The 187,131-nt window shown below is 70.6% G+C and carries 163 protein-coding genes, 4 tRNA genes and 1 pseudogene (1 of these 168 cut by a window edge); 52 read left to right on the forward strand and 116 right to left on the reverse strand.

The window, feature by feature from the left end; all coding sequences use genetic code 11:
* Window positions 1-283: the start of an ROK family protein gene (locus AB0I54_RS07785; RefSeq protein WP_363295033.1), read on the reverse strand. The gene continues 938 nt to the left of window position 1, outside the view; 283 of the gene's 1,221 nt are visible here — the first part of the coding sequence; its start codon is at window positions 281-283; its stop codon lies beyond the left edge, outside the window.
* 122 nt (window positions 284-405) lie between these two features.
* On the opposite strand from AB0I54_RS07785, the gene AB0I54_RS07790 reads away from it, so the two are divergent.
* On the forward strand, window positions 406-1,854 hold the full coding sequence (locus AB0I54_RS07790) for a hypothetical protein (RefSeq protein WP_363295034.1): 1,449 nt from the start codon (window positions 406-408) through the stop codon (window positions 1,852-1,854).
* Window positions 1,851-3,788, forward strand: coding sequence for a glycogen debranching N-terminal domain-containing protein (locus tag AB0I54_RS07795; protein ID WP_363295035.1), 1,938 nt, complete (start codon window positions 1,851-1,853; stop codon window positions 3,786-3,788). Before AB0I54_RS07790 ends, AB0I54_RS07795 begins: the two co-directional genes overlap by 4 nt.
* Before the next feature lie 179 nt (window positions 3,789-3,967).
* Here the strand turns inward: AB0I54_RS07795 and AB0I54_RS07800 are convergent, their stop codons facing one another.
* Window positions 3,968-4,240, reverse strand: coding sequence for a hypothetical protein (locus tag AB0I54_RS07800; protein ID WP_363295036.1), 273 nt, complete (start codon window positions 4,238-4,240; stop codon window positions 3,968-3,970).
* Window positions 4,241-5,123: 883 nt separating this feature from the next.
* Here AB0I54_RS07800 and AB0I54_RS07805 point away from each other — a divergent pair.
* Window positions 5,124-6,791, forward strand: coding sequence for a sulfatase-like hydrolase/transferase (locus tag AB0I54_RS07805; protein ID WP_363295492.1), 1,668 nt, complete (start codon window positions 5,124-5,126; stop codon window positions 6,789-6,791).
* Here the strand turns inward: AB0I54_RS07805 and dusB are convergent, their stop codons facing one another.
* On the reverse strand, window positions 6,792-7,934 hold the full coding sequence (dusB, locus tag AB0I54_RS07810) for a tRNA dihydrouridine synthase DusB (RefSeq protein ID WP_363295037.1): 1,143 nt from the start codon (window positions 7,932-7,934) through the stop codon (window positions 6,792-6,794).
* A gap of 79 nt (window positions 7,935-8,013) precedes the next feature.
* On the opposite strand from dusB, the gene AB0I54_RS07815 reads away from it, so the two are divergent.
* Window positions 8,014-9,459 carry an MFS transporter gene (locus AB0I54_RS07815; protein WP_363295038.1) on the forward strand — a complete coding sequence of 482 codons (1,446 nt, stop codon included), beginning with the start codon at window positions 8,014-8,016 and terminating at the stop codon, window positions 9,457-9,459.
* Here the strand turns inward: AB0I54_RS07815 and AB0I54_RS07820 are convergent.
* Window positions 9,417-10,328 (reverse strand): helix-turn-helix transcriptional regulator, encoded by a 912-nt coding sequence (locus tag AB0I54_RS07820; RefSeq protein WP_363295039.1) that lies wholly within the window; start codon window positions 10,326-10,328, stop codon window positions 9,417-9,419. The two genes, AB0I54_RS07815 and AB0I54_RS07820, sit on opposite strands and share 43 nt — an antisense overlap.
* A 140-nt stretch (window positions 10,329-10,468) precedes the next feature.
* Here AB0I54_RS07820 and AB0I54_RS07825 point away from each other — a divergent pair, with 140 nt between their 5' ends.
* From AB0I54_RS07825 to AB0I54_RS07835, 3 genes are all read left to right on the forward strand, one after another.
* Window positions 10,469-11,896 carry an MFS transporter gene (locus tag AB0I54_RS07825; RefSeq protein ID WP_363295040.1) on the forward strand — a complete coding sequence of 476 codons (1,428 nt, stop codon included), beginning with the start codon at window positions 10,469-10,471 and terminating at the stop codon, window positions 11,894-11,896.
* Between the two features lie 111 nt (window positions 11,897-12,007).
* A complete protein-coding gene (locus AB0I54_RS07830; RefSeq protein ID WP_263208510.1) occupies window positions 12,008-12,226 on the forward strand; it encodes a hypothetical protein in 219 nt (72 codons plus the stop codon).
* A 57-nt stretch (window positions 12,227-12,283) separates the two neighbouring features.
* Window positions 12,284-13,444 (forward strand): serine hydrolase domain-containing protein, encoded by a 1,161-nt coding sequence (locus tag AB0I54_RS07835; protein WP_363295041.1) that lies wholly within the window; start codon window positions 12,284-12,286, stop codon window positions 13,442-13,444.
* Window positions 13,445-13,675: 231 nt separating this feature from the next.
* Here the strand turns inward: AB0I54_RS07835 and AB0I54_RS07840 are convergent, their stop codons facing one another.
* Window positions 13,676-14,263, reverse strand: coding sequence for a TetR family transcriptional regulator (locus AB0I54_RS07840; protein ID WP_363295042.1), 588 nt, complete (start codon window positions 14,261-14,263; stop codon window positions 13,676-13,678).
* 29 nt (window positions 14,264-14,292) lie between these two features.
* The gene (locus AB0I54_RS07845) at window positions 14,293-15,300 is read right to left on the reverse strand and encodes an aldo/keto reductase (protein WP_363295043.1); all 1,008 of its coding nucleotides are present in this window, start codon (window positions 15,298-15,300) and stop codon (window positions 14,293-14,295) included.
* 207 nt (window positions 15,301-15,507) lie between these two features.
* Between AB0I54_RS07845 and AB0I54_RS07850 the strand changes: the two genes are divergently transcribed.
* A complete protein-coding gene (locus tag AB0I54_RS07850; RefSeq protein WP_363295044.1) occupies window positions 15,508-16,560 on the forward strand; it encodes a chitinase in 1,053 nt (350 codons plus the stop codon).
* A gap of 48 nt (window positions 16,561-16,608) precedes the next feature.
* Here AB0I54_RS07850 and AB0I54_RS07855 read toward each other — a convergent pair whose 3' ends face one another.
* Both AB0I54_RS07855 and AB0I54_RS07860 read right to left on the reverse strand, forming a co-directional pair.
* On the reverse strand, window positions 16,609-17,220 hold the full coding sequence (locus AB0I54_RS07855) for a LysE family translocator (protein ID WP_363295045.1): 612 nt from the start codon (window positions 17,218-17,220) through the stop codon (window positions 16,609-16,611).
* 118 nt (window positions 17,221-17,338) lie between these two features.
* Window positions 17,339-18,721 carry a glycine--tRNA ligase gene (locus tag AB0I54_RS07860; protein WP_363295046.1) on the reverse strand — a complete coding sequence of 461 codons (1,383 nt, stop codon included), beginning with the start codon at window positions 18,719-18,721 and terminating at the stop codon, window positions 17,339-17,341.
* 161 nt (window positions 18,722-18,882) lie between these two features.
* Here AB0I54_RS07860 and AB0I54_RS07865 point away from each other — a divergent pair, with 161 nt between their 5' ends.
* From AB0I54_RS07865 to AB0I54_RS07880, 4 genes are read left to right on the forward strand one after another with little or no spacing between them, the layout of a single operon-like run.
* Window positions 18,883-19,842: a metal ABC transporter substrate-binding protein gene (locus tag AB0I54_RS07865; protein ID WP_363295047.1), complete on the forward strand. Its 960-nt coding sequence runs from the start codon at window positions 18,883-18,885 to the stop codon at window positions 19,840-19,842.
* Between the two features lie 20 nt (window positions 19,843-19,862).
* On the forward strand, window positions 19,863-20,630 hold the full coding sequence (locus tag AB0I54_RS07870) for a metal ABC transporter ATP-binding protein (RefSeq protein ID WP_363295493.1): 768 nt from the start codon (window positions 19,863-19,865) through the stop codon (window positions 20,628-20,630).
* Window positions 20,630-21,532, forward strand: a complete 903-nt coding sequence (locus tag AB0I54_RS07875) for a metal ABC transporter permease (RefSeq protein WP_363295048.1) — start codon at window positions 20,630-20,632, stop codon at window positions 21,530-21,532. The genes AB0I54_RS07870 and AB0I54_RS07875 overlap by 1 nt, the downstream gene beginning before the upstream one ends.
* Before the next feature lie 58 nt (window positions 21,533-21,590).
* Window positions 21,591-22,001 carry a transcriptional repressor gene (locus AB0I54_RS07880; protein WP_363295049.1) on the forward strand — a complete coding sequence of 137 codons (411 nt, stop codon included), beginning with the start codon at window positions 21,591-21,593 and terminating at the stop codon, window positions 21,999-22,001.
* A 33-nt stretch (window positions 22,002-22,034) separates the two neighbouring features.
* Here AB0I54_RS07880 and AB0I54_RS07885 read toward each other — a convergent pair whose 3' ends face one another.
* From AB0I54_RS07885 to AB0I54_RS07915, 7 genes are all read right to left on the reverse strand, one after another.
* Complete coding sequence (locus AB0I54_RS07885; RefSeq protein ID WP_363295050.1) at window positions 22,035-22,553, reverse strand: hypothetical protein; 519 nt, start codon at window positions 22,551-22,553, stop codon at window positions 22,035-22,037.
* A gap of 60 nt (window positions 22,554-22,613) precedes the next feature.
* On the reverse strand, window positions 22,614-23,948 hold the full coding sequence (locus AB0I54_RS07890; protein ID WP_363295051.1) for a histidine-type phosphatase: 1,335 nt from the start codon (window positions 23,946-23,948) through the stop codon (window positions 22,614-22,616).
* Between the two features lie 37 nt (window positions 23,949-23,985).
* Window positions 23,986-24,822: an isoprenyl transferase gene (locus AB0I54_RS07895; protein WP_363295052.1), complete on the reverse strand. Its 837-nt coding sequence runs from the start codon at window positions 24,820-24,822 to the stop codon at window positions 23,986-23,988.
* A gap of 36 nt (window positions 24,823-24,858) precedes the next feature.
* Window positions 24,859-25,605: a DNA repair protein RecO gene (gene recO, locus AB0I54_RS07900; RefSeq protein ID WP_030604856.1), complete on the reverse strand. Its 747-nt coding sequence runs from the start codon at window positions 25,603-25,605 to the stop codon at window positions 24,859-24,861.
* A gap of 22 nt (window positions 25,606-25,627) precedes the next feature.
* Window positions 25,628-26,251: a DUF1266 domain-containing protein gene (locus tag AB0I54_RS07905; RefSeq protein ID WP_363295054.1), complete on the reverse strand. Its 624-nt coding sequence runs from the start codon at window positions 26,249-26,251 to the stop codon at window positions 25,628-25,630.
* Between the two features lie 11 nt (window positions 26,252-26,262).
* Window positions 26,263-26,484 carry a hypothetical protein gene (locus tag AB0I54_RS07910; protein ID WP_363295494.1) on the reverse strand — a complete coding sequence of 74 codons (222 nt, stop codon included), beginning with the start codon at window positions 26,482-26,484 and terminating at the stop codon, window positions 26,263-26,265.
* A gap of 125 nt (window positions 26,485-26,609) precedes the next feature.
* On the reverse strand, window positions 26,610-27,326 hold the full coding sequence (locus AB0I54_RS07915; protein WP_363295495.1) for a FadR/GntR family transcriptional regulator: 717 nt from the start codon (window positions 27,324-27,326) through the stop codon (window positions 26,610-26,612).
* 216 nt (window positions 27,327-27,542) lie between these two features.
* Between AB0I54_RS07915 and AB0I54_RS07920 the strand changes: the two genes are divergently transcribed.
* The 5 genes from AB0I54_RS07920 to AB0I54_RS07940 are packed head-to-tail and all read left to right on the forward strand — an operon-like array spanning window position 27,543 to window position 34,067.
* Entirely contained in the window at window positions 27,543-29,177 is a 1,635-nt protein-coding gene (locus tag AB0I54_RS07920; RefSeq protein WP_363295055.1) for an ABC transporter substrate-binding protein, read from the forward strand.
* 3 nt (window positions 29,178-29,180) lie between these two features.
* Window positions 29,181-30,140, forward strand: coding sequence for an ABC transporter permease (locus AB0I54_RS07925; RefSeq protein ID WP_363295056.1), 960 nt, complete (start codon window positions 29,181-29,183; stop codon window positions 30,138-30,140).
* Window positions 30,140-32,119, forward strand: coding sequence for a dipeptide/oligopeptide/nickel ABC transporter permease/ATP-binding protein (locus AB0I54_RS07930; protein WP_363295057.1), 1,980 nt, complete (start codon window positions 30,140-30,142; stop codon window positions 32,117-32,119). The genes AB0I54_RS07925 and AB0I54_RS07930 overlap by 1 nt, the downstream gene beginning before the upstream one ends.
* Window positions 32,116-33,132 carry an ABC transporter ATP-binding protein gene (locus tag AB0I54_RS07935; RefSeq protein ID WP_363295058.1) on the forward strand — a complete coding sequence of 339 codons (1,017 nt, stop codon included), beginning with the start codon at window positions 32,116-32,118 and terminating at the stop codon, window positions 33,130-33,132. The genes AB0I54_RS07930 and AB0I54_RS07935 overlap by 4 nt, the downstream gene beginning before the upstream one ends.
* Window positions 33,132-34,067 (forward strand): dihydrodipicolinate synthase family protein, encoded by a 936-nt coding sequence (locus AB0I54_RS07940; protein WP_363295059.1) that lies wholly within the window; start codon window positions 33,132-33,134, stop codon window positions 34,065-34,067. Before AB0I54_RS07935 ends, AB0I54_RS07940 begins: the two co-directional genes overlap by 1 nt.
* A gap of 18 nt (window positions 34,068-34,085) precedes the next feature.
* Here the strand turns inward: AB0I54_RS07940 and AB0I54_RS07945 are convergent, their stop codons facing one another.
* The 10 genes from AB0I54_RS07945 to leuA form a co-directional block, all read right to left on the reverse strand.
* A complete protein-coding gene (locus AB0I54_RS07945; RefSeq protein WP_363295060.1) occupies window positions 34,086-35,273 on the reverse strand; it encodes a sialidase family protein in 1,188 nt (395 codons plus the stop codon).
* Window positions 35,274-35,283: 10 nt separating this feature from the next.
* Complete coding sequence (locus AB0I54_RS07950) at window positions 35,284-35,922, reverse strand: hypothetical protein (RefSeq protein ID WP_363295061.1); 639 nt, start codon at window positions 35,920-35,922, stop codon at window positions 35,284-35,286.
* Window positions 35,912-37,192 carry a hypothetical protein gene (locus tag AB0I54_RS07955; RefSeq protein WP_363295062.1) on the reverse strand — a complete coding sequence of 427 codons (1,281 nt, stop codon included), beginning with the start codon at window positions 37,190-37,192 and terminating at the stop codon, window positions 35,912-35,914. Before AB0I54_RS07955 ends, AB0I54_RS07950 begins: the two co-directional genes overlap by 11 nt.
* Window positions 37,193-37,337: 145 nt before the next feature.
* The gene (locus tag AB0I54_RS07960) at window positions 37,338-37,703 is read right to left on the reverse strand and encodes a hypothetical protein (RefSeq protein ID WP_363295063.1); all 366 of its coding nucleotides are present in this window, start codon (window positions 37,701-37,703) and stop codon (window positions 37,338-37,340) included.
* 18 nt (window positions 37,704-37,721) lie between these two features.
* Complete coding sequence (locus AB0I54_RS07965) at window positions 37,722-38,270, reverse strand: HD domain-containing protein (protein ID WP_363295064.1); 549 nt, start codon at window positions 38,268-38,270, stop codon at window positions 37,722-37,724.
* Between the two features lie 416 nt (window positions 38,271-38,686).
* Window positions 38,687-39,352: a response regulator transcription factor gene (locus AB0I54_RS07970; RefSeq protein WP_363295065.1), complete on the reverse strand. Its 666-nt coding sequence runs from the start codon at window positions 39,350-39,352 to the stop codon at window positions 38,687-38,689.
* Entirely contained in the window at window positions 39,349-40,575 is a 1,227-nt protein-coding gene (locus AB0I54_RS07975) for a histidine kinase (protein WP_363295067.1), read from the reverse strand. Before AB0I54_RS07975 ends, AB0I54_RS07970 begins: the two co-directional genes overlap by 4 nt.
* A 69-nt stretch (window positions 40,576-40,644) precedes the next feature.
* Window positions 40,645-42,720 carry an MMPL family transporter gene (locus AB0I54_RS07980; protein ID WP_363295069.1) on the reverse strand — a complete coding sequence of 692 codons (2,076 nt, stop codon included), beginning with the start codon at window positions 42,718-42,720 and terminating at the stop codon, window positions 40,645-40,647.
* 142 nt (window positions 42,721-42,862) lie between these two features.
* A complete protein-coding gene (locus tag AB0I54_RS07985; RefSeq protein ID WP_363295070.1) occupies window positions 42,863-43,558 on the reverse strand; it encodes a TerB family tellurite resistance protein in 696 nt (231 codons plus the stop codon).
* A 185-nt stretch (window positions 43,559-43,743) separates the two neighbouring features.
* Window positions 43,744-45,465, reverse strand: coding sequence for a 2-isopropylmalate synthase (leuA, locus tag AB0I54_RS07990; protein WP_363295071.1), 1,722 nt, complete (start codon window positions 45,463-45,465; stop codon window positions 43,744-43,746).
* 337 nt (window positions 45,466-45,802) lie between these two features.
* Here leuA and AB0I54_RS07995 point away from each other — a divergent pair, with 337 nt between their 5' ends.
* From AB0I54_RS07995 to AB0I54_RS08010, 4 genes are all read left to right on the forward strand, one after another.
* Entirely contained in the window at window positions 45,803-46,873 is a 1,071-nt protein-coding gene (locus AB0I54_RS07995; protein ID WP_363295072.1) for a M4 family metallopeptidase, read from the forward strand.
* A gap of 21 nt (window positions 46,874-46,894) precedes the next feature.
* Window positions 46,895-47,161 carry a protealysin inhibitor emfourin gene (locus tag AB0I54_RS08000; RefSeq protein ID WP_263208554.1) on the forward strand — a complete coding sequence of 89 codons (267 nt, stop codon included), beginning with the start codon at window positions 46,895-46,897 and terminating at the stop codon, window positions 47,159-47,161.
* A 63-nt stretch (window positions 47,162-47,224) separates the two neighbouring features.
* Window positions 47,225-48,556: a GH1 family beta-glucosidase gene (locus tag AB0I54_RS08005; RefSeq protein ID WP_363295073.1), complete on the forward strand. Its 1,332-nt coding sequence runs from the start codon at window positions 47,225-47,227 to the stop codon at window positions 48,554-48,556.
* The gene (locus tag AB0I54_RS08010; protein ID WP_363295074.1) at window positions 48,553-49,806 is read left to right on the forward strand and encodes an MFS transporter; all 1,254 of its coding nucleotides are present in this window, start codon (window positions 48,553-48,555) and stop codon (window positions 49,804-49,806) included. Before AB0I54_RS08005 ends, AB0I54_RS08010 begins: the two co-directional genes overlap by 4 nt.
* A 522-nt stretch (window positions 49,807-50,328) precedes the next feature.
* Here AB0I54_RS08010 and era read toward each other — a convergent pair.
* Window positions 50,329-51,291 (reverse strand): GTPase Era, encoded by a 963-nt coding sequence (gene era, locus AB0I54_RS08015; protein WP_363295075.1) that lies wholly within the window; start codon window positions 51,289-51,291, stop codon window positions 50,329-50,331.
* 164 nt (window positions 51,292-51,455) lie between these two features.
* Here era and AB0I54_RS08020 point away from each other — a divergent pair, with 164 nt between their 5' ends.
* Window positions 51,456-52,766: an ammonium transporter gene (locus tag AB0I54_RS08020; protein WP_363295076.1), complete on the forward strand. Its 1,311-nt coding sequence runs from the start codon at window positions 51,456-51,458 to the stop codon at window positions 52,764-52,766.
* Window positions 52,763-53,101 carry a P-II family nitrogen regulator gene (locus tag AB0I54_RS08025; RefSeq protein WP_363295077.1) on the forward strand — a complete coding sequence of 113 codons (339 nt, stop codon included), beginning with the start codon at window positions 52,763-52,765 and terminating at the stop codon, window positions 53,099-53,101. Before AB0I54_RS08020 ends, AB0I54_RS08025 begins: the two co-directional genes overlap by 4 nt.
* On the opposite strand, the gene AB0I54_RS08030 is transcribed toward AB0I54_RS08025, so the two are convergent.
* From AB0I54_RS08030 to AB0I54_RS08065, 8 genes are all read right to left on the reverse strand, one after another.
* Window positions 52,995-54,014 carry a DUF916 domain-containing protein gene (locus AB0I54_RS08030; protein WP_363295078.1) on the reverse strand — a complete coding sequence of 340 codons (1,020 nt, stop codon included), beginning with the start codon at window positions 54,012-54,014 and terminating at the stop codon, window positions 52,995-52,997. The genes AB0I54_RS08025 and AB0I54_RS08030 overlap by 107 nt on opposite strands.
* Before the next feature lie 91 nt (window positions 54,015-54,105).
* Window positions 54,106-55,434 (reverse strand): beta-xylosidase, encoded by a 1,329-nt coding sequence (locus AB0I54_RS08035; RefSeq protein ID WP_363295079.1) that lies wholly within the window; start codon window positions 55,432-55,434, stop codon window positions 54,106-54,108.
* Between the two features lie 155 nt (window positions 55,435-55,589).
* Window positions 55,590-56,066 (reverse strand): hypothetical protein, encoded by a 477-nt coding sequence (locus AB0I54_RS08040; protein ID WP_363295080.1) that lies wholly within the window; start codon window positions 56,064-56,066, stop codon window positions 55,590-55,592.
* A gap of 199 nt (window positions 56,067-56,265) precedes the next feature.
* Window positions 56,266-56,619 (reverse strand): cytidine deaminase, encoded by a 354-nt coding sequence (locus AB0I54_RS08045; RefSeq protein ID WP_363295081.1) that lies wholly within the window; start codon window positions 56,617-56,619, stop codon window positions 56,266-56,268.
* A gap of 67 nt (window positions 56,620-56,686) precedes the next feature.
* Window positions 56,687-57,046, reverse strand: coding sequence for an MmcQ/YjbR family DNA-binding protein (locus AB0I54_RS08050; RefSeq protein WP_363295082.1), 360 nt, complete (start codon window positions 57,044-57,046; stop codon window positions 56,687-56,689).
* Window positions 57,043-58,344 carry a hemolysin family protein gene (locus tag AB0I54_RS08055; RefSeq protein ID WP_363295083.1) on the reverse strand — a complete coding sequence of 434 codons (1,302 nt, stop codon included), beginning with the start codon at window positions 58,342-58,344 and terminating at the stop codon, window positions 57,043-57,045. The genes AB0I54_RS08050 and AB0I54_RS08055 overlap by 4 nt, the downstream gene beginning before the upstream one ends.
* Window positions 58,345-58,353: 9 nt before the next feature.
* A complete protein-coding gene (ybeY, locus tag AB0I54_RS08060; protein WP_363295084.1) occupies window positions 58,354-58,851 on the reverse strand; it encodes an rRNA maturation RNase YbeY in 498 nt (165 codons plus the stop codon).
* Window positions 58,852-58,866: 15 nt separating this feature from the next.
* A complete protein-coding gene (locus AB0I54_RS08065; RefSeq protein WP_363295085.1) occupies window positions 58,867-59,934 on the reverse strand; it encodes a PhoH family protein in 1,068 nt (355 codons plus the stop codon).
* Window positions 59,935-60,176: 242 nt separating this feature from the next.
* On the opposite strand from AB0I54_RS08065, the gene AB0I54_RS08070 reads away from it, so the two are divergent.
* Window positions 60,177-60,884: an FAD binding domain-containing protein gene (locus AB0I54_RS08070; protein WP_363295496.1), complete on the forward strand. Its 708-nt coding sequence runs from the start codon at window positions 60,177-60,179 to the stop codon at window positions 60,882-60,884.
* Window positions 60,885-61,563: 679 nt separating this feature from the next.
* On the opposite strand, the gene AB0I54_RS08075 is transcribed toward AB0I54_RS08070, so the two are convergent.
* The 3 genes from AB0I54_RS08075 to AB0I54_RS08085 form a co-directional block, all read right to left on the reverse strand.
* Window positions 61,564-62,625 carry a PfkB family carbohydrate kinase gene (locus tag AB0I54_RS08075; RefSeq protein WP_363295497.1) on the reverse strand — a complete coding sequence of 354 codons (1,062 nt, stop codon included), beginning with the start codon at window positions 62,623-62,625 and terminating at the stop codon, window positions 61,564-61,566.
* Window positions 62,626-62,807: 182 nt separating this feature from the next.
* Window positions 62,808-64,097 carry a glucarate dehydratase family protein gene (locus tag AB0I54_RS08080; RefSeq protein ID WP_363295086.1) on the reverse strand — a complete coding sequence of 430 codons (1,290 nt, stop codon included), beginning with the start codon at window positions 64,095-64,097 and terminating at the stop codon, window positions 62,808-62,810.
* Window positions 64,094-65,050 (reverse strand): 5-dehydro-4-deoxyglucarate dehydratase, encoded by a 957-nt coding sequence (locus tag AB0I54_RS08085; protein ID WP_363295087.1) that lies wholly within the window; start codon window positions 65,048-65,050, stop codon window positions 64,094-64,096. Before AB0I54_RS08085 ends, AB0I54_RS08080 begins: the two co-directional genes overlap by 4 nt.
* Before the next feature lie 266 nt (window positions 65,051-65,316).
* On the opposite strand from AB0I54_RS08085, the gene AB0I54_RS08090 reads away from it, so the two are divergent.
* A complete protein-coding gene (locus tag AB0I54_RS08090) occupies window positions 65,317-66,525 on the forward strand; it encodes an MFS transporter (protein ID WP_363295088.1) in 1,209 nt (402 codons plus the stop codon).
* On the opposite strand, the gene AB0I54_RS08095 is transcribed toward AB0I54_RS08090, so the two are convergent.
* The 10 genes from AB0I54_RS08095 to hrcA all read right to left on the reverse strand — a co-directional run bounded on the left by AB0I54_RS08095 (window position 66,489) and on the right by hrcA (window position 77,655).
* Window positions 66,489-67,481, reverse strand: coding sequence for an adenosine deaminase (locus tag AB0I54_RS08095; RefSeq protein ID WP_363295089.1), 993 nt, complete (start codon window positions 67,479-67,481; stop codon window positions 66,489-66,491). The genes AB0I54_RS08090 and AB0I54_RS08095 overlap by 37 nt on opposite strands.
* A gap of 20 nt (window positions 67,482-67,501) precedes the next feature.
* Entirely contained in the window at window positions 67,502-68,407 is a 906-nt protein-coding gene (locus tag AB0I54_RS08100) for a ribonuclease Z (RefSeq protein WP_363295090.1), read from the reverse strand.
* Window positions 68,408-68,413: 6 nt separating this feature from the next.
* Window positions 68,414-68,767, reverse strand: a complete 354-nt coding sequence (locus AB0I54_RS08105; protein ID WP_363295091.1) for a histidine triad nucleotide-binding protein — start codon at window positions 68,765-68,767, stop codon at window positions 68,414-68,416.
* 275 nt (window positions 68,768-69,042) lie between these two features.
* Window positions 69,043-72,189 (reverse strand): S41 family peptidase, encoded by a 3,147-nt coding sequence (locus AB0I54_RS08110; protein ID WP_363295498.1) that lies wholly within the window; start codon window positions 72,187-72,189, stop codon window positions 69,043-69,045.
* 144 nt (window positions 72,190-72,333) lie between these two features.
* Window positions 72,334-72,843 (reverse strand): hypothetical protein, encoded by a 510-nt coding sequence (locus AB0I54_RS08115; protein ID WP_363295092.1) that lies wholly within the window; start codon window positions 72,841-72,843, stop codon window positions 72,334-72,336.
* A 200-nt stretch (window positions 72,844-73,043) separates the two neighbouring features.
* A complete protein-coding gene (locus AB0I54_RS08120) occupies window positions 73,044-73,436 on the reverse strand; it encodes a VOC family protein (RefSeq protein WP_363295093.1) in 393 nt (130 codons plus the stop codon).
* Window positions 73,437-73,455: 19 nt separating this feature from the next.
* Entirely contained in the window at window positions 73,456-74,214 is a 759-nt protein-coding gene (locus tag AB0I54_RS08125; RefSeq protein ID WP_363295094.1) for a 16S rRNA (uracil(1498)-N(3))-methyltransferase, read from the reverse strand.
* Entirely contained in the window at window positions 74,211-75,299 is a 1,089-nt protein-coding gene (locus tag AB0I54_RS08130) for a nitronate monooxygenase (protein WP_363295095.1), read from the reverse strand. The genes AB0I54_RS08125 and AB0I54_RS08130 overlap by 4 nt, the downstream gene beginning before the upstream one ends.
* Before the next feature lie 202 nt (window positions 75,300-75,501).
* Complete coding sequence (gene dnaJ, locus AB0I54_RS08135) at window positions 75,502-76,638, reverse strand: molecular chaperone DnaJ (RefSeq protein WP_363295096.1); 1,137 nt, start codon at window positions 76,636-76,638, stop codon at window positions 75,502-75,504.
* Window positions 76,639-77,655 (reverse strand): heat-inducible transcriptional repressor HrcA, encoded by a 1,017-nt coding sequence (gene hrcA, locus AB0I54_RS08140; RefSeq protein ID WP_363295097.1) that lies wholly within the window; start codon window positions 77,653-77,655, stop codon window positions 76,639-76,641.
* Window positions 77,656-77,820: 165 nt separating this feature from the next.
* On the opposite strand from hrcA, the gene AB0I54_RS08145 reads away from it, so the two are divergent.
* Window positions 77,821-78,543 carry an MBL fold metallo-hydrolase gene (locus tag AB0I54_RS08145; RefSeq protein ID WP_363295098.1) on the forward strand — a complete coding sequence of 241 codons (723 nt, stop codon included), beginning with the start codon at window positions 77,821-77,823 and terminating at the stop codon, window positions 78,541-78,543.
* 34 nt (window positions 78,544-78,577) lie between these two features.
* Entirely contained in the window at window positions 78,578-79,387 is an 810-nt protein-coding gene (locus AB0I54_RS08150; RefSeq protein WP_363295099.1) for a DUF3097 domain-containing protein, read from the forward strand.
* Here the strand turns inward: AB0I54_RS08150 and AB0I54_RS08155 are convergent.
* From AB0I54_RS08155 to AB0I54_RS08165, 3 genes are all read right to left on the reverse strand, one after another.
* On the reverse strand, window positions 79,365-79,943 hold the full coding sequence (locus tag AB0I54_RS08155) for a Uma2 family endonuclease (protein WP_363295499.1): 579 nt from the start codon (window positions 79,941-79,943) through the stop codon (window positions 79,365-79,367). The genes AB0I54_RS08150 and AB0I54_RS08155 overlap by 23 nt on opposite strands.
* Before the next feature lie 99 nt (window positions 79,944-80,042).
* The gene (gene hemW / locus AB0I54_RS08160; RefSeq protein WP_363295100.1) at window positions 80,043-81,275 is read right to left on the reverse strand and encodes a radical SAM family heme chaperone HemW; all 1,233 of its coding nucleotides are present in this window, start codon (window positions 81,273-81,275) and stop codon (window positions 80,043-80,045) included.
* Window positions 81,276-81,348: 73 nt separating this feature from the next.
* A complete protein-coding gene (locus tag AB0I54_RS08165) occupies window positions 81,349-83,286 on the reverse strand; it encodes a SpoIIE family protein phosphatase (RefSeq protein ID WP_363295101.1) in 1,938 nt (645 codons plus the stop codon).
* Window positions 83,287-83,388: 102 nt separating this feature from the next.
* Between AB0I54_RS08165 and AB0I54_RS08170 the strand changes: the two genes are divergently transcribed.
* Both AB0I54_RS08170 and AB0I54_RS08175 read left to right on the forward strand, forming a co-directional pair.
* Entirely contained in the window at window positions 83,389-87,507 is a 4,119-nt protein-coding gene (locus tag AB0I54_RS08170; protein WP_363295102.1) for a HAMP domain-containing protein, read from the forward strand.
* 12 nt (window positions 87,508-87,519) lie between these two features.
* Complete coding sequence (locus AB0I54_RS08175; protein ID WP_363295103.1) at window positions 87,520-88,104, forward strand: response regulator; 585 nt, start codon at window positions 87,520-87,522, stop codon at window positions 88,102-88,104.
* 278 nt (window positions 88,105-88,382) lie between these two features.
* Here AB0I54_RS08175 and AB0I54_RS08180 read toward each other — a convergent pair whose 3' ends face one another.
* Window positions 88,383-90,257, reverse strand: a complete 1,875-nt coding sequence (locus tag AB0I54_RS08180) for an AMP-dependent synthetase/ligase (RefSeq protein WP_363295104.1) — start codon at window positions 90,255-90,257, stop codon at window positions 88,383-88,385.
* Window positions 90,258-90,528: 271 nt separating this feature from the next.
* Complete coding sequence (lepA, locus tag AB0I54_RS08185) at window positions 90,529-92,403, reverse strand: translation elongation factor 4 (protein ID WP_363295105.1); 1,875 nt, start codon at window positions 92,401-92,403, stop codon at window positions 90,529-90,531.
* A 221-nt stretch (window positions 92,404-92,624) separates the two neighbouring features.
* On the opposite strand from lepA, the gene rpsT reads away from it, so the two are divergent.
* Window positions 92,625-92,891: a 30S ribosomal protein S20 gene (rpsT, locus tag AB0I54_RS08190; RefSeq protein WP_015660447.1), complete on the forward strand. Its 267-nt coding sequence runs from the start codon at window positions 92,625-92,627 to the stop codon at window positions 92,889-92,891.
* A gap of 329 nt (window positions 92,892-93,220) precedes the next feature.
* Here rpsT and holA read toward each other — a convergent pair whose 3' ends face one another.
* The 8 genes from holA to leuS form a co-directional block, all read right to left on the reverse strand.
* A complete protein-coding gene (gene holA, locus AB0I54_RS08195; protein WP_263208616.1) occupies window positions 93,221-94,207 on the reverse strand; it encodes a DNA polymerase III subunit delta in 987 nt (328 codons plus the stop codon).
* 66 nt (window positions 94,208-94,273) lie between these two features.
* Complete coding sequence (locus AB0I54_RS08200) at window positions 94,274-94,519, reverse strand: hypothetical protein (protein ID WP_363295106.1); 246 nt, start codon at window positions 94,517-94,519, stop codon at window positions 94,274-94,276.
* 4 nt (window positions 94,520-94,523) lie between these two features.
* On the reverse strand, window positions 94,524-95,393 hold the full coding sequence (locus AB0I54_RS08205; RefSeq protein WP_363295107.1) for an arylamine N-acetyltransferase: 870 nt from the start codon (window positions 95,391-95,393) through the stop codon (window positions 94,524-94,526).
* Window positions 95,394-95,397: 4 nt separating this feature from the next.
* Window positions 95,398-98,046, reverse strand: a complete 2,649-nt coding sequence (locus AB0I54_RS08210; protein WP_363295108.1) for a ComEC/Rec2 family competence protein — start codon at window positions 98,044-98,046, stop codon at window positions 95,398-95,400.
* A complete protein-coding gene (locus tag AB0I54_RS08215; RefSeq protein WP_363295109.1) occupies window positions 98,043-99,221 on the reverse strand; it encodes a ComEA family DNA-binding protein in 1,179 nt (392 codons plus the stop codon). The genes AB0I54_RS08210 and AB0I54_RS08215 overlap by 4 nt, the downstream gene beginning before the upstream one ends.
* A 106-nt stretch (window positions 99,222-99,327) precedes the next feature.
* Window positions 99,328-100,173 carry a DegV family protein gene (locus AB0I54_RS08220; RefSeq protein ID WP_363295110.1) on the reverse strand — a complete coding sequence of 282 codons (846 nt, stop codon included), beginning with the start codon at window positions 100,171-100,173 and terminating at the stop codon, window positions 99,328-99,330.
* 72 nt (window positions 100,174-100,245) lie between these two features.
* On the reverse strand, window positions 100,246-100,989 hold the full coding sequence (locus tag AB0I54_RS08225; protein ID WP_363295111.1) for a hypothetical protein: 744 nt from the start codon (window positions 100,987-100,989) through the stop codon (window positions 100,246-100,248).
* 137 nt (window positions 100,990-101,126) lie between these two features.
* On the reverse strand, window positions 101,127-104,012 hold the full coding sequence (leuS, locus tag AB0I54_RS08230; RefSeq protein ID WP_363295112.1) for a leucine--tRNA ligase: 2,886 nt from the start codon (window positions 104,010-104,012) through the stop codon (window positions 101,127-101,129).
* Between the two features lie 416 nt (window positions 104,013-104,428).
* Here leuS and AB0I54_RS08235 point away from each other — a divergent pair, with 416 nt between their 5' ends.
* Both AB0I54_RS08235 and AB0I54_RS08240 read left to right on the forward strand, forming a co-directional pair.
* The gene (locus AB0I54_RS08235; RefSeq protein ID WP_363295114.1) at window positions 104,429-105,721 is read left to right on the forward strand and encodes a cytochrome b/b6 domain-containing protein; all 1,293 of its coding nucleotides are present in this window, start codon (window positions 104,429-104,431) and stop codon (window positions 105,719-105,721) included.
* Entirely contained in the window at window positions 105,718-107,328 is a 1,611-nt protein-coding gene (locus AB0I54_RS08240; RefSeq protein ID WP_363295115.1) for an NADH-ubiquinone oxidoreductase-F iron-sulfur binding region domain-containing protein, read from the forward strand. Before AB0I54_RS08235 ends, AB0I54_RS08240 begins: the two co-directional genes overlap by 4 nt.
* A gap of 113 nt (window positions 107,329-107,441) precedes the next feature.
* Here AB0I54_RS08240 and AB0I54_RS08245 read toward each other — a convergent pair.
* Window positions 107,442-107,514: transfer RNA gene (locus AB0I54_RS08245), tRNA-Ala, on the reverse strand.
* A gap of 138 nt (window positions 107,515-107,652) precedes the next feature.
* Here AB0I54_RS08245 and AB0I54_RS08250 point away from each other — a divergent pair.
* Window positions 107,653-108,852, forward strand: coding sequence for a glycosyltransferase 87 family protein (locus AB0I54_RS08250; RefSeq protein ID WP_363295117.1), 1,200 nt, complete (start codon window positions 107,653-107,655; stop codon window positions 108,850-108,852).
* Here AB0I54_RS08250 and AB0I54_RS08255 read toward each other — a convergent pair.
* The 3 genes from AB0I54_RS08255 to AB0I54_RS08265 form a co-directional block, all read right to left on the reverse strand.
* Complete coding sequence (locus AB0I54_RS08255; protein WP_006136074.1) at window positions 108,842-109,075, reverse strand: hypothetical protein; 234 nt, start codon at window positions 109,073-109,075, stop codon at window positions 108,842-108,844. The two genes, AB0I54_RS08250 and AB0I54_RS08255, sit on opposite strands and share 11 nt — an antisense overlap.
* Window positions 109,076-109,078: 3 nt before the next feature.
* On the reverse strand, window positions 109,079-109,252 hold the full coding sequence (locus AB0I54_RS08260) for a hypothetical protein (RefSeq protein WP_363295118.1): 174 nt from the start codon (window positions 109,250-109,252) through the stop codon (window positions 109,079-109,081).
* A gap of 69 nt (window positions 109,253-109,321) precedes the next feature.
* A complete protein-coding gene (locus AB0I54_RS08265) occupies window positions 109,322-110,791 on the reverse strand; it encodes an MFS transporter (RefSeq protein WP_363295119.1) in 1,470 nt (489 codons plus the stop codon).
* A 123-nt stretch (window positions 110,792-110,914) separates the two neighbouring features.
* Here AB0I54_RS08265 and AB0I54_RS08270 point away from each other — a divergent pair, with 123 nt between their 5' ends.
* Window positions 110,915-111,823 carry a helix-turn-helix transcriptional regulator gene (locus AB0I54_RS08270; RefSeq protein ID WP_363295500.1) on the forward strand — a complete coding sequence of 303 codons (909 nt, stop codon included), beginning with the start codon at window positions 110,915-110,917 and terminating at the stop codon, window positions 111,821-111,823.
* 53 nt (window positions 111,824-111,876) lie between these two features.
* Here the strand turns inward: AB0I54_RS08270 and AB0I54_RS08275 are convergent.
* The 7 genes from AB0I54_RS08275 to AB0I54_RS08305 form a co-directional block, all read right to left on the reverse strand.
* A tRNA-Ala gene (locus tag AB0I54_RS08275) sits at window positions 111,877-111,949 on the reverse strand.
* A gap of 92 nt (window positions 111,950-112,041) precedes the next feature.
* Window positions 112,042-112,710, reverse strand: a complete 669-nt coding sequence (locus AB0I54_RS08280) for a histidine phosphatase family protein (RefSeq protein ID WP_363295120.1) — start codon at window positions 112,708-112,710, stop codon at window positions 112,042-112,044.
* Complete coding sequence (rsfS, locus tag AB0I54_RS08285; RefSeq protein WP_363295121.1) at window positions 112,707-113,153, reverse strand: ribosome silencing factor; 447 nt, start codon at window positions 113,151-113,153, stop codon at window positions 112,707-112,709. Before rsfS ends, AB0I54_RS08280 begins: the two co-directional genes overlap by 4 nt.
* Window positions 113,154-113,255: 102 nt before the next feature.
* Window positions 113,256-114,947 (reverse strand): LytR C-terminal domain-containing protein, encoded by a 1,692-nt coding sequence (locus AB0I54_RS08290; RefSeq protein ID WP_363295122.1) that lies wholly within the window; start codon window positions 114,945-114,947, stop codon window positions 113,256-113,258.
* 16 nt (window positions 114,948-114,963) lie between these two features.
* Window positions 114,964-115,635: a nicotinate-nucleotide adenylyltransferase gene (gene nadD, locus AB0I54_RS08295; RefSeq protein WP_363295123.1), complete on the reverse strand. Its 672-nt coding sequence runs from the start codon at window positions 115,633-115,635 to the stop codon at window positions 114,964-114,966.
* Between the two features lie 94 nt (window positions 115,636-115,729).
* Complete coding sequence (locus tag AB0I54_RS08300) at window positions 115,730-115,891, reverse strand: hypothetical protein (RefSeq protein WP_363295124.1); 162 nt, start codon at window positions 115,889-115,891, stop codon at window positions 115,730-115,732.
* Window positions 115,892-116,009: 118 nt separating this feature from the next.
* Window positions 116,010-116,171 carry a hypothetical protein gene (locus AB0I54_RS08305; RefSeq protein ID WP_363295125.1) on the reverse strand — a complete coding sequence of 54 codons (162 nt, stop codon included), beginning with the start codon at window positions 116,169-116,171 and terminating at the stop codon, window positions 116,010-116,012.
* A 102-nt stretch (window positions 116,172-116,273) separates the two neighbouring features.
* Here AB0I54_RS08305 and AB0I54_RS08310 point away from each other — a divergent pair, with 102 nt between their 5' ends.
* Complete coding sequence (locus AB0I54_RS08310; protein WP_363295126.1) at window positions 116,274-117,353, forward strand: M48 family metallopeptidase; 1,080 nt, start codon at window positions 116,274-116,276, stop codon at window positions 117,351-117,353.
* A 61-nt stretch (window positions 117,354-117,414) separates the two neighbouring features.
* Here the strand turns inward: AB0I54_RS08310 and AB0I54_RS08315 are convergent, their stop codons facing one another.
* The 5 genes from AB0I54_RS08315 to proB all read right to left on the reverse strand — a co-directional run bounded on the left by AB0I54_RS08315 (window position 117,415) and on the right by proB (window position 122,327).
* Entirely contained in the window at window positions 117,415-118,485 is a 1,071-nt protein-coding gene (locus AB0I54_RS08315) for a hypothetical protein (RefSeq protein ID WP_363295127.1), read from the reverse strand.
* An 89-nt stretch (window positions 118,486-118,574) separates the two neighbouring features.
* On the reverse strand, window positions 118,575-119,180 hold the full coding sequence (locus AB0I54_RS08320; RefSeq protein ID WP_363295128.1) for a hypothetical protein: 606 nt from the start codon (window positions 119,178-119,180) through the stop codon (window positions 118,575-118,577).
* A gap of 71 nt (window positions 119,181-119,251) precedes the next feature.
* Window positions 119,252-120,538, reverse strand: coding sequence for a glutamate-5-semialdehyde dehydrogenase (locus tag AB0I54_RS08325; RefSeq protein ID WP_316757659.1), 1,287 nt, complete (start codon window positions 120,536-120,538; stop codon window positions 119,252-119,254).
* Between the two features lie 131 nt (window positions 120,539-120,669).
* Complete coding sequence (locus AB0I54_RS08330; RefSeq protein ID WP_363295129.1) at window positions 120,670-121,098, reverse strand: hypothetical protein; 429 nt, start codon at window positions 121,096-121,098, stop codon at window positions 120,670-120,672.
* Window positions 121,099-121,220: 122 nt separating this feature from the next.
* Window positions 121,221-122,327, reverse strand: a complete 1,107-nt coding sequence (proB, locus tag AB0I54_RS08335; protein WP_363295501.1) for a glutamate 5-kinase — start codon at window positions 122,325-122,327, stop codon at window positions 121,221-121,223.
* Window positions 122,328-122,540: 213 nt separating this feature from the next.
* On the opposite strand from proB, the gene AB0I54_RS08340 reads away from it, so the two are divergent.
* Window positions 122,541-123,974 (forward strand): polysaccharide pyruvyl transferase family protein, encoded by a 1,434-nt coding sequence (locus AB0I54_RS08340; RefSeq protein ID WP_363295130.1) that lies wholly within the window; start codon window positions 122,541-122,543, stop codon window positions 123,972-123,974.
* Between the two features lie 219 nt (window positions 123,975-124,193).
* Here the strand turns inward: AB0I54_RS08340 and AB0I54_RS08345 are convergent, their stop codons facing one another.
* The 4 genes from AB0I54_RS08345 to AB0I54_RS08360 form a co-directional block, all read right to left on the reverse strand.
* Window positions 124,194-125,351, reverse strand: a complete 1,158-nt coding sequence (locus AB0I54_RS08345; protein ID WP_363295502.1) for a glycosyltransferase family A protein — start codon at window positions 125,349-125,351, stop codon at window positions 124,194-124,196.
* 418 nt (window positions 125,352-125,769) lie between these two features.
* Window positions 125,770-127,851, reverse strand: coding sequence for a hypothetical protein (locus AB0I54_RS08350; RefSeq protein ID WP_363295503.1), 2,082 nt, complete (start codon window positions 127,849-127,851; stop codon window positions 125,770-125,772).
* 179 nt (window positions 127,852-128,030) lie between these two features.
* On the reverse strand, window positions 128,031-129,530 hold the full coding sequence (locus tag AB0I54_RS08355) for a bifunctional cytidylyltransferase/SDR family oxidoreductase (RefSeq protein WP_363295131.1): 1,500 nt from the start codon (window positions 129,528-129,530) through the stop codon (window positions 128,031-128,033).
* Between the two features lie 209 nt (window positions 129,531-129,739).
* Window positions 129,740-130,543: a hypothetical protein gene (locus tag AB0I54_RS08360; protein ID WP_363295132.1), complete on the reverse strand. Its 804-nt coding sequence runs from the start codon at window positions 130,541-130,543 to the stop codon at window positions 129,740-129,742.
* On the opposite strand from AB0I54_RS08360, the gene AB0I54_RS08365 reads away from it, so the two are divergent.
* The gene (locus AB0I54_RS08365) at window positions 130,538-130,939 is read left to right on the forward strand and encodes a hypothetical protein (protein WP_363295133.1); all 402 of its coding nucleotides are present in this window, start codon (window positions 130,538-130,540) and stop codon (window positions 130,937-130,939) included. The genes AB0I54_RS08360 and AB0I54_RS08365 overlap by 6 nt on opposite strands.
* Window positions 130,940-131,271: 332 nt before the next feature.
* Here AB0I54_RS08365 and obgE read toward each other — a convergent pair whose 3' ends face one another.
* From obgE to AB0I54_RS08400, 7 genes are all read right to left on the reverse strand, one after another.
* Entirely contained in the window at window positions 131,272-132,720 is a 1,449-nt protein-coding gene (gene obgE, locus AB0I54_RS08370) for a GTPase ObgE (protein WP_363295134.1), read from the reverse strand.
* 117 nt (window positions 132,721-132,837) lie between these two features.
* Window positions 132,838-133,092 (reverse strand): 50S ribosomal protein L27, encoded by a 255-nt coding sequence (rpmA, locus tag AB0I54_RS08375; RefSeq protein WP_023550764.1) that lies wholly within the window; start codon window positions 133,090-133,092, stop codon window positions 132,838-132,840.
* Between the two features lie 13 nt (window positions 133,093-133,105).
* Window positions 133,106-133,426 (reverse strand): 50S ribosomal protein L21, encoded by a 321-nt coding sequence (gene rplU, locus AB0I54_RS08380; protein WP_100826193.1) that lies wholly within the window; start codon window positions 133,424-133,426, stop codon window positions 133,106-133,108.
* Window positions 133,427-133,668: 242 nt separating this feature from the next.
* Entirely contained in the window at window positions 133,669-137,673 is a 4,005-nt protein-coding gene (locus AB0I54_RS08385) for an Rne/Rng family ribonuclease (protein ID WP_363295135.1), read from the reverse strand.
* Between the two features lie 261 nt (window positions 137,674-137,934).
* The gene (locus AB0I54_RS08390; RefSeq protein WP_363295136.1) at window positions 137,935-138,735 is read right to left on the reverse strand and encodes a TIGR03936 family radical SAM-associated protein; all 801 of its coding nucleotides are present in this window, start codon (window positions 138,733-138,735) and stop codon (window positions 137,935-137,937) included.
* A gap of 48 nt (window positions 138,736-138,783) precedes the next feature.
* Window positions 138,784-139,878 (reverse strand): hypothetical protein, encoded by a 1,095-nt coding sequence (locus AB0I54_RS08395; protein WP_363295137.1) that lies wholly within the window; start codon window positions 139,876-139,878, stop codon window positions 138,784-138,786.
* A 90-nt stretch (window positions 139,879-139,968) separates the two neighbouring features.
* Window positions 139,969-140,583 (reverse strand): hypothetical protein, encoded by a 615-nt coding sequence (locus tag AB0I54_RS08400; RefSeq protein ID WP_363295138.1) that lies wholly within the window; start codon window positions 140,581-140,583, stop codon window positions 139,969-139,971.
* A gap of 196 nt (window positions 140,584-140,779) precedes the next feature.
* On the opposite strand from AB0I54_RS08400, the gene AB0I54_RS08405 reads away from it, so the two are divergent.
* On the forward strand, window positions 140,780-141,994 hold the full coding sequence (locus AB0I54_RS08405) for a dipeptidyl aminopeptidase (protein WP_363295139.1): 1,215 nt from the start codon (window positions 140,780-140,782) through the stop codon (window positions 141,992-141,994).
* On the opposite strand, the gene AB0I54_RS08410 is transcribed toward AB0I54_RS08405, so the two are convergent.
* Complete coding sequence (locus AB0I54_RS08410) at window positions 141,991-143,472, reverse strand: alpha/beta hydrolase (protein ID WP_363295140.1); 1,482 nt, start codon at window positions 143,470-143,472, stop codon at window positions 141,991-141,993. The two genes, AB0I54_RS08405 and AB0I54_RS08410, sit on opposite strands and share 4 nt — an antisense overlap.
* A 65-nt stretch (window positions 143,473-143,537) precedes the next feature.
* Here AB0I54_RS08410 and AB0I54_RS08415 point away from each other — a divergent pair, with 65 nt between their 5' ends.
* Complete coding sequence (locus tag AB0I54_RS08415) at window positions 143,538-144,452, forward strand: MerR family transcriptional regulator (RefSeq protein WP_363295141.1); 915 nt, start codon at window positions 143,538-143,540, stop codon at window positions 144,450-144,452.
* 61 nt (window positions 144,453-144,513) lie between these two features.
* Here the strand turns inward: AB0I54_RS08415 and AB0I54_RS08420 are convergent, their stop codons facing one another.
* On the reverse strand, window positions 144,514-145,251 hold the full coding sequence (locus AB0I54_RS08420) for a DUF2637 domain-containing protein (RefSeq protein ID WP_363295143.1): 738 nt from the start codon (window positions 145,249-145,251) through the stop codon (window positions 144,514-144,516).
* Between the two features lie 23 nt (window positions 145,252-145,274).
* Complete coding sequence (locus tag AB0I54_RS08425) at window positions 145,275-145,478, reverse strand: hypothetical protein (RefSeq protein ID WP_363295144.1); 204 nt, start codon at window positions 145,476-145,478, stop codon at window positions 145,275-145,277.
* A 294-nt stretch (window positions 145,479-145,772) separates the two neighbouring features.
* Between AB0I54_RS08425 and AB0I54_RS08430 the strand changes: the two genes are divergently transcribed.
* Window positions 145,773-146,357, forward strand: coding sequence for a TerD family protein (locus tag AB0I54_RS08430; RefSeq protein ID WP_363295145.1), 585 nt, complete (start codon window positions 145,773-145,775; stop codon window positions 146,355-146,357).
* A 77-nt stretch (window positions 146,358-146,434) separates the two neighbouring features.
* Here AB0I54_RS08430 and AB0I54_RS08435 read toward each other — a convergent pair whose 3' ends face one another.
* Window positions 146,435-147,088 (reverse strand): hypothetical protein, encoded by a 654-nt coding sequence (locus tag AB0I54_RS08435; protein WP_363295146.1) that lies wholly within the window; start codon window positions 147,086-147,088, stop codon window positions 146,435-146,437.
* A gap of 87 nt (window positions 147,089-147,175) precedes the next feature.
* Window positions 147,176-148,705: a DUF1254 domain-containing protein gene (locus AB0I54_RS08440; RefSeq protein WP_363295147.1), complete on the reverse strand. Its 1,530-nt coding sequence runs from the start codon at window positions 148,703-148,705 to the stop codon at window positions 147,176-147,178.
* Here AB0I54_RS08440 and AB0I54_RS08445 point away from each other — a divergent pair.
* The 5 genes from AB0I54_RS08445 (at window position 148,704) to AB0I54_RS08465 (ending at window position 153,649) form a co-directional block, all read left to right on the forward strand.
* Window positions 148,704-148,868 carry a hypothetical protein gene (locus tag AB0I54_RS08445; RefSeq protein WP_363295148.1) on the forward strand — a complete coding sequence of 55 codons (165 nt, stop codon included), beginning with the start codon at window positions 148,704-148,706 and terminating at the stop codon, window positions 148,866-148,868. The two genes, AB0I54_RS08440 and AB0I54_RS08445, sit on opposite strands and share 2 nt — an antisense overlap.
* 24 nt (window positions 148,869-148,892) lie before the next feature.
* Window positions 148,893-149,798 (forward strand): NADP-dependent oxidoreductase, encoded by a 906-nt coding sequence (locus tag AB0I54_RS08450; RefSeq protein WP_363295149.1) that lies wholly within the window; start codon window positions 148,893-148,895, stop codon window positions 149,796-149,798.
* A 121-nt stretch (window positions 149,799-149,919) separates the two neighbouring features.
* Window positions 149,920-151,275, forward strand: coding sequence for an NAD(P)/FAD-dependent oxidoreductase (locus AB0I54_RS08455; protein WP_363295151.1), 1,356 nt, complete (start codon window positions 149,920-149,922; stop codon window positions 151,273-151,275).
* Window positions 151,276-151,345: 70 nt separating this feature from the next.
* Entirely contained in the window at window positions 151,346-152,233 is an 888-nt protein-coding gene (locus tag AB0I54_RS08460; protein WP_363295152.1) for a hypothetical protein, read from the forward strand.
* 123 nt (window positions 152,234-152,356) lie between these two features.
* Complete coding sequence (locus AB0I54_RS08465; RefSeq protein ID WP_363295153.1) at window positions 152,357-153,649, forward strand: cytochrome P450; 1,293 nt, start codon at window positions 152,357-152,359, stop codon at window positions 153,647-153,649.
* A gap of 22 nt (window positions 153,650-153,671) precedes the next feature.
* Here AB0I54_RS08465 and AB0I54_RS08470 read toward each other — a convergent pair whose 3' ends face one another.
* On the reverse strand, window positions 153,672-154,229 hold the full coding sequence (locus AB0I54_RS08470) for a GNAT family protein (RefSeq protein ID WP_363295154.1): 558 nt from the start codon (window positions 154,227-154,229) through the stop codon (window positions 153,672-153,674).
* A gap of 83 nt (window positions 154,230-154,312) precedes the next feature.
* The gene (locus AB0I54_RS08475; RefSeq protein WP_363295155.1) at window positions 154,313-155,107 is read right to left on the reverse strand and encodes an FkbM family methyltransferase; all 795 of its coding nucleotides are present in this window, start codon (window positions 155,105-155,107) and stop codon (window positions 154,313-154,315) included.
* 227 nt (window positions 155,108-155,334) lie between these two features.
* Between AB0I54_RS08475 and AB0I54_RS08480 the strand changes: the two genes are divergently transcribed.
* On the forward strand, window positions 155,335-155,829 hold the full coding sequence (locus AB0I54_RS08480; protein ID WP_363295156.1) for a hypothetical protein: 495 nt from the start codon (window positions 155,335-155,337) through the stop codon (window positions 155,827-155,829).
* Window positions 155,830-155,960: 131 nt separating this feature from the next.
* Window positions 155,961-156,137: a YjzC family protein gene (locus AB0I54_RS08485; RefSeq protein ID WP_363295157.1), complete on the forward strand. Its 177-nt coding sequence runs from the start codon at window positions 155,961-155,963 to the stop codon at window positions 156,135-156,137.
* A gap of 138 nt (window positions 156,138-156,275) precedes the next feature.
* On the opposite strand, the gene AB0I54_RS08490 is transcribed toward AB0I54_RS08485, so the two are convergent.
* From AB0I54_RS08490 to AB0I54_RS08555, 14 genes and pseudogenes are all read right to left on the reverse strand, one after another.
* On the reverse strand, window positions 156,276-156,986 hold the full coding sequence (locus tag AB0I54_RS08490) for a hypothetical protein (protein ID WP_363295158.1): 711 nt from the start codon (window positions 156,984-156,986) through the stop codon (window positions 156,276-156,278).
* A gap of 11 nt (window positions 156,987-156,997) precedes the next feature.
* A complete protein-coding gene (locus AB0I54_RS08495) occupies window positions 156,998-157,630 on the reverse strand; it encodes a hypothetical protein (RefSeq protein ID WP_363295159.1) in 633 nt (210 codons plus the stop codon).
* 102 nt (window positions 157,631-157,732) lie between these two features.
* Window positions 157,733-157,960: pseudogene (locus AB0I54_RS08500) on the reverse strand (phosphomethylpyrimidine synthase ThiC); the annotation flags it as partial.
* A 416-nt stretch (window positions 157,961-158,376) separates the two neighbouring features.
* Window positions 158,377-160,374 carry a TIGR03960 family B12-binding radical SAM protein gene (locus AB0I54_RS08505; RefSeq protein WP_363295160.1) on the reverse strand — a complete coding sequence of 666 codons (1,998 nt, stop codon included), beginning with the start codon at window positions 160,372-160,374 and terminating at the stop codon, window positions 158,377-158,379.
* A 71-nt stretch (window positions 160,375-160,445) separates the two neighbouring features.
* On the reverse strand, window positions 160,446-161,975 hold the full coding sequence (locus AB0I54_RS08510) for a CYTH and CHAD domain-containing protein (RefSeq protein WP_363295161.1): 1,530 nt from the start codon (window positions 161,973-161,975) through the stop codon (window positions 160,446-160,448).
* A gap of 183 nt (window positions 161,976-162,158) precedes the next feature.
* Window positions 162,159-163,358 (reverse strand): rod shape-determining protein RodA, encoded by a 1,200-nt coding sequence (rodA, locus tag AB0I54_RS08515; RefSeq protein ID WP_363295162.1) that lies wholly within the window; start codon window positions 163,356-163,358, stop codon window positions 162,159-162,161.
* Window positions 163,355-165,604, reverse strand: coding sequence for a penicillin-binding protein 2 (gene mrdA, locus AB0I54_RS08520; RefSeq protein ID WP_363295163.1), 2,250 nt, complete (start codon window positions 165,602-165,604; stop codon window positions 163,355-163,357). Before mrdA ends, rodA begins: the two co-directional genes overlap by 4 nt.
* A 138-nt stretch (window positions 165,605-165,742) precedes the next feature.
* Window positions 165,743-166,420, reverse strand: coding sequence for a rod shape-determining protein MreD (gene mreD, locus AB0I54_RS08525; protein WP_363295164.1), 678 nt, complete (start codon window positions 166,418-166,420; stop codon window positions 165,743-165,745).
* Window positions 166,421-166,433: 13 nt separating this feature from the next.
* On the reverse strand, window positions 166,434-167,375 hold the full coding sequence (mreC, locus tag AB0I54_RS08530; protein ID WP_363295165.1) for a rod shape-determining protein MreC: 942 nt from the start codon (window positions 167,373-167,375) through the stop codon (window positions 166,434-166,436).
* 116 nt (window positions 167,376-167,491) lie between these two features.
* On the reverse strand, window positions 167,492-168,511 hold the full coding sequence (locus AB0I54_RS08535; protein WP_004001297.1) for a rod shape-determining protein: 1,020 nt from the start codon (window positions 168,509-168,511) through the stop codon (window positions 167,492-167,494).
* Window positions 168,512-170,081: 1,570 nt separating this feature from the next.
* The gene (gene ndk / locus AB0I54_RS08540) at window positions 170,082-170,495 is read right to left on the reverse strand and encodes a nucleoside-diphosphate kinase (RefSeq protein WP_263208781.1); all 414 of its coding nucleotides are present in this window, start codon (window positions 170,493-170,495) and stop codon (window positions 170,082-170,084) included.
* A gap of 64 nt (window positions 170,496-170,559) precedes the next feature.
* Window positions 170,560-170,919, reverse strand: coding sequence for a DUF4233 domain-containing protein (locus tag AB0I54_RS08545; RefSeq protein WP_363295166.1), 360 nt, complete (start codon window positions 170,917-170,919; stop codon window positions 170,560-170,562).
* A gap of 11 nt (window positions 170,920-170,930) precedes the next feature.
* Complete coding sequence (locus AB0I54_RS08550) at window positions 170,931-172,445, reverse strand: folylpolyglutamate synthase/dihydrofolate synthase family protein (RefSeq protein ID WP_363295167.1); 1,515 nt, start codon at window positions 172,443-172,445, stop codon at window positions 170,931-170,933.
* 98 nt (window positions 172,446-172,543) lie between these two features.
* Complete coding sequence (locus tag AB0I54_RS08555) at window positions 172,544-175,168, reverse strand: valine--tRNA ligase (RefSeq protein WP_363295168.1); 2,625 nt, start codon at window positions 175,166-175,168, stop codon at window positions 172,544-172,546.
* Window positions 175,169-175,305: 137 nt separating this feature from the next.
* On the opposite strand from AB0I54_RS08555, the gene AB0I54_RS08560 reads away from it, so the two are divergent.
* Window positions 175,306-176,241, forward strand: a complete 936-nt coding sequence (locus AB0I54_RS08560; protein ID WP_363295169.1) for a hypothetical protein — start codon at window positions 175,306-175,308, stop codon at window positions 176,239-176,241.
* Between the two features lie 179 nt (window positions 176,242-176,420).
* Here the strand turns inward: AB0I54_RS08560 and clpX are convergent, their stop codons facing one another.
* From clpX to AB0I54_RS08585, 5 genes are all read right to left on the reverse strand, one after another.
* Window positions 176,421-177,707, reverse strand: coding sequence for an ATP-dependent Clp protease ATP-binding subunit ClpX (clpX, locus tag AB0I54_RS08565; RefSeq protein WP_363295170.1), 1,287 nt, complete (start codon window positions 177,705-177,707; stop codon window positions 176,421-176,423).
* 170 nt (window positions 177,708-177,877) lie between these two features.
* Entirely contained in the window at window positions 177,878-178,543 is a 666-nt protein-coding gene (locus AB0I54_RS08570) for an ATP-dependent Clp protease proteolytic subunit (protein ID WP_363295504.1), read from the reverse strand.
* A gap of 70 nt (window positions 178,544-178,613) precedes the next feature.
* On the reverse strand, window positions 178,614-179,219 hold the full coding sequence (locus AB0I54_RS08575; protein ID WP_263216457.1) for an ATP-dependent Clp protease proteolytic subunit: 606 nt from the start codon (window positions 179,217-179,219) through the stop codon (window positions 178,614-178,616).
* A gap of 282 nt (window positions 179,220-179,501) precedes the next feature.
* The gene (gene tig, locus AB0I54_RS08580; RefSeq protein ID WP_363295171.1) at window positions 179,502-180,896 is read right to left on the reverse strand and encodes a trigger factor; all 1,395 of its coding nucleotides are present in this window, start codon (window positions 180,894-180,896) and stop codon (window positions 179,502-179,504) included.
* Window positions 180,897-181,087: 191 nt separating this feature from the next.
* Window positions 181,088-181,164 (reverse strand) — tRNA-Pro (locus tag AB0I54_RS08585).
* A 163-nt stretch (window positions 181,165-181,327) separates the two neighbouring features.
* On the opposite strand from AB0I54_RS08585, the gene AB0I54_RS08590 reads away from it, so the two are divergent.
* Both AB0I54_RS08590 and AB0I54_RS08595 read left to right on the forward strand, forming a co-directional pair.
* Window positions 181,328-181,398, forward strand: a tRNA-Gly gene (locus AB0I54_RS08590).
* A gap of 363 nt (window positions 181,399-181,761) precedes the next feature.
* Window positions 181,762-182,001 (forward strand): hypothetical protein, encoded by a 240-nt coding sequence (locus AB0I54_RS08595; protein ID WP_363295172.1) that lies wholly within the window; start codon window positions 181,762-181,764, stop codon window positions 181,999-182,001.
* 65 nt (window positions 182,002-182,066) lie between these two features.
* Here the strand turns inward: AB0I54_RS08595 and AB0I54_RS08600 are convergent, their stop codons facing one another.
* Entirely contained in the window at window positions 182,067-182,261 is a 195-nt protein-coding gene (locus tag AB0I54_RS08600) for a hypothetical protein (protein ID WP_363295173.1), read from the reverse strand.
* Between the two features lie 531 nt (window positions 182,262-182,792).
* Between AB0I54_RS08600 and AB0I54_RS08605 the strand changes: the two genes are divergently transcribed.
* Entirely contained in the window at window positions 182,793-183,878 is a 1,086-nt protein-coding gene (locus AB0I54_RS08605) for an acyltransferase family protein (protein WP_363295174.1), read from the forward strand.
* A gap of 33 nt (window positions 183,879-183,911) precedes the next feature.
* On the opposite strand, the gene AB0I54_RS08610 is transcribed toward AB0I54_RS08605, so the two are convergent.
* Together AB0I54_RS08610 and AB0I54_RS08615 are read right to left on the reverse strand one after the other, a co-directional pair.
* Window positions 183,912-184,352, reverse strand: coding sequence for an HD domain-containing protein (locus AB0I54_RS08610; protein ID WP_363295505.1), 441 nt, complete (start codon window positions 184,350-184,352; stop codon window positions 183,912-183,914).
* 121 nt (window positions 184,353-184,473) lie between these two features.
* The gene (locus AB0I54_RS08615) at window positions 184,474-185,649 is read right to left on the reverse strand and encodes a PP2C family protein-serine/threonine phosphatase (protein WP_363295175.1); all 1,176 of its coding nucleotides are present in this window, start codon (window positions 185,647-185,649) and stop codon (window positions 184,474-184,476) included.
* Between the two features lie 150 nt (window positions 185,650-185,799).
* Between AB0I54_RS08615 and AB0I54_RS08620 the strand changes: the two genes are divergently transcribed.
* Window positions 185,800-187,053, forward strand: a complete 1,254-nt coding sequence (locus tag AB0I54_RS08620) for a GNAT family N-acetyltransferase (RefSeq protein WP_363295176.1) — start codon at window positions 185,800-185,802, stop codon at window positions 187,051-187,053.
* Window positions 187,054-187,131 lie beyond the last annotated feature (78 nt).

Below are 187,131 nucleotides of genomic sequence, written 5' to 3' on the forward strand. Positions count from 1 at the left end.
TGTCGAGGTCGGCGGCGAGGACCACCGCGTGGGAGTCGTCGAACTCCAGGGTGATGGAGGGGCGTCCGCCGAGCGGCGAGTCGACCGGGCCGCCGGCTCCCTCGCGCAGCCAACCGGCCCGGAACAGCCGGTCGAGGCGCTGTCCGACGGTGGCCCGGGACAGCCCGGTGGCCTGCTGCAGGGCACCGCGTGTGATCGCCCGCCCGCTGCGTACCAGTTCGAGCAGATCGCCGGCGCTGGCCTGACTGCCACCTCTGCCGGTCCTGCCGGGCTGTCCGGTCATGCGCACCCCCTTGTGTTTCTCAAGTTTGCATTACATATTGAGTTTTGCGTGTTAAATAGACGTAACCCTACGGTAGCCACAGCCGAACCTGGTCGGCCGGACGTCTTTTCGGGGAGCCCCGAGTGGATCGCACTGCCCAGCTCACCGCCCGCCCCACGGAGCGCGCCATTGCATACGATCCGCCACTTTCGGCGGATGCGCCGCACGTCAGGGCCGCCCGGGTGCTGGCGGACAACTGGACCGGCACCTCCACGGTGCCCTCGCGCAGTCTGTATCCGCACCAGTGGTCGTGGGACTCCGCGTTCATCGCGATCGGGCTGCGGCATCTGTCGCCCCTGCGGGCCCAGACGGAGCTGGAGACGCTGCTGGCCGCCCAGTGGGCCGACGGGCGCGTCCCGCACATCGTGTTCAACCCCTCCGTACCGCTCGACGCCTACTTCCCGAGCCCCGACTTCTGGCGCTCCTCGACCGCGGGGCGCGCTGCGGGCGCCCCGCGCACCGTACAGACCTCGGGCATCGTGCAGCCACCGGTGCACGCGCTCGCAGCCTGGCTGGTGCACTGCGCCGATCCGGGGCTGTCGCGGGCCCGCGGCTTCCTGGCCCGCAGCTACCCGCGGCTGGCCGCCTGGCACCGCTATCTGCTGCACCGGCGGGACCTGGGCGGCGGCGGGCTCGCGTCCGTCGTGCACCCCTGGGAACAGGGTATGGACAACAGCCCCTGCTGGGACGCCCCGCTGTCCCGCATCACCCCGGCCCCGGCCCGCTCCTTCCGCCGCGCCGACCTCGACCACGGCGCACCGGAGGACCGGCCGACGGATCTGGACTACGGGCGGTACGTGCGGCTGGCGGCGGACTACCGGGACGCCGGATACGCCGACGGGAAGGGCGAGTTCGCCGTCGAGGACCCGGCGTTCAACGCGCTGCTCATCGCCTCCGAGCACGCGCTGGCGCGGATCGCGCAGGAGCTGGGGGCGCCCGGCACCGCCCGGCACGCGCGCGCGGAGCGGCTGACGGCGGCGCTGGTGGAGCGGCTGTGGGACCCGGCGGCCGGCATCTTCCTGTGCCGGGACGTGCGCGACGGCGCTCTGATCCCGGAGCGCGGCGTGTCCGGTCTCGTCCCGCTGCTCCTGCCCGAGCTGCCGCGCGAGATCGTCACCGCCCTCCTCGCCACCCTCGGCGGCCCGCACTTCGGGCTCGGGGACAGCACCCGCCTGGTGCCCAGCTACGACCTCCTCGGCGAGGCCTTCGACCCGCACCGCTACTGGCGCGGCCCGGCCTGGTTCAACACCGCCTGGCTGCTGGAGCGCGGGCTGCGCACGCACGGCGAACGGGAGAGGGCGGACGCGCTGCGGGAGGCGTTCGTGGAGACGGCCGACGCGACCGGTTTCGCCGAGTACGTCGACCCGTACACCGGTGAGGCGTGCGGCGCGACCGGCTTCGGCTGGACCGCCGCCCTCGCGCTGGATCTGCTGCAGGAGCCACCAGGACTTGGCAAAACCCCGGCGCACGACGTGTCCGGGGCGGACACCGGAACGTTCCACAGGAGTGACAAGGGAGGGGACCGGGGATGACGGACCGGCATCACCTGCTCGTGCACGGCGAGACCTTCGCCGCCGTCGGCGACCGCGGTGACATCAGCGGCGTCCGGGGCAACAGCTCCCCGGACGGGTTATTCGTGCGCGACGCCCGGCACCTCAGCCGCTGGCAGCTGACGATCGACGGCGCGGTGCCCGAGGTGCTCACACCGGTCGCGGACGGGGACGGGGCGCGCTGTGTACTCGTACCGCGCGGTGGCCGCACGGAGCCGCCCGCGCACACCCTCTTCCGTGAACAGGCCGTCGGCGACGCGTCGTTCGTCGAGTCGCTGCGGGTGACCAGCAACCGCCCGGTGCCGACCACGGTGCGCCTGGCCATCACCGCCGACGCCGACTTCGCCGACCAGTTCGAGCTCCGCTCCGACCACCGCACGTACACCAAGACCGGCGTCGTACGCTCCCGCCAGGTCCTCGACGACGGCGTGGAGTTCAGCTACCGGCGCGGTGAGTGGCGCTCCTGTACGGCCATCACCTCCGACCCGGCCCCGGACGGCGTCGAGGAGACCGGCACCGGCGCGCGGCGGCTCGTCTGGACCCTGGACCTCGAACCGCACGGCACGACGGAGCTGGTGCTGCGTATCATCGCCCGCCCGCACGGCGAGAAGCGCGCGCTGCGCGTGCCGCGCTCCCCGGCCGCCGTGAACGAACAACTCCTGGCGCTGGAGGGCGAGTTCGTGGAGGGCGTGGCCTTCCCGACGGGCTGGCCGGAGCTGGCGGCGGCCTGTGCCCGCGGCCTCGCCGACCTCGCCGCGCTCCAGGTCCCGGCGACCGGCCCCGACGGCGAGGAACTGCGCGTACCGGCGGCCGGGGCGCCCTGGTTCCTGACCCTCCTCGGCCGGGACGCCCTGCTCACCTCCCTCTTCGCCCTGCCCTACCGTCCGCGGCTGGCCGCCGCCACGCTCCCCGCGCTCGCCGCCACCCAGGCGACCCGGACGGGGACGTCCTCGGTGGCCCAGCCCGGCAAGATCGTGCACGAGGTGCGGCACGGGGAGCTGGCACACTTCGGGCAGGTGCCGTTCCGGCGCTACTACGGCTCGGTCGACGCGACCCCGCTGTTCCTGATCCTGCTCGGCGCGTACGTCGAGCGGACCGGGGACTCGGCCCTGGCCCGCCGGCTGGAGCCGCACGCCCGCGCGGCGGTCGGCTGGATGCTGGACCACGGCGGGCTGACCTCGCGCGGCTATCTGGTCTACCGGGCCGACCGGGGCGGCCTCGCCAACCAGAACTGGAAGGACTCCCCCGGCGCCATCTGCTCGGCCGACGGCACCCGCGCGACCGGCCCGGTGATGGCGGCGGGGGCCCAGGGGTACGCGTACGACGCGCTGCGCCGCACGGCGTCGGTGGCGCGCGCCGTATGGGAGGACGAGACCTATGCGGCCCTGCTCGAACAGGCCGCCGCCGACCTGCGCGACCGCTTCCAGCGGGACTTCTGGATGCCGGAGCACTCCTTCCCGGCGCTCGCGCTGGACGGGGAGGGCCGCCAGGTCGACGCGCTGGCCTCCGACGCGGGACACCTGCTGTGGTCCGGCCTCCTGGACAAGGAGTACGGCGAGGTGGTGGGCCGGCGGCTCGTCGAACCGGACTTCTTCTCGGGCTGGGGCGTACGCACCCTGGCGTCCGATCAGCCGGCGTACCACCCCCTCTCGTACCACCGGGGCTCGGTCTGGCCGCACGACAACGCGCTGATCACCCTGGGCCTGGCCCGCTACGGCCTGCACGACGAGGCCCGCACGGTCGCCCACGCCCTGGTCGACGCGGCCACCGCGACCGGCCACCGGCTCCCCGAGGTCCTCGCCGGCTACGGCCGCGACACCCATGCGGAGCCGGTCCCCTACCCGCACGCGTGCGTCCGGGAGTCCCGTTCCGCCGCAGCCCCGTTGGCGCTGCTCACAGCCGTCGGGGGCGCCTAGCAAGAGTGTTGACGAGCCGTTTGCCGGGTGTTTGCCCGGGGCCCTGAACAGGCACCGAGGGCGAACCGTACGGAAAGGCGGCGGGCCAGGCGGGCCGGGGCGTTCCCGGCCCTGCCCAGCCTCCCCAGCGTGGCCCGCCGCTCCGTCACGGGCCTCGCACGGAAGGACCTCCGGGTGCCTCAGCACACGAGCACGCGCCAGTCAGGCAGTACGGCCGTGGAACCCAGCGGCTCCGCAGAGGGGACCGCGGTCAGGGAGCCGGAGGACGGGACGACGGAGGTCGTTCCCACCGCCACGGCGGGAGCCGCCGGTACGGCGAAGACCGCGGAGACCGAGCCGAGGGCGGCGTCGAGGGCTGCCCGGTCGGCGCGAGCCGAGGCCCCCGGTACCGAGGAGGCCGAGCCCACGGCTGCCGCGGCCGCGAGCAGGGCCGAGGCGGAGAAGAGCGGCACCGCAGCGGGGAAGCCCCGGGACGACGCGGCTGCGTCAGCCGGCGCGGAGTCAGCCGTTACCGCGCCTGCCGATGCGGCGTCGGCCGGTACCGAGCCGACCCGGGCCAAATCCGCGGCGGCCGCGGCCGTGAGCAGGCCCGAGGCGGAGAAGAGCGGCACCGCAGCGGGGAAGCCCCGGGACGACGCGGCTGCGTCAGCCGGCGCGGAGTCTGCGGTCACGGCGCCTGCCGATGCGGCGTCCGCCGGTGCCGAGCCGACACGGACCAAATCCGCGGCTGCCGCGACCGCGAGCAGGCCCGAGACGGAGAAGAACGGCACCGCAGCCGGGAAGCCCCGGAACGACGCCGCTGCGTCAGCCGACGCGGAGTCTGCGGTCACGGCGCCTGCCGATGCGGCGTCCGCCGGTACCGAGCCGACACGGGCCGCGTCCGCGCGGGCCAAGTCCGGCCGTACGGCGGAGGCCGCGCGCGCCGAGTCCGGCCGTGCGGCGTCGGCCGAGGGTCGCAAGGCCGCCCTGCCAGATGGCACCGGGAACGACATCTCAGCTCCCGCCGCCCCTGTTCCCGGCGGCCCGGCTCCCGCCGGCGACGCTGCCGTCCCGGCCGCAGGCGGGGCGACGGCCGAGGCCGGGGAATCCGCCGCCGATACGGAGCCCTCCGCCGAAACCCCCGCCGAGCCGAAGCCCGACGCCGAGGCGGCCACCGACGCGGAAGCCGGCACCGCAACCCCTGCGTCCGCCACCCCTGTGTCCGAAACTCCTGAGTCCGCGACCCCTGCGTCCGAAACCCCTGCGTCCGAATCCCCCGCTACCGCGACCCCTACCACAGCCGCCCCCGCAACCGCCCCCGAACCCCCGGCCCCCTCCGGCAGGCGCATACGGTGGATCTGGCGCGGCTGGCGGGCCAAGTACCCGACCGTCGCCCGTGTCCTCTCCGTCGTCACCACCGTGCTGTCCGCCGCCCTCGTCTACATCTGTCTCCAGATGCCGAGCACCCTCGGCAATCTCAAGCCCGCGGAGTTCATGCGGCTGCCGGCCGAGGCGGTCATGGGTGCGGTGGTGCTGCTCAGCCTGCCGCGGAAGCCCCGGCTGGTGGTGTCGGCGCTGTCCGGCGCGCTGCTCGGCGCGATCACCGTGCTGAACATGTTCGACATGGGGTTCAACGAATACCTGGGCCGGCACTTCAACATCATCCTGGACTGGTCCCTGTTCAACGACGCCCGCGCCTACCTCGACGACACCCTGGGCGGGACGACCGAGATGGGCATCACGGTCGGCGTCGTACTCCTCGTCTTCCTGCTGATGACCCTCGTCGCCCTGGCCACCGTGCGGCTCGGCAACCTGCTGGCGAAGCACCGGGCCAGGACCTCGAAGGCCACGCTGATCGTCGGCACCGTCTGGATCACCTGCACCGCGCTCGGTCTCACCGTCGGCGGCATACCGATCGCCTCGCAGCACACCGCCGGTGTGCTGAAGGTCCAGGCGCGGACCGTGCGGGACACGCTCCGGGACGAGGCGGAGTTCCAGAAGATCGCCAAGGTCGACGAGTTCGGGAACACCCCGGCCGAGCAGCTGGTCCCCGATCTGCGCGGCAAGGACATGATCTTCACGTTCATCGAGAGCTACGGCCGCAGCGCCGTGGAGGACCCGATCGAGGCGCCCGGTGTCGACAAGACGCTCGACGAGCGCACGGCAGCCCTGGCGAAGGCGGGCTTCCACGCGAAGAGCGGCTGGCTGACGTCGGCGACGTACGGCGGCAGCAGCTGGCTCGGCCACTCCACCACCCTGTCGGGGCTGTGGATCAGCAACCAGCAGCGCTACCGCACCGTCATGGCCAGCGACCACCTCAGCCTGACCAAGGTGTTCAAGAAGACCGGCGCCTATGACACGGTCGGTGTGATGCCGGGCGTGCAGAAGGGCTGGCCGGAGCAGAAGTACTACGGCCTCGACAAGGTCTACAACGCCTTCCAGCTGGGCTACGAGGGACCGAAGTTCAGCTGGTCGACCATGCCCGACCAGTACGCCCTCGAACAGTTCCAGCAGCGGGTGCACAGCCAGCAGCGCGCCGACGGCAAGCAGCTGATGTCGGAGATCATCCTGACCTCCAGCCACCAGCCGTGGGCACCGATCCCGAAGATGGTCGGCTGGGACCAGCTGGGCGACGGCTCGATCTTCAAGGGGATCCAGGCGGCGGGCAACAAGGCCTCCGACGTCATCGCCGACACCACCAAGTCCCGGCAGGAGTACGGCAAGTCGATCCAGTACTCGGTGACCGCCCTCACCGAGTGGCTGGAGCGCTACGGCAACGACAACACCGTGCTCGTCTTCCTCGGCGACCACCAGCCCATCGCCCGGGTCAGCGGCAACCACGCCAGCCGTGACGTGCCGATCTCGATCGTCGCCAAGGACCCGAAGGTCCTCGACAAGATCGCCGACTGGAACTGGACGGACGGACTGCGCCCCGCGCACAACGCGCCGGTGTGGAAGATGAGTTCCTTCCGCGACCGCTTCCTGACGGCGTACGGATCGACCCCGCACCCCAAGAAAGGCTGATCAGCCGCCGGAGGTGTCCAGCTCGGCCTCCTCGCTGACACCGGCACAGTCGTACGGGTCCTTCAGCCAGCCGTCCGGCAGCACCACCCGGTTGTTGCCGGACGTACGGCCGCGGGGCCCGTCGGCGCCGCCGGGCCAGGGCTGGTCGAGGTCCAGTTCGTCGAGGCCGGTCCGCAGTTCCTCCAGCGAGGAGGTGATCGCGAGCCGCTTGCGCATCTCGGAGCCGACCGCGAAGCCCTTCAGATACCAGGCGACGTGCTTGCGGAAGTCGATGACGCCCCGCGCCTCGTCGCCGATCCACTCGCCGAGCAGGGTGGCGTGCCGGACCATGACGTCGGCGACCTCGCGCAGGGAGGGCCGGGCGACGGCCTCCGTACGCCCCTCGAACGCCGCCACCAAGTCCGCGAACAGCCACGGCCGGCCGAGGCACCCGCGGCCGACGACCACGCCGTCGCAGCCCGTCTCCCGCACCATGCGCAGGGCGTCCTCGGCCGTCCAGATGTCGCCGTTGCCGAGGACCGGGATCTCCGGGACGTGCTCCTTGAGGCGGGCGATGGCGTCCCAGTCCGCCGTGCCGCCGTAGTGCTGGGCGGCGGTGCGGCCGTGCAGCGCGATGGAGGTCACGCCCTCCTCGACCGCGATCCGTCCGGCGTCGAGATAGGTCATGTGGTCGTCGTCGATGCCCTTGCGCATCTTCATCGTGACCGGCAGGTCACCGGCGCCGGAGACCGCCTCGCGCAGGATCGCCCGCAGCAGGTTGCGCTTGTAGGGCAGGGCCGAGCCGCCGCCCTTGCACGTCACCTTCGGGACCGGGCAGCCGAAGTTCAGGTCGATGTGGTCGGCGAGGTCCTCCTCCGCGATCATGCGGACGGCCTTGCCGACGGTCGCCGGGTCGACGCCGTACAGCTGGATCGAGCGCGGCTTCTCGGCCGCGTCGAAGTGGATCAGCTGCATCGTCTTCTCGTTGCGCTCGACCAGCGCCCGGGTCGTGATCATCTCGCTCACGAACAGGCCCTTGCCCCCACTAAACTCCCTGCACAGCGTGCGGAAGGGCGCGTTGGTGATGCCGGCCATGGGGGCCAGCACGACGGGCGGCTGGACGGTGTGCGGGCCGATCTGGAGAGGGGACGCGGGCGTGGGCATTCCCCCATTGTCGCGTACGACGACAGATGCGACAGTCATTAGTTAGACGCACTATCGAAATCGGCGTACGATGGAACGCATGCCCGAGCTCAGCCCTCGTCGACGCCGGCTGGTCCTCGCGATCTGCTGTATGAGCCTGCTGATCGTGACCCTCGACGTCACGGCCCTGAACGTCGCCCTGCCGTCGATGCAGCACGAGCTGGACGCCCATACGTCGGGGCTCCAGTGGACGATCGACGCCTACACGCTGGTGCTGGCCTCGCTGCTGATGCTCGCGGGCTCCACGGCCGACCGGATCGGCCGCAAGAGGGTCTTCATGGCGGGCCTGATCGTGTTCTCGCTCGGCTCGCTGCTCTGCTCCCTCGCGCCCAGCCTCGACGCACTGATCGCGTTCCGCGTGCTCCAGGCGATCGGCGGCTCCATGCTCAACCCGGTCGCCATGTCGATCATCACCAACACCTTCACCGACCCGCGTCAGCGCGCCCGCGCCATCGGCGTGTGGGGCGCGGTCGTCGGCATATCCATGGCCGCGGGACCGCTGGTCGGCGGCCTGCTCGTGGAGTCGGTCGGCTGGCGCTCCATCTTCTGGGTCAATCTGCCGGTGGGCCTCGCTGCGCTGCTCCTCACCCTGCGCTACGTCCCCGAGTCCCGCGCGCCCAAGGCCCGCCGCCCCGACCCCGTCGGCCAGCTGCTGGTGATCGCGCTGTTCGGCTCGCTGACGTACGCGATCATCGAGGCGCCCTCCTCGGGCCCCGGCACGGTGGCCCCGTTCGCCGCCGTGGCCCTCGTCGCCCTGCTCGGGCTGCTCCGGTACGAGCCCCGGCGCGAGGAGCCCCTCATCGATCTGCGCTTCTTCCGTTCGGTGCCGTTCAGCGGCGCCACGGTGATCGCGATCAGCGCGTTCGCGGCGCTCGGCGGCTTCCTGTTCCTGTCCACGCTGTATCTGCAGAACGTGCGCGGGCTCGACGCGCTGCACGCGGGACTGTGGATGCTGCCGATGGCGGCGCCGACGTTCCTGTGCGCGCCGCTGTCCGGACGGCTGGTGGGCAGCCGGGGGCCGCGGCTGCCGCTGCTGATCGCGGGGCTGGCGATGACCACGAGCGGGGTGCTGTTCGCCGCGTTCGAGGCGGAGACGTCCGACGCCACGCTGTTCGCCGGGTACGTCGTGTTCGGCATCGGCTTCGGCTTCGTCAACGCGCCGATCACCAACACGGCGGTGTCGGGGATGCCACGCACCCAGGCCGGGGTGGCCGCGGCCGTGGCCTCCACCAGCAGACAGCTGGGGCAGACGCTGGGCGTGGCCGTGATCGGCGCCGTACTGGCCTCCGGGGTGGGCTCGTCGCCGTACCGGGACGTGTTCGTGTCGGCGGCCCGGCCGGGGTGGTGGATCCTCACGGTGTGCGGCCTCGCGGTGCTCGTCGTCGGCATGCTCACCAGCGGCCGCTGGGCCCGCCGCACGGCCGAGCGCACCGCTCAGCGGCTTCAGTCGCCGGAGGTCAGGGAGGCGGCGGGCATCACCGCCTGATCCTGCTGGGCGAGGACGAGCGCGTACAGCTTCTCCAGCCGCTCGCGGCTCTCCTCGTCGGCCGGCACGTACGTCACCATCCGGGCCCCGGCCTCCGGGCTCAGCCACAGGTCCGTGTGCTCCAGGGTGAGCAGGCCCACGTCCCGGTTGCGGAAGTACTTGATCTTGGTGCGGGCGTTGACGACCTCGTACCGGTCCCAGTTGGCGCGGAACTCCGCCGACTCCGCCGTCAGCCGCTTGATCAGCATCTTCCAGGCGGGCTCGCCGAGATGACCGGCCATCGAGGCGCGCAGCCGCGCTGCCATGAGCCGCCTGGTCTCCTCAAGGTGGACGATCGCCTGCCGCCAGTCGGGGTTGGTGTGGACGAGCAGCATGCAGTTGCGGTCCTCGGGCGGTACGGCGTCGAGGTCGCCGAGCAGACGGCCGTAGGTGCGGTTGTAGGCGAGGATGTCGTACCGGCTGTTCTGGATGCAGGCCGGGACGGGCTCCAGCCGGCGCAGCATCTCGCGCAGGGCCGGGGTCACCGTCTGGCAGCTCGCGGCGGGCGTGGGGTCGGTGGCGCCGGCCAGCTGGAAGAGGTGGGCGCGTTCGCCGGCGTCGAGCCTGAGCGTGCGCGCGAGCGCGTCCAGCACCTGTACGGAGACCTGGATGTCCCTCGCCTGTTCGAGCCAGGTGTACCAGGTCACACCGACCGCGGACAGGTGCGCGACCTCCTCGCGGCGCAGGCCCGGGGTCCGGCGTCGCGCGCCGCGCGGCAGCCCCACCTGCTCCGGGGAGATCCGCTCCCGGCGGCTGCGCAGAAAGGTGGCGAGCTCGTGCCGCCGGATCTCGGAGCCCCGTACCGGCTGGGCGGGCGCCTCTCGGGCCATGGACGTCGTGCCTCCAGACTGCGTGCCTCCGGACTGCATGGCTCCAGACTGCCCCCACGCGCAGCCTGTTTCCAGGTACTTCTTCTACCAGGACAAGAACACTCTGGTACCAGTCTGAGCCGCGGAGCAGGCTCGGGATCATGACCGAAACCGTCACCACACCGACCGTCCGGTCCCCGGCCGTGTCTGCATCGCTGGGCGGCCTGGGACTTTTCACCGTACTGCTGGCCGCGGCCCTTCCCCTGGTCGACTTCTTCATCGTCAACGTCGCCCTGCCCACGATCGGCAGGGACCTCGCCGCGAGCGAGGCGGTCCTCGAACTCGTCGTCGCCGGGTACGGGGTCGCGTACGCCGTCCTGCTGGTCCTCGGCGGGCGGCTCGGTGACCTGTTCGGCCGGCGCCGGCTCTTCCTCGGCGGGATGGCCGCCTTCGGCCTGACCTCGCTGGCCTGCGGGCTGGCACCGGGTGCCTGGAGCCTGGTCGCGGCGCGGGTCGCGCAGGGCGCCTCGGCCGCCGCGATGCTGCCGCAGGTGCTCGCCACCATCCAGGCGACCACCACGGGCCCGCGCCGCGCCAGGGCGATGAGCCTGTACGGTGCCACGGCGGGCCTGTCCATGGTGGCGGGCCAGATCCTGGGCGGGGTGCTGGTCGCCGCGGACATAGCGGGCAGCGGCTGGCGCGCGGTGTTCCTCGTCAATGTGCCGGTCGTCGTCCTCGGCCTGGTCCTCGCCGCGCGCGTCGTACCGGAGACCCGGTCGCAGCGGCCCGAGCCGGTCGACGGCCCCGGCACGGTCCTGCTCGCGCTGTCCCTGCTCGCGCTCCTCGTCCCGCTCACCGAGGGCCGGGCGGCGGGCTGGCCGCTGTGGACGTGGCTGTCACTGGCCGCGTTCCCGGTCTCGGCCGGACTGTTCTACGTGGTGGAGCGCCGAGCGGACCGCCGCGGCCGCACCCCGCTCGTCCCGCCGAGTCTGTTCGCGCTGGCGTCACTGCGCCGGGGTCTGGTGCTGATGCTGCCGTTCTCGATCGGCTTCAGCGGCTTCATGTTCGTGATCGCGGTGGCGCTGCAGAGCGGCGCGGGCCTCGGCCCGGTCCCGGCGGGTCTTGCGCTCGCTCCGATGGCGGTGGCGTTCTTCTTCGTCTCGCTCGCCGGGCCGCGTCTGGTGGCCCGGTACGGTACCCGTGTGGTGACCGCCGGCTCGCTGATCCAGGGGGTGGGCGTGGCGCTGATCGTGCTGGCCGCCTGGCGCGACTGGCCCGGCCTGGGCTTCGTCGAACTGCTCCCCGGTGTCGCCGTTGCCGGTGCGGGGCAGGCGCTCCAACTGCCCGTCGTGATGCGGATCGTGCTGTCCGAGGTGCCGTCGGTGCGGGCGGGCGTCGGCAGCGGTGTGATGGTGACCACGCAGCAGTCGGCCCTGGCGCTGGGCGTGGCGACACTGGGCACGCTGTTCCTCTCCCTGGTCCCGGGGCACGGGATGCGGGACGCCCTGGTCACGACGCTGCTGGTGCAGCTGGCGGGGGTGGCCCTCACCGGTCTGCTGAGCCTGCGCCTGCCGAGAACGATCAGCTGACGCCTTGGCCACAGCTTGGCCAACTCGCCGGGCGACTCTCCCTGTTGATGTTGGTCTTGCTGCACACTCCTAGCTGTTCGAGATTCACCGGACGTGGACGCTGGAGGCGTCATGCCGCAGATCAGCTCTAGCAAGGTGAGCCGCTGGGACGGGCACGGGCGGGAGCACGTGGTCCGGGTGCAACGCACGGGAGTACAGCGCACGATCAGATGTGAGACGTGCGGCTGGCGCAAGGGGGCACAGTTCCTGCCCTGGCTGAAGGCCGAGGAGCATCTCGCCGAGGCACACCAGGCCACGGTGGACCCGACGGCGGTGCAGCCGGCCCGATGAGTTCCGGCCGCGCGGAGAGTCGTACCCGGTACGACGCCCCGCACCGGAAGGCCGGACATGACCAGCACCCTGTACGACACCCTGCGCAGGCACCTGGACGAGGGCTCGGTGCCCGGTGCCATGGGCCTGGTCGCCCGCGGTGACGACGTCGAGGTCGTGGCCGTCGGCTCCTTGGACGCCGACGGCTCCGCACCGATGGCCCGGGACTCGGTGTTCCGGATCGCGTCGATCACCAAGCCGGTCACGGCGGCGGCGGTGCTGATGCTGGTGGAGGACGGCCGGATCGGGCTCGACGACCCGGTGGACGCGTGGCTGCCGGAGCTGTCCGAGCCGATGGTGGTGCGGACCCCGGCCGGTCCCCTGGACGACCTGGTGCCGGCGGCCCGCCCGATCACGGTGGAGGATCTGCTCAGCTCGCGGGCCGGCTGGGGCTTCCCGTCCGACTTCTCGCTGCCCGCGGTGGGCGCCCTGTTCGAGGTCCAGAAGGACGGCCGGGCTCCGCAGGAGTACCCGGACCCGGACACCTGGGTGGCCGCGCTCGCCCGGGTGCCGCTGCTGTACCAGCCCGGCGAGGCGTGGCTGTACCAGACGTGCTCCGACCTCCAGGGCGTCCTGGTGGCGCGGGTGTCGGGGCGTACGCTCCCGGAGTTCCTCGCGGAGCGGGTCTTCGAGCCGCTCGGCATGACGGACACGGGGTTCGAGGTCCCGGCATCGAAGCGGCGCCGCTTCACCAGCTACTACCGCCCCGGTCCCGACGAGGGCACGCTGGAGCTTGCGGACACCCCGGACGGCGACTGGAGCCGGGTGCCGGCCTTCCCGTCGGGCGGCGGAGGCCTGGCCTCGACGGCCGACGACTATCTCGCCTTCGCCCGCATGCTTCTGAACGGCGGCGAGGGCAACGGCCACCGTCTGCTCTCCCCGACCTCGGTGAGCCGCATGACGACGAACCATCTCACCGCCGCCCAGCGCGAGTTGGGCGCCCTCTTCCTGGAGGGCCAGGGCTGGGGCTACGGCGGCCAGGTGGACGTCACCCCCGCCGAACCGTGGAACGTCCCCGGCCGCTACGGCTGGGTAGGCGGCACGGGCACCACGGCCCACATCGTCCCGCCCACCGGCACGATCACGATCCTGCTGACCCAGGTGGCCATGCGAAACCCGGTCCCACCCCCGCTGATGAGGGACTTCTGGAACTGCACGACGAGCGCGGCGAAGCGCTAGGCGCAGTCGGCGGGGAGGGTGCGGGGCGGGCCCGCCGCTCACTGCGGCCCACGCCAATGCCACTCCGTCGGCTGCGCGCCCGCCCCGGACACCTCGCACTTCACGCCGCTGGCCCGGGCGATGGTGGACCGGCAAGCGCCGACGCGGCGACGACCGGACCGGAGCGCGCTGCGTACGGCGCGCGAGCGCGCCTGCCGGACGTCACGCGGCATGCGGGACGTCGGACAGGCACTAGCCCCGCAGCCCCCGGACCAGCAGGTCCACCACCGCCGTGAACTCCTCGTCCGCTCCGGGGCGTTCCCACTCGCGTGCGTAGCCCGGGTCGTGGAAGCGGCCCGTCGCCTGGAAGACCGCGCGGGCGGTGACGTCCGGGTCGGGGGTGGTGAAGGTGCCGGTGGTGGTGCCGTCCTGGATGATGCGGGCCAGCTGGGCGGTCAGGTCGGCGATGTGGTCGGCGACCGCCGTGACGTTCTCCTCGGCGAGCACCGTGTACGTGCGGAACAGTTCGGGGTCGTCGCCCGCCTTGCGCCGCTTGGCCGCGAACAGGCCCGCCAGCCAGTCCCGCAGCCGGGACTCGGGGTCCCGGTCGGCGGTGACGATGCCGGACAGCGCCTCCGACGTGCGGTCCAGCCACCGCTTGGTCACGGCCTCCCGCAGCGCGGCCTTCGTACGGAAGTGCCGGTAGACGCTGCCGTGGCTGACGCCGAGCGCGCGGGCCACGTCCACCACGGTGGCCTTCGCCGGGCCGTGGCGGCGCAGCACCTCCTCGGTCGCCTCGAGGATGCGCTCGGCGGTCAGGGTCTCGGTGCTGGGTGCCATGGCCTAGACCGTACCCGGCGCCGGTTCCACTACTTGGTCCCGAGGTGTGCCATCTGCGCGGCCGGGTAGCGGTCGCCCGCCGCCGCGTCCGCCGGTACGGCCTCCTCGATCGCCCGCAGCTCGGCCGCGTCCAGCGTGACGTCCAGCGCGCCCAGCGACTCGTCGAGCCGCTCCCGGGTGCGGGCGCCGATCAGCGGCACGATGTCCGCGCCCCGGGACAGGACCCAGGCGATCGCGATCTGGGCCACGCTCACGCCCTTCTGCTCGGCGATCTTGCGCAGCGCCTCTACGAGGTCGAGGTTGTGCTGGAGGTTCTCGCCCTGGAAGCGGGGCGAGTGCGCCCGGAAGTCGGTCGCGGCGAGCTGCCGGTCGCGGGTGAAGTGGCCGGAGATCAGCCCCCGGGACAGGACGCCGTACGCGGTGATGCCGATGCCCAGTTCCCGGGTGGTCGGCAGGATCGACTCCTCGATGCCGCGGGAGATGAGCGAGTACTCGATCTGGAGGTCCGCGATCGGCGCGGTGGCGGCGGCCCGGCGGATCGTCGCGGCGTCGACCTCGCTGAGGCCGATGTGCCGGACGTAGCCCTTCTCGACCAGTTCCGCGATCGCGCCGACCGTCTCCTCGATCGGCACGTCCGGGTCGCGGCGGGCGATCCGGTAGACGTCGATGTGGTCGACGCCCAGGCGCTGGAGGGAGTACGCGGCGAAGTTCTTCACGGCCGCCGGCCGCCCGTCGTGGCCGGTCCAGTTGCCCTCCGGGTCGCGCAGCGCGCCGAACTTCACGCTGACCAGCGCCTGTTCGCGGCGGGCCGCGGGCGCGCCGCGCAGGGCCTCGCCGATCAGCATCTCGTTGTGGCCCATGGCGTAGAAGTCGCCGGTGTCGAGGAGGTTCACGCCGGCCTCCAGCGCGGCATGGATGGTGGCGATGGCCTCACCCCGGTCCGCCTCGCCGTACAGCGCGGACATGCCCATGCAGCCGAGACCGAGGGCGGAGACCTGGGGGCCGGTGGTTCCGAGGGTTCGGGTTTGCGTCGTCATGCATCCACCATGACATGACAGCTGACAGATTTCAATATCTGTCAGCTGTCATCTGCCATCTGTTATCTGTCAGCTGTCAGCTGTTAGGCGCCGCGCATCAACCGCTCCACGCCTGGCCATTTGGTCCAGACCTATTGACTGGAGGTCTGGACCACGCGCACTGTCATGTCTACGACACCTCACCGCACCCCCACCGGGAGGCTCCGTATGCTGCGCCGCACGCTGCGCCTGTTCGCCGCCGCGCTGACCACTGCCGTCCTTGTCCCCCTCTCGATTGCCGCCGCCCCCACCGCGTCCGCGGCCGACACCTGCGCGGTCAAGTCCCGCCCTGCCGGCAAGGTCCTCCAGGGCTACTGGGAGAACTGGGACGGCTCATCCAACGGCGTCCACCCGCCCTTCGGCTGGACCCCGATCACCGACTCCCGCATCGCCGCCCACGGCTACAACGTGATCAACGCGGCCTTCCCGGTCATCCGCTCCGACGGCACCGCGCTGTGGGAGGACGGCATGGACACCGGCGTGAAGGTGGCCACGCCCGCCGAGATGTGCGCGGCCAAGGCGTCCGGTCGGACGATCCTGCTGTCCATCGGCGGCGCGGCGGCGGGCATCGACCTCAGCTCGTCGGCAGTCGCGGACCGGTTCGTGGCGACGATCGTCCCGATCCTGAAGAAGTACAACTTCGACGGCATCGACATCGACATCGAGACGGGCCTGGTGGGCAGCGGCAGCATCGGCCAACTCTCCACGTCACAGGCCAATCTGATCCGCATCATCGACGGGGTGCTGTCCCGGATGCCGGCCGGCTTCGGCCTGACGATGGCCCCGGAGACGGCGTACGTCACCGGCGGGAGCATCACCTACGGCTCGATCTGGGGCGCGTACCTGCCCATCGTCAAGAAGTACGCGGACAACGGCCGCCTGTGGTGGCTCAACATGCAGTACTACAACGGCAGCATGTACGGCTGCTCCGGCGACTCGTACTCGGCGGGCACGGTGGCCGGCTTCACCGCGCAGACCGACTGCCTGAACAAGGGACTGGTCGTGCAGGGTACGACGATCAGGGTGCCGTACGACAAGCAGGTGCCCGGCCTACCCGCGCAACCGGGCGCGGGCGGCGGCTACATGTCCCCGAGCCTGGTCTCCCAGGCCTGGCGCCACTACGGCACCTCGCTCAAGGGCCTGATGACCTGGTCCCTCAACTGGGACGGCTCGAAGAACTGGACCTTCGGCGACAACGTCAAGGCACTGCAGGGCCGTTGAGCCCGACAAGCCTCATGAGTCCTATGTTTCCTATGCGCCCCATGCCTCTCAGCGGGCGGTGAGCGCGAGCTTCGCCCCCAGCGCCACGAACGACCCCGCGAAGCCCCGCCGCAGCCACGTCATCACCCTCGGCCGTGAGGTGACGTGGCTGCGCACGGAGGCGGCGAGGACGCCGTACGTGGCGAAGACGACGAACGTCGCCAGCATGAACACGCCGCTCAGCCCCAGCATCCGGACGACCGCGTGCGGCTCGTCGGGGCTGACGAACTGGGGCAGGAACGCGAAGAAGAAGATCGTCAGCTTGGGGTTGAGAAGGTTGACCAGAACGCCCCGGACGATCACCTGCGCCGACGAAACCGGGGCGGTGTCCCGCTCGACGGCGATCGCGTCCTTGTCCCGGACCGTGGCCCACGCCATGTGGAGCAGGTAGGCCACACCGGCGTACTTGAGGATCTGGAAGGCGGCGGCACTGGCGTTCAGCAGCGCGGCGACACCGGTGACGGTGGCGACGACGTGCGGCACGATCCCGAGCGTGCAGGCGAAGGCCGCGACGACGCTCGCGCGGCGGCCGCGGGAGAGCCCGGCGGCGAGGGTGTAGACGACGCCGGTGCCGGGGGTGGCCACGACGACGAGGGTGGTGAGGAGGAAGGCGAGGCTCATGGGGCCACCCTGAACGCGCGACGGCCCTCGATACAGGTCCAATGAGGCACCCGTATCAAGGGCCAATCAAGGGCCGATGCGCCGGTGGGCGGCAGGTCCCCGCCCCCGCGCTACGGCACTAGCAGCCGATCAGACGCCCGGCGAGGTAGCCCTCGATCTGGTCCAGCGACACGCGCTCCTGCTTCATCGAGTCACGCTCACGCACCGTCACGGCGTTGTCCTCAAGCGTGTCGAAGTCGACGGTGACGCAGTACGGCGTGCCGATCTCGTCCTGACGGCGGTAGCGGCGGCCGATGGCGCCCGCGTCGTCGAACTCGATGTTCCAGTGCTGGCGCAGCGCCTGGGCGAGCCCCTTGGCCTTCGGGGACAGCTCGGGGTTGCGGGACAGCGGGAGCACCGCGACCTTCACCGGGGCGAGACGGTGGTCGAGGCGCAGCACCGTGCGCTTCTCCATCTTGCCCTTGGCGTTGGGCGCCTCGTCCTCGACGTAGGCGTCGAGCAGGAAGGCGAGCATCGCGCGGCCGACGCCGGCCGCGGGCTCGATGACGTACGGCGTCCAGCGCTCCTGGGCCTCCTGGTCGAAGTAGGAGAGGTCCTGGCCGGAGGCCTTGGAGTGGGCGCCGAGGTCGTAGTCGGTGCGGTTGGCGACACCCTCCAGCTCGCCCCACTCGTTGCCGCCGAAGTTGAAGCGGTACTCGATGTCGGCGGTGCGCTTGGAGTAGTGGGAGAGCTTCTCCTGCGGGTGCTCGTACCAGCGCATGTTCTCTTCACGCAGGCCCAGGCCGGTGTACCAGTTCCAGCGCTGCTCCATCCAGTACTCCTGCCACTTCTCGTCCTCGCCCGGCTTGACGAAGAACTCCATCTCCATCTGCTCGAACTCGCGGGTGCGGAAGATGAAGTTGCCGGGCGTGATCTCGTTGCGGAAGGACTTGCCCATCTGGGCGATGCCGAACGGGGGCTTGCGGCGCGAGGTGGTCTGCACCTGGGCGAAGTTGGTGAAGATGCCCTGGGCGGTCTCGGGACGCAGGTAGGCGATGGAGCCGGAGTCCTGGGTCGGGCCGAGGTGGGTGGAGAGGAGGCCCGAGAACTGCTTGGGCTCGGTGAACTGGCCCTTGTTGCCGCAGTTCGGGCAGTTCACGTCCGCCAGGCCGTTCTCCGGGAGGCGGTTGTGCTTGGCCTCGTAGGCCTCCTCCAGGTGGTCCGCGCGGAACCGCTTGTGGCAGGAGGTGCACTCGGTCAGCGGGTCCGTGAAGGTGGCGACGTGGCCGGAGGCGACCCAGACCTCGGGAGCCAGGATGACGGACGAGTCGATACCGACCACGTCCTCGCGCGACGTCACCATGTAGCGCCACCACTGACGCTTCAGGTTCTCCTTGAGCTCGACACCCAGCGGCCCGTAGTCCCAGGCGGCGCGCTGACCGCCGTAGATCTCACTGCAGGGGAATACGAAGCCACGGCGCTTGCTCAGGCTGACGATGGTGTCGATCTTGTCGGCGGCCACGGTGCTCTCTTCATTACGACGACGGGCGACGAAGCGAGATGCTTCAGAGCGAATGCTTCAGGTTACCGGCGAGGGCTCCCCCTCGACCAAATCGGCCTCCCCTATGAACATTCCGCAGGGCTTGTTGACAACGGTTTCCATCTTCGTTGAAAATGACTGTCATGAACGTACGACGACGTCACATATCCGCGGCCGCGGCGATCGCGGTCACCGCCCTCGGGACCGGCACCCTGTCCGGCTGCTCCGGCGACAGCGTCGCGGCGGCGCAGACGGGCAAGTTCGACGTCGTCGCGTCGTTCTACCCGATGGCCTTCCTCGCCGAGCAGATCGGCAAGGGCCACGTCCACGTCACCAGTCTGACCTCTCCGGGCCAGGAACCGCACGACCTGGAGATCAGCCCCCGGCAGATCGCGCAGCTCGAAGAGTCCGACGCGGTGCTCTACCTCAAGAACCTCCAGCCCTCCGTCGACGACGCGGTGGCCCAGTCCGGGCTCAAGACCAAGATCGACGCTGGTTCGCTGACCACGCTGGAGGAGCACGGCAACGAGGTCGGCGGCCACGCGGCCGAGCACGACACCAGCGAGAACTCCGAGGAGTCCGGCAAGGACCCGCACATCTGGCTGGACCCGGTGAAGTACGCCGAGGTCGCCAAGGGGGTCGGCGCGGCCTTCGAGAAGGCGGACCCGGACCACGCGGCCGACTACCGGAAGAACACCGCGGCGCTGGTCAAGAAGCTCGACGAGCTGAACACACGGTTCGAGGACGGCCTGGCGAACACCAGGACCAAGGTCTTCCTCACCACCCACGCCGCCTTCGGCTACCTCGCCGAGCGCTACGGCCTGACCGAGGAGGCCATCAACGGCCTCGACCCGGAGTCGGAGCCCAGCGCCGCCCGCGTCAAGGACCTTGAGAAGATGGCGCGGGCCGACGGAGTCACGACCGTGTTCTACGAGACGCTCGTCAGCGACAAGACCGCGAAGACCGTCGCCCGGGACGCGGGCCTGAAGACCGACGTCCTCGACCCGATCGAGGGCATCACGGACAAGTCCCGGGGCACGGACTACTTCTCGGTCCAGGAGGCGAACCTCAAGGCGCTCCGGACGGCCCTGGGAGAGAAATGATCGTTACGGAGGACGACGCCATGGGCGAGCCCGTCATATCGATGCGCGACGTGCGGGCCGAGCTGGGCTCGCGCCCCGTCCTGCGCGGAATCGATCTCACCGTGAACCGCGGCGAGGTCGTCGCGCTGCTCGGCGCGAACGGCTCCGGCAAGTCGACCGCGATCCGCAGCCTCATCGGCCAGGTGCCGGTCAGCGGCGGCGAGATCGCGCTGTTCGGCACCCCGCGCCGCAGCTTTCGCGACTGGGCGCGCGTCGGATACGTGCCGCAGCGCACCACGGCCGCGGGCGGGGTCCCGGCGACGGTGACCGAGATCGTCTCCGCGGGCCGGCTGTCCCGCACCCGCTTCGGGCTGTTCCGCAAGGCCGACCACGAGGCCGTACGGCGGGCCCTGGAGCTGGTCGGCATGGCGGACCGGGCCAAGGACTCGGTGAACGCCCTGTCCGGCGGCCAGCACCAGCGTGTGCTGATCGCCCGCGCCCTGGTCGCCGAGCCCGAGCTGCTGATCATGGACGAGCCGATGGCGGGCGTCGACCTGGCCAGCCAGGAGGTGCTCGCACAGACCCTGCGCGAGCAGGTCGCGGCCGGTACGACGGTCCTGCTCGTCCTGCACGAACTGGGCCCCCTGGAGCCCCTGATCGACCGGGCCGTCGTCCTGCGCGACGGCTGCGTCCTGCACGACGGCCCGCCGCCGCGCGCGGTGGGCCAGCACGCGCTGCCCGGCCACGACCACGTACACCCGCACGCACCGGCGGGCACCGAACCGATCCGCACGGGACTGCTGAGCTGATGGACTTCCTGAACTACGCCTTCATGCAGCGGGCGCTGCTCGCCGCCGTCCTGGTCGGCATCACCGCCCCCGCCGTCGGCATCTATCTGGTCCAGCGCCGCCAGGCCCTGATGGGCGACGGCATCGGCCATGTCGCCATGACCGGCGTCGGCCTCGGCTTCCTCCTGTCCGCCTCCCCGGTGTGGATGGCCACGGCGGTCTCCGTCCTCGGCTCGGTACTGATGGAGCTGATCCGCTGGTACGGCAGGACACGCGGTGACATCGCCCTCGCGATGCTCTTCTACGGCGGCATGGCCGGCGGTGTGATGCTGATCAACCTGGCGCCGGGCGGCTCCAACGCGAACCTGATGTCGTACCTGTTCGGCTCCCTGTCCACGGTGTCGCAGTCCGACGTGACCGCGATCTGCGTACTGGCCGCCTTCGTGCTGTTGGTGACGCTCGGCCTGCGCCGGCAGCTGTTCGCGGTCAGCCAGGACGAGGAGTTCGCGCGGGTGACCGGACTGCCGGTGCGCGCCCTGAACCTGCTGACGGCGGTCACGGCGGCGGTGACGGTGACGGTCGCGATGCGGGTGGTCGGCCTGCTCCTGGTGTCCGCGCTGATGGTGGTCCCGGTGGCGGCGGCACAGCAGCTCAGCCGGAGCTTCACCGCCACGTTCGCGATCGCCGTCGCCATCGGGGTGACCGTGACGATCAGCGGCACGATCACCTCGTACTACCAGTACGTGCCGCCCGGCGCGACGATCGTTCTGCTGACCATCGCCGCGTTCCTCGTGCTGACCGCACTGGCCACTCCGCTGGCCCGGCGCCGGGCCCGTGCGGCCGCCGCGGGCCGCGCTGCCGGGGACCCCGCGGAGTGCTCGATTCCGGCCACACGCGGGGCCGCCGACGAGGTCGGAGTCTGACCGCGCGCATGCCGGACTGGCACAATGGCCGCCAGACGCAGACGCAAGGAGGCAACCGGTGACGACCGCTGGACCGCCCGTGAAGGGCCGTGCGACCCGCCAGCGGGCCGCCGTGGCGGCGGCCCTGGACGAGGTCGACGAGTTCCGCAGCGCGCAGGAGCTCCACGACATGCTCAAGCACAAGGGCGACTCGGTCGGCCTGACCACGGTCTACCGCACCCTCCAGTCGCTCGCCGACGCCGGTGAGGTCGACGTCCTGCGCACCTCCGACGGCGAGTCCGTCTACCGCCGCTGCTCCAGCGGCGAACACCACCACCACCTCGTCTGCCGCACCTGCGGCAAGGCGGTCGAGGTCGAGGGCCCGGCGGTCGAGAAATGGGCCGAGGCCATCGCCGCGGAGCACGGCTACGTCAACGTGGCCCACACGGTGGAGATCTTCGGCACCTGCGCGGAGTGCGCCGCGCGCTGAGCCGCTCGTCGTGCGGTCCGGGCTGACGTCGGCCTACACCTTCGGCAGGTGGTGGCCGATCAGTGTGCGCAGTCGGTCGATGTCCGCGGGATCGGCCGCACCCCGCTTGACCAGTACGTTGGCGCAGCGTCCGGCACGGTCCGGGCTGCGCAGCACGAACACCCGGTCGTTCTCGGCGTAGCTGCCGTAGTTGCGCCATGTCGTGCGCAGGTCCGCCTGCGCGCCGACCATCCGCAGACCCTCCTCGTCCACGGTCAACCGCAGGCGGCCCTGGTGGGCGTTCGCCTTCAGCAGCCGGTGGGCGGAGAGGTGCGGCAAGAAGTACAGGAGCACCGCGTACAGCGGGATGAAGAACGAGAAGACCTCCAGCCGGCCCGACCGTGCCTGCAGCAGGATCAGCGCCACGCCCAGCAGGGCGAACGCGAGGATGAAGGGCAGCCGGTAGACGAAGCCCGACTTCCGCTTGCGCAGGATGAGCCGGACCGCGTCCACCAGATCCGCGTGCTGCTGCTCGTACTCCAGCACGACCTCGGTCTTCTGTTGCTCGATCACGGCCCCTCCCCGGTCCTACGACGATGAGCCGTGATCGTAGCCGTCTCCTCCGACCTGCCGTCAGGCGCGGTCGAAGCAGTGTTCCAGTTCGTTCAGGTCGTAGAACGTGCTGCCCTTGGAGATCGGGTGGCAGGTGGCCTTGAAGGGGGTCTCCTTCTCGTTGTAGAGCATGCGCACCAGATAGCGGCCGTCCTTCTCGTACACGTCCCACTGGATGTTCGCGCCCAGCGGGGCGACCGACGCGCCCCGCCAGGGGTTGTCGGCGTAGGTGTACGGCTGCTGTGGTGTCGCCGGCTTCGTGCTGCCGGGCAGGCCCATCAGGGCCGCGAGCGGGATGATCTCCTCGGCGTGGGTGAAGCGGAGTTCGGCGCCGAGGGCACTGGTGCCGGCCCGCTTGGCCTCGACCTGTTTGAAGAGGTCGTCGAGCAGGACGCCGGCCATCTTGTAGGTGATGTCGCTGTCGGCGAAGCCGGGACCCTTCTCGTAGAAGTCCTCGGTGTCGCCGAGGTAGCCGAACCAGGCCGCGTCGCGGTGCGAGAGGTAGCGGTCCATGCCCCAGCCCTTGCCGCCGGGGCTCTCCTCGCGCATGGCGGGGGCGATGGCGTACAGGTCGTAGACGGCCCGGGCGGCGGTGACCCGGTCGGTGATCCGCTCGACGAAGGCGTCCTTGAAGATCCTGCGCAGGACGCTGCGGGCGGCCTCGTGCGTACGGGGCTGGTCGGTGATGCTCTTCAGCGTGCTCGCCAGGCGCTGGTCGTGGGCGATGTAGTCGCGGTACGCGGCGCCGCCCGCCGCCTTGTGGAAGTACAGCAGGTCCTTGTCGGTGCGGGTCGGCCCGATCAGCGGCTTCAGCGCCGGGTCGGTCTCGGCGAGGGCGCCGGTGTACAGGTCGGCGCTGTCGACGGCCCGGCCCTGCCCGGAACTGACGACGTCGATCCTCTCGCCGTCCCGCACGATCCGCGCGAACAGCCCGGGCAGCCGCTGCTGCATACGCCGCGCGGTCGACCGCATCTCCTGCTTGCCGCGTCCGCTGAGGTTGCCGTACCCCACCTTCGCCATCGCGTCGAGCAGCGTCCGCACCTTCGGGCCGAACTCCTCGCCCCTGCGGGTGAGTTGGCCCTCCGACTCGGCCTTGTCCCACAGGGCGAGGACGAGGTCCCCGGCCTCGCTGCCGGTGGCCGCGCGGGAGCCGTGCCGGGAGACGTTCTCCGTGAAGACAGGCGTGAATCCGGCGGGTGGCCGCTCGTAGCCGCGCGGGTCCTGCCCGGGGGCGTACGGCGCCTTGGTGCCGTAACTGTCGTAACTGTCGTGGTGCGCGGGCCGGTCCGCGGCCTGCGTGGGCAGCGCCGCGGCCAGCAGGGCGCACAGGGCGAGGGCGGGGCTGAGGCGTCTCATGGGCGGATCGTCGGCGATCCCCGTGAACCGCCGGTGGCTACGAAGTGGACTTGCCTTCCATCGCCAGCAGTTCCTCGTTGGGGATGGCCCCGCCGAACCGCCGGTCCCGGGAGGCGTATTCGATGCAGGCCCGCCACAGGTCACGCCGGTCGAAGTCGGGCCACAGCACGTCCTGGAAGACCATCTCGGCGTAGGCGCTCTGCCAGATCAGGTAGTTGGAGGTGCGCTGCTCGCCGCTCGGGCGCAGGAACATGTCCACGTCCGGCATGTCCGGGTAGTACATGTACTTCTGGAGGGTCTTCTCGTTCACCTTGGACGGGTCGAGACGGCCCGCCTTCACATCCGCGGCCAGCGCCTGCGCGGCGTCGGCGATCTCGGCGCGGCCGCCGTAGTTCATGCAGAAGTACAGGGTGAGCAGGTCGTTGCCCTTGGTCTGCTCCTGGGCCACCTGGAGCTCCTTGGCGACCGACTTCCACAGCTTGGGCATGCGGCCCACCCAGCGCACCCGGATGCCGAGTTCGTCGAGCTGGTCGCGGGTCTTGCGGATGAAGTCGCGGTTGAAGTTCATCAGGAAGCGCACCTCGTCGGGCGAGCGCTTCCAGTTCTCGGTGGAGAAGGCATAGAGGGAGATGTTGCGGACGCCGATCTCGATCGAGCCCTGGAGGACGTCCAGGACGCGCTCGGCGCCGACCTTGTGTCCTTCGGTGCGCGGCAGCCCGCGCTCCTTGGCCCAGCGGCCGTTCCCGTCCATGACGATCGCCACGTGGTTCGGGACGAGCTCGCCGGGGAGCTTCGGGGCGCGGGCGCCGGACGGGTGCGGCTCCGGCGCCCGGTACTCGCGGCGCTGGCGTCCCAGGATCCCGCGTACGACCATGTGCTTCTCGTCTCCCTCGTGCTGCTTCGCTTGCTTCTACTTCTCGACGTATCTGAGCGAGCGCAGTCCGCGCTCCAGATGCCAGTGCAGGTAGGCGGACACCAGCCCGCTGCCCTCCCGGACGTACCGCGGCTCGCACGCGTCCGCGGTCTCCCAGTCTCCCGTAAGGAGGGCGCCGAGGAGGACCAGGGTCTGCGGCGAGGGTACGACGCTGCCGGGCACCCGGCAGTCGGCGCAGACGCTGCCCCCGGAGGCGACCGAGAAGAAGCGGTTCGGTCCGGGCATTCCGCACTTCGCGCAGTCGCCGAAGCTGGGCGCGTAGCCGTTGACGGCGAGGGAGCGCAGCAGGAAGGCGTCGAGGACGAGGTGCGGGGCGTGCTCGCCGCGGGCGAGGGTGCGCAGCGCGCCGACGAGCAGCAGATACTGCTGCACGGCCGGCTCGCCCTCGTGGTCGGTGAACCGCTCGGCGGTCTCCAGCATGGCGGTTCCGGCGGTGTAGCGCGCGTAGTCGGTCACGATCCCGCCGCCGTACGGAGCGATGGTCTCGCTCTGGGTGCACAGCGGCAGCCCGCGTCCGACCAGCTCACTGCCCCGGGCGAAGAACTGCACGTCGACATGGGAGAACGGTTCGAGGCGGGCCCCGAACTTGGACTTGGTCCGCCGTACGCCCCGGGCGACGGCCCGCACGCGGCCGTGACCGCGGGTGAGCAGCGTGATGATGCGGTCCGCCTCGCCGAGCTTCTGGGTCCGCAGGACGATGCCGTCGTCCCGGAAAAGACTCATGCGTCCATTGTCGCGTACGCGGTCAGCGGGCGTGGTCGGGCTGATAAATGGCGTCCCAGGGAGCGAGGTTCCAGGGGCCGGCCCGGTTCACCGGGTCGAGCAGGGACCGCACGTGCGCCTCGGCGGTGGCCTGGGGTGCGGGAGAGCCGGCGTCCTGGGTGCTCCGCAGCCCGTCGCGCCACACCTTGCGCCCCAGCAGGTAGTGATCGGCGTACTCCTGCCAGGAGGCGTACGTCCGCGCCACCGACGGCACGATGCTCTTCAGCGCGGTCCAGGCCTCGTGCTCCGTGATCATCCCGCAGGCGAAGCCGCGGCGGGCGACGTCGACGTACAGGGCGGCGTCCCAGGCCAGCGGCGCCACGCCGGTGAGCTGCTGGGCGCGGACCCGGTAGCCGGTGCGCGCCAGTCCGGCGAGCCGGCCGACGAGCTTGTCGCGCGAGGTGATCTCCCACCGCTCGGCCAGCCAGCACCGGGCGCTGTCGTCGTCTATTCGCGTGAACGGGTACAGGGTGGTCCGGGAGGCGTCGCGGTCGTGGTTCACCGGCGCGCTCAGCGACACCATCCACAGCTGGTGCATCGTGAGCGGGACGGGGTACCGCCGCGTGGCCTTCGGTTTCCTCCACTCTCGCAGTCTCGTCAGCGCCATGAGCCCGCACCTTACGTCAAGGGGGCCTCGCCCCGGCCGCGCGCGTCGGCGTGGGCCGTGGCCGCGCTCAGCCGCTCGGCCGGGGTGGCCGGGCGGACGGCCTCCGGTCTGGCGTCCCACTCCAGCCCGCCGCCGTGGGGCCGCAACTGCACATACGGCCCCTCGTGACCCATCACGATGCCCAGTCTTCCGGTGTGGGTGTCGACGGCGTGGCAGCCGAGCGGGAGATTCATCACGTTCACGTTCACCTCGGTCCCCTCCCGCAACGACTTTCACGCTTCGCCTCCCTCCAGTGGCTCTGTGTCACTAGACTCCGCGCCCCGCGAAGCACACCTCGGTGCGAGCGCCGTCGGACCGCTCATTCCACCCCGCGTGACTCCTGGGCCGCGCGTGCCTCTATCCCGCGGAAGTGGACCGCCATCGCGTGCTGCGCGCCCTCGACGTCGCGGGCGCGCAGTGCGGTGACGATGTCGCGGTGGCGGCGCACGGTGACGTCGGGGGCGGGGTCGGCGGTCCATCCGCGGGCACCCGCCACCCGGCGGAACACCGTCCAGAAGGCGCCCAGGAGCTGTGGCACGAGCGCGTTGCCGAGCGAGGTGTAGAGCAACTCGTGGAACTCGCGGTCGAATTCGGCCAGGGAGTGCCCGGCGCGGCCGGCCGCCTCCATCCGGGTCACCACCGACTCCAGCCGGTCCAGCTCCGCCTCGGTCAGGGTGGCCGCGATCTGCCGGACCAGTCCCACCTCCAGCACCTCCCGGATCTGGAGGATCTCGGCCAGCGCGCTCTCGTCGTCGCCCTGCCGGGTCAGCGTGCGGAAGGTCAGACCGTCGGCCAACGGGGTGAGGGAGGCCTGGCCGACATAGGTGCCGTAGCCGTGCCGGATCTCGACGATGTCGAGGGCCTGGAGCGCCTTGAGTGCCTCGCGGACGGAGTTGCGGCTGACGCCGAGGGCCTCCATCAGCTCCGCCTCGGTGGGCAGCGGGGCACCCGACCGGAGCTTCCGGTCGAGGATCAGCTGCACGACCGCGCGCTGTATCCGGCTGTTCCTGGGTTCCCCGGCGGCCATGCGCCGCATGGTACGCGCACCGGACGTCCTACGTCCCATGTCTCGGGTCCACCTGCGCCAACTCCCGCCATTTCACTGTGCCATTGGTCCAACCTCTGACGGCTACGCCATTCGTGTGCGATCCCTTGACCGCCCCCACGGGCACTCCTATGGTCACGCTGACCGACAGGACGTAGGACGTCGTATCTCCTCTCAATCCACCAGACCCTCTTCGCTGGAGGAACCGTGCGCGACGACGTGACCCACGACGTGCCGGCACTGCATCGCCGGTCGTTCCTGAAGTACTCCGGCGCGCTGGGCGCCGCCGCCGCGCTGTCCTCCTCGCTGGCGGCCTGCTCGTCCGGGCCCCAGTCCACGAACGACACCGGCGGCTCGGGCGGCGGCAAGAACCGCACACTGACCGCGGTCATCGGCTACGGGAACGACGGCAGCTGGGACCCGACCCAGACGGCGTCCGCGTTCGCCATGGCCGGCAACAACCACATCTACGAAGGACTGCTCGACACCGACCCGATCTCCCGTGAGCCGTACGCGGCGCTGGCGACCCAGGTGCCCGCCGACCTCAAGGCCACCACCTGGCGGTTCACCCTGCGGGCGGGCGCCAGGTTCCACGACGGCAAGCCGGTCACCGCCGACGACGTCGTCTTCGTCTTCGACCGGATCCTCGACCCGAAGACACAGACCCTCGCCAAGGGGTTCTTCGCGAGCTGGCTGAAGGAAGTGCGGAAGGTCGACGCGCAGACCGTCGAGCTGGTGCTCAAGTTCCCGTTTCCGGAAGGAGTCTCCCGGCTCACCCTCGCCAAGATCATGCCCAAGCACGTCTACTCGCGGCCGGGTGCCTGGGACGACGCGATCAAGGGCAAGGCCATCGGCTCGGGGCCGTACCGGCAGACCGCGCACCATCCGAAGTCCAACACCACCTTCGAGGCGTTCGCCGACTACAACGGCCCGCGCAAGCCCGCCTTCAAGCGGATGAACTGGCTGACCATCGTGGACGCCGCGCCCCGGGTGGCGAAGATCTCCGGGGCCGGCGCGGGCGCGCAGATCGCCGACAACATCCCCTACGCCAACATCCCGCGACTGGAGAGCGGCGGGCTGTCGGTCGCGGGCGGGGCCGGGATGAACAACCTGTTCCTGATGTTCAACACCAGGCACAAGCCCTTCGACGACGTACGGGTCCGGCAGGCACTGCACTACGCCATCGACACCGGGAAGATGGTCGAGGTCGCCCTGAAGGGCCACGGAAAGCCGTCCTCGTCCTTCCTCAACGAGGGCAACCCCTCCTACCGGCGCGCCAAGACCGTCTACGACTACGACCCCGGCAAGGCCAAGGCGTTGCTGAAGGCGGCCGGGGTGAAGAACCTGAAGATCGAGATCCTGTCGGTGAACGTCAGCTGGATCGTCGACTGCCTGCCGACCATCAAGTCGTCCTGGGACGCGATCGGCGTCGAGACGACACTGTCGCCGCAGGAGACCACGGCCGTGTTCACGAAGATGGACCAGAAGCAGGACTACCAGGTCGTCGCCGCCGCCTCGAACCCCAACCAGTTCGGCCTCGACGCGGACCTGATCATGCATTACAACTACGGCCCGCAGAACCTCTGGATGGGCTACGCCCGCTGGGCCGACGACTCCGTCGCCAAGCAGCTCTTCAAGGACATGGACCGGGCCACCCAGGAGCCGGACGCCGAGAAGAAGAAGGCGATGATCCAGGACTACATCGACATCGTCGCCGAGCAGGCAGTGCTCTACCCGGTCGTGCACAACGAGCTGATGACCGCCTGGGACCCGAAGAAGCTGACGGGGATAAGGGCACAGCCGTACCCCGGGATCAACCTGCTCCAGGCCAAGTGGGTCTAGCGCGTGGTCGCCGTCCTGCGCATCCTGCTCCGCCGTGTCGCCCTGCTGGTGCCGCTGATGCTGGGCATCGTGCTGTTCGTGTTCCTGGTGATGCGGTTCTCTGACGTCGACCCGGCGTCCGCGTTCTTCCAGGGCGCCAATCCGACGCCCCAGCAGTTGCACGACTTCCGGGAGCACAACGGGCTGCTCGATCCGCTCCCGGTGCGCTACGTCCACTTCGTCGGCGACCTGCTCCACGGCGACATGGGCACCAGCGCCCTCACCCGGGCGCCGGTACTCGACCAGGTCACCACCGCGCTGCCGCTCACCCTCCAGCTCACCTTCCTGGGGCTCGGCATCGCGGTGGTGCTGTCGCTGCTCGGCGGGGTCACGGCGGCGATCCACCGGGACCGGCTGCCCGACCAGATCATCCGGGTCGTGTCCCTGACCGGGGTCGCCGCGCCCGGCTTCTGGCTGGCGCTGCTGATGATCCAGTACCTGGCGGTGGACCAGGGCTGGTTCCCCACCGGCGGCTACATCAACCCCGCCGACTCCTTCACCGGCTGGCTGCGGACGATGACCCTGCCGGCGTTCGCGCTGTCGCTGCCGGTGGCCGCCCAGCTGACCCGGATCGTGCGGACCTCCGTGGTGGAGGAGCTGGACAAGGACTACGTACGGACCGCGATCGGCGGCGGGCTGCCGCCACGGGTGGTGGTGGGGCGCAACGTGCTGCGCAACGCCCTGATCAATCCGCTGACCGTGCTCGGTCTGCGCGTCGGCTATCTGCTGGGCGGCGCGGTGGTCATCGAGACGATCTTCTCGCTGCCCGGGATGGGCAAGCTGATGATCGACGCGGTGCAGAACGGCGACCCGGCGGTCGTCCAGGGTGTCGTACTGACCACGGCGACCGGTTTCGTCGTCGTCAACCTCGCCATCGACATCCTCCATCTCCTGGTCAACCCGCGACTGAGGGACGCGACCTGATGTTCACGCGCCAAGACCTCACCCGGGCCCTGTCCCGGCCCGGCGTCCGGCTGCGCGGCTGGCGCAGGCTGCCCCCGCTGTCCCGGGTCGCCGTCTGCTTCCTGGCCGTCGTGGTGCTGACGGCCCTGCTCGCGCCCGTCCTCGCCCCGGACGACCCGCTCGACCAGCGGCCGCCGGTCGACGGCACCGGGCATCCGTCCGCCGACCACTGGATGGGCCAGGACAGCCTCGGCCGGGACATCCTCAGCAGGCTGATGTACGGCGCCCGCTGGTCCCTCGCCATCGGTCTCGGCGCCACCGCGCTCGCCCTGGTCGTGGGCGCGGTCGTCGGGGCGGTGGCCGCCACCTCCCGCAAGGGCGTGGACGAGACGCTGATGCGCTGTCTGGACGTGGTGATGGCGTTCCCCGGCATCGCGCTGGCCGCCGTGCTCGTCGCCGTCTTCGGCGGCGGCATCACCGTGCTGATCTGCGCGATCGCGTTCCTGTTCACCCCGCCGGTGGCCCGGGTCGTACGGGCGAACGTCCTCGACCAGTACGGCGAGGACTACGTCACGGCGGAACGCGTGATGGGCGCCCGCACCCCGCACATCGTGCTGCGGCACGTGGCCGTCAACTGCGCCGCCCCCGTCCTGGTGTTCTGCACGGTCCAGGTCGCCGAGGCCATCGTCTTCGAGGCGTCGCTGTCCTTCATCGGCGCGGGGGTGCGGCCGCCGGACCCGTCCTGGGGCAGCGTGATCGCCGACGGCAAGAACATGGTGCTCACCGGCGGCTGGTGGGCGACCGTCTTCCCCGGGCTGCTGATGCTGGTCACCGTCCTGTCGCTGAACGTCCTGTCCGAGGGCGTCTCGGACGCATGGGCGGCCCCGGCGGCCCGGGAGGTGACGGCGCGCAAGGACGACGACCCGGTCGAGGCGCCGGAGCCGGGCGGCGGCGAGGTGCCGCTCCTGCCCGGCCTGACCGAGGCCGCCCGGCGGCTGCGCTCGCGGGCCCGGCCCCTGCCCGGCCCCGGCGCGGTGCCGGTGCTCGCGGTGGAGAACCTCGCCATCGGCTTCGACGCACGCCACGGGGGCGTGGACATCGTCGACGGCATCAGCTTCGAGGTGCGGCCCGGCGAAGTGCTGGGCCTGGTGGGCGAGTCGGGCTGCGGCAAGTCGCTGACCGCGCTCACCGTCATGGGGCTCCAGCCCAGGGACGCCCGGGTCAGGGGCCAGATCCGCTTCCACCAGCGGGACCTGCTCGCCGAGCCGATGCGGGTACGGCGCAGACTCCTCGGCCACGAGATGGCGATGGTCTACCAGGACGCGCTGTCCTCCCTGAACCCGGCGATGACCATCCGCGCCCAGCTGCGGCAACTGGTACGGCGCGGCGGCCGGCGCTCCCCCGCGGAGCTGCTGACCCTGGTCGGCCTCGACCCCGAACGCACCCTGCGCAGCTATCCGCACGAGCTCTCCGGCGGGCAGCGCCAGCGCGTCCTGATCGCCATGGCGCTGTCCCGCGACCCGAAGCTGATCGTCGCCGACGAACCCACGACCGCGCTGGACGTGACCGTGCAGGCGCAGATCATGGAGCTGCTGCTGCGGCTGCGGGCGGAGCTGGGCTTCGCACTGATCCTGGTCTCGCACGACCTGGCGCTGGTGGCCGACGTCACCGACCGGGTGGTGGTGATGTACGGCGGGCAGATCGTGGAGACGGGCGTGACCGCCGACCTGGTCGCGGCACCGGCCCACCACTACACCCGGGGGCTGCTCGGCAGCGTGCTGTCCCTGGAGTCGGCGGCCGAGCGGATGACCCAGATCAGGGGTGTCGTCCCGGCCCCGGCCGACTTCCCGGCGGGCTGCCGGTTCGCGGACCGCTGTCCACGGGCGAGCGAGGTGTGCCGTACGACCGCTCCCGACCTGCTCGGCACGCCCACCCACACGGCGGCCTGCCACCACCCGGCGGTCGACCTGGTGACGACGGAGAGCGAGGCCGTCAAGTGAACGCGGTCGTGGAGCTGGCGGACGCCCATGTCGTCCACAGGGCGCGCAGCGGCGGCCTGTTCACCCGGGACCGGGTGTACGCGCTGACCGGCGCCGATCTCGCCGTCGCGCCCGGTGAGACGGTCGGTGTGGTCGGCGAGTCCGGCTGCGGCAAGTCGACCCTGGCGAAGGTGCTGGTGGGTGTGGAGCGGCCGACGTCCGGGGCGGTGTCGTTCAAGGGCCGTGACCTGTGGTCCATGCCGCCCGCACAGCGCCGGGCCGCCGTCGGTGCCGGCACCGGAATGATCTTCCAGGACCCGTCGACGGCCCTCAACCGCCGGCTGCCGGTCCGGCGGATCCTGCGCGACCCGCTGGACGTCCACGACCGCGGGACGAGGAGGGAGCGCGAGGCGCGGGTGCGGGAGCTGATGGCTCTCGTCGGCCTCCCCCGCGCCCTCGCCGACGCGCTGCCCGGCCAGCTCTCCGGCGGCCAGCGCCAGCGCGTCGCCATCGCCCGCGCGCTGGCCCTCGACCCCGACCTGGTGGTCGCGGACGAGCCGACGAGCGCCCTCGACGTGTCCGTGCGGGCGCAGATCCTCAACCTCCTGCTCGATCTGAAGGAACGCCTCGGCCTCGCCCTGGTGTTCGTCTCCCACGACATCCAGACCGTACGGCGGATGAGCGACCGGGTGATCACCATGTATCTGGGCCGGATCGTCGAGGAGTGCCCGTCCGGCCGGGTCACCGACCGGGCGCGACACCCGTACACCCGCGCCCTGTTCTCCGCCACGCCCGGCCTGCTCGACCCGATCGACCCGATTCCGCTGACCGGCCCGGTGCCGTCGGCGACCCGGCCGCCGAGCGGCTGCCCGTTCCGCACCCGCTGCTGGAAGGCGGACGAGGTGTGCGCCTCGGCCATGCCGGACTTTTCGGCCGCGTCGCGCCCGGCACATCGCTACCGGTGTCACCATCCTGTGGAGGAGGACCAGTCGACCCGCGACCTCGTGCGCCAGAGTCTTCCCAGGGAGCCTTGATGACCTTCCCCGCCCCGCTGACCGGTGTCGTACCGCCCGTCTGCACCCCCCTGACACCGGAAGGCGAGGTGGACGTCCCCTCGCTCCTCAGGCTCGTCGACCATCTGGTGGAGGGCGGGGTGCACGGTCTGTTCGTGCTCGGCTCGACCTCGGAGGCCGCGTATCTGACGGACCTGCAGCGCATGCTGGTGATGGAGGCGGTCGTGGGTCATGTCGGCGGGCAGCTGCCGGTGCTGGCCGGGGCGATCGACATGACCACGCCCCGGGTGCTGGACAACGTCCGGGGGGCCACCGCGGCGGGCGCCCAGGCGGTCGTGGTCACCGCGCCGTTCTACACCCGTACCCATCCGGCGGAGATCGCCCGCCACTACCGGCGGGTCGCGGCGGTCAGCAGCGTCCCGGTCATCGCCTACGACATCCCGGTCGCCGTGCACACCAAGCTCCCCGCCGAACTGGTCCTGGAGCTCGCCGCGGACGGGGTGCTGGCGGGTGTGAAGGACTCCAGCGGCGACCTGGGCGCCTTCCGCCAGGTCGTCACCGGGGCCCGGAACCTCACCGGCACCACCCGCTTCAGTGTGCTCACCGGCTCGGAGCTGGTCGTCGACGCGGCCCTCGCGCTCGGGGCCGACGGGGCCGTGCCGGGCCTCGCCAACGTCGACCCGCACGGCTACGTCCGGCTGTACCGGCTGTGCCGGTCGGAGGACTGGGACGGCGCGCGGGCCGAACAGGACCGGCTGTGCGCCCTGTTCGGCATGGTGCGGGTCGGCGACCCGGCCCGGATGGGCGGCAGCTCGTCGGCGCTCGGCGCGTTCAAGGCGGCGCTCCGTCTCAGGGGCGTCATCGACTGCCCGGCGACGGCCGAGCCGCAGATCCCGCTGTCCGCGGAGGAGGTCGAGCGGGTGGGGAAGTATCTGGCGGGCGCCGGGCTGCTGTAGGTCCTGCCGGGACCGGGCTCACCGGAAGTCGCCGGCCGGCAGGCGCCGGAACTCGATCGTGTCGTACGTACCCGTCACCCCCGTCTCGTACAGGATGCCCACCGTCTCGTGGTCCACCTGGACGAGGTCGGAGTAGGCGGCCTTCTGCGCGGACAGCGTCAGCACCTTGGCGAAGGTCGCCCCGCCGTCGGTGCTGGACCACAGGGCCATCTCCCGGCGGGCGGTGGGCACGGACGGGCCGGAGAACAGCAGCGGGGCCTTGGGCCCGCGGAGCTGGAGGACGGAGGCCTCGACGACGGGGACGTCGTCGAGGGTGGGCTGGGCGGCGTAGGGGCGGTCGAGGGTCTCGGCGCCGTCGCTGGAGTAGGTGTCGAGGCGGTTGCCTGGGCCGCTGCCGTTCTGGTCTCGGGAGCTGAAGTACAGCCTGCCGTCGGGGAGTTGGGCGGCCGTGCTCTCGTTGGAGTTCGCCACGCCGTCGTAGGAGTCGTCGACGAAGCCCACCCGCCAGGTGCGGCCGCCGTCGTCGCTGTAGATCGCGTGGGCGCCGTAGTACCTGGCCTCCTGGCCGGTGTCGGGAGAGCCGGCGGGCGGGGCCGCCGAGTGATTGGCCGGGACGACCAGGCGGCCCCGGTACGGGCCCCGGGTGAGCGCGACGGCGTGCCCCGGGCCGGTCGCGTACCAGCGCCAGTCCGCCCGCTTCACCTCGGCCGTGATGTCCCGCGGGGCCGTGAACCGGCGGCCGTCGTCCTGGCTGCGCTGCACGAACACCCGGCGGCTCTGTTCCGGGGTGACCTCACCGCGCATGATCTGCGCCTCGGTCACGGCACCGCTGTTGTAGGAGGTGACCAGCACGATCGCACCGGTGCGCGGGTCGACCACCGGTGCCGGGTTGCCCCGGGTGTTCCCGTCCCCGGCGGCGACCACCCGCGGCGGGCCCCAGGTGCAGCCGCCGTCGGTGGAGCGCCTGAGGACGACATCGATGTCGCCGGTGTCGCCCGCGCTGTTGTGTCTGCCCTCGGCGAAGGCGAGGACGGTGCCTCTTAGGGTGGTGACGGTGGCGGGGATCCGATAGGTGTCGTACCCGCCCTGCCCGGAGACGTACGGCACCGAGGAGGCACAGCCCTCACCGGCATGGGCGGGCTGTGCGACGGTGAGCGGAGCGAGGAGCACGGCGGCGGTCAGGAGGGTGCGGCTCAGGAGTGTCATTCCTCTCCCTTTACGCCACATCCGCGTTCTCCCACTCCAGGACACGCACCGCGGCCTGGACGCACAGTCCCCTGATGCACACTTCCAGCGGGCTGGCGTCGGGGAAGAGCCGCTGCCCGTCCCTGGTGCGCCAGGCCGTCACGAACTCCTCCGGATCCGCCCAGGACAGTGCCGAGTAGCTGGCGCTGCTGACCGGGAACGCCTCGGTGCCGGAGTGGATCCGGGCGACCAGCGCCACCATGAAGGTGGGTTCGACGCTGCCGTCACGTCCTGTCGGGTCCTCCACGTCGCCGCGCAGCACACAGTGGACGAAGCACTCGCCCGAGACCAGCCCGGACTCCAGGGCGTCACCCATGCGCAGCTTCTTGGCGAGCACGGTCTCCACCAGCAGCCCCTCCAGCGTCGTGGTCGCCCGGGAGACCCCGAAGCCGCGGGAGGTCGCGTTCCCGTCGGCGTGGGCGAGGCCGGGCAGGCCGACCGGGACCAGGCAGGCCAGTTGCAGGGCGAGTTCGCGCGGTATCCGGATCGTGGGGACGCTGACCACGCCCGGATGCCGGTCGTTGCATTCCGGCCTTCGTATTCCCACGAGCACCTGCGGGCGCGGCTCGGCGCGCAGGAAGACGAAGGCCGCCACCGCTTCATGGTCCATCGGGCACCACCGGAACAGGCTCGTTGAAGACATGGTTCACCAGCCACTCCCGCCCGCGCAGCAGCAGCCGGTTCAGCTCGCTGTCGTACGTCCCCGAGTAGAGGAGGGACTCGCCCACACGCGACAGGACGCGGGGATCTGCGCCGTTCCACTGGCTGGCGAGAGCGAGTTCGTCGGGCTGGCGGTAGAGCACCACTTCGAAGATGGAGAAGAACAGCTGTTCGTCGGTGTTCTCGCGTTCCACCACCTGGAACCCGCGCAGCCGGAACCGGTTCTCGGGGATGTCGAGACCGGTGGAGTAGAACAGTTCGCGCTGTCCGGCGTGGACGAACGCCTCCCGCGACAGGGTGAGTGCCTCGTTGGGGGCGTTGGCCGCCATCCACATGGCGTCGATCGCGTCGCCGGAGTCACGGTCCAGAAAGGGCACGACCCCCAGGGCGACCGCGACGTCCTCCTCCAGGACCCGCGCGCTCAGCAGCGACAGCTTTCCGAAGTCGTCGTTGGCCGTCATATGGCTGCGCCGTTTCAGCAGCACGACCGTCTGTCCCGCGGATCTCGCCCGCACCACGCAGATCGTCACCGGAAGGCACGTCCTGCGCCGCGCCTTCGCACCGTAGGGTTCGAGGGACCGGATCGGCAGCTTCCACAGCTGTGGGTCCGTCGTCGCGGTGCCCGACGCCAGGAGATCGTTGCCCACCTCGGCGACGCGCGGGTCGACCGGGGCGCAGTCGACCTGCCGGGTCAGGAAGTCACTGGCGCCGTCGGCCCATTCCCTGATGTTGGCGGCGATCTGCTGGAACTTCGGTGTGCCCTCCTCCCAGGACTCGTACTGCTCGACGCCCGAGGCGGAGGGCGGCCCGATGGCCGCCCACACCCGCTGTCGCCCGGTCTCCCGCTGCTTCACCAGGATCGACATCTGCAGATACAGAAGATCCATGGAGAGCAGGTGGAAGCCTCGGTCCCGGGCTTCGGTCACGGCCTGCGGCCGCTGCCACTGCTGGACCGAGTTGCGCAGCGCGGTGACGGCCGACTGCCACTGCTGCACCACCGGGCCGAGGCGTACGTTCCATCGGTTGGCGAGGATCAGGGTGGGTGCCGGGGTCACATAGCGGAAGACGTCCCACGGCAGTTCGGGGTCGGTCCCCGGCGCGCTGGAGGCAACCGACTGGATCGCGGTGATGAACTCCCGTGACGCCACACCGCACACCGTGACCTCGGATGCCTCGCGCAGTGCCTGGCCCAGCTCGCTCTGCAGCGAGGCCGCGGTCATGCTCACCGCCCCCGCGTTCGGCGCGACACCGGCCCCCGCACGCCCCGTACCGGAACCGGAACGGAGCAATCCTCTGGCCGCCAGAGCCTGGTCGGCTTCTAATCCTGATGGCATGCGCCACCACCATCCCCCGATATGAGCCTGCTCAGGTTATCGATCGATACACTCGGGCAACTTCGTGAATCATCACGCTCCACCGGTTCAGCAGTTCGTCCTCCCGGAATTCCGGGCCCACGGCGTATTCGACGAGATCGTGGCACGCCTGTCTGGCACGGTCGTCCTGAATACGGACCGCCCGCAGCAGAAGACTGCGTCTGACGACGCTGCTCGGTTCGGTGAGGGATTGCACGACATCGACACCCTGGAAAAGCGTGAGTATTTCGTCGCACTGCACGCGCTGGTTGTCGGTCCGGCGTTTACGGCCGTCCAGCAGACTGCTGACCATCGGGGCGAGCAGCCCCGCCAGCAGTCCGAGAATCGCCGTACCCGTGGGAAGCAGCGCACTCAGCATTTCCCCCTCGCTCCCCCGTCATGTCTTGGTGAGCAGACCCCGCTCGATTCCCTTGTCGATGGCCTCGTACGCGACCTTGGCCAGCGCCGGGATGGTCTCCTCGACCCGCTCCACCCGGTGCCGTACCGCCGCCGCGGCGACACCGTGCCGCCGCCACGAGGACTTCTCCCCGGCCATGAGGTTCATGAAGATCGGCAGCAGGACGTCCAGGGCCATGACGTACTTGCCCTCGGCCGTCTGGGTGAACTCGTACTCGCGCCAGCCCGTCTCCAGCTCCTCGCGCTCCTGGGCGGGCAGTGGCCGCAGGAGGACGTCGATGGCCCGCTCCTCGCGCCGCCGGCGGCCGGCGGCCGCGGGGCCGTAGACGAAGGTGTCCCCCGCGACCACCTCGACCATGTCGTGCACCACCGCGAGACCCACGCAGCGCATCGGGTCGATCGGCTCGGCGGCGTACCGGGTGAACAGTAAGCAGGCCAGGGCGACGTGCCAGGAATGCTCGGCGGTGTTCTCGCGGCGCGATCCGTTCGACACCGGATTCTGCCGCTGGACATGTTTCAGTTCATCCATCCGGCCGAGGAAATCGAGGAGTTGCGAAAGCTCCGTATCCGGATCGCCTATTCCCAGTTCGGTCAGTTCGTCGACACGTGGGAAACCAGGAAGGGTTCGCACCGCTTCGGCCCATGTCATGATCTACCTCCCCTTGTGTGATCGAGACACCGAGGCTAGCAGGGCGGCATGGCCGAGTTGTGCCCTTTTGCAGGTCCCCGACGCGCCAAGATCAGCGGAGTTGATCGATTGCGGCACGGCGGCCCCGGAATTCGATCATGCCAGGATGCGCGCGGACGAAATCGCTCCCCCTCCCCCCGCAACTGCCAGGCGGCAGCTTCCTCCGCCCTATACCCGATTCGACCGGAGACGAAGCCAGAAAGAATACCGAAAGTGAGTTCCAGGGGAATATGACTCATTCCCGACGCGCCTCGGCCTCAGCCGCTGCCCGGAACGATCAGGCCCGATTCGTACGCCACGACGACGAGTTGTGCCCTGTCCCTCGCCCCCAGCTTGCCCATGATGCGGCTGACATGGGTCTTGGCCGTCAGCGGGCTCAGGCCCAGGGCCTCGGCGATCTCGGTGTTGTTGAGGCCACGGGCCACCAGGGCCAGCACCTCGCGCTCCCGCTCGGAGAGGCATTCCGGTCCGGCCGTGGACGGCGCCGACGGGCTGCGCAGGAAGCGCTCGATCAGCCGCGCCGTCGGGCCCGGGGAGAGCAGGGCCTCGCCCGCGGCCACCGTGCGGATGGCATCGAGGAGTTCGGCCGGGCGGGTGTCCTTCACCAGGAAGCCGGAGGCGCCGGCACGCAGCGCCTCCACGATGTGCTCGTCGGTGTCGTAGGTGGTCAGGACGAGGACCCGCACCCCGGCCAGGTCCTCGGCCGCGGCGATGAGCCGGGTGGCCTCGATGCCGTCGAGGTCGGGCATGCGGATGTCCATGACGACGAGGTCGGCGCGCTCCCGGCGGGCCAGCTCCACGGCCTCCCGGCCGGTGCCGGCCTGCCCGACGACCTCCATGTCCTTCGCCGACTCGACGAGCATGGCGAAGGCGGCCCGCACGAGGGTCTGGTCGTCGGCGAGCAGGACGCGGATGGCGCTCATGCGGCTCCCTCCAGAGGCAGTTGCGCGGTCACCTCGAAGCCCTCCCCGTCCGCCCGCGGCCCGGCCTGCACCGTGCCGCCCACGCTGCGCGCCCGCTCCCGCATCCCGACCAGGCCGAAGCCGGGGGCGCTGTCCGCCACGCCCGTGCCGTCGTCGGTGACCCGGACCCGCAGGGCACCGTCCCGCTCGTCCACGCTCACCCGCACGGACAGGTCGTCCCGCCCGCCGTGCCGCACCGCGTTGGTGAGCGCCTCCTGCACGATGCGGTAGGCGGCCGCGCCGACGGCGGGCGGCGGATCACCGGCCCGTACCGTCAGCTCCACCTCCGCCCCCGCCGCCCGCGCGGTCACCGCGAGGTCCGGCAGGCCGTGCAGGCCGGGCAGGGGGCCGCGGGTGTCCGGCGAGGCGTGGTCGCCGTCGCGCAGGACCTCCAGGGTCGTACGGATCTCACCGCGGGCCGTGCGGCAGGTCTCGGCGATGTCGTCGAGGGCCTTGGCGACGGCCTCGCGGTCCAGGCGCGTCGGGTCGGCGGCGAGGACATGCGCGGCGACCGAGGTCTGGACGCCGATCAGGGTGATGCTGTGGGCGAGGAGGTCGTGCAGGTCGCGGGCGATGCGCAGACGCTCCTCGGCCACCCGGCGGCGGGCCTCCTCCTCGCGCGTGCGCTCGGCGCGTTCGGCCCGCTCCAGGGCGGCGGCCACGTTCTCCCGGTGGACGCGGTGGTAGCTGCCGATGACGAGCATCGCGATGACCCACCCGGTGACGCGCATGCTCTCGGCGACCCCGGCCATGCCGTCGTTGAGCTTGAGGATCACCATGAGCCCGATGACGCCGGCCCCGATCGGCAGGGTGCGCCGCAGGTTCCGGGTCTCCGCCACGGTGTAGAGCGCGGCCATCGAGGCGGCGGTGGGCGCGGAGTGGTTGAAGTCGAGCTGGTGGTACGTCGCGAGCAGCGCGATCGCCACGCACAGCACCGCCATCGGCGCCCGCCGCCGCCACACCAGCGGCACATGGGCCGAGAGCAGCAGGGTCCAGCCGAGCGCGTCCGGGTGCCGCCCGCTGCCGAGGTCGGCGGCGGCCAGGACGGACGCGACGACGGCGAGGGCGGCCGCGAGGCTCGCGTCCTGCCGCAGGGTGTCGCGGGGCGCGAACCCGAGGGCCGCGCGGATCCGCCGGCCGGGACCGGGCCGGGCGTCGATGAGGGTTGCCTGCACGAGGTTCATCTTCCGGTAGACGGGCGCCCCCGCGGCAGGCAGGGGCGCCCGGTTCTTCGGCTCACCGGGTCCGGTGCGTCAGCTCACCAGTTCCGGCGCGGCTCGCGGCCGTACCGGGTCCGGTGTCCGCGACAGCCGTCCCGGCCACCACACCCGCCGTCCCAGCGCCACGCTCGCGCTGGTCACCAGATAGGTCCGGACGAGGAAGGTGTCCAGCAGCACGCCGACCGAGATGACGAAGCCGAGCTCGACGAGCGGGACCAGGCCCATGTTGGTCAGCACCGCGAAGGTGGCCGCGAGGACGAGCCCCGCGGAGGCGATCACCCCGCCGGTGGTGCGCAGCGCGGTCAGCGCGGCGGCGGCCGGTTCGGCGCCGTTCAGCGACTCCTCCCGCATGCGGTGCATGAGGAAGATGCCGTAGTCGACGCCCAGGGCGACCAGGAACACGAAGGACAGCAGTCCGAGGCCGGGGTCCGTGCCGTTGAAGCCGAAGAGCGGCTCGAAGACCAGCCCGCCGATGCCGAGCGCGGCACCCCACACCGCGACCACGGCGGTCACCAGGATCAGCGGCGCGACCAGGGAGCGCAGCAGGGCGACGAGGATCAGCAGGACGGAGAGGAGGACGATCGGCACGACGACCAGCCGGTCGCGGGCGTTGGTGTCCTTCAGGTCGATCTGCTGGGCGCTGGGCCCGCCGACGTAGGAGCCCTTGAGGGCGTGCCGGAGTTCCTTGATGGTGGCGGTCTCGGCCGCGGACTGGGGCGGCGCCGCGGCGGTCACGGCGATCTCGGTCCAGCCCCCGCCGGTGCGGCCGCGCTGTGCGCTCGCGACTCCGTGCGTGTCGCGGACCGCTGCCAGGGTGGCGTCGGCCCGGTCCGCGGGGGTGATGACGTCGATGGGCTGGGCGGACCGCTCGGGGTAGGCCTTGGCGAGGGTCTCCATGGCGACGACGGAGTCGGGCTTGTCGATGAAGCTGTCCTGCTGTTTGACCGTGCCGGGCAGGTTCAGGGTGCCCAGCGCGAGCGCGCCGAGCAGCACGGCTCCCGCGGCCAGGACGGTGCGCGGGCGGCGGCCCGCGGAGCTGCCCATCGCGGCGAACAGCGACCGGCGGACCTTGGGCGTGCTGCCGTAGGCGGGCACCAGCGGCCAGAACACCCGGCGGCCCAGCAGGACGAGGACGGCGGGCAGGAGGGTCAGCATCGCGGCGAGGGCACACAGCACCCCGACGGTTCCCAGCGGGCCCATGCCACGGCTGGAGTTGAGGTCGGCGGCGAGCAGGCACAGCAGTCCGGCGGCCACCGTGCCCGAGGAGGCGAGGACGGCGGGCCCGCAGCCGCGCAGCGCGGCCCGCATCGCGTCGTACGGCCGCTCGTGGCGCCGCAGCTCCTCCCGGTACCGGGAGACCAGCAGCAGGGCGTAGTCGGTGCCGGCGCCGAAGACGAGGATGGTCATCACGCCCTGGCTCTGGCCGGAGACGGTGGTGCCGAAGGCCTGGTTGAGGCCGTAGGCCACCCCCATGGACAGGAAGTCGGCGGTGCCGGCGACGACCAGCGGGACCAGCCACAGCAGTGGGCTGCGGTAGATGAGGATCAGCAGGACGGCGACGACGGCGACCGTGGTGTAGAGCAGCGGTCCGCCGAGCGAGTCGTAGACCTTGCCCGCGTCCGTGGCCAGGGCGCTCGGGCCGCCGACGTCGACGCTCAGTCCGTCCTGGTCGTGGGCGACCCGGCGGACGTCCTCGACCAGGGCGTCGCGCTTCTTCTCGTCGGTGCCGGGCTCGTTGCTGGTCACCGGGTACATGAGGGTGGTGCCGTCCTTGGCCGGGATCCCCCTCGGGGTGCCGGTCAGGGTGTGCTGCCCGGCGATCGTGGCGATCTGCTTGCCCGCCGTGGCCCGGTCGGCGGCGGTGAGGCCGCCGTCGCGGTGGTAGACGAGGACCAGTTCGGTGCTCTCGCCGCCGGGCAGGCGGTCCTGGATCTTCGCGACCTGGGTGGAGTCGGCGCTCGCCGGCAGGTAGTCGGTGGCCCGGTTGTGCTGGACGTCGGCGAGTTTCGAGGCGAACGGCGAGGCAACGGCCAGGACGCCGATCCACAGCGCGATCAGCAGCCAGGGGATGGCGCGTCGTCTTGTGCGTGTCGTTTCTTCGGCCCCCATGGTGACGGGCTCTCCCTCCGGCGCGGATGTCTGGTGTGGTCTCCAGACTTCCGGCGCCGGGGGCGGGATTCGTCGCGCGGGAGGGCGAGTTCGGGGGTACTGCGACGGGTGTCCGGGGGGCCGGACTACTCCCCGGGGAGTATCAGGAGGGCGTACGCGCCGCCGCGAGGAGCCGGGTGACGTCGTCCGCGCAGATGGTCAGGGCGCCGCCGATGGTGGCGAGGACGTCGCGCTCGGCGGGCGTGTAGGGGCCGTCGGCGAGGGCGATGCGGGCGGCCTGGAGGAGGACCGACTCACGGCCGGCGGGGGCGAGGTGCGGGGCCAGCGGGTCGAGGGACTCGTGCAGCTCTATGGCCAGGCCGGCCCCGCACGGCTGGTCGTAGAGCCGCCCGGTGTCGGCGGCGAGGGCCTCGACGAGCGCGCTGAGCTGGTCCTCGGTGCAGTCCTCGAAGCCGGCGGCGCGGACCGTGCTCGCGGCGGCCTCCAGGGACGTACGGGCGCAGCTGCCGCCCGTGGCGAGGACGGCCAGGGCGACGGTGTGCACGGCGTCGCGCAGCATCGCGGAGAAGCGGGAGGTGGTCGGATGGTCGAGGACGTCGGTGCCGAAGTGGCGGCGGCAGGACGCGCACTCGACGACCGGTCCGGTCGCCCCGCGCGGCAGCACCGGCACGCCGAGGAGGGTGAAGCGGCGCCGGCCGGTGAGCCGCTGGTAGTTGCGGTCCCCTCCGCAGCCGGGACAGAAGAACTCGCCGTCGCCCACGGGTGTCCACGCGGTGCGGGTACCCACAATGCGCGCAGGCCTGGTGGCACGGTCGTCTCGTCCCCGTACTGGCAGCACGTCGCACCTCCGTAACGCCGCGGCAACATCGCCGCGCTGGCGTGATGTTAGCCACATTGTCGAGGTGGAGTCATTACCTAGTACGAGACCTGTCCGTGACCTCCTCTTGCCCATGGCCGAGAAACGACGCTGCCCCGACCGCCGTGCACAGCGGTCGGGGCAGCGAAATGCCCGGTCAGAGGGGGTCAGCGGGTCGCGCGGTTCACGGCGGACACGACCGCCTTGAGCGACGCACGCGTCGTGTTCGCGTCGATGCCGATACCCCACAGAACCTTGTCGCCGATCGCGCACTCGATGTACGAGGCGGCCTGCGCGGAGGCGCCCTCGCTCATCGTGTGCTCCTGGTAGTCCAGCAGGCGTACGTCGATGCCGATGGACTGCAGGGCGTCGAAGAAGGCCGAGATCGGACCGTTGCCGGTACCGGTCAGGACGGTGTCCTCGCCGTCGACCGTCGCCTCGACGGTGAGGCTGTCCACGCCGTCGGTGTCCGTCGTCGACTGGCCGGTGCGGACCTGGATGCGGCCCCAGGGGTTGTCCGGGTTCGGCAGGTACTCGTCCTGGAAGACCGACCAGATGTCGGCGGCCGTGACCTCGCCGCCCTCGGCGTCCGTCTTCGCCTGGATGAGCTTGGAGAACTCGATCTGCATCCGGCGCGGCAGGTCCAGCTTGTGGTCGTTCTTCAGGACGTACGCGACACCGCCCTTGCCGGACTGCGAGTTGACCCGGATGACGGCCTCGTAGGAGCGGCCGACGTCCTTCGGGTCGATCGGCAGGTACGGGACCGCCCACTCGATGTCGTCGACGGTGACGCCCTTGGCCTCGGCGTCGGCCTCCATGGCGTCGAAGCCCTTCTTGATGGCGTCCTGGTGGGAGCCGGAGAAGGACGTGTAGACCAGGTCGCCCACGTACGGGTGGCGCGGGTGGACCTCCATCTGGTTGCAGTACTCCCACGTACGACGGATCTCGTCGATGTCGGAGAAGTCGATCTGCGGGTCGACGCCCTGCGAGAACAGGTTCATGCCCAGGGTGACCAGGTCGACGTTGCCGGTGCGCTCGCCCTGCCCGAACAGGCAGCCCTCGACGCGGTCGGCGCCGGCCATCAGGGCCAGCTCGGCGGCGGCGACGGCCGTACCGCGGTCGTTGTGCGGGTGGATCGACAGGCAGACGTGCTCGCGGCGGGACAGGTTGCGGCCCATCCACTCGAAGCGGTCGGCGTGGGTGGAGGGGGTGGAGCGCTCGACCGTGGCGGGCAGGTTCAGGATGATCTCGCGACCCGGACCGGGCTGCCAGACGTCCATGACCGCCTCGCAGACCTCCAGGGCGAAGTCCAGCTCGGTGTCGGTGAAGATCTCCGGGCTGTACTGGTAGCCGAACTCGGTCTCGGGGCCCAGCAGCTTCTCGGCGTACTCCATCACCAGGCGGGTGCCGTCGACGGCGATCTGCTTGATGTCGTCCTTGGAGCCGCGGAAGACGACCCGGCGGAAGACCGGGGCGGTGGCGTTGTAGAGGTGGACGGTGGCGCGCTTGGCGCCCTTCAGGGACTCCACCGTCCGCTCGATCAGGTCCTCGCGGGCCTGGGTCAGTACGGAGATCGTGACGTCGTCCGGGATCGCGCCCTCTTCCTCGATGATCGAGCGCACGAAGTCGAAGTCCGTCTGGCCGGAGGCCGGGAAGCCGACCTCGATCTCCTTGTAGCCCATCTTGACCAGCTGGTCGAACATCCGGCGCTTGCGCTCGGGCGACATGGGGTCGATCAGGGCCTGGTTGCCGTCGCGCAGGTCGGTGGAGAGCCAGCGGGGGGCGGCGGTGATCCGCGTCTCGGGCCAGGTACGGTCCGGGATGTCGACCTGCTCGTACCGGCCGTACTTGTGGATCGGCATGGAACTGGGCTGCTGGCGGTTCGCCATGATTGCGTGGGCTCCTCGAGAAGTCCGGTGTGTCCGGTGTCCGGAAGGACGGCCGACGACGCAACGCCAAGCTCCGCGGGGAGGGAGTCGGCCTTTTGACTACAGGCCCTCGCCGCGGCAGCTAAGGAGAAGCAGCCCGAAACGCATGATGCTCCGCAGCCTAGCCGAGCCGGGCCGGGTGCGCGGGCCTGTTTCAGTATGCGGGACCCGAGAAGTAAATGGGACAAAAAGTGCGCCATACCACTCGGTGACGGCCAGCGGGGGTCTTGTCCCCGTATTTCACCAATCATGGTTGCGGGTAGTGACAGCGGCATAACACAGTGCGAAGGTGCCGGACATGACCACCCACGGGGGCTTCGAGCCCGTTTTCTGCACGATCGTCCCGCCGCACGTCCTCGACAGGCTCGCCCAGACCGAGGACCCCGCGCTCGCCCGTCCCGCCCGCCGCACCCTGGAGCGCGACGCCCTTGAGCGGACCCGCCGGCGCCTGACCACCGTCATCGGCGCCCCGGCCGTCGCCGCGCCCACCACCGCCGAGGCCGAGAAGCCGCACCGCACCATCTACGACCTCCGGCACGGCACCGACCTGCCCGGCACGAAGGTCCGCGCGGAGGGCGACGCCCCGGGCAAGGACGCCACCGTCAACCGCGCCTACGCCGGGCTCGGCGCCACCTTCGAGCTGTACCTGAAGGCCTACGGGCGCGACTCGATCGACGGCAGCGGTCTGCCGCTGGACGCGAGCGTCCACTACGACAAGGACTACAACAACGCCTTCTGGAACGGCGAGCAGATGGTGTTCGGCGACGGGGACGGCGAGATCTTCCTCGACTTCACCATCCCGATCGACGTCATCGGCCACGAACTCACCCACGGCGTCACCCAGTACACGGCCAACCTCACCTACTTCGGCCAGCCCGGCGCGCTCAACGAGTCGCTCTCCGATGTCTTCGGCTCGCTGATCAAGCAGTACTCGCTGGGCCAGACCGCCGCGGAGGCCGACTGGCTGATCGGCGCGGGCCTGCTCGCCCCGCGCGTCACCGGCACCGCGCTGCGCTCGATGAAGGCCCCGGGCACGGCGTACGACGACGACGTCCTCGGCAAGGACCCGCAGCCCGCGACGATGGACGACTTCGTGCGCACCGGCCGCGACAACGGCGGCGTCCACATCAACTCCGGCATCCCCAACCACGCGTTCTACCTGCTCGCCACGGCCCTCGGCGGCAACGCCTGGGAGCGGGCCGGACAGATCTGGTACGACACGCTGACCGGCGGCCGGTTGAAGAAGGACGCGCTGTTCGCGGACTTCGCCACGCTGACCGTCGCGGCGGCGAAGGCACGCTACGGCGCGGGCGACGAGACGGACGCAGTCAGCAAGGCCTGGGAGCAGGTCGGGGTGCGCACCCTCTAGATCCGTACTAGACAGGGACCCATGCGTATTCAGGTGAGTCGCACGGGCGGATTCGCGGGCATCGAGCGGCATGCCGAGGTGGACACCTCGGGGCGGCCCGACGCACCCGAGTGGGAGGCCCTGGCCGGGCAGGCGCTCGCCGCCGGCCGGGGCACACCGCCCCTCGGGGTGCCGGACGGCTTCAGCTACGAGATCACGGTCGACGGCAGGACCGTGTACGCGGCGGATCCCCACCTGACACAGGACCAGCGCAGGCTGATCACATGGGTGCTGAAGGAAGGGGCGTGACCCGCCGGGATCTCTGACTGCGCGTTCACGCCTGGGCGTTGACTTCCGTTACCAGCGGTAAGGATGATCGCGCCCATGGCGACGAACCCGATACCTCAGTTCCCGGCCGGTTTTCTGTGGGGCGTGTCGACCTCGGCCCATCAGATCGAGGGGGCGGTGGACGAGCGCGAGCCGTCCGTGTGGGACGCGTTCACGGCAGAGCCGGGACGGGTGAAGGACGGCTCGACGGCGGCGGTGGCCTGCGACCACTACCACCGCTACCGCGAGGACGTGGCGCTCCTGGCCGGCCTGGGCGTGGACGCGTACCGCTTCTCCATCTCCTGGCCCAGGGTGAACTCCCCGAACGGCCTGGACTTCTACGACCGCCTGGTGGACGAGCTGTGCGCGGCGGGCGTACGCCCCGTCCCGACCCTCTTCCACTGGGACCTGCCGGTTCGGTACGACTGGCTGGACCGGGACACCGCGGCGCGCTTCGCCGAGTACGTCTCGGTGGTCGCCGCCCGGCTCGGCGACCGTGTCACCAAGTGGATCACCCTCAACGAACCGGCGGAACACACCCTGCTGGGCCACGCCATCGGCGCCCACGCCCCCGGCAAGCGGCTCGTCTTCGACGCGCTCCCCGTCGCCCACCACCAGCTCCTGGCCCACGGCCTCGCGGTACGGGCGCTGCGCGCGGCCGGGGCCACGGACATCGGCATCGCCAACTCGCACGGGCCGACCTGGCCCGCCTCGCGGGAGCCGGCCGACCTGGAGGCGGCGGGCTTCTACGACCTGCTGCTCAACCGACTGTTCGCCGAGCCGATCGTCCTCGGCGAATACCCCGACGGGATGGGCGAGTTGATGCCGGGCGACGTCCACTCGGACCTGAAGGCGATAGCCGAGCCGCTCGACTTCTACGGCATCAACTACTACGCCCCGACGAAGGTGGGCGCCCCGCAGGGCACCGACACCGAGTTCGGCGGCCTGACGATCCCCTCCGAACTCCCCTTCACCGTCCGGGAGATCGAGGGCCGCCCGGTGACGGACTTCGGCTGGCCGGTCGTCCCCGAGGGCCTCACCGAGCTGCTCACCACCTTCCACGACCGCTACGGCGACCGGCTCCCTCCCGTCGTCATCACCGAGAACGGCTGCTCGTACGAGGGCATCGACGACCAGGACCGGATCGCCTACCTGGACGGCCATGTGCGGGCGCTGCACCGGGCGGTGGAGGCCGGGGTGAACGTGCGCGGCTACTTCGTCTGGTCGCTGCTCGACAACTTCGAGTGGGCCGAGGGCTACGCCCGCCGGTTCGGTCTCGTGCACGTCGACTACGAGACGCAGCGACGGACCCCGAAGGCCTCGTACCGCTGGTTCCAGGAGGTGCTGCGGGCGCAGAGACAGGGGGCGGGGGGATGACGACGACCCGTCCGCCGGCCGCGCTGTCCGAGCCGGTCGAGCGGGTCGGCCGGGGCTGGACGGCGGCACTCTCGCTGGCCAACGGGGCGATATGGGTGGGCTGGTTCGGGCCGCTGCAGATCCTGCTCGCCTCCCAGGCGGGGGACTTCGCGCCCGGCTCCGGCATGTCCAAGGAGACGATGCTGGCGTGGGTCACGGGCGCGGGCGCGGTCGTGTCCATGATCGCCAACCCGGTCTTCGGCGCGCTGTCCGACCGGACCACGTCCCGATGGGGCCGCCGTACGCCGTGGATCGTGGCCGGCGCGGCCGGCGGTGCGCTGTCGTTGCTGCTGCTCGCGGGCGCGGGCGGGGTGTGGACGATGGCGCTGGGCTGGTGCCTGGTCCAGCTGACGCTCAACGCGGCCTTCGCGGCGGTCACGGCGGCGGTGCCGGACCGGGTGCCCAGGCTGCAACGGGGCGCGGTGGGCGGCTGGTTGGGGGCGGCACAGATCCTCGGCGTGGTCGGCGGGACGGGCCTGGCGACGGCGGCGGGCGGGATCGGGGCCGGGTATGCGGCGTGCGCGGTGTTCACGCTGGCGGGCGTGCTGCCGTACGTCCTGCGCTACGAGGACCTGCGGCTGGCGGACGCGGAGCGGCCGCCCTGGGACTGGCGGGGCTTCCTCGCGGGCTTCTGGCTGAGTCCGCGCCGCCACCCCGACCTCGGCTGGGCCTGGCTGACCCGCTTCCTGATCAACCTCAGCAACTCCCTGGTCCTCCTCTACCTCCTGTACTACCTGCGCGACCGTCTCCTCCGCCCCGACCCCGACGAGGGCGTGCTGATCCTGACGGCGGTGAACGGCCTGACCCTGCTGGGCACGGTCGTGGTCGGCGGGGTCTGGTCGGACCGGGTGGGCCGGCGCAAGCCGTTCGTGCTCTGGTCGGGCGCGCTGATGGCGGTGGCGACGGCACTGCTGTCGGGGTGGCAGACCTGGCCGGGCGCGATCGTGGCGGCGGCGGTCCTGGGCATCGGCTTCGGCGTGTTCACCTCGGTCGACTTCGCGCTGATGACGGACGTCCTGCCGAAGGCACTGGACCGGGGCAAGGACCTGGGCGTCATCAACGTGGCCAACGCCCTCCCCCAGGTGGCGGCCCCCGCCCTCGCCGCACCGATCGTGACCTACCTGGGCGGCTACCGGGTGCTGTACCTGGTGGCAGCGGTGATCGGCCTGGCGGGGGCGGGGCTGGTGAGCCGGATACGGGGGGTCGACTGAGAGTCCCTCACAACCCGCGCGGCCCCCGGTGCGCGTGCCCTCGTCCACCAGGCTGGCCAGGGGCGGTTCCCGGAGGAAGGAGAAGCCGAAGTCGTCCGGGTCGAGCGGGTGCGGCAGGAGGAAGAAACGTGCCTCGGGGGTCCGGGACCAGCCACCGGCGGTGAAGGGTCGCGGGTCGCGGTCGAGTGCCTCCGCCGCTGTCCGCCCGGCCGCCGCGCCGGACTCCGAGGGCGGCGCCTCCGGGAAGCGCGTACGGAGCTGGGTCGCCGTCTTGACCGGCCCCAGCCCGCGGACGCGGACGCCGAACCGGTGCTCGATGTCCAGCCGGGTCCTGGGCAGCCGGGCCAACGGGTGTCCCAGCTCCCGCAGCCGCTCCGCGTACGCGTCCGACGCCGGCTGGACGCGTCCCGCGCCCAGCAGCGCCGGCTCACCGAGCAGACAGGCCCGTACCCACCAGCAAGGCGCCCCGGACCCGGCACCGGTCGCCTTGCGGCACAGCCGGTCCGCCGTCGGCCTGCCGGACTAGAACCCCAGCCGCCGCAGCTGCTTCGGGTCGCGCTGCCAGTCCTTGGCTACCTTGACGTGGAGGTCGAGGAAGACCGGTGTGCCCAGCAGGGCCTCGATGTGCTTGCGGGACTTCATGCCGACCTCCTTCAGGCGCTTGCCCTTCGGGCCGATGATGATGCCCTTCTGGCTGGGGCGCTCGATGTAGAGGTTGGCGTGGATGTCGAGGAGGGGGCGGTCCGCGGGGCGGTCCTCGCGCGGGAGCATCTCCTCCACGACCACCGCGATGGAGTGCGGCAGCTCGTCACGGACGCCCTCCAGGGCGGCCTCGCGGATCAGTTCCGCGATCATGACCTGCTCGGGCTCGTCCGTGAGGTCGCCCTCGGGGTAGAGCGCCGGGCCCTCCGGCAGCAGCGGGACGAGCAGGTCGGCCAGCAGGCCCACCTGCTTGTCGCCGACCGCCGACACCGGGACGATCTCCGCCCACTCGAAGCCCAGCTCCTTGCCGAGCTGGTCGATCGCGATCAGCTGCTCGGCGAGGGTCTTGGAGTCCACCAGGTCGGTCTTGGTGACGATGGCGACCTTGGGGGTCTTGCGGATCCCGGCCAGCTCCTTGGCGATGAAGCGGTCACCGGGGCCGATCTTCTCGTTCGCCGGCAGGCAGAAGCCGATCACGTCGACCTCGGCCCACGTGGTGCGGACCACGTCGTTGAGGCGCTCGCCGAGCAGTGTGCGCGGCTTGTGCAGTCCGGGGGTGTCCACCAGGATCAGCTGGGCGTCGGGCCGGTGCACGATGCCGCGTACCGTGTGCCGCGTCGTCTGCGGCTGGTTCGCGGTGATCGCCACCTTCTTCCCGACCAGAGCGTTCGTGAGGGTGGACTTGCCCGCGTTGGGGCGGCCCACGAAGCAGGCGAAGCCGGCGCGGTGGACGGCCTCGGCCGACTGCTCGGATGACTGGGTGCGAACGCTCATGGCGCCCATTCTCCCTGATCCACAAGGCCGCGCCGCACGGTGTGTGCTGAGTGAGCTTCCGGAAACCCCCTCGCAACGAAACGTCACGGAAACACACCCGTACGCAACCGGAAACGCGTACCCAGGAATCTCTGACGAGCCTTTGCCCCGTTGGAGACGACGTTGGAGACGACGTGACCTTCGCCGCCGCGCACGCAGACACGGGCGACACCGCCTGGCTGCTCGCCGCCACCGCCCTGGTCCTGCTGATGACCCCGGGCCTGGCCCTCTTCTACGGCGGCATGGTCCGCACGAAGAGCGTCCTCAACATGCTGATGATGAGCTTCGTGTCGATCGCCCTGGTCACGGTGGTGTGGCTGGCGGCCGGCTACTCCCTCGCCTTCGGCGACGACATCGGCGGCGGACTCATCGGCGGGCTCGACCACACCGGTATGAGCGGTCTCGGCCCGGACAGCGTCCAGGGCAGGGTCCCCACCCTTCTCTTCGCCACCTTCCAGCTCGCCTTCGCGATCGTCACGGCGGCGCTGATCAGCGGTGCGATCGCCGACCGGGCGAACTTCAGCGCGTGGCTGGTCTTCGTACCCGTCTGGGCGCTACTGGTATACGTTCCCGTCACCCACTGGGTCTGGGGGCCCGGCGGCTGGATCCTGCACCACCTCGGTGCCCTCGACTTCGCGGGCGGCCTGCCCGTCGAGATCACCTCCGGCGCCTCGGGACTCGCGCTGTGCCTGGTGCTGGGCCCGCGGCTGGGGTTCAAGAAGGACGCCATGCGGCCGCACAACCTGCCCATGGTCGTCCTCGGCGCCGGTCTGCTCTGGTTCGGCTGGTTCGGCTTCAACGCGGGCTCTGTCCTGGCGGCCAACGGGCTTGCGGCCGCCGTCTTCCTCAACACCCTCGCCGCCGGCTGCACCGGCCTGCTCGGCTGGCTCTTCGTCGAGCACCGGCGCGACGGCCACCCGACCACGCTCGGCGCGGCCTCCGGTGCCGTGGCCGGTCTGGTCGCCATCACCCCGTCCTGCGGCTCGGTCTCCCTGCTCGGCGCCCTGGTCGTCGGCCTCGCCGCCGGTGGCGTCTGCTCCTACGCGGTGAGCTGGAAGTTCAGGCTGAACTACGACGACTCCCTCGACGTCGTCGGCGTCCACCTGGTCGGCGGCATCATCGGCACCCTGCTGATCGGCGTCTTCGCCGAGAGGGCGATGACCGGCGGCACGGAGGGCCTTCTCTACGGCGGCGGGCTCGCGCAGCTGGGCAAGCAGCTGGTGGCCGTGGTGGTCGTGGCCGCCTACGCGTTCGGCGTGACGTACGGCCTCGGCAAGGCCCTCGACAAGGTCATGGGATTCCGTGCGGGCGAGGAGCAGGAGCACACCGGCCTGGACCTTACGGTGCACGCCGAGACGGCCTACGATCACGGGGTCCTGGGCCATGGAGCCCCGGTCGCCCACTCCGTCGTCCCCACCGCCCAGAAGGTCACCCCCCAGGCATGAAGCTCATCACCGCGATCGTCAAGCCGTACCGGCTCGACGAGGTCAAGACCGCCCTCCAGGAGCTCGGCGTGCACGGCCTGACCGTGACCGAGGCGAGCGGGTACGGCCGCCAGCGCGGCCACACCGAGGTGTACCGGGGCGCCGAGTACCGCGTCGACCTGGTGCCCAAGGTCCGCATCGAGGTCGTCGTCGAGGACACCGCCGCGGAGGACGTCATCGACGCGATCGTCAAGGCCGCGCAGACGGGGAAGATCGGGGACGGGAAGGTGTGGGCCGTGCCGGTCGAGACGGTCGTACGGGTTCGGACGGGCGAGCGCGGCCCCGACGCGCTCTGACGAACAGCGCCCCGCCGACCGCCCCCGCGGCGAAGGCCAGCGCCACCACCAGCCACGGCAGCGCGAAGAACGACGCGCTCGCCGACTCCCGGGTGCCCGTGGCGCTCGCGGTGAGCGTGATGTCCCCCCAGTCGAGCTGGGGCGCGTCCCGCCACGGCTCGGTGAGCCGGACCCGCTGCCCCGGCAGCAGCTCGGCGGGTATCCGGGTCAGGTCGCGCGCCAGGAGCGTACGGCCGAACAGTCCCCGGGCGCGCAGTTCCACCTTGGGGTCGAGGGTGACGTTGCCGGTGTTGTGCAGCGTGTAGGAGATCGTGGCCGTGCTGTCGCCGAGGCCGGGGACGAGCGGCTGGTGGTGGGTGACGTGCATGTTCTCGACGGAGATCGCGGGGACCGTGGGCCCGCTCACCCGCAGGTAGACCCGGGCGCCGACGGCCCGTTGCACCCCGAGCGCGAGTGAGCCGGAGCCTTGGTCGACCCTCTCGTCGAGCGCCACGATCGCGCCCGGGTGGTCGCCCGGTTCGGCGGCCTGTGGGACGTGCAGGGTGAAGGGCACGGTGACCGTCTTGTGGCCCGGCACGGTGACCCGGGACCGCGCGGGCTTCGCCCAGGCGCCGACGCCCCGCATCCGCTCCTTGACCGTCCGCACGGCGAAGCCTCCGTCGCGGGCGGTGTTGTAGGCGTCGGCCGCGTAGAGGCGGAAGGTGAGCGGCTTGCCGGTCTTGTTGGCGACGGCCACCTTGTCGGTGATCGTCTGTCCGGGGTCGGCGGAGAGATAGAAGTAAGGCCGGGCTGCGACCTGGGAGGCGACGGGGTAGACGGACCAGCTGCCGTTGTCGGCGGCATGAGCGGGCCCGGCCGTCAGCCCGCAGAACAGACCGATGAGGCTCAGGAGGAGGACATACGGCTTGCGCATGGGTGCGGACCCCCCACGGGCGGAGTCGGGACGGCGGTCGGGCGGGTGCGGCCCGGTGCGGTCGGGCGCCCGGCCGCCGAGAGCGGGCGGATCAGGTGAGGGTGAGGGTCAGGACGCCGGAGTACGCGCCCGGAGGCGTGAACGCCGGTACGTCCAGGGAGAGTCCGGCATCCACGGTGAACTCACCGCCGGTGACCGTGCCGTCGGGGGTCGACGCCAGCGTCGCTCCCGAAGCGCCCACCGCGCCCGCGGAACCGGCCTTGCAGGTGCTCGGGCTGCCCGCCTTGGTCGCGCAGGCGGGGGTCCAGCTCAGCTTCCCGGCATCGATCCTGGCGCCGGGACCGGTGAAGTCGGTGACCTTGCCGGTCAGGGACCAGCCCGCGGGCCCGCCGCGGAAGTCCTTGACGGTCACCGTCCGCAGGGCGCCCGTGGAGGCGCCGCCCTTGCCGAAGTCGACAGCCGAGAGCGCGACGGCGTCCCCGGCCTGGGACATGGACAGGGTTCCCGCCTTGACGGTGGTGGTCAGTTTCTGGCTGCCGTCGGGGACGGGCGTGGTGTCGTTCACGACGTAGGCGGCGGGACCGGCGCCCTTGTCGGCGTTCCAGGAGGCGCCCTCGTACGCCACGATCCCGGTCGTCGTCCTGTCGTTGACGGTGATCGGGGCGCTGAAGGAGCCCTGGGCGTTGGCGGTCGCGGTCGCCGTGTCCGCGGTCTGGGTGTCCCCGGACCGTCCGGCGAGGGTGACGGTGGCGCCCGGCGTGAAGTCGCTGCCGCTGACGGTGACACCGGCGCCCGGGTTGCCGGATGCCGAACTCAGCGAGATCGCCCGGGTGTTGGTGGGCGTTCCGGAGGTCGCCGTGACGGTCTCCGACACCGGGGCGGGCGGTGTGATGACCGTGCAGGGGGTGTCCAGCTCCAGGATGTAGCTGGTGTGGATGTTGTAGTCGCCGGGCGAGAGGGTGATCGCGCCGGGCGTGGTGACGGTGAACGTCCCGGTCATGGAGAACGACGGGAAGGCGCCCTTCCCCGGTACCGGGGTGTTCTTCTTGGGCCCGGCGACCGTGACCGAACCGGTCTGCGCACCGCCGAGGGTGACCTTGCCGGTCGGGGTCATGATGTCGGCCGGCAGGGCGATGTCGGTGGGGTTGCTGGCGGCGGGCGTGACGACCGTGTAGGTCACGGTGACGGTGTCGCCCACCTTGGGACTGGTGTTGTCCACCGAGACGCTTGCGGTGGTGGTGCCGTCGATCGGCGGGATGCCCGCGACCGCGGGCGGGATGCAGTGCGTGGCGAAGTCCACGTTCGTGCCCGCGGCACCGGCCGGGCAGGCCAGCGCTCCGCCCGCGGTGACCGCGAGCGCGGTCGCCCCGAACAGCGACGCCCAGCGCCACCGTCGGGATCTTCGGACTGTCGAACCCATGGGATGCCCCCTCCTGAGGGTTGCGGGCGCAGCGGCTCGGCTGCGCCGACAGGGGGCCATTGATGTGCAGGTCACGTGAGAAGTCAATGGAGATGCCGCAGAAAACTGACGGTTCATCAGTTTCTGCGGCATCCGGAACGAACCGCTCAGTCGAATCAGTCGAAGACGAACGGACCCGGCGACTGGTTCGCCGTCGCCGTGCAGGTGATCGTGATACCGAAGATGGTCATCTGCAGCGAGCCGCCGTGCGCCTCCAGGCTGTCACCGGAGGCCACGGTGCCGCTGAGCGGGCCGACGCTGACCGGGTCCCCGGCGGCCATGGCCGGGTTCTTCTTCCCGCTGAAGACGGTGGTGCCGCCGCTCGCCTTCACCAGGGTGAGCTTGGACGTGATCGAGTCGGCCGACACGGCGAGTGGTGCGGTGACCGCGCTGGACGTGAGGGTGATGGTGGCCGAGGTGCCGTTCTGGGTGGCGGTGAGCGTGGCCGCACCGCCGCCGAAGACACCGCAGTCCGCGGTGATGGTCGCCGACTGGGGGGTGACGGCGACCGCCGTGGGTGCGAACGCGAGGCCGGTGACCGCGAGGGCCCCGACCGTCAGTGCCGCACCAGTTGCCGAGCGCTTGCCTCTCATGGGGAATCCGGCTCCCTTCCCGTTGGTGGGAATGCCATGTGGGGATGGACGGGATGCCTGTCTCAGGTGGGTGCGGGCACACTGAAAGGCTCGGACCTGACGGTCCGTCGGAACTTGCGTTCTCATTGATGCGCAGGAGGCAGGGAACGACAAGGTTGAATTCCGGCCGACCTGTCGTTCGGTAACGCTTCAAACACCCTCAGCCCGCGGAGACGGTCACCCGAACGACCCCGTCCGCCCCGGCGACGTGCACCGGCGTCCCGGCCCCACCCAGGTCCCGCACGGCCGCCAGATCCTCCGCCGACGCGCTGTCGGCCGAGGTGACCACGGCCGCCGCCTCAAGAGACGTCGCCCCCGACGCCACCGCCATCGCCACCGCGGTCCGCAGCGCACTGAGCTTCAGCGAGTCGAGAGCGACGGTCCCGGCGACATACGTACGCCCCGTCTCGTCCCGTACGGCAGCGCCCTCGGGCACGTCGTTGCGGGCCCGCGCGGAACGGGCCAGGGTCACGATCTTGCGGTCCTCGGGGTCAAGCGCGTTGCTGTCGGTCATGCTCCGAGCATACGGAGCACGACCCCGCTCACCCCGCCACGGGGTACTGCAGCGCGGCCGCGGTGCCTCAGGGGCGGTCCAGGCGGAGGCGGTCGGCGCGTGGCAGTCCGGACACGACCAGGTCGTACGAATCCTCGATGAGCTCCCGGACCAGGCGGTCCGGGAGTTCGCCGTCGACGGTGACCGTGTTCCAGTGCCGCTTGTTCATGTGATAGCCCGGGGCGATCAGGCCCTCGTGCTCACCGCGCAGCCGGACCGCGTCCTCCGGGTCGCACTTGAGGTTGACCGTGAGGGGCCGCTCGTCCAGCGAGCTCAGCGCGAACATCTTGCCCAGGACCTTGAAGACCGAGACCCCCGGGCTGAACGGGAAGTCCTCCACCACCGCGTTGAACGACAGACAGAAGGCGCGCAGTTCCTCGGGTGTCACTCGGACTCCTCGTCCCGCTCGGCCGGCTGCCCCACCGGCTCCACCAGCACGGTCACGATCTTGTTCCGGCGGCCCGCGGCGGCCTCCGCCGTCAGCCCCAGCTTCCGCCCGTCGGGCAGCTCGACCTCGGCCGAGGCACCGGCGATCGGCACCCGGCCCAGCGCCTTGGCCAGCAGTCCGCCGACGGTCTCCACGTCCTCGTCGTCGTACTCCTCCAGGCCGTACAGCTCACCGAGGTCCGTGATGTCGAGGCGGGCGGTGACCCGGTAGCGGTCGTCGCCCAGTTCCTCCACGGGCGGGAGTTCACGGTCGTACTCGTCGGTGATCTCGCCGACGATCTCTTCGAGGATGTCCTCGATGGTGACGATGCCCGCGGTCCCGCCGTACTCGTCGATGACGACGGCGACGTGGTTGCGTTCCTTCTGCATCTCGCGCAGCAGGTCGCCGGCGTTCTTGGTGTCGGGCACGAAGAACGCGGGCCGCATGGCCGTGGACACCAGGTCGTTCTCGGCGTCCCGGCTGATGTGCGTCTTGCGGACCAGGTCCTTCAGATACACGATCCCGACGATGTCGTCCTCGCTCTCCCCGGTGACCGGGATGCGCGAGAAGCCCGAGCGCAGGGCGAGGGTGAGGGCCTGGCGGATGGTCTTGTAGCGCTCGATGACGACCAGGTCGGTCCGGGGGACCATGACCTCCCGCACGAGCGTGTCGCCGAGTTCGAAGACGGAGTGCACCATGCGGCGCTCCTCGTCCTCGATCAGGGACTCCTGCTCGGCGAGGTCGACCAGCGCGCGCAGCTCCGCCTCGGAGGCGAACGGGCCGCGGCGGAAGCCCTTGCCGGGGGTCAGGGCGTTGCCGATGAGGATCAGGAGCGAGGGGATCGGGCCCATGATCCGGGCCAGCGGCAGCAGTACGTACGCGGCCGCCGTCGCCGTGTTCAGCGGGTGCTGGCGGCCGATGGTGCGCGGGGAGACGCCGACGGCGACGTACGACACGAGGACCATGACGCCGATCGCGGCGAGCAGCGCCTGCCAGGTGACGTCGATCTCCTGGAGGCAGGCGTAGGTCACCAGGGCCGCGGCCGCCATCTCGCAGGTGACGCGGACCAGCAGCGCCACATTGAGATAGCGGGTCGGGTCGGCGGCGACCTGGGCGAGCCGGGCGCTGCCGCGCCGCCCGGACTTCACCGCTTCCTCCGCGCGGAAGCTGGAGACCCGTGCGATGCCGGCCTCGGCGCAGGCGGCGAGCCAGGCGACGACGACGAGGGCGATCGCGCCGATGACGATCTGCGGACTCATCTCGGCCGCTTACGAGACCGTCGGTGCCGGGGACGGGCCGGTCAGGCCCTTCTCCTGGCGCCAGCCGTCCACGATGGCGGCCTGCAGGCCGAACATCTCGGCCTTCTCGTCGGGCTCCTCGTGGTCGTAGCCGAGCAGGTGCAGCACTCCATGGACGGTGAGCAGTTGGAGCTCCTCGTCCATGGAGTGCTGCGTGGGCGCCTCGGTCCCCTGCTTGGCGGCGACCTCGGGGCAGAGCACGATGTCGCCGAGGAGTCCCTGCGGGGGCTCCTCCTCGTCCTTGGCCGGCGGCCGCAGCTCGTCCATCGGGAAGGACATGACATCGGTCGGGCCGGGCAGGTCCATCCACTGGATGTGGAGCTGTTCCATGGCATCGGCGTCCACGACGATCACCGAGAGCTCGGAGAGCGGGTGGATGCGCATCCGCGCGAGCGCGTAGCGGGCGATGTCGAGGATCGCCTGCTCGTCGACCTCGGTTCCGGACTCGTTGTTGACGTCGATCGACATGGTGGTGCCGTGTCTCTACTTCCCCTTGTGCCCGGACCTGCCCCGGCCGCCCTTGTGGGTGCCGTTCTCGGTGCCGTGCTTGCTGTCGTACAACTCGTACGCGTCGACGATACGGCCCACCAGCTTGTGCCGTACGACATCGTGGGAGGACAGCCGGGAGAAGTGGACGTCGTCCAGGCCCTCCAGGATCTCCTGCACCTGCCGCAGACCGCTCTTGGTGCCGTTCGGCAGGTCGACCTGCGTCACGTCACCGGTGATCACGATCTTCGAGTCGAAGCCGAGACGGGTGAGGAACATCTTCATCTGCTCGGGGCTCGTGTTCTGGGCCTCGTCCAGGATGATGAAGGCGTCGTTGAGCGTGCGTCCGCGCATATAGGCGAGCGGCGCGACCTCGATCGTCCCGGCCGCCATCAGGCGGGGGATGGAGTCCGGGTCGAGCATGTCGTGCAGCGCGTCGTACAGCGGGCGCAGATAGGGGTCGATCTTCTCGTAGAGCGTGCCGGGCAGGAAGCCGAGGCGCTCGCCGGCCTCGACCGCGGGGCGGGTCAGGATGATGCGGTTGACCTGCTTGGACTGCAGGGCCTGCACCGCCTTGGCCATGGCGAGGTAGGTCTTGCCGGTACCGGCGGGGCCGATGCCGAAGACGATCGTGTGCTTGTCGATCGCGTCGACGTAGCGCTTCTGGTTGAGCGTCTTGGGGCGGATCGTGCGGCCGCGCGAGGACAGGATGTTCTGTGTCAGCACCTGGGCCGGGGTCTCCTCCGGGCCCTCCCCGTTCTCGCTCGCCCGCAGCATCGCGATCGAGCGTTCCACTGCGTCCTCCGTCATCGGCTGCCCCGTGCGGAGCACCAGCATCATCTCGTCGAACAGGCGCTGGATGAGGGCGACTTCACCGGGGTCGCCGACCGCGCTGATCTCATTTCCCCGGACATGGATGTCGGCCCCCGGGAAGGCCTTCTCGATCACGCGCAGGAGGGAGTCGCCGGAACCCAGCACGGTGACCATCGGGTGCTGGGCAGGGACCGTGAACTGTGCTCTCGCCTGTCCCTGCGCGGGGGTGTGAGCTGTGGGTGTCTGAGTCATGGGCCGGCGCTGTAGGCCTGCGGTTCCTCCTCTTCACGGCCGCGTAGCTGAGGGCGGCCTCGCGATTCCAAGGGTACGACGGGGCACTGACAACGCCGTAGGGCTTTTCGGCACCCGGCTGTGCAGCCGTGAGCCCTGTATGCGCTCCCGGGCGTGCGGGCAGAATGCGCCGTGTCACGCCGCACGTGGTCGTGGGCCACGTCACCCAGGGCCACCTGTCCGAAGGAAGCAGGTCGGCCGCCATGTTGCTGCGTCTGCCCACGTCCGTGTCCGAAGCGCAGGGGTGTCTGGCCGAGGGTGCGACACCCGTCGGCGGCGCCACGCTGGTGTGGGCCGCCTGGCAGCGGGACGGCTTTCCCGAGCAGGCGGTGTCGCTGCGCAAGGTGCCCGAGGCGCGGGTGATCGGGGCCGAGGAGCTGGGCGGGGCCGTACTGCTGCACCAGGTCGACGAGCGGGTGCCGGAGGTGCTGTGGCGGGCGGCGGCCGGGGTGGGCACGGGTGCGGTGCGCAGGACCGCGACGGTCGATGGCAACCTCGTCGGCAGCACGCTGCGTGATCTGCTGCCGGCGGCTCTGGTGCTGGACGCGCGTGCCGTGGTGCTGGCGACGGACGGCACGTACGAGACCGACCTCACCGAGGTCCTGGCGAAGCGCCCGGTGCTGCTGAAGCTCCGCTGGCGCACGCCCCTGGCCAGCGGCTACCGCAAGCTGCCCGGCGAGCCGGGCGGTGCGCCACCCCTGATAGTCGCAGCGGCCGCCCACCCCACGGAACTGCGCGTCGCGGTCCGCGACGGCTACGAGGTCCTCTCCGAGACCCTGCCCCGCGACGCGCCCCCCAGCCAACTCCTCGACGCCCTGAGCCACACCCCCCTGGACGCCCTCCCGGACCCGGCCCGCGAGGCCCTCCGGGAGGAGATCACGACGGTCCTGTCCCAGGCATCGAACCACTGATCTGCTGATCTGCGCCGGGGGGCGCACGATCGACTGCCGGCGCGCTCGGCGTCCCGGCGCACGCCACCGCCCGCTCACGACAGCGCGGTCCGGGCAGGACCGACCTACGCCCGGGGCGACTCCCCCGGCTCACAGCAGCCCGCAAGAGGCGGGCCCGACCCGCGCCCGAGACGACTCCGGCGCGCTCAGCACCCTCGACAGCCCGCGCAACGCCACCGCCCGCTCACGGCAGCACGAAAGCCGAAGAAGCCTGGAACCGAGCGGCGCTCACGCGCGCATCCCTGCCCCGAACCTGTGCCCGGCCGCCACGGCTGCCCCGCGCTTGTGCGGGAGCCCGAGGCGGAACAGGCCCTCGGCGACTCGGCCGACCGCCGCGCGGAAGCCACCGGGATCCGGAACCAGGAAACGATGCCCAGGCGGACACCCCGGACACCCCCGCTCGGGCCGGCCCCCGCCCACCCCAACTGCCCCCGCGCTGGAGCCCTGGGCGGAACACCGACGCGGAGCATGCGTCCGGCGACCCGGGCCACCCCACCACGGCACGGAAGCCACCAGGATCCCGAACGGGAGTCGACGCGCGGCAGGCATCCCCTCGCCCGGACCGGCCCCGCCCACCCCAGCGGCCCCGCGCTCGACCAGACCCCGAGGCCGGCGCCGTGACGGTCGTGTTCGGCGGGGGTCACGTCGGGCGGCGGAAGCCGATGGTCGGGACCGCTCTGCGGCGGGGCCAGGGGGTGAGGTGTTCTTCCGGGACCAGGTGTTCCAGGAAGGCGTAGCGGTGCAGAGCGGCCGGGTTCTGGCCCTCCACCGACTGGACCCGGCGCCACCATGCGCCGATCTCCGACCATCCCGGGGCCGAGAGCGAGCCGCCGAATTCCTGGACGGACAGCGCGGCCGTCAGGCCGGCGAAGGCGAGGCGGTCGGCCAGGGGCCAGCCGGCCAGGGTCCCGGTGACGAAGCCCGCGACGAACACGTCCCCGGCACCGGTCGGGTCGAGGGCCTCGACGGCGATCGCGGGCACCTCGGCGGCCTCCCCGGTCCGCCGGTCCACCGCGTAGGCGCCCTCCGCACCGAGGGTGACCACCGCCAGCGGTACGAACTCGGTGAGGGCGTGGGCCGCCGCGCGCGGGCAGTCGGCGCCCGTGTAGCGCTTGGCCTCCTCGGCGTTCGGCAGGAACGCCTCGCAGTGCGCCAGGTCGGCGAGGCCGGCCAGATCCCAGGCGCCCGTGTCGTCCCAGCCGACGTCCGCGAAGATCCGCGTACCCTCGCTCGCGGCCTGTGCGACCCAGGGGGCGCTCTTGCCCGGCGTCAGGGAGGCGACCGCGGCACGCGCGCGTGGCGGGCAGTCCGGGGCGGGCTCCTCGGGTGGCGGCTCGTGACCGTGGGAGACCATCGTGCGCTCCCCCTCGTACGCCATCGAGACCGTGACCGGGGAGTGCCAGCCGGGAACCGTGCGCGACGGGGACAGGTCGATGCCCTCGCCCCGGGCGAGCGCGTCCCAGCAGTAGTCGCCGTAGTGGTCGTCGCCGAAGGCCGCCGCGAGGGACGTTTTCAGGCCGAGGCGGGCCAGGGCCGTGGCCATGTTCGCCACGCCTCCGGGGCTCGAACCCATGCCCCGCGCCCAGGACTCGGTGCCGCGCACGGGAGCCGAGTCGAGACCGGTGAAGATGATGTCCAGGAAGACGGTGCCCGTGAGGTAGACGTCCCAGGGCGGGTCGTCCGGCGTGCGCAGGACGGCCAGCGGATCGACGTGGGCCGGGCTGTGCTGCGGGTCTCCGAGGTGCTCCGGTTCCTCCCCGGCAGACGCGTTGGACGCGGTCACGGTGCGCTCCCTGACTGGTGCGGATCTGGCCAGTGTGCACCACGTCACGGACAGCACGACCGCTCTCGCGCCGGAGCCCCTCGTACGGAGACCGGCGGCCTCTACCAGCGCGGCATCGTCGGCGTCACCCACCCCGGTTCGGCCACCCGCATGGCCCCCGCGTCGTCCCGGTCCCTGAGCGACCCGTCGTTCCGCGCCCACCTGCGGTGCAGGACCTCCAGCCGGTCGCGGTCCAGTTCGACGCCGAGGCCGGGGGCGTCGGAGACGGTGATCCGGCCGCCGGAGAAGGCGAGCCGTTCGGTCAGCACGTCCTCCGACTGCCAGGGGTAGTGGGAGTCGCAGGCGTGGTGGAGCCGGGGCACGGTGGAGGCGACGTGGGTCATCGCGGCCAGGCTGATCCCCAGGTGGGTGTTGGAGTGCATGGACACCCCGACGCCGAAGGTGTCGCAGATCGCCGCGAGGTGCTGGGTGTTGCGCAGCCCGCCCCAGTAGTGGTGGTCGCACAGCACCACCTGCACGGCGTCCCGCGCGAACGCCTCCCTGATCTCCGCGAAGGTCGTCACGCACATGTTGGTGGCGAGCGGGACGTCGGTCCCCGCGGACACCTCGGCCATCGCCGGGGTGCCGAGCGCCGGGTCCTCCAGGTACTCCAGGACGTCCCCCAGCTCCTTCGCCACCGCCAGCGAGGTCTCCACCGACCAGGCACCGTTGGGGTCGAGGCGCAGGGGGTGCCCGGGGAACGCCTCGGCGAGCGCCCGTACGGCGGCGATCTCCTCGTCGGGCGGGAAGACACCGCCCTTGAGCTTGAAGGAGGTGAAGCCGTAGCGGTCCTTGAACTTCCGTGCCTGCTCGACGACTCCGGCAGGGTCGAGCGCGGCGCCCCAGCCGTCCGCCTCGGCCGGCACGCCCTGTGGATGGGCCGCCCACTTGTAGAAGAGGTAGGCGCTGTACTCGACCGAGTCCCGCACCTTGCCACCGAGCAGCGCGTGCACCGGCAGGCCGAGCGCCCGGCCCTGGGCGTCCAGGCAGGCGACCTCGAAGGCGGAGAGGACGGAGAGCCGGAGCTTGTCGGCGGTCTGGACGCCGCGCAGTCCGCCGACGTCGACGGCGTCCTCGATCCGGGAGTCGTCGACGGCGACGTCAAGAGTGAACAGAGTGTTCACATCCGTGACCCGGCGGCCGATCAAGCGGTCGGCGAGCGGGCGGGCCAGCTCCAGGTACTTGGTGTCGCCGTAGGTCTCGCCGAGCCCGGTGGTTCCGTCGGCCGTCACCACCTCCACGATCAGCCGGGGGGTGTACGGCTGGTGCACGCCCTGGGTGTTCAGCAGCGGCGGGTCGGCGACCAGGATCGGCGTCAGCCGTACCTCGGTGATGGTCAGGTCGCGGGTCACAGGGCGGCTCCTACGAGGTCGAGTCCGGTGGTGAGCAGGGTCTTGAGGCCGGCGAGGTCGTCGGGCGACGGCTCGGTGAGCGGGGCGCGGACGGGGCCCACCGGGCGCCCGCGCAGCCGGGCCGCCGCCTTCACCAGGGACACCGCGTATCCGGGCACGCGGTCGCGGAGTTCGACGAAGGGGACGTAGAAGTCGCGCAGCAGCTTGTCGACCGTGCCGTGGTCGCCGTCCCGCAGGGCGGCGAAGAAGGCGTTCGCGATCTCCGGGGCGAAGGCGTGGACGGCGGAGGAGTAGGCGGGGACGCCGACGGCGGCGTAGGAGCGGGCCTGGATCTCGGCGGTGGCGGCGCCGTTGAAGAACAGGAAGCCCTCGGGGGCGGCGAGGGTGAGCCGCTGGAGGCGGTCGAGATCGCTGTGGCCGTCCTTGAGCCCGATGACCCGGGGGATCTTCGCGATCCGCTTGAACGCCCGTACATCGTACGCCACTTGGCCGCGCTGGTAGGCGACGATCGGCAGCCGGGTGCGGGCGGCCAGCTGCTCCAGCTGGGCGGCCAGGCCGTCCTGCGGGGCGGCGACGAGATAGTGCGGGAGGACGAGCAGCGCGTCGGCGCCGGCCCGCTCGGCGATCCGGGCGAATCGAGCGGCCTGCGCCCAGCCGTACCCGGTCCCGGCCACGACGGGCACCCGGCCCGCCGCCTCCTCGACGGCGATCTCGACGACCCGCCGGTACTCGTCCTCGTCCAGTGAGAAGAACTCACCGGTGCCGCAGGCGGGGAAGAGGGCGCCGGGCGCCGTGGCGAGCTGCGCCGCGACATGGGCGCGGAAGCCTTCGGGGTCGAGGGAGCCGTCGTCGTGGAAGGCCGTGAGCGGGAAGGACAGCACGCCGTTCCCCATGCCGTCCCGCAGCCTCCGCGTCACCGTCTCCGTCTGCGTGTCACCGGCCACCGGCGCCATCTCCCCATGTAGATGTCATCCATATATGAGAACCGAGATTAGATACGCGAACAGCGGTCGTCAACGGCACCTTCCACCGCCCACCGGTGGCGCGCACTTCTACCCGCCTTCCATCACCCCAAACGAAAGGTGACCCACATCACACTCAACGCCCTTTTTTCCCCAACCGCCTGATTGATACAACTTGCTCGCGCGTTCCTGTCCGTCGACGGTCGTCGCCCACCCCCCTTTCTGAACCGCTCCTTTCGCATGCCCCGGGAACGCCCGTGTCCGCCCCCCGTACCACTCCCTGGCCCCTTGTCGCCCTTTTCACGGCCGGGTACCTCGCTCCGTATCTGCTGCCCACCACCGTCGGCAGACTCGACACGGGACTTCCTCTCTCCCCCACCCAGGCCGGTGCCATCGGCAGTGCCCTGCTGCTGAGTTCGGCGGCGGCCGGCTTCCTGCTGGCGTCCAGGGCCGACCGGCTCGGGGCCCGCACGCTCGCCCGCGCCGGACTCCTGCTCGCCGTCCTCGGCTACGGCGGGGCCGCCCTCACCACCGTCGTACCGGCCGTGGTCGTGGGCGCGCTCGTCGGCGGGTTCGGCTCGGGTACGGTCACCGCGGTCGCCGCCACCGGCATCGCCGCACAGCGCGACCCGCACCGCGCCTCCGTCCTGGGCCTGCTCGGCGTCTCCGCGCTCGCGGGCGCCGTCTATCTGACGGTGCCGCACCTCGGCGCGGGCCATGGACAGCCCCTGGCCGCGATCGCGCTCACCGCGCTGGCCGCGTGGCCCTTCACCGGCCGGCTCTCCCTCCGTACGGCGCCCGCGCGCACCCTGCCCGGCAGGCTGCCGCTTCCCCACCGGCGCTCCGGCCTGGTCCTGCTCGCCGCCATGCCGTGCTGGTCCCTCGTGCAGAACTCCCTGTGGGGCGTCAGCGGCCGTATCGGCCTCTCCCAGGCGCACCTCACGGAGGTCACCGTCGGCGCGGTCTTCGCGGTCGCGCTCGGCGCCGCGCTGATCGGGGTGGTGGGCGCGGGGGCGCTCGGCCCGCGGCTGGGGCTGGCGACACCCATCGGTGCCGGTACGGCGCTCATCGCGGTCTGCGTCGCGCTCAGCGCGTCCGCGACCGACCTGATGACCTTCGCGGCGGGCGAGATCGCCTGGAACGTGCTCTACCCGGTCGTGCTGTCGTACACGATCGGCCTCGCCGCCTCCCTGGACCCGCGCGGCCGCTGGGCTGTCCTGGTCGGCTCGGCCGCGTCACTGGGCACGGCGGCGGGACCGCTGACCGGGAGCGTGCTGTCGGCGCGGGCGGGGTTCCCGGTCATGGGCGCGATCCTCGCCGCCGGTCTCCTCGTGATCGCCGTACCGCTGACGGCCGTCGCTCTCAGGCGCCGGCCCGTTCCAGCCCGTCCGGCATTCGAGGACGCGGTCGCGCAGGTCGAGATCCAGGGCTACGAGAACTCGTACGCCTCCACCGCGGCGATATAGCGCGCCCGCCGCTCCTCGTCGTCGTCCAGGAAGGACGCGAGGAAGGAGTTGCGGGCCAGCTCGCGCATCTGCTCCTTCGTCAGCCCGAGGGCGTCACGCACCGCGTGGTAGTTGTCGGCGACGTAGCCGCCGAAGTAGGCCGGGTCGTCGGAGTTGACCGTGCACAGCAGCCCGGCCTCGATCATCGCGCGCAGCGGGTGCTCCGCCAGGACGTCGACGGCCCGCAGCCGGACGTTGGAGAGCGGGCAGAGGGTGAGCGGGATCCGCTCCCGCACCAGCCGCTCCACCAGCGCCGGGTCCTCCAGGCAGCGCAGACCGTGGTCGACGCGCTCGACACCGAGCACGTCCAGGGCCTCGGTGATGTACGCGGGCGGCCCTTCCTCGCCCGCGTGCGCCACGCGCCGCAGTCCCAGCTCGGCGGCGGCCTCGTACACCTCGCGGAACTTGACCGGAGGGTGGCCGACCTCGGCCGAGTCCAGGCCGACACCGGTGATCCGGTCGAAGTAGGGCCGGGCCGCCTCCAGCGTCCGAAGCGCCGAGTCGGCCGACTCGTCCCGCAGGAAGCACATGATCAGCCGGGTGGAGACGCCGTGGTTCTCCTCGCTGCGCCCGAGCGCCCGCCACAGCCCCTCGACGACCGTGCCCATCGAAACGCCCCGGGCGATGTGCGCCTGCGGGTCGAAGAAGATCTCCGCGTGCCGCACGCCCTGCGCGGCGGCCCGCGCGAGGTACTCGTTCGCGAGGTCCTCGAAGTCCCGCTCGGTGCGCAGGACGGCCATGAGCTCGTAGTACAGGTTCAGGAAGGACTGGAGGTCATCGAACTGATACGCCTTGCGCAGCTCGTCCGTGTCCGCGTACGGCAGCCGGACACCGTTGCGCCCGGCGAGCCGGAACGCCAGCTCGGGCTCCAGGGTGCCTTCGACGTGGAGGTGCAGTTCTGCTTTCGGGAGGGGCATCGAAGCATCGTAAGCGGGATCTATCGGCGCTTCGGGACCGGCACTCGCAGAAGATCGTGCGCCACCGTCAGCTCGCCCTCGAACCCGGCTGCCCGTGCCTGCCGCTCGAACTCCTCCGGTTCGGAGTAGCGCTGGCTGAAGTGGGTGAGCACGAGGTGCCGCACACCCGCGTCCCGGGCCACGCCCGCCGCCTGGCCGGCCGTCAGATGGCCGTGCTCGACGGCGAGTTCCAGGTCCTCGTCGAGGAAGGTGGACTCGATGACGAGCATGTCGCAGTCCTCGGCGAGCGCATGCACCCTGTCGCAGAGCCTCGTGTCCATGACGAACGCGAACCGCTGCCCGCGCCGCACCTCGCTGACGTCGTCGAGGCGCACGCTCCCGAGGACGCCCTCGCGCTGGATCCGGCCGACGTCCGGCCCCTTGATCCCGTGCTCGGCGAGCCGCTCGGGCAGCATGCGGCGGCCGTCGGGCTCGACGAGCCGGTAGCCGTAGGACTCGACGGGATGGGACAGCTTGCGGGCGTGAAGCGTGTACGACGGGGTCACCGCGAGCTGCCCGTCGGCGTCCACCGGCGCCTCGGTGAGCTCGACCGTCTCCCGGTAGGCGGTCGCGTACCGCAGCCGGGCGAAGAAGCGCTGCCCGGAGCGCGGGTAGTGGGCGGTGACCGGGTGCGGCACCTTGTCGAGGTTGATCCGCTGGATGACACCGGCCAGGCCCAGCGAGTGGTCCCCGTGGAAGTGGGTGACGCAGATCCGGTTGAGGTCGTGCGCGGCGACCCCGGCACGCAGCATCTGGCGCTGCGTGCCCTCGCCGGGGTCGAACAGGATGCCCTCGCCGTCCCAGCGCAGCAGATAGCCGTTGTGGTTGCGGTGCCGGGTCGGGACCTGGCTGGCGGTGCCGAGGACCACCAATTCACGTACGGACACGGTGACTTATCCGGGGGGCCAGTGCATGCCGCGGCCGCCGAGGACGTGCGCGTGGGCGTGCCAGACGGTCTGCCCTGCGCCGCTGCCGGTGTTGAAGACGACGCGGTAGCTCTCCAGCTTGTCCTCGTCGGCGACCATCTGGGCCTCGCGCAGTATGTCCGCGGCGATGGCCGGTTCGGCCGCGGCGAGCTCGGCCGCGTTCTTGTAGTGCACCCTGGGGATCACCAGGACGTGGGTGGGCGCCTGGGGGTTGATGTCCCGGAAGGCGACGGTCGTCTCCGTCTCACGGACGATCGTCGCCGGGATGTGCCCTTCGACGATCTTGCAGAACAGGCAGTCGTCCTGCGGCTCCCCTGCCATGCGGTTCCCTCCGGGGTTCGGCGGTCGCGGTACCGGGGGGCATCGTATCGTCGCCGGCCGACGGGTCGTCCGTGGCCTGGCGGGTCTTCGAAGTCGGACGGGGGTCCACGGCCGGCAAGTGGCGGCTCCGGGCCACCGGCGGCCCCGGCGCGGCCTGGCAGACGCCGTCGGTGCCGGCCCGGATCCGCCGATCGACGACCGGCGTGACGACTGCGGCCGGCCGGCCGTCGGCCCCCGCACCGCCCGACTTCGAAGTCCCGGCTTGGCGCGCGGCCTCAGCCGGGCAGGCCCGGCGGGGTCCTGGCCGGCCGCTCCTCCAGTGCCGCCAGCGCCAGGCGGATCGCCTCGTCCAGCTGAGGGTCCCTGCCGGCCGCCCAGTCCTGCGGCCGCTGGACCACCTCCACGTCCGGGTCCACCCCGTGGTTCTCCACTCCCCAGCCGTAGCCCTCCAGCCAGAACGCGTACTTGGGCTGGGTGATCAGCGTGCCGTCGACCAGGTGGTAGCGGCTGTCGATGCCGATCACACCGCCCCAGGTGCGGGTGCCGACCACCGGGCCGATACCGAGGGCGCGGATCGCCGCGTTGACGATGTCGCCGTCGGAGCCGGAGAACTCGTTGGCGACGGCGACGACCGGTCCCCGGGGCGCGTCCTGGGGGTAGCTGTAGGGCCGCAGACCGCGCGGCAGGACCCAGCCGACGATCCGCCGGGCCAGCTTCTCCACGACGAGCTGGGAGGTGTGGCCGCCCCGGTTCTCCCGGACGTCGACGACGAGTCCCTCGCGGGCCACCTCGACGCGCAGGTCACGGTGGATCTGGGCCCAGCCGGGGGCCTGCATGTCGGGCACGTGCAGATAGCCGAGCCGGCCCCCGGAGCGCTCGTGGACGTAGGCGCGCCGGCCGGTGACCCAGTCGTGGTAGCGCAGCGGCTCCTCGTCGGCGACGGGGACCACGACCGCGTGCCGCAGCTCGCCGCCGCCCGACGGCGAGATGGTGAGCTCGACCGGCTGTCCCGCCGTACCGACCAGCAGCGGCCCCGGCCCGGTCACCGGGTCGACCGGGTGGCCGGCCACGGCGACGATCGCGTCCCCGGCGCGCACGGCGACGCCGGGTGCGGCGAGCGGGGAGTGCGCCTCGGGGTCGGAGGTCTCCGAGGGCAGGATCCGGTCGATGCGCCAACTGCCGTCCGGGTGGCGGGAGATGTCGGCGCCGAGCAGGCCCTGCCGGGCCCCGTCGCCGTATCCGCCGCGCGGCTGGACGTACGCGTGCGAGGTGCCGAGTTCGCCCTGCACCTCCCACAGCAGGTCGACGAGGTCGTCATGGGTGGCGATACGGCCGAGCAGCGGGCGGTAGCGGTCGAGGACGCCGTCCCAGTCCACCCCGCTCAGATCGGGCCGCCAGAAGTGGTCGCGCATGATGCGCCCGGCCTCGTCGTACATCTGGCGCCACTCGGCGGCCGGGTCGACGCTCTGCCGTACCCGGGCGAGGTCGACCGTGACGCTGGTGTCGCCGTCGTCGTCGTGGGCGGCGCGCCGGTCGCTGGGTACGACCCGGAGCCGGCCGTCGCTCCACAGCAGGACGCGCTTGCCGTCGCCGCTCACCTCGAAGTGGTCGGCGTCGGCGGCGAGATGCTCGTTGCGCCGCTGGGCGAGGTCGTAGCGCTCCAGCTCGGTCTTGGGCTCGGGGGCGTCGGGGGTGGCCCGGGAGGCGCCCAGGACGCCCTGCACCGGGTGGCGCAGCCACAGCACGCCGTCCTTGGCCGCGCGCAGATTGGAGTAGCGGGCGGCCTCGACCGGGAAGGGGACGACCCGTTCGGCGAGTCCTTCGAGGTCGACGCGGGTGGTCGGGGTGCCCTCGCTGTCGGGGGTCTCGTCCTTGTCGGGCGTCTCGAAGGGGCGGCCGTGCCGCTGCGGGCCGAACGGGGACGGTGTGGTCGCGGCGAGGGTGATCAGGTGGGGGCGGTCGCCGACGACGAAGGCCAGGTCGAAGACGTGCTCGTCGTAGACCGGGTCGAAGGAGCGGTTGGACAGGAAGGCGAGGTGCTTGCCGTCGAGGGTGAAGGCGGGGGCGTAGTCCTGGAAGCGCAGCGGGGTCGCCTCGGTGACCGACAGGTCGGTGGTGTGGGCGAGCTTGAGCTGAGACAGGGGGCGCGGGCCGGGGTGCGACCAGGCGAGCCAGGCGGAGTCGGGTGAGAAGGCCAGCCCGGACACCTCGCCGTCGGCGCTGCGGTCGACCTCGCGCACCTCGCCGGTCTCCCGTTCGACGAGCAGCAGCCGCCCGTCGTGCGCGGCGACGGCGGCCCGGCTGCCGTCGGGCGCCATGGCCAGCTCCAGGACCCGGCCGAGCTGTCCCGCGGCGAGCCGTCTGGGGATCGCGCCGGGCGCGAGTCCGGTCGCCGGGGCGAACTCCAGGGCGTCGTCGCCCTCGGCGTCGGTCACCCACACCACCCATTCCTCGCCGTCGGCGCGGAAGGCGCGCGGCAGCCGGGCCCGTACGCCGGGCTTGGCCGCCAGTGCGCGGGCGGGACCGGAGCGGTGGGTGATCCAGTGGATCGCGCCGCGCACGGAGACGGCGCTGCCGCGCGCGCCGTGGTCGGGGGACGCGGCCCCGAACCAGCGGGACGCGTCCACCGGGTACGGCTGCAGGTCGACGCGCGGCCCGCCCAGCCGTATGTCCAGCCTGCGTGGCTCGGCGCTCTCCAGGTCGTCGAGCAGCCACAGTTCACCGGCGCTGGAGTAGACGACCCGGCTGCCGTCGGTGGCGGCGTGCCGGGCGTAGAAGCCGTCGAGCGGGGTGTGCCGCCGCAGCCCGGAGCCGTCGGCGAGGGAGGAGTAGAGCGCACCGGTGCCCTCGTGGTCGGACAGGAAGGCGATCCGGTCCCCCACCCACAGCGGGTATTCCAGGTTCCCGTCCAGCTCCTCATGCAGCCGTGCGAACTCGCCCGTGCCCTCCGCGTCGATCCACAACTTGCCCGCCGTACCGCCCCGGTACCGCTTCCACCAGGCGGCCTCGCGGCCCATCGGCGCGGACAGCAGCACGGTGCGCGGCCCGAAGGCGACGTCGCCGACGGGGCCGTACGGCAGGGCGGTGGCCGGTCCGCCGTCGAGCGGGACGGCGTGCGCCCAGGAGCGGCGCAGGCTGGACTGGCCGTGGGTGGTGAGCGCGAGGACCTGTCCGTCGGGGGTCCAGCCGCGCACCTGGGTCCGCCAACTGCCCCAGTGCGTGAGCCGCTTGGCGGGGCCGCCGGTGACCGGGGCGATGTGTGCCTCGGGGGCGCCGTCCCGGGTCGAGGTCCAGGCGACGGTCGTACCGTCGGGCGAGATGCGCGGATGGGACACCGGCACGTTGTCGGCGCCGACGCGCCAGGCCCGGCCGCCGTCGAGGGGCGCGAGCCAGACGTCGTCCTCGGCGGTGAAGGCGACCAAGTCGCCTTGCACATGGGGAAATCGGAAATACGCGGCCGATCCGGCCGATCCTGTCGATCGTGTCGAACCCGCCGAACCCGTCGATGTGGACTCAGTCACCCGATCACCATATGCAGCGGGCGGAGTCGGTGAATCCCTTTCCGATCACTTGCCCTCGACGGGCCAGCAGGTCGGGTCGCCCTTGCACCAGATGGTCCGGGTGACGGTGACGGTGGGGCCGGGCTGCTGTCCGCCCGAGGGCCGGTAGGTGACGGGCGGGGCGTACGTCGGTCCGGGCCTGGCCTTGCAGTTGCCGAGTCCCTTGACATGGAACCACTCCTTGCCGCCGACCTTGGCGACGAGGTCCCCGCGCACGCACGCGCCGTCGACGGCCTTGGTGACCTTGCCGGTGACGGTGATCTTCCGTCCGTCCTTCGTCTGTCCCTGGCAGTCGACGGAGACGACGGTCGACTCGCTGGGCGAGGGCGTCTTCCCGGGCGTGTAGCCCTTGTTGCCGTAGTTGCCCGTGCAGGTGAGCCAGCGCACGTCGACGTGCCGGCGTTCCAGCTCCGCGGTCGCGGTCCTGTCGGTGGTGTACGCCACCGACGCCGTGCTCAGATCACCCGGCTGGCAGGCCACGGCTCCGCCCACGGCCACCACCGCGAGCCCTGCCACGGCCACCACCCGCGTCCCGCGCGGCCTACGCCAAATCCTCCTCAATACCCCCATGGAGGGCAGCCTCCCACCGACACCGGCGCTGCGGAAGAGCACAAACGGCCACTCAAGTGTTCGCGCACGCCACCGTCGAGTGGCATTCGGCTCGCCCGGCCCGAGCGGATGCGCAGCGACCGCAGGCTTGTACCCCGCCGTGGTGGTCAGCCGCGCAGCAGCAGCCACTCCTGGAGTTCCACCAGGTTGCCCTCCGGGTCCTTGAGGTGGGCGACGCGCATACGGTCGGTCATGGGGGCCGGGCCGTGGATCAGGACGGCTCCGCGGGAGGTGATGTCGGCGCAGTAGGCGTCGAGGTCGTCGACGCGCAGGACCACCAGGGAGCGGTGTCCGGTGGCCGTCTCGCCCAGTTCGCCCAGCACCGAGGCCATCATCGAGCGGTCCTGGAGCGCGATCCCGGCGGAGCCGGAGTGCGGGCTGAACTTCTCGTACGGGCCCGCGGTGGCGCCGGACTGGGGCTTGAGGCCGAGGACTTCCGCGTAGAAGCGGTAGCAGGCGGCGAAGTCGGTGACGAGCAGCCGGACCTGTGCGAGTTCCACGGTGTCTCTCCCCCTGGTGTCAGGACCAGCGGCCGGTACGGCCCAGCAGGAGGGCCGCCGCGGCGGTCCCGGCGGTCGATGTACGCAGCACCGTACGCCCCAGCACGTACGCCTTGGCTCCGGCCTCCTCGAAGAGCGTCAACTCCTCCCGGGAGACGCCCCCTTCGGGCCCCACGACCAGCACGATCTCGCCCTCGGCGGGGAGTTCGGCGGTGGCGAGCGGTTCACTATGGTGCTCGAAGTCGGAGTGGAGCACGGCGGCGAAGTCGGCTTTGGCGAGAAGTGCGGCAACCTGCTTGGTCGTCGCCGCGTCCGCGACCTCGGGGAAGCGGACCCGGCGGGACTGCTTGCCGGCCTCACGGGCGGTGGCCCGCCACTTGCCGAGCGCCTTGAGCCCACGCTCGCCCTTCCACTGGGTGATGCAGCGGGCGGCCTGCCAGGGCACGATCGCGTCGACGCCGACCTCGGTCATGGTCTCGACGGCGACCTCACCGCGGTCGCCCTTGGGCAGGGCCTGGACGACGGTGATACGGGGCTGCTCCTGGGGCTCCTCGATGACGGACTCCAGGTCCATGAGGACGAGACGGTCCTTGCCCTCGGTGGCCTTGACGACCCCCTCCATCCAGCGTCCGCGGCCGTCGGTGAGGATGACGTCCTCACCGGGCCGCAGCCGCTTGACGGACACCGCGTGGCGTCCCTCGGGGCCGTCGAGGACGAATTCCCCTCCACAGAAGTCCGGAAGCTCCAGGGGGTCGAGCACGAACACCGGAGCGGTCATCGGGCGTCACCTCCAGCCTGCGAAAGAGCCGACAACGCTGTCCTGGCCGCGGCGAGTTCGGCTGCCAGAACCTCCACCAGCTGCCCGGCGGGCAGTTCCCGGGCCATCCTGTGCCCCTGGCCCGCCCACAGCGCCATGCCCTGCGCGTCACCGGCCTGGGCGGCCGCCTTGCGCAGCGGCGAGGTCAGATGGTGGACCTCCGGGTAGGCGGCGGGGGCGTACGGTCCGTGCTCGCGCATGAAGCGGTTGACCAGGGCGCGGGCCGGCCGGCCGGAGAACGCGCGGGTCAGCTCCGTACGGGCGAAGAGCGGGTTGGTCAGCGCCCGCTTGTGCAGGGCGTTCGCGCCGGACTCGGGGGTCGCGAGGAACGCGGTGCCGAGCTGGGCCGCGCTCGCGCCCGCCGCGAGGGCGGCGGCGATCTGACTGCCGCGCATGATGCCGCCTGCCGCGACGATCGGGAGGTCCACGGTCTCGCGGATCTGCGCGACGAGGGAGAGCAGTCCGATGCCCGCGCAGTCGTTCTCCGGGATGTCGCGGTGGGTGCCCTGGTGTCCGCCGGCCTCCACGCCCTGCGCGATCACCGCGTCGGCGCCGGCCCGCTGCACGGCGAGGGCCTCCTCGGCGGTGGTCGCGGTGACCAGGGTGAGTGTGCCCGCGCGGCGGAAGGACTCCAGCACCTCGCTGGTGGGGACGCCGAAGTGGAAGGAGACCACCGGCACCGGGTTGTCGAGGAGCACGGCGAGCTTGACGTCGTAACCGTCGTCGCGGCCGCTGTCCGGGTCGCCGAGCTCGACCTCGTACCAGGCGGCCTCGCCGGCCAGCTGGTGGGCGTAGACCTCCACGGCCGACGGGTCGGCGTATTCCGGATGCGGCATGAAGAGGTTCACGCCGAAGGGGCGGTTGGTGAGTCCGCGCAGCTGCTTGATCTCCTGGTACAGGCCGTCGGCGGTCTTGTACCCGGCGGCGAGGAATCCAAGACCGCCCGCATCGGACACGGCAGCCGCGAGCTGCGGGACGGAGACCCCGCCCGCCATGGGGGCCTGCACGATCGGATGAGGGAAGAGATCGGTCAGTGCGGAGGACATGACGGCATGTTGTCACGTCCTCCGATCAAGTCCGAATCCGGCCTTCCCTTGGCATACGCCATTGGCATACGGCCGGATCAGCGACCGCACGCTGCCCGGTCAGCGACCGTTGAAGGCGTCCTTCAGCCGCGAGAACAACCCCTGCTGACCCGGCTGACTGTGTCATCCCGGGGGCCAACCCCCGGAACCCCCGGCCGCCCGGTCAGCGACCGTTGAACGCATCCTTCAGCCGAGAGAACAGCCCCTGCTGACCCGGCTGGAACTGGCCCTGGGGCCGTTCCTCGCCGCGCAGCTTGGCCAGCTCGCGCAGCACCCGCTCCTGCTCGGGGTCCAGCTTGGTCGGGGTCTGGACCTCGACGTGGACCACGAGGTCGCCCCGGCCGCCGCCCCGCAGATGCGTGACGCCCCGGCCGTGCAGCGGGATCGACTGGCCGGACTGGGTGCCCGGGCGGATGTCGACCTCTTCGAGGCCGTCCAGGGTCTCCAGCGGGACCTTGGTGCCGAGCGCCGCCGCCGTCATCGGGATCGTGACCGTGCAGTGCAGGTCGTCGCCGCGCCGCTGGAACATGGCGTGCGGCAGCTCGTGGATCTCGACGTACAGGTCACCGGCGGGACCGCCGCCGGGGCCGACCTCGCCCTCGCCGGCGAGCTGGATGCGCGTGCCGTTGTCGACACCGGCCGGGATCTTGACCGTGAGCGTGCGCCGGGACCGCACGCGGCCGTCGCCGGCGCACTCCGGGCACGGGGTGGGGACCACGGTGCCGAAGCCCTGGCACTGGGGGCACGGGCGGGACGTCATGACCTGGCCCAGGAAGGACCGGGTCACCTGCGACACCTCACCGCGGCCGCGGCACATGTCACACGTCTGGGCGGTGGTGCCCGGCGCGGCGCCTTCGCCGTTGCAGGTGTTGCAGACGACGGCCGTGTCGACCTGGATGTCCTTCGTCGTACCGAAGGCCGCCTCGTCCAGCTCGACCTCGATACGGATCATCGCGTCCTGGCCCCGGCGCGTACGCGAGCGCGGCCCGCGCTGCGACGCCGTGCCGAAGAACGCGTCCATGATGTCCGAGAAGTTGCCGAAGCCACCGGCCCCGAAGCCGCCCGCACCGGCCCCGCCGGCCTGCGAGAGCGGGTCGCCGCCGAGGTCGTAGACCTGCTTCTTCTGCGGGTCCGACAGCACCTCGTAAGCGGCGTTGATCTCCTTGAACCGCTCCTGGGTCTTCGGATCCGGGTTCACGTCCGGGTGCAGCTCGCGCGCGAGCCGGCGGAAGGCCTTCTTGATCTCTTCCTGCGACGCGTCGCGACGCACGCCGAGAACGGCGTAGTAGTCCGTGGCCACTTACGACTCCGCCAGGATCTGTCCGACGTAACGTGCCACTGCGCGTACCGCTCCCATCGTTCCCGGGTAATCCATGCGGGTCGGTCCGACCACGCCGAGCTTGGCGACTGCCTCGCCGCCCGAACCGTAACCGACCGACACGACGGACGTGGAGTTGAGTCCCTCATGGGCGATCTCGTGCCCGATGCGCACGGTCACACCCGGATCCTTGGCCTCGCCGAGGAGCTTGAGGAGCACGACCTGCTCCTCCAGTGCCTCCAGGACGGGCCTGATCGTAAGGGGAAAGTCATGTCCGAAGCGGGTCAGATTGGCGGTGCCGCCGATCATCAGCCGCTCCTCGTTCTCCTCGACGAGCGTCTCCAGCAGGGTGGAGAGCACCGTCGAGACCGTGCCTCGGTCCTCGACCTCGAAGGCGTCCGGCAGGTCCTCGACCAGCTGGGGCACGTCCGTGAAACGACGGCCCGCGACCCGGCTGTTCAACCGCGCCCGCAGATCCGCCAGGGACGATTCCCCGAAGGGTGCCGGGCAGTCGACCATCCGCTGCTCGACCCGGCCGGTGTCCGTGATCAGCACGAGCATCACCCGCGCGGGCGCGAGCGCCAGCAGCTCCACGTGCCGCACGGTCGAGCGGATCAGGGAGGGGTACTGCACGACGGCGACCTGCCGGGTGAGCTGGGCGAGCAGCCGGACCGTGCGTGCCACGACGTCGTCCAGGTCGACGGCGCCGTCGAGGAAGTTCTGGATCGCCCGCCGTTCGGGGGCGCTCATCGGCTTGACGCCGGCGAGTTTGTCGACGAACAGCCGGTAGCCCTTGTCCGTCGGGATCCGCCCCGCGCTGGTGTGCGGCTGGGCGATGAAGCCCTCGTCCTCCAGGGCCGCCATGTCATTGCGGACGGTGGCCGGGGACACACCGAGGTTGTGCCGCTCGGTCAGCGCCTTGGAGCCGACCGGCTCCTCCGTGCCGACATAGTCCTGGACGATGGCGCGCAACACTTGGAGCCTGCGTTCGCTCAGCATTCGCGCACACCTCCAGAAATGTCGTGATCTTGACGCCCTGCCTGGCACTCTGCTCGCCCGAGTGCCAGAGTTCCCCGGCCCAGTGTACGGCGGTGGGGTACGCCCCGGGCAAGGCCGGTCATGCGCCTTCGCGCCCGTGGTGGCCGTCACGGATAGCGTCGCCGTATGACGGTGACTTGGGAAGAGCTGGGGTGGGAGCGGGTGGCCGCCGGGGTGGGCAGATGCCGGCTGCCTGGCTGGGACTGCACGGCGGGGCTGGTTCTCGGTGAGGGTACGGCGCTGGTGGTGGACGCCGGGTCGAGCCTCGGGGAGGGCGCGTGGTTGCGCGCGCGGGCGCAGCGGCTCGCCGGTCACCGTGTGACCCATCTCGCGCTCACCCACCCCCACTTCGACCATGTCTTCGGCGCGGCGGCGTTCGCGGGCGCGGAGGTGTTCGCCGCGGTCGGCACGGACGCGGTGTTCGCGTACGAGCGGGAGGAACTCCGCCGGGACGCGATCCGCAACGGGCTGCCCGCCCGGGAGGCGGAGGAAGCGGCCGATGCCCTCGTCCTGCCCCGTCATCCGGTCTCCGGCGAGTGGACGCTGGACCTGGGCGGAGGCCGCCAGGTGCTGCTGGCGAACGTCGGCCCGGGCCACACCGCCCATGACCTCGCGGTCCTGGTTCCGGGCGACCCCGAGGTGGTGTTCTGCGGCGACCTCGTCGAGGAGTCCGGCGAGCCCCAGGCCGGCCCCGACGCCGTACCGTCGCGGTGGCCCGCGGCCCTCGACCGGCTGCTCGCCCTCGGCGGTGAGGACGCGCTGTACGTCCCCGGTCACGGAGCGGTGGTCGACGCGGGCTTCGTCCGACGGCAGCGCGACGAGCTGGCGGCGCGTTTCGGCGTGTCGTGAGCGGGGGTACGGCGGTTCTCCTATCGTCATCCGAATGCGCCAGTACTCGCCGGACCTGACCCCGCCCTGGAAGAAGCCCGTGCCGGTCCCGGAGGTCCCGGCGGACCCCGGTCTGGTGGTGGAGGAGCCCGGCACCGGTTTCTGCGGCGCGGTGATCCGCTGCGAGGCGGGCACGGTGACGCTGGAGGACCGCTTCGGCAAGCACCGGGTGTTCCCACTGGAGCCGCGCGGCTTCCTGCTGGAGGGCAGGGTGGTGACGCTGGTGCGGCCTTCGACAGCGCCGGTACGTCCCACCCGTACCGCTTCCGGCTCGGTCGCCGTCCCCGGCGCACGCGCGCGTGTCGCCCGCGCCGGCCGCATCTACGTCGAGGGCCGGCACGACGCGGAGCTGGTCGAGAAGGTGTGGGGCGACGACCTGCGCGTCGAGGGCGTGGTCGTGGAGTACCTGGAGGGCGTCGACGACCTGCCGTCGATCGTCACGGACTTCGCCCCGGGCCCGGACGCGCGGCTCGGGGTCCTCGTGGACCACTTGGTGCCGGGTACGAAGGAGTGGCGGATCGCCGAGTCGGTGACGAGCGAGCACGCGCTGGTGGTCGGCCACCCGTACATCGACATCTGGGAGGCGGTGAAGCCGGCGTCCCTGGGGATCACGGGCTGGCCGCGCGTCCCGCACGGCCAGGACTGGAAGACGGGCGTGTGCCGGGCGCTGGGCTGGCCGGAGAACACGGGGGCGGCTTGGCAGGGGATTCTGTCGCGGGTGCGGTCCTACAAGGACCTGGAGCCGGAGTTGCTGGGCCGGGTGGAGGAGCTGATCGACTTCGTCACGGGTAGCGGTGAGGCCTGACGTCCGGGAAGGTTCCGAATTCGCTGGTGTCCAGTTCGAGCCCCAGAGCCTCCAACGGGACTTGATCGCCGAACTTGATGATCTCCTGGCTGAGGTAGTCGGCGTCCTCACCCTGGCCCGCAGGCTTCGTCAGCAAGACACAGTGCGCCATGATCGGGTCGAGGATGAGGTAGGCGGGGATCCTCCCGGCGGCGTAGATCGAGCGTTTGACCACGTAGTCCTGGTGGACGCTGGACTTGGAGACGACCTCCACGACCATCGTGATCAGCTGACACGGCAGCGGTCGTCCCGAAGAGGGTAGGAGGTCGCGCTCCACGACGACCAGATCCGGTACCGGCTCACTTGTCTCATCGAGGATGTCGACATCCTGGGTCTGAAGGCGAGACCAACGCAGCCGCGGGATCTGGTCCTGCACCTCGGCAACGATCATGTTGTGCACGATGTCAGGGCTGGCCATCATCACGATCACTCCCCGGAGAAGCTCAGCCTTGACACCCTCGGGAGGCTCGAACTGATCGATGTACTTGGCCATTCCACGTTCGTCCACAGCGGTCATCTCCGTGGCCTCCACATCCGCCGCGTCCTTTTGGCGGCAGCCTACGAACCAGGTTAAGGACCGAACCGGCGTTCCGGGGGGATTCACTCGCCCGAGTGATCAGTCCACCAAGTCCCTGACCACCGCATCCGCCAGCAGCCTCCCCCGCAACGTCAGCACCGCCCGCCCCTCCTCGTACGACCCCTCCTGCAGCAGCCCGTCCGCCAGTGCCCGGCGCGAAGCCGCGAGCCCCTCCTCGCGCAGCAGCGCCAGCGGCACCCCCTCCCGCAGCCGCAGCTCCAGCAGGATCCGCTCCACCCGGCGGTCCTCGTCCGACAGCAGCTCCCGGCCCGCGCCCGGTGTCCGGCCCGACGCCAGGGCCGCCGCGTACGCCCCCGGGTGCTTCACGTTCCACCAGCGGACGCCTCCGACGTGGCTGTGGGCGCCCGGGCCCGCGCCCCACCAGTCGGCCCCCCGCCAGTACAGCTCGTTGTGCAGGCAGCGGCCCGATTCCGAGGTGGCCCAGTTGGACACCTCGTACCAGTCGAAGCCCGCCGCCGACAGGGCCTCCTCGGCGATCAGATAGCGGTCCGCGTGGACGTCGTCGTCGGTCATCGGGACCTCGCCCCGGCGGATGCGACGGGCCAGCTGCGTGCCCTCCTCGACGATCAGGGCGTAGGCGCTGACGTGGTCAGGACCGGCGCCGATCGCCGCGTCCAGGGACGCCCGCCAGTCGTCGTCCGACTCGCCGGGTGTGCCGTAGATCAGGTCCAGGTTCACATGCTCGAAGCCCGCGGCCCTCGCCTCCGCCACGCAGGCCTCGGGGCGCCCGGGGGTGTGCGTCCGGTCGAGCACGCGCAGCACGTGCTGCTTCGCGCTCTGCATGCCGAAGGAGACGCGGTTGAAGCCGCCCGCACGGAGCGCGGCCAGATAGGCCGGGTCGACCGACTCCGGGTTCGCCTCCGTCGTGACCTCCGCGTCGGCCGCCAGAGAGAACTCGTCGCGGATCGCCCCCAGCATCCGTACGAGGTCGTCCGCCGCCAGCAGGGTCGGCGTACCGCCCCCGACGAACACCGTGCGGACCGCGCGCGGGTCGTCGCCCAGCACCTTGCGGGCCAGGCGGATCTCGTCGATCAGCGTGTCCGCGTAGTTGTCGCGGGAGGCGAGGACGCCGCCCGTGCCGCGCAGCTCGGTCGCGGTGTAGGTGTTGAAGTCGCAGTAGCCGCAGCGGGTCGCGCAGTACGGAACGTGCAGGTAGAAGCCGAGGGGCCGGTCGGCGGCCCCGGCGAGCGCGGACGCGGGCAGCGCACCGTCGGCGGGGACGGGCTCGCCGTCGGGGAGTGCGGAAGGCATGTCCTCCATTGTCCCGTACGACGACTGTCCCGTACGACGACTGTCCCGTACGACGGCGGTCACTCCGCAGCGGTCACTCCGCCTGTAGCACCAGCAGCGCCAGATCGTCCTCCGGCGCCCCGCCGCCGAACTCGTGCACCAGCCGTCTGATCCGCTCCGCGATCAGCTCGGCGCTCAGCCCCACGCAGCCGGACAGCGCCTGCGCGAGCCCGTCGCCGTCGTCGAACTGGCGCGTGCCGGAGCGTCGCTCGGTCACCCCGTCGGTGACGCACAGCAGGCTGTCGCCGGAGCGCAGCTCGATGGTCTCGCTGGTGTACGTGGCGTCCTCGACGACCCCGAGGAGGGTCTGCGGCTGCGTGGCCGTGCGCACCTCCCCGTCCGGTCCGAGGTGCAGCGGCAGCGGGTGTCCGGCGGAGGCGAGGGTGCAGCGGACACCGCCGGCGAAGGGGACGAGTTCGCCGTAGAGGAGGGAGAGAAAGCGGGTCTGCGGGCCGTCCCCGGGGGCCATGGGCCGACCCCCGGCGGCCGCCAGCGCGCGGGCCGCGGCGTCGGCGGCCTCCGTGGCGTCGTCGAGGAGGAGCTGGTTGAGGCGGTCCAGGACGTCGGCGACGCGATAGCCCTCGCGGGCGAGGAGCCGCAGCCAGGGGCGGGCCAGCCCGATCACGACCGCGGCCTCGGGGCCCTTGCCCTGTACATCGCCGACGGCGAAGCACCAGCGGCCGTCGCCCGCCGGGAACAGGTCGTAGAAGTCGCCGCTCGGGCCGCCCTTGTCGCACGGCTCGTAGACGAGCGCGCTGCGCAGTCCGGGGATCTCGGCGACCGCGCCGGGCAGCAGCCCGCGCTGCAGGACGGCGCTGATGGTGGCCTGGCGGGCGTACTGGCGGGCGGCGCCGATGGCGAGGGCCACCCGGCGGCCGAGGTCCTCGACGAGTCCGGTGATCTCGTCCGGGAAGCGCGGCAGCCCGCACCGCCCGATGACCAGCGTGCCCAGCGGGCGACCGCCCGCGATCAGCCGGTAGGCGAGCGCCGTGCCGTCGATGCCCTGCGGGCCGAGCGCGTCACCGGGCCAGGGGTACGGCTCGGGCCCGGACCGCAGCCCGTCACGGGGGCGTGGCGGGTCCTTCTCCAGTGCCCGGCGCAGTTCCTCGATGCGGTTCTCGCTGCTGTGCCAGACCCGGGCGAGCCGTGGTCCCGCCGCACCGATGCCGTCCGCCCAGCCTCCCCCGCTTCCGGCTCCGCTCCAGCTGGGTGCCCCCCATCGCCCGGTCGACTCGTCCTCCAGCCACACCGCGCACCAGTCGGCGAGCCGCGGCACGATCAGCTGTCCGGTGAGCGCGGCGACCAGGTTCTCGTCGAGCTGTCCGGCGAGCAGGTCGGAGGCCTCGGCGAGGAAGGACAGGGCGCCACGGCCGAGCCAGTCCCGGTCCCGCTCGGCCCGCTGCGGTTCGGGCGCCAGGATCTCGGCGACCTTCAGCCCTCGTTCCAGGGCGCGCTCCTCGGCGTACGCCTCGATCTCGTCGGCGGCCGTGCTCCCCTCGGCGGGCAGCCGTGCCCACACCGTCTTGGCGCCGGTGCGGTAGCTGACGCCCCAGGACTCGGCGAGCGTGGCGACGAGGCGCAGGCCGCGGCCGTACTCCGGTGTCTCGTACGGCGATTCGCCTCCGTGCTCGCGGGGCGCGCGCGAGGGGTGGTGGTCGCAGACCTCGATGACGAGCGCCCCGGAGTCGTCCAGCCGGCAGGTGAGTTCGACGTCGGTGCCCGCGTGCACGACGGCGTTGGTGACGAGTTCGCTGACCGCGACCATGGCGTCGTCGGCGAGCTGCTCGCAGCGCACGAGCCCCAGCTCGGTCCACTCGGTGAGGGCCGAGCGCATCAGTCCGCGGGCGGTGCCCGGGGCGAGGGGGCTTCCGGGCAGGGTGGTGCGTACCTGCGGGAGCTCCCCCGCGCTCGGATGCACAGGCGCACCACGGCCACGGGCAATGGTCTCCCGTTGCGTCGGTATGGCCCCCATCTACGGCTCCCGGAGCAGTTCGGACGAATACGCCTCGGTCGATGCGGACAGAGTGACAGACTGACTGCGCCCATAAGCGCCGAGTTACCGAAGTGGGCCGCCATGAGTGAGAACAGTGCTACGCGTGTGCTCGAAGAAGGACAGAAAACGGAACAACTCGGAGCATCCGCACTGCGTCCTCTGCTCGCCGCGATGACCGCGCTGCGGGACGGCGACTTCGCCAGGGTGCCGGAGACCGGGCACGGCATCGACGCCGAACTCGCCGCGGTCTTCAACCAGATCGTCGACCGGAGCCTGCACTTCAACTCCGAACTGCGGCGTGTGAAGCGGGAGCTGGCGCGGCACGGCCGGCTCGACGAGCGGCTCTCGGCCAGCCCGGGCCAGGGCACGTGGACGTCCCGGGTCAATGACGTGAACCAGATACTGGATGCCCTGGTGGCCCCGGTGGCCAATGCCACGCGGGTCCTGGACGCGGTGGCCGGGGGCGATCTGACCCAGCGGGTCGACCTGCACGACGGAACCCGGCAGTTGCGCGGTGACCTGCGGCGGCTCGGCACCGCCGTGAACAAGATGGTCGACCAGCTCTCCCTGTTCACCGGCGAGGTGACCCGGGTGGCCCGCGAGGTCGGCACCGACGGCCGGCTCGGCGGGCGGGCCAAGGTGCAGGGCCTGTCGGGCAGTTGGCGGGCGGTGACCGAGGCGGTCAACACGATGGCGTCCCGGCTGACCGCCCAGGTCCGCGACATCGCCGTGGTGACCACGGCGGTGGCCCGCGGCGATCTGACGCGTACGGTGACGGTGGAGGCGACCGGTGAGCTGCTGGAGCTGAAGCTCACCGTCAACACGATGGTGGACCAGCTGTCCGCCTTCGCCGACGAGGTCACCCGCGTGGCCCGCGAGGTCGGCACCGAGGGGCAGCTGGGCGGGCGGGCCCAGGTGCGGGGCGTGTCCGGGGTCTGGAAGGACCTCACCGACAACGTCAACTTCATGGCGTCGAACCTGACGTCGCAGGTGCGCAACATCGCCCAGGTGACGACGGCCGTGGCCAACGGCGATCTGAGCCAGAAGATCACGGTCGACGCGCAGGGTGAGATCCTGGAGCTTAAGTCGACCATCAACACGATGGTGGACCAGCTGTCCGCCTTCGCCGACGAGGTCACCCGGGTGGCCCGCGAGGTCGGCACCGAGGGCAACCTCGGCGGGCGGGCCCAGGTGCGGGGCGTGAGCGGGGTCTGGAAGGACCTCACCGACAACGTCAACTTCATGGCGGACAACCTGACGTCGCAGGTCCGCAATATCGCCCTCGTCTCGACGGCCGTGGCCCAGGGCGACCTCGGCAAGAAGATCACGGTGGAGGCGAAGGGCGAGATCCTGGAGCTGAAGTCCACGATCAACACGATGGTGGACCAGCTGTCCGCCTTCGCCGACGAGGTCACCCGCGTGGCCCGCGAGGTCGGCACCGAGGGCAACCTCGGCGGCCAGGCCCAGGTGCGGGGCGTCAGCGGAGTCTGGAAGGACCTCACCGACAACGTCAACTTCATGGCGCTGAACCTGACTTCACAGGTGCGCAACATCGCCCAGGTGACGACGGCCGTCGCCAACGGCAACCTGTCGAAGAAGATCACGGTCGACGCGCGCGGCGAGATCCTGGAGCTGAAGGACACCGTCAACACGATGGTGGAGCAGCTGCGCGCCTTCGCCGACGAGGTGACGCGCGTGGCCCGCGAGGTCGGCACCGACGGCCGACTCGGCGGGCGGGCCCAGGTGCTGGGGGTCTCCGGCGTCTGGCGGGATCTGACGGACAACGTCAACTACATGGCGGACAACCTCACTTCACAGGTGCGGAACATCGCCCAGGTGGCGACGGCGGTGGCGTCGGGCGACCTGTCGAAGAAGATCGACGTGGACGCGCGCGGAGAGATCCTGGAGCTGAAGACCACCATCAACACGATGGTGGACACGCTGTCCTCCTTCTCCTCCGAGGTGACGCGCGTGGCCCGCGAGGTGGGCAGCGAGGGGCAGCTCGGCGGGCAGGCCCGGGTCGAGGGCGTGTACGGCACCTGGAAGCGCCTGACGACCAACGTGAACGAACTCGCCCTGAACCTGACCACCCAGGTCCGTGCGATCGCCGAGGTCGCCTCCGCCGTGGCGCAGGGCGACATGTCCCGCTCGATCACCGTGGAGGCGCGCGGCGAGGTCGCCGAGCTGAAGGACAACATCAACCTGATGGTGGCCAATCTGCGCGAGACGACCCGCGCGAAGGACTGGCTGGAGTCCAACCTGGCCCGACTCGCGGCCCTGATGCAGGGCCACCGCGACCTGATGGAGGTCGCCGATCTGATCCTGCGCGAGCTGACGCCGCTGGTGAACGCCCAATACGGCGCGTTCTTCCTGGCCGACCCCGACGAGGACGGCTCCTCGCTGCCCAAGGCCGTCCCGGCGAAGGGGCTGGCCTTCATCGCCGGCTACGGCTCGGCGCAGGGCGCCACGGTCGAGACGGGCGGCCTCCCGGTGCACGGTCTGGTCCGCCAGGCGGCCCGGGAGAAGAAGCGGATCCTGGTGGAGGAGGCCCCGCCCGACTACATCAAGATCAACAGCGGGCTCGGGGAGGCGGCGCCCACGACGATCGTCATCATCCCGATCCTGTTCGAGGACAAGCTCCTCGGGGTGATCGAGCTGGCCTCCTTCTCCCGCTTCTCCGATGTGCACCTGGCGTTCTTCGACCAGTTCGTGAACACCATCGGCGTCGCCATCAACACGATCATCGCCAACTCCCGCACCGAGTCCCTGCTGGGCGAGTCCCAGCGGCTGGCGATGCAGCTCCAGGAACGCTCGGACGAACTCCAGAAACAGCAGGCGGAATTGCAGCACTCCAACGCGGAACTGGAAGAGAAGGCGGCCCTGCTGGCCACGTCGTCCCAGTACAAGTCGGAGTTCCTGGCGAACATGTCGCACGAGCTGCGTACACCGCTCAACTCGCTGCTGATCCTGGCACGGCTGCTCTCCGACAACCCGGACGGCCATCTCTCCGAGCAGGAGGTGCAGTTCGCGACGACGATCCACCGCTCGGGCTCGGACCTGCTCCAGCTGATCAACGACATCCTGGACCTGTCGAAGATCGAGGCCGGCCGGATGGACGTACGCCCGAAACGGCTGCCGCTCATCAAGCTGCTGGACTATGTCCACGCGACCTTCCGTCCGCTCACCCTGGACCGGGGGCTCGCCTTCGAGGTGGCGGTCGGCGAGGACGTGCCCCGCGTGATGTACTCCGACGAGCAGCGCCTCCAGCAGATCCTGCGCAACCTGCTGTCCAACGCGACCAAGTTCACCGCGACGGGCCGGGTGGAGCTGCGGGTGAGCCGGCTGAAGGACCCCGAGCACCACTACGTCCGCGACAGCGACGAGGTGGTCGCCTTCGCGGTCTCCGACACGGGCATCGGGATCGCCGCCGAGAAACTCCCGGTGATCTTCGAGGCGTTCCAGCAGGCTGACGGCACGACCAACCGCAAGTACGGCGGCACCGGCCTGGGCCTGTCCATCAGCCGGGAGATCGCGGGCCTGCTGGGCGGCCGTATCGTCGCCGAGAGCGAGCCGGGCCAGGGCTCCACCTTCACGCTGTACGTCCCGGTCGTCAGCCCCGGCCACACCGCGACGGGCCCGGTGCCCGAGGACCGTACGACCCTGCCGCTCCCCGCGCAGCCGGCGGCCGCCGAGCCCTTCCTCGCGGCCCACGACACGGAGGACTCCTGGCCCGCGCCCACCAAGCTGGAGGCGTGGAAGACGGGCCGGGCGGGACAGGTGCTGCCCGGCCGGAGGGTGCTGATCGTGGACGACGACATCCGCAACGTGTTCGCGCTCACCCATGTCCTGGGCCGCGTCGGCATGCCGGTGCTCTACGCGGAGAACGGCCGGGAGGGCATCGAGACCCTGGAGCGCAACCCGGACGTCGAGCTGGTCCTGATGGACATCATGATGCCGGAGATGGACGGCTACGAGACCATCTGCTCCATCCGCCGCACCCCGCGCTGGGCCGGGCTGCCGATCGTCGCGCTGACGGCCAAGGCGATGCCCGGAGACCGGGAGAAGTCGATCGCGCGGGGCGCCAACGACTACGTGCCCAAGCCGGTGGACGTCGACCGGCTGCTGACCGTCGTGTGCGCGCTCCTGGACCCCGAGAGCGCACAGGGCGAGGAGCCGGCCGCCGAGGAACGGACCGAGTGAGGCAACGTCACCATGAGCGCTGAGGCAACGACCGGCGAGCGGGCCGGCATCCTCCTCGTGGACGACATGGAGGACAACCTGATCGCGCTGGAGGCCGTCCTGGGCTCCCTCAACCAGCCGCTCGTGCGGGCACGGTCGGGCGAGGAGGCGATGAAGGCACTGCTGCGCCGGCGGTTCGCCCTGGTCCTCATGGACATCCGGATGCCGGGCATGGACGGCTTCGAGACGGCCGCGAACATCAAGCGGCTCGACCAGACCAAGGACATCCCGATCATCTTCCTGACCGGCGCGGACGACGACACGGGCTACGCCTTCCGCGGCTACGCCACAGGCGCCGCCGACTATCTGACGAAGCCGTTCGACCCGTGGGTACTGCGCGCCAAGGTCTCCGTGTTCCTGGACCTCCACCGCAAGAGCCGCCAACTGGAACACCTGCTCGCCCAGGAACAGTCCCACTGCGCCCAGGTGACCACCCACCTGAACACCCTGGAGAAGCTGCTGGCGGCAGACCCGGTGAACCTTCGCGAGGCCCGGACGCAGGTGCAGCGGGTGCAGGAGCTGGTGGAGTCGATCCGCCAACGGGGGCCGGGCCGCTAGATGCCGCCGCGGCCCCATCGAGTCCACACCGACCGGGCTCGGTCCTCGATGTACTTGACGACCACGCGCAAGGTGGTGCCCCGCTCGGTCCGCCGGCTCACCTCGTCCCCGGGGAGCATCGCGATCTCGTACGTCGTGATCTAACTCCTGCGCTCCATCAGTGCCGCGCGCCTTTTGTCCTGGTCGGCCAGCTGTGCGTTGCGCGAGGACGAGTCGACGGCCCCGGAAGGCGCGCATCGCCTTCCGGGGCCGTCGGTTGTCGGGGTACCCCTGGGGAACTAGGCCTCGACCGATCCCGCGTACATCTCGTCGATCAGGTGCTTGTACTCGCGCTCCACCACCGGACGCTTGAGCTTGAGGCTCGGGGTGATCTCGCCGTGTTCCACGTCCAGGTCGCGCGGGAGGAGGCGGAACTTCTTGATGGTCTGCCAGCGCTGGAGGCCCTCGTTGAGCTGCTTGACGTAGCTCTCGACCAGCTCGACGGTGGCGGGGGCGGCGACGACCTCGGCGTACGACTTGCCCGCCAGGCCGTTCTCCTTGGCCCAGTCGAGGATGGCGATCTCGTCGAGTGCGATGAGCGCGGTGCAGAAGTTCCGGTCGGCGCCGTGCACCAGGATGTTGGAGACGTACGGGCACACGGCCTTGAACTGGCCCTCGACCTCGGCCGGCGCGATGTACTTGCCGCCGGACGTCTTGATCAGGTCCTTCTTGCGGTCGGTGATGCGCAGATAGCCGTCGGGGGACAGCTCACCGATGTCGCCGGTGTGGAACCAGCCGTCCGACTCCAGGACCTCGGCGGTCTTCTCCGGCAGCCCGTGGTAGCCCTGCATGATGCCGGGGCCGCGCAGCAGGATCTCGCCGTCGTCCGCGATGCGCACCTCGCAGCCGGGCAGCGGCTTGCCGACCGTGCCGGTGCGGTAGGCCTCGCCGGGGTTGACGAAGGAGGCCGCGGAGGACTCGGTGAGGCCGTAGCCCTCCAGGATGTGCACACCGGCGCCGGCGAAGAAGTAACCGATCTCGGGGGCGAGCGCGGCGGAGCCGGAGACACAGGCCCGCAGCCGGCCGCCGAAGGCCTCGCGCAGCTTGGAGTAGACGAGGGCGTCCGCGACCTTGTGCTTGGCGCCGAGCCCGAAGGGCACGGAGTGCACGCCGGTCCGCCGGAAGTTGTCCTGGCTGACCTTGGCGTACTCGCGGGCGACCCCGGCCGCCCACTGGAAGATCTTGTACTTGGCTGCGCCGCCCGCACGGGCCTTGGCCGCGACGCCGTTGTAGACCTTCTCGAAGATGCGCGGCACGGCCGCCATGTACGTCGGCTGGACCACCGGCAGATTCTCGATGATCTTGTCCACCCGGCCGTCGACCGCGGTGACGTGCCCGACCTCGATCTGGCCGGAGGTGAGCACCTTGCCGAAGACGTGCGCCAGCGGCAGCCACAGGTACTGCACGTCCTCGCTGCCGACCAACCCGGTCGCAGCGATCGCCTTCGCCATGTACGACCAGTTGTCCTGCGGGAGGCGGACACCCTTGGGGCGGCCCGTGGTGCCGGAGGTGTAGATGAGGGTGGCGAGCTGATCCTTCGTGATCGCCGCCACCCGCTCCTTGATCAGCTCGGGGTGCTTCTCCAGATACGCGGCACCGCGCTGCTCCAGCTCGGCAAGGGTGAGCACCCAGTCGCCGGTCTCGACGCCGGCCGGGTCGATGACGACCACATGGGTCAGCTCGGGCAGCTCACGGCGCTTCTCCACGGCCTTGGCGAGCTGGGCCGCGTCCTCCGCGATCAGCACCCGGCTCTCGGAGTCGGAGAGGATGAACGCGGACTCGTCGGCGTTGGTCTGCGGGTAGACGGTCGTGGTGGCCGCACCGGCACACAGGATGCCGAGGTCGGCGAGGATCCACTCGACGCGGGTCGAGGAGGCGAGCGCGACGCGCTGCTCGGACTGCACGCCCAGCTCGATGAGACCGGCCGCGATCGCGTAGACCCGCTCGGCGGCCTGTCCCCAGCTCAGCGACTTCCAGTCGTCCGGGCCCTGGCCGGACGCGGCCGGTACCGGGTAGCGGTAGGCCTCTGCGTCCGGTGTGGCCGCCACGCGGTCCAGGAACAGCGTCGCCACGGACGGCGGACGGTTCTCGATCAGGGTCTGTGTGTCGCTCACGACATCCTCCGGGGCCCGCGACAGTGCGGCTGGCTCAGTGCGGCTGGGTCAACTCACGGGTGTGGTTTCGCGCCGTTGTTTAACTCGCGAGTAACTATCGAGCAGAGATCAGAGTAAGGCCCGACCGGCCGGTTCGTAAGGGGCGGCGGCCTGTCACTTCCTCCAGAGAGTGACCACCCGCATGCGAAGGGGCCCGCCGCACTTTGGTGCGACGGGCCCCCCTTGCGCCCCATTTGCCGGGGCGACCGGCGCTTACTGCGGGTAACCGCGATTACTTCTTGCCCTTGCCCGACCCCGCGCTGTCATCACTGGAGAGCACGGCGATGAAGGCCTCCTGCGGAACCTCCACGGAACCCACCATCTTCATCCGCTTCTTGCCTTCCTTCTGCTTCTCCAGCAGCTTCCGCTTACGGGAGATGTCACCGCCGTAGCACTTGGCGAGGACGTCCTTGCGGATGGCGCGGATGGTCTCGCGGGCGATGACCCGGGAGCCGATGGCGGCCTGGATGGGCACCTCGAAGGCCTGCCGCGGAATGAGTTCGCGCAGCTTGGCGACGAGCCGCACCCCGTACGCATACGCGGCGTCCTTGTGGGTGATCGCCGAGAAGGCGTCCACCTTGTCGCCGTGCAGCAGGATGTCGACCTTGACCAGGCTGGAGGTCTGCTCACCGGTGGGCTCGTAGTCCAGCGACGCGTAACCGCGCGTCTTCGACTTCAGCTGGTCGAAGAAGTCGAAGACGATCTCGGCGAGCGGGAGGGTGTAGCGGATCTCGACCCGGTCCTCGGAGAGGTAGTCCATGCCGAGGAGGGTGCCGCGCCTGGTCTGGCACAGCTCCATGATCGAGCCGATGAACTCGGTCGGCGCCAGGATCGTGGCCCGCACGACCGGCTCGTACACCTCGCCGATCTTGCCTTCGGGGAATTCGCTCGGGTTGGTGACGATGTGCTCGCTGCCGTCCTCCATGACCACGCGGTAGACCACGTTGGGCGCGGTGGCGATCAGGTCGAGCCCGAACTCGCGCTCCAGTCGCTCGCGGATCACGTCGAGGTGCAGCAGACCGAGGAAACCGACGCGGAAGCCGAAGCCGAGGGCCGCCGAGGTCTCCGGCTCGTACACCAGCGCGGCGTCGTTGAGCTGCAGCTTGTCCAGGGCCTCGCGCAGCTCGGGGTAGTCCGAGCCGTCCAGCGGATACAGGCCGGAGAAGACCATGGGCTTGGGGTCCTTGTACCCGCCCAGGGCCTCGGTGGCGCCCTTGACCTGGCTGGTGACGGTGTCACCGACCTTGGACTGGCGGACGTCCTTCACACCCGTGATCAGATAGCCCACCTCGCCGACGCCGAGGCCGTCGGCCGACAGCATCTCGGGCGAGTTGGTGCCGATCTCCAGCAGCTCGTGCGTGGCGCCCGTGGACATCATCTTGATCCGCTCGCGCTTGTTGAGCTGACCGTCGATGACACGGACGTACGTGACCACGCCCCGGTACGAGTCGTACACGGAGTCGAAGATCATCGCTCGGGCGGGCGCGTCCTTGACGCCGACCGGCGCCGGGATGTCCCGGACCACCCTGTCGAGCAGCGCGTCGACGCCGAGACCGGTCTTGGCGGAGACCCGCAGCACGTCGTCGGGGTCGCAGCCGACCAGGTTGGCCAGCTCCTCGGCGAACTTCTCGGGCTGCGCGGCCGGCAGATCGATCTTGTTCAGTACGGGGATGATCGTGAGGTCGTTCTCCATCGCCAGGTAGAGGTTGGCGAGGGTCTGGGCCTCGATCCCCTGGGCGGCGTCAACGAGGAGGACGGTCCCCTCACAGGCCGCGAGCGACCGCGAGACCTCATACGTGAAGTCGACGTGCCCCGGGGTGTCGATCATGTTGAGGATGTGGGTCGTGCCCTGGTCGGGCCCCTCGGTCGGGGCCCAGGGCAGACGCACGGCCTGGGACTTGATCGTGATGCCGCGCTCGCGCTCGATGTCCATCCGGTCGAGGTACTGAGCACGCATCTGCCGCTGCTCGACCACACCGGTCAGCTGGAGCATCCGGTCGGCTAGCGTGGACTTGCCGTGGTCGATGTGCGCGATGATGCAGAAATTGCGGATCAGAGCCGGGTCGGTACGGCTCGGCTCGGGCACATTCTTAGGGGTCGCGGGCACGCAGGGTCCTGTCTCTTGAGGCGCCTTATGCCTCGGGTCGGATCGATACGTAGTCTCCATGGTCCCACGGGCGCGGACCGGCGACCGGTTTGGGCCGCTCGGGGAGCCGCTGGTAACGTGGGTGGCTGTGCCTCATGCCCTCTCAGCGCGAGGCGCGTCTTCTGGAAATCATCGGTGCGGGACCCGTGCGGCCCCGTACCAGAACCTGAAAAGGCTCATTCGTGGCGAACATCAAGTCCCAGATCAAGCGGATCAAGACCAACGAGAAGGCTCGGCTGCGCAACAAGGCCGTCAAGTCCTCCCTGAAGACCGCGATCCGCAAGGCCCGCGAGGCCGCTGCCGCGGGTGACGTCGAGAAGGCCACCGAGTACCAGCGCGCTGCCGCGCGTCAGCTCGACAAGGCCGTCTCGAAGGGCGTCATCCACAAGAACCAGGCCGCCAACAAGAAGTCGGCGCTGGCTTCCAAGGTCGCTTCCCTCAAGGGCTGAGTCAACTCCGACTTGACCGCCGGACGGACCCAGAGCGGGCCCTCTCTCATCCGCTCCCGCCCGGCAGCCCGAGCTCATACGCGGCCTGCGTTCGCCACGCGGGTATGAGCTCACCAGCTTGATCCGAGGCCCTGCCGCCTCGCCCTTCCCCGGGGCGGACGGCGGGGCCTTCGGCATGCCGAGGCAACACGGGTCTTCGAAGTCGGGCGTCGGTCCAGGTCAGCACCCCAGATCCGCCAACCGACGACCGGCGTACGGCTACGACCGGCTGGCCGTCGGCCCCCGCACCGCCCAGCTTCGAAGACCCGGCAACGCCTGCCCCCGCGCCGTCAGCGTCCCCGGGAGCGGGCCGCCCTCGCGATCGTCACGACCGCCTTCTCCAGCGCGTACTCGGGGTCGTCCCCGCCGCCCTTCACGCCCGCGTCGGCCTCGGCCACCGCTCGCAGCGCGAGCGCGACACCGTCCGGTGTCCACCCCCGCATCTGCTGCCGCACCCGGTCGATCTTCCACGGCGGCATCCCCAGCTCCCGCGCGAGATCGGCCGGCCGGCCGCCCCGCGCGGAGGACAGCTTCCCGATCGCCCGCACGCCCTGGGCCAGCGCGCTGGTGATCAGCACCGGCGCGACCCCCGTGGCCAGCGACCACCGCAGGGCCTCCAGCGCCTCCGCCGTACGCCCCTCGACCGCCCGGTCGGCGACCGTGAAGCTGGACGCCTCGGCACGCCCGGTGTAGTACCGCCCGACGACGGCCTCGTCGATCGTCCCCTCTACGTCGGCGACGAGCTGAGTCACCGCGGACGCCAACTCCCGCAGATCGCTCCCGATCGCGTCGACGAGCGCCTGGCACGCCTCGGGCGTGGCCGACCGGCCGAGCCCTCGGAACTCGCTCCGCACGAAGGCGAGACGGTCTGCCGGCTTGGTCATCTTCGGGCAGGCCACCTCTCGCGCGCCCGCCTTGCGCGCCGCGTCGAGCAGCCCCTTGCCCTTGGCCCCGCCCGCGTGCAGCAGCACGAGGGTGATCTCCTCGGCGGGCGCCCCGAGATACGCCTTCACGTCCTTGACCGTGTCCGCCGACAGGTCCTGCGCATTGCGTACGACCACGACCTTGCGCTCCGCGAAGAGCGACGGGCTGGTCAGCTCGGCGAGCGTGCCGGGCTGCAGCTGGTCCGGGGTCAGGTCACGGACGTCCGTGTCGGCGTCGGCGGCCCTGGCGGCGGCCACCACCTCCTGCACGGCACGGTCGAGCAGGAGGTCCTCCTGGCCCACGGCGAGCGTCACCGGGGCGAGAGGGTCGTCATTCGCAGTCTTCCTGGCCATCGCGACAAGCATCCCACGCGCCACTGACAACGGACCCCGCCACCGACCCGCGGGCGTCTCCCGGGCCTACGGCTCCTCGCGCCAGCCGTCCCACTCCCCCGCGAACGCGTTCAGCTCCTCGGGGTCCAACCGCTCGTCCTCGTCCCGCAGGACCACGAGCCACTGCGCGTCCTCGGCGTCGTCCTCACCGGCCAGCGCATCGCGGACGAGATGCGGTTCCTCATCGACTCCGAAGCGCTCCGCGAGCGCCTCCACCGCTTCCTCGGCCGCGTCGCGGTCGGGCAGCACCAGTACGTGTCTCACATCGCTCACGGAGTCATTCTCCGGCACCCGGACCGTGCCTGAACCAGTCGTCCCGACTCCGCTTCCGCACGGTCGGCACCGAGTCGAGCTCGATCCCGAACCGCTCCCGGTACACCCCGAGAACCTCCTCGTCCGTGCCGAACTCACGCACCTCCTTCGTCCCGTCGGCCCCCGTCACCGTCAGCGCCCGCCCGCTGATCGTGATCCTCCCTCCGTCCTCCGTCACCCGCGAACAGACCAGCGACCGCGTGAAGTGCGACACCGGCGAGGTGCTGTGCCACCACGCCCCGGCCGCGAAGTCGCCGAGCACCCGGGGCCTGGTCTCCAGGCGGTACTGGAGCTTCCCGTCACGCGTCACGTCCAGGTCCCCGGCACCGGCCACCTCGCCCGCGCCGTCCACCCCCGCGGCGTCCGGCCCGGCCGCGGCGATCCGGAAGGTCCCGCCGGGATCGCGCTGCTCCCCGCGCTCCGCGAAGGCCAGCGGACCATGGCTGTGCGCCCCGAACCCCACGTCGGCCAGCCACTCGCTTCCGTCCACCGCCCGCACCCGCAGCGCGAGATGGTCGTACGGAATCCCCAGCCGCCCCTCGTCCCCGTACACCCGCCCCGCGAGCAGGACGACGTCGAAGCCCAGCGCGGCGAGCAACGCCCCGAAGGAGCCGTTCAGTTCGTAGCAGAACCCGCCCCTTCGCGCCCCCAGCAGCTTGTCCAGCAGCCGCTTCTCCTCCAGCACGATCTCCTCGCCGAGGTGGATGGACAGGTTCTCGAAGGGCACGGCCCGCAGATGACGCACATGCAGGTCCCGCAGAACCTCGGCGGTGGGCCGCTCAGGGCGCTCGGCCCCCAGACGGCGGAGATAGGCATCGACCTGTGCTGTATTCATGCACTCAGTCTCGCGCCACCCGCAGCCCTCCGTCCGCTCCACCCGCCCCGACGACCGCCAGCGCCCCGTCCCGGTCCGTACGCAGCACCACCGCCCCTCCTGCACGCAGCGCCGCCACGGTGCCGGGCGCCGGATGGCCGTACGGGTTGTCCGCACCGCACGAGATCAACGCCACCCGCGGCGCCACCAGACGTATGAGATCCGGATCCTGGTAGGCCGAGCCGTGGTGGGCGACCTTGAGCACGTCCACACCGGCCAGCTCGGCCGCCGCCGGCGATCTCAACAGCGCCTGCTGAGCCGGGGGTTCGAGGTCCCCCAGGAGGAGCAACCGCAGCCCGGCCGAGCGCACGAGCATCGCCACGCTCGCGTCGTTGGGGCCGTCGGGATCAGGGGCCACGGGGCTCGGGGGCGGCCACAGCACCTGCCAGGACAGCGCACCGGTGCGCCCCTCCTCCCCGGCGACGGCTCGGGTCAGCCGAATGTGCCGCCGCGCCGCCTCCTTCCGTACGAACTCGGCCTGGTCCGCGGGCTCCTCGAAGCCGGTCGTCTCGATCACGCCCACCGAGCGCCCCCTCAGCACACCGGGCAGTCCCGTGACGTGATCCGCGTGGAAATGGGTCAGCACCACGAGCGGGATGCGGGTGATGCCTAGCTCCCGCAGACAGCGGTCGACCAGCGCCGGATCGGGTCCGGCGTCCACGACCACCCCGGTGCCCTCCCCCGCCGCCAGCACCGTCGCGTCCCCCTGTCCCACGTCGCACATCGCGAACCGCCAGCCCGGTGGCGGCCAGCCCGTGAGCACCCGGGTCAGCGGTGCCGGCCGTACCACCACGAGCAGGAGCAGCGCCCCGCAGACGGCGCACCACCACGGGTGCCGCAGCAGCCGCCGACCGGCGGAGACAAGGAACACCGTGACCACGGCGAGCAACAGCGCCCCCATCCAGCTGCCCGGCCAGTCCACTCCCGCGCCCGGCAGCGCGGCCCCGGTCCGGGCCACCTGCGCGATCCATCCGGCAGGCCAACTCGCGCACCAGGCCAGCGCCTTGGCCACCGGTATCGCCACCGGTGCCGACCCGAGCGCCGCGAACCCGAGCACCGTGGCCGGCGCGACCGCCGCCTCGGCGAGCAGATTGCAGGGCACCGCCACCAGGCTCACCCGCGCCGACAGCACGGCGACGACCGGCGCGCACACAGCCTGCGCCGCGGCAGCCGCCGCCAGCGCCTCGGCCAACCGCCCGGGCACCCGGCGCCGCCGCAGCGCCACGCTCCAACCCGGCGCGAGCACCAGCAGCGAGCCGGTGGCCAGCACCGAGAGCAGGAACCCGTAACTACGGGCCAGCCACGGGTCGTACAGCACCAGCAGCAGGACGGCCGTCGCCAGCGCCGGGACGAGCGATCTGCGGCGTCCCGTCGCCAGGGCCAGCAGCGCCACCGATCCGCAGGCCGCGGCCCGCAGCACGCTCGGGTCCGGTCGGCACACGACGACGAACCCGGTCGTGAGCGCCGCCGCGAGGAGCGCGGTGGCCCGCAGCGAGATGCCGAGGCGCGGGGCGAGCCCGCGGCGCTCCACGCGCTGGGCCAGACCGGGCGGCCCGAGCAGCAACGCGAGCAGGATCGTGAGGTTGCTGCCGGAGACGGCGAGCGTGTGCGCCAGGTCCGTCTCCTTGAACGCCTCGTCCAGCTCGGGCGTGATCCGTGAGGTGTCCCCGACGACCAGCCCCGGAAGCAGCGCACGGGCATCCGCCGGCAGCCCGTCGGTGGCCTCGCGCAGCCCCGCCCGCAACCGTCCCGCCAGCCGCTGCGGCCCGCTCGGCCCCGCCACGATCTCCGGCACCTGCCGCGTCGTGACCCGCAGCACGGCCGCGGTCCGGTCCCCGCCCGTCATCACGGGCGCCAGCCGCGCGCTCACCCGCAGCCGGGTCGTGGGCAACAGCCCGAGCCAGGCCGAACGCCCCGAGGGCCGGGCCGAGACGCCTCGCGCCGTTGGCTCCGGTGCCGGGACATCGCCTGGCTCCGGTGCCGGGACATCGCCGTCGACGATCATCAACACCGGTGCCCGCGTCGCCACGGCCGTCCCGTCCGTCTCCTCGACGCTCCGCACCTCCGCGTGGATCAGGACGGCTACCGGAGCCGCGTGATCCCCTCTCACCCGGGGCCTGCTCAGCCGGGGATCGGAGCCGAGTTCGACCTCGGCGGTCACGGTGGCGTACTGCCGGGCCAGCACGGGCACGGGCCCGCGACGCAGATCCGCTCCATGCAGCCCGGCGGAGACGGCGGCCGCGGCGACGCAGAGCAGTACGGCGGCCGACGCGGCACGCGGCAGGGGCCCCGCCCAGGCGGACCATGTCCTCGGCGGTGCGGGCAGGGCCTGCGCCCCGTCGTCCGAGTGGCGTCGTCCACTTGGTCGTCCGCGTCTTCCCGACGCCAGGAGGAGGCAGGCCGTGATCAGGCATGCGGCCGCGATGGCGGCTGTCCGTGCAGGCGGTGTGTCGAGCGTCAGTGCCGCCGTCGCCCAGGCCGCGAGCGCGGGCGGTACCAGGCGCAGGTCCGTCGGGCCTTCCTGCCGCGGGTGCGCGGCGCCCAGCCGTTTTCCGGAGGCGGCGTGCACGTCCGCCCGGCCGGTGGTGACGCGGTCGCCGGACACCTGGCTCATGGCCGCACCAGATTCCGCAGATCGGCGAAGCGGCGGTTGCCGATGCCGTTGACCTGGCGCAATTCGTCGACCGAGCGGAAACCGCCGTGCTGGGTGCGGTAGTCGACGATGTGCTGGGCGAGCACGGGGCCGACACCGGGCAGGGTGTCGAGCTGGTCCGTGGTGGCCGTGTTGAGGGAGATCGGGGCCGAGGGTCCTTGCGCGCCCGATGTGGAACCGGCCGGCCCTGAGCCGGTGACACCGCCCGTGCCGGGCCCCGCGGCGGGTGCGGGACCACCGACGACGACCTGTTCGCCGTCCACGAGGAAGCGCGCGCGGTTGAGGCCCTCGGTGCTGGTGCCGGGGCGCACTCCGCCCGCCGCCCGCAGCGCGTCGGCCACCCGTGAACCGGCGGGCAGGCGCTGGATCCCCGGCTCGCGGACCTTGCCGCTGACGTCCACCACGATGTCCGTCCCGGTGGCACCCGGAGCGCCGCCGCCGGTGCCCCCGGGCCCGGACCTACCTGCCTGCCCGGCCTGCGCAGCCTGTCCGTTCCCCTCGCTCTTGTCCTCCTTCCGGTACGGAGCCTCCGCCCGTACCACCTGGGGCGCGCTGACGGGCTGGGTGCGGCCGGCCCAGAAGTGCTGCACGGCGAACACCGCGGCGACGACGAGGAGCACCGCGAGCGCGACCACGCTCCGCCGTTCCAGGCCGCACCTGACCTGCAGCCACATCGGCATCCGCTCACGCAGGGCGAGCCCGGCACGCTCCCTCCAGTCCGGCATCACGCGTTCGTCGTCGGCGTCGGAGTTGGTGTCGGTGTCGGTGTCGGTGTCGGTGTCGGTGTCGGTGTCGGGCAGGACGGTGCCCTCCTCGTCCGCGCTCACCCTGTGCACCGGGTTCACCTTCTGCACCGGGCTCAACCCCGGCGCCGTACCCGTCACCCTCACCGTGTCCGCGCACACCCCCTGCCCCGGCGGCGCGTTCCCCGACTCCCGCCACTGCACGGCGTGTTCACCGAAGAGCAGTTCCGCACGGCGGCGCAGTTCCTCCGCCGGTGCGGAGCGGTGCCGGGCTCGGGGGCGGGTGTCGTGGCGGGCCGGTGAACGGCGGTGGCGGGTGCGGCCGTCGGAGGCGGGAGCGCGGCCCGGGCCGCTGGTCGCGGACGAGATGCGGGTGCGTGATCGAAGTGCCATGCGACGAGGATCGGACATCCCGCCGATTCGCGATGATCTTGCTCAATTTCCGTGGATCAGCGACTTGTTGTGGAAAACTCCAGCACTCGCACGGGTGAAGCAGCCGTCACCGCGGGGAGACCACGGCACCCAGAAGTCCGGGTCCCGTGTGCGCCCCGATCACCGCCCCGACCTCGCTCACATGCAGGTCGGCCAGTCCGGGCACCCGGGTCCGCAGCCGGTCGGCGAGGGCCGACGCCCGGTCGGGGGCGGCGAGATGGTGGACGGCGATGTCGACCTCGGCGGTGCCGGCCCGGTCGGCCACGATCTCCTCCAGCCGCGCGATCGCCTTCGACGCCGTACGCACCTTTTCGAGGAGTTCGATGCGGCCGCCGTCCAGCTGCAGCAGCGGTTTCACGGCGAGCGCGGAGCCCAGCAGGGCCTGGGCGGCGCCGATGCGGCCGCCGCGGCGCAGATAGTCGAGCGTGTCGACGTAGAAGTAGGCGGAGGTGCCCGCGGCGCGCTTCTCCGCGGCCGTGACGGCCTCGTCCACGGTGCCGCCCGCCTCGGCCGCCTCGGCGGCGGCGAGCGCGCAGAAGCCGAGGGCCATCGCGACCATCCCGGTGTCCACCACGCGCACCGGCACCGGCGCCTCGCGCGCGGCGACGACCGCCGCGTCGTAGGTGCCGGACAGCTCGGCGGAGAGGTGGAGCGAGACGATGCCGCCGGCCCCGGACTCGGCGACCCTGCGGTAGGTCTCCGCGAAGACCTGTGGGCCGGGACGGGAGGTGGTGACCGGGCGCCGCTTCTGCAGTGCCTGGGCGAGGGAGCGGGTCGAGATCTCGGTGCCCTCTTCGAGCGCCTGGTCGCCAAGGACCACGGTCAGGGGCACCGCGGTGATGCCGTGGCGCTCCATCGTCCGCGGCGGCAGGTAGGCCGTTGAATCGGTGACGATCGCGACATGGCGGGACATGAGCTGGAGGTTACCTGGCGTAGTGGCCGAACGGCAGCCCGGCCCCGCTCACCTGGGCCGGGACCGGCCGGATCAAGTCGTGCTCTCGGGGCGGGGCTTCTTCTGCCACGGGTAGGAAGGGCGTGCGCCGGGCGGGGTGATCGCGGTCCGGGTCGGCTCGTCGGCGGTGCCGGACCCCGGGGTCTCGGGCCAGGTCTGCTGTGCGGTGCGGGCGTCGGCGTCGGCGTCGGCCGGAGCCTCGGGCCACGGAGGGGGCGTGTCCTCGGTGTCCGAGCGGGTCCAGTGCCGCAGCGCGCCGGTCTCGACGTCGATCTGGGTGCTGAGTGCGTCCAGATCGTCGTCGGCGAAGCGCTGGGCCCGGTCGCGGACCGCCCAGCGCAGGGAGTCGGCGGACCGGGTGATGCGCTCGGTGCGCTTACGCAGCTCGGGCAGCCGGGCCGCGAGGGTGGCCCGGTCCGGCTCGGACTCCATGCGTTTGAGCTCTTCGTCCAGTTCGTGTCCGTGCACGCTCAGCCGCTGGAAGAGGCCCAGGGACTCCCTGAGCGACTCGTCCTCGGCCACGCCCGCGTGCAGCGCGTCCTGGGTGGCCCGCATCGAGGTGCGCAGGGTGAGCCGGAGCTGGGCGATCTCGCCCGCCGGGCCGGTCTGGGTGAAGGACTTGGCGCGCAGGGTGTGGTCCTCGACCGTGCGGCGGGCCTGGGTGATCGTGCGGTCGACGCCTCGCTTGGCGGCGCCGATCGCCTTGACCACCGCAAAGGTGCCCAGGACCACGAAGAGCAGGAAGAGCAGGGCGAGGACGGTGAAGAATGCTTCCACGACGCTCCTCCTAGGACCCCTCGCGGCACGCGCCGCGCCGCTCTTCGTGCTCTCCACGGTAAACGCAGCAGGCAGGTCCGGAGTTCCGGAAGAACCCCGAACCTGCCCGTAGGGGACTACCCCGAGGCGCCGGCCGCTCAGGCCGGGACGATGTTCACCAGCTTCGGTGCCCGCACGATCACCTTGCGGATCCCCGCGCCGCCCAGCGCCCGCACGACGTTCTCGTCGGCCAGCGCCACCTTCTCCAGCTCCTCGTCGGAGATGGCCGGCGGGACCTCCAGGCGGGCCTTGACCTTGCCCTTGATCTGCACGACGCAGGTCACGGTCTCGTCCACGACGTACCGCGGGTCGGCGACCGGGAAGTCCTGGTGGACGACCGAGTCGGTGTGGCCCAGCCGGCGCCACAGCTCCTCGGCGATGTGCGGGGCCAGCGGCGCGGCCATCAGCACCAGCGGCTCGGCGACCGGGCGCGGCAGGGTGCCGCCCGCCTTGGTCAGGTGGTTGTTCAGCTCGGTGACCTTGGCGATGGCGGTGTTGAAGCGCAGGCCCCCCAGGTCCTGGCGCACGCCGTCGATCGCCTTGTGCAGAGCGCGCAGGGTCTCCTCGTCGGGCTCGGCGTCGGAGACGGTGATCTCGCCGGTCGCCTCGTCGACGATGTTGCGCCACAGCCGCTGCAGCAGCCGGAACTGGCCCACCACCGCGCGCGTGTCCCACGGCCGGGAGACGTCCAGCGGGCCCATCGCCATCTCGTACAGGCGCAGCGTGTCGGCGCCGTACTCGGCGGCGATCTCGTCCGGAGTCACCGCGTTCTTCAGGGACTTGCCCATCTTGCCCAGCAGACGGGAGACCTTCTCGCCCTCGTGGTAGTAGGCGCCGTCGCGCTCCTCCACCTCGGCGGCCGGCACCGCGATGCCGCGGCTGTCGCGGTAGACGTAGGCCTGGATCATGCCCTGGTTGAACAGCTTGTGGAACGGCTCGGCGGAGGAGACGTGCCCCAGGTCGTACAGGACCTTGGACCAGAAGCGGGCGTACAGCAGGTGCAGCACGGCGTGCTCGGCGCCGCCGACGTACAGGTCGACACCGCCGTGCGGACGGCCCTCGCGCGGGCCCATCCAGTACTGCTCGATCTCGGGGTCGACCAGCTTCTCGCTGTTGTGCGGGTCCAGGTAGCGCAGCTCGTACCAGCACGAACCGGCCCAGTTGGGCATGGTGTTGGTCTCGCGACGGTACTTCTTCGGTCCGTCGCCCAGGTCCAGGGTGACGTTGACCCAGTCCTCGTTGCGGGACAGCGGGGTCTCGGGCTGGGTGTCGGCGTCGTCCGGGTCGAAGGTGCGCGGCGAGTAGTCCTCGACCTCGGGCAGCTCCAGCGGCAGCATCGACTCGGGCAGCGAGTGGGCGATGCCGTCCTCGTCGTAGACGATCGGGAAGGGCTCGCCCCAGTAGCGCTGGCGGCTGAACAGCCAGTCGCGCAGGCGGAAGTTGACGGTGCCCTGGCCGATGCCCCTGCGCTCCAGCCACTCCGTGATGCGCGCCTTGGCGTCGGCGACGCCCAGGCCGTCCAGCTTGATGTCGTCGTTGGAGGAGTTGATGATCTTCGCGTCGTACGACGCGAAGGCGTCTTCCCACGTCGCGGTGTCGGTGCCGCGGCCGTCGGTCGGCTCGACGATGCAGTGGATCGGCAGTTCGAAGGCGCGCGCGAACTCGAAGTCGCGCTGGTCGCCCGCCGGGACGGCCATGATCGCGCCGGTGCCGTAGCCCATCAGCACGTAGTCGGCGATGAAGACGGGGATCCGCTCGCCGTTGACCGGGTTGGTGGCGTACGCGCCCGTGAAGACGCCGGTCTTGTCCTTGGCCTCGGCCTGCCGCTCCACATCGGACTTGGCACCGGCCTGCGCGCGGTACGCGGCGACGGCCTCGGCCGGGGTCGCGTGGCCGCCGGTCCACACCGCGTGGGTGCCCTCGGGCCAGGCCTGAGGGGTGAACTTCTCGACCAGCGGGTGCTCGGGGGCCAGCACCATGTAGGTCGCGCCGAACAGGGTGTCGGGGCGCGTGGTGAAGACCGTGATGTGCTCGCCGTCGATCGGGAAGTCGACGCGGGCACCCTCGGAGCGGCCGATCCAGTTGCGCTGCTGCAGCTTGATGGCCTCGGGCCAGTCCAGCTCCTCCAGGTCCGCCAGCAGCCGGTCGGCGTAGGCAGTGATGCGCATGTTCCACTGGCGCAGCTTGGCCTTGAAGACCGGGAAGTTGCCGCGCTCGGAGCGGCCGTCGGCGGTGACCTCCTCGTTGGCCAGCACGGTGCCCAGGCCGGGGCACCAGTTGACCGGGGCATCGGAGGCGTAGGCCAGCCGGTACTCGCCCAGGACGTCGGCGCGCTCGGTGGCGGTCAGCTGGTTCCACGCGCGCCCGTGGTCACCGGGTACGGCGCGCTCGCCGCTCTCGAACTGGGCGATCAGCTCGGAGATCGGGCGGGCCTTGTCCGCCTCTTCGTCGTACCAGGAGTTGAAGATCTGCAGGAAGATCCACTGGGTCCACTTGTAGTAGTCCGGGTCGATCGTCGCGAACGACCGGCGCTTGTCGTGGCCCAGGCCCAGCCGGCGCAGCTGGGCCTTCATGTTCTCGATGTTGGCCTCGGTGGACACGCGCGGGTGCGTGCCGGTCTGCACGGCGTACTGCTCGGCGGGCAGGCCGAAGGCGTCGAAGCCCAGGGTGTGCAGGACGTTGTGGCCGGTCATGCGCTGGAAGCGGGCGTAGACATCGGTGGCGATGTAGCCCAGGGGGTGACCGACGTGCAGGCCCGCACCCGAGGGGTACGGGAACATGTCCATGATGAACTTCTTGGGCTTGGCGGCCAGCTCGGGGTCGCCGGCCAGGTCGCCCTTCGGGTTCGGAGCGGCGTAGGTGCCGTCGGTGTCCCAGAAGTCCTGCCAGCGTGCCTCGATCTCGGCCGCCATGGCAGCCGTGTAGCGGTGCGGCGCGGCCTCCGCTGACGTAGCAGCGGCGGCAGCGGGGTTCGTCTCGCTCATGATCCTCAAAGCTCCATCGGTCGTCTCTGCCTGCGGCGTGTCGTCCTAGAAACGAAAAATCCCCTCACGCAGGAGGGGATGCCGCGCCGATGCCGGCCGCCCGGTTCACCCGGCGGTCGGGACTGATCAGCGCGGCCCGCTAAGCAGAAGGCGTACGGCACGCATGGCGTCAGGGTACCGCAGGCGTTGAGCAAGTCGCGACGCGCTTCCGTATGCCTGGCTGACACAACGAACACGGCAGCAAGGTCTGAACCAAGGTCACAGCTTACTTCGCGTAACACCGCACTAAGGGACATCGCAACAGTCGCATTGTCCTTTGATAACAACGCAATAACTCAAACCTCGTACTGATCGGTATGGCGCCGCTTAGAGTTCGGCAGCGGGACCGCTTTCCCGAACTGCTCGGAGTTGCCCCCATGAACCCTCGTCGTAGTAACAGCTCGCTCCCCAAGCCCGGCCGGTCGGCCTATGGGGTGGCGTCGGCTGTCGTCCTGCTGCTCATACCCGTGGTGGTACTGAACGGCGGCAGCTGGCTCCAGGACTTCCTCAACTTCGGTGCGGGCGTCCTGTCGCTCGTCTGCCTCACCTGCTCGGTGATCTGGGGCCTGATCGCCCAGGACCGGCTCATCCTCGACACACGCCAGCGGATCATTGCCCAAGGCATCCACCGGGTGACCGCCGTCGCCTCGATCGCGTTCCTCCTGGTGCACATCACGATCAAGCTGGCGCTTGAGCACACCGTCCTGATCGCCGCGCTGATCCCCTTCAGCCTCGGTGTCTCGGGCAGCGGCGGGCTCATCGGCCTCGGTTCCCTGGCCGGTCTGCTCATGATCTTCGTGGGTGTCACCGGCGCGCTGCGCAACCAGTTCGCGTCGCCGGCACCGGTGGCCGCGCGCTGGCGCGCCATGCACATGCTCGCCTACCCGGCCCTGTGCGCGGCCCTCATCCACGGCCTGTTCGCGGGGCGTCCGGCCAAGACGTTCTTCATGGTGTCGTACGAGCTGTGCCTGGTCGGAGTGATGGCGGCCCTCGCCCTGCGCGCCGCGCCGCGCAGCTTCAAGCGCAAGGTCGCCGACCGGATCGTCGCGATCATCGGCAACGAGGAGCGCTCCGGCCTCGAAGGGCTGGACGCGAGCCGGGCCCGGACGGCGGAGGCCTCGTCCGGACTGCCGGGATACGAGAACGAGCGTCCGGCCAGACCGTCGTTCTCGGACACGGCGGCAGCTCCCGCGGCAGCCGCCTACGGCGCCGCCGCGACCCCCGAGCCCGCGTCCGGCTTCGCGGCCGCCTACCGGGCCGTGAAGACGCCCTCCCGAGCCGAGCAGGGCTTCGCCGCCGGCCAGACCGCGCGCATGGACCTGCCGCTGGACATGCAGGCCACTTCGGCGATGCCCCGCATGGACGGCCCCTCCAGCACGTCGGGCAGCTGGCCGATCCCCTCTCCGCCGCCGGTGGGCGAGGCGCCGCCGTCGGCGTACGACCCGCTCCAGGACACCGGATACAACATTCCGGTCTATGGCAATTCGGGCGGTGCCGGGTACCGCGGAAGTGACGTGTACGACACCGGTGAGACGAACAACCTCTACGGCACGTACAACTCGAACGACACGTACAACAGCGGTCCCGCCAATGAACCATCCCCCGGCACGTCGTACGACACGCCGGGTTCGGGCGAACCTTGGAACACGCCTTCCGGAGGCTATAGGTGAACGAGGCCCTGCCCGACGTACCAGAAGTCCGCGTGGTCGGACTTCCTCAGCTCACGTCGGGCTTCGACCTTGTCGAAAGGCTCGATCTGCCCATGCACCTGAAGGTGCACGGGCCGCTTGAACCCCTGGGCGGCGAGCAGCTCGCGCAGCTCGCCGAACGGATCAACCTGAAGGGCCGCGGCGGCGCGGGCTTCCCCTTCCACAAGAAGCTGCGCTCGGTCGCCGAGGCGGCGATCAAGCGCGGCGTACGGCCGGTCGTCGTCGTCAACGGAAGCGAGGACGAACCGGCCTGCCGCAAGGACACGGTGCTGATCAACCGTGCCCCGCACCTGATCCTGGACGGCGCGCTGCTGTGCGCCGAGGCGCTGGGTGCCCGCACGCTCGTGGTGGGGGTCACCCGTGAGTCGACCCAGCGCTCCATGGAGGCCGCGCTCGCCGAACGCGGCCTGTCCAACGGCCGCCGGTCGGCGCTCAAGGCGTTCGTCCAGCGCAACCCCGTCCGCATGGTCACCGGCGCCGCCGCGTCGCTGATCCGCTCGATCGACGGCGGCCCTGCGATCCCGCCCGGCCGCAAGACCAGCGCCTCGCAGAACGGCGTCGGCGGCGCGCCCACACTGCTGTCGAACGCCGAGACGTTCGCCCAGCTGGCGATCGCCGCCCGCATCGGCCCGGAGCGCTACGGCAACACCGGCCTGTACGACGAGCCGGGCACCGTCATGCTGACGGTCTCCGGCGCGGTCGCCCGCCCGATGGTGATCGAGGTCCCCACCGGCGTGCCGCTGCGCTACGTCCTCCAGCTGGCCGGGGCCCCGCCGGTGCCGCAGGGCGTGCTGACCGGCGGCTACCACGGCAAGTGGATCGACGCGGCGACGGTCAACGAGGCGATCGTCTCCCGCAACTCCCTGGACGCGGTGGGCGGCGCGCTCGGGGCCGGCGCCATTCTGCCGATCACTCAGGAGACGTGCCCGCTGGGCGAGTCGCTGCGGGTGGCCCAGTGGCTGGCCGAGGAGAGCGCGGGACAGTGCGGTCCCTGCTACCTCGGGCTGCCCGCCGCCGCGCGCGGCATGGAGGACATCCTCAACGGCGGCGGACCGGCCGCCCTGGAGGCTCTCAAGCAGGTCGCCAAGAACGTGAAGCGGCGCGGCGCGTGCTCGCACCCGGACGGCTCGGCGATGTTCCTGGAGTCGACCATCAAGGCGTTCACCGACGACCTCGCCGCCCACGTCCTCGGAAACGGCTGCGGAAGGCCCGTGGAGGGCGTTCTGCCGCTCTTCGAGGGAGGCATGGGCCCGTCGGGCATCACGGGCGGCGGAGAGCCGGAGGAGAGCGGAGGCAGCCGCCAGAAGATCTACGTGGACTGGACGCTGTGCCGGGGCCACGGCCTGTGCGCGGACATCCTCCCGGAGGTCTTCCAGCTCGGCGCCGACGGCTTCCCGACCGTCGCCCAGGCGAAGGTGCCGCAGTACGCGGAGGCGAAGGCCCTGCGCGCGGTGCGCCGGTGCCCGGCGCTGGCGCTGCGCATCGAGGAGGACACGCGCTCGCAGGCGCCGTCCCGCAACCTTCCGGTCCTCTCCCAGGGCCGCGGCCGCCGCGCCCTCGGCCGCTGAGCACACGAACGGCGGGTCACCCGGCTCGGGTGGCCCGCCCCCGTCGTGCCCCGACCGCCTCCGTACACGACGAAGGCGGGTCATCCGATCGGATGACCCGCCTTCGATTTATGTGGAGCTAAGGAGAATTGAACTCCTGACCTCCTGCATGCCATGCAGGCGCTCTACCAACTGAGCTATAGCCCCGTGCGGCCATGCGGTGGAACCGCATGTTCACCGTGCCGCCCGGTTTCCCCGGCGGCGACGCCAACATTACACGGTCGAAGGGGTGCACCACCAAATCGTTTCCGTTCTGTACGGATTAGGGCGCTAGTGTCGCGCTTCGTGTCCGTGATCGCGATCCCTGAAGCCCGCCGCAGCACATCGGTCGCCCTGGGGGCGTGCCTCTTCTCCTTCACCGCGTTCTGGGTCGCACAGCGGGCCGCGGACGTGTCGATGATCGACCTGATGGTGTACCGGGCCGAGGGAGCGACCGTCCGCGCGGGCGGCGACCTGTACGCGCTGCGGGCGACCCCCGAGCATCTGCCCACGACCTACCCGCCGTTCGCGGCCCTGCTGTTCACTCCGCTGACGCTCCTGGACGTCCCGCTCCTGCGCGCGACGGCGACGGCCGCGAACCTCGTCCTGCTGGTGGTGTTCGTGCGGCTGTCGCTGAAACTCGTGGGGCACGCGCGCGTGGAGAGCGTCTGGTGGGTCGCGGCGGCGGCCGTGTGGTGCGAGCCGGTGTGGACGACGCTGCGCTACGGACAGGTCAACCTGTTGCTCGCCGTCCTGGTGCTGTGCGATCTGTCCCGCCGTCCGGGCGACGGCCCGGCTCGCTGGGCCGGAGCCGGCCTGGGGCTCGCCGCGGCGGTCAAGCTGACGCCCGCGCTGTTCGCGGTGTTCCTGCTCGCCACCGGCTGCGTGGCGCACCTCAGGGGCGGCGACGGACGGCCCTGGCTGCGGCACGCGCGCGGGGCGGCCGCCGCGTTCGCCGGGGCGACGCTGCTGGCGGCGGCCGTCCTGCCGTACGACTCGTGGCGGTTCTGGACGCGCATGGTCTTCCGTATGAACCGGGTGGGGCACGCCGAGGAGACCGCCAATCAGGCCCTGCGCGGCGTTCTGGCGCGTGTGCTGCACACACCGGTCCCGGGAGCCCTCTGGGCCGCCCTGGCGGCTCTGGTGGCCGTGACGGGCCTCTTGGTGGCGGTCCTGGCGGAGCTGCGGGACCGAAGGGCGTGGGCGGTGGCCGTCTGCGCGGTGACGGCGCTGTTGATCAGCCCGGTTTCGTGGTCGCACCACTGGGTGTGGTGTGTGCCACTGGTACTGCTGCTGTGGACGCGAGGGCACCGGGCGGCCGCCCTGGGCACCGTGCTGGTCTTCTGCTCGTACGCCCTGTGGTGGGTGCCCCACGGGCCGGGGCGGCCCGAACTGCACCAGGGGGGCGTCGCGTTGGCGCTGTCCGGCCTCTACGCGGGGGCCGGACTCGTCTTCCTGGCGCTGGCCGGACATCGTTGCCGAGGCCCGGCCGGGGTCAGGCCGTGACGAACGAGTAGAACCGCTTGAGCGTGCAGTGCTCCTCGAGGAGCCGGCCGTAGATCGGCTCGCCCTCCAGCTCGCGGTACGTCTCGATCGGGTCGCCTTTTATGATCAGCGCCCGCGCGCATTCCTCGCACCAGTACTGGTAGTCGGGGTTGATCGGCTCCATGTCCCGGACGATCGGCGTTCCGCTCCCGCACCAGTCGCACTTTCGCCTGTGTGCACCCATCGATCAGCTCCAGCTGTGGCCGCAGGCCGTGCACACGTAGGAGATCCCGCCGTTGTCGCCGAGTACTTGCGCCACATGGCCGGAACCGCAGGAAGGGCAGCTGAGACGGGTGGCCGTGTCCCGTATCGACGTCGCAGCGAAGAGGCGGCCCACCTCCCCGAGGATGCTCGCAGGCATCGCTACTCCCTCCCGTCGGGCGGCGCCCCCTTCCGGCCGTTTGATTCTGCCACGGCCGGGCCAATACGGTCAGCGACGCCTCAGTACCAGTCCGGACACGGCACCCACCGAGGCGGTGCCGGCCAGTGCCCACATGCACGCAGAAAGCGCCTCCGCAGAGGTATACGCCGCTGGGGCCCCGAGTGACTCAAGGCGGTTCAAGAACAGTGTGCCGAACGCCGCCACACCGATCAGCTGACCGAGCTGGGTGACCGTCGCGAGCAGTCCGCTGGCGTCCGCCGCGTCCTCGGGCCGCACCGCCGCCAGGGCCCCGGTCAGGGTCGGGCCGAAGGCGAGCGCGAGCCCGGCACCCAGGCCGACGAACGCGACGTACAGCCCGGCTCCGCCGTCGCCGCCGCCGCGGAGCGCGAGCCCGGCACCGGCCACCGACACGGCGGTGAGCGCGAAGCCTGCCGGGGCCAGTGCCCGCTGCCAGGAGGCAGGCAGGCGCCGCCAGGTCAGCCCGACCGCGCCGAAGACCACCGCGGTCGGCGCGAAGCCGAGACCGGCCCGCAGCGCGCTGTGCCCGAGGCCGCCCTGGAGGTGCAGCGTGAGCGCGAACAGGAATCCGGCGTTGACCGCCATGACGGCCAGGATGCGGAAGACGGCCAGGCCCATCCCGGGGTGCCGCAGCACCCGGGGCGCGATCAGCGGGGCGCCGCCGCGCCGGGCCAGCCGTGCCTCGTAGCCGCAGAACAGCGCGAAGAGGACCACGGCGGCCACCAGCGACAGCCAGGTCCACAGCGGCCAGTCCTCCTCCTGCCCGAGCACGAGCGGCACCGTCAGCAGCGAGACGGAGGCACCGAGCAGCACCAGCCCCGGCAGGTCCAGGCCCCGCGCCGCGCCGGGCCCGGCCGCGCCGCCCTTCGGCAGGACACGCCTGCCGAGCAGCAGCAGTACGGCGCCCACCGGCACGTTCACCAGGAAGACCGGCCGCCAGCCGGTGCCGAGGAGGTCGGCGCTGACCAGCAGGCCGCCGATGGTCTGCCCGGCCGCGGCGCCCACGGCGAGGACCGCCGAGTACGCGCCGAGCGCCCGGACCCTGGCCTCGCCGGTGAAGGTGCGCTGGATCAGGCTGAGCACCTGCGGGATCATCACCGCCGACCCGGCGCCCTGCACCAGCCGGAACACGATCAGCTCGGTGGAACCCCGGGCCAGGCCGCAGGCGAGCGAGGCGGCGGTGAACAGGGCGAGGCCGACGAGGTGGACGCGGCCGTGCCCGAACCGGTCGCCGAGCCGTGCGCCGGTGATCAGCAGCACGGAGTAGGTGATGGCGTATCCGGCGATCACCAGCTGCAAGTCGGCGCCGGAGGCATGGAGTTCGGAACCGATGGTGGGGGCCGCGACGTTCACGATGAAGACGTCGAGGACCGCCATGAACTGTGCCGTGAGCACGAGCGCGAGCAGCAGCCGGGGCCGGTTGTCAGTGCCGGGTGTTTCACTGATCGCAGGGCCCGGAGCGGGCGTGGGACCCGGTCCCGTTCGGAATGTCGTCGTCATGCGGTCGAGCCTGGCGACGCGCCGATACGGGTGCCGAGAGCCCGCCGATGCTGGTACTGACAGCACCTGGCAGGGGACGGACCGGGCACCGACGATGAAAACGTGACGACGGGGGACGTGACGATGAGGACGACACAGCGCCGCCGGCCGGAGCTGGCCGCCTTCCTGCGCGGCAGGCGCGCCCGGGTGACACCGGCCGACGTCGGTATGCCACCGGGGCTGCGCAGGCGTACACCGGGACTGCGCAGGGAAGAGGTCGCCCAGCTCTCGGGCGTGGGGGTGACCTGGTACACATGGCTGGAGCAGGGCCGTCCGATCAACGCGTCCGCGCAGGTCCTGGACGCCGTTGCGCGCACTCTGCGGCTGGATCCGCCGGAGCGGGAGCATCTGTACCGCCTGGCGGAGGTGCCGTTCGACGCGGTTTTGGAGATGCCGACGCGGACGGTCGGACCGGAGGTGCAGGGCATCATCGACGCCCTCGACCCGCTCCTGGCGGTGGTCTACAACGCGCGGTACGACATCCTCGCCGCCAATTCGCCCTACCGGGATCTGTTCGCGGTGCCGCCGCCCCTCGGCACCGGTGTGCCGAACGTGCTCTGGTTGCTGTGCACGGTGCCGGAGGAGGCCTGCCCGGTGGTGCACCTGGAGCGCGAACTGCCGGTGATGGTGGCCACTTTGCGGTCCTCCTACGGCAGACACGTCGGCGAGCCTGCCTGGGAGAACCACATACGCGCGCTGTCGGCGGCCAGCCCGTACTTCGCCGAGCTGTGGGCGAGCGGTGCGGTGACGCAACCGGGGCCCCGGGTGAAGACGTTCCGTCACGAGGCGGTGGGAGAGCTGCGGATGACCTCGCAGTCGCTGTCGGTGGACGGGATGCCGGAGTGCCGGATCGTGGTCTACACACCGGAGGACGAAGGGGCCCGCGACAAGCTCGTGTTGCTCCGGGAGCGCAGACATCGGCTGTGGCCGCCGCCGGACGGCGAGGCGGCCGGGATCATCCGTAGGTGGAACGCGGAAGATCCCGCCCCCTGAGGGGACGGGATCCTCATCACCGATCTTTGACAACTCAAGAGAGTGTCGATCCGTGGAGCTAAGGAGAATTGAACTCCTGACCTCCTGCATGCCATGCAGGCGCTCTACCAACTGAGCTATAGCCCCGTGCGTTCCTCCCGCTCGGCGGGCGAACAAGAAGAACTTTAGCCTGCGACCTGCCGGAAAGCGAAATCCGGGGTCCGGGGCGCAAAGGACGCTCAGTCGTCGTCGCCGAGGACGGGCTCCGGGAGGGTGCCCGCGTTGTGCTCCAGGAGGCGCCAGCCGTGTACGCCCTCGCCGAGGACGGACCAGCAGCAGTTGGAGAGGCCGCCGAGACTCTCCCAGTGGTTGGCCTCCAGGCCGAGCAGCCGCCCGATGGTCGTGCGGATGGTGCCACCGTGGCTGACCACCACGAGGGTGCCGTCCTCCGGCAGCTTCTCGGCGTGCCGCAGCACGACGGGGGCCGCGCGGTCGGCGACCTCGGTCTCCAGCTCGCCGCCGCCGCGGCGGACGGGCTCGCCGCGCTTCCACGCGGCGTACTCCTTGCCGTACCGGGTGATGATCTCCTCGTGCGTCAGGCCCTGCCAGGCGCCCGCGTAGGTCTCGCGCAGGGCCTCGTCGCGGGCGACCTCCAGACCGGTGAGCTCGGCCAGCTCGGCGGCCGTGTGCACGGCGCGCTGGAGGTCCGAGCAGACGATCGCGTCGGGCTTCAGGGAGGCGAGCAGCCGCGCCGCGCGCCGGGCCTGGCCGACGCCGGTCTCGGTGAGCTCGACGTCCGTGGAGCCCTGGAAGCGGCGCTCCACGTTCCAGGCGGTCTGCCCGTGCCGCCACAGGATGATCCGGCGGCCCCGGTCCTTCCGGTCGGTCACCTCACCCGTGGGGCTCATCTCCACTCCCCGTCCAGCTCGGCCGCGTCCTCGGCGGCCTGCAGCTTGGCGTGCTCCTCGGCCTTGCCGCGGGTGGCCTTGGCGTCGGCGGGCAGTTCGAGCTCGGGGCAGTCCTTCCACAGCCGCTCCAGGGCGTAGAAGACGCGCTCCTCGCTGTGCTGCACGTGGACGACGATGTCGACGTAGTCGAGCAGGACCCAACGGGCCTCGCGGTCGCCCTCGCGGCGCACCGGCTTGGCGCCGAGCTCCTTCAGGAGCCGCTCCTCGATCTCGTCGACGATCGACTTGACCTGGCGGTCGTTGGGGGCGGACGCCAGCAGGAAGGCATCCGTGATCGAGAGCACATCGCTGACGTCGTAGGCGATGACGTCATGGGCGAGCTTGTCGGCGGCCGCCTGGGCGGCGGTGTTGATGAGCTCGATGGAACGGTCGGTGGCGGTCACTGCGTGGCTTTCCGTCGGCGGTCACTTGACATCAAGGGTCTCACGGACCGCCGAGGGCACCCCACGTGATTATCGGATCACGTGGGTGCCCCGGGGCCGTCCTCAGGAGGAGGACGGCGTGTAGTTCTGGCCGAGGACCACCGAGACGCTGGCGTTGGAGCTGACCGTGCCCTTCGTCACGGAGCTGGTCGGCAGCCCCAGGGTCTTGGCGACCTCGGTGGCGTTCTCCTTGTCGGCGGCGGAGGAGTAGATCACCTTCGAGGTCGCCCGGGTGGTGGACGCCGTACCGGCCTCCAGGAAGGTGAAGCCGCCGTTGAGGAGGACCACACGGGCCTTCTCGGTGTTGTCCTTGACTCCGGTGGCGTTCTGCACGGAGACCCGGACCGCGGAGCCCGCGTCGGGGCTCTTGGCGGTGCCGCCGAGGATGTCCTTGACCACGCTGGAGCTGGTCTGGGCGCTCAGCGTGCCGTCGGTCTGCACGGGCAGCAGGGCCGTCTTGTAGTCGCCGCCCTTGGCCAGGTCGGCGAGCTTGGCGAGGAAGGTGCCCAGGTCCTTGTCGGTCAGGGAGGGGTCGAGGATCTGCGCGAGGGTCTGCACCGTGATCGTGGCCGCCGAGGCGTCGGAGGACAACTTGCGCAGCACGCCCTGCATGACCTGGCCGAACCGCTCCAGCTGGGCGTTCTGGGCCTCGCCGGAGGCGCGGTAGGTGGCGTAGGCGACGGCCATCTTGCCGCTGAGGGTCTGGCCGTTGCCTTTGTGGACGAGGGGCCCGCTGCCCTTCTTCTTCGCGGCCGGGTCGGGCACGTCGGCGTTGGTGTCGATGTCGATGTTGCCGACCAGCTCGACGAGGTTCTGCAGATAGGGGGTGTCCAGACGCCAGGTGCCCTCGATGTTGGTGCCGAGGACGGTGTCGAGCTGGTCCCGGGTCCCGGAGGAGCCGTCGTCGTCGACCGACTTGGCGAGGGTCGTGGTGCTGCCGGCGTCGTCGGTCAGGGCGAGGGAGTTGGGCAGCAGGACGGTCGTGCCCTGCTTGGTGGTGGTGTTGTCGACCAGCAGCGCGGTGGAGGTGCCGCCCTTGCCGGTGTTGTGCAGATGGACGACGATCACGTCGCGGTTCTGGGCGGCTGCGGACGTCGTCGTGCCGGCCTTGGAGCCGGAGGAGGACAGACCCGGCAGCTTCCCGGCGTACCAGAGGTAGCCGACACCGCCGACGGCGACCAGCGCGAGGACGACGACGAGGGCGACGACCCGGCTGCGGGCACGGCGGCGGGCCTCCTCACGGCGCTCGGTGCGGTTCTCGGTGAACTTCAGCCAGTCGATGACGTCCTCGGAGTTGCCGTCCGGCTCCTCGACGAAAGCGAACTGTTCGGTGCGGTAGTCCCGTTCTCGGGCCGCCGGGGCCTGCGGTTCCGGCTCCTCGGCGGGCCCGGGCTGCTGCGGGATGTGGGCGGTCTGCCCGGCCACCCGGGGCTGCCGGCCGGTTGCCGCGGTCTGCCCGTAGGGGTCGTACGGGGGTGCCTGGCCACCGCCGGGGGCGCCCGTGCCGTACGGGTCGTAGGACACGGTCGGCCGCTGTCCGGTGTCGTAGGCGTCGTACGGCGGCACGGGCTGCTGCTGCCCGGTGGCGTACGGGTCGTACCCGTAGCCCTGCTGCGCGTACGTGTCGTAGGTCTGCCGCGGAGCCTGCGGAGCCTGCTGCGCCGGGATCTGGCGGTAGACCGGCTGCCCGTACTCGTCGTAGCCGACGAGTTCGTACTGATCGCCGCCGTATCCCGCGTCGTATCGGTCGTTCACCGGTGCCCCTCTCGGTTCACTCGCCGCGGTACAGCTCGCGCTTGTCGATATAACGCACGACCCCGTCCGGCACCATGTACCAGATGGGGTCGCCCTTGGCGACTCTCGCACGGCAGTCTGTGGAGGAGATGGCCAGCGCGGGAACCTCCACGAGCGAGACCCCGCCCTCCGGGAGTCCGGCGTCGGAGAGGTGATGACCTGGACGGGTGACCCCGATGAAGTGCGCCAGGGAGAAGAGCTCCTCGGTGTCGCGCCAGGTCAGAAGCTGGGCGAGGGCGTCCGCACCAGTGATGAAGAAGAGGTCGGTGTCGGGGTTGAGCGCACGCAGGTCGCGCAGGGTGTCCACGGTGTAGGTGGGCCCGCCCCGGTCGATGTCGATGCGGCTCACCGAGAACTGCGGGTTCTCCGCGGTCGCGATGACCGTCATCAGGTAGCGGTCCTCGGCCGGGGAGACGTTGCGGTGGGTCTTCTGCCAGGGCTGGCCCGTGGGGACGAACACGACCTCGTCCAGGTGGAACTGCGCGGCGACCTCGCTGGCCGCCACGAGGTGCCCGTGGTGGATCGGGTCGAACGTACCGCCCATGACGCCGAGACGGCGCTTGCCCGGGTTCACGGGGCCGTTGCCGGGCCCGTGCTCGGGGCCGTTCACCATGTCGTTCGCCATGTCGTTCGCCGGACCGGTAGGCATGTCCTGCTCCTCCATGCGTGCAGACCCTACCGGCCCGGCCTACGGGCCTCGTCCGTCAGACCCCGGGGGACGGTTCGGCGACGGGCGTCCGCGCTCAGCGGTCGCGGTTGAAGCGGGTGGTGATCCACAGCAGGAGCAGGAGGATGATGAAGGCGCCTCCGCCGGTGACGAGAGGGTTGAGGCTGTTGTGGTTGCCGCCCTCTTCGCCCTCGGCGGCGAGGGTGACCAACTGGGCAGCGGTGCTGTGGAAGCTCATCTTCGGCAGGCCTATCGGTGTGGGCGGGATAAAGATGTCGGCTCATCGTAAGCGGGCGGCTCTGCGCCCCTCGCGCCGACTCCGCCGTTGGGGACGAGGGGGGAACGTTCGCGGCGGCTCAGTCGTCCTTCTGTTTGTACCCGCGCAGCAGGAACCAGCCGGTCAGTGCACAACCGAAGAACATCACGATCAGGACGATCCGGAGCAGATTGCCCGCCCCGTGCTGCTGGGCGGCGCTCGCGGCCTCGGTCAGCCAGGCGGCTGCGGGGTGGTGCTCCATGACGTGGCTCCTTCGGCTGTACTGCCCGTCCACGGTATCTCCGCCTAGGCTGGGCCTTGCCTTGGGGGCACATAGGGCACACAGACGCACATGGGGGATGACATGTCCAGCGACGGTCACGAGCAGAACGGGAACGAGCGCGTACCCAGCAGGCAGCGCCGGCGCTTCCCGGGGATCTCCTCGCGTGCCTACGAGCACCCGGCCGACCGCTCCGCGCTCGTGGCACTGCGGAAGCTGAGCGGCTTCGACACCGTCTTCAAGGCGCTCAGCGGGCTGCTGCCGGAGCGGAGCCTGCGGCTGCTGTTCCTGTCCGACTCGGTACGCGTGTCGGACCAGCAGTTCTCGCATCTGAACGACATGCTGCGGGACGCCTGTTACATCCTGGACCTGGAGAAGGTCCCGCCGATGTACGTCACGCAGGACCCGCAGCCGAACGCGATGTGCATCGGCCTGGACGAGCCGATCATCGTCGTCAGCACGGGCCTCGTCGAGCTGCTCGACGAGGAGGAGATGCGGGCGGTCGTCGGCCACGAGGTGGGGCACGCGCTGTCCGGCCACGCGGTGTACCGCACGATCCTGCTGTTCCTGACGAACCTCGCGCTCAGGATCGCCTGGATACCTATGGGCAACCTCGCGATCATGGCGATCGTGACGGCGCTGCGGGAGTGGTTCCGCAAGTCGGAGCTGTCCGCCGACCGGGCGGGGCTGCTCGTCGGCCAGGATCTGCAGGCCTCGATGCGCGGTCTGATGAAGATCGCGGGCGGCAACCATCTGCACGAGATGAACGTGGACGCGTTCCTGCAGCAGGCCGAGGAGTACGAGGCGGGGGGCGACCTGCGCGACTCCGTGCTGAAGATCCTCAATGTGCTGCCGCGCTCCCACCCCTTCACCGCGGTGCGGGCGGCCGAGCTGAAGAAGTGGGCCGAGACCCGCGACTACCAGCGGATCATGGACGGGCACTACGCGCGGCGCAGCGAGGACAAGGACACCTCGGTCAGCGACTCGTTCCGTGAGTCGGCGCAGAGCTACGCCAGTGATGTGAAGAGCTCCAAGGACCCGCTGATGAAGCTGGTCACCGACCTCGCGGGCGGGGCAGGGAGCCTGGGCGGCCGGGTCCGGCGGGGCTTCGACGGCTTCACGAGCCAGCCCCCGCCGAAGGCTCCGCCGCAGGACGAGGAGTGACGGCGGGGCCGGTCGGCCCCGGTCCGCGGAGCGCTGTCGCGCCGGCGGCCATGGCCCCCGCTCACGGCGTCGGCTCGGCCGCCGGGGCCAGGGTGCCGCAGAGGGCCGTCGCGCTGCCTGTGGCGTAGGGGTTGGTGCCCGCCGGGCCGCCTGCCTTGGCGGTCTGGCCGGCCAGGAGCGGGTGCAGGTACCTGGTGGAGTCCTCGGCGCAGGAGAGAGGGCCCGCCTGCACATAGGAGACCACCAGCTGGGTCTGGTGGGTGCGCAGGTCGTCGCGGTCGAAGCGGAATGTCAGCTCGCGGCGGACGGTGAACAGGGACACCAGGGCCTTGGCGTCGGCGCCGGTCGGCCGCAGCGCGTACACGAAGGTGTGGTCCGCGGTGACCTCAAGGGTGGACGAGTTGGTCTCGGCGGCCTGCAGCGTGCCCTGGACGCGGATCTTGCGGTCGGCCAGCTGTGTCTGGGAGGGGTCGAAGCGAACCAGCCAGCCGGTGGGCGCGTGCCGGGCGTCCGCGGCGGGGTGCGCGAAGCTCTGGTCGAACTGGTCGAGTTGGTCGGGGTCGACCAGGGCGCGCGCGGGGTGGGTCTGGCTGCTGTTGAGCACCTCGGGGTAGAGCGCGGAGCGGACTATGTAGTCCTTCGCCGTGCTCAGCGCGGTCACGACGTCGCTGTCCGAGAAGTGGACGGTGCGCCGGGAGGCGGGCAGCGGAATCCCCTCGGCGCCTACGGCGTACTGCGCGGCGGGGCTCTGCGCGTACAGGTGCTCGGCGTCGGCCGAGCCGGGCACCTTGCCCTGTGGGGAGAGCGGGATGACGGTCATCCGCAGGGGCTCGACGGGCTGCCGGGCCTGCGGGGAGCTGTACGGGTGACGCACGCCCATGTAGATCGCTGTGCCGAAGGCGACGGCGATCAGCAGGACGAGGATCAGCGCCTGCCGGGTCAGCCCCCGGTGCAGGGGCGGGCGACGGCGTACGGCGGGCGCGTGGTCGGCCATGCGCTCCTGCGCGGAGTACTCCTGAAGCCGGGCAGCACGGACGAACGACTCGTCGAAGACGACGGATCGGTACTCGTCCTCACCACCCACGGGGCCGCCCTCGGGTGTCCCCTCAGGTGGGTCTCCAGGCCCGCCCATACTTTCAGAGTAGGTCTGGAGAGGCTCGGGTAAACGCCCTGGTACACGACAAGTTCTGACAGGTTCTCACCAGGAGGACGACAGGCAGCTCAGGGCGAGCGCGGGATCGCCGAGACGGCCGGCTGCGAGGTGTCGGCGGACACGGAGGGAGCCGCCGCAGTGCCCTGTTCCAGGCCGGTCGAGGCGGGGGGCGGGACCTGGTTCCGGTCGCCCGAGGAGGCGCTGCGGTAGACGGCCGCGAAGGCCAGCGCGACCATGCCGATGCCCATCACGAGGGCGAGCACCCAGGCGACCGGGCGGTGCCAGCGGACCTGCCTGCCGTAGGTCCCGGGGGCGCCGTAGCCGTCGTCGAGGACCTCGGTGTCGTCCAGGTCCTCGAGGTCGCGGTCGCGGTCGCGGCCGAAATCGTGTCCGTCGGGGCCGTACCCGTCGTCGAAGCGTTCGCCGGCGGCGTGTGCCCGGCGCGCCTCGGCCTCGGAGGCCTCGGCTCTTGCCTGGGCGGCGGCCAGGAGGCGCTCGACTGCGGTCGGCTCGTGCACCACGGCCGCTCGTACGAAGGCCTCATCGAAGACCACGGAGGCGAACTCTTCGTCCGACACCCCGTGGTCGTCGTCGTCGTCGGGCTCCCAGCCGTCCGGGAACGGCGTGCCCCCCACGTCCTCCGGCACGGATCCAGAGTAGACCTGGGGGGTCAATTTGGGCAGACGGTATGGAAATTCATCCGTCTGGTGAGACGCCTTTCACGTACCCGCGAGGGCGGCATCCGTCAGCGGCGGACGTGGCCGTCGCCGGTGACGATGTACTTGGTGCTGGTCAGCTCCGGCAGGCCCATCGGACCTCGGGCGTGCAGCTTCTGCGTGGAGATGCCGATCTCCGCGCCGAAGCCGAACTGGCCCCCGTCGGTGAAGCGGGTGGACGCGTTCACCGCCACCGTCGTGGAGTCGACCAGCTGGGTGAAGCGGCGGGCGGCCTGCTGGGAGGTGGTGACGATCGCCTCGGTGTGGCCGGAGGTCCACAGCCGGATGTGCTCGACGGCCTTGTCGAGGGAGTCGACGACGGCGGCGGCGATGTCGTACGAGAGGTACTCGGTCTCCCAGTCCTCCGGGGTCGCCTCCACGACGGTCGCCTTGGAGTCCTTGGCGTACGCCAGGACGCGTTCGTCGGCGTGCACGGTCACCCCGGCCTCGGCGAGGGCGTCCAGGGCGCGCGGCAGGAACTCGGCGGCGATGTCCTGGTGGACCAGGAGGGTCTCGGCGGCGTTGCAGACGCTGACCCGCTGGGCCTTGGAGTTGATCAGGATCTCTACGGCCATGTCGATGTCGGCCCGGGCGTCGACGTAGACGTGGCAGTTGCCGGTGCCGGTCTCGATCACCGGGACGATGGATTCGGAGACGACCGTCTGGATCAGCGAGGCGCCACCGCGCGGGATCAGCACGTCGACCAGTCCGCGGGCGCGCATCAGCTCGCGCACGCTCTCGCGGCTCTCCCCCGGCACGAGCTGCACGGCGTCGGCGGGCAGCCCGGCGCCGCCCACGGCGTCGCGGATCACCCGGACGAGGGCGGTGTTCGACTCGTAGGCGGAGGCCGAGCCGCGCAGCAGGACGGCGTTGCCGGACTTCAGGCACAGGGCGGCGGCGTCGACGGTGACGTTCGGGCGGGCCTCGTAGATGATGCCGACGACGCCGAGCGGGACGCGGACCTGGCGCAGGTCGATGCCGTTGGGGAGGGTGGAGCCGCGGACGACCTCGCCGACCGGGTCGGGCAGCCCCGCGACGTCCCGCACGTCGGAGGCGATGGCGCGGACCCGCTCGGGCGTGAGGGTGAGCCGGTCGACGATGGCCTCGCTGGTGCCGGCCTCCCGGGCCTTGGCGATGTCCTTGGCGTTGGCCTCGACGATCTCGCTCGTACGGACCTCCAGGGCGTCCGCGATGGCGAGCAGCGCGTCGTCCTTCACGGCACGCGGCAGCGGCGCGAGGTCGGCGGCGGCGGCCTTGGCACGGTAGGCGGCCTGGGTGACCGGGGACATGGCGTCGTACGGCGAGAGCGTCGTCATGAGGGAAGGGTAGTGCGCCCGCCGGGGCGGTTCAGCGGTTGTTCCATACCCCGAGACGGGATCAAGGGTGACGAAACGCCTGCAAGTGAGTGAAAGGCGACCATAACGGCACGGAAGGCGCCGGTAAGGGATCAGAAGGGGTGAATCCCCACCGGGGTCGCGGGCGGCGGGCCGTAGCCCTCGGCGACGCGCTGGTGGTAGGTCTCGCGGTCGATGACCTCCAGGCCGACGATCTCCCAGGCGGGGAGCCCGGCGGTCTGACGGTGCTCGCCCCACAGGCGCAGCGCGACGGCGGCCGCGTCGTGCAGGTCGCGCGCCTCCTCCCAGTAGCGGATCTCCGCGTGGTCGTTGGCGTAGCGGCTGGTCAGCAGGAAGGGGTGGTCATGGGCGAGCTGTTCCAGGGCGCGCCGCAGATCCTTCAGGGGGACCTCGTCCCCGGAGACGCTGAGGGTGACATGCCACAGACGTGGCAGGTCCTTGGGCTCCTCGTAGGTGTCCCCGGCCGCGACGCTCGTCAGAGCACCACGGGACGCCGCCGCCCCAGGGCGCACTCGTCTCACGACGGCCTCCTTCACGCAGCGACTCGGGAACGTGTTCCTGAGAGAAAGTTGAGCAGGCCGCACGGCTCCGCGGGGCGGTTTTACGGAACGTCCCCCACCGGGGGCGGTCGTTACGCCCCGGTTTACGGGTGGAGGATCACCAGGTCGTCCCTGTGTACGACCTCGCGTTCGTACGCCGGACCCAGTTCCCGGGCCAGTTCCCGTGTCGAACGTCCGATCAGCTGGGGGATCTCCTTGGCGTCGAAGTTGACGAGCCCGCGGGCCACCGCGTGCCCCTCGCCGTCGCGCAGCTCGACCGGGTCGCCGGCCCCGAACTCGCCCTCGACGGCAGCGATTCCGGCGGGCAGCAGCGACTTGCGGCCCTTCACGACCGCGCGCACCGCACCGTCGTCGAGGGTGAGGTGGCCCTGCGGGGTGGAGGCGTGCTGCAGCCACAGCAGGCGGTCGGCGGAGCGCTTGCCGGTGGGGTGGAAGTAGGTGCCGGTGTCCCCGCCGGAGAGGGCGTCGGCCGCGTGGATCGCGCTCGTGAGCACCACGGGGATGCCGGCGGCGGCGGCGATCCGGGCGGCCTCGACCTTGGTGACCATGCCGCCGGTGCCGACGCCGGCCTTGCCGGTGCTGCCGATCTCGACGTGGGCGAGGTCCTCGGGCCCCCGTACTTCCGCTATCCGCGAGGTCCCGGGCTTGCTGGGGTCGCCGTCGTACACGCCGTCGACGTCCGAGAGCAGGACCAGCAGGTCGGCGTGGACGAGGTGGGCGACGAGGGCAGCGAGGCGGTCGTTGTCGCCGAAGCGGATCTCGTCGGTGGCGACGGTGTCGTTCTCGTTCACGATCGGGAACGCACCCATCGCGAGCAGCTTGTCGAGGGTTCGGGAGGCGTTGCGGTGGTGGGCGCGGCGGCTCATGTCGTCGGAGGTGAGCAGGACTTGGCCGACGCGGACGCCGTAGCGGGCGAATGAGGCGGCGTAGCGGGCCACGAGCAGCCCCTGGCCGACGCTGGCTGCGGCCTGCTGGCGGGCGAGGTCCTTCGGGCGGCGGAGCAGGCCCAGCGGGGCGAGGCCCGCGGCGATGGCGCCGGAGGAGACGAGGACGATCTCCTTCTCTCCCCCGCTGCGGCTCTTGGCGAGGACGTCGACGAGCGCGTCGACGCGGTCGGCGTCCAGGCCGCCCGACGCGGTGGTCAGCGACGAGGAGCCGACCTTGACGACGATCCTGCGGGCCTCGCCCACGGCCTGCCTTGCCCTTGCCACTTACGGTCCGTCCCCTCGCGTCACGATACGGCTGCCCGCCTGGCAATCTACGCGAACGGGATAGTGCGTTGCGCATCGGTCCACGCACCGGACAGACCTCGCGTGATCACCCACTCACGCTTCGCATACGGCAAAAAGGTTGCATTGGTTGCCTATAGAAATTAAAGACAGTCAAAACTTAATTTGAACTTTGTGTCATCCAAAGATCGCGGCGCCAAGCGCATCCTCCTGAGATCGGGGAAGAGTCCCTACGACGTCGTCTCTGTCGAAGAGGCCCTCCATCGGGACGTCATCGCCACCAACTCCGGCAACCTGATCTTCAGCGACGCCGCCCACAAGATCCTTCAGACTCCGGGCACGGAGGTGGTCTCCAACGGGATCAGCTCCGAGGTGGCGGCGGCGGGCCGGATCAACGAGGAGTACGACGCCTTCGTCGTACCGCTCGCCAATGCGTTCCGGCCCTCCTTCGAGAACGGGCTGCGGCGGCTGACCCGGCTCATCACCCGGCTGAGGATCCCGGTGGTGGTGCTGGGGGTCGGCGCGCAGACCGGGGTGAGCTACAACCCGACGCGACTGCAGCGGATCGAACCGGCGGTACGGGAGTTCGTCTCGGCCGTGCTGGACCGCAGCGCCTCGATCGGGGTGCGGGGCGAGTTCACCGAGCAGTACCTGAAGGACATGGGGTTCCGGGACGTCGAGGTGATCGGCTGCCCGTCACTGTTCATGTACGGGCATCAACTCGCCGTGCACAAGCGGGCGGTGGCGCTGACGCCGGAGTCCCGGATCGCGATCAACGGTTCGCACAACGCGGTACGGGCGCAGGGCCTGGACCGGATCATCGACCGCACGCACGAGCGGTATCCGCGGCTGCGCTTCATCGGGCAGAACCTCAGCGACGCGCGGCAACTGCACTGGCGGGACCTGTCGGACCCGAACGCCCAGGTGACCGCGATGCCGACGCATCCCGACCACCCGATGTACCGGGAGGACAAGGTCCGCGTCTACGTCGACCCCATCACCTGGATCGACGACCTGCGCTCCTTCGACTTCTCCTTCGGCTCGCGCATCCACGGCAACATCGCGGCGCTGCTGGCCGGTACGCCGGCGACGGTGCTGTGCGGGGACTCCCGGACGCTGGAGCTGTGCCGGTACTTCGACATTCCGCACCAGCGGCTGGACAAGGTCGCCAAGGACCCGGAGAGCGCGGATCCGGCGCGGCTGTACGAGGAGGCCGACTTCACCAAGCTGGTGGGCGGTCACGCGGAGCGCTTCGAGCGGTTCACCGCGTTCCTGGACAAGAACGGGCTGGAGAACACGTTCACCCACGGGGACGGAGGCGCGGCCTTCGAGGAGCGGATGCGTTCGCTGTCGTTCCCGGCCGGGGTGCGCCCCTGGAACGACTCGGACATGGCCTCGCTGACCTCCCGCTTCACCTGGCTGCACACCCGCATCAACGAACTGTCGGTGGACAACGCCCAGTTGAAACGAGACCTGGCCCGCACCCGGAGCGGCAACAAGGCCACGGCAAAACTGACCCCGGCCACCCCGACCCCCTCGGTCTACCGCCGCGCCAGACGAGCGGTGGGCAGACCGATCCGCAGGGCACTGCAGTCGGGCCGGGACTAGGGGACGCCGGGAACCCACCGCGACGCCACGGAGCCCCGTCGGGTGGACCTCCCGGGGCCGCAGCGCACGGCCGGGTGGGCCGGCTGAGCAGCGCTCGGGAGCGTGCGGAGCAGGCCGTCCCCCAGGCGGCAAGCCCCGCCCCGTCAACCAAAGGGTTGTGAGCCCGTCAGGGGCGGCCCACCCTGACCCCCGCCGAGCCGGCCGCAGGCGGCGGCAGCGTCACGCCGCCGCCGCGAAGCCCCCGGTCGGCAGTGAGCGGCGTACCTTGCGTATCGCTCGGCGGAGGAAGGAGTTCGCCGAGGCCTCGCGGTAGCCCTCGAAGGCCCGGGCCTCTCGGGGTTCGGCGAGGTAGAGGGAGTCGGGGAGGCCCGCCTCGCGGGAGCGGAAGTGCGGGTAGACGAGGTAGACGCGGGTGCCGCGCTTCTCCAGGACGGCGGCGGCCTTCTTCTTCGTCTTGACGAACTCCACGACGTCCTTGAGGAGTTCGGGTCGGCCGATGGCCACGAGGTGCAGCCGCAGGCGCTCGTGGACGCGGAGCCGGCGGGCGACCTCCGGAGTCCAGTAGGCGTCCATCAGCGGCTTGGCCAGCTCGAACTTGTGCCGCCTGACCTCCTCGCTGTCCTTGAGGTACTTGGGGCCGAACTGCGGCAGCAGGGTGATCAGGAAGGGCCGGATCATGAGCGTGTCGCGCTTGGGGCCCGCGGGGACCATCTCGGCGATCAGGTTCATCAGGGCCCGCGCGGAGTCGAAGCGAAGCGTGTAGCTGCCGCTCTTCGTGACGTGCTTGCCGTCGTCGCGGCCCACCAGGTAGTAGCACGGGTAGTCGGCGACCACGGAGACCCCGTCGGCCCGCAGATACGCCTCCATCGTGAACAGCGCGTCCTCGCCGGTCCACAGGGACTCGTCGAACCGCATCCCGTGCCGTTCGAGCAGCTCGCGGCGGAAGAGCTTCTGGGCGCTCAGGGTGAACTTGATGTTGGACGAGAAGACGTCCGTACGGTCGAGGGTCTTGCCCCACATCGACTTCGGCGGGGTCCGGTTGATGCCCTCGACCTTGCCCAGGACCACATCGGTGCCGTTCTTGTCGGCCATGGCGACCATGCGCACCAGCGCCTCGGGGCCGAGCCGGTCGTCGGCGTCGAGAAAGAACACGTACCGCCCGGAAGCCTTGCCGAGGCCGACGTTGCGCGGCCCACTCGGGCCGCCGGAGTTCTCCTGCCGGATCACGGTGACCGGCATGGGCGCCCGGGCCGCGAACTCCTCCAGGTACTCCCCCGTGCCGTCCGTGGAGCCGTCGTCGACCGCTATGACCTCGAGACGTCCCGGGTCGATGGTCTGCGCCTCGACGGACGCCAGGCACTCGACCAGGTACGGCATCGCTTCGTACGCCCCGATGATCACGGTCACATCAGGCTGCGTCACGACGGTCACGGTTCCCCCTTGTCAACGGAACATTTCCCCCGAATCGCCTTAATCGCAACTTGTTAGACGGTGGACAAGGTGAAGCGGTTGCCTCACCGCACATAATCAGTGGCCTACGTCACACGGCGAACGGATCGACAGGGGCTCTGGCGGGTGACATCGGACAGTACGGACAGCCGGTAAGAGCTGCTCACCGCCGAGGCGAATTGTGAGTAAGAGGGAACGGTAAGAGACCTGAATCCGCAGGTCGGGGCGGCATCCAGGCACGTGGCAAGAAGGGGCCCCGGCCCCGAGGATCGCTCCTCGGGGCCGGGGCCCCTTCTTGTCTTCCGGTCCGGGTGTCCTCCGGTCCGGGTGTCTTCAGGTCCGGGCGTCAGCCCGCGGTCACACCGTCCGTGTCACCCGTGGACGACAGCCGCTGTCCCGGCAGCACATCCGCGAGTTCGATCTCCTCCGCGGCACCGGCCGCGGCGCGGGCCTCCTGACCCACGTTGCGGGTCTCGGCCTTGCGGGCGAGGTCCGCCACCGCCGCGTTGAACTGGTCGATGGACTTCGGCTCGTCCGGACCCAGCAGATAGCGCTTGAGCTCCTTCCGGTCCGCCGCCAGCGGATCGGCCGAGGGGTCACGGACCGCGTCCAGCAGCCCGCCCAGCTCGCCCGCGCTGTTGGACAGGATCACCGCGGCGCGCACGGCCGTGTTCTGCCGCTTGAACTCCTCCACCCCGAGCTCGGCGGAGTCCGTGACGGCGTAGGGCTTGCCGCTCGCGATGAAGTCGGAGACCACGGACGAGATGTCGGAGACCATCGCGTCGGAGACGTTGAAGCAGTCGTACAGCCGCGGCTCGGCGCCGGTGATGACCCGGTGCTCGTACGCGGGGAACGAGCGCCAGTACGCGGCGTCCCACTCGGCGCGCAGCCGGGCGATCTCCTCGTGCTTCTTGACGTCGACCACGCCGTCACGGCTGGCCTCGGCCTCGTCGCCCTTGTCGCCGACCGTGCCGGACAGCTCGGCGATACGGGCCTCGATACGGGTCAGCTCGGCCGTGGCCTGCGCCTGGGCGGCCGCGTCGGCGGTGAAGCGGGAGTCTGCGGCGCGCTCGGCGGCGGCCTTCTCGATCAGGGCCGTGATCCTGCGGTGGGCGGCGCCGGCCTGGGCGCTGACCGTGCCGGTGAAGGGGTGCGGCTTGTACAGGACACGGACCGGCGGGTCGGCCTTCACCAGCTTCTTCACGATGCTCTCGCCGGCGAGCACGATCGAGGTGTTGCCGGGGTTGCCGTCCCAGCCCTCCCAGGTCGGCGCGTACAGGACGGTGGGGATACGGCCCTCCGGCACGCCCTGCCACGTCCGGATCGGCGCCAGCTGCGGGCGGCCGACCTCCACGATGTCGTCGTCGCGGACACCGACGTCGGCGATGGCATAGCGGTCGCGGCCCGCGCGGCCGGCGGTCCACACCTCGTCGTACACCTTGCTGAACGGGTTGACGCTGGCCAGCTTGTCGCTGTCGCCGTGGCCGATGAAGACGTGCTTCATGGTCGGGACGCGCAGCAGGTGGATGTTCTTGCCGACGTTCGCCGCGTAGAGGGCGACGCGCACGGTGGACAGCTCCAGGTTCATCAGGTGCACGCCTCCGGGCACACAGATGACGGGCACCGTGGTCGGGGCCAGGCTGCTCAGGATGACGCGCTCGCGGAGGATGATCAGCGGCCGCGACTCCAGCCGCTCCATCGTCTCCAGCCACATGTTGACCTGGTACGCGGAGTCCTTGGAACCGGAGAAGTAGAGCACCGTCTCCGGCTTGTAGGCGGCCAGCCAGTCGTCGACGGCGGCCAGCACCTTGTCGGCGCTCGGCGGGATCTTGCGGCCGCGGACGTACGGCATGAGCGCGAGGACGTACAGGGAGCCCAGGCCGATCGTGATGCCGATGCCGATGAATCCGGCGACGGCCGAGTCCATGACCGCGGAGACCAGCAGACCGGCGACGGCCGCGAGGTCGAGGTGGAGCATCTTCTCCGCGGAGCGGTGCAGCAGGCTTCGCCTGGGGGCGTCCGGGATGCGGATGCGCGACTTCAGGTCGATGTTGCGGGTGGCGACCGGCATCCGGCGGCGGTTGCGGATCAGGGTGACCAGCGCGCCGTGCGGGGCCTGGAGGCCGTAGAACGCGATGAAGCAGGCGATGGCGCCGTAGAAGATCAGGTTGTTCGAGAGGGACAGCCGGGCCAGCAGCAGGATCAGCAGCAGCTGCCGGATCAGGAAGCGGATCGACAGACCGGCCCGCACCTTGCTGAGGCGGTTGATCAGGTAGCTGCCCTTGCGGTGCAGATAGTGGTCCGCGAGGTACGTCACGGCGGCCGCTGCCGCGAAGGCATAGACGCTCGGGACGAGCGCGGCCAGCATGAGCGCCGGGAAGCCCAGCAGCACGAGGGCCGCCGCGGCCAGCTCGGCCGCGCTGCCCACCCGGGCGACGCGTATAGCGGTGGATATCACGGATAACCTTTTGCTGACAAAAAGGCCGAAATAAGACCTTGCGGACAATTTGCGAAGGGTCTGTGAGCTTTACGGATTCAGGCCCCTGTGAATGCTCCGCGATCGCGTAGCCACAGAGGCCTGAATTTCAGTTGCTTATTTGATGTTGATTATGCCACGCCGTCCTGACGGTCCAGAACGCTGGCGAGCGCCTGCTCGAAGCCGGAGGCCTGGCCGGCCGCCGCCGTCGGGTCCTGCTGGCGGACGTCGATGACATGGCCGGTCGGCTCGGACAGCAGGACGTCGAGCGAGGTGCGGGCCACGGCCTCGGAGGAGAGCAGGGTGCCCGCGGGCTCCTGCCCGAACGCCTTGGTGCGCATCGGGGTGGCGGTGCGCTCCGGGTTGATGCAGTTGACGCGGATGCCGTCGCCGGCCCACTCGTCGGACAGCGCCTGGGTGAGATTCACCATGGCGGCCTTGGTCGAGGAGTAGAGGCTGTACTCGGCACGGCCGCGGGTGTAGCTGCTGGAGGTGTAGAGCAGCAGCTGGCCCTTGGTCTCGGCCAGGTACTTGTACGAGGAGCGGGCGATCTGCACCGGAGCCAGGTAGTTGACCTTCAGCGCCTCCTCGATGGTGGCGTTGTCGGTCTCGGCGAGCTTGCCGATGCGCAGCACGCCCGCGGTGTTGACGACGTAGTCGATCCGGCCGGTCTCCGCGTACGCCTTGGACAGCGCGTCGTCGACCTCCTCCGGGTTCTCCACGTGGGTGCCGGTGGTGGAGCGGCCCAGCGCGTACACGGAGGCGCCGTAGGACTCGGCGAGTTCGGCGATGTCCTTGCCGATGCCGTACGAACCACCGAAGATCACAACGGTCTTGCCGGTGAGGAGCTCGCGGTAGGCCTCCTCGCCGTTCTGCTCCGGGGCCGCCGTGGAGGCGAGCTGGAAGAGCTTGTCGGCGATGAAGACGTCGACCGGCTGGGTCACCTTCATGTTGTACTCGTCACCCGCGACGACGTGGATCGGCACGTCCGGCAGGTACTTGAGCACCACGGAGCAGTCGTCCGTGGCCTGGAAGTTGGGGTCGCCGGCCGCGACCTCGTAGGCCCGCTTGATCGTGGACAGCTTGAAGGCCTGCGGCGTCTGGCCGCGGCGCAGCCGGGAGCGGTCCGGGATCTCGGTGATGAACTCGCCGTCCTCGCCGTGCGTACGGGTCACGATGATCGTGTCCGCGGACGGGATGGCGACGTCGACCGCCTGGTAGCGCTCCAGCGCGACGACGCAGTCGTCGATGACACGCTGCGACAGCAGCGGGCGTACCGCGTCGTGGAAGAGGACGTTGAGGTCCTCGCCCTCGGCCAGGCCCTCACCGAGGGCGGCGATGGCGCGCTCGGTGGTCTCGTTCCGGGTGGAGCCACCCTCGATGATCTTCTTGACCTTGCTGAACCCGGCCTTGGCGACGATCTTCTCGATGTCGGGGACATAGCCCGGCGCCATCAGCACGATGACGTCGTCGATCGAGTCGGCGTTCTCGAAGGTGGTCAGGGTGTGCTCGATGACTGCCTTGCCGGCGATCTTCAGCAACTGCTTGGGGATCGACAGACCCACGCGCTGACCGGTTCCACCGGCCAGGATCACTGCGGTGGTACGGGGCTTGGCTATGTGCTGGGACACAGATGACCTACCTTGGGGCGTCAGGGAACCTCGAAATGGTCCCACTTCGGGTAACCGCAGTGCAAGGTGAGCGTCCTTCGCTGCATATGTGGCCGCAACCTCTCATTCACCTTGCACTCCTGGTGATGGCCGCCGTCCTCACGGAGTCCCGGAAGTCCCCGTGAATTTGCTGTGAGTAAGTCCACTCCCAGCGCCACCGCGGTCGCTTGTCAGCGGCGCCGCAGTCGCTGGAGGCAGCGATGGCCGAGTACCCGGACGAGTTCTTTCGAAGACGTCTGGTGCACCGTGCGGACCCGGTCCGGGCGAGCGGGCACCGAGGCGGCCGCGGCGAGGGCCCCGTACAACGCCTGCGCGGCCACTTCCGGTGAGATCCGCGCCTCGTCACCGACCGCGTGGCCGGATTCCGTCTGCTTCGGCACGGCGGACAGCAGCGCCGGATCGCCGAGGACGCGCACCCCCAGCCCCGCGATCCGCTCGCTCATCCCGGCGGCGATCTCCGCGGCGGCCTCGACCGCCCACCGGGGCGTGGAAATCTTCACGTCATGCGGGGTGGGACTGCACGCGTTCTTCATATGCATGACCGCGCCGTTGCGCACGAGCTTGGAATACAGCTCGTCGGGCAGTCCATTGCCGCGGAATTCCACATTAAGATTCCGCAGCATTTCGGTCTCGGCCAGGGTGAGGGAACGATTCGCGGTGTCCGGAACCGGCCGCAGAAGATTCCGGGGCAGTCCGAGCAGCGACTCGAAGGTGCGCAGGAGTCCGTCCCGGTCGCGGTCGTCGACCACCACGACGGTGACCCGCTCCGGACCGACCGCCCGCGCCCAGCGCTCGACCAGCCGGTCGTGCCGGTGCCGACGCCAGAAACTGGGGTTGGGCTTCTCGTACGGGGCCCTGCGCAGCATGTGCTCCAGCCAGTCCTCGTAGCCCATGCGCAGCCCGTTCTGCACATACTGCTGCCACTGCGACGGCATGATCCTCGCCAGCGGGCGCAGCGTGACCAGGATGTGCACCCGGTCGCCGCCGAGCTGCCCGACGATCCGCTCGATCGTCGCGTCGTCCGGAGCGTCGTCCGGGCGTCGGCGAAGAATTCGCTGCTGATCACCGAGGTGTGTCTCCCGGTGGCCTCGACCTGCTTCAGCAGCCGCGTCCAGTGCCGGTCGGTGGGCCGGGGGTCGCCCATCATCGCGGGCCGGGCGCAGGCGGCCAGCGCGGCCTCCATCGGGTGCCTGCTGTGGGCCGGGAACTCGACGCCGTGCCGCGCCATCGTCTCCTTCGCGGCGAACAGCGCGCCCTGGATGGCGGTGGTCCCGGTCTTGTGCGGGCCGATGTGCAGCAGGCGGGTGCCGGGCGGCAGCGGGGCGGGGGCGTGTCTCGTACAGTCCGTCTCCATGGTCCACGGACGGTAAGAGACATACCTGAGACTTACCTGAGAGGGCCCTGGGAGTGCGGTGAGTCCAGGGGTCCAGGGCCCTGCCGGGAACGTCAGAGGCCTTCCCGAGCGCCTCCCGAACGCCTCAGACCAGGTTCACACCCGGTTCGTCCGACGGCCCGTCCGCTGAACGGGAGCCTTCGCGAGCATGACAAACAAGCAGACAACGAAAGACCCGCCGCGGCACGGAACACCCTTGTGCCGCAACGGGTCTGACGGTGGATCGGATACGACGCGCACTCAGCAGACAAAGCCGGAGCCGAACCGCCTCAGCGGCAGGCCGGCTCCGGGCACGTCACTCGTCGCTCGTCACTCGAACGGATCGAAGCTGTCGAACTCCTGGAAGGCCTCGTCGCGCTCGGCCTGCCGGTCGCGGCGGCGCTGGGCCGCGGGGCGTTGTTCCTCCAGCCGGTGGTCCTCGCCGCGCCGGCCGAGCATCTCCGCGCCGGCCATGACCGACGGCTCCCAGTCGAAGACGACCGCGTTCTCCTCGGGGCCGATGGCGACGCCGTCGCCGGAGCGGGCGCCCGCCTTCATCAACTCCTCCTCGACACCGAGGCGGTTGAGACGGTCGGCGAGGTAGCCCACGGCCTCGTCGTTGTTGAAGTCGGTCTGGCGGACCCAGCGTTCGGGCTTCTCGCCGCGCACCCGGAACAGCTCCTCGCCGTCGACCTCCTCGCGCGTCACGGTGAAGCCCGTGTCGTCCACGGCCTTCGGCCGGATGACGATCCGCGTCGCCTCCTCCTTCGGCTTCGCGGCACGCGCCCTGGCCACCAGGTCGCCGAGGCCGTACGACAGCTCCTTCAGACCGATGTGGGCCACCGCCGACACCTCGAAGACGCGGTAGCCGCGCTCCTCCAGGTCGGGCCGGACCATCTCGGCCAGGTCCTTGCCGTCCGGCACGTCGACCTTGTTCAGGACGACGATCCGGGGCCGGTTGTCGAGGCCGCCGTACTGCTTCAGCTCCTCCTCGATGACATCGAGGTCGGAGACGGGGTCACGGTCGGACTCCAGGGTCGCCGTGTCCAGCACATGCACCAGCACGCTGCACCGCTCCACGTGCCGCAGGAACTCCAGGCCCAGCCCCTTGCCCTGGCTGGCGCCCGGGATCAGTCCCGGCACATCGGCGATGGTGTACACGGTCGCGCCCGCGGTCACCACGCCCAGATTCGGTACGAGGGTGGTGAAGGGGTAGTCCGCGATCTTCGGCTTGGCCGCGCTGAGCACCGAGATCAGCGAGGACTTGCCCGCGCTCGGGTAGCCGACCAGCGCCACGTCGGCGACCGTCTTCAGCTCCAGGACGATGTCCTGGAGGTCCCCCGGCTCACCGAGCAGCGCGAAGCCGGGCGCCTTGCGGCGGGCCGACGCGAGCGCCGCGTTGCCGAGGCCGCCCCGGCCGCCCTGCGCGGCGACGTACGACGTGCCGTGCCCGATCAGGTCGGCGAGCACATTGCCCGCCTTGTCCAGGACGACCGTGCCGTCCGGCACCGGCAGGACCAGGTCCTGGCCGTCCTTGCCGGAGCGGTTGCCGCCCTCGCCCGGCTTGCCGTTGGTGGCCTTGCGGTGCGGGGAGTGGTGGTAGTCGAGAAGCGTGGTGACCGACTGGTCGACGGTGAGGATCACGTCGCCGCCGCGCCCGCCGTTGCCGCCGTCGGGTCCGCCCAGCGGCTTGAACTTCTCTCGGTGGACGGAGGCACAGCCGTGACCTCCGTTACCCGCGGCGACATGCAGATCGACGCGGTCCACGAAGGTGGTCATGGTCAGTGCCTCCAGAAACGTCCGAGTATCTCTTTGGGTAACACGCGAAAGGCGGACCCGCCTTCCCGACCGGGAAGTGAGGTCCGCCTCGCGAAAGCGTTCGGTTCAGGCCTGGACTCAGGCGACCGGAACGATGTTCACGACCTTGCGGCCACGGTGGGTACCGAACTCCACCGCACCGGCCTGCAGCGCGAACAGCGTGTCGTCGCCGCCACGGCCGACGCCGGCGCCCGGGTGGAAGTGGGTGCCGCGCTGGCGGACCAGGATCTCACCCGCGTTGACGACCTGACCGCCGAAGCGCTTCACGCCGAGCCGCTGGGCATTGGAGTCGCGACCGTTCCGGGTGGACGATGCGCCCTTCTTGTGTGCCATGTCTCCTCAGTCCTTACTTCGCAGCCGCGGGGATCGCGGTGACCTTGATCGCCGTGTACTGCTGGCGGTGGCCCTGGCGACGACGGTAGCCGGTCTTGTTCTTGTAGCGCAGAATGTCGATCTTCTGGCCCTTGTGGTGGTCCACGACCTCGGCCTGGACCTTGATGCCGGCCAGCACCCACGGGTCGCTGGTCACAGCGTCGCCGTCGACAACGAGCAGGGTCGAGAGCTCGACCGTGTCGCCAACCTTGGCAGTGGAAATCTTGTCAACCTCAACGATGTCGCCGACAGCAACCTTGTGCTGGCGACCACCGCTGCGCACGATGGCGTACACGCGGATCTCTCTCTCGCTCGGAAACGGCACCCCCGCAGGCCAGCCGCCCAGCATGGTCACGGGCAACCTCTCCCGGCCAACCGTGTGCCCGGGAGGAAGAGGTTTACGGGGATGTGGCGTGTTCAGTGGACACGCCGACGGTCAAGGTTACGGGGCCGTGGCCGAAGGGGTCAAACCGGGCCGGGTCCCGCTGGTCCGCGGCCGGTCACCGGGACCGGCCGCAGACCTCAATTCGGGCCTTGTCAGGCCTCGTCGGCGGCGGCGACGACCGTGGTCTTCTTCGCCGTCGACTTGGCGGCGGCCGTCTTGGCGGTCTTGGCCGCCTTCTTGGCCGTCGTCTTCTTGGCCGCGACCGTCTTCTTGGCCGCGGTCTTCTTGGTGGCGGCCTTCTTCGCGGTCGCCTTCTTGGCGGTCTTGCGGGCAGCCGCCTTCTTGGCCGGAGCGGCTTCCTCGGCCTCCGCCTCGGCGGCAGCGGGCTCCTGCGCCTCCACCGACGGGACGACCACGACGGCCGTCTCCTCGGACGCGGTGGGCGCGGTGGCCTTGCGCACCGCACGGCGGCGCGGGCGGGCCGGGGCGGCGCTCTCCACGGGCGCCTCCTCGGCCGGAGCCACGGCCGGAGCCGCGGCCTGAGCCTGCTCCACGGGAGCGGCCGGGGCCTCGGCCACGGGCGCGGCCTCGGCGACCGTCACCACGGCCGCCTCGGCACCCGCGGGGGAACCGGCGGGCGCCGACACCTTCCGGGTCGCACGACGGCGCGTACGGCCCTTGGGCGCGGCCTCCTCGGCCGGCGCCGCGGCGACCACCGCGTCCTCGACGGCGGCGGGCTCGGCGAGCGCCTCGGCGGCCGGCTCCGGCTGCACCGGACGGGCGGCCTCCGCCGCGGCCGGAACGGCCTGGGCGGTGGGCACCTCGGCGACCTCCGCCTCGGCCTCCGCCTTCGCCGACTGCTTCCGCGGCGCGCCCGCCGGAGCCGAGGCCCGGCGGCCGGCCCGACGGCGCGTACGGCCACGGGTGGCCGCGGCCTCCGCCTCGGCGACGCTGCTGTACAGCTCCTCGTCCGGCGCCATGTCCGGGGCGGGCAGCGCGACGGGCTCCGCGACCTCGGCCACGACCGCGGCCATGGCCTCCGCCTCGCTCTCGGCCTCCTGCTCGGCGGTCTCGGCGGCCTCCGTGACGACGGTCTCGTGCTCGTGCACATGTCCGTCGCCGCCACGGCCGCGCTTCTTGCGCTTGCCGCCGCCCCCGACCGACGTCGGCTGCTCCATGTGGACGATCACGCCACGGCCGTTGCAGTGGACGCAGGTCTCCGAGAAGGACTCCAGCAGCCCCTGCCCGACCCGCTTGCGGGTCATCTGGACGAGGCCCAGCGAGGTCACCTCGGCCACCTGGTGCTTCGTACGGTCCCGGCCCAGGCACTCCAGCAGACGCCGCAGGACGAGATCCCGGTTGGACTCCAGCACCATGTCGATGAAGTCGATGACGATGATGCCGCCGAGGTCGCGCAGCCGCAGCTGGCGGACGATCTCCTCGGCCGCCTCCAGGTTGTTCCTGGTGACGGTCTCCTCGAGGTTGCCGCCCTGGCCGGTGAACTTGCCGGTGTTGACGTCGACGACGACCATCGCCTCGGTCCGGTCGATCACCAGCGAACCGCCGCTGGGCAGCCAGACCTTGCGGTCCAGCGCCTTGGCGAGCTGCTCGTCGATCCGGTAGGTGGCGAAGGCGTCGACCTCGGAGGTCCACTTCGACAGCCGCTCGGCGAGGTCCGGGGCGACGTGCGAGACGTACCCGTGGATGGTCTCCCAGGCGTCGTCACCGCTGACGACGACCTTGGAGAAGTCCTCGTTGAAGATGTCGCGCACGACCCGGACGGTCATGTCCGGCTCGCCGTACAGCAGCGTCGGCGCGTTGCCGTTCTTGGCCTTCTTCCGGATGTCCTCCCACTGCGCCTGCAGCCGCTCGACGTCCCGGCGCAGCTCGTCCTCGCTCGCGCCCTCGGCGGCGGTGCGCACGATGACGCCCGCGTCCTCGGGGACGATCTTCTTGAGGATGGTCTTCAGCCGGGCGCGCTCGGTGTCGGGCAGCTTGCGGCTGATGCCGGTCATCGAGCCCTCGGGGACGTACACGAGGTAACGGCCCGGGAGGGAGACCTGGCTGGTCAGTCGGGCGCCCTTGTGGCCGATCGGGTCCTTCGTCACCTGGACGAGGACGGACTGGCCGGACTTCAGGGCGGACTCGATGCGCCGCGGGCCGTTCGCCATGCCCAGCGCCTCGAAGTTGACCTCACCGGCGTAGAGCACCGCGTTGCGGCCCTTGCCGATGTCGATGAAGGCGGCCTCCATCGACGGCAGCACGTTCTGGACCTTGCCCAGGTAGACGTTGCCGACGTACGAGGTCGACTGCTCCTTGTTGACGTAGTGCTCGACGAGCACGCCGTCCTCCAGGACGCCGATCTGCGTGCGCTCGCCGCTCTGCCGGACGACCATCACGCGCTCGACGGCCTCGCGGCGGGCCAGGAACTCCGCCTCGGTGATGATCGGGACGCGACGGCGGCCCTGCTCACGGCCTTCCCGGCGGCGCTGCTTCTTGGCCTCCAGACGGGTCGAGCCCTTGATGGACTGCACCTCGTCGGACGGCTCGGCGGGCTTGCGGGGCTCGCGGACCTTGACGACCGTGCGCTCCGGGTCGCCCTCGCCGGGCTCGGCGTCGGCGGAGGTGTCACCGGCGCGACGGCGACGACGGCGACGACGACGGCTGCCGGCGGAGCCGCCCTCCTCGGCGTGCGCCTCCTCCTCGTCCTCTTCCTCCTGCTCGGCGGTGTCCTCGGCGTCCTGCGCGGCCTGCTCGGCGGCGAGTTCCTCGGACTCGGCGTCCGCGCCCTCACCGGCCTCGCCGCGGCGGCGACGGCGGCCACCACGCCGACGGCGACGGCGCGCACCGGTCTCCTCGGCCTCGTCGCCCTCGGCGGCGTCCTCGACCGAGTCCTCCGGCTCCTCGGCCTCCTCGGCCTCGTCCTCGACGGGGGTCTCGGCGGGGGTCTCGACGACCCGGGCCTCGGTCTCCTCGCCGTAACCGGCGCCCCGGCGGCGGCGACGGCGGCGCGGGCCGGCCTGCTCCTCCGTGAGCTCCTCGGTCTCCTCGGTCTCGGCCGCCTCGGCGGCGGCTTCGGCGGCGGCCCGCTCCGGGGTCTGGAACTTCGGTTCGGTGAACACGGGCGCCTGGAACACGGCCACCGCGGGCCGCGCCGGACGGCGCGACTCGGGCTCGGCGGACTCGGCGGGCTCGGCGGCGACCGCCTGGGCGGGCTGCGGCGCTGGCTGCGGGGCGGGCTCGGAGAACCCGGACGCGGCCTGCCGCACGACCCGGCGCCGGCTACGGCGCGGCGCGGCGTCCTCGGCGGCCGCTTCGGCGGCGGGGGCCTCGACGGCGACCGCCGCGGGCACAGCGCTCTCGGCCTGCTCGGCGGGCTCGGCGACGGGGGCCACGGCGGCCTCCTCGACGACGGGAGCACCGGCGGGCGCGGAGGCACGACGGGCGGCACGACGACGCGTACGGGCGACCGGCGCGGCCTCTTCAGCTGCCGCCTCGACCACTTCGGCCGCAGCCTTCTCCCCGGCCTTCTCCTCAGCGGCGGGCACCACGGCCTCGACCGCCTCAGCGGACGCAGGCGCACCAGCAGGCGCGGAAGCACGGCGGGCGGCACGACGACGCGTACGGGCGACCGGCGCGGCCTCCTCGACGGCCTCGACCTCGGCCTCCGCCTTCTCCTCAGCAGCGGGCACCACGGCCTCAACCGCCTCAGCAGGCGCAGAAGCACGGCGGGTGGCACGACGACGCGTACGAGCGACCGGCGCGGCCTCCTCGACGGCCTCGGCCTCCGCCTCGGCCTCGTCCTTCTCCTCAACGGCAGGCACCACGGCCTCGACCGCCTCAGCAGACGCAGGCGCACCAGCAGGCGCGGAAGCACGGCGGGTGGCACGACGACGCGTACGAGCGACCGGCGCGATCTCCTCGACGGCGGCAGGCGCCTCGACGACCTCGGCCTCGGGCTCGGCCTTCGCCTCGGCCGCCGCGAGCTCGGTGGTCTCGGCGGCCGGTATGGCCGGCGTGACGACCTCGGTCACGGTCTCTGCCTCGGCGGGCGGTCCCGCCGGGCGGGATGCGGCACGGCGCCGCTTCCGCGGCGGCAGGGTGTCGCTGGGGGTGTTCAGTTCGGAACCCTCGTTGGGTTCGGTCGGTTCGAGCATGCGGGCGTTTCTCCCGTCAGGCTCCCGGGCGCCGCGCCTGGTCCGGCGCCGATCGGATCGATCGACCGCCGTTGACGTCCGCGGCCCGCGCGATGCGCGATGGCCGCCGTCCGGGGCGCGGGCGCCGCACGGGAGCTCTCTGTGTCCTGGTCGCCGGTTCCGTACACCTTGTCGTGCACGGCCTGGCGAAAGTCTTCTGGTCGGTGCGCTGCCCGACCCAGGTGGCTCCCGAGTACGAGGGCGACGCTACGACGTCCGTCCTTACGCGGAACCTTCCGGCACCGGCGCCTTCGCGGCGGCAGTCGCGGCGGCCGGGTGCGGCTCGGTCGCTGCTGCCTCGCGGTCGGGCGCAAGCGGGTCGGTCACCGTGCCGGTCTCTTCATCGAACAGCCCCTGCGCCAGCCTGGTCACCGCTGCGGGGACCGGCGGCGCCAGGTCGGCCACGGCGCGGAGACCGGACAGGACGTCGTCGGGTCGTACGGCAGGCGTCACGTGCCGAACAACCAGCCGCAGTATCGCACAGGGCTGGTCGGTCGGCCTATCAGCCTGCGAACTGTGCGTTTCCGCGATCCGCAGGCTCTCCAGGCTCACGACCGCGGAACGGGCGTCGAAGGTGCGGACGCCGTTCTTGGTCGTGCGCCGCACTTCGACGGTCTCGGCCTTCGTGAAGGCCTCGACCGCGTGCTCGGCGTCGGCCGGGTCGACACCGTCCAGCCGCAGCTCCCACACGGAAGCCGTCAGCCGGTCGGCGAGCCCGGACGTCCGTGCCTCGACCGCGTCGACGATGTCGAGCCCGGTGGGCAGGGACTCGTCGAGGAGGACGCGCAGCGTCTCCGGGTCGCGGGCCGCGGCGAGCGCGATCTCCAGGTACTCCGCCTCACTGCCCGTGCCGGTGGGTGCGGCATTGGCGTACGACACCTTCGGATGCGGCGTGAACCCCGCCGAGTACGCCATCGGCACCTCGGCACGGCGCAGCGCACGCTCGAAGGCGCGCTGGAAGTCACGGTGGCTGGTGAACCGGAGGCGGCCGCGCTTGGTGTAGCGCAGTCGGATGCGCTGCACCGCGGGTGCGGGCGGCGGGCCTTCGGGCTGTCGCTTGCCCAGTGTCGTTCAGTCCTTCGTGAGAGCGGTCGTACTGCTACCAAGAGTACGTGTCTCACGCCCCGTGGGTTCCCGCCGGGCCACCGGCTCCGGGCGTCGCTCCTCGCCGAACAGCATCCGCCGGACGTCGGCCCGTGCCTGGCGCATCGTCTCGCGGGCGGAGGCCAGGGCCTGCCGGGTGGCCCGCCCCACCGCGCGCCCGACCTCGGCGGCGGGGCGCAGCACGAAGTCCCGGACGACGTGCCCGACCGGGGTGAGGACGGTCCGGTACACCCACTTCACCGGCTCCACGAACATCCACCGGAAGAGGGTCCCGAGGAACCGCCCGACGACGAGCGAGATCCGCCCGGCGATCCGCCAGGCGTGGCCGAGCGCCTCCCCGATCTCCCGCGCGACGACGGCGAGGACCCGGCCGACGGGCACGAGCACCCAGCGCCACAGGGCGAGGGCGGGCAGGACGACAACGACACGCGTCGTCCAGTACAGGACGGCGCCGATGCCGGTGACGACGGCGTTGCCGAGCCACACCAGTGCCCGTCCGACGGGTGCGAGGACCCACTCGTACAGCCACTGGGCGGGTACGACGAGCAGATACCGCACCAGCCAGGCGGCGGCGGTGTACACGCCCAGCCCGACGGCGCCGAGCACGATTCCGACGCCCTTGAGGAGCCAGGCGATGCCGCGGCCGATCGGTGTGAGCACGCGCGCGTACAGCCACTCCAGGCCGGCGCCGATCCCGCGTCCGATCCAGGCGAGGGCATGCCCGACGGGGGTGAGCACATACCGGTACAGCCAGCCGAGCGGTACGACCACGAGCACGTGCCCGACCCAGGCCAGCGCCTTCGCGACCGGTACGAGGACGTACCGCCACAGCGCCACCCACGGCCAGACGAAGAGGGCCCGGCCGACCCACAGCAGCGCCCGCCCGAGCGGTCGCAGCACGGTGTCGGTCAGGAACCGCCCGACCACGACGAGGCCGTCCCAGGCCATCCGGATCGGTACGACGAGGACGAGTACGACGATGCGTATGGGAATGCGGAGGGCGACGACCAGGCACCCTTCGGGTTCCTGCCGCCGCGGCTCGGGCGCCTTTTCCAACTCCATACCCACGAAGACGCCGCAGCCGCCCGTACGGATGCAGTGGCGCGGTTTCTCGCCCTCTCGCCTTCTCGCCTTCTCGCCTTCTCGTCGCGGCTAGGTCGCGAGCGCCCGTTGCTTGTAGGCCTCGGGATAGCGCTCCGTGAACTTGACGACCGCGACCAGCAGGACCACGGGGACGACCCAGTTGAACCAGTCGTCCATCGACGGGAAGCGGATGGCCAGCCAGGTCGAGAGGGCGATGAGGGCGAAGACCACGCCCCATGCCGCGGTCAGCACCTGGTTGATGTGCTTGAAGACGGGCGAGTCCCACACCTCGCGGGGCGTCGACTCGCGGGCGTACTGGGCGGTGAAGGGATCGACGAACAGCGATCCCAGCGCGACGGCGGCCACCACCCCGTTGGAGATGACCAGGGCGTACGTCTCCAGCCACAGGAGCTGCGAGCGGTCCAGGGCGAGCGCGAGGACCGTGATCACGGCGAAGAACACGATGCCGACCATGTCCAGGACGTAGAACCTGCCCCGGAGGACGTCCCGCCCCGACAGGACGATCACGGCGATCAGCGCGGCCAGCGCCGCGTACTCCCAGGTGCTGGGGCTCGCGACCACGCCGAAGACGATCCACGGCACGAACGACAGGAACGTCCCGCCCGTACCGACGGGCTCCTTGGCCGGGGTGCCCGTCGTCGACCGCGTCGACTGCTCGCCCATGGGAGTTCCTCCCGTCGCCCACCGGGACTCACGCCCCTCCCCTTCCAGCCTGCCGCGGGCGCGGGCCGCGCGCATGCCGTCGGCCCTCCCGGTCCGGAGTGCGTCGCGGGGAGCGGGCTCCTACGGTGAGAGAGGTGGTCCGGGCCTTCCAGGGGGCGTCCTCCGGGGCGGCCGTACGGCGTAGCGGGAGGCAGCCATGACCTACCGGTTCAGCAAGAACGACCAGTACAACTACGAGATCCTGCTCGCCCTGGGCTCGGCGTGGCGGCAGGGCGCCGACATCGGCGAGGTACTGGCCACCACCTCCGTCGCGGCGGACGGCCACGCGGAGACCTGGTTCTCGGCCTGGACCGCGCTGGCCCGCAGAGTCCGTGCGCAGGCCGAGCGGAGCGCGGCCGAGGAGCATACGGTGAGCACCCGGGACGCGTATCTGCGGGCGGCCGGGTACTTCGGCACCGCCCTGGTGGCCGTCGACGGTCTGGCGGACCCCGAGGCGCAGCTGGCCGAGGTGTTCGCGGCGCACCGTGACTGCTTCGACCGGTTCCTGCAGGCCTGCGACCCGCCCGCGGAACGGGTCTCGATCCCCTACGAGGGAGGGGCGCTCCCCGGGTACCTCGTCGGCCCGCCCGGAGATCTGGGGCCGCTGCCCACGGTGATCGTCAACAACGGCAGCGACGGCCCGATCAGCACGGCCTGGACCATGCTCGGGGCGCCGGCGGTGGCCCGTGAGTACCGGGTCCTGCTGTTCGACGGCCCCGGCCAGCAGTCCATGCTGTTCGAACGCGGAGTCACCTTCCGGCCCGACTGGGAGAAGGTCATCACCCCGATCGTGGACTTCCTCCTCGCCCGCGGCGACGTCGACCCCCGGCGGATCGTCCTGGCCGGCATCAGCCAGGCCGGCTACTGGGTCCCCCGAGCGCTCGCCTTCGAGCACCGGATCGCCGCCGCGGTCGCCGACCCGGGCGTCGTCGCGGTCGCGGACAGCTGGTGGCACAACCTCGGCCCCGAACTGCGCGCCCTGTGGGAGTCCGGCGACCGCACGACCTTCGACCAGGTCATGACGGAGGTGCTGGGCAGGGACCCGGCACTGGCCGCGATGTGGCGCTGGCGGGCCAAGCCGTACGGCATCGACTCCCCCTTCGACCTGCTCACCGAGGTGTCCAGGTACGACGTCATGCCGTTCGTCGGCCGGATCACCACCCCGCTGCTGATCACCGACCCGGACGGCGAGCACTTCTGGCCGGGGGCCTCGCAGCGCCTGTACGACGCGCTTCCCGGCCCGAAGCACCTGGTCCGCTTCACCGAGGAGGAGGGCGCGCACCTGCACTGCGAGCCGGTCGGCCGCGCGGTGTTCGAGCAGCGCGTCTTCGACTGGCTGGACACCCGCCTGGCCTCGGTCGGCCACCCCTAGATCCCCAGGTGTCCGAGCACCGTGCGCGCGGCCCGGGTCACGGCCTCGCGGGACTCGTCGGTGCGGTTGTGGATCTCGAAGCCGTGGATGCCGTGCGGGACGTCGATGATCTCGACGGGAGCCTTCCTCTCCTCCGCCGCGCTCGCGAACTTCTCGACCGTGACGCCGATCTGCGGTGTCTCCAGACCCGCGCGGGTCAGCACCAGGGGCGGCAGCGTCCCGCCGTCGGCCGGGAGCGCGTCGACCGGGTGGAACCGGTCGCCGACCGCGCCCCAGCCCGGAAGCGGTTCCAGGATCGGATAGGTGAGCGCGAGGCAGCGCAGCCACGCGGGCGGCGCGGCGATCCAGTCCGCGGCGAGCAGTCCCGCCCCGGAGAAGAACCACAGGGCGATCCGGTCCGGGTCCACACGGGGGTCGGCCCGCAGCAGTTCGACGCCCTCGGCCACGTCGTCCGCGGCCTGCGGATAGTCGGCGATGCCGTGCAGGCGGTGTCCCACGACCGCGCCCACCGCTCCCAGGCTTGCCGCGAGACGGCCGTAGCCGACGTAGAACGGCGTGTCGCGCAGCCCGGGGTCGCGGTCGCGCGGCACCGGTCCGCCGTGCACGAACAGAACGGCGGGCCGCGGCCCCGTCGCGGCCGGCTGAGGCAGATGCAGGTCCAGCCGCCCGTTCCGTACCCGCGGCGCCTCCGGGACGTCGAGCAGGAAGGGACGCTGGTACGGCGACTCGTCCTCGGGTGCGGTCAGCCTGCGCCCTTCGCCCGCCGCCGCGCGCAGCAGCACCTCGGCCAGTTCGTCCGGGCAGGAGAGCATCGGCCAGTGGCCGGTGGCCAGTTCGAAGAAGCCCACCTGTGGGTCGGCCAGCTTCCGGAACTGCGGCGGACCGGTCCGCACCAACGCCTGGACCGTCTCGATCGTCATGCCGCCCGCCGTGCACAGGATTCCGGTGGTCGGTACGTCCGCGGCGGCGCCGGTCAGGCGCAGGGGCCGCGTGAGCGTCCGTGGCGGCTGCGGGGCGGCCAGGTCGCTCAGCAGCGCCAGCCGCTGCGCGGACAGTCCTTCCGTGCTGCCCCAGCGCTGCCACTCCCGCGGCTGCGGTGCCGGGACCGGCCCGGGGTCGCCGTCCGCGCCGAGCAGACGGTGCACCGTGGGGTCGGGCACCAGGGTCAGCGCCCGGTCGCCGTCCTGTGGCAGCCCGGCGTCCAGGTGGACGATGCGGGCGACCCGTTCCGGGCGGCGGTCCGCGGCGCCGAGCACCGGGTGGATGGCGTAGTCGTGGCCGACCAGCACCAGTCGGGGCGCGTCGAGGGAGTCGATCAGCCGGACCACGTCCTCGACATGGGTCTCCAGGTCGGCCTCGGGCCGCATGCTCAGCGTCACGGGGTACGCCTCGGCGCCGGACTCACGCAGCGGGCCGGTCGCTTCGCTCCAGATCCGTTCGTTGGTGAACGGGCCGGAGACCAGGATGAGTACGGACATCAGCACCTCCAGGGGCGGGTTCGTCGCGGGTAACCTAGGAACTCCCCCTGAGGGAGGTTCAACTCTTGTCCGCAGACGGCACCCTGAGCATCGGCGAACTCGCCGCGCGGGCGGGGACCACGGTCAAGACGGTCCGCTTCTACTCGGACCGGGGCCTGCTGCCCGAGGCCACCCGGAGCACCGGAGGCCACCGCCGCTACGGCCCCGAGGCACTTTCCCGGCTGCGCACCATCCGGTCACTGCGCTCCCTCGGCGTGCCCGTTCCCGAGATCGGGCGCGCTCTCGACTCCGGGGACAGCAGCCCCGGGGACGGTCTGGAGGCGGTGGTGGCGCGCCGACTGGACGACCTCGGCACCGAACTGGCCGCACTGCGCTGGCGCGAGGCCGCCCTGCGGGCCCTGCACGAGGGCGCCCCGGGACAACTGGCGCAACGCCTGGAGCTGATAGGGGCGGTCAGCGTCCCACCGAGCACCTCCGCGCTCGCCCACTACTGGCGCCGTCTGCTGCCGGTGCGTCTCTCCGCCCGGCTGCGCTCCGCGGTCACCGAGGCGGCCGTACCGCAGCCGCCCGCCGACCCGACTCCGGAGCAGGTCCTCGCCTTCGCCCGGCTGCACGCCCTGGCGAAGGACGCCACCGACCACTGCCTCGCGTCCCACCGGCCCGCCCCCGCCGCACACCCCGATCTGCTCTACGACGGCCTGTACGAGGCCTACCAGTTGGTGGAGACCGCCGTGCGGGCCGACCGCTCCCCCGGCCCGGGTGAGGCCCTGGACTGCTACGTCGCCGCCCATGCCCGCGCCTTCGACACCCGGGACACCCCCGGCTTCCGCCGCGCCCTCACCGTCCGGCTGGCCGCCGCGGACCACCCGGTGATGTCCCGCTACTGGAAACTGGCGGGAGAGCTCACGCCCCACCCGACCCTCGGCGCGGCGGACCTGTGGCTGCGCGAGGCGCTGACCGCGGGCACGACAGCGCCCTGAGCCCCACACGCGACTCGGCCCTCTCCCTTGCCGGGAGAGGGCCGAGAAGTCCGGGTGGGGCTCAGGGCTTGGTGCGCCGCAGTGCATGCGCGGCATGCCGGGGCCGGCATCCGGACGAGACCTGGCCGACAAGTTCCCAGAAGCACACCAGGGCGGTGACCGGCGGCAGTCCGACCATCACGAACGCCAGGTGGGAACGCGAGGAATGGCTGATGGAGAGCGCCACGGCCATGGCGGACGCGGCCAGCATGACGCACCAGGACCGCCGGGTGTCCCGCCGCTGAACCGTGGCCCGCACGATGGACAGGGCCGCCACGAACCACGGTCCGTAGACCATGAGCGGCCACCAGCGCGCCAGCTTCGGGGGCAGCACGGACAAGGCGATGCCGTGCAGTTGGCCGTACGAGTAGGCGATGGACCACCCGAGCATGCACGCCGCGCACACCAGGATCGCCGCGATCAGGATCGTCACGTGCGTGACCCGCTGGCCGCCGTCGAGGAAGTGGGAGTCCGCCCGGAGGCGCCGCCGACTGCTCCTGCGGTGCGGTCGGTCCGGCGGGACGTGCGTGGGTTCCTGGCTGGTCGCGGTGGACAGCATCTGGGCCAGCTCTTCGTCCAGGTCCCAGGCCTTGTGCGTCATGTCCGGCTGTACTGGGTTGGTCCAGGACTGCTGGGGGTACGAGACCGCGTCGTAGACAGGCTGGCTCAGGTCGTAGACAGGCTGGTTCAGCGTGTCATGGTCGGTTCTCAGGGCGTAATGAAGATCATACAGACCGGCTTCATCATAATTCCTGTCCATTCGAAAGCCCTCCGCGCCCAGGTTCAGGAAGTACGGTCCAGAGCACGGGATCCGATCATGACCGGTACGGCGCCGGCGCCGCCGCACCGATCCCGCATCGCTCTCATATATTCACTTTCCAACTTCCTGATCTCATCCAGAAAATCATCCAAAAGATCGGAGTAGTAACCGAGCCCCGCAGCAGCGCCCGCCAGCGTGTGGCCCTTGACGTAAGGCGACTGGTTCACGGCTCCACACCCTTCTCTCCCTGTCACGGTCACTTAACGAGTACCACCGGAGGCGAGGCGTGTGGCATTCGGGTAATTGCGTCACCCGGAAGAGTTGTCCCGGTCTCCGATGACCAGATTTACGCGTGATCGGTATGAATTCCTGATAGGGAACCGGAATCATCGATCCGCTTGTAGGAACGGCGTGGTCCCTCGGGGCGCCGGCCCGGCGGAGGGGGCCCAGTCGGCCCAACGCCGAGGACTCCAGGCACACTTTGCCTGTCGCAGTCCCCTTACCCAGAGGATGAACCACGCATGATCACGCTCAAGAAAGAAGACGGCCCGGCGGATCTGGACGGAGTGACCCACCTGTCCATCGGTGTGTCCTGGGACCCCACCGCCGGCTCCAGCGGCGGGGTGGTGGGCATGCTCCGCCGCAAGACCGGCACCGACCTCGACCTGATCGCCGTCGCCATGCAGGACAGAGACCCGGTGCGCCTCGCCGGGCTCGACTCCCTCGACCCCATGGGCAACGGCTCCCTGGTCCACAGCGGCGACAACCAGACCGGACGCGGGGACGGCGACGACGAGACGGTGACGGTCGAGTTCGCCCGTATACCGCCGCAGATCACTTCCATCGTGTTCATCGCCGCCGCCTTCAAGAAGGGCAGTTCCTTCCAGAAGGCCCGCAACATCAGCTTCAAGGTGTACGACGCGACCGGGGGCAGCTCCCAGCAGGTCGCCGACATCTGGCCGAGCCTGCTCACCCAGGACAACGGCTGCGCCGTGGCGAAGGCCGTACGGGTCGCCGGCAACTGGAAGCTCGAAGTGATCAATATGACGGGGAAGATCAAGCAGGGCGACGAACACGCCCTGATGCGCTTCGCCATCAGCAAGTAATCCGCCCTCGCCAGGCAACAGGAACGGGCCGTGCCCTGCGCGCACAACGGAAACACACCGCGCGCAGGGCGCCCGGTTCAGTGGGCGAGGAGCATGTAGGTGTTTTCGAGTTCGTCCTGCAGCACGTGGGCCTCGCCGGCCACCGGGCGCATGAGCAGGTCCTCGGTGGGGGTGTCGACCTGGTATCGCCAGCCCCGGGGAAGGCTCAGCCGCTCGCCGAGGCCCGCGAGGGAGCCGATCGTCTGGCCCGGGTCCACGATCTGGGAGTAGGCCTGCATGACGTAGGTCTTGCCGTCCGGGGTGAGCAGGCTGTGCACGGGCCTGCCGGCCAGGAACCGGTACTCGGTGTCCCGTTCCACCACGATGTCGACGTAGGCCTCCTTCCCCGGGCCGTGCGTCAGTTCGAGTCCCGCGGGGATGCGGACCTTGGCGACCCGTCTGGCCTCGATGCCGCCGAACGTGGCGACCTCGCCGACGACGAAGGCGCTGAGTTCGTCGAACAGCCAGAAGCGGGGGCCGTTGAGATAGACCACCGGCACCGCGAACTGCTGGGCCAGCGACTGGGGATCCAGGGCCCTCCACCGGTCGGGGGGACAGTCGTTGAGGCCGATGGTGTTGTAGACGGCGGCCTCCAGACTGCCGTCGTCACCCGGGGAGATGAGGAGGATCTCGCCGTATCGGACATCGCGCAGATCGCCGAGGTGGGCGGCCGTCGGAGTCGTCTGAGACATGTCTGCTCCTTCGTACGGGCCTTGTCCCGTGGTTCGTCGCAATCCCCCTTGCCCGCCCTTGGGTGAGGCGTTCCCCCTTGCCCGCCCCTAGGTGAGGCGTTCGAGCGGAGGGCATTCCCACGTCGCGTCCACGACCCGGGGACGGGGCCGGTACATGCGCAGGATGACGAACCAGAGGCCCTGCTCGGGTGTGGGCAGCCAGTTGGCCTCCCGGTCCCGGCCCGGCGACTCGGCCTGCAGATGCAGGGTCAGCCCGCCCTCGGAGTCGTGGACGAGCCCGGGGCTCCGGTCGCCGATCGAGTAGCGGCGCATGTCGTTGGCGATCAGGTTCATGTCCTCGCCGTAGGCGGTCAGGGACCAGAACCCCTCCACCGGCGGGAGGTTGCCGGGCTCGAAGCGCAACCGGTAGCGGCCGGTGGACAGCTTCGCGCCGTCGGCGTCGTCGTAACAGAGCAGATAGACCGCCTCGGCGGGGTCGTTGGCGGTGATCCCGACCAGTGACTGGTCGGCCGCACGCTTGAGGAAGTCGTCGCCGAAGCGCCCCGTCTGCGGCGGCGGATACCGCCAGCCGTTGACCAGGCGCGCCCAGTCGCCGCTGAGCATCTGCTGCTTGAGCAGCGGCATCCCGGTGGCGGCGGCCCGGATCAGGGATCGCTTGACGATCTCGGGCTGCAACTCGACGTCGAGCCCGGGCCCGACGCCGATCTCGGCGAACTGCCTCAGCAGCACCTCGTGGTGCGCGGGCGGCGGGTTCTCGGCCAGCATCGCGTTCAGGGTCTTCCAGGGAGCGAGGGGGTCCTTGGCCGGGTCCGCGGGCTCCAGCACGTCACGACGTGCCGGAAGCGTGTGCCCTTCCTGCCCGAACAGGCTCAGCGGGGTGAGCCGGTACCGCTCCTGCAGCGCGCGGACCTCGGGCACGTCCTCCTCACCGGCGACGAGCGTGCGGCCCAGCACCAGAACCCAAGGGCTGGGCGCCTGTGCCGTGCGCCGCACTCCGTCGGGCAGTTGCCCCTCCCACCCCGGTCCCGTGATGGCGAAGTGCCCCGCCTGTGAGCCGGTGGTGCGCTGGCCGACGTAGTCGAAGTTGTCCGAAGTGATCCCGGCCAGCTCGAACGTGAAGTACCTGTCACCCATGTCCGGATGCGACAGGACGACCGGCTCCGCGCTCACATCGACCCAGGCGAGCGAGTACAGGGTGTCGTTGTTGGGGCACCCGCCGTCCCGATAGGAGGCGTCCATCAGCCGCCGTGCGTGCCAGAAGTGGTTGACGGCCGCGTACGGAACGGTCTCCGGGTCGCGTTCCTGCGTGACCCACTGGTGGCGCAGCCGGGCGTTGTAGAGGTACGGGAATCCGTAGACGTACGCCTGCTCGCCCAGCGTGTAGGCGTACTCCCCGCGCCAGTCGTCCACCCGCCCGGTCAGGATCGGCGTCAACGCCTGGCGCAGCGTGGGCAGGACATCGGTCAGCCGGCGGGCGCGCTCCAGCGTGGCCTTGGGGTGGACGACCGCACGCCCGGCCGTCCGTGCCGCCGCGACGGCCGCGCCCGCCATGTCGCCCGGCGTACGCCACGGAGAATGCGTCCTCGACGATTTGGACATGTCAGCTATGTCAGCCATGTCAGCCATCCTCCCCCGCCTTCCCGATCGCCGCAGCCGGAGCCGTTCGCGCCGGGCCGCCCACCCCGACGTCACCGGCCCGGACGCGCTGGAGCTGAGCGAGGGCGGGACCGCGGACATGATCGTCCATGAGGCGCTGTTCCTGGCCACCCTCACCTCCTGAACGGCCTCCAGCTGGGAGTTCCTGATGTCCAAAGCGATCACCTTCTCCGAGTACGGCGGGCCCGAGGTGCTGCGGCTGTCGCAGGTCACCACGCCGGAGCCCGGCCCGGGCCAGGTCCGGATCCGGGTGCGGGCCGCCTCCGTGAACCCCTTCGACCTGAAGTTCCGGTCCGGTCTGATGGCCGACAGCGTCCCCGCCCGCTTCCCCGTGGTCCCCGGCCTGGACGCGGCGGGTGTCGTCGATGCCGTCGGCGAGGGAGCCGAGGCCGCCGTGGGGGACGAGGTCCTCGGTGTCACCGTCGGCGGCAGCTACGGCGAGTACGCCCTGCTCGACCGGCCGGTGGCCAAGCCCCAGGCCCTGTCGTGGGAGGCCGCCGCCTCGCTGGTCACGGTCGGCCGGACCGCGTTCCGTGTCCTGCGCCAGCTGGGTGTGCAGGCGGGCCAGACCCTGCTCGTCCATGGCGCCGCCGGCGGCGTGGGCACCGTCGCGGTGCAGTTGGCCGTCGCCGACGGCATCACCGTCGTCGGGACGGTCGGCGAGCACGACATCCAGCGCGTCACCTCACTCGGAGCCACCGCCGTCCGCTACGGCGACGGCTGGGTGGAGCGGGTGCGGGCGCTGGCTCCCCAGGGAGTCGACTTCGTCCTCGACGCCTCCGGCGCCGGTGTGCTCGCCGACTCCGTCGCTCTGACCGGGGACAGCGCACACGTCATCACCATCGCCGACACGTCCGCCGCGGAGCACGGCGTCCGCTTCAGCGCCGGTGACTCCGACCTGGCCGAGGAGCCCCTGCCGGAGCTGGTGCGGCTGGCCGCCGCCGGCAAGCTCACCGTACCGATCTGGCGCACCTACCCCCTGGCCGAAGCGGCACAGGCCCACAAGGACCTGGAGGCCCACCGCAACCGCGGCAAGGCCGTCCTGCTGCCCTGACCCCACTCGGCGACCGTCCGGACCCGGGCCGATCGTCCGGACAGGTGTCATCGGACCACCGCCCGAGGGCCGTGGGCGCGGCGCGACGGCACGGCGGTGTGCGGCGCCGTAGAGGTGGACCATGAAAAGCCGCGATGCGGATGTGTGCGTGATCGGCGCGGGGTTCGCGGGTCTGGCCGCCGCGCGGCAACTGGCGCGAGCCGGCCGCCGGGTGACGGTCCTGGAGGCCCGGGACCGGGTGGGCGGGCGCGTCTGGAACCGGCGGATGCCCGGCGGCACGGTGGTGTCGGCGGGCGGCACCTGGCTGGGCAAGGGCCAGGAGCGGATGTTCGCGCTCTGCCAGGAGTACGACCTGCCGGTGTACCCCCAGCACGCGGAGGGCGACCAGATCGTCCGCCTCGACGGCGCCAACCACCGCTACCGCGGCACCATCCCCAAGGTCGGCGCGGGAGCCGTCGCCTCCCTCGCCGTGGCCTTCGCCCGGCTGGAGCGGAAGGCGCGCCGCCTTCCCGTCGACACCCCCTGGCAGGCCCGCGGTGCCCGGGCGATGGACGCCCGCACGCTCGCGCAGTGGCTCTCCTCCCCCGTCAACCTGCCCTCGGCCGCGGCCCGCAGACTGGCCGCGGTGACGATGAGCCTGCTGTTCTGTGCCGACCCGGCCGAGGTCTCGCTGCTGGGCTCGCTCGTACTGGCCCGTGGCGGCGGCGGGTTCACGTACTACATCGACAGCCGGCGCACCGAGACCCACCTGGTCGACGGCGGCGTACCGGAGCTCGCCGTGCGGATGGCCCAGGGCCTGGGCGAGGCGGTACGGCTCTCCTGTCCCGTCACGCGCATCACCCAGAACGGCGACGACGCCCAGGTGACCGGCGACGGGCTCACCGTACGGGCCCGGCGGGTGATCGTGGCGACCCCGCCCGCGACGGCGGCGCGGATCGTCTACGACCCGCCCCTGCCCGCCGTCCACAGCCATCTGCTGCAACGGCTGGTCCCCGGCGCCGTCATCCGGGTGCACACCGTCCACCCCGAACCGTTCTGGCGCGGCCAGCAGCTCTCCGGGCAGACCCTGGCGCCCCAGTCACCGGTGGCCGTCACCATCGACCAGACCCCGCGCTCGGGACGGCCGGGGGTGCTCAGCAGCTACGCGTTCGGCCCCAGCGCCCTGCACCTGGGCCGACTGGCCGCGGAGCAGCGGCGCGAGCTGTGGCTGGCGGCGCTCGCCGAACGCTTCGGCCCGCAGGCGCTGACGCCCACCGACTATCTGGAAACGGACTGGTCGGCCGAACTCTGGTCGCTCGGCGGGATGATGGCCCACTTCGCCCCCGGTGTCCTCACCACCTACGGCAGCGCACTGCGCCGGCCGGTGGGCCGTATCCACTGGGCGGGCACGGAATCCGCCACCCTGATGCACGGACTGATGGAAGGCGCGGTGCGTTCCGGCGAACGGGCCGCACACGAGGTTCTGCTCTTGGACTAGATACTCAATTTTCTATTTCCGGCGTCACCGTTTATCACCCGCCGAGAAATCGCCGTCCAGCTCAATTAGCGTGTCGGGCAATATCGCCATGGTCGCCCTTGCCGGGCATGACGGCCACGGAGGCCACGGCCGCGAGCACCGCTGGTCATCGTCTTCGCCCAGAACCACGCTCGCGCAGCAGGACCTCGCGGTGACCACCGGAACGGAGGGCAGCGTGGGCCTGGCCGGCGCGACGCTCGGCGGCGGCTTCGGCTTCCTCACCCGCTGGCTCGGCCTGGCCTGCGACAGCCTGGTGGGGACCAAGGAAACGGAAACTTCGGAATCGTCACGTCGCTCACCTACCGCATGGCAGCGTACGGCTCCGGTCAGCGAGGACCGCCTCGGCACCCAGCAGGAGATCCACCGACCGCAGATCCTGCTGTTCGCGGTTCTCGCCGAAGGAACGCCGGACGAGGCAAAGGAGTTGCTGGCCCCTATCCTGTCGGTCGGCAACCCTCAGATCACGGTGCAAGAAGGCAACTGGGGCAAGCGCGGGGACCAGCCGGGTGTCTGCGACCCGCTCACCCCGCAGGCGCAGGGGCGAAGTACGACCCGCACAACGTCTTCCCGTACGAGCAGAGCATCCCGCCCGCGTCCTGCTGACCGGCTGAGCCCCCTCCCCGCCCAGAGCGAATCCAGCCGACGGGCGATCCAGGACACCGGCCGCCGCCGGCCAGTCATCGAGGCTGGTCGGCCGGGGGTCCCGAATGCGGTGATCCAGGATGGAATGTCTGCGACCGATGCCCCATATCACACATACGCCGAATGTGGCAGCATTGCGTGTGTGGCGTTTCGTGCTGAAGACAGGCGAGAGGAGTGCACCATGATCGCCAAGCTGCTCTGCAAGCTGTCCTTCACCCGCCACTACGGTGCGTACGGGGCCCACGAGTGGGATGCCTACGCCGGCGACGGGGACTGACCGCACTACCGGCGGGCGCCGACGGGCGTCCGCCGACTCCCACCCACGCTCCCGACGACATCGGCCTGGACAGGTACGACAGCCTGGACACGCACGAGAGCCAGGGACGATCTCATGGGCCGAATGAATGAGCCGCCGCGGTTGCCCGAAGGCAGCTTCGCCGCCTGGAGCCGCGACCGGCTGGCAGTGGCGCGCCGTGGCGCCGACGAGTGCGGGGACGTATGGCAGCTGGAGCCGGGTGTCTACGTAGCCGCTACGGCCGGGCCGTGTGAAGCAGTCCTGCACCGCGCGCATGACTTCCCCAAGGCACCCTCGCCGCTCTTCCCGCCCTTGAAACGGTCGAGCGGAACACCGACGCCCGAGGAGCGTTCCCACGCTCACGCCGCCCGCATGCGCGGACTGCGCCCGCAGGCGGTGGCGGCCCGGATCGGTGAGATCGCGCCCGGGACCGCTCGATTCGCCGACCAGTGGCCCACGGACCAGGACATCGAGATTCTGCCCCCGGTCCGGCACGCCCTGGCAGAGATCGGCGTGAGCTATCTCTACTCCGAAGACGCTCCCACCCTGCTGCCCTTCGCCGCACAGCTCTTCCTGGCCCGGGAGGTGCTCGTACGCCCCTCACGCTGGGCATGGCCGCGCTGGATCCCCACACCGGCACGACGGTTCCGTACACAGCAGCAAGTCGCCTTCACCGACGCTCTGCGGCCCATCGTCCACCGGCGCCGTTCATCGGGCCGACTCGGTGACGACGTGCTGGGACAGATGCTCCAGCCCTCCCCGCACTACGGCCTGCTGCCGGAAGAGGCCGTCCTCGACACCCTCCCCGCGATCACGGTCGCCACCTTCGAGACACCGTCCCGGGCAGCCGGATGGATCCTGCTCCACCTGGCCCGGTACCCCGAGGCAGCGAGCCGCGTCGCGGCCGAAGCCGCCCTGCTGCCCGCGGACCCGGCCGCGACGACCAGCGCCCACCTCGACAGCCTGCACTACACCGACGCACTGGTACGCGAGGTGCTCCGGCTGTACCCCCCGAGCTGGCTGCTGACCCGGCGCGCCAAGCGACAGACCGAGCTCGCCGACTACACCATCAACGCCGGATCCACCGTTCTCGTCTGCCCCTACACCGCCCACCGCGACGCACGGGAGCACACCGAGCCGGACGAGTTCCAGCCCGAGCGCTGGCTCGAAGATCCTGACTCGCCGACGAAACCCGGGGTCTTCCTCTCCTTCGGTACCGGCCCGCACGGCTGCGAGGGAGCCGCTCTGGCCATGGCCATGCTGACGCTGCTGACCGCGCAGACCGCCCGCCGCTACCACTTGAGCGAGCCGCCCGGACCGGAACCCGGCTACCAGGTCGCCACCTTCGAAGGTCTCGCGACTGTCGGCTTGCGCCTGCGTGCCACCGTGCGCGGCTGAGGGGCACGCCCGGACGGACGGCTCAGGGTTCGCTCAGCGTGTGTCGCTGGTCGAACTCGTCGGCGAGCATGCCCATCAGGACGAGGTCGTCGTACCGACCGGAGAAGAAGACGTGTTCCCGCAGGCGCCCCTCCTCGGTGAAGCCGAGCCGACGAAAGAGTGCCAGCGATGCCGCGTTGTGGGCGAAGATCGCTGCCAGGCATTTGTGATAGCGCCGCTCGGCGAACATGAAGCGCAGCAGCAGCACCAGGGCCTCTGTCGCGTAGCCCTTGCGCCGGTGGTCGGCACCGATCGTGACGTCACACTCGAACCAGCCTGAACGAGGCCCGGTGCGACATGAACCGACCGTGCCAACCAGCTCACCCGTGGCCGTCGTGACGACTGCCAACCGGAAGCGGTCGTCATCGCACGTGGCAACGGCCTGCTCCTGCGCCCAGGCACGGTGGCTCTCGGCGGACCTCGGCAGCTCCAGCCGGCTCCCTCGCCGCCCTTCGTCGTCGGCGAACCGCATGAACGCTGTCCAGTCGTCGGGCTCGATGGCACGTAGGCGTACCCGATGACCGGTCCAGGACGATGCCATGCCCAATTTGATCACGCTGCTGTGCGCGCGGCGACTCGCAGTGGGGTCAGGGCCTCAGCGGGAGGCAGGGGCCCAGCGGGGGGTCAGGGCCTGACCGCGAACACCATGCCGATGTCGCCGGCCTGCTGCACCGGGTCCTGCTCGGTGCTGACCGTGAAGCCGTGCGCGAGGAGGACCTCGCGGACTGTGTCACGGTTCTGCTGCCAGCGCTCCACCTCGACGACGGCCTGGCGGACCAGCGGCCAGTGCCGTTCCTCGATGCCGCTGAGCACATCGAGTTCGGCGCCTTCGACATCGACCTTGAGCAGGTCGATACGGTCGATGCCGTGCTCGTCGAGCACTGATGACAGGGGCCTGACCTTCACCCGGTGCGTCTCGAGCCGCCGCATCACCCGGAGCTTGCGGCCGACGAGAAGAGTGAGGAGGGGAGCGGGTACGCGGCGCAGGACCGGTCCCAGGCCGCCCTGGCGGATCATTTCGACCACGCTGGCGGTGACCCTCCGCCGCTCGGCCTCGATGTTCCCCTGATTCCGCGAGGAGGACGAGAAGATCGTGGCGGCCGGAACGTAGCTGAAATCGAGCTCGTCCTCACGGGACGCCAGGCCGTAAGGAAGCGCGGTCAGACGTCCGTCGAAGAACTCACGAGCATTGCGTTCGAGTACCGCGTGGAGAGGCGGCACCGGCTCGAAGGCGTAGATCCGCACGTCCCCGTCCAGCCGCTCATAGACGGCCGCCGAGAACACACCGATGTTGGCACCCACGTCGAGCACGGTCGCGCCCGGCGCGCACTCGACGCCGTGGGTGAAGTAGCCGCCCACCTCCTCGCGCAGGAAGGACGCCTCCCAACGATTGACACTGTGCAGTTCAATCGCACTCATGGCCATGACAAGTTGATGTATCAGGCTTGGAACCAACAATCCAGCCCGCACGCATCACTTCACCCGCCGACGTCCCAGATGCACAGGGACGTCACAGCGCCACCATCCTGCGCGCTGGAGCCCCGACCGAGCGCGGGTCACAGAATGACCACCTCTCCTACACACTCTGCACACACGGGCCTGCTGGGCACTACGGTCGCTCCACCCGAAACATCCTGGGGGGCGAGATGACCAACCCGTACACCACACCCATACCGCCGACACCACGCCCAGCAGACACCCGTCCGCTCCACAAGCGCGTACTCGTGTGGGTCGGCGGCACGGCCCTGTTCATCACGGGCGCGCTCATCGGCTCCACCGGGGGCGACGGGCAACAGCCCGTCGAGACCAAGGTCAAACCCGCGACGACCATCACCGCGACCGTCACAGCCACGCCCGAGCCCGGCCCGACCGTCACTGAGACCGTCAAGGCCAAGGCGAAGCCCGGCCCCACGGTCACTGTCACCAAGACCACCACCGCCAAGGCCGCCGGCAGCGGCAGCGGGAGTAGCAGCGGCCAGGACAGCACCGGCACGTGCTCGATCGTCTCCAACGCGGGAAACTGCTACTCGGCGGGACAGTTCTGCCGGAACAGCGACCACGGCGCCATTACCACCACCGCGGGCGGCGCGAAGATCAAGTGCACTTACAGATCAAACGCATGGCGCTGGACCTACATCTAATGGCCCAACGACACTCTGCTTGGCCTTTATCAAGTCTTTAGCCCGACACTCCCCCATTTAAGTTGCAACCAATCTATTTATGGTTGCGGCTCTTCAGGTCTGTGCCCAGCTCGAAGGGCAGGTGATCAGATGTGGCCACCAAGAAGATCAAGCCCGGCACGCCGGCTCCGGACTCCGGGCAGTACCGTCCGGTCGGCGGCGGCAACGAGGTGACTGCCATTCAGGGCAAGCCTCTGCCACCCACGCCGAAGCCGGGGCAGGGCTGGAAGCTGGTCGACAAGACCAAGCACAAGCCCAAGGGCAAGTAAGTAGGTGTGAGGGGGCAGGCCTTCGGGTCTGCCCCCTTCGCCGTGTCAGTCCGCGATCGGCAGGTAAACCCGCGGCGAACCGTTCGGACGACGCCCCCTCAGCCGCCACACCGCACTGCTCTGTGACGCTTTAGTCAATCACCGACCGGTGAGCCAACCCGCCAGATCGTAGACAGCCAGGCAGTAGGGATCGTGGACGTCCTTCCGCAGGCGCTCGATCTCCCCCATCTCCAGCAGCATCGGCAGGACGGCTTGTGCTCCTGTCGCGCCGGCGACAACTGAGCCTTCTTCGTCTCGAAGGGGAAGGTCGAAACCGGACGGCAGAGTGTCCTGCGATGTAGGGGTGTCCAGGTAGAGACGGCATGTTGCCTGGTCGAGAAGCAGGAAGCCACGCAAGCGCAGCTCCGCGGGCTCGTCAGACTCTGGGCGGATGGAAAAGGCCGCCCCCGCAGCAAGCAGTGCATCGGAGAGATGGAACTGCGGCTGGGCGACAAAGGCATGCACCGTGGCAGAGGCATCGATCACGGGGATCCCGAAGGCGTCGCGTGGTGCCTGCTCGACGTCTTGTTCGGAGCAGCCGGCCACTGCGCTTCGCAGAGCGGCCGCCAGGTCCCCGGAGGGGATGTTTGCGCCCTCTGGGTCCGTCAGCGGCATGTCGAAGGCAACTGACGCATCCAGTCGCCGTCCATCCCACAGAACGACGCGGCCGACACCGCGTCGTTCCGGGGCGTTCACGACACCACGGACAAGCCAGACCTGTTTTTCGAGGGTGATCGCCGAGACGCGGCTCAGCATTTCGTGAGCCAGCTGCGCCTGCAGATCGGAAAGGCCCGTCTCATCCCACATCATCGAGTGCTCCGTCACACCCGGTTCAACGCGTCAGGGCACCTGTTGTGTCCCTGGCAGAAGGCTGTAATCACGCCAATCTTGTCATCACGGTCGGCGAGCTTGTACTTGTGGTCACTGGTCTCCCAGTGGTACTGCGCGAGGACCCTCACTCGGGCAACAATGATCCCGATACGGTCGTAGAGCACAGCGCCGTACCACTTTCGCGTCCTGGTGCTCCCCCTCTCGGGGTGCTCGCTCACCGCGACCTTGATGACCTTTTCGTTGTGGATGTTGTGCGGTCCGGAGAAGTGAACCCACCCGAAATCCCTGTTGCCCTGCCGGGTGGGGATGTATCGGCCGTCCGCGTCATGACCCACGAACTTCACCACACTCCAGTGGCTACCGGCAGCCTCGCCGGCTGCCACTCCAGCGTCATCCCCCGCGGCCGTGGAGTCGGCAGCCGCAAAGGTCTCGCCTGTGTCAGCCCCTGTAGCAGAATCTTCCGGAGTGTCTGCTTCGGTAACGGCGTTGTACGTGAGTCCTTGCTGAGCAGCCTTAGCGGCTCCGAAAGTCTGGACGTACTGTTCATCGGAAGCAAGGCTGAGTTGGCTTGCGTCCAGATCGGCCAGCGCGTCGCCGTCGACAACAGCAGCGTCCGTCGACATTGAGGTCTGGTTTGAGACGTCAGGAGTGTCGGCGGGATCCCCAACGCAGCAGGACAGCCCGCGGCTCTGCCACGAGACGCGGGCTGTCCTGTCGAACTACGGCTATTCCGCCAGCGGCAGGTACACCCGGTTCCCGCTCGCGGCGAACTCCTTCGACTTCTGGAGCATCCCCTCAGCGATCTCGTCGAGTGATGCCCCCTCAGCCTCCGCGCCACCGAACCGCTCTGTGATGCTTTGACTAATCTTCATCGACCAGAACTTCAGGCACGAGCAGAAGTGGGCCGTCTGATCCGGCCCCGCCGGATGCCTTTGATCATGGACCTCTCATGCGCGCCGGTCACGCTACGCCGACACCTATAGGCGCCAAGGGCCAACGACGATGTGGTACATCCCGCAAATCGTTGACTCCAGCGGTTCTGGTGCGACGTCTCCCCTGAGAACCAGGCGGCCAGCGCCCTCACATGGGTCCAACGATGCCGGGCCGGACACGAGTGAGCCCCCTCCTGTGGCGAGGAGGGGGCTCAGATCGCACGCGCTCCACTTGCGACCTCCGCCGGGCTCAGACCCACTCCACCTCGGAGACGATCTGCGAGGCGCCTACAGGACTCGGCAGCGGTGTCCGGAACGGAGCCGACGGCGTCGGCAGGCGAGAACGCGAAGCGCCGACGGCAGCAAGTACGGCGGCCACATCGTCGTCACTCGCCCCCGCCAGTGCCTCAATCACCCCATCGAGTGCCTCGCCCACCTCAGTGCGCGTGACCACTCGAAGCCGGCGTCGGACCTGCGTTCTTGACCGTCAGAGGCAGCAACTTCTTGCCGGTCGGACCGATTTGTATGGCCGTGTCCATCTGCGGACACACCCCGCAATCGAAGCAAGGCGTCCAGCGGCAGTCCTCGACCTCCGTCTCGTCGAGGGCGTCCTGCCAGTCCTCCCAGAGCCAGTCCTTGTCGAGGCCGGAGTCGAGGTGGTCCCAGGGGAGGACCTCCTCGTAGGTGCGCTCGCGGGTGGTGTACCAGTCGACGTCGACGCCGAAGGGGGTGAGGGCCTTGTCGGCGCAGGCCATCCAGCGGTCGTACGAGAAGTGCTCGCGCCAGCCGTCGAAGCGGCCGCCGTCGTCGTAGACCGCGCGGATGACGGCGCCGATGCGGCGGTCGCCGCGGGAGAGCAGGCCCTCGACGATGCCGGGCTTGCCGTCGTGGTAGCGGAAGCCGATGGAGCGGCCGTACTTCTTGTCGCCTCGGATCTTGTCCCGGAGCTTTTCGAGGCGTGCGTCCGTTTCCTCCGCCGAGAGCTGCGGGGCCCACTGGAAGGGCGTGTGGGGCTTGGGGACGAAGCCGCCGATCGAGACCGTGCAGCGGATGTCGTTGGAGCGGGAGACCTCGCGGCCCTTGGCGATGACCTTCGTCGCCATGTCGGCGATCTGCAGGACGTCGTCGTCGGTCTCCGTCGGCAGGCCGCACATGAAGTACAGCTTCACCTGGCGCCAGCCGTTGCCGTAGGCCGTCGCCACCGTACGGATGAGGTCCTCTTCCGAGACCATCTTGTTGATGATCTTGCGGATGCGTTCCGAGCCGCCTTCGGGGGCGAAGGTCAGGCCCGAGCGGCGGCCGTTGCGCGTCAGCTCGTTCGCCAGGTCGATGTTGAAGGCGTCGACGCGGGTCGAGGGGAGCGAGAGGCCGATCTTGTCTTCCTCGTAGCGGTCGGCCAGGCCCTTGGCGATGTCGCCGATCTCCGAGTGGTCGGCCGAGGAGAGGGACAGCAGGCCCACCTCCTCGAAGCCCGTCGCCTTCAGGCCCTTTTCGACCATGTCGCCGATGCCCGTGATCGAGCGCTCGCGGACCGGGCGGGTGATCATGCCCGCCTGGCAGAAGCGGCAGCCGCGGGTGCAACCGCGGAAGATCTCGACCGACATGCGCTCGTGGACCGTCTCGGCCAGGGGGACGAGGGGCTGCTTGGGGTACGGCCACTCGTCCAGGTCCATCACCGTGTGCTTGGACACGCGCCACGGGACGCCCGACTTGTTGGGGACCACGCGGGCGATACGGCCGTCGGCGAGGTACTCGACGTCGTAGAACGCCGGGATGTAGACGCCACCGGTGCGCGCCAGGCGGAAGAGGACCTCCTCGCGGCCGCCGGGGCGGCCCTCCGCCTTCCACTCGCGGATGATCCTGGTCATGTCGAGCACGGCCTGCTCGCCGTCGCCGATGATCGCCGCGTCGATGAAGTCGGCGACCGGCTCGGGGTTGAAGGCCGCGTGGCCGCCCGCCAGCACGATCGGGTCGTCCAGCCCCCTGTCCTTGGCCTCCAGGGGGATGCCGGCCAGGTCCAGGGCCGTGAGCATGTTCGTGTAGCCGAGCTCCGTGGAGAACGACAGGCCGAACACGTCGAAGGCCCGCACCGGGCGGTGGCTGTCCACCGTGAACTGCGGGACGCCGTGCTCCCGCATCAGCGCCTCCAGGTCCGGCCACACGCTGTAGGTGCGCTCGGCGAGGACGCCCTCCTGCTCGTTCAGTACCTCGTAGAGGATCATGACGCCCTGGTTGGGCAGTCCGACCTCGTACGCGTCCGGGTACATGAGCGCCCAGCGCACGTCGCAGGACTCCCACGGCTTGACCGTGGAGTTCAGCTCCCCGCCTACGTACTGGATCGGCTTCTGCACATGCGGGAGCAGAGCTTCGAGCTGCGGGAACACAGACCCGACGGTCTCGGCGGTCTCGGCAGTGTCGGCGGATTCGGCAGGCATCTTGTCGAACCTTCGTGAGCTGACAGGGGTGACCATCAAGCCTAACCCGCTCGGGGACCCGGCCCGTACGCTCAGACGGACGCCCCGGACCTCATCCCCTTCCAGACCCCGGGCAGCTCGGCCTCCACGGCCGCCGCGCCCTGCTCCTCCCGCCCGTACAGCAGCCCGTAGGTGAACGCGCTCTCTCCCGCCGCGTGCGCCACGGCGGCCAGCTCGCGCAGGGTCTGGCGGGCCATGACGCTGTCCTGGTGGTCGCCGAGCAGGGTCTGCAGGGACTTCATGTCCTTGGTCAGGGCCGCGGCCGGGTCGCCGAGGGCGGGTGTGGCGGCCTCGGCGGCGTAGCGGGCCCGCTTGGCCTTCTTGCGGGCCTCGTGCAGCCCGAGGTCGCGCGCGTGGCCGGGGTCGAGGTCCAGCGCCTGTTCGACCAGGCCGGCGACCTTCGCGAAGTCCTTGCGTACGGCCTTGGCGATCACCTTCTCCGGCGTCCCGGCGGCCGCCTCCAGCAGTGGCGGGTCGGCGACCAGGGCGTCCAGGGTGTCGAGCAGCGTCAGATACCGCTGGGAGTCCAGGACGCCGATGACACGGCCGCGGGCTCCGCCGTGGCTGGCGCCGGCCCAGAGCCGGAGCCGCTCGTGGACGGGGCCGGAGACCAGTTCACCGGGGACCGCGTCGAGGGCGGCGGTCAGGCGCTCGGTGAGCACCTCGCGGTCGCGGTCCACGCCGAGCTCGGCCGCCAGCCACTTCAGCTCCACGCCGATCGGATCGGTGACGGTGCGGTCGAGGACCTTGCCGAAGGAGCGGAAGGTGCTGCGCATACGGCGCGTGGCGACCCGCATCTTGTGGACGGAGTCCTCCACGTCCCGGCGGACGGCGGGGTCGAGCTCGACGATCGCGTCCCGTTGGTCGCGGACGTAGGCGAGGATGTGGTCACCGGCGGTGACGGGTTCGGCGGGTTTGGCGGGCTTGGCCGGCTTCTTCGGGCCGCGGCGGGCCTTCTTGGCGGCCGGTGCGGTGTCGGCCAGCGCCCTGGCCAGCTTCGACGGCGCCTTCGACGGGCGTACGCCCGCCTTGCGCAACCGTTTCTCCACCTTGTCGAGGACGACCGGGTCCACGTCCTCGGCGAGCTCGACCTCGATCTCGGTCCACTGGGCGGTGCCGCCGCCCTCGGTGAGCCGCTCGGCGGTCACCGCGTCGACGCTTGCCTCGGCGAGCAGTCTGCCGGTGGCGTCGACGAGGTGGCGCAGGTCGCGGGCGGAGCGGAGCCGGACGACGGGGATCAGCTCTGCGTCCCGGACCCGGGAGCGCACCAGCGCGGCCAGTTCCTCGGGCAGGCTGTCGGAGAGCGGGGCGTGGATCTCCTCGCGCACGCCCGGGCCCAGCGGGAACTTGAGGTGCCAGCCGGCGTCGGAGCCGCCGGTGCGGCGGCGCAGGGTGATGGAGGCGGCCGCCAGGCGTTCGTCGGCCGTGTCGTGGTAGGTGGCGTCCAGCTCGACAACGCCTTTGTCGAGGATGGCCGCCACCCCGCCGACGCCGGTCAGGTCGGGCAGCCCACTGTCGTCGGATTCGTACTTGCGCTCGATCTCGCGTTTCGCATCCGCCATGAATCGAATCTAGTGGCAGGCGGGCCGCGATGGCAGAGCACACCCAGGCTGAATCACAGGCAAACTCCAGGAAATCGGGAGGTGAGCGACGCCCGCGGCAAGGGGCCACCGGGAAACGTCCGAGGCAAGGGGCCACCGGAAAAGTGGCCCCCGCCCTCTCCCCCTATGTCCCCCTGCGTGCCCCTACGCCGACATCGGGCGCTGCACCCTGATCGACTGCAGCAGGCCCACGGCCACCCACACCGCGAACATCGACGAGCCGCCGTATGACACGAACGGCAGTGGCAGGCCGGTGACCGGCATGATGCCGAGGGTCATACCGATGTTCTCGAACGCCTGGAAGGCGAACCAGGCGACGATCCCGGCGGCGACGATCGTGCCGTACAGCTCGGTCGTCTCACGGGCGATGCGGCAGGCGCGCCACAGAACGACGCCGAGGAGGAGGATTATCAGGCCCGCGCCGACGAAGCCCAGTTCCTCCCCCGCGACCGTGAAGACGAAGTCCGTCTGTTGTTCGGGGACGAACTGGCCGGTGGTCTGCGAGCCGTGGAAGAGGCCCGCGCCGGTCAGACCGCCCGAGCCGATCGCGATGCGGGCCTGGTTGGTGTTGTAGCCGACGCCCGCGGGGTCGAGGTCCGGGTTGGCGAAGGCCGCGAAGCGGTTGATCTGGTAGTCGTCCAGGATGTGCAGTTGCCAGACGGCGATCGCGCCGAGCGCGCCCGCGCCGAGCAGGCCGAAGACCCATCGGTTGGAGGCGCCCGAGGCGAGCAGCACGCCCAGGATGATGATCACCATGACCATGACCGAGCCGAGGTCGGGCATGAGCAGCACGATCAGGATCGGTACGGCGGCCAGGCCCAGGGCCTGCAGAACCGTGCGGTGGTCGGGGTACTTCTTGTCACCGGCGTCCACCCGGGCCGCCAGTATCATCGCCATCCCCAGGATGATCGTGATCTTCACGAACTCCGAGGGCTGGAGCGAGAAGCCGCCGCCGAGCACGATCCAGGAGTGCGCGCCGTTGACGGTCGAGCCGAGCGGTGTGAGCACCAGCAGGATGCCGAAGACCGAGATGCCGTAGAGGATCGGCACGGCCGTGCGCAGGGTGCGGTGGCCGAGCCAGATCGTGCCGATCATCAGGGCGAGCCCGATGCCGGTGTTCATGACGTGCCGGAGCAGGAAGTAGTACGGGTCGCCCTGGTTGATCTCGGTGCGGTTGCGGGTCGCGGAGTAGACCAGCAGCGAACCGAGCAGGGACAGGGCGAGCGACGCCAGCACTATCGGCCAGTCCAGGCGGCGGGCCAGCGAATCGCGGGCGAAGAGACGGGTCCAGCCCGCGCGTGCGGGGCCGTATCCGGAGACGGAGAAGCTGTTCGCGCCGGTCATGTGAGCATCCTCCGGCTTCCCCCGCGGCGACGGCGCCTGCGGGTGTTGCTGTTGCCCGTCCCCGGCGAGGCGGTGGTCGCGGCGGGCTGCGAGGCGTCCGGTGACGGCGATCCCGACGGGGTGGCCTGGATGTCCTTGGCCGGGTCCTTGGACACCTTCGGGGACTTGATCGTGCCGTCCGTGCGGACCTTGGGCAGGTTCTTCTCCGGCGTGGGCAGCAGCGCCTTCTTGTTGTCGATGGAGCCGTCCGGCTGGACGCCGTACATCGCGCTGTAGATGTTCCGCACGGCCTCACCGGAGGCGCCGGAACCCGTACCGGCCTGGGCGATGGTCATGATGACCGTGTAGTCCTTGGAGTAGGTGGCCAGCCAGGACGTGGTCTGCTTGCCGTAGACCTCGGCGGTACCGGTCTTGGCGTGCAGGGCGATCTTGTCCTGCGGCCAGCCGCCGAACTTCCAGGCGGCGGTACCGCGGGTGATGACGCCCGCGAAGGCGTCGTTCATGCCCTTGAGGGTGGCCTTGCTGACCGGCAGCCTGCCGTTCTTCCTGGGCTTGATCTCCTGGACGGACTTGCCGTCGGCGCTGATGACCGCCTTGCCGATGGTCGGCTTGTACATGGTGCCGCCGTTGGCGACGGCGCCGTAGATCACGGCCTCCTGGATCGGCGTGACGAGGGTGTCGCCCTGGCCGATGGAGTAGTTGATCTCGTCGCCCTCGCGCATCTTGTTGCCTTCGAGGCAGTTCTCGTACGCGATCTTCTCGACGTACGAGCCGTCCTTCTTGCCGGACTTGCACCAGGCGTCCTTGTTGGCCTTCCAGTAGTCGAGCTTCCACTGGCGGTCCGGGACGCGGCCGGTGACCTCGTTGGGCAGGTCGACGCCGGTCTCCTTGCCGAGGCCGAACTGGTGGGCGGTCTTGAAGAACCAGTCCTTGGGCTGGCCCTTCTTGGGGTTGATGCCGCCGTCCCTCTTCCACTCGCGGTCGGCGAGGCCGTAGAAGACGGTGTCGCAGGAGACCTCCAGCGCCCGGCCGAGCGAGATCGGGCCGAAGTTCTCACCCTCGAAGTTCTTGAAGACCTGTCCGCCGACGGAGTACGAGCTGGTGCACGGGTAGCCGCCGTCCCAGACGTAACCGGCCTGGACCGCGGCGGCCGTGGAGACCACCTTGAACGTCGAACCCGGCGCCGCCTGACCCTGTATGGCCCTGTTGAGCAGCGGGTAGTCGGAGTTCTTGCCGGTGAGCTTCTTGTAGTCCTTGGCGGAGATGCCGCCGACCCAGACGTTCGGGTCGTAGTTCGGCGCCGACGCCATCGCGACGATCCGGCCGGTCTTGGCCTCCATCACGACGACGGCGCCGGAGTCGGCCTTGTAATTCTCCTGGGTGATCTTGTCGTACTGCTGGCGGGCCTTCTCCATCGCCACGTTCAGCTCGTACTCGGCGACCCGCTGGACGCGGGAGTCGATGCTGGTGACCAGGTTGGAGCCGGGCTCGGCGTCGTCCGACTTGGCCTTGCCGATGACCCGGCCGAGGTTGTCGACCTCGTAACGGGTGACGCCGGCCTTGCCGCGCAGTTCCCTGTCGTACTGGCGCTCGAGACCGCTGCGGCCGACCATGTCGGAGCGCAGATACGGCGAGTCGGTGTCCTTGGCCTGCTGGATCTCGTCGTCGGTGACCGGGGAGAGATAGCCGAGGACCTGCGCGGTGTTGGCCTTGCCGGGGGCCGGGTAGCGGCGCACGGCCTCCGGCTCGGCGGTGATGCCGGGGAAGTCCTCGGAGCGCTCGCGGATCTGCAGGGCCTGCCGGGCGGTGGCCTCGTCGGTGATCGGGATCGGCTGGTACGGCGAGCCGTTCCAGCACGGCTGCGGGGTCTTGGCGTCGCACAGCCGGACCTTCTGCATGACCTCCTTGGGGTCCATGCCGAGGACCCCGGCCAGCTTGGTGAGCACCCCCTTGCCGTCGTCCTTCTGCTTGAGCAGGTCGGTACGGGACGCGGAGACGACGAGGCGGGTCTCGTTGTCGGCGATCGGGACCCCGCGCGCGTCCAGGATCGAGCCGCGCACGGCGGGCTGTACGACCTGCTGGACGTGGTTGCCGGACGCTTCCTTGGCGTAGGCGGCGCCCTCCCGGATCTGCAGGTACCACAGGCGGCCGCCGAGGGTGCCGAGCAGGGAGAGGACAAGGATCTGGATCACGACGAGCCGGGTCTGGACCCTTGGGGTCCGTCCGGTCTCCGGAATGTTAGTCATGGGCGAAGCCCATTCCTTCAAGGGTGGTGGTGGGAGACGGGTGGGCATTGGTCACTGTGGCTGCCTCCCCCTCTCAGTGTGTGTACGACTCATATACGACGAACCTGTGCGCCCGGTCCTCGGCCAACCGGCGTGTCCTCACAGCCGCTTGACCCCCTTGATGCGGCCGACGCGGGTGGCGCGGGTACGGGCCTTGGTCTTGAGGCTGCCGAGGCCGCCACGCTGGCCGCCGATGCGCAGGCCCGTGCCGGAGGAGAGCCAGCCGGAGGAGAGGTCGGTGGCCTTGGCGCCGGAACCGCTCTCCGAGAGAGGGTCGTTCTCGGCACGGCGGGCCAGGGCCATGATCCCGGGGACGACGAACGGCGCGAGCAGCAGGTCGTACAGGGCGGCCGTGAGCAGCAGGCTGCCCAGGCCGACGTGGCGGGCGGCGGTGTCGCCGACGAGGGCGCCCACACCGGCGTACAGCATGGTCGAGCCGATCGCCGCGGCGACCACCACGACCATGGGTCCGGTGGCCGACTTGAGCCGGCCGTTCTCCGGCTTGATGAGTCCCGCGCCGTAGCCGATGACGCACAGGACCAGGGCGTAGCGGCCGGCGGCGTGGTCGGCGGGCGGGGCGAGGTCGGCGAGCAGTCCGGCGCCGAAGCCGACGAGGGCGCCGCCCACATGGCCGTACACCATGGCCAGGCCAAGGACGGTGAGCAGCAGTATGTCGGGCACGGCACCCGGGAGGTGGAGCCGGGACAGCACGCTCACCTGGACGACCAGGGCGACGACTACGAGGGCGGTGGAGAGCAGGATCCGGTTGACACGCATGGGGATTGAGCTCCTACTGCTGCTGCTCGTCGGTGGCGGTCGCGTCGGCGGACGGGGTGACGGTGACGGTCACCGTCGGAGTGGGGGTCGGCTTGGGCTTGGCCGGGAGCACCTCGTCGCGCGGGTCCTTCTTCGGGGCCTCGACGACGACGCCGACGATGTCGAGCTTGGTGAAGCCGACGAACGGCGTGACGTAGAGGGTACGGGTCAGGCCGCCGCCGGAGGGGTCGACCCTGGAGACGATGCCGACCGGGACGCCGGGCACGAAGGGCCTGTCGGCCTGGGAGCCGAAGGTGATGAGCCGGTCGCCCTTCTTCACCTCCGCCTTGCCGTTGAGGAGTTCGACGCGCAGCGGGCGGTCGCCCTGCCCGGAGGCGAAGCCGAGCTCGTCGCTGCCCTCCATACGGGTGCCGACGGTGAAGTCGGGGTCGTTGGCGAGCAACACCGTGGAGGCGTCCGGACCGACGGTGGTGACGCGCCCGACAAGTCCGTCGCCGTTGAGCACGGTCATGTCCCGCTTGATGCCGTCGTTGGCGCCGACGTCGATGGTGATGGTCCAGGAGAAGCCCTGGGCCGCCCCTATGGCGATGACCTGGGCGCCCTTGATGCCGTACTGACCCTCGCCGGCCACCTTCAGCATCTTGTCGAGCTGCCTCAGGCGGCTGCGGTTGCGGTCGTCGCTGCCGAGCTTCGCCTTGAGGGCCGCGTTCTCCTTCTCCAGTTTCGCCAGCCGGTCGTGCCGTTCACCCGAGTTGCGGATGGCGGAGACGGCGTTGCCGACGGGATCGACCGCCGACGACACCCCGTTCTCGATCGGACCGAAGACCGCGGCCGCGGCCTGCCGGGCACCGTCGACCGGGGAGTTCTGGCCGCCGCGGATGTCCACCGTGATCAGTGCGAACGCGATGGCGATCAACAGCACCAGGAGCAGCCGGCTCTCTTTCGTGTCCCTCACGTGCGGCGGCCGTGCCCTTCCTCATTGGAATGGAGATTGTGGGAGCTTATGCCTCTATATCAACGATCCGCCGTACGAGAGGAGATCATCTCGTACGGCGGAATCGAAGAGTTACGTCATCTGCGCGGCTGGGCGTCCAGAACCTGCTGGAGCGCCTCGAACTCCTCGACGCACTTGCCGGAGCCGAGCGCGACGCTGTCCAGCGGGTCCTCGGCGATATGGATCGGCATGCCGGTCTCGCGGCGCAGCCGCTCGTCGAGACCGCGCAACAGGGCGCCGCCGCCGGTCAGAACGATTCCTCGGTCCATGATGTCGCCGGACAGCTCCGGCGGACACTTGTCGAGCGTCGTCTTGACCGCGTCGACGATGGCGTTGACGGGCTCCTCGATCGCCTTGCGCACCTCGGCGGCGGAGATGACGACGGTCTTGGGCAGTCCGGAGACGAGGTCCCGGCCACGGATTTCGGTGTGCTCGTCGGAGTCGAGGTCGTACGCCGAACCGATCGTGATCTTGATCTGCTCGGCCGTCCGCTCACCCAGCAGAAGGGAGTACTCCTTCTTGATGTGCTGGATGATCGCGTTGTCCAGTTCGTCGCCGGCGACGCGGATGGACTGGGCGGTGACGATGCCGCCGAGCGAGATGACCGCGACCTCCGTGGTGCCGCCGCCGATGTCCACCACCATGTTGCCCGTGGCCTCGTGGACCGGCAGGCCGGAGCCGATGGCCGCGGCCATGGGCTCCTCGATGATGTGCACCTGGCGGGCGCCGGCCTGGGACGACGCCTCGATGACGGCGCGGCGCTCGACGCCGGTGATGCCGGAGGGCACGCAGACGACGACGCGCGGCCTGGCGAGATACCGCCGCTTGTGGATCTTCAGGATGAAGTAGCGGAGCATCCGCTCGGTGATCTCGAAGTCGGCGATGACGCCGTCCTTCAGCGGCCGTACGGCAACGATGTTGCCGGGGGTCCGCCCGATCATCTTCTTCGCTTCCGCGCCTACCGCCAGGATGCCACCGGTGTTGGTGTTGATCGCGACGACGGACGGCTCGTTGAGTACGATCCCGCGACCCCTGACGTACACCAGCGTGTTGGCGGTCCCGAGGTCGACAGCCATGTCACGGCCGATGAACGACATTGAGTTCCCCATCAGGATTCGTCTGGCCTTCCCACGAGCTTTTGAGAGCTTTTCAGGTTGGCGAGGTGGGTGCTGTGACGTGAAGGCTTCCATCGTAGACGCGCCTGCACGAACACTGCGCGAGGGTCTTCGCCATTGTCAGCATGCGGTGCGCCGCCTCGCTCCTGGAGACGGCCCAACGGGGGCACTCGTTCCCCCGATCGCCACGCATATGCCAAGCGAAGGCCGAAAACGTACCCTCGCCCCAGGTCAGCCGGGCCGACCGAACTGACACGCCATCAAAAAAATCCCCGAAATTTTGCCCCCCCGACCCGCCGGAACGCCTCCCCCGCCAATGCGCACCCACGGCCCCGGAGCCGACCGACCGTCGAGGTGCCGATTCCGGCGGGGCCCGGAGGGTTGGGCGCGGCCGGGGCAAGAAAATACCGAGCCCCCGACTCGCCAACCCGCCCAAACCAGCGGAGAATACGCACCCACAGCCGCGAGACGACAGGCATCGAGACCGACAGCCCTCCGGGCCGACAAGCCACCCGAACCGGCAACTCACCGAACCGGGCGGCCACCAAGCCTCAGCCCCGCGAACCACCCGGTGTAGGCCGACAGGTAGCCACCCGAGCCGCCGCCCGCAGCGGGCGGGCGGTGGGCGGCCGACGGCCTAGGGAGTGAGTCCGTGCCGGTAAGCCCCCGGAGGGTTAGGCGCGGCTGGGGAAGAAGACACCGAGCCCCTGCTCGCGAAGCCGGCAGGACCGACGGACAATGCGCACCCACAGCCGTGAGACCACAGGCGTCGAGACCGACAGCCCTCCGGACCGGCAAGCCGCCGGAACCGGCAACTCACCGAACCGGGCGGCCACCCAAGCCCCAGACCCACGCACCACCCGGTGCGCGACCCGACAGATCCCCGATCCGCCGAGTCACCCAGGCCGACAGGGCACGGGTCGACCGACGGTCGGGGGTGTTCCTGCCGCGAGCCCCGGAGGGTTACGCGCGGCCGGGGGAAGAAGACAGTTAGCCCCCAGCTCGCCACGCTGGCCGAACCGACGGACAAAGCGCACCCACAGCCGCGAGACCACAGGCGTCGAGACCGACAGCCCATCGGCCCGGCAAGCCAGTCGACCGGGAAGCCAGCCGACCCGTATGCCACCAGAACCGGCACTTCACCGAACCGGGCGGCCGCCCAAGCCCCAGGCCCGCGGACCACCCGGTGCACGACCCAACAGCCCCGAACCGCCGAGCCACCCGATCCGGCAGCTCACCAGACCGCTCGGCCGCCCAAGCCTCAAACCCGCAGACCACCCGGTGCACGACCCAACAGCCCCGAACCGCCGAGCCACCCGATCCAGCAGCTCACCAGACCGCTCGGCCGCCCAAGTCTCAGACCCGCCCCGAACCGTCGAGACACCCGGGCACGCAGCTCGCCGGACCGGTGGTCACCCGTGTCACAGACCGGCGTATCACTCGGCGTGCGGCCCAGCAGGCGCCGGCCGCCGAGTCACCCGGATCCGATCCGCAGCCCCGGGGCGGCGCGGTGTCGCGGCGGGCGGTGTCCGGGTCGCGAGCCCCCGGAGGGTTACGCGTGGCCGGGGAAGAAGATCTTGACCTCTCGTTCCGCCGACTCCTCCGAGTCGGAGGCGTGGATCAGGTTCTCGCGGACGATGACGCCGTAGTCGCCGCGGATGGAGCCGGGCGCCGCGGCGATCGGGTCGGTGGGGCCGGCCAGGGCGCGCAGGCCCTCGATGACGCGCTCGCCCTCGACGATCAGGGCGACGACCGGGCCGGAGGCCATGAACTCGACCAGGGGCTCGTAGAAGGGCTTGCCCTTGTGCTCGCCGTAGTGCTGCTCCAGCGTTTCCTGGTCCAGCGTGCGCAGCTCCAGCGCGGTGATCTGCCAGCCGGCCTTCCGCTCGATACGGCTGATGATCTCGCCGGTCAGGCCGCGACGAACGGCGTCGGGCTTGAGGAGGACGAGGGTGCGCTGGGTCACGGGAAGGCTCCTTCTGACTGACGTGTGCGGTGGGACGAGGTTACAGGGCGTGTCCGGGCACCTGTTACGCAGCGTCAGGTGTAGTGGGCGACCCGGCCTGCGCGGCGAAGCGGGCCCTCGCCTCGTCGATCTTTCTTCCGTAGTGCACGGAAGCCCACCACAGCGCCGCGAACAGCGCCCCCATGAAGTACATCGTGGGGACGAACACCCCGGAGGCGATCAGCGCGAGCTGGAGGGCCCAGCCGAGGGCCACTCCGCCGGGGCGCGTCACCACGCCGCACAGCACCACGCACAGGAACATCGCGATCCCGCTGACCGTCCACACCGTGGTCGTCGACAGGTCCGGGTCCTTCATCGCCACCAGCGCGGCGAAGCCGATGACGAAGAACTCGCCGATCAGGGTCGAGGAGCAGAGCGTACGCATGATTTTCCTCCTCAGCCCTTGCCCAGCAGCAGACGGGCCTCGCCCACCGTGATGACCGAGCCGGTGACCAGCACACCGCCGCCCGCGAACTCGCCCTCCTCCTCGGCCAGCGTGATCGCGGCCTCCAGGGCGTCGGGCAGCCGCGGCTCGACCTGTACCCGCTCCTCGCCGAACACCTCGACGGCGACCGCGGCCAGCTCGTCCGCGTCCATGGCACGGTGACTGGAGTTCTGCGTGACGACGATCTCAGCGAAGATCGGCTCGAAGGCCTCCAGGAGCCCGCGCACGTTCTTGTCGCCGCTCGCGCCCACGACCCCGATCAGCCGGCTGAAGTCGAAGGCCTCGCCGATCGCCTCGGCCGTCGCCCGCGCGCCCGCGGGGTTGTGCGCGGCGTCCAGGACGATCGTCGGCGAGTGCCGTACGACCTCCAGACGGCCCGGCGAGGAGACCGCGGCGAAGGCCTTGCGGACGGTGTCGATGTCCAGCCGCTCCGCGCGCTGCGAGCCGACGCCGAAGAACGCCTCCACCGCGGCGAGCGCCACGGCCGCGTTGTGCGCCTGGTGGGCGCCGTGCAGCGGGAGGTACACCTCGGGGTACTCGCCGCCCAGGCCACGCAGGGTGAGGAGCTGGCCGCCCACCGCGATCCGGCGGTCCACCACGCCGAACTCCAGGCCCTCCCGGGCCACCGTCGCGTCGACCTCGACCGCCTTCTTCAGCAGCACCTGCGCCGCGTCCACCGGCTGCTGGGCCAGGATGACCGTCGCGTCCTGCTTGACGATCCCGGCCTTCTCCGCGGCGATCTCGGCGGGGGTCTCGCCGAGCCGGTCCGTGTGGTCCAGGTCGATGGGGGTGACCACGGCGACATCGCCGTCGATCACGTTCGTCGCGTCCCAGCTGCCGCCCATCCCGACCTCGACCACGGCCACGTCGATCGGCGCGTCCGCGAACGCGGCGTACGCCATGCCAGTGAGCACCTCGAAGAACGACAGCCGGAACTCCTGCATGGCGTCGACCATCTCGATGTACGGCTTGATGTCCTGGTACGTCTCGATGAACCGCTCGGCGGAGATCGGCGCGCCGTCCAGGCTGATGCGCTCGGTGACCGACTGCACGTGCGGGGACGTGTAGCGGCCGGTGCGCAGCTCGAAGGCGCCGAGGAGGGCCTCGATCATGCGGGCCGTGGACGTCTTGCCGTTCGTCCCGGTGATGTGGATCGAGGGGTACGACCGCTGCGGATCCCCCAGCACGTCCATGAGCGCGGCGATGCGGCTGACGGACGGCTCCAGCTTGGTCTCGCCCCAGCGGGTGGCGAGCTCGGCCTCGACCTCGCGCAGGGCCTTGTCGACCTCGGGGTCCTCGGGCCTCGCGGGTACGTCCGCCTGCGCCGGCCCGCCCTGCGTGCGCAGGGTGCGGCTGCCGGCCTCGATCACCGCGAGGTCGGGGTCGCGGTCGGTCTCCGCCGCGATCATCTCGTCGAAGGAGTCGAGGGGGTCGGGCTGGTCGTTGGTGCCGGGCGCTTCGCTCACGACACCAGTCTACGGAGCGGCACGGACAGACATGGGCGAAGGCCCCCGGTGCCGTGTGGGTCCGGGGGCCTTCAGTGCCGTACGGGCGCTACGGGCGCTTACGCCGGGGGCAGCTTGTCCAGCTGGGCCTGGATCCGCGTGATGTCCTCGTCGGCCTTGGCAAGCCGCGTGCGGATCTTGTCCACGACGTGGTCCGGGGCCTTCGCGAGGAACGCCTCGTTGCCGAGCTTGGCCGTGGCCTGGGCCTTCTCCTTCTCGGCGGCGGCCAGGTCCTTGGCGAGGCGCTTGCGCTCCGCGGCCACGTCGATCGTGCCGGAGAGGTCGAGGGCGACCTCCGCCCCGGCGACCGGCAGGGTGGCCGTGGCCGTGAAGGACTCGCCCTCCGGCTGGAGCCGCAGCAGCTGGCGGATGGCCGCCTCGTGCGTGGCGAGGGCCGTGCCGTCCAGGGTGAGGCGGGCCGGGACGCGCTGGCCGGGCTGCAGGCCCTGGTCGGCGCGGAAGCGGCGGACCTCGGTGATGACGGACTGGAGGGTCTCGATCTCCCGCTCGGCCGCCTTGTCGCGGAAGCCGCTGTCGGCCGGCCATTCGGCGATGACGACCGACTCACCGCCCGTGAGGGTGGTCCACAGGGTCTCCGTGACGAACGGGACGACCGGGTGGAGGAGCCGGAGGGTGACGTCGAGGACCTCGCCCAGGACGCGCTTGGAGACCTCGGCGGCCTCGCCGCCCGCCTGGAACGTCGTCTTGGACAGCTCGACGTACCAGTCGAAGACCTCGTCCCACGCGAAGTGGAAGAGGGCGTCGGAGAGCTTCGCGAACTGGAAGTCCTCGTAGAACGCGTCGACTTCGGCGACGACGGAGTTGAGGCGGGAGAGGATCCAGCGGTCGGTGGCGGCCATCTTCGCCGGGTCCGGCAGCGGCCCGTCCACCGTCGCGCCGTTCATCAGCGCGAAGCGGGTGGCGTTCCAGATCTTGTTGGCGAAGTTGCGGGAGCCCTGGACCCAGTCCTCGCCGATCGGGACGTCGACACCCGGGTTGGCGCCGCGCGCGAGGGTGAAGCGGAGCGCGTCGGAGCCGTACTTGTCCATCCAGTCCAGCGGGTTGACCGCGTTGCCGAAGGACTTCGACATCTTCTTGCCGAACTGGTCGCGGACCATGCCGTGCAGGGCGATGGTGTGGAACGGCGGGGTGCCGTCCATCGCGTACAGGCCGAACATCATCATCCGGGCGACCCAGAAGAAGAGGATGTCGTAGCCGGTGACCAGGACGGAGTTCGGGTAGAACTTCGCGAGCGACTCGGTCTGCTCGGGCCAGCCGAGGGTGGAGAAGGGCCACAGGCCGGAGGAGAACCAGGTGTCGAGGACGTCGGTGTCCTGACGCCAGCCCTCGCCGCTCGGCGGCTCCTCGTCGGGGCCGACGCAGACGACCTCGCCGTTCGGGCCGTACCAGACGGGAATCCGATGGCCCCACCACAACTGCCGTGAGATGCACCAGTCGTGGAGGTTGTCGACCCAGTCGAAGTAGCGCTTCTCCATCTCCTGCGGATGGATCTTGACCTTGCCGTCGCGGACCGCGTCACCGGCGGCCTTGGCGAGCGGGCCGACCTTGACCCACCACTGCATGGAGAGCCTGGGCTCGATGGTGGTCTTGCAGCGCGAGCAGTGGCCGACGGAGTGGACGTACGGCCGCTTCTCGGCGACGATCCGGCCCTCGGCGCGCAGCGCGGCGACGATCGCCGAGCGGGCCTCCAGGCGGTCCAGGCCCTGGAAGGGGCCGTGCGCGGTGATGACGGCGTGCTCGTCCATGATCGTGATGGACGGCAGATCGTGCCGCTGGCCGATCTCGAAGTCGTTCGGGTCGTGGGCCGGGGTGACCTTGACGGCGCCGGTGCCGAACTCGGGGTCGACGTGCGTGTCGGCGACGACCGGGATGGAGCGGTCGGTCAGCGGGAGCTTGATGAGCTTGCCGACGAGGTGCTTGTAGCGCTCGTCGTCGGGGTGAACGGCGACGGCGGTGTCACCGAGCATGGTCTCGGCGCGGGTGGTGGCGACGACGATGGTGTCGTCCCCGTCGCCGTACTTCATGGAGACGAGTTCGCCGTCGTCGTCCTGGTACTCGACCTCGATGTCCGAGATGGCCGTCAGACAGCGGGGGCACCAGTTGATGATGCGTTCGGCGCGGTAGATCAGCTCGTCGTCGTAGAGCCGCTTGAAGATGGTCTGGACGGCCTGGGACAGCCCTTCGTCCATGGTGAACCGCTCGCGGGACCAGGCGACGCCGTCGCCGAGGCGGCGCATCTGTCCGCTGATCTGCCCGCCGGACTCGGCCTTCCACTGCCAGACGCGCTCGACGAAGGCGTCCCGCCCGAGGTCGTGCCGGGACTTTCCTTCTTTCCCGAGCTCGCGCTCGACGACGTTCTGCGTGGCGATGCCGGCGTGGTCCATGCCGGGCTGCCACAGCGTCTCGAAGCCCTGCATGCGCTTGCGTCGTGTCAGGGCGTCGATGAGCGTGTGCTCGAAGGCGTGCCCGAGGTGCAGGCTGCCGGTGACGTTCGGCGGGGGGATGACGACGGTGTACGCGGGCTTGTCGCTCTTCGCGTCCGCCTCGAAGTAACCCCGCTCCACCCAGCGCTCGTACAGCGGCCCCTCTACATCGGCCGGCGCGTACTGGGTCGGCAGTTCGGTGTCGGGCGCTGGTGGCTGCTGCTGAGCGTTCTCGGTCACGGGGGTCAGTTTAGAGGTGTCACGACCCAGTCCCGAAACGCGTTTGTTCTGTAACGGTGCGACCCCCGATGCGGTGGGCTTCCTGTGCCTGCGCCAGGATGTCAGGAACACATAAGCATCTGGAGGGGAACCCAGAAATGAGTCACAACCAGCCGGGCCCGTACGGCGGGCAGCCCCAGCAGCCCGGACCGTACGGCCAGCCGGGCCCCTACGGCCAGCAGCCGCAGGCTCCCCAGCCCGGCTACGGCTACCCTCAGCAGGCCCCTCCGCCCCAGCCCGGTTACGGCTACCCCCAGCAGGGCGCACCCCAGCAGCCGAACCCGTACGGCCAGCCGACGCCCCCCTACGGCCAGCCCGGCTACGCCGTCCCCCAGCCCCCGGCCCCGGGCGGCGGCAAGAAGAAGACGGGCCTGATCATCGGGGCCGTCGCCGTGGTGGCGGCCATCGCGGTGGGCGCCTACTTCGTGCTGGGCACGGGCAGCGGCGGCTCGGACGTCGCGGACGACGGCCCGCACAAGCTGACGACGCCGGCCGAGGTCATCAACGGGACGTACAAGAAGTCGGGCAGCGCGGACTCCTCGGGCGACATGACCGACTCCGACGTCAAGGACTTCGAGAAGTGGGGCGTGAAGAACGCCAAGGACGTCAAGGCCGGCTACCAGAGCGGCACGGGACTGTCCGCGAAGTCGCTCTCCTTCGGCGGGGTGTACGGGACCATCGACAACCCCGAGGCCGTCGTGGACGCGATGTTCGCCAAGGTCAAGTCGGAGTCCGAGAAGGACAAGAGCGCCGGGGACAGCAAGATGATCGGCAGCCCCGAGGAGCAGCACCCGGCGGGCTTCTCGAACGGCATCATGAAGTGCCAGGTGGCCGAGATCGACAACTCGGACTCGACCTCCGCCAGCGCCCCGAAGACCGTGAAGCTGCCCATGTGCATCTGGGCCGACCACAGCACCGTCGGCTACGTCTCGGCGTTCAGCTTCGCGGCCCTGGCCGCGGGCGACGGCGGCTCGGTCGCCGACACGGCGGACCTCGCGGCGAAGCTGCGCAACGACGTGCGCGTCAAGATCTGACGCCACGTCGCCAACCACGAGAAGGGGCCCCGGTCGGTTGACCGGGGCCCCACCCATCGCCATTCCTCTCGCCGCGAGTCCGGCTGCCGCATCACACCACGGCCTCGTGCTGACCGACCACTACACCGAGGGGCGCCCCGCGCTGCAGCGGGGCGCCCCTCGGCATACGGCAAACCTGACTACGCCGTCTTCTGTTCGCCCTGGCCGCGGCCGCGGGCGTCGCGTGGGATCAGTGTCGGGTTCACGTTCGAGTGGACGACGTCCGCCGTGATGACGACCCGGGCCACGTCCTTGCGGGACGGGACCTCGTACATCACCGACATCAGGACCTCCTCCATGATGGCGCGCAGACCGCGCGCGCCGGTCTGGCGGAGGATGGCCTGGTCGGCGATGGCCTCCAGGGCCTCGCGCTCGAAGTCCAGTTCCACGCCGTCGAGTTCGAAGAGGCGCTGGTACTGCTTCACCAGGGCGTTGCGGGGCTCCACCAGGATCTTGAGCAGCGCCTCGCGGTCGAGGTTGTGGACCGAGGTGATCACCGGCAGACGGCCGATGAACTCGGGGATCATGCCGAACTTGACCAGGTCCTCCGGCATGACGTCCTCGAAGACGTCCTTGGAGGCCAGCTCACGCTTCGAGCGGATCGTCGCGCCGAAGCCGATGCCCTTCGCGCCGGCCCGTGCCTCGATGATCTTCTCCAGTCCGGCGAACGCGCCGCCCACGATGAACAGCACGTTCGTCGTGTCGATCTGGATGAACTCCTGGTGCGGGTGCTTACGGCCGCCCTGCGGCGGGACCGAGGCCGTGGTGCCTTCGAGGATCTTGAGGAGGGCCTGCTGCACACCCTCGCCCGACACGTCGCGGGTGATGGAAGGGTTTTCACTCTTCCTCGCGACCTTGTCGATCTCGTCGATGTAGATGATCCCCGTCTCGGCCTTCTTGACGTCGTAGTCCGCGGCCTGGATCAACTTCAGGAGGATGTTCTCGACGTCCTCGCCGACATAACCCGCCTCCGTCAGCGCCGTCGCGTCAGCGATCGCGAACGGGACGTTCAGCATGCGCGCCAGGGTCTGTGCGAGGAGCGTCTTGCCGGAGCCCGTGGGGCCCAGCAGGAGAATGTTGGACTTCGCCAACTCGATGGCGTCGTCGCGGCCTTGGGCGCCGCCGTTCTCCCCCGCCTGAACCCGCTTGTAGTGGTTGTACACCGCGACTGAGAGAGCCTTCTTGGCGGCCTCTTGGCCGACTACATAGCCCTCCAGGAACTCGTAGATCTCGCGGGGCTTGGGGAGTTCCTCCCACCGCACCTCGCTCGTCTCGGCGAGTTCCTCCTCGATGATCTCGTTGCAGAGATCGATGCACTCGTCGCAGATGTACACACCGGGCCCTGCGATGAGCTTCTTGACCTGCTTCTGGCTCTTGCCGCAGAACGAGCACTTGAGCAGATCGCCGCCGTCACCGATGCGTGCCACGGTGTGCTTCCCCTTCGCCTGGGAGACGCCTGGACGCTTTCGAATCCAGCGGCTCCTGGTGCTGCCTTATGTCCGACGGTACCTTGCCGGGCCCCCCGTTCGGGCCCCCCTTGGCACGGTTCACTTTGACGTGCACCGCGCCAAGGGCGACAGAGTGCGGGTCCTGAGCGTCAGCGGACGGTCTCGTTGTTCATCTTCCGGGTGGAGATGATCTGGTCGACGATGCCGTACTCGAGCGCTTCCTCGGCGGTGAGGATCTTGTCGCGCTCGATGTCCTCGCGGACCTTCTCGATCGGCCGGTTGGTGTGCTTGGCGAGCATCTCCTCCAGCTGCGACCGCATCCGGGTGAACTCGTTGGCGATGATCTCCAGGTCGGAGAGCTGTCCGCGGCCGGTGCTGCCGGCCGGCTGGTGGATGAGGACGCGGGAGTTCGGCAGCGCCATGCGCTTGCCGGGCGTACCGGCGGCGAGCAGGATGGCCGCGGCGGACGCCGCCTGGCCCATGCACACCGTCTGGATGTCGGGCTTCACGAACTGCATCGTGTCGTAGATCGCCGTGAGGGCGGTCATGTCGCCGCCCGGGCTGTTGATGTAGATCGAGATGTCCCGGTCGGGGTCCATCGACTCCAGGCACAGCAGCTGCGCCATGACGTCGTTGGCGGAGGCGTCGTCGATCTGGACGCCGAGGAAGATGACGCGCTCCTCGAAGAGCTTCGCGTACGGGTCGTACTCGCGGATGCCCTGGGAGGTGCGCTCGACGAAGCGCGGAATGACATAGCGGCTCTCGGGCCGCGGCCCGTCGTAGCGGCCGCTGGCGGCGCCGGGGAAGTTGCTCATGTGCGTGTTCACCGTCCTGGTGGCGTTCTGGGGGCTGGAGTACTCGGCGGAGCGTGCGGGGCCGGGCCGGTCAGGCACCGGTGCCGCCGCCTCCCGGAACACCGGAGGCATGCGTGATGATCTCGTCAATGAGACCGTACTCCTTGGCCTCTTCCGGGGTGAACCAGCGGTCGCGGTCGCCGTCGCGGATGATCGTCTCGACGGTCTGGCCGGAGTGCTGCGCGGTCAGCTCGGACATGCGCTTCTTGGTGCGCATCAGGTACTCGGCCTGGATCTTGATGTCCGAGACCGTGCCGCCGAGGCCCGCGGAGCCCTGGTGCATCATGATGTCCGCGTGCGGCAGCGCGAAGCGCTTGCCCGCGGCACCGCCGGTGAGCAGGAACTGGCCCATCGAGGCCGCCATGCCCATGGCGATCGTGACCACGTCGTTCGGGATGTACTGCATGGTGTCGTAGATCGCCATGCCGGCCGTCACCGAGCCACCGGGGCTGTTGATGTAGAGGTAGACGTCCTTGCTCGGGTCCGCGGCGAGGAGCAGCAGCTGCGCGGTGATCTTGTTGGCGATGTCATCGTCGACCTGCTGGCCGAGGAAGATGATCCGCTCGCCGAGCAGCCGGTTGTAGACCTGGTCGCCGAGGCCACCACCGATGGAAGGCTCGCCGGCGGCGGAGGGCATCAGATTCGTCACGTATCCACCTGCTCGTCTTACGACGGCGCCGGGCCGTCTCACGTGTACTGCGAAATCCTGCCGGGGGTTTCAGGTGAGTCCCCTGCCCCCGTATTCATGGACCCTAACGCGCTGGTCCCTTCGGAGAATCCCGTGGAAGGGGGTGTTCGCCGGGGGCGTAGCGCCGGGCGCCTTCTGCGGACGGGCCACTGTTCCACCGTATGACGAAGGGCCCCGGGGCGCTGTGCATCCCGGGGCCCTTCGTCATACGGCCTGCAGAGGCTCCAGGGCTCAGCCCTCGGCCTTCTCCTCGTCCGCGGTCTCGTCCGCGGCCTCGGCGGCCTCGACCGTCTCCGTGGCCGCCTCGACCTCGTCCTCGTCGTCCAGGTCGACGATCTCGCCGTTGGTGTCCTTCACCGTGGCGGCCTCGACCACGACGGCCAGGGCCTTGCCGCGGGCGACCTCGCCGACGAGGAGGGGCACCTGGCCGCCCTCGACGACGGCCTGGGCGAACTGGTCGGGGGACATGCCGGAGGAGGCCGCACGCCGCATGAGGTGCTCGGTGAGCTCCTCCTGGTTGACGTTGAGCTTCTCCGACTTGACCAGCTCGTCGAGGACGAACTGGGTCTTGATGCCCTTGACCGCGGCCTCGCGGGTCTCGTTCTCGAACTCCTCGGCGGTCTTGCCCTGGATCTCCAGGTACTTGTCGAGGGTGAGGCCCATCTGCCCGAGCTGGTGGTGCTCCAGGTTGTGCTTACGGGTGTTGATCTCGTCCTCGAGCAGCTTCTCGGGGACGGGGACCTCGACCAGTTCGAGCAGCTTCTCCAGGACGCGCTCCTGGGCCTGCGTGGCCTGGTCGTACTGCTTCATGTTCTCGAGGCGCTTGCGGCTGTCGGCCTTCAGCTCGTCGAGGGTGTCGAACTCGGAGGCGAGCTGCGCGAACTCGTCGTCCAGCTCGGGCAGTTCGCGGGCGGCGACCTGGGTGACCTTGACGGTGACCTCGGCCTCCTTGCCGGCCGCCGAGCCGCCCTTGAGCTCGGAGGTGAAGGTGGCCTCGCCACCGGCCTCCAGGCCCTTCACGGCGTCGTCGATGCCGTCGAGCAGCTCGCCGGAGCCGATGGTGTAGGAGACGCCCTCGGCCACGCCGTCCTCGAGGACCTCGCCCTCGACCTTGGCCTGCAGGTCGATCGTGACGACGTCGCCGTCCTCGGCGGCACGCTCGACCGGGGAGGTGGAGGCGAAGCGCTCACGGAGCTGCTCGACCGACTTCTCGATGTCCTCGTCGGTCACCTCGACGGCGTCGACCTCGACCTCGATGCCGGAGTAGTCCGGGATCTCCAGGGCCGGGCGGATGTCGACCTCGGCGGTGAAGTTCAGCGTCTCGCCGTCCTTCAGCTCGGTGATGTCGACCTCGGGCTGGCCCAGCGGGCTGAGCTCGGCCTCGTTGACCGCCTCGGTGTAGAACTTCGGCAGCGCGTCGTTGACGGCCTCCTCCAGCACGGCGCCACGGCCGAACCGCTGGTCGATGACGCGCGCCGGGATCTTGCCCTTGCGGAAGCCCTTCACCGTGACCTGCTGGTTGATCTTCTTGTACGCCGCGTCGAGGCTGTCCTTGAGCTCCTCGAAGGGCACCTCGACAGTGAGCCGAACCCGGGTCGGGTTCAGGGTCTCCACGGCGCTCTTCACGGTTCGGTCTCCTTGTGGCTGACTTCTTGGTGTTCGCCGGAGCCAGACAGGTCCGGCGGATTTAGCCGCCCGGAGGAGTTCGTAGGCCGATTGGGCCGGGACACACGGGCGCGCAGCTTGCATAGTAACCGCAGCGGCTGAACGCCCCAAAAGGCGATCATCAGGCGTGGCCGACGAATGATCTCGGCCGATGGTCGGGGTGGCGGGATTTGAACCCACGGCCTTCCGCTCCCAAAGCGGACGCGCTACCAAGCTGCGCCACACCCCGTCTGGTGCGACACGTAGGGTACATGCCCGCAGGCAGTGCGGCTGCCGCATTTGCGGAGCGCGCGGGCGCACGGTGGCGCGGCGCGCAATGGGTGTGCGGCGGGCGCATGCGACCCGCTACGATGCCTCCTGTGCCGTGGTCGACGACCTGCGGCGCGTCCCGTGCGGGCGTAGCTCAATGGTAGAGCCCTAGTCTTCCAAACTAGCTACGCGGGTTCGATTCCCGTCGCCCGCTCTGTACGACTCGGGGCCAGGCGGAGGACGATTCCTCCGCCTGGCCCTGATCATTTCCCCGAGCTGCAGTCAGCCGGCCGTGTCCCCCGCGTGCCCCTCCGGCGTCCGATCTTGTTCTTGCGCCATCAGTTCCCGCGTGCTGGCACCCGTCGAGGCGGCAAGGGTGTCGCCTGTGCCCAAGGTCTCCGGGGCGGGCCGAAGGACGCCGTCAGGGCCGACGTAGCGGGCCTGGAAGCGGCCCGAGGGGAGCTGGCGGCTTCGGCCGGCCCCGCTGTGGCTGGGGCGGTCGGCTCCGCGACTTCGGCCGACCGCATCGTCGTCGACGGCCCTCCCCGGAGCGACGCCGTCGCAGTACATTCCGGCCATGACGCCGACGAACGCTGATCAACCGCAGCGACCCAAGACGTTCAAGGGCGTCCTCCGCTTTGTCGTCCGGCGTCCCGTCCTGGTTGCCTGGCTTGTGGCGCTCGCCGTCCTGCCAGTCGTCTTCCAAGATCATGTGCCCGACCCATGGTCAGGCTTGATCTATCTGGTGATCACGCCGATTTCGGTGTGGTCCATAGAAGCAAGCCTCGAACGGGCCTACCCCCATGACAACGGTTGACCCCACCCACATACGCCGTCTTCTCTGTACGTAACGTACAGATCCGCACTCGCCCGGGAGCCTCGTCAGAAGCTGATCGAGTTGATCGTCTCGGCTATCGAGTTGAGGAACCGCTGGATCGACGGGGCCATGCCGGTCGAGGCGAGGAAGAAGCCGAACAGGATCGCGACGATGGCGGGGCCGGCCTTGATGCTCCCCCCTCGGATCAGCACCACAAGGATGATCGCCAACAGCAGCACCACGGACAGTGAAATGGCCACACTGATCACACCCTCGGTCGGTCCGCTCTCCCGGCCCGGAGGTACATCCCCGCACCCCCGCCAGAACCATCGTGCCACCAACCCGGCCAGCGTATGCGGCGCGTGACGCATCGTCGGACGGCCGCCCGCAACGGGGTGACTCGGCGCACAGCAATTCGGAAACCCGCCCACGCCCGCAGCACAGGGAATTGAGGGCTTCGTTTCGCTGTCCACACATCTCGTTCGCAGCTAATTCGAATTGTTGGCCGAAGCACTGCGTTATGCCCCAATTAGTCAGTATGAATCGGGACATCAAGGGTGAACGGAAGCCTGCGATGTGCTGACCATCACGTGGACAGAGGCGTCGACTTATGTGAATCCGGGGCACCCGAAGCCCCATAACAAGGAAACACACTGGGGGTTTTACGAAATCCCACAGACGACGCTAGGGTGCCTCAGATGTTTGACGCCGCCTCGTCCCCCGGCCAGCACCGAAGGCCGCTCCCATCGGCACAGTCGCCGGTGAACGGAGTGCCGAGTCCGCGTACCCCGATGAGTACGCAGGATCGGGACAGACCGGGCAAACAGCGCGACGCGTTCTTCGACAACGCCAAATACCTGGCGATCGTGCTCGTCGCGATCGGTCACTCCTGGGAACCGCTGAAGGGCGACAGTCGCATCCTGGAGGGCGCGTACACCGTCGTGTACGCCTTCCACATGCCGGCGTTCATCATCATCTCCGGCTTCTTCTCGCGCAGTTTCGACATGCGCCCGGACCGGCTGAAGCGGCTCATCACCGGCGTCGCCGTGCCGTACATCGTCTTCGAGACCGCCTATCCGCTCTTCAAGCGGTTCGTCGACCACGCCCCCGACCAGGAGATCAGCCTCCTCGATCCCTGGTATCTGACCTGGTTCCTGTGCGCCCTGTTCATCTGGCGGCTGACCACGCCCATCTGGAAGCTGGTCCGATGGCCGCTCCCGCTGGCGATCGGCCTCGCCATGCTGGCCTCGGTCACCCCGAGCATCGGTGACGATCTGGACCTCCAGCGCGTCCTGCAGTTCCTGCCGTACTTCGTGCTGGGCCTGTGCATGAAGCCGCACCACTTCCAGCTGGTGCGCCGCCGCTGGGTGCGCATCGCGTCGGTGCCGGTCTTCGCGGCCGCGCTGGCGGTCGGCTGGTGGAGCGTGCCGCGGATGAACACCGCGTGGCTCTACCACCGCCAATCCGCCCAGGAGTTCGGCGCGCCCTGGTGGTGCGGCCCGCTCATGGTCCTGGCGCTGTTCGGCTGCTCGCTGGTGCTCACCGCCTGCTTCTTCGCCTGGGTACCGCGCCGGAAGCTGTGGTTCACCGCGCTGGGCGCCGGCACCCTGTACGGCTATCTGCTGCACGGCTTCGTGATCAAGTTCGCCGACTACCGGGGCTGGTTCGACCACCCCTCGCTGCACCACCCGCTCGGCCAGATCCTGGTCAGCGTCCTGGCCGCGGCCGTCGTCACCGTGCTGTGCACCAAGCCCGTGCAGCGCGTCTTCCGGTTCGCCATGGAGCCCAGGATGGAGTGGGCGTTCAAGCGGGACGCGGCCGAACTGGCCCGTGAACGGCAGAAGGCGGAAGGCGCCCGCGAGAAGGTCAGCGCGTAGCCGGGCCGTCTCGCCCGTCAGACCGTCAGACCGTCAGACCGTCAGACCGAGAAGTGCTCGCATCCGCGCGTACTTCTCGGTCAGTCGTTTCCGGACGGGTTCGTCGAGCACCGCGAGCCGCTCCGGGTCCGCGTTGTGGGCCAGATCGGCCTCCTTCACCAGCAGCGCGCCGGGCGTGTGAAGAATGCGCGCGGCGTACGCCTCCGGCTCCTCCCCCGCCCGCTTGGTGACGGCGAGCACGATGTCCTTGGTGCGCCGGCTCAGCGCGGCCCCGCTCAGCCACTCGCGCGACAGCGCGTCGTCCTCGACGGAGTCGTGCAGCCAGCCCGCCGCGATCTGCTCGTCGTCCCCGCCCCGGGCGCGCACGCCCTCCGCGACGGCCTTCAGATGTTCCGCGTAGGGCCGCCCGGCCTTGTCCGTCTGCCCCTCGTGGGCGGCGCGGGCGAGGGCCTCGACCTCGGCCAGGGTGAGCATGCGATGCGTTTCGGTCACTTCCCCAGTGTCCCCCGCACCGACGGCCGTTGTACGGCCCTCAGCCCTCGGCCCTCAGCCTCCAGCCCCTCGGCCCCCAGCCCTCGTCCGGCCGCGCGCAGGTTCAGCGGACCGCCGTGGTCGCGGCGTCCCGGCAGATCAGCAGCAGCGCCCGGTCGTCGTTGACGTCCTTGGCCACCGCCTCGATGAGGTGCCAGGCGGCGCCGTGGAAGCCTCCGGCGACATACCGGTCGGCCTCCCCCGTCAGCCGGTCTATGCCCTCGACGATGTCCCGGTCTGAGGTTTCCACCAGACCGTCCGTGAACAGCATCAACACGTCCCCGGGACGGAGCGACCCCTTCACGGGGTCGAACTGGGCGCCGTCGTACACACCGAGCAGCGGGCCTTCGGCGGCCTTCTCCTCCCAGCGACCGCTGCCGGCGCTCAGCTGCAGCCCCGGCGGATGTCCCGCCGAGAACAGCTCGTAGTCCCCGGAGTCGAGGTCCAGGACCAGATGGATCGAGGTGGCGAACCCCTCGTCCCAGTCCTGGCGCAGGAGATAGCCGTTGGCCGCCGGAAGGAACGCGTGCGGCGGCAGCGAACCCAGCAGACCCCCGAACGCCCCCGACAGCAGCAGCGCCCGCGACGCCGCGTCCATGCCCTTGCCGGACACGTCCGTGAGGACGACCTCCATCGTGCGGCCGTTGTTCGTACGGGCCGCGACCACGAAGTCGCCCGAGAAGGACTGGCCGCCCGCCGGCCGCAGCGCCATCTCCCGGTGCCAGCCGTGCGGCAGCTTCGGCAGCTTGCTCTGCACCCGGATCCGCTCGCGCAGGTCGAACAGCATCGTGCCGCCGCGCCGCCAGGGCACCCCCACCCGGCTGCGGAACTGGGCCGTGAGCAGCCCGAAGAAGCCACAGGCGGCGACCACCAGGACCACGCCGGGGGTGACCCGGGACGGCCCCTCCGTGTACGGCCCCAGCTGCACCGACTCCACGATCAGCGCCGTCGCCGCCGCCGCGTACAGCCCGAGCAGACTCGCCGGACGCAGCAGCAGCCCGCCCGCGACGATCGGCAGCACCAGCGTGGCCGGTGAACACCACACCGAGTTGGCGAGCGTCATGGACGCGAGGACCGGGATCGTCAGCAGCAGTCCGAAGAGCGCGATCCAGTCCGAGCCGTCACCGCGGAAGTAGTCCACGGCACTTCTGCGCACACCGACCCGGGCCCGGTGCCACTGCATCCTCCACCGGGCCGTCAGCGTCTCGGCCTTCGCGCGCCGCTCTCCTCCTGCTGCCATTAGTCCGGGACCCTATCCAGCGGACCAGCCGCTTGGCACGCGAGGTCCGACTTATCCCTCGTCCGAGGCTCAACTTCACAGAAGCCCGGCACACGGCCGCCCGGGAGAAAATCACTCGCTCGTCCCGCAATGCCCTGGTACGCATGGTTCATGGGCACTGACGTCGCGAGCGACCGCACGACCGAACTGCGCGTACTGCGCCGGGACGACCTCGGCCTCTGGTACGACCACTTGATCCGCGCCTTCGGTGCGGTCCCCGAGTCGGCCGAGGAGCGGGAGCTGTGGATCTCGCTCATCGAGCCGGACCGGTACATCGGCGCCTGGGACGGGGACGAGCTGGTCGGCACGGCGGGGGCCTTCGCCTTCCGGGTCACCGTGCCGGGCGGCGCCCCGGTGCCGGCCGCGGGCGTCACGATGGTGAGCGTGGCCGCCACGCACCGGCGGCGCGGGGTGCTGACCTCGATGATGCGGCGGCAGCTGGAAGATGTGCGGGCATGGGGCTGGCCGCTCGCGGTCCTGACGGCGTCCGAGCCGGTCATCTATGGACGATTCGGGTACGGCGCCGCGACGTATCACGTGAACGCCGAGATCGACACGGACCGGGTACGGCTGTCGGTGCCGCCCGGTACGGACGCCGTACGACTGCGGTACGCCGCACCGGCCGATGTGCTCGACGTGTGCGAGGCGCTCTACGCCCGGCACGTGCCGCTGCGGCCGGGCATGGTGGAGCGGCTGCCCGGCTGGGACCGGGTGGGACTGCTCGACCCGGAGAGCGAGCGGCACGGGGCGTCGCCGCTGCTGTGCGTACTGGCGGAGCGGGACGGGGAGACCGTGGGCTTCGCGCGCTTCAGGATCAAGCCCGACTGGGAACCGGCCGGACCCAAGGGCACGGTGGTGCTGGAGGACCTGGAGGCGCTGGACGCGGCCGCGCACGCCGCGCTGTGGCGGTTCCTGTTCGGCATCGACCTGACCTCGTCGATCGACGCGCGGCGGCGGCCGGTGGACGAGCCGTGGCAGTACCAGGTGTCCGACATCCGGCGGTGCCGGGTGCTGGTGCGCGACTCGCTGTACGTACGGCTCGTGGACGTAGGCGCGGCGCTGGAGGCGCGGACCTACCAGGCCCCGGTCGAGGTCGTGTTCGAGGTCGAGGACGCCTTCTGCCCCTGGAACAGCGGGCGTTGGCGGCTCTGCGGGGACATGAAGGGTGCGTCCTGCGAACGCACCGAGGAGGCGGCCGACCTCGCCCTGTCCGTACGGGAGTTGGGGGCCGCTTACCTCGGCGGCGTCTCGCTGCTGTCGCTGGCCGGGGCCGGACGGGTGCGGGAGCTGCGCCCGGGCGCGCTGGCGGAGGCGTCGACGGCCTTCGGCTCGGCGGTGGCGCCCTGGCTGGCGCACGGGTTCTGACAACTGGTCGCCGTCTCCCGGCAGCCGGTCCGGGTCTACCGGCGGCCGGTCCGCGTCTCCCGGCAGCCGGTCCGCGAC

Origin of the sequence: Streptomyces sp. NPDC050625, assembly GCF_040654755.1 — a bacterium.
GTDB lineage: Bacteria > Actinomycetota > Actinomycetes > Streptomycetales > Streptomycetaceae > Streptomyces.

Excerpts from the sequence above, each read along its gene's own strand:
- AB0I54_RS07795 (WP_363295035.1), top strand. The coding sequence starts at position 1,851 with ATGACGGACCGGCATCACCTGCTCGTGCACGGCGAGACCTTCGCCGCC.
- dusB (WP_363295037.1), bottom strand. The coding sequence starts at position 7,934 with ATGCCCACGCCCGCGTCCCCTCTCCAGATCGGCCCGCACACCGTCCAG.
- AB0I54_RS07815 (WP_363295038.1), top strand. The coding sequence starts at position 8,014 with ATGCCCGAGCTCAGCCCTCGTCGACGCCGGCTGGTCCTCGCGATCTGC.
- AB0I54_RS07820 (WP_363295039.1), bottom strand. The coding sequence starts at position 10,328 with ATGGCCCGAGAGGCGCCCGCCCAGCCGGTACGGGGCTCCGAGATCCGG.
- AB0I54_RS07825 (WP_363295040.1), top strand. The coding sequence starts at position 10,469 with ATGACCGAAACCGTCACCACACCGACCGTCCGGTCCCCGGCCGTGTCT.
- AB0I54_RS07830 (WP_263208510.1), top strand. The coding sequence starts at position 12,008 with ATGCCGCAGATCAGCTCTAGCAAGGTGAGCCGCTGGGACGGGCACGGG.
- AB0I54_RS07835 (WP_363295041.1), top strand. The coding sequence starts at position 12,284 with ATGACCAGCACCCTGTACGACACCCTGCGCAGGCACCTGGACGAGGGC.
- AB0I54_RS07840 (WP_363295042.1), bottom strand. The coding sequence starts at position 14,263 with ATGGCACCCAGCACCGAGACCCTGACCGCCGAGCGCATCCTCGAGGCG.
- AB0I54_RS07845 (WP_363295043.1), bottom strand. The coding sequence starts at position 15,300 with ATGACGACGCAAACCCGAACCCTCGGAACCACCGGCCCCCAGGTCTCC.
- AB0I54_RS07850 (WP_363295044.1), top strand. The coding sequence starts at position 15,508 with ATGCTGCGCCGCACGCTGCGCCTGTTCGCCGCCGCGCTGACCACTGCC.
- AB0I54_RS07855 (WP_363295045.1), bottom strand. The coding sequence starts at position 17,220 with ATGAGCCTCGCCTTCCTCCTCACCACCCTCGTCGTCGTGGCCACCCCC.
- AB0I54_RS07865 (WP_363295047.1), top strand. The coding sequence starts at position 18,883 with ATGAACGTACGACGACGTCACATATCCGCGGCCGCGGCGATCGCGGTC.
- AB0I54_RS07870 (WP_363295493.1), top strand. The coding sequence starts at position 19,863 with ATGGGCGAGCCCGTCATATCGATGCGCGACGTGCGGGCCGAGCTGGGC.
- AB0I54_RS07875 (WP_363295048.1), top strand. The coding sequence starts at position 20,630 with ATGGACTTCCTGAACTACGCCTTCATGCAGCGGGCGCTGCTCGCCGCC.
- AB0I54_RS07890 (WP_363295051.1), bottom strand. The coding sequence starts at position 23,948 with ATGAGACGCCTCAGCCCCGCCCTCGCCCTGTGCGCCCTGCTGGCCGCG.
- AB0I54_RS07895 (WP_363295052.1), bottom strand. The coding sequence starts at position 24,822 with ATGGTCGTACGCGGGATCCTGGGACGCCAGCGCCGCGAGTACCGGGCG.
- recO (WP_030604856.1), bottom strand. The coding sequence starts at position 25,605 with ATGAGTCTTTTCCGGGACGACGGCATCGTCCTGCGGACCCAGAAGCTC.
- AB0I54_RS07905 (WP_363295054.1), bottom strand. The coding sequence starts at position 26,251 with ATGGCGCTGACGAGACTGCGAGAGTGGAGGAAACCGAAGGCCACGCGG.
- AB0I54_RS07910 (WP_363295494.1), bottom strand. The coding sequence starts at position 26,484 with ATGAATCTCCCGCTCGGCTGCCACGCCGTCGACACCCACACCGGAAGA.
- AB0I54_RS07915 (WP_363295495.1), bottom strand. The coding sequence starts at position 27,326 with ATGCGGCGCATGGCCGCCGGGGAACCCAGGAACAGCCGGATACAGCGC.
- AB0I54_RS07930 (WP_363295057.1), top strand. The coding sequence starts at position 30,140 with ATGTTCACGCGCCAAGACCTCACCCGGGCCCTGTCCCGGCCCGGCGTC.
- AB0I54_RS07940 (WP_363295059.1), top strand. The coding sequence starts at position 33,132 with ATGACCTTCCCCGCCCCGCTGACCGGTGTCGTACCGCCCGTCTGCACC.
- AB0I54_RS07945 (WP_363295060.1), bottom strand. The coding sequence starts at position 35,273 with ATGACACTCCTGAGCCGCACCCTCCTGACCGCCGCCGTGCTCCTCGCT.
- AB0I54_RS07950 (WP_363295061.1), bottom strand. The coding sequence starts at position 35,922 with ATGGACCATGAAGCGGTGGCGGCCTTCGTCTTCCTGCGCGCCGAGCCG.
- AB0I54_RS07955 (WP_363295062.1), bottom strand. The coding sequence starts at position 37,192 with ATGACCGCGGCCTCGCTGCAGAGCGAGCTGGGCCAGGCACTGCGCGAG.
- AB0I54_RS07960 (WP_363295063.1), bottom strand. The coding sequence starts at position 37,703 with ATGCTGAGTGCGCTGCTTCCCACGGGTACGGCGATTCTCGGACTGCTG.
- AB0I54_RS07965 (WP_363295064.1), bottom strand. The coding sequence starts at position 38,270 with ATGGATGAACTGAAACATGTCCAGCGGCAGAATCCGGTGTCGAACGGA.
- AB0I54_RS07970 (WP_363295065.1), bottom strand. The coding sequence starts at position 39,352 with ATGAGCGCCATCCGCGTCCTGCTCGCCGACGACCAGACCCTCGTGCGG.
- AB0I54_RS07975 (WP_363295067.1), bottom strand. The coding sequence starts at position 40,575 with ATGAACCTCGTGCAGGCAACCCTCATCGACGCCCGGCCCGGTCCCGGC.
- AB0I54_RS07980 (WP_363295069.1), bottom strand. The coding sequence starts at position 42,720 with ATGGGGGCCGAAGAAACGACACGCACAAGACGACGCGCCATCCCCTGG.
- leuA (WP_363295071.1), bottom strand. The coding sequence starts at position 45,465 with ATGGCGAACCGCCAGCAGCCCAGTTCCATGCCGATCCACAAGTACGGC.
- AB0I54_RS07995 (WP_363295072.1), top strand. The coding sequence starts at position 45,803 with ATGACCACCCACGGGGGCTTCGAGCCCGTTTTCTGCACGATCGTCCCG.
- AB0I54_RS08000 (WP_263208554.1), top strand. The coding sequence starts at position 46,895 with ATGCGTATTCAGGTGAGTCGCACGGGCGGATTCGCGGGCATCGAGCGG.
- AB0I54_RS08005 (WP_363295073.1), top strand. The coding sequence starts at position 47,225 with ATGATCGCGCCCATGGCGACGAACCCGATACCTCAGTTCCCGGCCGGT.
- AB0I54_RS08010 (WP_363295074.1), top strand. The coding sequence starts at position 48,553 with ATGACGACGACCCGTCCGCCGGCCGCGCTGTCCGAGCCGGTCGAGCGG.
- era (WP_363295075.1), bottom strand. The coding sequence starts at position 51,291 with ATGGGCGCCATGAGCGTTCGCACCCAGTCATCCGAGCAGTCGGCCGAG.
- AB0I54_RS08025 (WP_363295077.1), top strand. The coding sequence starts at position 52,763 with ATGAAGCTCATCACCGCGATCGTCAAGCCGTACCGGCTCGACGAGGTC.
- AB0I54_RS08030 (WP_363295078.1), bottom strand. The coding sequence starts at position 54,014 with ATGCGCAAGCCGTATGTCCTCCTCCTGAGCCTCATCGGTCTGTTCTGC.
- AB0I54_RS08035 (WP_363295079.1), bottom strand. The coding sequence starts at position 55,434 with ATGGGTTCGACAGTCCGAAGATCCCGACGGTGGCGCTGGGCGTCGCTG.
- AB0I54_RS08040 (WP_363295080.1), bottom strand. The coding sequence starts at position 56,066 with ATGAGAGGCAAGCGCTCGGCAACTGGTGCGGCACTGACGGTCGGGGCC.
- AB0I54_RS08045 (WP_363295081.1), bottom strand. The coding sequence starts at position 56,619 with ATGACCGACAGCAACGCGCTTGACCCCGAGGACCGCAAGATCGTGACC.
- AB0I54_RS08055 (WP_363295083.1), bottom strand. The coding sequence starts at position 58,344 with ATGAGTCCGCAGATCGTCATCGGCGCGATCGCCCTCGTCGTCGTCGCC.
- ybeY (WP_363295084.1), bottom strand. The coding sequence starts at position 58,851 with ATGTCGATCGACGTCAACAACGAGTCCGGAACCGAGGTCGACGAGCAG.
- AB0I54_RS08065 (WP_363295085.1), bottom strand. The coding sequence starts at position 59,934 with ATGACTCAGACACCCACAGCTCACACCCCCGCGCAGGGACAGGCGAGA.
- AB0I54_RS08070 (WP_363295496.1), top strand. The coding sequence starts at position 60,177 with ATGTTGCTGCGTCTGCCCACGTCCGTGTCCGAAGCGCAGGGGTGTCTG.
- AB0I54_RS08085 (WP_363295087.1), bottom strand. The coding sequence starts at position 65,050 with ATGGCGCCGGTGGCCGGTGACACGCAGACGGAGACGGTGACGCGGAGG.
- AB0I54_RS08095 (WP_363295089.1), bottom strand. The coding sequence starts at position 67,481 with ATGCCCCTCCCGAAAGCAGAACTGCACCTCCACGTCGAAGGCACCCTG.
- AB0I54_RS08105 (WP_363295091.1), bottom strand. The coding sequence starts at position 68,767 with ATGGCAGGGGAGCCGCAGGACGACTGCCTGTTCTGCAAGATCGTCGAA.
- AB0I54_RS08125 (WP_363295094.1), bottom strand. The coding sequence starts at position 74,214 with ATGACCGCTCCGGTGTTCGTGCTCGACCCCCTGGAGCTTCCGGACTTC.
- AB0I54_RS08130 (WP_363295095.1), bottom strand. The coding sequence starts at position 75,299 with ATGTCCTCCGCACTGACCGATCTCTTCCCTCATCCGATCGTGCAGGCC.
- hrcA (WP_363295097.1), bottom strand. The coding sequence starts at position 77,655 with ATGCTGAGCGAACGCAGGCTCCAAGTGTTGCGCGCCATCGTCCAGGAC.
- AB0I54_RS08145 (WP_363295098.1), top strand. The coding sequence starts at position 77,821 with ATGACGGTGACTTGGGAAGAGCTGGGGTGGGAGCGGGTGGCCGCCGGG.
- AB0I54_RS08150 (WP_363295099.1), top strand. The coding sequence starts at position 78,578 with ATGCGCCAGTACTCGCCGGACCTGACCCCGCCCTGGAAGAAGCCCGTG.
- AB0I54_RS08155 (WP_363295499.1), bottom strand. The coding sequence starts at position 79,943 with ATGACCGCTGTGGACGAACGTGGAATGGCCAAGTACATCGATCAGTTC.
- hemW (WP_363295100.1), bottom strand. The coding sequence starts at position 81,275 with ATGCCTTCCGCACTCCCCGACGGCGAGCCCGTCCCCGCCGACGGTGCG.
- AB0I54_RS08165 (WP_363295101.1), bottom strand. The coding sequence starts at position 83,286 with ATGGGGGCCATACCGACGCAACGGGAGACCATTGCCCGTGGCCGTGGT.
- AB0I54_RS08170 (WP_363295102.1), top strand. The coding sequence starts at position 83,389 with ATGAGTGAGAACAGTGCTACGCGTGTGCTCGAAGAAGGACAGAAAACG.
- AB0I54_RS08175 (WP_363295103.1), top strand. The coding sequence starts at position 87,520 with ATGAGCGCTGAGGCAACGACCGGCGAGCGGGCCGGCATCCTCCTCGTG.
- holA (WP_263208616.1), bottom strand. The coding sequence starts at position 94,207 with ATGGCCAGGAAGACTGCGAATGACGACCCTCTCGCCCCGGTGACGCTC.
- AB0I54_RS08205 (WP_363295107.1), bottom strand. The coding sequence starts at position 95,393 with ATGAATACAGCACAGGTCGATGCCTATCTCCGCCGTCTGGGGGCCGAG.
- AB0I54_RS08210 (WP_363295108.1), bottom strand. The coding sequence starts at position 98,046 with ATGAGCCAGGTGTCCGGCGACCGCGTCACCACCGGCCGGGCGGACGTG.
- AB0I54_RS08215 (WP_363295109.1), bottom strand. The coding sequence starts at position 99,221 with ATGGCACTTCGATCACGCACCCGCATCTCGTCCGCGACCAGCGGCCCG.
- AB0I54_RS08220 (WP_363295110.1), bottom strand. The coding sequence starts at position 100,173 with ATGTCCCGCCATGTCGCGATCGTCACCGATTCAACGGCCTACCTGCCG.
- leuS (WP_363295112.1), bottom strand. The coding sequence starts at position 104,012 with ATGAGCGAGACGAACCCCGCTGCCGCCGCTGCTACGTCAGCGGAGGCC.
- AB0I54_RS08235 (WP_363295114.1), top strand. The coding sequence starts at position 104,429 with ATGAACCCTCGTCGTAGTAACAGCTCGCTCCCCAAGCCCGGCCGGTCG.
- AB0I54_RS08255 (WP_006136074.1), bottom strand. The coding sequence starts at position 109,075 with ATGGGTGCACACAGGCGAAAGTGCGACTGGTGCGGGAGCGGAACGCCG.
- AB0I54_RS08260 (WP_363295118.1), bottom strand. The coding sequence starts at position 109,252 with ATGCCTGCGAGCATCCTCGGGGAGGTGGGCCGCCTCTTCGCTGCGACG.
- AB0I54_RS08265 (WP_363295119.1), bottom strand. The coding sequence starts at position 110,791 with ATGACGACGACATTCCGAACGGGACCGGGTCCCACGCCCGCTCCGGGC.
- AB0I54_RS08270 (WP_363295500.1), top strand. The coding sequence starts at position 110,915 with ATGAGGACGACACAGCGCCGCCGGCCGGAGCTGGCCGCCTTCCTGCGC.
- AB0I54_RS08280 (WP_363295120.1), bottom strand. The coding sequence starts at position 112,710 with ATGAGCCCCACGGGTGAGGTGACCGACCGGAAGGACCGGGGCCGCCGG.
- nadD (WP_363295123.1), bottom strand. The coding sequence starts at position 115,635 with ATGCCTACCGGTCCGGCGAACGACATGGCGAACGACATGGTGAACGGC.
- AB0I54_RS08300 (WP_363295124.1), bottom strand. The coding sequence starts at position 115,891 with ATGAGCTTCCACAGCACCGCTGCCCAGTTGGTCACCCTCGCCGCCGAG.
- AB0I54_RS08305 (WP_363295125.1), bottom strand. The coding sequence starts at position 116,171 with ATGGAGCACCACCCCGCAGCCGCCTGGCTGACCGAGGCCGCGAGCGCC.
- AB0I54_RS08310 (WP_363295126.1), top strand. The coding sequence starts at position 116,274 with ATGTCCAGCGACGGTCACGAGCAGAACGGGAACGAGCGCGTACCCAGC.
- AB0I54_RS08315 (WP_363295127.1), bottom strand. The coding sequence starts at position 118,485 with ATGGGCGGGCCTGGAGACCCACCTGAGGGGACACCCGAGGGCGGCCCC.
- AB0I54_RS08325 (WP_316757659.1), bottom strand. The coding sequence starts at position 120,538 with ATGACGACGCTCTCGCCGTACGACGCCATGTCCCCGGTCACCCAGGCC.
- AB0I54_RS08345 (WP_363295502.1), bottom strand. The coding sequence starts at position 125,351 with ATGCCGTACCTGGTCGAGTGCCTGGCGTCCGTCGAGGCGCAGACCATC.
- obgE (WP_363295134.1), bottom strand. The coding sequence starts at position 132,720 with ATGACCACCTTCGTGGACCGCGTCGATCTGCATGTCGCCGCGGGTAAC.
- rpmA (WP_023550764.1), bottom strand. The coding sequence starts at position 133,092 with ATGGCACACAAGAAGGGCGCATCGTCCACCCGGAACGGTCGCGACTCC.
- AB0I54_RS08385 (WP_363295135.1), bottom strand. The coding sequence starts at position 137,673 with ATGCTCGAACCGACCGAACCCAACGAGGGTTCCGAACTGAACACCCCC.
- AB0I54_RS08395 (WP_363295137.1), bottom strand. The coding sequence starts at position 139,878 with ATGGAGTTGGAAAAGGCGCCCGAGCCGCGGCGGCAGGAACCCGAAGGG.
- AB0I54_RS08400 (WP_363295138.1), bottom strand. The coding sequence starts at position 140,583 with ATGGGCGAGCAGTCGACGCGGTCGACGACGGGCACCCCGGCCAAGGAG.
- AB0I54_RS08405 (WP_363295139.1), top strand. The coding sequence starts at position 140,780 with ATGACCTACCGGTTCAGCAAGAACGACCAGTACAACTACGAGATCCTG.
- AB0I54_RS08410 (WP_363295140.1), bottom strand. The coding sequence starts at position 143,472 with ATGTCCGTACTCATCCTGGTCTCCGGCCCGTTCACCAACGAACGGATC.
- AB0I54_RS08420 (WP_363295143.1), bottom strand. The coding sequence starts at position 145,251 with ATGGACAGGAATTATGATGAAGCCGGTCTGTATGATCTTCATTACGCC.
- AB0I54_RS08430 (WP_363295145.1), top strand. The coding sequence starts at position 145,773 with ATGATCACGCTCAAGAAAGAAGACGGCCCGGCGGATCTGGACGGAGTG.
- AB0I54_RS08435 (WP_363295146.1), bottom strand. The coding sequence starts at position 147,088 with ATGTCTCAGACGACTCCGACGGCCGCCCACCTCGGCGATCTGCGCGAT.
- AB0I54_RS08445 (WP_363295148.1), top strand. The coding sequence starts at position 148,704 with ATGTCAGCCATCCTCCCCCGCCTTCCCGATCGCCGCAGCCGGAGCCGT.
- AB0I54_RS08440 (WP_363295147.1), bottom strand. The coding sequence starts at position 148,705 with ATGGCTGACATAGCTGACATGTCCAAATCGTCGAGGACGCATTCTCCG.
- AB0I54_RS08450 (WP_363295149.1), top strand. The coding sequence starts at position 148,893 with ATGTCCAAAGCGATCACCTTCTCCGAGTACGGCGGGCCCGAGGTGCTG.
- AB0I54_RS08455 (WP_363295151.1), top strand. The coding sequence starts at position 149,920 with ATGAAAAGCCGCGATGCGGATGTGTGCGTGATCGGCGCGGGGTTCGCG.
- AB0I54_RS08465 (WP_363295153.1), top strand. The coding sequence starts at position 152,357 with ATGAATGAGCCGCCGCGGTTGCCCGAAGGCAGCTTCGCCGCCTGGAGC.
- AB0I54_RS08470 (WP_363295154.1), bottom strand. The coding sequence starts at position 154,229 with ATGGCATCGTCCTGGACCGGTCATCGGGTACGCCTACGTGCCATCGAG.
- AB0I54_RS08475 (WP_363295155.1), bottom strand. The coding sequence starts at position 155,107 with ATGAGTGCGATTGAACTGCACAGTGTCAATCGTTGGGAGGCGTCCTTC.
- AB0I54_RS08480 (WP_363295156.1), top strand. The coding sequence starts at position 155,335 with ATGACCAACCCGTACACCACACCCATACCGCCGACACCACGCCCAGCA.
- AB0I54_RS08490 (WP_363295158.1), bottom strand. The coding sequence starts at position 156,986 with ATGATGTGGGATGAGACGGGCCTTTCCGATCTGCAGGCGCAGCTGGCT.
- AB0I54_RS08495 (WP_363295159.1), bottom strand. The coding sequence starts at position 157,630 with ATGTCGACGGACGCTGCTGTTGTCGACGGCGACGCGCTGGCCGATCTG.
- AB0I54_RS08505 (WP_363295160.1), bottom strand. The coding sequence starts at position 160,374 with ATGCCTGCCGAATCCGCCGACACTGCCGAGACCGCCGAGACCGTCGGG.
- AB0I54_RS08510 (WP_363295161.1), bottom strand. The coding sequence starts at position 161,975 with ATGGCGGATGCGAAACGCGAGATCGAGCGCAAGTACGAATCCGACGAC.
- rodA (WP_363295162.1), bottom strand. The coding sequence starts at position 163,358 with ATGACCGGCGCGAACAGCTTCTCCGTCTCCGGATACGGCCCCGCACGC.
- mrdA (WP_363295163.1), bottom strand. The coding sequence starts at position 165,604 with ATGACTAACATTCCGGAGACCGGACGGACCCCAAGGGTCCAGACCCGG.
- mreD (WP_363295164.1), bottom strand. The coding sequence starts at position 166,420 with ATGCGTGTCAACCGGATCCTGCTCTCCACCGCCCTCGTAGTCGTCGCC.
- AB0I54_RS08535 (WP_004001297.1), bottom strand. The coding sequence starts at position 168,511 with ATGTCGTTCATCGGCCGTGACATGGCTGTCGACCTCGGGACCGCCAAC.
- AB0I54_RS08545 (WP_363295166.1), bottom strand. The coding sequence starts at position 170,919 with ATGCGTACGCTCTGCTCCTCGACCCTGATCGGCGAGTTCTTCGTCATC.
- AB0I54_RS08560 (WP_363295169.1), top strand. The coding sequence starts at position 175,306 with ATGAGTCACAACCAGCCGGGCCCGTACGGCGGGCAGCCCCAGCAGCCC.
- AB0I54_RS08570 (WP_363295504.1), bottom strand. The coding sequence starts at position 178,543 with ATGAGCAACTTCCCCGGCGCCGCCAGCGGCCGCTACGACGGGCCGCGG.
- AB0I54_RS08575 (WP_263216457.1), bottom strand. The coding sequence starts at position 179,219 with ATGCCCTCCGCCGCCGGCGAGCCTTCCATCGGTGGTGGCCTCGGCGAC.
- AB0I54_RS08595 (WP_363295172.1), top strand. The coding sequence starts at position 181,762 with ATGACGCCGACGAACGCTGATCAACCGCAGCGACCCAAGACGTTCAAG.
- AB0I54_RS08605 (WP_363295174.1), top strand. The coding sequence starts at position 182,793 with ATGAGTACGCAGGATCGGGACAGACCGGGCAAACAGCGCGACGCGTTC.
- AB0I54_RS08610 (WP_363295505.1), bottom strand. The coding sequence starts at position 184,352 with ATGCTCACCCTGGCCGAGGTCGAGGCCCTCGCCCGCGCCGCCCACGAG.
- AB0I54_RS08615 (WP_363295175.1), bottom strand. The coding sequence starts at position 185,649 with ATGGCAGCAGGAGGAGAGCGGCGCGCGAAGGCCGAGACGCTGACGGCC.
- AB0I54_RS08620 (WP_363295176.1), top strand. The coding sequence starts at position 185,800 with ATGGGCACTGACGTCGCGAGCGACCGCACGACCGAACTGCGCGTACTG.